The 230,064-nt window shown below is 65.8% G+C and carries 199 protein-coding genes, 2 tRNA genes, 2 pseudogenes and 2 riboswitches (2 of these 205 running past the window's edge); of the genes and pseudogenes, 97 read left to right on the top strand and 106 right to left on the bottom strand.

The genetic code is table 11. The annotated features are described in order from the left end of the window. The 26 genes from B2G71_RS04960 to B2G71_RS04840 form a co-directional block, all read right to left on the bottom strand. Positions 1-546, bottom strand: partial view of a TonB-dependent receptor gene (locus B2G71_RS04960; protein WP_141521495.1) — the start only. 2,094 nt of this gene lie to the left of the window's left edge; only the first 546 of its 2,640 coding nucleotides appear in the window; it begins with the start codon at positions 544-546; its stop codon lies off the left edge, out of view. Between the two features lie 114 nt (positions 547-660). Beyond that, positions 661-1,605 carry a FecR domain-containing protein gene (locus B2G71_RS04955; protein ID WP_098104620.1) on the bottom strand — a complete coding sequence of 315 codons (945 nt, stop codon included), beginning with the start codon at positions 1,603-1,605 and terminating at the stop codon, positions 661-663. Next, entirely contained in the window at positions 1,602-2,276 is a 675-nt protein-coding gene (locus B2G71_RS04950; RefSeq protein ID WP_098104619.1) for a sigma-70 family RNA polymerase sigma factor, read from the bottom strand. Before B2G71_RS04950 ends, B2G71_RS04955 begins: the two co-directional genes overlap by 4 nt. 143 nt (positions 2,277-2,419) lie before the next feature. Beyond that, entirely contained in the window at positions 2,420-2,926 is a 507-nt protein-coding gene (gene cobU / locus B2G71_RS04945; RefSeq protein WP_098104618.1) for a bifunctional adenosylcobinamide kinase/adenosylcobinamide-phosphate guanylyltransferase, read from the bottom strand. Next, positions 2,923-4,386, bottom strand: a complete 1,464-nt coding sequence (locus B2G71_RS04940; protein ID WP_098104617.1) for a cobyric acid synthase — start codon at positions 4,384-4,386, stop codon at positions 2,923-2,925. The genes cobU and B2G71_RS04940 overlap by 4 nt, the downstream gene beginning before the upstream one ends. Continuing rightward, positions 4,383-5,327 carry an adenosylcobinamide-phosphate synthase CbiB gene (cbiB, locus tag B2G71_RS04935; RefSeq protein ID WP_098104616.1) on the bottom strand — a complete coding sequence of 315 codons (945 nt, stop codon included), beginning with the start codon at positions 5,325-5,327 and terminating at the stop codon, positions 4,383-4,385. Before cbiB ends, B2G71_RS04940 begins: the two co-directional genes overlap by 4 nt. Next, positions 5,320-6,306 (bottom strand): threonine-phosphate decarboxylase CobD, encoded by a 987-nt coding sequence (gene cobD / locus B2G71_RS04930; RefSeq protein WP_098104615.1) that lies wholly within the window; start codon positions 6,304-6,306, stop codon positions 5,320-5,322. The genes cbiB and cobD overlap by 8 nt, the downstream gene beginning before the upstream one ends. Then, positions 6,303-7,022 carry an adenosylcobinamide-GDP ribazoletransferase gene (locus tag B2G71_RS04925; protein WP_098104614.1) on the bottom strand — a complete coding sequence of 240 codons (720 nt, stop codon included), beginning with the start codon at positions 7,020-7,022 and terminating at the stop codon, positions 6,303-6,305. Before B2G71_RS04925 ends, cobD begins: the two co-directional genes overlap by 4 nt. Next, the gene (locus B2G71_RS04920; protein WP_098104613.1) at positions 7,019-7,588 is read right to left on the bottom strand and encodes a histidine phosphatase family protein; all 570 of its coding nucleotides are present in this window, start codon (positions 7,586-7,588) and stop codon (positions 7,019-7,021) included. The genes B2G71_RS04925 and B2G71_RS04920 overlap by 4 nt, the downstream gene beginning before the upstream one ends. Then, complete coding sequence (gene cobT / locus B2G71_RS04915; RefSeq protein WP_098104612.1) at positions 7,588-8,598, bottom strand: nicotinate-nucleotide--dimethylbenzimidazole phosphoribosyltransferase; 1,011 nt, start codon at positions 8,596-8,598, stop codon at positions 7,588-7,590. Before cobT ends, B2G71_RS04920 begins: the two co-directional genes overlap by 1 nt. Further along, the gene (locus B2G71_RS04910; RefSeq protein WP_240530010.1) at positions 8,595-9,014 is read right to left on the bottom strand and encodes a DUF1636 domain-containing protein; all 420 of its coding nucleotides are present in this window, start codon (positions 9,012-9,014) and stop codon (positions 8,595-8,597) included. Before B2G71_RS04910 ends, cobT begins: the two co-directional genes overlap by 4 nt. A gap of 145 nt (positions 9,015-9,159) precedes the next feature. Beyond that, a riboswitch (cobalamin riboswitch) is annotated at positions 9,160-9,352 on the bottom strand. A 20-nt stretch (positions 9,353-9,372) separates the two neighbouring features. Continuing rightward, complete coding sequence (locus tag B2G71_RS04905) at positions 9,373-10,080, bottom strand: phytanoyl-CoA dioxygenase family protein (RefSeq protein ID WP_098104611.1); 708 nt, start codon at positions 10,078-10,080, stop codon at positions 9,373-9,375. Then, the gene (locus B2G71_RS04900; RefSeq protein ID WP_098104610.1) at positions 10,077-10,871 is read right to left on the bottom strand and encodes an ABC transporter ATP-binding protein; all 795 of its coding nucleotides are present in this window, start codon (positions 10,869-10,871) and stop codon (positions 10,077-10,079) included. Before B2G71_RS04900 ends, B2G71_RS04905 begins: the two co-directional genes overlap by 4 nt. Continuing rightward, on the bottom strand, positions 10,865-11,983 hold the full coding sequence (locus B2G71_RS04895; RefSeq protein WP_098104609.1) for an iron ABC transporter permease: 1,119 nt from the start codon (positions 11,981-11,983) through the stop codon (positions 10,865-10,867). The genes B2G71_RS04900 and B2G71_RS04895 overlap by 7 nt, the downstream gene beginning before the upstream one ends. Continuing rightward, a complete protein-coding gene (locus B2G71_RS04890; protein WP_098104943.1) occupies positions 11,980-12,852 on the bottom strand; it encodes an ABC transporter substrate-binding protein in 873 nt (290 codons plus the stop codon). Before B2G71_RS04890 ends, B2G71_RS04895 begins: the two co-directional genes overlap by 4 nt. A gap of 32 nt (positions 12,853-12,884) precedes the next feature. Next, a complete protein-coding gene (gene cobO / locus B2G71_RS04885) occupies positions 12,885-13,490 on the bottom strand; it encodes a cob(I)yrinic acid a,c-diamide adenosyltransferase (RefSeq protein ID WP_098104608.1) in 606 nt (201 codons plus the stop codon). A gap of 72 nt (positions 13,491-13,562) precedes the next feature. After that, positions 13,563-15,437: a TonB-dependent receptor gene (locus B2G71_RS04880; RefSeq protein WP_168176262.1), complete on the bottom strand. Its 1,875-nt coding sequence runs from the start codon at positions 15,435-15,437 to the stop codon at positions 13,563-13,565. Between the two features lie 215 nt (positions 15,438-15,652). Beyond that, positions 15,653-15,898: riboswitch (cobalamin riboswitch) on the bottom strand. 91 nt (positions 15,899-15,989) lie between these two features. Continuing rightward, positions 15,990-17,885: an acetyl-CoA hydrolase/transferase C-terminal domain-containing protein gene (locus B2G71_RS04875; protein WP_206049301.1), complete on the bottom strand. Its 1,896-nt coding sequence runs from the start codon at positions 17,883-17,885 to the stop codon at positions 15,990-15,992. Then, positions 17,870-19,972, bottom strand: coding sequence for a 3-hydroxyacyl-CoA dehydrogenase NAD-binding domain-containing protein (locus B2G71_RS04870; RefSeq protein ID WP_206049299.1), 2,103 nt, complete (start codon positions 19,970-19,972; stop codon positions 17,870-17,872). Before B2G71_RS04870 ends, B2G71_RS04875 begins: the two co-directional genes overlap by 16 nt. Next, entirely contained in the window at positions 19,972-21,207 is a 1,236-nt protein-coding gene (locus B2G71_RS04865) for an acetyl-CoA C-acetyltransferase (RefSeq protein WP_240530029.1), read from the bottom strand. The genes B2G71_RS04870 and B2G71_RS04865 overlap by 1 nt, the downstream gene beginning before the upstream one ends. 23 nt (positions 21,208-21,230) lie before the next feature. After that, positions 21,231-23,495: an acyl-CoA dehydrogenase gene (locus tag B2G71_RS04860; RefSeq protein ID WP_098104603.1), complete on the bottom strand. Its 2,265-nt coding sequence runs from the start codon at positions 23,493-23,495 to the stop codon at positions 21,231-21,233. Positions 23,496-23,642: 147 nt separating this feature from the next. Continuing rightward, entirely contained in the window at positions 23,643-23,786 is a 144-nt protein-coding gene (locus tag B2G71_RS23675) for a peptide ABC transporter permease (RefSeq protein ID WP_141521494.1), read from the bottom strand. Between the two features lie 170 nt (positions 23,787-23,956). After that, positions 23,957-25,597, bottom strand: a complete 1,641-nt coding sequence (locus B2G71_RS04855; RefSeq protein ID WP_098104602.1) for a GMC family oxidoreductase — start codon at positions 25,595-25,597, stop codon at positions 23,957-23,959. Next, on the bottom strand, positions 25,590-26,192 hold the full coding sequence (locus tag B2G71_RS04850; protein ID WP_098104601.1) for a gluconate 2-dehydrogenase subunit 3 family protein: 603 nt from the start codon (positions 26,190-26,192) through the stop codon (positions 25,590-25,592). Before B2G71_RS04850 ends, B2G71_RS04855 begins: the two co-directional genes overlap by 8 nt. Next, complete coding sequence (locus B2G71_RS04845; protein ID WP_240530009.1) at positions 26,185-27,045, bottom strand: hypothetical protein; 861 nt, start codon at positions 27,043-27,045, stop codon at positions 26,185-26,187. Before B2G71_RS04845 ends, B2G71_RS04850 begins: the two co-directional genes overlap by 8 nt. Then, a complete protein-coding gene (locus B2G71_RS04840; RefSeq protein WP_098104600.1) occupies positions 27,045-28,829 on the bottom strand; it encodes a thiamine pyrophosphate-requiring protein in 1,785 nt (594 codons plus the stop codon). Before B2G71_RS04840 ends, B2G71_RS04845 begins: the two co-directional genes overlap by 1 nt. A 149-nt stretch (positions 28,830-28,978) precedes the next feature. Here B2G71_RS04840 and B2G71_RS04835 point away from each other — a divergent pair, with 149 nt between their 5' ends. Next, positions 28,979-29,356, top strand: coding sequence for a sensory rhodopsin transducer (locus tag B2G71_RS04835; protein WP_098104599.1), 378 nt, complete (start codon positions 28,979-28,981; stop codon positions 29,354-29,356). On the opposite strand, the gene B2G71_RS04830 is transcribed toward B2G71_RS04835, so the two are convergent. From B2G71_RS04830 to B2G71_RS04820, 3 genes are read right to left on the bottom strand one after another with little or no spacing between them, the layout of a single operon-like run. After that, complete coding sequence (locus B2G71_RS04830; protein ID WP_098104598.1) at positions 29,341-30,588, bottom strand: alpha-hydroxy acid oxidase; 1,248 nt, start codon at positions 30,586-30,588, stop codon at positions 29,341-29,343. The two genes, B2G71_RS04835 and B2G71_RS04830, sit on opposite strands and share 16 nt — an antisense overlap. A 20-nt stretch (positions 30,589-30,608) precedes the next feature. Next, positions 30,609-32,435, bottom strand: coding sequence for a glycoside hydrolase family 15 protein (locus B2G71_RS04825; protein WP_098104597.1), 1,827 nt, complete (start codon positions 32,433-32,435; stop codon positions 30,609-30,611). After that, positions 32,432-33,439, bottom strand: coding sequence for an SDR family oxidoreductase (locus B2G71_RS04820; RefSeq protein WP_098104596.1), 1,008 nt, complete (start codon positions 33,437-33,439; stop codon positions 32,432-32,434). Before B2G71_RS04820 ends, B2G71_RS04825 begins: the two co-directional genes overlap by 4 nt. A gap of 94 nt (positions 33,440-33,533) precedes the next feature. Here B2G71_RS04820 and B2G71_RS04815 point away from each other — a divergent pair, with 94 nt between their 5' ends. The 12 genes from B2G71_RS04815 to B2G71_RS04760 are packed head-to-tail and all read left to right on the top strand — an operon-like array spanning position 33,534 to position 45,069. Further along, on the top strand, positions 33,534-34,193 hold the full coding sequence (locus B2G71_RS04815) for a cytochrome c3 family protein (protein ID WP_098104595.1): 660 nt from the start codon (positions 33,534-33,536) through the stop codon (positions 34,191-34,193). After that, the gene (locus B2G71_RS04810; RefSeq protein WP_098104594.1) at positions 34,190-37,039 is read left to right on the top strand and encodes a TAT-variant-translocated molybdopterin oxidoreductase; all 2,850 of its coding nucleotides are present in this window, start codon (positions 34,190-34,192) and stop codon (positions 37,037-37,039) included. Before B2G71_RS04815 ends, B2G71_RS04810 begins: the two co-directional genes overlap by 4 nt. Beyond that, positions 37,036-38,352: an NrfD/PsrC family molybdoenzyme membrane anchor subunit gene (gene nrfD, locus B2G71_RS04805; RefSeq protein WP_098104593.1), complete on the top strand. Its 1,317-nt coding sequence runs from the start codon at positions 37,036-37,038 to the stop codon at positions 38,350-38,352. The genes B2G71_RS04810 and nrfD overlap by 4 nt, the downstream gene beginning before the upstream one ends. Beyond that, a complete protein-coding gene (locus B2G71_RS04800) occupies positions 38,345-38,890 on the top strand; it encodes a DUF3341 domain-containing protein (protein ID WP_098104592.1) in 546 nt (181 codons plus the stop codon). The genes nrfD and B2G71_RS04800 overlap by 8 nt, the downstream gene beginning before the upstream one ends. Continuing rightward, positions 38,887-39,405, top strand: a complete 519-nt coding sequence (locus B2G71_RS04795) for a cytochrome c (RefSeq protein ID WP_098104591.1) — start codon at positions 38,887-38,889, stop codon at positions 39,403-39,405. Before B2G71_RS04800 ends, B2G71_RS04795 begins: the two co-directional genes overlap by 4 nt. Beyond that, a complete protein-coding gene (locus B2G71_RS04790; RefSeq protein ID WP_098104590.1) occupies positions 39,395-40,417 on the top strand; it encodes a hypothetical protein in 1,023 nt (340 codons plus the stop codon). Before B2G71_RS04795 ends, B2G71_RS04790 begins: the two co-directional genes overlap by 11 nt. Further along, a complete protein-coding gene (locus tag B2G71_RS04785; RefSeq protein ID WP_098104589.1) occupies positions 40,414-40,806 on the top strand; it encodes a hypothetical protein in 393 nt (130 codons plus the stop codon). Before B2G71_RS04790 ends, B2G71_RS04785 begins: the two co-directional genes overlap by 4 nt. Continuing rightward, the gene (locus B2G71_RS04780; protein WP_098104588.1) at positions 40,803-41,576 is read left to right on the top strand and encodes an SCO family protein; all 774 of its coding nucleotides are present in this window, start codon (positions 40,803-40,805) and stop codon (positions 41,574-41,576) included. The genes B2G71_RS04785 and B2G71_RS04780 overlap by 4 nt, the downstream gene beginning before the upstream one ends. Next, a complete protein-coding gene (coxB, locus tag B2G71_RS04775) occupies positions 41,573-42,520 on the top strand; it encodes a cytochrome c oxidase subunit II (protein WP_098104587.1) in 948 nt (315 codons plus the stop codon). Before B2G71_RS04780 ends, coxB begins: the two co-directional genes overlap by 4 nt. Beyond that, the gene (locus B2G71_RS04770) at positions 42,517-44,190 is read left to right on the top strand and encodes a cbb3-type cytochrome c oxidase subunit I (protein WP_098104586.1); all 1,674 of its coding nucleotides are present in this window, start codon (positions 42,517-42,519) and stop codon (positions 44,188-44,190) included. Before coxB ends, B2G71_RS04770 begins: the two co-directional genes overlap by 4 nt. Beyond that, positions 44,183-44,806, top strand: coding sequence for a cytochrome c oxidase subunit 3 (locus tag B2G71_RS04765; RefSeq protein ID WP_098104585.1), 624 nt, complete (start codon positions 44,183-44,185; stop codon positions 44,804-44,806). Before B2G71_RS04770 ends, B2G71_RS04765 begins: the two co-directional genes overlap by 8 nt. Further along, on the top strand, positions 44,806-45,069 hold the full coding sequence (locus B2G71_RS04760) for a cytochrome C oxidase subunit IV family protein (RefSeq protein WP_098104584.1): 264 nt from the start codon (positions 44,806-44,808) through the stop codon (positions 45,067-45,069). The genes B2G71_RS04765 and B2G71_RS04760 overlap by 1 nt, the downstream gene beginning before the upstream one ends. A gap of 22 nt (positions 45,070-45,091) precedes the next feature. Here B2G71_RS04760 and fumC read toward each other — a convergent pair whose 3' ends face one another. The 4 genes from fumC to B2G71_RS04740 all read right to left on the bottom strand — a co-directional run bounded on the left by fumC (position 45,092) and on the right by B2G71_RS04740 (position 51,001). After that, positions 45,092-46,483, bottom strand: a complete 1,392-nt coding sequence (gene fumC, locus B2G71_RS04755) for a class II fumarate hydratase (RefSeq protein ID WP_098104941.1) — start codon at positions 46,481-46,483, stop codon at positions 45,092-45,094. Positions 46,484-46,509: 26 nt separating this feature from the next. Beyond that, positions 46,510-47,547 carry a hypothetical protein gene (locus tag B2G71_RS04750; RefSeq protein WP_098104583.1) on the bottom strand — a complete coding sequence of 346 codons (1,038 nt, stop codon included), beginning with the start codon at positions 47,545-47,547 and terminating at the stop codon, positions 46,510-46,512. A gap of 4 nt (positions 47,548-47,551) precedes the next feature. Further along, a complete protein-coding gene (locus tag B2G71_RS04745) occupies positions 47,552-50,029 on the bottom strand; it encodes an NAD-dependent epimerase/dehydratase family protein (protein ID WP_098104582.1) in 2,478 nt (825 codons plus the stop codon). A gap of 213 nt (positions 50,030-50,242) precedes the next feature. After that, positions 50,243-51,001, bottom strand: a complete 759-nt coding sequence (locus tag B2G71_RS04740) for a glucose 1-dehydrogenase (protein WP_098104581.1) — start codon at positions 50,999-51,001, stop codon at positions 50,243-50,245. 179 nt (positions 51,002-51,180) lie between these two features. On the opposite strand from B2G71_RS04740, the gene B2G71_RS04735 reads away from it, so the two are divergent. The 5 genes from B2G71_RS04735 to B2G71_RS04715 all read left to right on the top strand — a co-directional run bounded on the left by B2G71_RS04735 (position 51,181) and on the right by B2G71_RS04715 (position 58,362). After that, complete coding sequence (locus tag B2G71_RS04735; RefSeq protein WP_098104580.1) at positions 51,181-53,040, top strand: NAD(P)/FAD-dependent oxidoreductase; 1,860 nt, start codon at positions 51,181-51,183, stop codon at positions 53,038-53,040. Between the two features lie 55 nt (positions 53,041-53,095). Next, entirely contained in the window at positions 53,096-54,493 is a 1,398-nt protein-coding gene (locus tag B2G71_RS04730; protein WP_098104579.1) for an SRPBCC family protein, read from the top strand. Continuing rightward, entirely contained in the window at positions 54,490-55,896 is a 1,407-nt protein-coding gene (locus B2G71_RS04725; RefSeq protein ID WP_098104578.1) for an aromatic ring-hydroxylating dioxygenase subunit alpha, read from the top strand. The genes B2G71_RS04730 and B2G71_RS04725 overlap by 4 nt, the downstream gene beginning before the upstream one ends. A gap of 144 nt (positions 55,897-56,040) precedes the next feature. Beyond that, a complete protein-coding gene (locus B2G71_RS04720) occupies positions 56,041-56,883 on the top strand; it encodes a TauD/TfdA family dioxygenase (RefSeq protein ID WP_098104577.1) in 843 nt (280 codons plus the stop codon). A gap of 24 nt (positions 56,884-56,907) precedes the next feature. Continuing rightward, on the top strand, positions 56,908-58,362 hold the full coding sequence (locus B2G71_RS04715; protein WP_240530008.1) for an aromatic ring-hydroxylating dioxygenase subunit alpha: 1,455 nt from the start codon (positions 56,908-56,910) through the stop codon (positions 58,360-58,362). Positions 58,363-58,430: 68 nt separating this feature from the next. On the opposite strand, the gene B2G71_RS04710 is transcribed toward B2G71_RS04715, so the two are convergent. After that, positions 58,431-59,339 carry a LysR family transcriptional regulator gene (locus tag B2G71_RS04710; RefSeq protein ID WP_098104576.1) on the bottom strand — a complete coding sequence of 303 codons (909 nt, stop codon included), beginning with the start codon at positions 59,337-59,339 and terminating at the stop codon, positions 58,431-58,433. Between the two features lie 229 nt (positions 59,340-59,568). Between B2G71_RS04710 and B2G71_RS04705 the strand changes: the two genes are divergently transcribed. Together B2G71_RS04705 and B2G71_RS04700 are read left to right on the top strand one after the other, a co-directional pair. Beyond that, complete coding sequence (locus B2G71_RS04705) at positions 59,569-60,501, top strand: thiamine pyrophosphate-dependent dehydrogenase E1 component subunit alpha (RefSeq protein WP_098104939.1); 933 nt, start codon at positions 59,569-59,571, stop codon at positions 60,499-60,501. Then, a complete protein-coding gene (locus tag B2G71_RS04700) occupies positions 60,498-61,487 on the top strand; it encodes a pyruvate dehydrogenase complex E1 component subunit beta (RefSeq protein ID WP_098104575.1) in 990 nt (329 codons plus the stop codon). Before B2G71_RS04705 ends, B2G71_RS04700 begins: the two co-directional genes overlap by 4 nt. Positions 61,488-61,884: 397 nt before the next feature. Here B2G71_RS04700 and B2G71_RS04695 read toward each other — a convergent pair whose 3' ends face one another. Then, positions 61,885-63,624, bottom strand: coding sequence for an amidohydrolase family protein (locus tag B2G71_RS04695; RefSeq protein ID WP_098104574.1), 1,740 nt, complete (start codon positions 63,622-63,624; stop codon positions 61,885-61,887). A gap of 134 nt (positions 63,625-63,758) precedes the next feature. Then, a complete protein-coding gene (locus B2G71_RS04690) occupies positions 63,759-64,541 on the bottom strand; it encodes a phytanoyl-CoA dioxygenase family protein (RefSeq protein ID WP_098104938.1) in 783 nt (260 codons plus the stop codon). A 208-nt stretch (positions 64,542-64,749) separates the two neighbouring features. Between B2G71_RS04690 and B2G71_RS04685 the strand changes: the two genes are divergently transcribed. Further along, positions 64,750-66,126, top strand: coding sequence for an aromatic ring-hydroxylating dioxygenase subunit alpha (locus B2G71_RS04685; protein ID WP_168176261.1), 1,377 nt, complete (start codon positions 64,750-64,752; stop codon positions 66,124-66,126). An 18-nt stretch (positions 66,127-66,144) separates the two neighbouring features. Here the strand turns inward: B2G71_RS04685 and B2G71_RS04680 are convergent, their stop codons facing one another. After that, on the bottom strand, positions 66,145-67,257 hold the full coding sequence (locus tag B2G71_RS04680) for an AraC family transcriptional regulator (RefSeq protein ID WP_141521492.1): 1,113 nt from the start codon (positions 67,255-67,257) through the stop codon (positions 66,145-66,147). Between the two features lie 264 nt (positions 67,258-67,521). On the opposite strand from B2G71_RS04680, the gene B2G71_RS04675 reads away from it, so the two are divergent. The 10 genes from B2G71_RS04675 to B2G71_RS04630 are packed head-to-tail and all read left to right on the top strand — an operon-like array spanning position 67,522 to position 76,988. Continuing rightward, positions 67,522-69,180 carry an FAD-binding protein gene (locus tag B2G71_RS04675; RefSeq protein WP_098104571.1) on the top strand — a complete coding sequence of 553 codons (1,659 nt, stop codon included), beginning with the start codon at positions 67,522-67,524 and terminating at the stop codon, positions 69,178-69,180. Next, positions 69,177-69,557 (top strand): nuclear transport factor 2 family protein, encoded by a 381-nt coding sequence (locus tag B2G71_RS04670; protein WP_098104570.1) that lies wholly within the window; start codon positions 69,177-69,179, stop codon positions 69,555-69,557. Before B2G71_RS04675 ends, B2G71_RS04670 begins: the two co-directional genes overlap by 4 nt. Position 69,558: 1 nt before the next feature. Continuing rightward, positions 69,559-70,356, top strand: coding sequence for a phytanoyl-CoA dioxygenase family protein (locus B2G71_RS04665; RefSeq protein ID WP_168176260.1), 798 nt, complete (start codon positions 69,559-69,561; stop codon positions 70,354-70,356). Between the two features lie 21 nt (positions 70,357-70,377). Next, a complete protein-coding gene (locus B2G71_RS04660) occupies positions 70,378-70,908 on the top strand; it encodes a hypothetical protein (protein WP_098104568.1) in 531 nt (176 codons plus the stop codon). Then, a complete protein-coding gene (locus B2G71_RS04655; RefSeq protein WP_098104567.1) occupies positions 70,905-72,155 on the top strand; it encodes a cytochrome P450 in 1,251 nt (416 codons plus the stop codon). Before B2G71_RS04660 ends, B2G71_RS04655 begins: the two co-directional genes overlap by 4 nt. After that, positions 72,152-73,042, top strand: a complete 891-nt coding sequence (locus B2G71_RS04650; RefSeq protein WP_168176259.1) for an SMP-30/gluconolactonase/LRE family protein — start codon at positions 72,152-72,154, stop codon at positions 73,040-73,042. Before B2G71_RS04655 ends, B2G71_RS04650 begins: the two co-directional genes overlap by 4 nt. Before the next feature lie 4 nt (positions 73,043-73,046). Next, entirely contained in the window at positions 73,047-73,796 is a 750-nt protein-coding gene (locus B2G71_RS04645) for an aldolase/citrate lyase family protein (protein ID WP_168176258.1), read from the top strand. After that, positions 73,793-75,214, top strand: a complete 1,422-nt coding sequence (locus B2G71_RS04640; protein ID WP_098104564.1) for an FAD-binding oxidoreductase — start codon at positions 73,793-73,795, stop codon at positions 75,212-75,214. Before B2G71_RS04645 ends, B2G71_RS04640 begins: the two co-directional genes overlap by 4 nt. Before the next feature lie 44 nt (positions 75,215-75,258). Further along, positions 75,259-76,182, top strand: coding sequence for a cyclase family protein (locus B2G71_RS04635; RefSeq protein WP_098104563.1), 924 nt, complete (start codon positions 75,259-75,261; stop codon positions 76,180-76,182). Then, positions 76,179-76,988: a phytanoyl-CoA dioxygenase family protein gene (locus B2G71_RS04630; RefSeq protein ID WP_240530007.1), complete on the top strand. Its 810-nt coding sequence runs from the start codon at positions 76,179-76,181 to the stop codon at positions 76,986-76,988. The genes B2G71_RS04635 and B2G71_RS04630 overlap by 4 nt, the downstream gene beginning before the upstream one ends. Before the next feature lie 40 nt (positions 76,989-77,028). On the opposite strand, the gene B2G71_RS04625 is transcribed toward B2G71_RS04630, so the two are convergent. After that, positions 77,029-79,422 carry a TonB-dependent receptor gene (locus tag B2G71_RS04625; protein WP_098104562.1) on the bottom strand — a complete coding sequence of 798 codons (2,394 nt, stop codon included), beginning with the start codon at positions 79,420-79,422 and terminating at the stop codon, positions 77,029-77,031. A 266-nt stretch (positions 79,423-79,688) separates the two neighbouring features. Here B2G71_RS04625 and B2G71_RS04620 point away from each other — a divergent pair, with 266 nt between their 5' ends. Both B2G71_RS04620 and B2G71_RS04615 read left to right on the top strand, forming a co-directional pair. Beyond that, on the top strand, positions 79,689-80,894 hold the full coding sequence (locus tag B2G71_RS04620) for a cytochrome P450 (RefSeq protein WP_098104561.1): 1,206 nt from the start codon (positions 79,689-79,691) through the stop codon (positions 80,892-80,894). Beyond that, positions 80,894-82,135 (top strand): alpha-hydroxy acid oxidase, encoded by a 1,242-nt coding sequence (locus B2G71_RS04615; RefSeq protein WP_098104560.1) that lies wholly within the window; start codon positions 80,894-80,896, stop codon positions 82,133-82,135. The genes B2G71_RS04620 and B2G71_RS04615 overlap by 1 nt, the downstream gene beginning before the upstream one ends. 22 nt (positions 82,136-82,157) lie before the next feature. Here B2G71_RS04615 and B2G71_RS04610 read toward each other — a convergent pair whose 3' ends face one another. Next, positions 82,158-83,009 carry a glucose 1-dehydrogenase gene (locus tag B2G71_RS04610; protein WP_098104559.1) on the bottom strand — a complete coding sequence of 284 codons (852 nt, stop codon included), beginning with the start codon at positions 83,007-83,009 and terminating at the stop codon, positions 82,158-82,160. Between the two features lie 210 nt (positions 83,010-83,219). Between B2G71_RS04610 and B2G71_RS04605 the strand changes: the two genes are divergently transcribed. Next, complete coding sequence (locus tag B2G71_RS04605) at positions 83,220-85,310, top strand: catalase (RefSeq protein WP_098104558.1); 2,091 nt, start codon at positions 83,220-83,222, stop codon at positions 85,308-85,310. A gap of 90 nt (positions 85,311-85,400) precedes the next feature. Here B2G71_RS04605 and B2G71_RS04600 read toward each other — a convergent pair whose 3' ends face one another. The 4 genes from B2G71_RS04600 to B2G71_RS04585 form a co-directional block, all read right to left on the bottom strand. Further along, complete coding sequence (locus B2G71_RS04600) at positions 85,401-86,405, bottom strand: copper resistance protein B (RefSeq protein WP_098104557.1); 1,005 nt, start codon at positions 86,403-86,405, stop codon at positions 85,401-85,403. Further along, positions 86,402-88,111: a copper resistance system multicopper oxidase gene (locus B2G71_RS04595; protein ID WP_098104936.1), complete on the bottom strand. Its 1,710-nt coding sequence runs from the start codon at positions 88,109-88,111 to the stop codon at positions 86,402-86,404. The genes B2G71_RS04600 and B2G71_RS04595 overlap by 4 nt, the downstream gene beginning before the upstream one ends. Before the next feature lie 177 nt (positions 88,112-88,288). After that, positions 88,289-88,666 carry a hypothetical protein gene (locus B2G71_RS04590; protein ID WP_098104556.1) on the bottom strand — a complete coding sequence of 126 codons (378 nt, stop codon included), beginning with the start codon at positions 88,664-88,666 and terminating at the stop codon, positions 88,289-88,291. Further along, positions 88,663-88,902 (bottom strand): metal-sensitive transcriptional regulator, encoded by a 240-nt coding sequence (locus tag B2G71_RS04585; RefSeq protein WP_276306903.1) that lies wholly within the window; start codon positions 88,900-88,902, stop codon positions 88,663-88,665. The genes B2G71_RS04590 and B2G71_RS04585 overlap by 4 nt, the downstream gene beginning before the upstream one ends. Before the next feature lie 241 nt (positions 88,903-89,143). On the opposite strand from B2G71_RS04585, the gene B2G71_RS04580 reads away from it, so the two are divergent. Further along, entirely contained in the window at positions 89,144-91,480 is a 2,337-nt protein-coding gene (locus tag B2G71_RS04580; protein ID WP_098104554.1) for a heavy metal translocating P-type ATPase, read from the top strand. A gap of 63 nt (positions 91,481-91,543) precedes the next feature. Here the strand turns inward: B2G71_RS04580 and B2G71_RS04575 are convergent, their stop codons facing one another. From B2G71_RS04575 to B2G71_RS04545, 7 genes are all read right to left on the bottom strand, one after another. Further along, complete coding sequence (locus B2G71_RS04575; protein WP_098104553.1) at positions 91,544-93,385, bottom strand: methyl-accepting chemotaxis protein; 1,842 nt, start codon at positions 93,383-93,385, stop codon at positions 91,544-91,546. Between the two features lie 190 nt (positions 93,386-93,575). Further along, entirely contained in the window at positions 93,576-94,958 is a 1,383-nt protein-coding gene (locus B2G71_RS04570) for an alginate export family protein (RefSeq protein WP_168176257.1), read from the bottom strand. A 4-nt stretch (positions 94,959-94,962) separates the two neighbouring features. Continuing rightward, positions 94,963-96,828 (bottom strand): methyl-accepting chemotaxis protein, encoded by a 1,866-nt coding sequence (locus B2G71_RS04565; protein WP_168176256.1) that lies wholly within the window; start codon positions 96,826-96,828, stop codon positions 94,963-94,965. Between the two features lie 238 nt (positions 96,829-97,066). Then, on the bottom strand, positions 97,067-98,677 hold the full coding sequence (locus B2G71_RS04560) for an NAD(P)/FAD-dependent oxidoreductase (RefSeq protein ID WP_098104935.1): 1,611 nt from the start codon (positions 98,675-98,677) through the stop codon (positions 97,067-97,069). Between the two features lie 82 nt (positions 98,678-98,759). Then, the gene (locus tag B2G71_RS04555; protein ID WP_168176255.1) at positions 98,760-99,704 is read right to left on the bottom strand and encodes an SDR family NAD(P)-dependent oxidoreductase; all 945 of its coding nucleotides are present in this window, start codon (positions 99,702-99,704) and stop codon (positions 98,760-98,762) included. Positions 99,705-99,714: 10 nt separating this feature from the next. Beyond that, entirely contained in the window at positions 99,715-100,950 is a 1,236-nt protein-coding gene (locus B2G71_RS04550) for a cytochrome P450 (protein WP_098104549.1), read from the bottom strand. A gap of 27 nt (positions 100,951-100,977) precedes the next feature. Continuing rightward, a complete protein-coding gene (locus B2G71_RS04545; protein ID WP_168176254.1) occupies positions 100,978-102,138 on the bottom strand; it encodes an LLM class flavin-dependent oxidoreductase in 1,161 nt (386 codons plus the stop codon). Positions 102,139-102,311: 173 nt separating this feature from the next. Here B2G71_RS04545 and B2G71_RS04540 point away from each other — a divergent pair, with 173 nt between their 5' ends. Continuing rightward, complete coding sequence (locus tag B2G71_RS04540) at positions 102,312-102,905, top strand: TetR family transcriptional regulator C-terminal domain-containing protein (RefSeq protein WP_098104547.1); 594 nt, start codon at positions 102,312-102,314, stop codon at positions 102,903-102,905. Positions 102,906-102,932: 27 nt separating this feature from the next. On the opposite strand, the gene B2G71_RS04535 is transcribed toward B2G71_RS04540, so the two are convergent. Then, a complete protein-coding gene (locus tag B2G71_RS04535) occupies positions 102,933-103,997 on the bottom strand; it encodes a Glu/Leu/Phe/Val dehydrogenase (protein WP_098104546.1) in 1,065 nt (354 codons plus the stop codon). Positions 103,998-104,121: 124 nt separating this feature from the next. Between B2G71_RS04535 and B2G71_RS04530 the strand changes: the two genes are divergently transcribed. From B2G71_RS04530 to B2G71_RS04510, 5 genes are all read left to right on the top strand, one after another. After that, positions 104,122-104,595, top strand: coding sequence for an Lrp/AsnC family transcriptional regulator (locus B2G71_RS04530; RefSeq protein WP_098104545.1), 474 nt, complete (start codon positions 104,122-104,124; stop codon positions 104,593-104,595). Between the two features lie 149 nt (positions 104,596-104,744). Beyond that, complete coding sequence (locus tag B2G71_RS04525; protein WP_098104544.1) at positions 104,745-105,158, top strand: hypothetical protein; 414 nt, start codon at positions 104,745-104,747, stop codon at positions 105,156-105,158. Positions 105,159-105,175: 17 nt separating this feature from the next. Beyond that, entirely contained in the window at positions 105,176-105,976 is an 801-nt protein-coding gene (locus B2G71_RS04520) for a cysteine hydrolase (protein ID WP_098104543.1), read from the top strand. Between the two features lie 350 nt (positions 105,977-106,326). Continuing rightward, entirely contained in the window at positions 106,327-108,660 is a 2,334-nt protein-coding gene (locus B2G71_RS04515) for a TonB-dependent receptor (protein WP_168176253.1), read from the top strand. Positions 108,661-108,709: 49 nt separating this feature from the next. After that, positions 108,710-109,156, top strand: a complete 447-nt coding sequence (locus B2G71_RS04510) for a hypothetical protein (protein ID WP_098104541.1) — start codon at positions 108,710-108,712, stop codon at positions 109,154-109,156. A 36-nt stretch (positions 109,157-109,192) separates the two neighbouring features. Here the strand turns inward: B2G71_RS04510 and B2G71_RS04505 are convergent, their stop codons facing one another. Further along, on the bottom strand, positions 109,193-109,819 hold the full coding sequence (locus B2G71_RS04505; RefSeq protein WP_168176252.1) for an MSMEG_1061 family FMN-dependent PPOX-type flavoprotein: 627 nt from the start codon (positions 109,817-109,819) through the stop codon (positions 109,193-109,195). 183 nt (positions 109,820-110,002) lie between these two features. Between B2G71_RS04505 and B2G71_RS04500 the strand changes: the two genes are divergently transcribed. Then, a complete protein-coding gene (locus B2G71_RS04500; protein ID WP_098104539.1) occupies positions 110,003-110,503 on the top strand; it encodes a winged helix DNA-binding protein in 501 nt (166 codons plus the stop codon). A 226-nt stretch (positions 110,504-110,729) separates the two neighbouring features. Beyond that, positions 110,730-112,721, top strand: coding sequence for a BCCT family transporter (locus B2G71_RS04495; RefSeq protein ID WP_098104538.1), 1,992 nt, complete (start codon positions 110,730-110,732; stop codon positions 112,719-112,721). Positions 112,722-112,740: 19 nt separating this feature from the next. Here B2G71_RS04495 and B2G71_RS04490 read toward each other — a convergent pair whose 3' ends face one another. From B2G71_RS04490 to B2G71_RS04480, 3 genes are all read right to left on the bottom strand, one after another. Next, positions 112,741-113,628 (bottom strand): hypothetical protein, encoded by an 888-nt coding sequence (locus tag B2G71_RS04490; protein ID WP_141521491.1) that lies wholly within the window; start codon positions 113,626-113,628, stop codon positions 112,741-112,743. Between the two features lie 124 nt (positions 113,629-113,752). After that, positions 113,753-113,950 carry a ferredoxin gene (locus B2G71_RS04485; protein ID WP_098104536.1) on the bottom strand — a complete coding sequence of 66 codons (198 nt, stop codon included), beginning with the start codon at positions 113,948-113,950 and terminating at the stop codon, positions 113,753-113,755. 11 nt (positions 113,951-113,961) lie between these two features. Next, a complete protein-coding gene (locus B2G71_RS04480) occupies positions 113,962-115,710 on the bottom strand; it encodes an amidohydrolase family protein (RefSeq protein WP_098104535.1) in 1,749 nt (582 codons plus the stop codon). 168 nt (positions 115,711-115,878) lie between these two features. Here B2G71_RS04480 and B2G71_RS04475 point away from each other — a divergent pair, with 168 nt between their 5' ends. Together B2G71_RS04475 and B2G71_RS04470 are read left to right on the top strand one after the other, a co-directional pair. After that, on the top strand, positions 115,879-117,123 hold the full coding sequence (locus B2G71_RS04475; protein ID WP_098104534.1) for a cytochrome P450: 1,245 nt from the start codon (positions 115,879-115,881) through the stop codon (positions 117,121-117,123). Next, complete coding sequence (locus tag B2G71_RS04470) at positions 117,120-117,863, top strand: GntR family transcriptional regulator (RefSeq protein ID WP_098104533.1); 744 nt, start codon at positions 117,120-117,122, stop codon at positions 117,861-117,863. Before B2G71_RS04475 ends, B2G71_RS04470 begins: the two co-directional genes overlap by 4 nt. A 44-nt stretch (positions 117,864-117,907) precedes the next feature. On the opposite strand, the gene B2G71_RS04465 is transcribed toward B2G71_RS04470, so the two are convergent. Further along, complete coding sequence (locus B2G71_RS04465; protein ID WP_098104532.1) at positions 117,908-118,771, bottom strand: SDR family oxidoreductase; 864 nt, start codon at positions 118,769-118,771, stop codon at positions 117,908-117,910. A 304-nt stretch (positions 118,772-119,075) separates the two neighbouring features. On the opposite strand from B2G71_RS04465, the gene B2G71_RS04460 reads away from it, so the two are divergent. The 4 genes from B2G71_RS04460 to B2G71_RS04445 are packed head-to-tail and all read left to right on the top strand — an operon-like array spanning position 119,076 to position 124,050. Then, positions 119,076-121,505 (top strand): TonB-dependent receptor, encoded by a 2,430-nt coding sequence (locus B2G71_RS04460; protein ID WP_098104531.1) that lies wholly within the window; start codon positions 119,076-119,078, stop codon positions 121,503-121,505. Beyond that, positions 121,502-122,752: an MFS transporter gene (locus B2G71_RS04455; protein WP_098104530.1), complete on the top strand. Its 1,251-nt coding sequence runs from the start codon at positions 121,502-121,504 to the stop codon at positions 122,750-122,752. Before B2G71_RS04460 ends, B2G71_RS04455 begins: the two co-directional genes overlap by 4 nt. Before the next feature lie 3 nt (positions 122,753-122,755). Next, the gene (locus B2G71_RS04450; protein ID WP_098104529.1) at positions 122,756-123,370 is read left to right on the top strand and encodes a nuclear transport factor 2 family protein; all 615 of its coding nucleotides are present in this window, start codon (positions 122,756-122,758) and stop codon (positions 123,368-123,370) included. Between the two features lie 32 nt (positions 123,371-123,402). Then, positions 123,403-124,050, top strand: coding sequence for a TetR/AcrR family transcriptional regulator (locus tag B2G71_RS04445; RefSeq protein WP_168176251.1), 648 nt, complete (start codon positions 123,403-123,405; stop codon positions 124,048-124,050). Between the two features lie 52 nt (positions 124,051-124,102). Here B2G71_RS04445 and B2G71_RS04440 read toward each other — a convergent pair whose 3' ends face one another. From B2G71_RS04440 to B2G71_RS04410, 7 genes are all read right to left on the bottom strand, one after another. After that, the gene (locus tag B2G71_RS04440) at positions 124,103-124,858 is read right to left on the bottom strand and encodes a hypothetical protein (protein WP_098104527.1); all 756 of its coding nucleotides are present in this window, start codon (positions 124,856-124,858) and stop codon (positions 124,103-124,105) included. Between the two features lie 64 nt (positions 124,859-124,922). Beyond that, positions 124,923-125,324, bottom strand: a complete 402-nt coding sequence (locus tag B2G71_RS04435; protein ID WP_098104526.1) for a RidA family protein — start codon at positions 125,322-125,324, stop codon at positions 124,923-124,925. 18 nt (positions 125,325-125,342) lie between these two features. Then, the gene (locus tag B2G71_RS04430; RefSeq protein WP_098104525.1) at positions 125,343-125,831 is read right to left on the bottom strand and encodes a VOC family protein; all 489 of its coding nucleotides are present in this window, start codon (positions 125,829-125,831) and stop codon (positions 125,343-125,345) included. Between the two features lie 116 nt (positions 125,832-125,947). Next, a complete protein-coding gene (locus B2G71_RS04425; protein WP_098104524.1) occupies positions 125,948-127,306 on the bottom strand; it encodes an NAD(P)/FAD-dependent oxidoreductase in 1,359 nt (452 codons plus the stop codon). Further along, positions 127,299-127,568, bottom strand: coding sequence for a 2Fe-2S iron-sulfur cluster-binding protein (locus tag B2G71_RS04420; RefSeq protein WP_098104523.1), 270 nt, complete (start codon positions 127,566-127,568; stop codon positions 127,299-127,301). Before B2G71_RS04420 ends, B2G71_RS04425 begins: the two co-directional genes overlap by 8 nt. Before the next feature lie 3 nt (positions 127,569-127,571). Then, positions 127,572-128,747: an FAD-dependent oxidoreductase gene (locus tag B2G71_RS04415; RefSeq protein ID WP_098104522.1), complete on the bottom strand. Its 1,176-nt coding sequence runs from the start codon at positions 128,745-128,747 to the stop codon at positions 127,572-127,574. Positions 128,748-128,752: 5 nt separating this feature from the next. Beyond that, positions 128,753-129,673, bottom strand: coding sequence for a dihydrodipicolinate synthase family protein (locus tag B2G71_RS04410; protein ID WP_206049297.1), 921 nt, complete (start codon positions 129,671-129,673; stop codon positions 128,753-128,755). A gap of 172 nt (positions 129,674-129,845) precedes the next feature. Here B2G71_RS04410 and B2G71_RS04405 point away from each other — a divergent pair, with 172 nt between their 5' ends. Continuing rightward, positions 129,846-130,802: a LysR family transcriptional regulator gene (locus B2G71_RS04405; RefSeq protein ID WP_098104520.1), complete on the top strand. Its 957-nt coding sequence runs from the start codon at positions 129,846-129,848 to the stop codon at positions 130,800-130,802. Here B2G71_RS04405 and B2G71_RS04400 read toward each other — a convergent pair. The 3 genes from B2G71_RS04400 to B2G71_RS04390 are packed head-to-tail and all read right to left on the bottom strand — an operon-like array spanning position 130,770 to position 134,277. Beyond that, complete coding sequence (locus B2G71_RS04400; protein ID WP_098104519.1) at positions 130,770-132,221, bottom strand: sodium:solute symporter; 1,452 nt, start codon at positions 132,219-132,221, stop codon at positions 130,770-130,772. The two genes, B2G71_RS04405 and B2G71_RS04400, sit on opposite strands and share 33 nt — an antisense overlap. Next, the gene (locus B2G71_RS04395) at positions 132,218-132,448 is read right to left on the bottom strand and encodes a DUF3311 domain-containing protein (protein ID WP_098104518.1); all 231 of its coding nucleotides are present in this window, start codon (positions 132,446-132,448) and stop codon (positions 132,218-132,220) included. The genes B2G71_RS04400 and B2G71_RS04395 overlap by 4 nt, the downstream gene beginning before the upstream one ends. After that, complete coding sequence (locus tag B2G71_RS04390) at positions 132,445-134,277, bottom strand: DUF885 domain-containing protein (protein ID WP_098104934.1); 1,833 nt, start codon at positions 134,275-134,277, stop codon at positions 132,445-132,447. The genes B2G71_RS04395 and B2G71_RS04390 overlap by 4 nt, the downstream gene beginning before the upstream one ends. A 259-nt stretch (positions 134,278-134,536) precedes the next feature. Here B2G71_RS04390 and B2G71_RS04385 point away from each other — a divergent pair, with 259 nt between their 5' ends. The 6 genes from B2G71_RS04385 to B2G71_RS04360 all read left to right on the top strand — a co-directional run bounded on the left by B2G71_RS04385 (position 134,537) and on the right by B2G71_RS04360 (position 143,732). Next, the gene (locus tag B2G71_RS04385) at positions 134,537-135,835 is read left to right on the top strand and encodes an amidohydrolase family protein (RefSeq protein ID WP_206049295.1); all 1,299 of its coding nucleotides are present in this window, start codon (positions 134,537-134,539) and stop codon (positions 135,833-135,835) included. Between the two features lie 121 nt (positions 135,836-135,956). Further along, positions 135,957-136,463 (top strand): hypothetical protein, encoded by a 507-nt coding sequence (locus B2G71_RS04380; protein ID WP_240530006.1) that lies wholly within the window; start codon positions 135,957-135,959, stop codon positions 136,461-136,463. Between the two features lie 128 nt (positions 136,464-136,591). Next, the gene (locus B2G71_RS04375; protein ID WP_098104517.1) at positions 136,592-138,871 is read left to right on the top strand and encodes a TonB-dependent receptor; all 2,280 of its coding nucleotides are present in this window, start codon (positions 136,592-136,594) and stop codon (positions 138,869-138,871) included. Between the two features lie 19 nt (positions 138,872-138,890). Beyond that, entirely contained in the window at positions 138,891-140,552 is a 1,662-nt protein-coding gene (locus tag B2G71_RS04370; RefSeq protein WP_098104516.1) for a tannase/feruloyl esterase family alpha/beta hydrolase, read from the top strand. Between the two features lie 95 nt (positions 140,553-140,647). Continuing rightward, positions 140,648-142,384 (top strand): DUF885 domain-containing protein, encoded by a 1,737-nt coding sequence (locus tag B2G71_RS04365; protein WP_240530005.1) that lies wholly within the window; start codon positions 140,648-140,650, stop codon positions 142,382-142,384. A 22-nt stretch (positions 142,385-142,406) separates the two neighbouring features. Further along, positions 142,407-143,732 carry an amidohydrolase family protein gene (locus B2G71_RS04360; protein ID WP_240530004.1) on the top strand — a complete coding sequence of 442 codons (1,326 nt, stop codon included), beginning with the start codon at positions 142,407-142,409 and terminating at the stop codon, positions 143,730-143,732. A 94-nt stretch (positions 143,733-143,826) separates the two neighbouring features. On the opposite strand, the gene B2G71_RS04355 is transcribed toward B2G71_RS04360, so the two are convergent. Beyond that, positions 143,827-144,315, bottom strand: a complete 489-nt coding sequence (locus B2G71_RS04355) for a GFA family protein (protein WP_098104513.1) — start codon at positions 144,313-144,315, stop codon at positions 143,827-143,829. A 115-nt stretch (positions 144,316-144,430) separates the two neighbouring features. Next, a complete protein-coding gene (locus B2G71_RS04350) occupies positions 144,431-145,393 on the bottom strand; it encodes a glutathione S-transferase family protein (protein WP_098104512.1) in 963 nt (320 codons plus the stop codon). Positions 145,394-145,508: 115 nt separating this feature from the next. On the opposite strand from B2G71_RS04350, the gene B2G71_RS04345 reads away from it, so the two are divergent. Next, positions 145,509-146,048, top strand: a complete 540-nt coding sequence (locus B2G71_RS04345) for a GNAT family N-acetyltransferase (RefSeq protein WP_098104511.1) — start codon at positions 145,509-145,511, stop codon at positions 146,046-146,048. A gap of 94 nt (positions 146,049-146,142) precedes the next feature. Here B2G71_RS04345 and B2G71_RS24455 read toward each other — a convergent pair. From B2G71_RS24455 to B2G71_RS04335, 3 genes and pseudogenes are all read right to left on the bottom strand, one after another. Continuing rightward, a pseudogene (locus B2G71_RS24455) lies at positions 146,143-146,296 on the bottom strand (ferredoxin--NADP reductase); the annotation flags it as partial. Then, positions 146,293-147,111, bottom strand: coding sequence for an energy transducer TonB (locus B2G71_RS04340; protein WP_168176250.1), 819 nt, complete (start codon positions 147,109-147,111; stop codon positions 146,293-146,295). The gene B2G71_RS04340 and the pseudogene B2G71_RS24455, both read right to left, overlap by 4 nt. 10 nt (positions 147,112-147,121) lie before the next feature. Further along, positions 147,122-147,508 (bottom strand): hypothetical protein, encoded by a 387-nt coding sequence (locus tag B2G71_RS04335; protein ID WP_141521490.1) that lies wholly within the window; start codon positions 147,506-147,508, stop codon positions 147,122-147,124. Positions 147,509-147,767: 259 nt separating this feature from the next. Here B2G71_RS04335 and B2G71_RS04330 point away from each other — a divergent pair, with 259 nt between their 5' ends. Next, positions 147,768-148,346 carry a sigma-70 family RNA polymerase sigma factor gene (locus B2G71_RS04330; protein ID WP_098104508.1) on the top strand — a complete coding sequence of 193 codons (579 nt, stop codon included), beginning with the start codon at positions 147,768-147,770 and terminating at the stop codon, positions 148,344-148,346. Between the two features lie 134 nt (positions 148,347-148,480). Next, on the top strand, positions 148,481-149,479 hold the full coding sequence (locus B2G71_RS04325; protein WP_168176249.1) for a FecR domain-containing protein: 999 nt from the start codon (positions 148,481-148,483) through the stop codon (positions 149,477-149,479). Positions 149,480-149,504: 25 nt separating this feature from the next. Here B2G71_RS04325 and B2G71_RS04320 read toward each other — a convergent pair whose 3' ends face one another. From B2G71_RS04320 to B2G71_RS04310, 3 genes are all read right to left on the bottom strand, one after another. After that, positions 149,505-151,937, bottom strand: coding sequence for a TonB-dependent receptor (locus B2G71_RS04320; RefSeq protein ID WP_168176248.1), 2,433 nt, complete (start codon positions 151,935-151,937; stop codon positions 149,505-149,507). A gap of 146 nt (positions 151,938-152,083) precedes the next feature. Next, positions 152,084-153,085, bottom strand: coding sequence for a FecR domain-containing protein (locus tag B2G71_RS04315; RefSeq protein ID WP_240530028.1), 1,002 nt, complete (start codon positions 153,083-153,085; stop codon positions 152,084-152,086). A gap of 139 nt (positions 153,086-153,224) precedes the next feature. Beyond that, entirely contained in the window at positions 153,225-153,737 is a 513-nt protein-coding gene (locus tag B2G71_RS04310) for a sigma-70 family RNA polymerase sigma factor (RefSeq protein ID WP_098104931.1), read from the bottom strand. A gap of 304 nt (positions 153,738-154,041) precedes the next feature. Here B2G71_RS04310 and B2G71_RS04305 point away from each other — a divergent pair, with 304 nt between their 5' ends. The 8 genes from B2G71_RS04305 (at position 154,042) to B2G71_RS04270 (ending at position 163,323) form a co-directional block, all read left to right on the top strand. Further along, entirely contained in the window at positions 154,042-156,570 is a 2,529-nt protein-coding gene (locus B2G71_RS04305; protein WP_098104504.1) for a TonB-dependent receptor, read from the top strand. 297 nt (positions 156,571-156,867) lie between these two features. Then, complete coding sequence (locus tag B2G71_RS04300) at positions 156,868-158,508, top strand: PepSY-associated TM helix domain-containing protein (protein ID WP_098104503.1); 1,641 nt, start codon at positions 156,868-156,870, stop codon at positions 158,506-158,508. Further along, positions 158,505-158,810, top strand: coding sequence for an iron transporter (locus B2G71_RS04295; protein WP_098104502.1), 306 nt, complete (start codon positions 158,505-158,507; stop codon positions 158,808-158,810). Before B2G71_RS04300 ends, B2G71_RS04295 begins: the two co-directional genes overlap by 4 nt. Beyond that, entirely contained in the window at positions 158,807-159,631 is an 825-nt protein-coding gene (locus B2G71_RS04290) for a DUF3325 domain-containing protein (RefSeq protein ID WP_098104501.1), read from the top strand. Before B2G71_RS04295 ends, B2G71_RS04290 begins: the two co-directional genes overlap by 4 nt. Further along, complete coding sequence (locus tag B2G71_RS04285; protein ID WP_098104500.1) at positions 159,628-159,993, top strand: hypothetical protein; 366 nt, start codon at positions 159,628-159,630, stop codon at positions 159,991-159,993. The genes B2G71_RS04290 and B2G71_RS04285 overlap by 4 nt, the downstream gene beginning before the upstream one ends. Positions 159,994-160,040: 47 nt before the next feature. Then, entirely contained in the window at positions 160,041-160,844 is an 804-nt protein-coding gene (locus tag B2G71_RS04280; protein WP_206049286.1) for an energy transducer TonB, read from the top strand. Positions 160,845-160,951: 107 nt separating this feature from the next. Continuing rightward, the gene (locus B2G71_RS04275) at positions 160,952-162,904 is read left to right on the top strand and encodes a TonB-dependent receptor (protein ID WP_240530003.1); all 1,953 of its coding nucleotides are present in this window, start codon (positions 160,952-160,954) and stop codon (positions 162,902-162,904) included. A gap of 65 nt (positions 162,905-162,969) precedes the next feature. After that, positions 162,970-163,323 (top strand): hypothetical protein, encoded by a 354-nt coding sequence (locus B2G71_RS04270; RefSeq protein WP_098104498.1) that lies wholly within the window; start codon positions 162,970-162,972, stop codon positions 163,321-163,323. 432 nt (positions 163,324-163,755) lie between these two features. Here B2G71_RS04270 and B2G71_RS04265 read toward each other — a convergent pair. The 3 genes and pseudogenes from B2G71_RS04265 to B2G71_RS24795 all read right to left on the bottom strand — a co-directional run. Continuing rightward, positions 163,756-163,842: transfer RNA gene (locus tag B2G71_RS04265), tRNA-Leu, on the bottom strand. 128 nt (positions 163,843-163,970) lie between these two features. Next, the gene (locus B2G71_RS24800; protein ID WP_346426930.1) at positions 163,971-164,534 is read right to left on the bottom strand and encodes a thioredoxin; all 564 of its coding nucleotides are present in this window, start codon (positions 164,532-164,534) and stop codon (positions 163,971-163,973) included. Between the two features lie 219 nt (positions 164,535-164,753). After that, positions 164,754-164,849 (bottom strand): annotated as a pseudogene (locus B2G71_RS24795) (MJ0042-type zinc finger domain-containing protein); the annotation flags it as partial. Positions 164,850-164,987: 138 nt separating this feature from the next. On the opposite strand from B2G71_RS24795, the gene ftsE reads away from it, so the two are divergent. Genes ftsE through B2G71_RS04240 form a run of 4 tightly spaced genes read left to right on the top strand, consistent with a single transcriptional unit; the run spans position 164,988 to position 167,894 of the window. Further along, a complete protein-coding gene (gene ftsE, locus B2G71_RS04255; protein WP_098104496.1) occupies positions 164,988-165,710 on the top strand; it encodes a cell division ATP-binding protein FtsE in 723 nt (240 codons plus the stop codon). Further along, on the top strand, positions 165,707-166,648 hold the full coding sequence (locus tag B2G71_RS04250) for a cell division protein (RefSeq protein ID WP_346426926.1): 942 nt from the start codon (positions 165,707-165,709) through the stop codon (positions 166,646-166,648). The genes ftsE and B2G71_RS04250 overlap by 4 nt, the downstream gene beginning before the upstream one ends. Before the next feature lie 11 nt (positions 166,649-166,659). Further along, positions 166,660-167,193, top strand: coding sequence for a YdcF family protein (locus B2G71_RS04245; protein ID WP_098104495.1), 534 nt, complete (start codon positions 166,660-166,662; stop codon positions 167,191-167,193). Beyond that, entirely contained in the window at positions 167,190-167,894 is a 705-nt protein-coding gene (locus B2G71_RS04240; protein WP_098104494.1) for a lysophospholipid acyltransferase family protein, read from the top strand. Before B2G71_RS04245 ends, B2G71_RS04240 begins: the two co-directional genes overlap by 4 nt. Positions 167,895-167,897: 3 nt before the next feature. On the opposite strand, the gene B2G71_RS04235 is transcribed toward B2G71_RS04240, so the two are convergent. The 3 genes from B2G71_RS04235 to hisC form a co-directional block, all read right to left on the bottom strand. Further along, positions 167,898-168,674, bottom strand: a complete 777-nt coding sequence (locus tag B2G71_RS04235) for a transglutaminase family protein (RefSeq protein ID WP_098104493.1) — start codon at positions 168,672-168,674, stop codon at positions 167,898-167,900. A gap of 83 nt (positions 168,675-168,757) precedes the next feature. Next, positions 168,758-169,675, bottom strand: a complete 918-nt coding sequence (locus tag B2G71_RS04230; protein WP_098104928.1) for a prephenate/arogenate dehydrogenase family protein — start codon at positions 169,673-169,675, stop codon at positions 168,758-168,760. After that, positions 169,672-170,796 carry a histidinol-phosphate transaminase gene (gene hisC, locus B2G71_RS04225; protein ID WP_098104492.1) on the bottom strand — a complete coding sequence of 375 codons (1,125 nt, stop codon included), beginning with the start codon at positions 170,794-170,796 and terminating at the stop codon, positions 169,672-169,674. Before hisC ends, B2G71_RS04230 begins: the two co-directional genes overlap by 4 nt. 111 nt (positions 170,797-170,907) lie before the next feature. On the opposite strand from hisC, the gene B2G71_RS04220 reads away from it, so the two are divergent. The 3 genes from B2G71_RS04220 to metW are packed head-to-tail and all read left to right on the top strand — an operon-like array spanning position 170,908 to position 173,047. Next, entirely contained in the window at positions 170,908-172,014 is a 1,107-nt protein-coding gene (locus tag B2G71_RS04220; protein ID WP_098104927.1) for a homoserine O-acetyltransferase, read from the top strand. Continuing rightward, a complete protein-coding gene (locus B2G71_RS04215; protein WP_206049284.1) occupies positions 172,011-172,460 on the top strand; it encodes a GNAT family N-acetyltransferase in 450 nt (149 codons plus the stop codon). Before B2G71_RS04220 ends, B2G71_RS04215 begins: the two co-directional genes overlap by 4 nt. Next, positions 172,457-173,047 (top strand): methionine biosynthesis protein MetW, encoded by a 591-nt coding sequence (gene metW / locus B2G71_RS04210; protein ID WP_098104490.1) that lies wholly within the window; start codon positions 172,457-172,459, stop codon positions 173,045-173,047. Before B2G71_RS04215 ends, metW begins: the two co-directional genes overlap by 4 nt. 24 nt (positions 173,048-173,071) lie before the next feature. On the opposite strand, the gene B2G71_RS04205 is transcribed toward metW, so the two are convergent. Continuing rightward, entirely contained in the window at positions 173,072-173,461 is a 390-nt protein-coding gene (locus B2G71_RS04205; protein WP_098104489.1) for a VOC family protein, read from the bottom strand. 244 nt (positions 173,462-173,705) lie between these two features. Here B2G71_RS04205 and B2G71_RS04200 point away from each other — a divergent pair, with 244 nt between their 5' ends. Next, positions 173,706-174,377 (top strand): glutathione S-transferase family protein, encoded by a 672-nt coding sequence (locus B2G71_RS04200; protein WP_098104488.1) that lies wholly within the window; start codon positions 173,706-173,708, stop codon positions 174,375-174,377. Positions 174,378-174,435: 58 nt separating this feature from the next. Here the strand turns inward: B2G71_RS04200 and B2G71_RS04195 are convergent, their stop codons facing one another. Next, positions 174,436-175,398: a complex I NDUFA9 subunit family protein gene (locus tag B2G71_RS04195; RefSeq protein ID WP_098104487.1), complete on the bottom strand. Its 963-nt coding sequence runs from the start codon at positions 175,396-175,398 to the stop codon at positions 174,436-174,438. Positions 175,399-175,560: 162 nt separating this feature from the next. Between B2G71_RS04195 and B2G71_RS04190 the strand changes: the two genes are divergently transcribed. Then, positions 175,561-175,647: transfer RNA gene (locus tag B2G71_RS04190), tRNA-Leu, on the top strand. Between the two features lie 165 nt (positions 175,648-175,812). Next, positions 175,813-177,036, top strand: coding sequence for an integrase arm-type DNA-binding domain-containing protein (locus tag B2G71_RS04185; RefSeq protein ID WP_098104486.1), 1,224 nt, complete (start codon positions 175,813-175,815; stop codon positions 177,034-177,036). A gap of 136 nt (positions 177,037-177,172) precedes the next feature. Here B2G71_RS04185 and B2G71_RS04180 read toward each other — a convergent pair whose 3' ends face one another. The 3 genes from B2G71_RS04180 to B2G71_RS04170 all read right to left on the bottom strand — a co-directional run bounded on the left by B2G71_RS04180 (position 177,173) and on the right by B2G71_RS04170 (position 178,558). After that, entirely contained in the window at positions 177,173-177,367 is a 195-nt protein-coding gene (locus B2G71_RS04180) for a hypothetical protein (RefSeq protein ID WP_082924421.1), read from the bottom strand. Further along, complete coding sequence (locus B2G71_RS24450; RefSeq protein WP_229660292.1) at positions 177,358-177,909, bottom strand: thermonuclease family protein; 552 nt, start codon at positions 177,907-177,909, stop codon at positions 177,358-177,360. Before B2G71_RS24450 ends, B2G71_RS04180 begins: the two co-directional genes overlap by 10 nt. 64 nt (positions 177,910-177,973) lie before the next feature. Further along, entirely contained in the window at positions 177,974-178,558 is a 585-nt protein-coding gene (locus B2G71_RS04170) for a lytic transglycosylase domain-containing protein (RefSeq protein WP_066764967.1), read from the bottom strand. 138 nt (positions 178,559-178,696) lie between these two features. On the opposite strand from B2G71_RS04170, the gene B2G71_RS04165 reads away from it, so the two are divergent. From B2G71_RS04165 to B2G71_RS04155, 3 genes are all read left to right on the top strand, one after another. Continuing rightward, a complete protein-coding gene (locus B2G71_RS04165; RefSeq protein WP_141521488.1) occupies positions 178,697-179,605 on the top strand; it encodes a toprim domain-containing protein in 909 nt (302 codons plus the stop codon). A gap of 75 nt (positions 179,606-179,680) precedes the next feature. Further along, positions 179,681-183,928, top strand: coding sequence for a strawberry notch family protein (locus B2G71_RS04160; protein WP_066764969.1), 4,248 nt, complete (start codon positions 179,681-179,683; stop codon positions 183,926-183,928). 104 nt (positions 183,929-184,032) lie between these two features. Then, the gene (locus tag B2G71_RS04155; RefSeq protein WP_066764970.1) at positions 184,033-186,006 is read left to right on the top strand and encodes a ParB/RepB/Spo0J family partition protein; all 1,974 of its coding nucleotides are present in this window, start codon (positions 184,033-184,035) and stop codon (positions 186,004-186,006) included. Between the two features lie 177 nt (positions 186,007-186,183). Here B2G71_RS04155 and B2G71_RS04150 read toward each other — a convergent pair whose 3' ends face one another. The 3 genes from B2G71_RS04150 to B2G71_RS04140 form a co-directional block, all read right to left on the bottom strand. Continuing rightward, positions 186,184-187,704 carry an AarF/UbiB family protein gene (locus B2G71_RS04150; RefSeq protein ID WP_066764971.1) on the bottom strand — a complete coding sequence of 507 codons (1,521 nt, stop codon included), beginning with the start codon at positions 187,702-187,704 and terminating at the stop codon, positions 186,184-186,186. 420 nt (positions 187,705-188,124) lie between these two features. Beyond that, entirely contained in the window at positions 188,125-190,056 is a 1,932-nt protein-coding gene (locus B2G71_RS04145; protein WP_066764973.1) for a cytochrome c/FTR1 family iron permease, read from the bottom strand. After that, positions 190,053-190,691, bottom strand: coding sequence for a cation transporter (locus B2G71_RS04140; RefSeq protein WP_066764976.1), 639 nt, complete (start codon positions 190,689-190,691; stop codon positions 190,053-190,055). Before B2G71_RS04140 ends, B2G71_RS04145 begins: the two co-directional genes overlap by 4 nt. 48 nt (positions 190,692-190,739) lie before the next feature. Between B2G71_RS04140 and B2G71_RS04135 the strand changes: the two genes are divergently transcribed. From B2G71_RS04135 to B2G71_RS04110, 6 genes are all read left to right on the top strand, one after another. Next, the gene (locus B2G71_RS04135; RefSeq protein ID WP_066764977.1) at positions 190,740-191,147 is read left to right on the top strand and encodes a helix-turn-helix domain-containing protein; all 408 of its coding nucleotides are present in this window, start codon (positions 190,740-190,742) and stop codon (positions 191,145-191,147) included. A 254-nt stretch (positions 191,148-191,401) separates the two neighbouring features. Beyond that, entirely contained in the window at positions 191,402-192,331 is a 930-nt protein-coding gene (locus B2G71_RS04130; RefSeq protein WP_066764979.1) for a zincin-like metallopeptidase domain-containing protein, read from the top strand. An 11-nt stretch (positions 192,332-192,342) separates the two neighbouring features. After that, positions 192,343-192,783, top strand: coding sequence for a hypothetical protein (locus B2G71_RS04125; RefSeq protein WP_098104485.1), 441 nt, complete (start codon positions 192,343-192,345; stop codon positions 192,781-192,783). A gap of 219 nt (positions 192,784-193,002) precedes the next feature. Then, complete coding sequence (locus B2G71_RS04120; RefSeq protein WP_098104484.1) at positions 193,003-193,938, top strand: DUF2493 domain-containing protein; 936 nt, start codon at positions 193,003-193,005, stop codon at positions 193,936-193,938. 70 nt (positions 193,939-194,008) lie between these two features. Beyond that, positions 194,009-194,278: a hypothetical protein gene (locus B2G71_RS04115; protein ID WP_066764986.1), complete on the top strand. Its 270-nt coding sequence runs from the start codon at positions 194,009-194,011 to the stop codon at positions 194,276-194,278. Positions 194,279-194,546: 268 nt separating this feature from the next. Beyond that, on the top strand, positions 194,547-194,957 hold the full coding sequence (locus tag B2G71_RS04110) for a single-stranded DNA-binding protein (RefSeq protein WP_066764988.1): 411 nt from the start codon (positions 194,547-194,549) through the stop codon (positions 194,955-194,957). 67 nt (positions 194,958-195,024) lie between these two features. Here the strand turns inward: B2G71_RS04110 and B2G71_RS04105 are convergent, their stop codons facing one another. Beyond that, positions 195,025-195,291: a DUF6437 family protein gene (locus B2G71_RS04105; protein ID WP_098104483.1), complete on the bottom strand. Its 267-nt coding sequence runs from the start codon at positions 195,289-195,291 to the stop codon at positions 195,025-195,027. 346 nt (positions 195,292-195,637) lie between these two features. Here B2G71_RS04105 and B2G71_RS04100 point away from each other — a divergent pair, with 346 nt between their 5' ends. From B2G71_RS04100 to B2G71_RS04080, 5 genes are all read left to right on the top strand, one after another. Then, positions 195,638-195,859, top strand: coding sequence for a hypothetical protein (locus B2G71_RS04100; protein ID WP_098104926.1), 222 nt, complete (start codon positions 195,638-195,640; stop codon positions 195,857-195,859). 730 nt (positions 195,860-196,589) lie between these two features. After that, complete coding sequence (locus B2G71_RS04095) at positions 196,590-196,922, top strand: hypothetical protein (protein WP_098104482.1); 333 nt, start codon at positions 196,590-196,592, stop codon at positions 196,920-196,922. After that, positions 196,912-199,224: a type IV secretion system DNA-binding domain-containing protein gene (locus B2G71_RS04090; protein WP_098104481.1), complete on the top strand. Its 2,313-nt coding sequence runs from the start codon at positions 196,912-196,914 to the stop codon at positions 199,222-199,224. Before B2G71_RS04095 ends, B2G71_RS04090 begins: the two co-directional genes overlap by 11 nt. 59 nt (positions 199,225-199,283) lie before the next feature. Continuing rightward, entirely contained in the window at positions 199,284-202,208 is a 2,925-nt protein-coding gene (mobF, locus tag B2G71_RS04085; RefSeq protein WP_098104480.1) for a MobF family relaxase, read from the top strand. 72 nt (positions 202,209-202,280) lie between these two features. Next, positions 202,281-203,189, top strand: a complete 909-nt coding sequence (locus B2G71_RS04080; protein ID WP_098104479.1) for an HNH endonuclease — start codon at positions 202,281-202,283, stop codon at positions 203,187-203,189. Between the two features lie 10 nt (positions 203,190-203,199). Here the strand turns inward: B2G71_RS04080 and B2G71_RS04075 are convergent, their stop codons facing one another. Continuing rightward, on the bottom strand, positions 203,200-203,835 hold the full coding sequence (locus B2G71_RS04075; RefSeq protein WP_098104478.1) for a S24 family peptidase: 636 nt from the start codon (positions 203,833-203,835) through the stop codon (positions 203,200-203,202). Between the two features lie 707 nt (positions 203,836-204,542). Here B2G71_RS04075 and B2G71_RS04065 point away from each other — a divergent pair. From B2G71_RS04065 to B2G71_RS04050, 4 genes are read left to right on the top strand one after another with little or no spacing between them, the layout of a single operon-like run. Continuing rightward, positions 204,543-204,725 (top strand): hypothetical protein, encoded by a 183-nt coding sequence (locus B2G71_RS04065; protein ID WP_039388589.1) that lies wholly within the window; start codon positions 204,543-204,545, stop codon positions 204,723-204,725. Between the two features lie 2 nt (positions 204,726-204,727). After that, complete coding sequence (locus tag B2G71_RS04060) at positions 204,728-206,749, top strand: AAA family ATPase (RefSeq protein WP_098104477.1); 2,022 nt, start codon at positions 204,728-204,730, stop codon at positions 206,747-206,749. Beyond that, positions 206,746-207,219, top strand: a complete 474-nt coding sequence (locus B2G71_RS04055) for a DNA phosphorothioation-associated protein 4 (RefSeq protein ID WP_052321967.1) — start codon at positions 206,746-206,748, stop codon at positions 207,217-207,219. The genes B2G71_RS04060 and B2G71_RS04055 overlap by 4 nt, the downstream gene beginning before the upstream one ends. Positions 207,220-207,236: 17 nt before the next feature. Next, the gene (locus B2G71_RS04050) at positions 207,237-209,387 is read left to right on the top strand and encodes a DEAD/DEAH box helicase family protein (RefSeq protein WP_168176246.1); all 2,151 of its coding nucleotides are present in this window, start codon (positions 207,237-207,239) and stop codon (positions 209,385-209,387) included. 49 nt (positions 209,388-209,436) lie between these two features. On the opposite strand, the gene B2G71_RS04045 is transcribed toward B2G71_RS04050, so the two are convergent. The 3 genes from B2G71_RS04045 to B2G71_RS04030 are packed head-to-tail and all read right to left on the bottom strand — an operon-like array spanning position 209,437 to position 214,573. Beyond that, complete coding sequence (locus B2G71_RS04045; RefSeq protein ID WP_039388585.1) at positions 209,437-210,270, bottom strand: phosphoadenosine phosphosulfate reductase family protein; 834 nt, start codon at positions 210,268-210,270, stop codon at positions 209,437-209,439. Continuing rightward, positions 210,267-213,608, bottom strand: coding sequence for an ATP-binding protein (locus B2G71_RS04040; protein WP_141521487.1), 3,342 nt, complete (start codon positions 213,606-213,608; stop codon positions 210,267-210,269). Before B2G71_RS04040 ends, B2G71_RS04045 begins: the two co-directional genes overlap by 4 nt. Next, positions 213,605-214,573 (bottom strand): DUF4007 family protein, encoded by a 969-nt coding sequence (locus B2G71_RS04030; RefSeq protein ID WP_168176245.1) that lies wholly within the window; start codon positions 214,571-214,573, stop codon positions 213,605-213,607. The genes B2G71_RS04040 and B2G71_RS04030 overlap by 4 nt, the downstream gene beginning before the upstream one ends. 143 nt (positions 214,574-214,716) lie before the next feature. Between B2G71_RS04030 and B2G71_RS04025 the strand changes: the two genes are divergently transcribed. Beyond that, positions 214,717-215,853 carry a cysteine desulfurase family protein gene (locus tag B2G71_RS04025; protein WP_168176244.1) on the top strand — a complete coding sequence of 379 codons (1,137 nt, stop codon included), beginning with the start codon at positions 214,717-214,719 and terminating at the stop codon, positions 215,851-215,853. Between the two features lie 168 nt (positions 215,854-216,021). Here the strand turns inward: B2G71_RS04025 and B2G71_RS04020 are convergent, their stop codons facing one another. Next, positions 216,022-217,317, bottom strand: a complete 1,296-nt coding sequence (locus tag B2G71_RS04020; protein ID WP_098104471.1) for a type II toxin-antitoxin system HipA family toxin — start codon at positions 217,315-217,317, stop codon at positions 216,022-216,024. Next, positions 217,314-217,673, bottom strand: coding sequence for a helix-turn-helix transcriptional regulator (locus B2G71_RS04015; protein WP_098104470.1), 360 nt, complete (start codon positions 217,671-217,673; stop codon positions 217,314-217,316). Before B2G71_RS04015 ends, B2G71_RS04020 begins: the two co-directional genes overlap by 4 nt. 149 nt (positions 217,674-217,822) lie before the next feature. Between B2G71_RS04015 and B2G71_RS04010 the strand changes: the two genes are divergently transcribed. Further along, the gene (locus tag B2G71_RS04010) at positions 217,823-218,026 is read left to right on the top strand and encodes a hypothetical protein (protein ID WP_337189597.1); all 204 of its coding nucleotides are present in this window, start codon (positions 217,823-217,825) and stop codon (positions 218,024-218,026) included. On the opposite strand, the gene B2G71_RS04005 is transcribed toward B2G71_RS04010, so the two are convergent. The 11 genes in view from B2G71_RS04005 to traC are tightly spaced (at most 23 nt apart) and all read right to left on the bottom strand, a layout consistent with a single transcriptional unit that may run on beyond the window. Next, complete coding sequence (locus B2G71_RS04005; RefSeq protein ID WP_098104468.1) at positions 218,027-220,738, bottom strand: conjugal transfer protein TraG N-terminal domain-containing protein; 2,712 nt, start codon at positions 220,736-220,738, stop codon at positions 218,027-218,029. It lies immediately after the preceding gene. Between the two features lie 12 nt (positions 220,739-220,750). Beyond that, positions 220,751-222,187 (bottom strand): conjugal transfer protein TraH, encoded by a 1,437-nt coding sequence (locus B2G71_RS04000; RefSeq protein WP_098104467.1) that lies wholly within the window; start codon positions 222,185-222,187, stop codon positions 220,751-220,753. Continuing rightward, positions 222,177-223,007 (bottom strand): conjugal transfer protein TraF, encoded by an 831-nt coding sequence (locus tag B2G71_RS03995; RefSeq protein WP_238474057.1) that lies wholly within the window; start codon positions 223,005-223,007, stop codon positions 222,177-222,179. Before B2G71_RS03995 ends, B2G71_RS04000 begins: the two co-directional genes overlap by 11 nt. Then, a complete protein-coding gene (locus tag B2G71_RS03990; protein ID WP_098104466.1) occupies positions 223,004-224,737 on the bottom strand; it encodes a conjugal transfer protein TraN in 1,734 nt (577 codons plus the stop codon). Before B2G71_RS03990 ends, B2G71_RS03995 begins: the two co-directional genes overlap by 4 nt. Continuing rightward, on the bottom strand, positions 224,734-225,486 hold the full coding sequence (trbC, locus tag B2G71_RS03985) for a type-F conjugative transfer system pilin assembly protein TrbC (RefSeq protein WP_098104465.1): 753 nt from the start codon (positions 225,484-225,486) through the stop codon (positions 224,734-224,736). The genes B2G71_RS03990 and trbC overlap by 4 nt, the downstream gene beginning before the upstream one ends. Next, positions 225,483-226,496, bottom strand: coding sequence for a conjugal transfer pilus assembly protein TraU (traU, locus tag B2G71_RS03980; protein WP_098104464.1), 1,014 nt, complete (start codon positions 226,494-226,496; stop codon positions 225,483-225,485). Before traU ends, trbC begins: the two co-directional genes overlap by 4 nt. Further along, complete coding sequence (traW, locus tag B2G71_RS03975) at positions 226,493-227,104, bottom strand: type-F conjugative transfer system protein TraW (RefSeq protein ID WP_098104463.1); 612 nt, start codon at positions 227,102-227,104, stop codon at positions 226,493-226,495. The genes traU and traW overlap by 4 nt, the downstream gene beginning before the upstream one ends. Positions 227,105-227,127: 23 nt before the next feature. Continuing rightward, positions 227,128-227,649 (bottom strand): S26 family signal peptidase, encoded by a 522-nt coding sequence (locus tag B2G71_RS03970; RefSeq protein WP_098104462.1) that lies wholly within the window; start codon positions 227,647-227,649, stop codon positions 227,128-227,130. Further along, positions 227,646-228,032, bottom strand: coding sequence for a type-F conjugative transfer system protein TrbI (locus tag B2G71_RS03965; protein WP_240530002.1), 387 nt, complete (start codon positions 228,030-228,032; stop codon positions 227,646-227,648). The genes B2G71_RS03970 and B2G71_RS03965 overlap by 4 nt, the downstream gene beginning before the upstream one ends. Beyond that, positions 228,025-228,405: a hypothetical protein gene (locus tag B2G71_RS03960; RefSeq protein WP_098104460.1), complete on the bottom strand. Its 381-nt coding sequence runs from the start codon at positions 228,403-228,405 to the stop codon at positions 228,025-228,027. The genes B2G71_RS03965 and B2G71_RS03960 overlap by 8 nt, the downstream gene beginning before the upstream one ends. Beyond that, positions 228,402-230,064, bottom strand: the 3' portion of a protein-coding gene (gene traC, locus B2G71_RS03955) for a type IV secretion system protein TraC (protein WP_098104459.1). 881 nt of this gene lie beyond the right edge of the window; 1,663 of the gene's 2,544 nt are visible here — the last part of the coding sequence; the start codon falls outside the window, past its right edge — the gene reads right to left on this strand; its stop codon occupies positions 228,402-228,404. The genes B2G71_RS03960 and traC overlap by 4 nt, the downstream gene beginning before the upstream one ends.

The following is a 230,064-nucleotide window of genomic DNA, read 5'->3' as shown; positions in this document are numbered from 1 at the left end:
GCGCTCCTCGATCAGTTCCTCGCTCGCCTGATTGATCGTGAACGGCGTCTTGCGGACCGGCAGCTCGATCTTGGTCGCGACCGAAGTCGGCGCCGGGGCGTAAGTCTCCTCATCATCGATCGCGCTGTCGACGACGGTCATGCCCTTGAGCTTGACGGCGCCCGCGGTCTCGGCGCGCGAAGGGGGCGGGGACGCCTGGCGCGGCGGCCGGGGCCGGATGCTGACCGTCGACGGGCCGGTGAAGCGGTAGGTGAAACCGGTTCCTTCGAGCAGCAGAGCGAGGCCCTCCGCGACCGAATGAGGGCCTTGCAGTCCTCGCGTCCGGGCATTGCCTAGGCGCGTGGCGTCGTAGACGATTTCCACTCCGGACGTTTCCGCAAAGGCGAGAAGCGCGGCGTTGAGATTGCCCGCCGGGATCGCGTAGTCGCGCCTTGCCGCGGCGCTTTCCTGGGCGTCGGCGGGCGCTGGCAAGGCCAGCGATGCGGTCGTTGCAAGCAAAGCGGCGGCCAATGGCATGCCGGCGGCACGAAACACGAGAACGGACAAACTCGGATCCCCCTTTCGATATGCTAATGCGAATGGATTGCATTAAGGACTCGAAGGGTAAGACGAACGTCTCGCGCGATCCGGTAAGCGGCGGTGCGATTTTTTTGCGAAGTGTCAGTGCAGGATCGTGCCGACGAGCGGAATTCGGGTGATTTGCAGCCCGAACTCGCTCGCGATCGCGCGCGTGGCGCCGTCGATGTCGTCGGTGCTGAAGGCACCGCTGACGAGGCGATCACGCGCGCCGCCGCCCCAGTAGCGAACCGGCGTTTCGCTATAGCGGCTGAGCATCTCGGCTGCTTCGGAGAGCCGCACGCGATCCAGCATCAGCCGGTCGCGTTGCCAGGCCTCGCCGACGGCGGCGGCCGCGTCCCTCCTGACGGGGCGAGAGTGCGCGCCGAACCGAACCGCGCTGCCTGGACCGACCATCACCGCGCCGTCATCCGCGCTGATCTCTATGCGGTGTTCGAGCGCGACGACGTCGGCCTCCTCACCCAGATCGTTGACGGTGAAGCGCGTTCCCAGCGCGCGAACGGTGCCGCCTTCCGACTCGACGACGAAGGGGCGCCCATCCTGCGCGGCGGGTCGCGCCTCGAACAGCGCCTGGCCTTCGAGCAGGACGATCCTTCGTTCCTCGTCCGAATAGGCAAGTTCGATCGCGGTGCGGGCATCGAGGACCACCCGGCTGCCGTCGGGAAGCCTGGCCGTGTGCCGCTCGCCCGCCGAGGTGCGCAAGTCCGCGCGTAGCGCCAGCGCGAGATGTGGATAGGAGGCGAGGCCGACCGCCAGCGCCACCGACGCGGCGAGCGCCGCCTTCCACGGGGTCGGCCCGCCGTGTCCCGCCCGGACGGGCACCGGGTCGGGTCCGTCGCAAAGGTCGGTCTCGGCCAGCGCATCCCAGGCCTGCGAGGCGAGCAGGAACGCTTGCGAATGGCGCGGGCTCGTCGCGCGGAACCGCTGCAAGCCTTCGGTGTCCGAGAAGTCCGGAGCGGCGGCGCGAACCACCCATTCGGCGGCTTCGGCCTCTATGGGATCGGATTCCGTGGCGTCGTCCGGGGTCATTTTCGCGCGGTCCCGTCATGGTCCTTCAACGGTATGACGTTTTCAGCGCGCGATCGCGTAATCGCTTCGCCTCGCAAGGGCGAGATAGCATGTGCCGCATGACGCACCCCGGCCGCCAGATGCTTTTGCACCGAGCTTTCGGAAATGCGCAGGAGACGGGCCGTCTGCGCATAGGAGTGACCCTCGATCCGCACCAGCCGGACGATCTGCTGGGTCAGTTCGGGAAGTTCCGCCAGCGCCGCGCGGACGCGATCGAGCCGGTCGCGCGCATCGAGCAGCCGTTCCGAATCGGGCTTGTCGTCGGCGATCGCCTCTGCCTCCGCATCGCTGGCGTAGACCGAGGCCAGGCGCGTGCGTCGCCGCTCGTGGTCGATCGCGAGGTTGGTGGCGATCCTGAAGAGATAGGCGCGCCCGTTCGCATAGTCGCGCGCGTCACCGCGTTCGGCGAGGCGCAGGTAGACGTCCTGGACCATGTCCGCCGCAAGCTGCCGGTCGCGCAACCGCCGCGAGAGAAAGGCGAGCAACTCCCTGCGATAGGCCAGGAACAGCGAAGCCAGCGATGCAGCCAATGTGCCTACCCAGCCGAACGAACGATCCTTGCCGCCAGCGCCCCGCGGGCCGGCGGCGCCTTCGCCGGGCGAACCGGCGGCGCCCGCGCGGTGATCGCGCAAGCCCTTTTGACGGCGTGAGCACGGGAGCTAATATTCTCGATATTGCGAGTCAATCGCAAACTTTGGACGAGCCCGCTGGAGGCGCGAGCCAGCCTGAGCGGGCTCGTGAGAGCGATCGGTGAGTGGATCATATCTGGCAATCCTCAGCACAGCTCGAGCGACTTTCCGGCAACCACGAGCCGTACCTCGTCTACCGCCTGCGCCGCGGCCTGGTTAACCAGACCGGCATGGTCGCGAAACGCGCGCGCCAGGGGATTGTCTGGGACGATGCCCCAGCCGACTTCGTTGGCGACCACGACGACCGGGCCGTGCGCGGTGGCGAGCGCTTCAGCAAGACGCGCCGTTGCCGCGCCGACGTCGCGTTCGGCCATCATCAGGTTGGTTGTCCAAAGCGTCAGGCAGTCGACCAGCAGCACGGCATCGGCGCGCGCGGCGGCGGTGATCGACTCGGGCAGATCGAGCGGCGCTTCGATGGTTCGCCAGTCCGGCCCGCGATCGCGCCGGTGGCGCGTAATGCGCTCTTCCATCTCGGCGTCGAAAGCCTGCGCGGTGGCGATGAAGATCCGCTCGCGCCGCATCGCTTCGGCCCGCTGCTGGGCATAGCGGCTCTTGCCCGATCGCGCGCCGCCAAGGACCAGGAGCCGGGTCACGAGGCGTTGCCCAGCCCGGCGAGGGCGAGCATCGCGTCGATGTCGAGATGCTGTTCGAGGACGGCGGCGATATCGTCGAGCGCGGCATCGACCGTGGCCGGGTGATCCGTCCCGTCCGATCGCGCGCCGAGCCGCGAGAGCAAGGCCGCGCGCAAGTCGGTGCTCGCGAGCAGGCCGTGCAGATAGGTTCCGATCACGCGGCCGTCGCGCGAGATCGCGCCGTCGCTGCGGCCGTCCTCGAGCACGGCGAGGGGGCGGGCGCGGTCGGGCCCGTCGGTCGCGCCGACATGCATCTCGTAGGCCTCCAGGTTCGCGCCGAGCGCCGTGCCGCGCACGTGCCGCAGGGCTTTGGCCGGGCCGAGCACGGTCTCGACGTCGAGCAGCCCGAGGCCTTCGACCGCGCCCGGCGGGCCCTCGATCCCCTCGGGATCGGCGATGCGCTTGCCGAGCATCTGATAGCCGCCGCATAGCCCGAGGACCGCCCCGCCGCGACGCGCGTGCGCCAGAATATCGACGTCCCAGCCTTCGCGACGAAGCGCGGCGAGATCCGCGATCGTCGCTTTCGAGCCGGGCAGGACGACGAGTGTCGCATCGGCGGGGATCGGCTGGCCGGGCGGCACCATCACCAGTTCGACGCCGCTTTCGGCCTTGAGCGGGTCGAGGTCGTCGAAGTTGGCGATGCGCGGCAGGATCGGGCAGGCGATGCGCAGCTTGCCCGAAGCGGGCCGGTCCGGCCGATCGAGCACGACCGCGTCCTCGCTCGGCAGGCGCGCGGCGGCTTCGAGCCATGGCACGACACCGAAGCCGCGCCAGCCCGAAAGCGCCTCGATCTGGCGATAGCCGTCTGCGAAGAGCGCGGGATCGCCGCGGAACTTGTTGACGATGAACCCCTTTATCATCGCCGCGTCGTCGGGGTCGATCACCGCGCGCGTGCCGACGATCGCGGCGATCACGCCGCCCCGGTCGATGTCGCCGATCAGAACGACGGGCACGTTGGCGGCGCGCGCGAAGCCCATGTTGGCGATGTCGCCCGCGCGCAGATTGATCTCGGCGGGCGAGCCCGCGCCTTCGACGAGGACGACGTCGCAGCGCGCGCGCAGCCGGCCGAAGCTTTCCAGCACCTCGGGGAGCAGCGGGCGGCGTGCCTCGCGGAAGTTGGCCGCGCCGAGCGTGCCGCGCATGCGCCCCGCGACGACAAGCTGCGCGGTGCGGTCGGCCTGCGGCTTGAGCAGCACGGGGTTCATGTCGCTGTGCGGCTCGGCCCGGCAGGCGATCGCCTGCAGGGCCTGCGCGCGCCCGATCTCGCCGCCGTCGACAGTGACCGCGGCGTTGTTCGACATGTTCTGCGGCTTGAACGGCAGCACCGCGAGCCCCCGGTTCGACAGCGCCCGGCATAGCCCGGCGACGAGCACCGACTTGCCGACGTCCGATCCCGTCCCTTGCAGCATCAGCGCGGTCATACCGTTCCTTCCCAGGCGGCGAGCGCGGCCAGCAGCCAGAGCAGCGCGCAGGCCCGCACGTAAACCGCCAGCGCCCTATCGATATCGCGCGGCCGCGCGTCGCGGCCTTGCGTGCCGATCCAGGGCTTGTCGTGCAAGACGCCCTCGTAGCGCACCGGCCCGGCGAGCCGCACGCCGAGCGCGCCGGCCATCGCCGCCTCGGTCCATCCCGCGTTCGGCGAAGCGTGCCTGCGCGCGTCGCGGCGCATCGTCGCCCAGCCCCTCGCGCCGGCGAGGCACAGGAGGCAGGCGGCGACGCGCGCGGGAACGAGGTTCGCGAGATCGTCGATCCGGGCAGCGGCCCAGCCGAACATGCGATAGGGGGCCTCCTTGTGGCCGATCAGGCTGTCGGCCGTGTTGATCGCCTTGTAGGCCCAGAGCCCGGGCAGCCCCGCGACAACCAGCCAGAACAGCGGAGCGGCAACGCCGTCGCAGAAGCTCTCGGCCAGGCTCTCGATCGCCGCGCGCGCCACCCCCGCCTCGTCGAGCCCTTGCGTGTCGCGCCCGACGATCCGCGCCACGGCATCGCGCGCGCCGCCGAGATCTCCCGAGTGCAACCTGTCCGCGACCGGGCGGACATGCTCGAACAGGCCGCGCTGGGCCAGCGCGGGCCAGGCGGCGAGCGCGAGACCGATCCAGCTCCACGGCGGGGGCAAGCGGCGCAGCGCCAGTTCGACCCCGAAGGCGGCCGTGCTCGTGGCGGTAACCACGATCGCGACGGTCGCGACGCCGAGCAGCCGGCGCGCGCGATCGCTTCTCGCGGGATCGTTCCAGCGCGCATCGAGCCTCGCGATCGTGCGTGCGAACAGACCCACCGGGTGGCCGGCGCGGCGATAGAGCGCTTGCGGCCAGCCGATGGCGGCCTCGATGCCGAGCGCGAGCAGGGCGACGGGTTCAGTCATCGCGCAGCGCCTCGTCCAGGCGGCGCAGTTCGGCCCGGTCCGCCGTGAGGCCGATGCGCAGCCAGGTCGCGTCGTAGTCGAACGGCCGGGTGAGAATACCGTGGCTTGCCAGCCGGCGGAACAGCGCGTGCGCATCGCCGGTCTCGACGAGGCGAAACAGCGGGCATTCGCCGCGCGGCGGCAAGCCGCGCGCGCGCAGTAAAGCATCTAGAGCAGCCCGGTCGCGGGTGAGGCGCGCGCGCGTGGCCGTGATCCACGCCGCGTCGCGACAGGCAGCGGTGCCGATCGCGATGGCGGCCGCCGAAACCGGCCATGCGCCCAGCATGTTCCGCATGGCGGCGACGATCGGCCGGGGCGCGACGAGGAAGCCGAGCCGGACGCCCGCGAGTCCGAAGAACTTGCCGAAGGAGCGCAGCACGATCAGGCGGCGCCCGTCGTCGACTTCGGGGGCGATCGCGTGCGCGGGATGGCAGTCCGCGAAGGCCTCGTCGACCACCAGCCAGCCCTCCGCGCCGCGCCTGGCGAGCAGCGCGCGAAGCTGTGCGCGAGAGTGCAGGTGCCCATCGGGATTGTTGGGATTGGCGATCACCAGCGTGCCGCCCTCGACTTCGGCAAGGCCGTGCCAGGGCACCTGACGTGACCGCGCGAACATCTCGCCGTGCGTGCGGTACGTCGGGTGCGGGACGTGCGCCTCTCCGGGGAGCAGCAGGCCCAATAGACGCAGGCCGATCTCGGTGCCGGGCAGGGCGCAGACTTGATCCGGATCGGCCCCGTAATGCGCGGCGGCAGCGGCTTCGAGGTCGCGCATGCCCTGCTCGTCGGGGAGGCGGTGCCAGTCGGTCGCGCAATCGCCCGCGCCCGGCCAGGGCCTTGGGTTGATGCCGGTCGACAAGTCGATCCACGCGGCGTCGGCGCGAGGGGCGAAGCGGGCCTTCGCGGCGGTCAATCCGCCGCCATGCCAGGTCCAGCGATCGTTCATGCCTGGGCCGCCGCGATGACGAGCGCGGCGAGCAGCCCGGCCTCGACGATCTCTATGCCCGCCCCGTGCCCGTCGCCCGAGATGCCGCCCAGCCGCCGCGCGAGCCACAGGCCCCAGCCGAACAGCAGCAGGGGCGTGACGAGAAGGGCGGGGACAAACCATGCGGCCAGTAGCAGCAGCGCCGCCCAGCCGATCAGGTCGATCGGCCGCACCGCGCCCCGGAAGCGCGACGCCAGCCCCTCGTGCAGAGGCTCCAGCCAGCACGTCCAGACGAGCGGCCCGATCCGCGCGGCGAAGGGGGCCAGTGCGAGGCCGGCCCAGAGCCCTCGCGCGATCACGAGGTCGAGCAGCACCAGCTTGGCGATGAGTTGCAGGCCGATCGCGGTCACCGCGAAGCTGCCGACATGCGGGTCGGCGAGCACGGAATGCAGCCGGGCGCGGTCCTTGTGGAGGGCGCCCGCGGCATCGGCGATGTCGCCCAGTCCGTCGAGATGGAGCGCGCCGCTCACGCCAACCCAGACGACGAGAGCGGCGAGCGCGCCGAGCCTGGGATCGATCAGCGCGCCGGTCCATCCGGCCGCGGCGACGAGCCCGCCGATGATCGCGCCCACGACCGGATACCAGCGCATCGAGGCGGCGAACTGCGCGCCGCTGACGGCAACGGCGGGCAGCGGCAGGCGCGTGAGGAACTGCAGCGCGATCACGAGGCCCTTCACGGGCGGAGCCCGACGATCTGCGCCGCGCGCGGCGGACCCGGCCAGAGGCGCAGGGTCATCGCCACGCCATAGGGCAAGTCGAAGGCCCACAAGGCGGGCTGGTCGAAGCCGAGCAGCACATGCAGCGCGGCGCGTATCGCGCCGCCATGGGTGACGACGAGCGTGTCGCGCGCGGGCAGCGCCGCGATCGCGTCGGCGACGCGATCGGTAAGGTGCGACCAACGCTCGCCGTCGGGCGGCGGGTTGGCGTCAGGGTCACTCCAGAAGGCTGCGCGCGCGGCGGGATCGATCTGCGAGGGATGCAGGCCGTCCCACGCACCGAGATCGAGTTCGCGCCAGCGAGAGTCGATCGTCGCGGCGAGGTTTCGGTGCGCGGCGATGGCCTGTGCTGCTCTGGCGCAGCGCACCAGATCGGAGCTGACCAGCGCGTCGAACGCCAGTCCGTCGATCCGGTCGACGCACCGGGCAATGCCGGCGGGAGTCGGCGCGGCGTCCGTGTGACCAAGCATGAGTCCGGGCGTTTCGGGCGCGCCGTGGCGCAGCAGGTGGAGCAGGCGCGCGCGCATCACTCGCTCGCCACGCCCGCCTCGGCGAAGGTCGCCATGCCCGCGTGCGCGGCAATCGCGCTGCGCACGATCTGCACCGCGATCGCCGCCCCGCTCCCCTCGCCGAGCCGCATCTCGAGGTGCAGGAGCGGGTCGAGGCCGAGCCGGTCGAGCAGGCGCCGGTGGCCCGCCTCGGCCGAGCAATGGCCCGCGAGACAATGCGCGGTCACGTCCGGAGCGGTCGCGGCGAGCGGCGCGAGGGCCGAGCAGCAGATGAACCCGTCGAGCATGACCGGGATGCGCATCCGTCGCGCCATGAGCACGGCGCCCGCGATCGCGGCGATCTCGCGACCGCCGACGCGGCGCAGGATCTCGAAGGGAGACGTCGCGCCGTCGCGGTGCAGGGCGATAGCGGCATCGACCACGCGCGCCTTGTGCTCCAGCGCCGCGCCATGCATGCCGGTTCCTGCTCCGACCCAGTCGCGCGCGCGGCCGCCGAAGCTCAGCGCGCACAGCGCGGCGGCGGCGGTCGAATTGCCGATGCCCATCTCGCCCAGCACCAGCAGGTCGGTGCCGGGTTCGACCGCGTCCGCGCCCGCCGCCAGCGCGGCGAGGCAATCGGCTTCGCTCATCGCCGCGCCCTTGGTGAAATCGTCGGTGGGTCGCTCGAGCTCGATCGGCACGACCTTGAGGCCGATCCCGGCGGCGCCGCAGAGCGCATTGATCGCCGCGCCGCCCGCGGCGAAGTTGGCGACCATCTGCGCGGTGACCGAGGCGGGAAAGGCGCTCACGCCGCGCGCGGCGACGCCGTGATTGCCCGCGAAGACGAGCGCGCGGACCGATTCGAGCGCCGGTCTTTCGCGGCCCTGCCACCCGGCGAAGAACACCGCGAGCCGTTCGAGCCGCCCGAGCGAGCCCGGCGGCTTGGTAAGCTGTGCCTGGCGCGCCTCGGCCGCGGCGATCGCAGCGGAGTTGGGCAGGGTGAAGGAGGCGAGCGCCGCCTCGAAGTCGGCGCGGGTGCGAAAGCTCATGCGGCGGAGCTCTCGAGCGGCGGCGAGCGTGTGAGGAAATGCCCTTTCACGCCTTCGGGCCAGTCGGCATAGCGGACTTGCCCATCGTCGCTGGCGGCATAGTGCACCGCGTAGTCGAGCAGCGCGCGCGCGGCATTCGCGTCGGGCGAGAAGTGCCCCATGACGTAGCTCATCTTGCCGCGCTCGCGCAGATGCACGGTGCAGAACGCGCTGCAGGCGAACAGGCAGGCCATCTCGCTCACGGTGACGGCGGCGTAGCGTGCGTCCGCCGATCGCGCCGACCTCAGCGCGTCGGCGAGCCTGGCGCCGCCGCGCCGGCCTTGTGCGTCTTCGCGGGCTTCGGCGGAATGGCGGCAGGTATTGCACACGACGATCTCGGGACCGCCGGTGGACGACCGGGAAGGGTTCGCAATCACACTCGGGCACCTCGCGACGTGGCCCCGCCGCGCACGGGTCGCGGCGACCGCCGGACTGCGGGCGACACGATCCCCGCGCGCAAGCGCGAGCCGGACCTGTCGCCACCCGGGTTCACCCCCGTCCGCCCGGCACACCCTGTCCGCGCGAAGGACGACGGCGACGGGCAGGTCTCCTGGCTCGCGGGTCGTCGCCGGTTTCGCGCCGCCTTCTCGGGATTGCGGTCCCAATGGCCCTGGCGCGCGGCTATCCGCTTACAGTTGCAGGGGCAGCCGGGGTCTTGCACCCCGTTCCCGTTTTCATCCCCGGCGGGCGGGGAACCTGTCGCTGGCGGCGACTTAACCGGGGCGTGCAGCGGCGTCAATCGATCGGTCTTTCGCTCGATTTCATCCACACGACCAGCGCGAAACGGGCCGGGCCGCGCAGGGGACGGCTGCGATGCGGAGTGAAGCGATCGAGAAACAGCGCCGAGCCCGCCGGGCACGAGGGGCTCGCGACTTCCGCGCCGGCCAGGTCGCACGCGTCGATCGCGAAACCGTCGGTCCGGTGATGCGGCAGTGGCTGCTCGCGCCGGCCGGGTGCGACGTCGAGCGCGCCTGTCGAGGGCGTCACCGAGCGCAGCGGAATCCAGGCCGTAATGCGCACGCGGCCGCAGTCGGAGCCGTCGAGCAGCGCGACGTCCGAGTGCCAGCGATGGAGCTTGCGTTCGAAGGACTCGATCGCGGCGCGCACCCGCACGACCTTGCCGTCGATCGGCACGCCCGCGAGCCGTTCGGCGGTTCGCACCAGCTCGGGTGAACGGACCAGCTCCTGCATGTGCGGCCCGTGCTGCGCGTCGGTGCACACGGCGATGCGCAGCAGGTCGGCGAGACTGCGGTCCATCCGATGAATTCGATCGAGGCGGCGGGCGAGCGGTTCGCCGGGAAAGGTATCGGCGATCGGGCGATAGAGCGCGTGCGCGATCCGGTCGATATGCGCGGCGATATCCTGCTCGGCGGCGGCGACCAAAGCCGGATCGAACACCGGCGCGACCGTATAGCCCTCATTGCGAAACCGGTCGATGCTCATCGCTGTGTCTCCTTTGCCGCGACTCGTTCCAGCGGCACGATCAGTACGCCGTCGCCCATCGGCTCGATCCGCGCGCGGATGCCGTAGACGGCTTCGAGCCGATCGGGCGTGAGCACCGCGAGCGGGCTGCCGTCGGCGACGATCTCGCCGCGATCGACCAGCAGCAGCCGGGCGCAGTAGCGGGCCGCCAGGGTCAGGTCATGGAGCACCGCGACGACGAGCGCGCCGCTCGCCGCCTCGCGCCGCAGCAGGTCCATCACGTCGAGCTGGTGGCCCGCGTCGAGCGAGGCGAGCGGCTCGTCCGCGACGAGTCCCGCCGCGCCAACCGCGAGCGCGCGCGCGAGCAGGACGCGCGCCCTCTCGCCGCCGGAAAGCTGGGTGGCGATGCGGGCGCGCAAGTCGAGCACGTCGGCGCGCGCCATCGCCCGGTGGATCGCGGCGCGATCGTCCGACGAGAGCCGATCGGCGGGGGCGAGGTGAGGGATGCGGCCGAGCCCGACCAGCCGCTCGACCCCGAGCGGCCAGTGCACCGTCTGCCCCTGCGGCAGATAGGCGAGCTTGCGCGCCACTTGCGCGCGCGAATGCCGCGACAGGTCAGTGCCGTCGAGGCGGATTTCGCCGCTGTCGGGCCGGACGAGGCCGAGGATCGCGCGCACGAGCGTCGACTTGCCCGCGCCGTTGGGGCCGATCACGCCGGTCAATCGCCCGGGCTCCAGCCTGGCCGAAACGCTTTTCAGGATCGGCCGGCCGGAAAGGCTGACGCAAAGGTCCTCGAACTCGACGGTCACCATATCCGCCGCTCCCTGAGCAGATGGGTCATGAATACCGGCACGCCGAGGAAGGCGGTCACGACGCCCAGCTTGAGCTCGGTGGTGGTGGGGATGAGGCGCACGGCGATGTCGGCCAGCGTCAGCAGCAGCGCACCCGCGAGCAACGAGGGCAGCAGCACGGCGGAGGGGCCGCGGTCGGTGAACGGGCGCACGAGGTGCGGCACGATCAGTCCGACGAAGCCGATCGCGCCGGACACCGCGACGGCGCCGCCCACGCCGATCGCGACGCCGCTCAGGATGACGATCCGGCTGCGCGCGAGATCGACGCCCAGCGAGCGGGCGCCGTCCTCGCCCAGGCTGAGCGCGTCGATCGCCTTGCCGCTGGTGAGCATCAGCGCGCAGCCGATCGCGACGCAGGGCAGGGCGATCCGCACGTGCGCGAAGGAGCGGTTCTCGATCGAGCCGAGCAGCCAGGTCATGATCTCCATCGCCGCGAAGGGATTTGGCGAAAGATTGAGCGCGAGGCTGATCCCGGCTGCGGCCAGGGTCGACACCGCGATACCGGCGAGGATCAGTGTCAGCGGGCTTTCGGAGCGTCCGGCCAGCATGAACAGCAGCGCCAGCGCGCCGAGCCCGCTCACGATCGCCACGGCCGGCATGGCGACGCCGTGCCAGTCGGCCAGCCCGAAATACAGCATGACCACCGCGCCCAGCGCCGCTGCGTTCGAGGTGCCGAGGACCGAGGGTTCGGCGAGCGGGTTGCGCAGGAAGCCTTGCAGCACCGCGCCGCCAAGGCCCAGCGCCGCGCCGACCAGCAGGCCGACGAGCAGGCGCGGCAGCCGAAGGTCGACGACGATGGCCTGTGCGACCGGGTCCGCCCGTCCGACGAGCGCCGCCACGACGCGCGTGGGCGCGAGGTCAACCGGTCCGAGCGCGAGCGAACCGCAGGCGGCGAGCAGCAGGAACAGGACGAGGCCCGGCAGCAGGAAGCCATGACGCCGCGCATCATGGAAGGTGTCGTTGACGAAGACCTCGCATCGCTCGTCCCTTCCCGGAATGCCGGTGTCCGGGACGGTAGCTTTCCCTTGAGCCAGAGTCGCGCGCGGCGGGTCGATCGGTCTCGCCCGGTTCATGACGCGCCCAGTTGCTCGACGAGGCTGCGGGCGGCGCGTACGTAGGCGGGGCCGCCGCAGACCGTCCAGGCTTGCGGAAGCACGATCCGGCGCACGCCGCGGAGCGCGGGATGTTGCAGCATCTCGGTTCCCTGATCGCTGACTTTTTCCGCCGCCGCCTCGACGATGATGAAGTCGGGCCTGGCCGCGACCAGTTCCTCGAGCGAGAGCCGCGAAAGCGCGGGCTTGTCGAGCCGGCCGGCGAGATTGACCAGCCCCGCCCGCTGCATCAGGTCATCGACCAGCGTTCCGGTGCCGGTGAGATAGCCGCGCCGCTGGTAGTAGGCCGCGACCCGCCCCTTGCCCGGCTGCGGCAGCCCGGCGAGATCGCGCTCCATGCGCGCGACGAGCGCCGCGCCGCGCCCATGGTGCCCCACGGCATCGGCGATCTGCCGGGTCTGCGCGGCGATCTGCGCGAAGCTCGTGGCCCATGCGAGATCGACCAGTCTGTAGTCCTGCGCGGGAAGCGCGGCGAGCACGGGACTGCGCCGCGACCGCGCGCCGATGATCAGGTCGGGCTGGATTTCGAGGATCTCTTCGGCCGACTGGCCGAGGATGCGCAGCCCGCGGGCATCCTTCGCGGCTGCCGAGAGATCGGGGTCGGTCGCGTTGCGGGTCAGTCCTGCGATCTGGTCGCGGTCGGCAAGTGCGAGCAGATACTGGTCGGCGCAAAGGTTGAGCGAGACGATGCGCCGCGGGCGCGCTCCGGGCTGCGCCGCCGGCGTCGGACCGGCGGGCGCGGCGCCGATCCATGCCAGTGCCGCGCCGAGCCCGGCAAGGCCGATCACCGCGCCGGAGCGGAGCGAGCGTGCGCCGGAGCTGGCCGCCATCGCACCTTCGCCCCGGAAAAGCTTGCCCCGCTTCAAAACTCGATACCCGCCTGCGCCTTCACACCGCCGCGAAAGGGATGCTTGACCAGCGTCATCTCGGTGACGAGATCGGCCGCCTCGATCAGCGCGTCGGGTGCGTTGCGGCCAGTGACGATGACGTGCTTCATCTCGGGCCGCGCGGCGATTGCTTCGAGCACTTCGTCGAGCGGCAGGTAGTCATAGCGCAGCACGATGTTGAGCTCGTCGGCCAGCACCATATCGTAGCCGGGATCGGCGATCATCCGTTTCACCTCGTCCCAGGCCGCGCGGGTCGTGGCGATGTCGCGCGCGCGATCCTGCGTGTCCCAGGTGAAGCCTTCGCCCATCGGCTTGAACTCCACGTGCTCGGGAAAGGCGTCGAAGACCGCCTTTTCGCCGGTCGCCATCGCTCCTTTCACGAACTGGACGACGCCGACTTTCTTGCCGTGCCCGATCGCGCGCACCACCATCCCGAGCGCGGCGGTCGTCTTGCCCTTGCCCTTGCCGGTGTGGACCACGAGCAGGCCTTTCTCGACCGTCTTGCCGGCCATGACCCTTTCGTGCGCGGCCTGTTTCTTCTTCATCCGCTCGGCGTGTTGTTGCTCGGTTCTATCGGCCATCGAGCCGTCTCCTCAATTTTGCGGGTAACCGGCGGGGCGGCCGAGCCACCCCGCACTGGACAGATCTTCGGATCAGAAGCGCACGCGCACGCCGCCATAGGCGCTCGCGCCGAGGGCATTCTTGCCGTAGCTGACCTGGTACTGCGCGTCGGTCACGTTGGTGACGCGGCCGTAGACCTCGATCTTTTCGGTGATGCCGTAGGAGGTGAGCAGGTCGAGGATCGTGTAGGCCTCGGTATCGCCGCCGTAGCCCGATTCGTCGCCGTCACGGAAACGGATGCGGGCGGTCAGCGAGGCACGTTCGATCGGGGTGAGCGTGACCGAAGATGTCGCGATGGACTTCGGCCGGCCGCTGTCGATGTAGCCGCCGGTCTGGTCTTCGTCGGTCTCGTGGTCGATGTAAGTGTAGGTCTGGCGCAGCGTGAGCCAGGGCAGGGGCCGCGCGACGAGCCCGGCCTCGATGCCTCTTGCCCGCGTCCGGCCGTACTGGGTGTAACCGCCGTAGGGCGCGATGCTGCCGTCGAACACGATCTCGTTGCGCTTCGAGCCGAAGAAGTAGGTCAGTTCCGCCTCGAGGCCGCCGGCGATCGCGAGGTCGATGCCGACATCGCCGCCCTTGCTGGTCTGTACGCCGAGATCGGGATTGCCGTAAGTCGGATCGAAGAGCTGGTAGAGGCCGGGCGCCTTGGCGCCGGTGCCGTAGCTGGCGCGCAGCTTGGCCGGACCGAAGGCATAGGCGATCGTGCCGCGATAGGTGTCGAAGCTACCGAAGCGGCTATTGTCGTCGATGCGGGCCGCGCCGGTGAGCGTCAGCCCATCGATTGGCCGCAAGGCGACTTCGGCGTAGGCCGACTTGGTGTCGATTTTCTCGCCGAGATTGCCGGAATAGTTGGTGACCTGATCGGTCTTCTCCCATTCCATCTCGCCGCCCGCGGCGATGCTGATCGGGCCTTCGCCGCCCCAGCGCACGGCGAGCCGCAGGGCGTCCTTGGTGCCCTTGTAGAGATCGCCTTCGGGCAGGTTGGACGTGCCGAAATAGAGCCGCCGTGCGACGTAGCGGCTTGCGGTGAGGTCGGCCTTGAGCTTGCCGTCGGTCGAACGGAAGCTGCCTTGTCCGGCGAGGGCGTATTCGCGCTTCTTTACGGTGTTGAGATTGTCGGTGGTCGTGCCGTCGAGATCGGAAAAGGCGTCGAGCCAGAAGCCGATCGCCTGGAACGACAAGGTATCGGTCGCCGCCAGGCCCGCGCGGCCCGAGAAGCCGTAACGCCAGTATTCGTCGTCCTCGCTGACCGAGCCGGGGGGATTGGCGGTCGCGGGGTCACTGAGCGAAGGTCCGTCGTGGCGATAGCCCGTGGCGGTGAGGCGGAAATCGACGGGGCCCGACTTGCCGAGCACCGAGGCGCCGCCGTTGAGCGTGTCGTAGGCGCCGTATTCGGCCTGCGCCGACACCGACAGGCCTTCCTCGCTTGCCCGGCGGGTGATGATGTTGACGACGCCGCCGATGGCGTCGGACCCGTAGAGCGAGCTCTGGTTGCCGCGCAGCACCTCGATCCGCGAGATGTCGGCGGCGGTGAGGTGTTCGGGAGAGTATTGCGTCGAGGTCGAACTGGGGTCGCCCAGTTCGATGCCGTCGATCAGCCAGAGCGCCTCGTCGTTGTCTGATCCGCGAATGCTGACGCTCGTATTGGCGCCCGGCCGGTCGGTGCTGACGACCACGCCCGGCACGTCGAGAAGCGCGTCCTTGACGAAGATGATCTGATTGCGCGCGAGCGCCTCTTCGGTGACGACGGTGACGGTGCTGCCGATTTCGCGTGCCTCGTCGGTCACGCGCGAGGCGGTGACGACGATGGAATCGTCGCCCACGGCGCTCCCGTCGGGAACGGGCTGGGCAAGAGCGGGCGTGGCCGCGACGAGCGTGAACAGGGATAATGCAGGATACAGTTTCATGGGTATGGCCCCCGGCGCCAGAGCAACTGACGGCAGGGGCGAACCGCAAGGTCCCGATGGCCGGTGCAGGCACCGGTCAGGCGAACGAACGGCCGGCCCGCGCGTCGCGGACGGGCGCATGTCGCCCGCGCAGCGCAAGGCCGTGCGGCCCCAGCCGCAACGGTTCGTCGCTCTGACGGAGAGATACCGTGCCATGGCCAACCCCTGAACCGCGGCAAGAGCGACAATGCGCCGGCAGGTCTCCTGGCTCGCGGGTCAAAGCGCTGTGCACGGCCTTCCCAGGCCTTGGATGACGGTGCATCGGGCCCAGTGGCTGCCTTCTTCCGGAAGGAAGAAAGCGATGTGCATCACGCTCGCCGCTTACAGTTGCAGGGACAGCCTCGGATTCGATCCGCCGCAGGGGCGTTTCTCACCGTGTTCCCGATTAAGCCCTTCCGGGCACCGGCGCGTGTCTGAAAGCAGGGCAGGCCCGCTTCCGGCGACGCTCATAAGCGGACCGCAATGAAAAGCAATCCCTCGTTCCCGGTGAAGTCGCGAGGCGTCGCGCGATCGTTATGGTCGGTGCGTCCGGGACAAGCCTGCCCAGGCGCCGCACAACAGCAGCCGATACAGACGTTCGCGCGCACCCGGCGCGCCGTCATCGCCGGCCAGCCCGAGCCGTCGCAGCGCGGTGCGCTCGGCGACGTCGGGATTGTGGCGCATGCCGTCCCAGGCGAGGGCGGCAAGCGCGCTCGCGCTCGAGCCTGCCTCGCGCAGCACCGTCAGCGCCCGCAGCGCGGTCTGCTCCTCGGCGGTGAAATCGCTGCCGAAGGGGAAAGGGGCAAAGTGCCCCGCCTCGCGCGGCGCGCGCAGCAGGTCTTCGAGCCGCTCGGGCGTGTTGCGCTCGACCTCGACGTGCGCGTTGCCGTCGATCTTGCCCGCCTTCCTCGCCGTATCGAGCAGTTCGGGGGCGAAGCGCGCATCGCTGATCGCGGCCATGCGCGCGATGCACTGCGCGTCGCTGGCGGCCTTGAGATGCGCGACGCCGTATTCGCTGACGACGACGTCGCGCATGTGGCGCGGGATCGTGGTGCGATCGAGCTGCCAGACGATGTTGCTGCTCGTCTCGTCGTCGCGGGTTCGGGTCGAGGCCACGGTCAGGATCGAATGCGCGCCGCGCAGTGCCAGCGCCTGCTCGACGAAATCGTGCTGGCCGCCGACTCCGCTGATCACGCGCCCGTCGCCCAGCGTATCGGCCTGCGCCGCGCCGAGTACGTCGGCCTTGATCACGGTGTTGACGAAGCGCGCATGGACACGGTCGGCGCGCTTCTCGTCCTCGTCTCCATATAGGGCGTTGGTGAACGAGACAGCGGTCATGTCAAAATCGGCGCGCCGCGCCTCGTCCATCGCCTTGAGCCGCGTGTAGAAGCCGCGCGAGCCGACGAAGAAGGCGCCGTGCAGCACCGGACCGCGCGCCGAGCGGCGCTTGAGAATGCCGGCGTCGTAAAGCTCGAGAAACCCGTCGACGAACATTTCGCTCGCCGCGTAGAGGCCGTGCTCGAACGGCTCGGTCTCGCGCGGCTCGTCGGTGATCCGGCTGAGCAGCTCGCGAAACAGTGCGTTGTGGCGGTGGCGCAGGATCAGCGCATAGGCGATCGCGTCGCCCATCGAGCCGATGCCGATCTGCAGCGTGCCGCCGTCCTCGACGAGGCTCGCCACGTGAAGGCCCGTCACGTACTCGGCGGTCGAGACTGGACGGCGCGGCGCGGCGAAGATCGGGAATTCGACCGCAGGATCGTCGAGCAGGGCGTCGAAGCGGTCGGCGGCGATCTCGGCGCTGCCGGGCATGAACGGCAGGTCGCGGTTAACTTGCCCGACGAACAGGAACGGCGCGCCGCGCGCGCGGCGCTCTTCCAGTTCGGACAGGATGTCGAGCGTGACGTCGGGATTGCACGCGAGGCTGTAGCGCGGCTTTGGGCCGCTCTCGTCGACGGCGACGAGCTGCGCGAGCAGGTTGATCGGCTTGGCGAGGATGACGTCGCGCGGGGCGGCGCTGTAATTCACGCTCACGTAGTCCTGCTGAGCACGCGCGTTGCCGAGCCAGGCCCCCGAATTGAGGAAGAATTCGGTGACGGCGACATTGTCGGGCAGGCCGTCGCCCCGCAGCGCGCGCGCGTAGTCCAGCTCGACATAGCCGGCGAAATGGCGGTCCACGAAGGGTTCGAGAAACCGCGCCTGAAGATCGGAACTCGCGCTCGGCCGCTCGAGCGTGAGGGCGGTCATGATCTCGAGCCGCAACGCCGGGTCCTCGCGCGCCATAGCGAACAGCGCGTTCGCGACATGCGTCGCCTTGCCGATGCCGAGGGGCAGGGCGACGTGCAAGCTTTGCCCGGCCTGCCCGACGATCCATCGCGCGAGGGCCGAGGGATCGGAAAACCGCTCCATCGCAGCCCTCAGGTCTTGCGCCACCAGGCGCTCGGCGCGTGGTGCGGGCCGTGCAGACGCGCTTGCTTTTCAAGCGTGCTCGCGACATCGGCGAAGCCGCGCGACCGCGCATATTCGATCGGTCCGCCGCGAAACGGCGCGAAGCCGGTGCCGTAGACCATCGCCGCGTCCGCGCTCTCGTCGTCCTCCACCACGCCTTCGTCGAGCGCGGCGGCGACGGCGTCGATCATCGGCAGGATCAGCCGGTCGGCCATCGCCGCGTCGGGCTCCTCGCGGACCGGGTTCTTGAGGGCCTTGCCGTTCTCGTCCCAGGCGTAGAGCCCGGTGCCGGTCTTGCGGCCGAGTTCGCCGCGATCGACCTTGATGCGCAGGCCTTCCGGGATTTCCGGCATCGGCCGATCAAGCCCCTCGGCAAGCGACTCCGCGACGGCGAGACAGATGTCGAGGCCGACCTGGTCGGCGAGTTCGACCGGCCCGACGGGCATGCCGAAGCGCTCGGCCGCGGCGTCGATCCGCTCGGGCTGTTCGCCTTCCTCGATCATCAGCAAGGCTTCGCCCAGATAGGGCATGAGCGCGCGGTTGACGAGGAAGCCGGGCGCGGCCTTGACCGGCAGCGGCAGCTTGCCGATCGCGCCGACGAAGCGCAACGCGCGGGCAAAGGCGTCCTCGGCAACGCCGTCGTGGCGCACCACCTCGACGAGATCCAGCTTCGAGACCGGATTGAAGAAGTGGATGCCCACGAACCGCTCGGGATGCTTCAGCCCTTTCGATAGCGCGTTGAGATCGAGGCTGGAGGTGTTGGTCGCGATGATCACTTCTTCGCCGACCGCGCCTTCGATGCGCTCGTAGATGCCGCGCTTGAGATCGGTCTTTTCGGGCGCGGCCTCGATTACGAGGTCGGCGTGACGCAGGCCGGCTCCATGCACGTCGGGCACGAATCGGTCGTTCGCACGCAGCCGTTCCGGACCGTCCAGCTTGCGCGCAAACAGCTTGTGCGCGCCCGCGACAGCCTTGCTCAGCGAGGCCGTCATCGGGTCCTCGATCGTCACATGCATGCCCTTGAGCGCGCACCAGGCACCGATTTCCGCGCCCATCGTGCCCGCCCCGATGACATGGACGTGGGCGACCTCGTTCTTGCCCTTGCCGTTGGTCTTGAGCCGCTCGCGCAGGAAGAAGGCGCGTACCAGGTTCTGGGTCGCGGTGAGCGGCAGCAGCGCGGCGAACGAACGGCGTTCCGCCTCCAGCATCTCGGCCTGCGAGCCGCCGTGACGCTCCCAAAGCTCGATCAGTGCGTAAGGCGCGGGATAATGCTCGTGTGGCGCGCGCTTGTCGGCTTCGGCGCGCATCCTGCGGCCCGCCGCGAGACGCGCGGGGCGAAGATTGAGCGCATCCGCACCGAAGCCCGCGCCGCGCCGCTCGATCCGTCCGCGCGCTGCCTCGTCGACCGCCTTGGCGACGTTGCGCTCGGGCACGACGGCATCGACGATACCCAGCTTGAAGGCCTTGCGTGCCGACACGGTCTTGCCGGTGAGCATCAGCGTCATCGCCTCGATCGGCTGGATCCGGTGCGTCAGCCGCGCGGTGCCGCCAAGGCCCGGATGAAGGCCGACCAGGACTTCGGGAAACCCGAGGCGGGTATCGTCGCGCGCCACGATCCGGTCGCAGGCCAGCGCGAGCTCGAGGCCGCCGCCGACGCAAGTGCCGTGCACCACCGCCACGGTGCGCGCCTTGAGCGCGGCGACGCGGTCGATCACGTCGTTGGCCTCGGCGATGCGGCGATCGAGTTGCGGGCCGGCATCGACGCCGCGAAACTGCGAAAGATCGGCGCCCGCGGCGAAGCCCGAGGCCTTGGCCGAGCGGAAGATCACGGTGCGCCAGTGGCCCTTCTCGACATCGTCGAGCAGGGCGTCGAGCTCGGAGAAGACCTCTTCGTTGAAGGTGTTGGTCGAAACGCCCTGCCGGTCGAGCACCAGCCAGATGCGGTCGCCTTCCTCACGGCGCAGCCAGTGCGTGCCGCGCGTGCCTTCGCTGCCGGTCATCGGTTCCGGGCCGAGGAACTGCTTCACGCTCGTCTTGGTCTTGGCCGTCTTGGTCATATCGCTATCCGTCATCATGCCAGCTCCACCAGCATCGCGCCGCCTTGGCCGCCGCCGATGCATTCGGTGGCGATGCCGCGTTTGCCTCCCGTTCGCCGCAGCGCGTTGACGAGGTGGAGCACGATGCGCGTGCCGCTCGTACCCACCGGGTGGCCGAGGCTGATCGCGCCGCCATCGATGTTGAGCTTGGCGCGGTCGATGCCGCCGATCGGGGCGTCGAGCCCGAGCACCTCGCGGCAGAACGCCTCGTCGGCAAAGGCCTGGAGGCAGGCGAGCACTTGCGCGGCGAAGGCCTCGTTGAGTTCCCACAAGTCGATATCGTCGAGACCGAACCCGCCGCGTTCGAGCAGCGGGGCCGAGCACAGCACCGGCCCGAGGCCCATGACGCGCGGGTCGAGCGCGGCCCACTCGCTGTCGCGGATCGTGGCGATCGGCGTGAGGCCATGGCGCTGCACCGCCTCGTCGGAGGCGAGGATCATCCAGCATGCGCCGTCGGTCACCTGGCTGGCGTTGCCCGCGGTGACGTCGCCATAGCGCTCGAACACGGGCTTGAGCTTGCCAAGCGCCTCGATCGTGCTGTCGGGCCGCACGCCGTCGTCGTGGTCGTAGATCGTGCCGTCGGGCGCGAACATCGGCTCGACTTCGTTTGCCAGCCAGCCTTCCTCCTGCGCCCGGGCGAGGCGGCGGTGGCTTTCGAGCGCGTAGTCGTCGGCCTGCCAGCGGCTGATGCCGAAGCGGTGCGCCAGTTCCTCGGCGGTCTGTCCCATGGCGAGGCCGCTGACCGGATCGGTCAGGCCCTGCTTGAGGCCAATCTCGGGCGAAAGGAAGCCCACCTGGAACCGGCTCATCGCCTTGACGCGATCGGCGGCGCTGCGCGCCTGCTGGAACTCGGCAAGCCACTCGGTCGCCTCGTCGGACAGGATCAGCGGCGCGCGGCTCAGCGCTTCGGTGCCGCCGGCCAGGACGAGGTCCATGTCGCCGTGCGCCACCGCGCGGAAGGCATCGTCGAGCGACTGCATGCCCGAACCGCAATTGCGGTGCACCGTCCAGGCGGGCATCTCGTCACCGCAGCCGAGCCGCAGTGCCGCGACCCGGGCGACGTTCATCTCACCCGCGATCTGGTTGGCGCAGCCCAGGATCACCTGGTCGAATTCGTCGGGCGCGAAAGGTTGGCGCAGCAGCAACGGCCTACCGCACTGGACGGCGAGATCGGCCGGACTGAACGGCCCCGGCTTGCCGCGCGCCTTGATGAAAGGCGTGCGCGCGCCGTCGATTACGTGGACGGGACGGGCTTGCGATCGGGCTGACCGTTCGATGGCTCCTGCTCCTTCTTCTTTTCTTGGCTTGTGCGACCGGCGAGAACGCCGGTCAGTTCGTCCGGATCGAAATCGTCGACGGCGACGACCTTGGCCACGGCCGCCTGAGCCTGTTTCAGGGCCTCACGCTCGGCGTCGTTGAGCGAGGCTTCGCCCAGCTTGCGGCGGCGGTCGTGCAGCGCCTGCGTCTTTTCGACGAGATCGAGCGCCACTTCGAGTTCCGACAATGGCGCGGAGGGCGGGCCTTCGTGAACGCCGCAGGCGATGCGGTCGCGCTGGCGCCCGCTCTTGAGGATGGCGTCGGCGCAGGCGAACAGGGTCTCGTCGCTTGGGCCGCGTGGATGGCTGCGGAACGGCAGGGTGACCGCACGCAGAACCTTGTCGAGCAGGGGCACCGGGAAGTTGACGAAGATCGCATCGAAGCGGTCCTCGATCCGCGAGAAGCCGGTCTGGCAGCACCACTCGACCAGCGGCAGGTCCTCCGCGAGGCCGCCGTCGTCTTCCCAGCGCTTGAGCACGGCCGAGAGCAGGTAGAGTTCGGCGAGGATGTCGCCGTATCGCGCCGAGATCGCCTCCTTGCGCTTGAGCGCGCCGCCGACCGCGATCAGCGCGCCTTCGGCGGCGGTCGCCAGCGCGGCGCTGTAGCGCGACATCTGCTTGTAGTAGCCCTTGACCGGCCCTGCCCTGGGTGCGTTCGCGATGGCGCCGCCGGTCCAGGCGGCGGTCATCGAGCGGGCGAGGTTGGCGAAGATGTGGCCGGCGTGCTTCCACACGACATCGTCGAAGTCTTGGAGCGCCTCGTCGCCCTCGGCGCCGAGCGCGGCCATCTCGTCGATCAGGTGGGGATGGTCACGCGTGGCGCCCTGTCCGAAGATGATGAGGCTGCGGGTGACGATGTTCGCGCCCTCGACGGTGATGCCCACCGGGACCGAGCGATAGACGCCGCCGAACCAGTTGCGCGGGCCGTCGATGATGGTCTTGCCGCCGTGGACGTCCATCGTATCGTTCACCGCCTCGCGCATGCGGTCGGTGGCGTGGTACTTCATGATTGCCGAAACGATCGAGGGATGGTGGCCTTGGTCGAGCCCCGCGCACGTGAAGCGGCGCGCGGCCTCGAGCATGTACGCGGTGCCGGCAATGCGGCCGAGGGGTTCCTTGACGCCCTCGAACTTGCCCACGGGGATGCCGAACTGCTGGCGCACGCGGGCATAGGCGCCGGTCGCGCGTGCGCCGAGGCAGGCGGCGGCGGTGGCCAGCGAGGGCAGTGAGATGCCGCGTCCGGCGGCGAGCGCGGCCATCAGCATCTTCCAGCCCTGGCCGATCTGTTCCTCGCCGCCGATGATCGCCTCGAGCGGCACGAACACGTCCTCGCCCGAGACCGGGCCGTTCTGGAACGCCTGCATCGAGGGCAGGTGGCGGCGGCCATGAACCACGCCGGGCGTGTCGGTCGGCACGAGCGCCACGGTGATGCCGCGATCCTCCTCGCCGGACAGAAGGTGGTCTGGATCGCGCAGCTTGAAGGCGAGCCCGAGCACGCTCGCGACGGGGGCGAGGGTTATGTAGCGCTTCGAGAAGGTGAGGCTGATGCCCAGCACATCCTTGCCGTCGATCTTGCGGCGGCAGATCACGCCTTCATCGACCATCGAGGACGCGTCCGAGCCCGCTTCCTCGCTCGTCAGCGCGAAGCAGGGGACTTCGCGCCCGTCAGCCAGGCGCGGGAGCCAGTGCTTGCGTTGCGCGTCGGTGCCGAATTGCAGCAGCAGTTCGCCCGGGCCGAGCGAGTTGGGCACCATCACCGTGACCGCGGCGGTCACCGAGCGCGTCGATATGCGCTTGACCACTTCGCTGTGCGCGAAGGCACTGAAGCCGAGGCCGCCATGCTCCCTGGGAATGATCATCCCAAAGAACTTCTCGCGCTTGAGGAAATCCCAGATGTCGGGCGGCAGGTCCATGTCGACCGCCGCGATCCGCCAGTCGTCGAGCCGGTCGCACAGTTCGGCCACCGGTCCGTCGAGAAAGGCGCTTTCCTCGGCGCTGAGCGCGGGCGGGGCCATTGCCCGCATCGCCTCCCAGTCGGGGGCGCCGGAAAACAGGTCCTTGTCCCACCAGGTGTCTCCGGCCTCCATGGCCTCGCGCTCCGTGGGGGACAGCGCGGGAAGGCTTCCCTTTGCCCACGCGAAGATCGGTCGTGTGAGGATCTTGCGGCGCAGCGCTTTCAGCATGGTGGCACTCCAAATTCCTTGGCCCGGCCGTGGCGGCGGCGGGCGGTCCTGGTGAAGGAAGGCGCGAGCCGGGGGCAAGGTTCCGAAACCGAAAAAGATGCCGGTCGATAGGGGGCAGCCCTGCGTCGCGGAGCGGTGCGCGTCGCCTCACGCCAAGCCGAAGCCAAGCAGCGCGAGCAGGACCATTGCCGCCAGTCCCGCGATGAACACCGTGCGGCGCGGGCGGGTGTCGAGAATGATATCGGCGCCGCGCGCTTCGCGGGCGGTGCGGGTGATCGGCTGGTCGGTCATGCTGCGTCCTTTCGAGTGGCTTGCGGGCGTTCGGGTTGCGCCCTTGCCGACTCAGTGAAGGGCGGGCCGCGATCGTTCCGAAAGCCGCGACGACCTGTGGCTTTCCCTGGACGGCTTACGCGCCACCGATTGGGTTCGGATGGCGGTCAGCCAACCGGGAAATATGTCGCTCACAACGCGCCCTGTCGGCTCATGGCGACGATCCTGTCGGCGGTCCGGCAGGCGATGGCCTGGATCGTGAGCGACGGGTTCACGCCGCCCACGGTCGGGAAGACGGACCCGTCGCAGATCCACAGGTTCGGCACGTCCCAGCTTCGGCAATCGGCGTCGACCACGCTCGTCGTCCGGTCGAAGCCCATGCGTGCGGTCCCGCCCAGATGGCAGGTATCGCCCATCTCACGCCAGGTCTCGCGCGCGCCGGTCGCCTTGAGACTGTCTTCCATGAACCGCGTCGCATGGCGCATCATCGCGCGCTCGTTGTCCGAATAGGAATGGGTTACGCGTGGGATGCGCAGGCCATACTGGTCGGTCTCGTCGGCGAGCGTGACGCGGTTGGCCGCGTTGGGCAGCGCTTCGCCGACCATCTTGAGGCCCACCGAATGGTTGGCCCGCTCCATCTCGTCGAGCAACTCACGCCCCCACAGGCCGCGGCCGCCAGCCAGCGTCTTGGCCCAGGTGACCGGCAACGGCCCCTGGCTCATGTAGCTCCAGCCGCCGTGGTAGTCCTTGCCTTCGTCGCGGTAGTTCCAGTGTTCGGAGACCGCGAGGCTGGGCGGCCCCTTGTAGGAGCGGACCTCGTCGTCGACCTGCCCCCAGGCGGCCTGGTTGAGCTGGATCATGAGATTGCGCCCGACAAGCCCCGAGGAATTGGCGAGGCCGTCGGGCTGGTCCGCCGTCGCAGAGGCGAGCAGCAGGCGCGGCGTTTCGATCGCGTAGCCCGCGACGATCACGGCGCGCGCACGCTGGAAGCGCCACTGGCCGCCGCGATGGTAGTGCACCCCGGTCGCGAGACCGTTCGGGCCCGTCTCGATGCGGCCGACCATGGCGCGGTCGCGCACTTCGGCGCCGGCGCGGAGCGCGCGCGGAATCCAGGTGACGAGCGCGGATTGTTTTGCGTTGGTCGAGCATCCGGTGACGCAGAAACCGCGATAGACGCAAGGATGCGCCTTGCCGATCGGCGCAGAGAGCGTGGCGATCGGCGTCTCGGCCCAATCGATGCCCAGCGCCTCGGCGCCGCGCGCGAGGTAGTCGGCGGCGGCGTTGAGCGGATGCGCGCGCAAGGGATAGCGCGGGCGCTTCGGCCCCCATGGGTACGAGACCGGCCCGGAGATGTGCAGCACTCGCTCGACCTCGCGGTAGTAGTCCCACATTTCGCGCCAGTCGATCGGCCAGTCGGCGCCGTAGCCGAGCAGCGAGCGGCTGCGGAAATGATCGGGCCGGAAGCGCAGCGAGACCATCGCGAAGTGGACGGTGGAGCCGCCCACGGACTTGCCCGAATTGTTCGATCCGAGGACGATTGGATCGTCGCCGTCGACGATGCGATCGTCAGTCCAGAACAGCTTGGACTGATGGCTTTCATCCGAGGCGAAGTCCTCGAGCGGACGCCAGAACGGCCCCGCGTCCATCGCCACGACCGAGAAGCCCGCCTCGGCGAGCCTGGCCGCGAGCGGAGCACCGCCCGCGCCGGTGCCGACGATCACGAAATCGACCGGCTCCTCGCCGTATTCGCGCATTTCCAGCCAGCCGCCGGGCACCAGCGGATCGGGCGCGCGGCCGCCGGCGCAGCGGATGTCGGCATCGTCCTCAGCCATCGCCGTGCTCCTCTGCCTCCCAGGGATCGCGGCGATTGACGTCGAGCCGGACATAGCCGCGCGGTGAGGCCGGGCCACCGAAGCCCATCGCGCTCCACAGCGAGGGATGCGACCAGTGCATCGAGACGATGTCGGGGATCACGCGCCAGTTCCAGAAGTCGCGGGCGGGCAGGGCGATCCAGTCGGACGCCTGCGTCTCACCCGCCTCGATGCCGCGCAGCAGCGCGTCGGCGCGCTCGGCGTCGAGGCCGGCGAAGGCGCGGCCATGGCGGGCCTGTGCTTCGGCCTCGATCGCATCGAGGCCGCGCAGCCAGCACTCTCGCAGCCGCGGCAGGGTGGCGGGGCGGAAGCCTTCGCCTTCGTCCTTCACGATCTTGTGCGCCAGCAGCGCGACGGTGTTCGCGGGCGCGTGGCGCTCTGGCTGCGGCGCGATGCGCGAGACGAGGCGGCGCAAGGTGGCGAGTCGCGCCTCGCCGATGCCGGCGTCGGCTTCGCGCAGCGACATGCGCGCGTCGATGACCTGGCGGGTCTTGTCATTCCAGCTTGGCGTATCGCGCTTGTCGAGCACGTCGTAGTGCGCGTAGCGGTCAGCCATGGGTGCGTCCCTTGAGCAGCAGCAGCGCGCCGAACCCGGCGATCGCGAGCCCGGTGAAGGAGGGCGGGGCCGGGATCGGCGGCCCGGCGAGCAGATTCTGGCGCCAGTTGCGCCAGCCACCCATGTTGCGCGAGACGCCCCAGGCATGGAACGCCGCCCCCGCGAGGCCGAGCGTCGCCGTCATCGCAAGCAAGTAGGGCGTCGCGGGCGAGGGGATGGCGCGCGCCACATCGCGGGCGAGGCTCAGCGCCGTCAGCGGAGGGATCGAGACCGGCAGCCACATCGCCGGATTGTGAAAGGCGCCGCGAAAGTGCAGCAGGCCGGCTTCCGCGACCGTGCCCGCGAGCCCGAAGGCAACGACGGCTCCCGCGGCCCGTCCGGTCACGAGACGCGGGACGACCGCCCCCGCCCGGCTCTCGCGCAGCGCGCCGGCGATCGCGCCCAGCAGGCCCGTCAGCACCAGTGCTCCGGGCGCGCCGAGCGGCGCCTTGTAGAGCAGGTTGCCGAGCCGGTAACCGCCCGTCTGGCGACCGACGTTCCAGGCGTGAAAGCCGAGCCCGCCCAGGCCGACCGCACCCGCCGCCACATGGACGACGTCGGCGGTCTTGCGGGAAAATGAACCGCCGCCGCCGTTGATGATCAGCGAGGCCGAGGCCGAGAGCAGCGGCAGCACCATCGCGGGATTGCGGAACGAGCCGCGGTAGTGCTCGGTCGCCGAATCGGCGAGGACCGATCCGGCGAGCACCGCCGCGCCGCCCGTGAAGAAAGTCGCCGCGCGGGCCTCGCGGCTCGCCGGGCGGGCGATCCGGAGCAGGATACGGACGAGCGGGAGGGCGAGACTTCGCCCCCGCATCAGTCGCCGCCCGTCAGCGTCGCCGTGAGCTGCTTGATGCTGCCGCGGATCATGCCCGCTTCGTTCGGATCGCCTTTCGCGGTCGCGAACATCATGTTCTTCGCCTGCTTGAAGGAGATGTGCGGCGGCAGCGGCGGCACCTCGGGATCGGTCTTGACCTCGAGCAGCGTCGGACGGCCCGCCGAGAGCGCCGTCTCCCAGGCATTGGCGAGCCGGTCGGGATCGTCGACGAAGATACCGGCAAGGCCGATCATCTCGGCGAAGCGGTGGTAGGGGACATCGGGCAGGCGCTGCGTCATCTCGGCCTTGGGATTGCCCTCCATCACCCGCTGTTCCCAGGTGACCTGGTTGAGATCCTCGTTGTTGAGCACGCACACGACGAAGGTCGGATCGGCCCACTGCTGCCAGTACTTGGCGACCGTGATCAGCTCGGCCATGTTGTTCATCTGCATCGCGCCGTCGCCGACGCAGGCGATCACCGGCCTGTCGGGATGCGCGAACTTGGCCGCGATCGCGTAAGGCACGCCCGCGCCCATCGATGCGAGCCCGCCCGATAGCGAGCCCATCATGTCACGCCGCATCATCAGGTCGCGCGCATACCAGTTGGCGCACGAGCCCGAATCGCTGGTCACGATCGCGCGGTCGGGCAGGCGCGGCGAGAGCTCGGTGAACACCCGCTGCGGATTGACCGGATCGGCGCTCACCATCGCGCGGTCGCGCAGCTTGGCGGTCCAGTCGCGCTTCCAGCCGGCGATCTCGTCGCGCCACGCGGTGTCGGTCTTCTGTTCGAGCAGCGGCAGGAGCGCTTCGATCGTCGACTTGACGTCGCCTTCGAGCGGCACTTCCATCGGGTAGCGGATCGAGAGCATGCCCGGATCGATATCGACCTGAACGCCGCGCGCCTGGCCTTCTTCCGGCAGAAACTCGGAGTAGGGAAAGCCCGAGCCGAGCATCAGCAAGGTGTCGCAATCCATCATCATCTCGTAGCTCGGCTCGGTGCCGAGCAGGCCGATCGAGCCGGTCACCCAGTCGAGATCATCGGGCAGCACCTGCTTGCCGAGCAGCGCCTTGGCCGCTCCCGCGCCGAGCCTGTCGGCAATCGCGATGACCTCGTTCTCGGCCCCGACGCAGCCCGCGCCGGCGAGGATGGCGACTTTCTTGCCCGAGTTGAGCACTTCGGCCGCGCGTTTCAGGTCGCTCGCCTCGGGCACGACCTTGGGACGCGTGTAGCCGACGCCCGAGAACACCGAGCCGTGCTCGCGCGCTGGCATTGCCATCGGCTCTTCCTGGAGATCGTTGGGAACGATCAGCGCGGTCACGCGCCGCCGGCCGAGCGCGATCCGGCACGCGCGATCGACCAGATGGCGCACTTGCGGCGCCTCGGCGGCATAGCCGGTGAAGGCCCCGGCCACGTCCTTGAACAGCGATTGCAGGTCGAGTTCCTGCTGGTAGTGCGCGCCCACCGCGCTGCGGGCCTGCTGGCCGACGAGGGCGAGCACGGGCATGTGATCCATCCGCGCGTCGTAAAGCCCGGTCACGAGGTGCGAGGCGCCGGGTCCGGAGGTGGCGAGGCACACGCCCAGCTCACCGGTGAACTTGGCGTGCGCCGAGGCCATGAAGGCGGCCATTTCCTCGTGGCGCACCTGTACGAATTCGAACTTGTCGCGCAATTCGTCGAGCGCGCCCACCAGGCCGTTGATCCCGTCTCCGGGGTAGCCGAAGATGCGGCGCACACCCCATTGGTGAAGTCTGTCCCAGATGAAGTGGGAAACGGACGTGGACATGGCGGAGGCCTCCTTCGGTCGGCGGTGATCAGTACTGCCCCCCGAGCGGCGATTTCCGCCGTTCCCTGAATCGGTAACCATCGCCCCTCGCATGCGTTCCGAGAAAAGATCGCATGCGTTCCGAGAAAAGATCAAAAAGGAGATCGACGATGGAACCGCTCGGAAACCGCCGCTGGGTCATCCCCGAAGGCTTCATCCCGGACGCGAGCATGGCGAACGCGGACCGCGCGCTTACCAGCCACGAGGCGGCCTGCGTCCTCAACACCAGCGATGCCGATGCCCGGCTCGAGATCACCTTGTTCTTCACCGACCGTGAGCCCGCCGGTCCCTACCGCGTCACCGTGGGCGCGCGGCGCACGCTGCATCTGCGGTTCGGCGAGCTGGAGGGTGAGGAGCCGGTGCCACGGGGCACCGACTATGCCAGCGTGATCGAATCCTCGGTGCCCGTGATCGTGCAGCATACGCGGCTCGACAGCCGCGCCGCCGAAGTCGCGCTGATGACCACGATGGCCTACCCGGCGGGGTGAAGCGCGGGCGGGTCCTTCGCCGGGACCACGATGTTCGAGCCGAGCTGGTCGAGTGTCTCGACCCCGATCTGGCCGAGATCGTTGAGCATCTCGGTCTCGAGAATCTCGAGCGCCTTGCGCACGCCGCCTTCGCCGTGGGCGCACAGTCCGTAAAGCGTGGCGCGTCCGGTCAGCACGGCATCGGCGCCCAACGCCAGCGCCTTGAGGATATCGCTGCCCCGGCGGATGCCGCCCGAGATCATGAGCGCCTTGTCGCGCGGGACCAGTTCGCGCACTTCCGGCAGGACGTCGAGCGCGCTCACCGACCAGTCCGCCTGGCGGCCGCCGTGCGTGCCGAGGATCACGCCGTCAACGCCGTGCTCCATGGCCTCGCGCACGTCGCCGGGATGGATCAGGCCCTTGATCAGCAGCGGACCGTGCCAACGCTTGCGGATTGCCTCGACGTGCCGCCAGCCGAGGTCCTTGGGCATCTGGTCGCGAATCCAGAACGCGCCTTCGAAGAACCCGCGTTTGTCTTCCGGCAGGAAGTGGCGCACGTTCGCGAATTCGGGCATGCCATGGTTGAGCGTGCTCGCCAGCCAGCGCGGATGGCGCGCCGCATCGAGCGTGGTCGAGGGTGATGGCAGCGACCGGCCGATCCGCTGGCGCTCGTCCCATTCGCGCATGCCGTAGACCTGCGAATTGACCGTGAGCACCAGCGCCTCGCACCCGCAGGCCAGCGCGCGGTCGACCAGTTCGTGCCAGATGCGCTCGCCGCCGAACACGTAGAGCTGCCACCAGTGCCGCAATCCGGGAATCCGCGCCACGTCCTCCATCGTCTCGTTCGACATCGTGCTCTGGATGAAGGGCACGCCGAAGCGGGCGGCGGCGCGCGCCAGCGCGAGGTCGGCATGGCGCATGAACAGGCCGTTGAGCCCGGTCGGTGCGATCGCCAGCGGCAGGCGCGCGTCGCGGTCCAGGACCGCATGCCGGGCCGAGCGGTGCGAGACGTCGCGCAGCATGCGCGGCAGGAACCGCCAGTCGGCGAACGCCGTGCGTTCGCGCGTCAGCGCGGCCTCTTCCCCCGCGCCGCCTTCGAGATATTCGAGCACGAAGCGCGGCATGAGCTTGTGGGCACGGGCGCGCAGGTCGGCGATCGACTGCGCCCGAGACAGCATGGGACCATCGTAGTATTCGCGGAACGGTCCTCGACCCGGCAGGCTGGCAATGGTCTCGCGGTCGTCCTGAGGCATGGCGCAATCCTCGTCAGCGGCTAGCCGGTGGTCTCGGGCAGCGGCTCGGATTCGGCCTTGCGTTCGTTGCCGTCCTCGCGCGGCCCGAACAGGCGGCGCGCGGCCGTCACCAGCGCGAGGTGCGAGAGCCCCTGCGGAAAATTGCCGAGCTGGCGCGGCGGGTCTCCGGGGCTGATTTCCTCGGCCATCAGGCCCAGATCGCTGGCGTGGCCGGCGATCCGCTCGAACATCGCGATCGCCTCGTCCTCTCGGCCCTGCATGTAATAGACCTCGGCAAGCCAGAACGAGGGTGCGACGAAAGCGCCCTCCGAGGTGCCGATGCCGTCGTCGAACATATCGGGGTTGTAGCGCCAAACGAAGCCGTCGCGCACCAGATGGCGTTCGATCGCCGCGACCGTCGCGATCATGCGCGGATCGTTGGCATCGATGAACCCGACCAAGGGCAGCCGCAACAGCGCGGCGTCGAGACCGGTATCGTCGAAGGCGGCGGTGAAGCTATCCGCCTCCTCGTCGAAGCCTTCTGCGAGCACGCGTTCGCGCACCGTTTCGGCGAGGCGGCAATAATGCTCGGATTCCTCCTTGTCGCGATCGCACAGGAGCGCTGCGGTGCGATCGAACGCGACCCAGCACATCGCCTTGGAATAGGTGTGGTGTCGGTTGGGGCCGCGGCTTTCCCAGATACCGGCATCGGGCTCGCACCAGATCGCTTCCAGCTTTTGGGCCAGCGCGCGGATCAAGCGGCGGGCCTCGCCCTGGTCCTCGACGCCGTCGCGCACCGCCTGGAACAGCGCGTCGATCACCTCGCCGTAGATGTCGAGCTGGAGCTGTCCGACGGCGTCGTTGCCGAATCGCACGGGCCTGGCGCCGCCGAAGCCGGCAAGCCAGTCGGCTTCCCATTCGGGCAGGCGCCGCGATCCGTCGATGCCGAAGAAGGGCTGCAGCACGATCGGATCGCCGCCGACCGCGCGAGCGAGCCAGTCGATCCAGTGGCGCGCCTCCTCGCGCAGGCCCATCCGGCTGAAGGCGAGCAGCATCAGCGTCGAATCGCGCAGCCAGCAATAGCGGTAATCCCAGTTGCGCTCGCCGCCCGCCGCTTCGGGCAGCGACGACGTCGGCGCCGCGACGATCCCGCCGGTCGGGCGATGCATCAGCGCCTTGAGCGTCATCAGCGAGCGTAGCACCGTCGGCCGGTGCGCGGCGTCGTAGTCGATCTGTTCGGACCAGTCGCGCCAGAACCGGACGGTGTCGTGAAGCGCGCACATCGGGTCGACCCGGCGGGGCTCGGGCAAGTGCGAGGCGAACCAGGTCAACACCAGGCTGCGGCTCTCGCCCTCGCGGACAGTGAAACGGCTCACGAGACGCCGGTCCTGGGCCTCGATGGCACAGTCGAAATGCAGCGAAACGCCGTTGGGCCCGGCAATGGCGACCGCGCGTCCGTCGCCCGACTTGCGAACCATGGGGTGGATGCGCCCGTAGTCGAAGCGCAGCACCAGGTCGCTTTCGACCTCGACTTCGCCTTCCAGTCCTTCCACGATCCGCACGACGTCTGGCGCCTCGCCGCGGATCGGCATGAAATCGGTGATGCGCACGCGGCCGCAGGGTGTTGCGAAATCGGTTTCGAGGATCAGGCTGTCGTCGCGGTAGCGGCGCGAAACGTTCTCGATTTTCCCGGTCGGTTGCACGCTCCAGCAGCCGTTCTCACGGTCGCCGAGGATCGCGGCGAAGCAGGCTTCGGAATCGAAGCGCGGGAAGCACAGCCACTCGATCGTCGCGTCGCGATGGACCAGCGCGGCGGTTTCGCCGTCGCCGATCATCGCGTAGTCCGCGATCCGCCGGTCCGCGCTCATGCCTTGCGCGCCGAAAGCGCGGCCGCGAGCCCGCCGATCAGCGCGAGGCCAGATCCGGCCGCCACTGCCAGGCGGTGGCGGCTCAGCCAGAACTGACTGCTGGCGTTGCGTGCGGTGGCGTCGAAGCGGCCGTGCGCGCCGTGGTCGCCTGGCACCGGCTCCCACAGATTGTCGCGGCGGTCGGGCGCGACAGGCTCGTCGCCCTGTTGGCCGGAAAAGGCGGTGCGAGCGAGATAACGGTCGAGCAGCGGCGAGGCGAAACGATCGCCCCAGACGGCCTCGAGCGTCGGCCATCCGAGCTTGAGCGACTTGCGCTTGTGCTCGGAAGCCCAGCGGATCGCGCGGGCGGCGACTTCGGGCTGATAGGGCGGGCTCGCCGGTTTCGGCTTCATCGGCAGGTTGGTGCGGATCCAGTCGAACTGCGGGGTGTTGACGCCGGGCAACTGCACCATCGTGACGTGCACCTTCGACTTGGCGTGGAGCAGTTCGCTGCGCAAGGAATCGTGGAATCCCTGGATCGCGTGCTTGGCGCCGCAGTAGGCCGACTGCAGGGGAATGCCACGATAGGCGAGCGCCGAACCGACGAGCACGATCGAGCCACGATTGCGCGGGATCATGTGCTTGAGCGCGGCATGCGTCCCATGGACCTGCCCGAGGTAGGTAACCTTGGTGACCCGCTCGTAATCGTCGAGCGACATGTCGACGAAGCGCGAGAGAACCCCCGCGAACGCGGCGTTGACCCATGTGTCGATCGGCCCGAAGGCCTTTTCCACCTTGTCGGCGGCGGCTTCGACGGCGCGATGGTCGGCGACGTCCAGCGGCAGGACGAGCGCCTCGGCTCCGGCCCGCCTTGCCTCGCTTGCCGCGCCTTCCAGACCATCGGTGCCCCGCGCGATGAGGCCGAGCTTGACCCCCGGCGCGGCGAATTCTCGGGCGACCGCGCGGCCAACTCCGGCGGATGCGCCGGTGATGACCACGACTTTGCTTTGCGTGTGTCCAGCCATGCAGTCTTAATTGGCCGGCGCGCGCCAAAGTTCCGATCGATCGGGAACTTCGGTTCGCCTCGCTCCTTTACGTTCATGCGAAGGGGAAAGGCGCTTGCAAATCTTCTCGCCCTCGGCGGACACCTGGTTCCGGGCCGGGCTTGCGGCATTTGCCGTTCTAGTCGCGGCGCTGGCGCTGGTGGGTGGCGGCTACGCGCGCTCCGAGTACCTCACGCAAGTCGGCTGGACGAGAGATCAGCAGGTCCCGTTCAGCCACAAGCACCATGTGGGGGACCTCGGGATCGATTGCCGGTATTGCCACACCTCGGTGGAGACAGCGACCCGGGCCGGGCTGCCGCCCACGCACACCTGCATGACCTGTCATTCCCAGGTGTGGACCGGAGCGCCGATGCTTGCCCCGGTGCGAAAGAGTCTGGCGACCGGCGAGCCGCTGCACTGGCGCCGCGTCGCGCAATTGCCGGACTACGTGTACTTCGACCACTCGATCCACGTCGATCGCGGCGTCGCCTGCGTTGAATGTCACGGGCGCGTCGATCGCATGCCGCTGACCTGGCGGGCCAAGGCGTTCGAGATGAAGTTCTGCCTCGACTGCCATCGCGACCCGGCCCCGCATCTGCGTCCGCCCGAGCAGGTTACCCGCATGGACTGGTCGGACTGGTCGGAGGATCGGGCCGAAGCCTTCGGCATGGCGGCGATGCGGCGATTTCACGTCGAACCGGCCCGGCTCGACAGTTGCGAGATCTGCCACAGATGAGCGGCGATCGCCCCGTTGACGGCCTCGAAGGCCTGCGTGCCAGCAGCGGACGGCATTACTGGCGCTCGCTTGAGGAGCTGTGGGACAAGCCCGGCTTTCGCGCCCGGGTCGCGCGGGAATTTCCAGCGCTCGCCCGCATCGCCCCCGATGTCGACCGGCGCGGTTTCTTCAAGTGCCTGGCCGCCACGGTGGCGCTGGCCGGCCTGGACGGCTGCGAGCGCCAGGCGGCGGAAGATGCCTATCCGCTGGTGCGCGATCCCGACGGAAGCGCGCCGGGTTCGCAGCGCGCCTATGCCACCGCCTGGGAACTCGACGGGATCGGCCAGCCGGTGATCGGGCAATGCCGCGACGGTCGCCCGATCAAGCTCGAAGGCAATCCCGGGCATCCGGCGAGCCGGGGCGCGACCGACGCTTTTACCCAGGCCGCCTTGCTCGGACTTTATGATCCCTCGCGTTCGCCCGCCCCCAGGCACGACGATGGACCCGCGACCTGGGACGACTTCGACGCGTTTGCGCTGGGCGAACGTCAACGGCTCGATGCGGCGCGGGGTCGGGGCTTCCGGCTGCTGACCGGGCCGGTCGGCTCGCCCACGTTGCTGCGCCAGATCGCCGAACTTCAGGAGCGCTGGCCCGGCATGCGCTGGCATGTCCATGCGCCGCTGGGGCGGCGCGATGCGAGCCGAGACCTCTCGTTCGCCGATGCCGAGGCGATCGTCTGTTTTGACGATGACCCGTTGGGCAATGGTCCCTTCCAGACCTGGCACGCGGGCAACTGGGCACGGCGCCGCCGCGCGTTCCAGCAGGGGCAGGGCGATGCGCTGCTGATGGTGGCCGAGCCCAGCCCGACGCTCACCGGCGTCGCCGCGCAGCATCGCCTCGCGAGCGCGCAGGGGCGGATAGGCGTATTGCTCGCCGCGCTCGCCGCCGCGCTGCGCGGCACGTCCGGTCCGGGCGGAATCGGCCCCGTGGAACGCCGCTGGATCGAGCAGGCGGCAAGGACCCTGCGCGCGCATCGTGGCAAGAGTCTGGTGAGGGTAGGCGCCCACCACCCGGAGGCGCTGCAAAGGCTTGCGCGCGCCGTGAACGACGAACTGGGCAACACCGCGCCCGCCCGCCCGCAGGCTGGGGACAGCCCACCCGATCTCGCCGATCTCTGTCGCGACATGGCCGCGGGCGCGGTCGCGACGCTGCTGATCCTCGATGCCAATCCGGCCTCCAGCGCCAGTCCCGATCTCGGCTTCGAGCGCGCTCTGCGGCGCGTGCCCCGGCGCATCCATGCCGGGCTCCACAACGACGAGACCGCGCTCGTCTGCAATTGGCACCTGCCGCTTGCGCACCTGCTCGAAAGCTGGAGCGACGTGCGCTGCGCCGAAGGTTCGGCGGCGCTCGTCCAGCCGCTCGTGCGGCCCTTCCTCGACGTGCGCTCGCGCCACGAAGTCCTCGCGGCTTTCACGGGTGGCGAGCGTGGCGGCCGCGCGATCGTTCGGGCGACCTGGCCGGGCGACGAGGCGGCGTGGCGGGCGCGCCTCGTCGCGGGCGTGGTCGACGCCGAACCGGTCGGCGCCTCGCCTCGCGCGCCGTCACGATCGCCGGGGCGGCAGCCGCCCGCCACGCCTTGGGGCGAGCTGGAACTGATCTTCCGGCCGGACCCGACGATCCATGACGGGGCCTTCGCCGCCAATCCCTGGCTGCAGGAAATGCCCAAGCCGCTCACCAAGCTGACCTGGGACAACGCCTTCCACATCGCCCCGCGCCAGGCCGAGCGCCTCGGCATCGCCAATGGCGACATGGTCGAGGTCTCGGTCGGTGGGCGCGGTTTTATCGGCCCGGCCTGGATCGTGCCCGGACAGGCCGAGGACACGATCCTCGTCCATCTCGGTTACGGCCGCCGCGCGGGCGGCAAGGTGGCCGACGGCTGCGGCTTCGATGCCTATGCGATGCGCTCGGCCGAGAGCCCCTGGGTGCGCCGCGACGTCAGCTTGCGCAAGGCGGGCGGCCGGGCCGACCTTGCCTGCACCCAGACGCACTGGGCGATGGACGGGCACGACTGGATACGCTCGGTGAACGAGCCGGACGAGGCGCTGCCGGACAAGCCGGAAGGCGCGAACTTCTATCCGCCCCGCAAGGCCGAGGCCGGCGGGCCTGCCTGGGGCATGGCGATCGATCTCGATCTGTGCATCGGCTGCAACGCCTGCGCGGTCGCCTGCGTCGCCGAGAACAACGTGCCCATGGTCGGCAAGGAGCAAGTCGCCAAGGGCCGTGAAATGCACTGGCTGCGGATCGACCGCTACTACGAGGGCTCCGCCGAGGACCCCGATCACGCGTTTCAGCCGGTGCCCTGCATGCATTGCGAGGATGCGCCGTGCGAAATGGGCTGCCCGGTCAACGCCACGGTGCACAGCCCGGACGGTCTCAACCTGCAAGTCTACAATCGCTGCATCGGCACGCGCACCTGCTCGGCCTACTGCCCCTACAAGGTGCGGCGCTTCAACTGGCTCGACTATACCCGCGATGCCGAGCCCGCACGGGTCGCGCAGCGCAATCCCGAGGTCACCGTGCGCGATCGCGGGGTCATGGAAAAGTGCACCTATTGCATCCAGCGCATCCAGACCGCGCGGATCGAGGCGGACAAGGACGGTCGCCCCTTGGCCGAGGGCGAGGTCGTGACCGCCTGCCAGCAGGCCTGTCCGACCCAGGCGATCGTCTTCGGCGACCTTTCCCGGCCCGAGAGCGCGGTCAGCCGCCGCAAGGCGGATGGGCGCGACTATGCCTTGCTGGAAGAAGCGAATACCCGCCCGCGCACGACCTACGGGGCCAAGATCAGCGGAGGTGCGAAGAAGGCATGACCGCGCCCTCGCGCTATCACCAGATCACCGGCGAGGTCGTCTCCATTCCGCCGCGCTTTCCGGCGCCGCGCGCATGGTGGCTGCTGTTCGCGGGGGCGCTCGCGCTGCTCGCGCTCTGGGTCGTCGCGGTCGCGGTGCTGCTGGTGCGTGGTCCAGGGGTATGGGGCAACAACATCCCGGTCGGCTGGGGCTTTCCCATCATCGGCTACGTCTGGTGGCTGGGAATCGGCCATGCCGGAACGCTCATTTCCTCGATGCTGCTGCTGCTCTCGCGAAGCTGGCGCAATTCGCTCAACCGCTTTGCCGAGGCGATGACCCTGTTCGCGGTCGTCTGCGCCGGGCTGCTGCCGATCCTCCACCTCGGGCGGCCCTGGTATTTCTATTGGATGGCGCCCTATCCGAACACCATGGGAGTCTGGCCGCAGTTCCGCAGCCCGCTCGCATGGGATTTCTTCGCGGTCGTCGTCTATCTCGTGGTCTCGGTGGCGTTCTGGTACGTCGGCATCATCCCCGATCTCGCCTCGGCCCGCGACCGGGCGACCAAACGGCGCTGGCAGTTCTTCTTCGGGCTGCTCGCGCTCGGCTGGCGCGGCGCGGGAAGCCACTGGCTGCGCTGGCGGCAGGCCTATCGGCTGACCGCGGCGCTGGCGATCCCGCTTGTCGCGCTCGTGACAGCCTCGTATGCCCTGCTGTTCGCGGGCGGACCGGTGCACGGCTGGAACTCGACCATCTTTCCGGCCTATTTCCTGGTCGGCGCCGTCTTCTCGGGGTTTGCCGTGGTCGGCATCCTCGCGGTCGTCATCCGCAGCCTGCTGGGGTTGCGCGACCTGATCACGCCGCTCCATTTCGACCGGATCGGCAAGCTGCTGCTCGCGACCGGGCTGATGACGCTCTACGGCTATCTCGCTGACGCCTTCACCGCGCTCTACGGCGGTGGCTACGAACTCGAAACGCTGCACGACCGGGTCGGTGGCGCCTACGCCTGGAGCTTCTGGGGCGCCGTCGTGCTCAACTTCGTACCGCTCCAGTTCATGTGGCGCCGCCGGTTCCGGACTTCGCCGATCGTGCTCGCGCTGGTCGGCGTCTCGGTCGCGGCGGGAATGTGGCTCGAGCGCTACATGCTCGTGGTGACCGGACTGTTCCGCGACTGGACCGGCTCCTCGACCGGGCTGTTCCACGCGACGTTCTGGGACTGGGCGTTATTCGCCGGGTTCATCGGCGTGTTCGCCACCGGCATGCTGCTGTTCGTGCGCCTCCTGCCGGTCGTCTCGGCCTTCGAGATCAAGCGCGAAATCGGGGAAAGCGGTGGCTGAGCGGACCTGCCCCTACGCGGTGCTTGCCGAATTCGACGCGCCTCGGGCGCTTGTCGAAGGGGCCGGAACGCTGCGCGGCGACGGCTGGCGGATCGAGACCTTCTCGCCGTTCCCGCTCGACGGACTCGGTGACGCGATCGGCTTTTCGGATAGGGCCGTCCCGGTCGCGGTGCTGGTCGGCGCGGTTCTGGGCGCGGCGCTGATCTTCGCGATCCAGGCCGGCGCCAATCTCGACTACCCGCTCGACGTCGGCGGGCGACCGCTCGTTACCGTGCCCGGATTTCTGCTGGTGACGCTCGAGTGCGGCATTCTCGGCGCGGTCCTCGCCGGGATCGGCACGATGCTGGCGCGCAACGGGTTGCCCCGGCTGCATCATCCGCTGTTCAATGCCGAACGCTTCAGCCTGGCGAGCGACGATCGCTTCTTTCTCGCGATCCTGGTCGATGGCGACGCCGATCGCGCGCACGACGCCCGCGCCGCGTTGTGGCGTTGCGGCGCGGTCGATGTCGTCGATGTCGGCGAACAGTTGGTCGCATGAGGCCGGTCCGCGCCATGGTCGTGCCGATCTTGGGCTGCGCGCTCGTCGCAGGCTGCGGCAAGAACATGGTGCAACAGGCGCGCTACGATCCGTACGAGAAGGCTCCGCTTTTCGAGGACGGCATGGCGATGCGGGCTCCCCCCGAGGGTGTCGTCTCGCGCGACGCGCCGCAGCGCCGTGCCGCAACCCAGCGCCCGGCGATGAGCGCGGCGCTGCTCGCGCGCGGACGCGAGCGCTACGGCATCTATTGCGTGCCATGTCATGCGCGGGACGGATCGGGCAACGGCATCGTGCCCGCGCGCGGCTTTCCGCATCCGCCCGATTTCCATTCCGAGCGCCTCAAGGCCGCCTCGGAACGCCATTTTTACGACGTGATGACCCAGGGATATGGCGTCATGTACGCCTATGCCGACCGCGTGCCGCCGCGCGACCGGTGGGCGATCGCCGCCTATATCCGCGCGCTGCAGGCGACGAACCTGCCCGAAGATCGCACGGAGCCTCGCCGTGGCGATTGAGCTGCCGGTCCGCGAGCGGCGCGTCGCCGCGCTGGGCGGGGTGAGCCTCGCGGCGGCGCTGGTCTGCGTCCTGATATCGCCTCGCGAAGCGCTGACCGGCTGGCTCGGCGCGGCGGTTCTGTTTCAGGCGTTGCCGATGACCGCGCTCGCCTTGCTGGCGACGATGCGTCTCGTGCCCGGCGAGTGGGAGGTGGATCTTCGCCCCGTGTGCGAGTTTGCCGGTCGGCTCTGGCCGCTGGCGGCGCTCGCCTTCGTGCCCGTTCTCGCCGGGATGGGCACGATCTACGACTGGAGCAGCGAGCCCGCGGCGAGCGATTTTCAGGACGCGTGGCTGGGCTATGTCCCTTTCGCGCTGCGCACCGTGCTGTGGTTCGTCGGCCTGGGACTGATCGCGCGCGGCCAGATCGGCCGGAGGGCCGGGGAGGGCGCCTCGTCGGCGGCGCTGGTGTTCCTCGTGCTGGGCGGCTCGCTGGTGGCGGTGGACTGGCTGATGTCGCTCGACGCGCATTTCCATTCGTCGGGCTTCGGCCTGCAAGTCCTCGCGATCGAGGCGGGCGCGGCCTTCATGGCGCTGCTGATCGTCCGCATGGCGATGCCCGGCCCGATCGCGCGGCCCGGAATTCTCGGCGGCCTGCTGCTCACGCTCATGGTGGTCTGGGCCTACTTTCAGTTCCTGCCCTATCTGGTGATCTGGTCGGGCAATCTGCCCGAGGGTGCAGCCTGGTACGCGCAGCGAGGCGGCGACGGCTGGAGCCTTGTGCTCTGGGTCGTGATCGCGCTCTCGCTCGCCGTGCTCGGGGCGCTGTTCTTCGCGCAGGTGCGCACGCGGCTTCGCCCGTTGCGGCTCGCGGCCGCGATCGCGCTGGCCGGCAAGGGGCTCGAGTTCGCATGGTTCGCGCTGCCGGGGCGCGGCGGGCTCGCCGTTCTCGCCTACGCCCTCACGCTTGCGGGACTGGCGGCGCTCGGCGCGGCTGGCTTGGGGATTCTCTGTAGGATGGAGACGCCGGCATGATCCGCGATCTGCACGCCCACACCGATCAGCAGCGCACCGACGATCCGTCGAAGGTGCCCGCGCGCGCGCGAGAACTGGGCTACGAACCGCAGGACTGGCCGATTGGGCGCATCGCCTGGGGATTCGGCGCGCTCTTTGCCGGGATCGCGGTGTCGCTGGGCTTCGTTGCCGTTCTGACCGGATGGCTGGGGCCCCCGCGCGGCACCGGCGATGCCTTTGCCGCCTGGCAGGAGTTCACATCGCCGGCACCGCCGCTCGAGGCCGAACCGGGGCAGGCGCGCGCCTATCTCGACAGCACGCAGGACCTGCGCCTGCACCGCGCGCCGCAGCCGATCGAGGCGGCCATGCGCGAAACCGCAGCGCGCGGCTGGAAGGACGGCGGGTCATGAGGCTCTGGCTCGTCCTGCTGCTCATCGCGCTGTCGCCCGCAGCCTGGGCGGCCGCGCCGTTCGATCCCTTCGGCGCCGCGCGGATCGACGAGCGGCCGGGCGCGCAAGTGCCGCTCGATGCGCGGCTCGTCGATGCACGGGGACGCCCCACTAGCCTGCGCGCGATCGGGCAAGGCAAGCCGATCGTGCTGACCCCGGTCCTCCACGAATGCCCCAATATCTGCGGCGTGACGCTTTCCGGGGTGGCGGATGCCTTGGCCGCGCAGGATGACCTGCGCGCGGGGCGCGATTTCGCGGTGGTCGCTTTCGGCATCGACCCCGAGGAACGCCCCGCCGACGCGCGGGCCGATATCGGCCGGCTCGCGAAGCAGCGGTCAGACGGCTTGCCGGCTAGCCTCGTGGCGACCGTCGGTGACGCCGATCAGCTTCACGCCGTTACCGATGCCCTCGGTTACCACTACGCGTTCGACCCGCGCATCGGCCAGTACGCCCATGCCGCCGCGACGGCGGTGCTCACGCCCGACGGGCGGCTGGTCCGCTGGCTCTACGGTCTCTCGCCCGATCCCGCGCAGATGCGCGAAGCCCTTGCCGATGCCGAGGCGGGGCGCACCGGCGGATTTCTCAAGCAGTTGATCCTGTTGTGCTATCACTACGATCCCGAGACCGGCACTTATTCGCTGCTGATCGATCGGGTCGTGCGCTATGCGGGAATCGCGACCGTTGTCCTGATCGCGGCGCTTATTCTCTTCCTGCGCAGGCGCTCGGCATGAGCCCGTCGATCGAACTGTGGCCACCGATGGCATCCGAATACGCCGGGCGCGTCGATCTCCTGATCGCGAGCTTCGGCGCGCTGGTTGCATTGCTGTCCGCCCCGGTGTTCATCCTCATGGCGTTCTTCGCGGTTCGCTATCGCCGGGGCCGTCGCGCCGACCGCTCGCACCGCGAGGATCGCAATGTCTGGGTCGAAGTGAGCTGGTCGTTGATTCCCTTTGTCCTGGTGCTCGGCTTCTTTGTCTGGTCGACCAAGATGTTTCTCGACCAGCGCTCACCGCCCGAAAACGCGCTGACGCTGACCGTGGTCGCCAAGCAGTGGATGTGGAAATTCCAGCACCCCGAGGGCGCGCGCGAGATCGACGAGCTGCACGTGCCCGCCGGGCGCCCGGTCCGCCTGACGATGACCTCGCAGGACGTGATCCACAGCCTCTACGTGCCCGCGCTGCGGATCAAGCAGGACGTGCTGCCCGACACCTACAGCCAGCTCTGGTTCATCGCCGACCGGCCCGGTGTCTACGCACTGCGCTGCGCCGAGTACTGCGGCACCGACCACAGCGAGATGATCGGCCGCTTCATTGTCCAACGGCCCGAGGACTATGCCCGGTGGCTGGCGCGGTCGGGCACCGACGAGGGCCTTGCCGAGCGGGGCGGCAAGCTGTTCGTCAAGCTCGGCTGCTCGGGCTGCCACGGCCCTGCATCGCCGGTGCGCGCACCGTCGCTGGCCGGGCTCTACGGCTCGGTCGTGCCGCTCGAGGGCGGCCGCGTGGTCCGCGCCGACGAGCAGTACCTGCACGATTCCATCATGCTGCCCAACAAGGATGTGGCGGCGGGGTACAAGCCGATCATGCCGCCGTTCGGCAATCTCATCGGCGAGGAGGAAGTGAGCCAGCTCGTCGCCTGGATCAAGTCGCAAGCGGACGCGGGGAGAGCGCAGCCATGAGCAGGCGCACGTCGCAGGACGCGATTCCCGACACCCGCGAGGAGCGGGCGAGCTATCTCAACGCGGGGCAGGGGCTGGGCTCGTGGCTGCTGACGCACGACCACAAGCGGATCGCGCTGCTCTATCTGATCTCGATCACGTTCTTCTTCGCGGTTGCCGGATGCGCGGCGGCGCTGATCCGCGCCGACCTGCTGACGCCCGAGGCGGATCTGCTGAGCAACGAGGGCTACAACCGCGCCTTCTCGCTGCACGGGATCATCATGGTCTGGTTCTTCCTGATCCCCTCGATCCCCAATGTCTTCGGCAATTTCCTGATCCCGCTGATGATCGGCGCGCGCGACGTCGCCTTTCCGCGGCTCAACCTCGCTTCGTGGTACATCTTCATGGCCGGCGGGCTGCTCACGCTGGCGATCGTTGTCATGGGCGGGGTCGACACCGGCTGGACGTTCTACACGCCCTATTCCTCGACCTACTCGAACGCCTATGTGATCGGCGCCCTGGCGGCGGTCTTCATCTCGGGCTTTTCCTCGATCCTGACCGGTCTCAACTTCATCGTCACGGTGCACAAGTGCCGCGCTCCGGGGATGACCTGGGGACGCCTGCCGCTGTTCGTCTGGTCGCACTATGCCACCTCGGTGATCTTCGTGCTCGCGACCCCGGTGCTTTCGATCACGCTGCTGCTGGTGGCGCTGGAACGGATATTCGGCGTCGGCATCTTCGATCCGGCGCTCGGCGGCGATCCGCTGCTGTTCCAGCACCTGTTCTGGTTCTACTCGCACCCGGCGGTTTACATCATGGTCCTGCCGGCGATGGGCGTGGTCACCGAACTGATCACCGCCGCCGCGCACAAGCGCGTGTTCGGCTACTGGTTCATCGCCGGGTCCTCGATCGCGATCGCGGTGATTGGCTTTCTCGTGTGGGGCCACCACATGTTCGTCGCGGGGCAGAGCCCTTATGCGAGCGCGGTCTTCTCGTTCCTGTCGATCGTCGTCGCGGTGCCGAGTGCGATCAAGGTCTACAACTGGACCGCGACGCTGCACAAGGGCGAGATCCTGCTCGACGGGCCCTTCCTGTTCGCGCTCGCCTTCATCGGCCTGTTCGTGGTCGGCGGGCTGACCGGACTGATGCTGGCGATGCTGGCGATCGACGTGCACGTGCACGACACCTACTTCGTCGTCGCCCACTTCCACTACATCATGGTCGGCGGCACGGTCTCCGCGTTCTTCGGAGCCTTGCACTACTGGTGGCCGAAGATCACCGGACGGCTCCATTCCGACCTCTGGTCGCGGGTTTCGGCGATCCTCATCTTCGGCGGGTTCAACATGACCTTCTTCCCGCAGTTCCTGCTGGGCTACGAAGGCATGCCGCGCCGCTATCACGTCTATGACCCCTCGTTCCAGGTGCTCAACGTGATGTCGAGTGTCGGCGCGTCGATCCTGGGTCTCGGCTATCTGCTGCCGCTGACGTACCTGCTGTGGTCGCTGCGTTACGGCAAGCCCGCCGGGCCGAACCCCTGGGGCGCGACAGGGCTCGAATGGTCGGTCGCCTCGCCGCCGCCCAAGCACAACTTCGAGACGATCCCGCTCGTCGCAACGGGACCCTATCGCTATCCGCTCGAAGCCGACGCGCCTGACGAAGGCGAGGGCGAGAAGGAGGCCGAACGTGTCTGAACGCGCGCTCCACGATCCCTTCACGCGGCTCGACCGGCAGCGCGAGGCGGACCGGCTGGGCATGCTGCTGTTCCTGGGCTCCGAGGTGATGCTGTTCGGCGGCCTGTTCGCCGCGGCCATGGTACTGCGCCTGCAGCATTCGCACGACTACATCGCCGCCTCCAAGGAGATGCATTACTGGCTGGGCGGCATCAACACGGCGGTGCTGCTCACTTCCAGCGCGCTGGTCGCGGGCGCGCTGGAGGCGACCCGGGCAGGGCGGGCGCGGCTGTCGGGCTGGCTGCTCGGCTTCGCGATCGCTCTCGGCCTCGCGTTCCTCGCGATCAAGGGGACCGAATACGCGATCGAGTGGCGCGAGGGCGTCGTGCCGCGCTTCAGCGACGCCAAACTGCATGGCGGGCCGCACGAACTGTTCATGGTGCTCTATTTCTGCGCGACCGGGCTTCACGCCCTCCACGTTACGGGCGGGCTGACGTTGCTGGGTATGATGATCTGGCCCAAGGGCGCGGCGCGCGCGGAGCGTGAGGCGACGACGCTGGGCAATGTCGCGCTCTACTGGCACCTCGTCGATCTGATCTGGATCTTCCTCTATCCCACGCTGTACCTGGCGCGCTGATGACGGCAAGCTTGCGCCTCGTCCTCGTCTGGGCCGCGCTGATGGGCCTGCTGGCGCTCACCATCGGCGCGTCTTTCCTGCCGCTGGGACCTGTCCTGCCGGTGATCAGCTATGCCATCGCCGCCGCGAAGGCAGGCCTCGTCCTGTGGTTCTTCATGGAACTGCGCGAGGAGGGCGGACTTGCCCGGCTCGCCGGAATGGCGGGCTTCATCTGGCTGGCCTTCCTGCTCACCCTGCTGGCCGCCGACCTGACGACGCGCTGACGCCGCCGACCCGCCGCGTCCGTCACGCCGGGCCCAGCATCTGTTCCGGCCGCACGATGGCGTCGTAGTCCTGCGCGCTGATCTTGCCGCTTTCGAGCGCGGCTTCGCGCAATGTCTGGCCCGTCTCGTGCGCCCGCTTGGCGATTTTCGCCGCCGCCTCGTAGCCGATCGAGGGAGCGAGCGCGGTGACGAGCATGAGCGAGCGATCGAGGCTCGCCGCGATATTATCCTCGCGCGGCTCCAGCCCCTCGACCAGATGCTCGCGAAAGCTGTCCGCCGCGTCCGCGAGCAGGGTGATCGACTGGAGGACGTTGAAGCCGACGAGCGGCCGGTAGACATTGAGTTCGAACTGCCCCTGACTGTCCGCGAAGGTCACCGTCGCGTGATTGCCGAACACTTGCGCGCAGACCTGCGTCATCGCCTCGCACTGGGTCGGGTTCACCTTGCCGGGCATGATCGAGGAGCCCGGCTCGTTGGCGGGAAGCGCGAGTTCGCCCAATCCCGCACGCGGCCCCGAGCCCAGGTAGCGGATGTCGTTGGCGATCTTGAACAGCGAGGCGGCGAGCGTGTTGAGGGCACCGTGGCAGAACAGCAGCGCGTCCTGCCCCGCCAGCGCCTCGAACTTGTTGGGCGCGCTGACCAGCGGCAGGCCCGTCGCGGCGGACAGCGCTTCGGCGATGGCCTCGGCGAAGCCCGCCGGCGCGTTGAGCCCGGTTCCGACCGCGGTCCCGCCCTGCGCGATCTGGTGGAGCCCCGGCAGGGCGGCCTCGATGCGCGCGCGCCCGTTGGCGACCTGCATCGCATAGCCCGATACCTCCTGCCCGAGCGTCAGCGGGGTCGCATCCTGGGTGTGCGTCCGCCCGATCTTGATGATCTCGGCCCACGCCTCGGACTTGGCGCGTAGCGCGGTATGGAGCGCATCGAGCGCGGGGAGCAGCCGGTCGCGGATCGCCGTCGCGGCGGCGATGTGGATCGCGGTGGGAACGGTGTCGTTAGAGGATTGACTGCGATTGACGTGATCGTTGGGATGCACCCGCGCGTATTCGCCGCGCGCGCCGCCCAGGATCTCGTTGGCACGATTGGCGACGACTTCGTTGACGTTCATGTTCGACTGCGTGCCCGATCCGGTCTGCCAGACGACGAGTGGAAACTGGTCGTCGTGCCGTCCGGCGATGACCTCGTCGGACGCCGCCACGATCGCCTCGGCCAGTTCCGCGTCGAGATGGCCCATGTCGCGATTGACTTGGGCGGCGGCGCGCTTCACTTGCGCGATGGCATGGACGATGGCGATCGGCATGCGCTCGCCGCCGATCCGGAAATTCTCCAGCGAACGCTGCGACTGGGCGCCCCACAACTTGTCGCGCGCAACCTCGATATCGCCGATCGAGTCGTGTTCGGTGCGCGTATCACTCATTTCCGTCTCCTTGGAGCAGCCGATGGTCACAAGCTCATGAACCCGATCGCGCCCATCCCCGCGATGTAGACGATGAGCACGGCAAGCGAGTCGTAGCCCATCCTGAGGAACGCCTTGTCGCGGCGTTCGATCAGGCCGACAAGGAAGATCGCCGTAAGCAGGATGCCGATCAGTGCCGCCGTCATGGATGCCTGGTCGACCTGCCGCAGCGCCAGTCCGCCCCGCAGGCCCGCGTCGACCAGCAGCACCAGTGCGATGTCGAACATGTTGCCGCCCAGCACGTCGCCGATCGCGAGTTCCGCGCGGTTGATGCGGACCGCCGCGATCGAGGTGCTCAGTTCGGGCAGGGACGTCGCGGCGGCGAGCAGCGTGAGACCGAGCAACCCCGTGTCGAGACCGGACTTCTCCGCCATGGCCTCGGCACTGAGCGTCAGCACCGTACCCGCCAGCAGGATGGCGAGCGCGGCCCCCGTGGTGAGCGCCACGAGCTTGCGCTTCGCCAGGAAGTCGGCCTGCACGCGCTCGTCTGGCTCGACGAATATCTCGGTCGGCGTCCAGCCCGACGCAGACCCTTCCTTGTTCAGCAGCCAGACGGAGAGGACGTAGGTGACCGCGATAAGCAGCGGGAAGACGCCGATCCCGAGCCCGGGAATCGGCCAGTCGCCCATCATCACGCCGATCGTGACCAGCACGAGCAGCACGATCGAGATTATCGCGTTGAGCATCGTGCGGGGCCCCGGGACCATCGCGGTCAGTGCGCCGCGTCTGACGAAGAGATCGGCCAGCGCCAATACTACGATCTGGAAAGAGACCCCGCCGATCAGGTTGTTCACGGCCATCCGGCCGTTGCCGGTCAGGCTGGCGACCCCGGTTGTCGCGATCTCGGGCAGGGAGGTCGCCGCGCCGAGCAGCAGGACGCCGACGACGGCGTGTCCGAGGCCGGATCGGTCGGCGATCTCGTCGGCATAGCCCGCCAGCTTCGCGCCCGCGAACCAGACGACGGCGGCCGCACCGAGGAACGCCAGACCGAGGACGGGCAACGAAAGTGCGGAGAAATCGGGCATCGTGTCAGCGGATCAGGGGCTGGAGCGTGCCGTAGCTTTCAACGATGCGGCCCCGCTTGAAGCAAAGCGCGCAGATCGCAGCTCCGCCCGCCACGCTCACAATCATGTGGGCCAGGGACCCATCGTAGAGCCAGGGCGAGACGGCGAAACCCACTCCGATCGGCAGCAGGAGGAAGCGCGCTGCGCGGGTCACTTCGGCGGCGGCGACGGCGAGCACCGTGATCACGAGCGAGCCGAGCAGGTGATCGGCATCCGCCATGCCGCCTTGCGCGCCGAGCGTGAGCCGGGTGAACAGGAACGACAGGCCGATCAGTCCGGCGAGCCACAGCGTCCAGGGCAGGTTCACCGCGCCCGACCACATCGCATGCAGGATCGCGCCCGGAGACCGCTCGAATTCGCGATAGGGCTCGGTCAGCCGCTTGCCTTCGTCGGGACCGCCGAACAGCAGGACCCGCAGCAGGTTTTCGCCCTTCTTGCGGCGCCGGTTGATGTACGAGAGGCTCGCCGCCAGTTCGTCCAGCGAATAGGGGATCTGCACCAGCATGGCCGTCGCGCCGATCAGCGCCAGCGTGCTCCAGGTGCCGATGACGATCGGCTGGATGACGATGAAGGCGATCGAGACGATGCCGAGCGGAACGATCATCAGCCCGAAGGCGACCACGAGCCAGGGCATCGTCCGCCAGCGCGCCCGCGAGCCGACGATGCCGGTCAGGATTTCGAGCATGTAGGTATAGGCACCCAGCGCGGCGTCGGGCACCGGCCAGGCTTCGGAGACGCTGGAGGTGACGATCTCCTCGGTGCCGTTCCGCGGGTCTGCCGCGGACCCGGCGAAGAACGGCTCCCACACGCTGTCGACGTGGCCCATCTGGTAGGCCGCGAGGTAGCGCGAGAACAGCAGCCCGACGATCGCGAGCACGATCACCGGAAGCCGCTGCACCCAGGCCGAGGGGTTGAAGCTCCAGCCGTGCGGTATCTCGGGCTCGGCGCGGCGGGCGGAGATGTCGGGCCCCACTTCGGGCGGCGTGCCCACCGCGAAGGCGAAGATCAGGCCGCCCGCGAGCGTGTCGGAGAGATAGGCCGCTGCGTTCGGCGTCACGAACAGTACCGGCAGCGCCATGACCAGCGCGCCGATCGCGGCCGAGGCCCAGCGCGCCCAGCCGAAGCGCCAGCTCAGCGAAAGCGTGGCCGTCACCAGCAGCGCCACGCCCAGTGCAACCTCGCTCCAGGCATAGCCGGGCTGGCCGATGCCGATGAGCGGAGGTTGCGTGATCAGCCAGAAGGCTAGCGCCATGTTGGCGAAGTGTGCCCATCGCGTCGCCCGGTGCCGGTCGATCCGCACGGTCTCGACCTCGGCGCGCAGGTCTTCGGGTTCCTCGCCGACCTCGGCCGCTTCGCGCATCCAGTCGGGCGGAGTGATCTTGTTGCGCTCGTACCAGGCGGCGGGGTCCGCCTTGAGGTTGGCGATCATGGCCGGCAATTCGTCCTGGAGGCGATGGCGCGGGCGCCAGCCGAGCCAGTCTTCGGTCCGCTTGATGTCGAGCGCGTAATGATCGTCGGCCATGTCGATCATGAACGGGCGGATGAAGGGCGGTTCGCCCTGATCGATCGCGTCGGGGATGACCGGTTCGAGCTTCTCCTGCGCAAGCGCGCCCGCCTTGGCGAAGGGCTTGGGCACCTTAATCGTCTCCCATGCGTCCTTGCCGTGAACCAGCTCGCCGATCTCGTCCTGGAGCGCGTCGTAGCCGGGCGCGAAGGGCTCGCCGACCAGCACGACGGCATCGTCGGGAAGCTGTCCCCGGCGCTCGACGGCGCGCTTGACGGCCTCGACCATGTCGTCGCGGTGGAGCATCGATTGCCCGGCGTCGAGCGCTCCGGAATAGAGGTGGGATTCGAGCTGGCGTTCGTAGATGCGCGCGATCTGCTGGGAGAGCGTGGGAACCGCTGTGGCCTCGTCATAGACCCCGGCGAGCCGCAGGATCGTGTAGGGCATCGTTGCGTTCTGCCGGATCGTCTCCTCGACCTCGAGCTTGGAGCGCGGATACTCCCAGCGCGGCCCGAGCGGCGATTGCTCGTCGATCCGACGGCCCGGATCGACCGGCGCGTGAACGAGCATGGTCGAGGCATAGACGAAGCGCTCGACCTCGAAGTCCGCGAGCGCGGTAAGCAGGTTGCGCGTCCCTTCGACATTGACCTTTTCGTAGAGCGGGCTCGGCTTGCCGGAAAAGTCGAAGAAGGCGACGAGATGGATCATCGCCGCCACCTTGCGGCCGTATTGCTCACCGATCTTGTCCAGCGCCAGCGAGACCGACGATGGCGAGGTGATGTCGAACTCGACGATCTCCATGCCTTCGGTCCCGGCGGCGCGATCGAGGCCGACGATGGTGAATTGATCTTCAAGCGCGCGGAACAGGGAGGTTCCCAGGTTTCCCGCCGCTCCGGTGATGATGACCAGGGGTTTCTGTCTGGCGGCGTGCTCGCTCACGCGGTCCTCCGTCGCTCCGGCGTTCCCTAAGCCAACAAGTCAGCGGACAAAGAGTTTCCGGACCAATTCCACGGTCCGGATCGGTCGCGCGGCCAGACGGCGATATCGGATGGCGACATTAGCCCCCGGGCGGCGGTCAACCGGCGAAACGCTCGCGCATGCCTTCCGCGTGCAGGCGGCGACCCCCGGATCGTCCGTCGCGGCAGATCGGCTTCAAAGCGTGGAAACGAGATGGCCGCCGTCGACGACGATGTCGGAGCCGGTCATGTAGGACGACTGGTCCGATGCCAGCAGCAGCAGCGGGCCGTCGAGTTCGTTGAGCGAGCCAAGCCGGCGCTGCGGGATGCGCTTGATCAGCCGCTCGCCCGCATCGCTTGCGAAAAACGCCTGATTGAGCTCGGTCTCGAGGTAGCCCGGCGCCAGCGCGTTGACGCGGATGCCGTAGCGCGCCCATTCGAGCGCGAGCTGCCTGGTCATTTGCAGGATGGCCGCTTTCGACATCGCATAGGGCGTGACGTTGCCCCCCTGGCGCAAGCCGAGGATAGAGGCGATGTTGATGATCGAACCGCCCTTTCCCTTCATCTGCCGCGCGGTGTGCCGGGCCATCTCGAACGGCGCGCGCACGTTGATCTCGAACAGGTGGGCGAAGGCGTCGCCATCGTAGTCCATTGCAGGCTGCGTGCGGGTGACGCCGGCGTTGTTGACGAGGATGTCGGGAGCGCCGAGCCCGGCGACGGTCTCGGCGACGCAGCGTTCGGGGCTCCCGTCGGCCTTGAGATCGGCGGTGACCGTGAGAACCTCGACTCCGGTCGCGCGCAATTCTTCGGCGAGCACCACGAGCCGGTCTTCGCGGCGCGCGATCAGGGCGAGGTTCGCGCCGGCGCCGGCGAGCGTCCTCGCGAAGTGCTCGCCGAGGCCGCTCGAGGCTCCGGTGACGATGGCGATCTTGCCCGATAGCAGCTTGGCGGTCATAGCCTCTCTCCATGGCGGTCGTGCGGTATTGGTCGTTGCGCCGCCCTCTAGCACAATTCCTCCGACATCCCTGGGGCGGCACCGGCCAAGCCGGGAGGCCTCGTTGATCGAGATCAAAGTTCGACGCGGTTCGACTCGCTAATAAGTCAACAGTGTTGTTGATTAAGCGGGAGAGAACGATGTCGATCTACAACCCCACCACGTGTCCTCCGGCAGAGGGCATCGACATTCCCGCGATCCGCGCGAAGTATCTCGCCGAGCGCGATCGCCGCCTGAAGCGCGACGCCAACGATCAGTACGTGCCGACGAGCGGCAAGTACGCCGATATCTACGAGAAAGACCCCTATAATCCCGTGGTCCCGCGCGATCCGATCCTCGGCGAGACCGACGTCGTGATCCTAGGTGGCGGATATTGCGGCATGATGGTCGCGGCCCAGCTCAAGATGGCGGGCATCGAGGATATTCACAACATCGACCACGCCGGCGATTTCGGCGGCACCTGGTACTGGAACCGCTACCCCGGCATTCAGTGCGACAACGACGCGCTGTGCTACATGCCGCTGCTCGAGGAAACCGGATACATGCCGTCGAAGAAGTTCGCCGACGGTATCGAGATACAGAAGCACTGCCGGATCATCGCCGAGAAGTACGGGCTTTATGACACGGCGCTGTTCCACACGCTGATCACCTCGCTCAAGTGGGACCCGGAGATCAGCCGCTGGCACGTCGGCACCAATCGCGGCGACGACATCAAGGCCCGCTTCGTCGTGCTGGCGATGGGGCCGCTCAACAAGCCCAAGCTGCCCGGCATCCGCGGCATGGACGATTTCAAGGGCAAGATGTTCCACACCGCGCGCTGGGATTATGAATATACCGGCGGCGAATGGGGCCGTCCCGAGCTCGAGAAGCTGAAGGACAAGCGCGTCGCGATCATCGGGACCGGGGCCACCGCGGTTCAGGTCGTGCCCTATCTCGGAAAGTACGCCAAGCAGCTCTACGTCATCCAGCGCACGCCCTCGACGATCGACTTCCGCAACAACCGCGAGACCGATCCCGAGTGGTACTGGTCGCAGGAGCCGGGCTGGCAGGACCGGCGGATCGCCAATTTCCACCGCGCCGCGATGGAGCGGATCGCACCTCGCGACATCGACATGGTCGAGGACATCTGGACCGAGATCAGCCGCAACTGCGCCGCCGAGCTGGAGGCCGAAGGCTGGCCCGACGAAACGCCGGAGCAATACGCCGCGCGCCGCGAGGTGATGGATTACCGCGTCATGGAGCGGCTGCGCGCCCGCGTCGACGAGATGGTGGACGACCCCGAAACCGCCGAGGCGCTCAAGCCCTATTACCGCTACTTGTGCAAGCGCCCCTGCTCGAACGATGACTTCTATCCGACCTTCAACCGTCCCAACGTGAAGCTGATCGACGTCGCCGAGACGCAGGGGCTGGAGCGCCTGACCGAGCATGGCTTCGTGCACAAGGGCGAGGAATACGAGATCGACTGCCTGATCTTCGCCTCGGGCTATGAAGTCACCAACGACCTCGACCGGCGCTGGGGGATCGAGACGATCGAGGGTGCGGATGGAGTTTCGATCTACGATTACTGGCGCGAGGGCTTCAAGACCTTCCAGGGCATGATGGCGCACGGCTTCCCGAACATGTTCTTCACTGGCTTTACCCAGGCCGGGGCCAACGCCACGAACTCGAAGACCTTCATCGATCAGGGGCGCCACATCGGCTACATCGCCAGCGAGGCGCTCAAGCGCGGCGCGGCCGTGATCGAGCCGACGCAAGAAGCGCAGGATGCCTACATCGCGCACCTGCGCTCGGTCGCGGTGGACAATTCCGAGTACGTCAACTCGTGCACGCCGTCCTACTTCAACAACGAGGGCGACGAGACGAAGAAGCGCCACATTTTCGGCGAGCCTTGGGGTGAGGGCTACTACGCCTTCGAGGCCATGCTCGCGAAGTGGCGCGACGACGGGGCGCTCGCCGGGTTGCGGTTGACGAAGGAAGACGAGCTCGAACCCGCGGAATGACGTTTACGCCGGACGGCGGACGTCGCTCCGCCGCCGGCTCCAGAAGGAGGATGCCATGAACAAGCCGGCGGATCTCGGGAACCAGGCGCTGCAAGCCTCGGTGATCCCGGTCGAGGCCTATATTTCGCCCGAATACGCGCGCGCCGAGGCGGAGAAGCTGTGGCGCAAGGTCTGGCTGCAGGCCGGACGGGTAGAGGATCTGCCCGAGGTCGGCTGCTATATCACTTATGACATCGGCCACGATTCGATCCTGATCGTGCGCGTCGCCGAGGGCGATGCCGCGAACGGCGCGAACGGCTGCATCAAGGCCTACCGCAACGTGTGCACGCACCGCGGCCGCAGGCTGGTCGATACGCCCGCCGGCCAGCGCAACGCGCGCGGCAAGCGCCGCAATTTCGTGTGCGGGTTCCACGCCTGGACATTCGAACTCGATGGTACGGCCGGCTCGATCGCGCACAAGGACGCCTGGGGACCAGCGCTGTGCGACAGCGTCACGCGTCTTGGCGAAGTGCAGTGCGACACCTGGGCCGGGTTCGTCTGGATCAACCAGGACCCTGAGGCCGAACCGCTGCGCGACTATCTCGAGCCCGCCGCCGCGATGCTCGATCCGTTCCGTCTGCAGGACATGCGGGCGCGCTGGCGCAAGTGGACGGTTTTCGACTGCAACTGGAAGGTCGCGCTGGAGGCGTTCAACGAGACCTATCACGTTCCCGGGACGCACCCCGAGTTCACCCAGTTCGGCGACTTCACCGGCTGGGGCCGTCCGCAGGGCAAGCACAGCCATATCGGCTACGACGCGCCCGAGGGGCTCGACGAGAACAAGGCCAAGTTGCGCCTCGGCATCGGCGATCCGCGCGTCTCCACCGCCGAGATGCAGAAGTACACCTGGGAAGGCGTCAACACCAACACCACCCAGACGCTGGTCGATGTCGCGCAGACGCTGCCCGACGTCCTGCCCGAGGACACGCCGCCCGCCGAGGTCTCGCGCTATTGGCTGGAGACCGCCCGCCGCATCGACGAGGAGCGCGGCGTGGTCTGGCCCAAGGTCGATTCCGAGACCGTCGGCGCCAGCGGCACGAGCTGGCAGATCTTTCCCAACCAGCAGATCGGCCACGCGGTCAACAACATGCTGTGCTACCATGCGCGCCCCTTCGGCAGCGATCCCGACAAGTGCTATTTCGAGGTCGCGGTCTACGAGCTGTTCCCCGAGGGACAGGTGCCCGAAACCGAATGGGTCTACGCCGATCCCGACCAGTTCCCGCACGTGCTGCGTCAGGATTTCTCGAACATGGCGGCCGTCCAGCAGGGCATGAAGACCGGCGGCTATGCCGGCAACATTCCCAACCCCGTGGCCGAGGGCGCCGTGCTGTGCCTCCACCGCAACCTTGCACGTTACATGGGCACCGGCATGCCGCGCCCGCTCGAAACGCTGACCGAGGAGAGCGCGTCATGAACAAGGCCGAGAAGATCGTGTCGGACGACTTGTCCGAAGCGCTGACCTATCCGGTCGAGGCCTTCGTCAGCCGCGAATACGCCGAGGCCGAGCCCGAGCGGCTCTGGTCGAAAGTGTGGCAGCAGGCCGGTCGGGTCGAGGAACTCAAGGCGGTGGGCGATTACATCACCTATAATATCTGCCACGATTCCATCCTGATCGTGCGCGATACGCCCGAAACGCTGAAGGCCTTCCACAATGTCTGCCCCCATCGCGGCCGCAGGCTCGTGGGGAACAACACAGGCGGCGGTCCGAAGACCGTGGCGCAGGACAAGGGCGCGCACTCGGCGAAAGGCAATAGTCTCAAGTTCGGGTGCAACTATCACGCCTGGACCTTCGGCCTCGACGGGGATGCGACCTACATCCCCGACCGCGAGGACTGGAACGGCGCGCTCGAGTTCACCTGTACCTCGCTGACGCCGGTCCAGGTCGATACCTGGGGTGGCTGGATCTGGATCAACATGGATCTCGAGGCCGGCCCCTTGCGCGAATGGCTCGAGCCGGTGGCGACGCTGATCGACCCGTTCGAGTTCGACAAGATGCGCTATCGCTTCCGCTACTGGGGCATCTTCGACTGCAACTGGAAAGTGGCGCTCGAAGCGTTCCTCGAGCCCTACCACGTCCAGGGCACGCATCCGCAGCTCATCAAGTACGGCGACTTCTACTCGTTCTCGAAGGCCTTCGGACTCCACGGCCAGACCGGCTTCGATTCCAAGGCGCACCGCGAACAGGGCTCGGCGGTCGAGACCAGCGTCCACCGCGCCGCAGGCGATGGCGATCCGCGCCGGACGATCGCGCAGATGCAGCTCGAATACTGGGAGACGATCGGCGCCAGCACCTCCGAAACGCTGGTGAAGACCGCCCAGACCTTGCCCGACGTCCTCCCCGAGGGCACGCCGGCCGCCGAAGTCCACGCCTACTGGCTCGAAACCGCGCGCCGCGTCGATGCCGAGCGCGGCGTGACCTGGCCCGAGATCACCAACGCGCAGATGGCCGCGGCGGGTCTCGCCTTGTCGATCTTCCCGAACATGAACTTCATTCCGGGACCGACTTTCGCGCTCGCCTATCGCGTCCGGCCTTACGGGACCGACCCCGACAAGTGCGTGTTCGAGGCCGTCGCGCTCGACCGGTTCCCGCAAGGCGAGGAGCCGGAGACCGAGTGGACCTTCGTCGAGCAGGATCTCGACAAGTGGCCCTACGTCATCGCGCAGGACATCTCGAACATGGTCGAGGTGCAGCGCGGCCTGAAGTCGCGTGGGTTCAAGGGCCATCTCACCAACCCGTGGCAGGAGCGCAAGGTCACCAACCTGCATCGCGGCCTCGCCCGGTACATGGGCTCGGGCGCACCCCAGCCGATCGATTGAGCTGACTGCAAGTCCGCGCGCAATTTGCGCAAGATCAAAGCTTGCAGCGGGCGCATGCGGTCAGATTGAACACGTGTTCAGCAAAATGCGAGGGGCGCCGATTCGTTCGGCGACCCCTCGGGCACAACCGTGGAGAGAGACAAGATGGCTACCGCTGCCCCGACCCGAACCGAACTTCGCTTCGAGACGATCAAGCCGAAGATCGGCGCGCGCATTCGCAACACCAAAGCCGAGTTGCTCTCGGGCGATCTCACCGACGCGATCAACGATCTGCTCGAACAGCGCGGCGTGCTGGTGTTCGAGCAACTGCACTTCACCGACGAGGAGCAGATCGCCTTCACCAACCTGCTCGGCGGCAACGTCGACGAGATTCGTGGCCAGTCGATCTTTCCGATCTCACTCGACCGCAAGGTCAACCAGGAAGCGGTCGAATACCTCAAGGGCTCGCTCTACTGGCACATCGACGGCACCATGAACCCTGTGCCGATCCGCGGCTCGATCCTGACCAGCAAGGTGCTGCCGACCTGGGGCGGGAATACCGAGTTCGCCAATTGCTACGCCGCTTACGACGACCTGCCCGAGGACCGGAAAGTGGAGATCGCCGAGCTGAAGGTGGTCCACTCGATGTGGAACACCGGGCTCTACCACACGCCCGAACCGAGCCTCGCGCAGCTCGAGGACTGGCAGGCCAAGGGCGAAGTGGTGCTGCCGCTGGTCTGGACGCACGCCTCGGGCCGAAAGAGCCTCGTGCTCGGCAACACGGCGCAGGCGGTCGTCGGCAAGAGCCAGGCGGAAAGCGCGCGCATCCTTCATGGCCTGCGCGAGTTCGCGACCTCCGAGCCTTATACCTACAGCCACGAATGGCGCGTGGGCGACTCGGTGATGTGGGACAACACCGGCACGCTCCACCGCGCCATGCCCTACGATCCCGACTGCGGGCGCCTGCTTCACCGCACCATCCTGATGGGCAGCGAACCGGTCGCCTGACCGGCCGCGAGAGGGAGAGAACCGATGGCAGACTATGATTTCGCCGAAGCCATGCTGGCGACGAACCCGCTGGCGATCACCGACCCGCGCGCGATCCCCTCGCGCCGCTACTACGACGAGGCGTTCTACCAGCTCGAATGCGAGAAGCTGTGGCCGCACGTCTGGCAGATGGCGTGCCGGCTCGAGCAGATCCCCGAGGTCGGCGACTGGGTCGAATACAGCAACGTCGGCAAGTCGGTGCTGGTCGTGCGCACCGCTGACGGGGTGAAGGCCTACAACAACCATTGCCGCCACCGCGGCGTGCCGATCGCGGGCGGTGACGGCAATGCGAGCGGCAACTGCGCGGCGTCGGGCTTCGTCTGCCCGTTCCACGGCTGGCGCTGGAACATGGATGGCGAGAACACCTTCGTTTATGGCCGCCAGCTCTTCGATGCCGACCAGCTCGAGCATGCCGATCTCGCGCTCAAGCCGGTGAAGTGCGAGACCTGGGGCGGCTGCGCCTTCATCAACCACGATCTCGACGCCCCCTCGCTGCGTGAGACCATGGGGCCGGTGCTTGACCGCCTCGAGGCGCACGGAATGAGCAAGCTGCGCTCGGAATGGTGGTTCGCCACCGAGCTTCCGGCGAACTGGAAGATCGCGATGGAGGCCTTCATGGAGGGCTACCACGTGATGGCGACGCATCCGCAGCTCCAGCACTCGGTCCCGGCGCTGTACAACGCACGCTACGGCGACGATACCGGCGGGCTTGGGCCGTCGATCGATCCCGACCAGTCGGTGCGCGACAACATCGCCAGCCAGATCGAAAATCTCGAACTGCTTTCGAGCGGCATGGCGGGAATGTGCCATGCCAAGGAAGTGGAAATCGCGCGCGGACTGGCTGATGCCGACCTGCCGTCCACGGTCGCCGAGGCGCTGCCGGTCTGGTTCGGCCTCGTGCAGGAGGCGATCACGCGCAAGCTGCGCGAACGCGGCGAGGACGTGCCGGATCTCAACGCGGTGTGCCAGTCCGACCCGGTCAACGCGGTCGAGTTCCTGTTCCCGCACTATTTCCTGCTGCCGTTCTTCACCTCGATGGCGAGCTACCGCATCCGCCCGACCGGCCCGGAAACCTGCCGGTTCGAGATCTGGTCGCTCACCCATTTCGCGCCGGGCGAAGAGCCGCAGGCGCCGATGGAACCCACCGTGCTGCCCTACAACAGCCAGGATTTTCCGATGATTCCGCGCCAGGACTATTCGAACATCCCGCTCCAGCAGAAGGGCCTGCATTCGGAAGGGTTCGATTTCATGCGACTGTCGGGCAAGGTCGAAGGGCTCATCAGCAACTACCAGCGGCTGATCGACGGCTATATCGCCGAAGTCGACAAGCCGATCCTCGCGGATCAGACCTGTCGCCTAGGCGGCAACTTCGACGGACCGATCCTCGATTTCGCGCAGCCGGGAGCGCCGCCGGCCGAAGGAGCGACCGGTCAGGCCTAACGCGTTACCGGCGCGGTCGGCCACGGCATAAGGCAAGGCGGGCTCTCGCGCCCGCCTTGTGACGGGGGCTAAAGACCCAGCGGCCGAAGCTCGCGGATCAGGTCTATCAGAAGCCGCAGGCCGGTGGGAACCTGGCGGCGGCCCGAGTAATAGACGTGCAGGGCCTCGCCCATCGAGGCCCATTCCGGCAGGACGGGAACGAGGGCGCCGCGATCGAGGTCGGGCCGGAACACCGGCTCGGCGCCGTAGACGATGCCCACGCCCGCGCGCCCGAAACACAGCGCCGCCTGGCTGTCGTCCACCGTCACCGGGCCGGGCGTGGCCATCGCGATGGCCTCGTCGTCGCGTTCGAATTCCCACTCATAGAGCTGATCGTTGCCGAGACGGATTCCGACGCAGCGATGCTCGCGCAGCTCGTCGGGATGCGAAGGGGTGCCGAAGCGTTCGAGATAGGCGGGCGACGCCGCCGCGATCCAGCGTATTTCGGGCGACAGGCGCTGGGCGATCATGTCCTCGGGGACCGTCCCGCCGTAGCGGATTCCGGCGTCGTAGCCGCTGCCGATCACGTCGATCATGCGATTGTTCGCGCTCACGTCTATGGCGACGTCGGGATAGCGATCGACGAAGATCGGCATCACCGCATCGAGCAGGAGCGGCACCGCGTCTTCCAGCACGCTTATCCGGACCCGTCCCGCCGGCTCGTCGCGGAACCGGTTGAGGTTCTCGGACGCCTCGGCGATCCGGTCGAGCGGGCCGTCGATCATCGCGTAGAGGTCCTCGCCCGCCGCCGTAAGAGTGACGCTGCGGGTGGTCCTGTTCAACAATCGCACGCCGCGCCGTTCCTCGAGCGCGGTCATCGCATGGCTCAGTGCAGATGGCGTGACGCCCATTTCGAGCCCGGCCCGGCGGAAACTGCGATGACGGGCGATCGCCATGAAATAGGCGAAATCGGCAAGGTCGGCGCGACTGATCTGCATGGCGTCTCTTAGCGCGTTGTTGAGCCCGGTTCATCAGCTCTTTGCGCTCGAGCCGAACGGTGCAACGTGCAGACGCCAGGCAGGAGTCTGCCTGTGTCGCAAGCGTCCGCACTAATGTCGGTTCCCGTCATCCTCTCCGCACGGCGACGGCTCTAGCCTTCGCTTCGATGAAAGAGGTGAGATCGTGACCCAGATTTCCGACGACCTGCTGCTCTCGATATTCGAGAAGATGGCCCTGCTCAAACAGAACGACGAGAAGATGCGCGCCTCGATCTCGTCAGGGCGGCTGGTCATGCCCTACTACAGCTATCGCGGGCAGGAGGTCATTCCTGCCACGATTTCCGCGCTGCTGCGCGATGACGACACGATCTGCACGATCTATCGCGGCACGCACGACGCGCTTGCCAAGGGCTGTCCGGTCGACCGGCTCTGGGCCGAACTCGGCGGGCGGGCGACGGGCACCTGCAAGGGCAAGGGCGGGCCGATGCACATCACCCATCCCGAAACCGGCGTCATGGTGACGACCGGCATCGTCGGCTCGTCGATGCCGATTGCGAACGGTCTCGCCTGGGCCGCGAAGCTGGAAGGCAGCGATGCGGTGACGGTCGCCTATTTCGGCGACGGTGCCTCCAATATCGGTGCGTTCCACGAGTCGCTCAACCTGGCTTCACTGTGGAAGCTGCCGGTGCTGTTCGTGTGCTCGAACAACCTCTATTCCGAGCATACCCGGTTCGCGGCCGGGACCGCGATCGATTCCGTCGCGAAGAGCGCGGCCGCTTATTCGATGCCGGGCGTGCGGGTCGACGGCAACGACGTGCTCGCCATGCACGCCGCCGCTGCCGAGGCCATCGACCGGGCGAGAGCGGGCGAGGGACCGACGCTGATCGAGGCGATGACCTTCCGCTTCCACGGCCACGTCTTCGGCGACGACGATGCCTACATGGGCGAGGGCGAGAAGGCCGAACGCATGGCGGCCGATCCCTATCCTCGGTTCCGCGCCTGGCTGATCGACGAGGGCCATGCGAGCGAGGACCGGCTTGCCGCGATCGAGGCCGAGCAGGCCGAGCGCATCGAGGCCGCGATCCGCTTCGCGCTCGACAGCGAATTTCCGCCCGCGAGCGAAGTCCTGACCGATGTCTATGAGCAGGAGATGGCGCGATGAGCCAGGTCACCTTCGTCCAGTCGATCAACCAGGCGCTGCATGACGCGATGGAAGACGACGCCCGCGTCCTCGTGCTTGGCGAGGATGTCGGCGATGCAGAGGGCGGCGGCGTCGTCGGCATCACCAAGGGGCTGTCGCAGGCGTTCGGCTGCGAACGCGTCAAGTCGACGCCGATCTCCGAGCAGGCGATCATGGGTGCCGCGATCGGAGCGGCGCTCAAGGGCTTCCGGCCGGTGGCCGAGATCATGCTGATGAACTTCACCACGGTGGCCTCGGACATGATCGTCAACCACGCCGCCAAGCTTCGCTTCATGTCGGGCGGGCAGACGAGCGTGCCGCTGGTCGTGCGCACGATGACCGGCGCGGGCGTAAGCAACGGCGGCCAGCACTCGGACTATCTGGAAGCCTGGTACGCGCACACGGCCGGCCTCAAGGTCGTGCTGCCTTCGACCCCGGCCGACGCCTACGGGCTGATGCGCGCCTGCATCGACGATCCCGATCCGTGTATCTTCGTCGAGACGCTGCCGGCGTTGTTCAACAAGGGCGAGGCACCGGTTCGCGGCAGCCGCGTCCCGCTCGGAAAAGCGGCCGTGCTGCGCGAGGGCCGCGACGTCTCGGTGATCGGCTACGGACGCATCATCCAGTCCGTCGCGCAGCTTGCCGACCGGCTGGCCGGGGAGGGCGTGTCGATGGAGGTGATCGACCTTCGCACCGTTTCCCCCTTCGACAAGGAGGCCGTGCTCGCCTCGGTCCGCAAGACCGGCGCGGCGGTGGTCGTCCACGAGGCGGTGCGCGAATTCGGCGTCGGATCGGAGATCTCCTCGCTGATCCACGAGGAAGCCTTCGCCGCGCTGCGTGCCCCCGTCCGCCGCATCGGCGCCAAGTTCGCGCCGGTCCCCTTTTCGAAGCCGCTGGAAACCGCCTCGCTGCCCTCGCTCGACGAAGTCGAGGCCGCCGTGCGTGAGCTTGCCGCCGTCACCGCTTGAACCCGGCGCCGAAATAGCGGCGCGCCGAGGGGCCGCCAAGGACGCCGCGCGGCCAGCGCCGCAGTTCGCTTTCTTGCCTCATCCTGCAAAAGCAGCCTTACCGGATACGACGACAAAGCGGTCGGGGACATCCCCAACTCCGCTCAGCCTGAGCTTGTCGAAGGCCTTCGCGCGTGGCCTTCGACAAGCTCAGGCTGAGCGGGCGAGGTGCTGGCCGGGCTTCCGCTCACCACGAACTCGGCGACGTCGGATGGGTTCGAGAAAGGTCTGCGAAACGGGCATCGCACGCGCGCCTCGTCATCCGGGCCCGTTGCAGGGATGACGAGGACGAGGGCGGCGGCATTGCCGCCCCGGGCGGGGCTGGTCCGGACGGCTCTGGCGAACCGGCCCTGCGCTGCTACTCCGCCGCGATCGCCTGTTCGAAGTGGTGCTCGGGGCCGATGAAGCGGCCGGGGAACTTGCCGGTGAACACGCCGTTGTCGAAGGTCGGGATGCCGTTGACGAGCGTCAGCCGCATCGGCGCCGCGGCGCGGACGTAGCGGTAGGTGCGCCCGCCCTCGCCATCGGGGATGTCCCATAGCTTTTCCTCGTCGCGGCGCTCGATCTCGCCAAGGTCGAACACGCAGACATCGGCGGCCATGCCGGGGGCGAGGACGCCGCGATCGTCGAGACCGAAAAACTCGGCCTGCCGCCCGGTGAGCGCGTTGATGCCCTGCTCGATGGTAAGGTCCTTGCGGTCGCGGACATATTCGGTGAGCAGCAGCGCGTTGTCGCCCGCGCCGCAGAACATCTTGCCGTGCGCGCCCGCGTCGGAAACGTTGGCGACGCTGCGCGGGTCCTTGAGCAGCCGGACGATGGTATCGTGCACCCGCGCCCAGCCGTCCTGCAGCGCGACCGAGTCCGCGCCGTTGCGGATCACCCAGTCGGCCAGAGCATCGGAGGGGTGGGCGATCCCCTCCTGCTCCATGAACACTTCGAGCTTCACCCCGACGGGGCCCGCCCCGTTCTCGCTTTCGCGCAGGAACACCGATTGCGGGGTGAAGGCGTTGTTCGAAAAGCCCGCGTCCCATGCCTCGCGCGCGCGTGCGCGCCATTCGGGATCGGCCAGCATCTCGAGCTTGGCGGCATCGTCCTTGATCTCGACGATGTCCTGCCACGGCTGCAGGCCGAGTTGCGCGAAGATCAGCGTGCGCTTGAAATCGACCGAGAACATGTACTGGACGTGGGTGAAGCCGGTCCAGAACGGCAGCCCCTCGGCCTTGAAGTCCTCGTGGAGTTTCCACTGTTCGGCCGCGGCCTCCTGCTGGAAGTCAAGCGTGGGCAGCCCGGCCCACTGAAACGTGACGCCGGCCTGCTTGCACAGCGCGCCGATCCGCTCGACCACCCGGGTCGCGGTCATGTGCATCCAGTTGTCGATGATGAGCTGGAAGGTCGCGCCGGGATAGCGGGCGAGGACGTCGAGCAGCGCGAGGTATTCGGCGTCGTCGGCAAGCTGGGTGGGCAGCGGCCTGTCGTGCTTGTCATGATCGAGCTGGTTCGACGACATTCCCATGGCGCCCGCCGCCAGCGCATCCTCGAGCAGCGCGCACATCCGCGCGATTTCCTCGGGCGTGGCGGCGCGCTCCCAGGCCGCCTCGCCCATCACGCACAGGCGAATCGGGATATGGCCGCAGTAGGAGCCGAAATTGACGGGCGTGCGCACGTTGCGTTCGTGCGAGGCCTTGTATTCGCTCCACTTGTGCCAGTCCCACGCGATCATGGTCTTCATCGGGACTTCGGGAATGTCCTCGAAGAAGTTGAAGATGTCGACGATGTCGTCGCGGCCGGTTTCGCCCTGCGGCAGCGGCGCGAGCGAGAAGCCGCAATTGCCGTTGATCGAGGTCGTGACGCCGTAGCCGGGGAAAGGCTCCATGTTCGGCGACCACCACACCGCCGCGTCCCAGTGGTTGTGGCACTCGATGAAGCCGGGGGTGACATAGCAGCCGCTGGCGTCGAACACGCGCTCGCCATCGCCCGATTGAAGGTCAGGGCCGATTTCGGCGATCCGCCCGGCGCGGATGCGCACGTCGGCCTTGAAGGCCGGCTTTCCGGTTCCGTCGACGACGGTCCCGTTCGTGATCAGCGTACGGTATTCCATGAGCTTCTCCCGGATGCTTGCGTCCCGCGTCGCGCGCGAGTGTCCGCCATTGTCCCGTCGAGGGTACGTCCGGCGCGGCGGGGGCGTCTATGACACGGCGCGACAAGTGGCGGGCCGCCAGCGACAGGCGCAACTCACGAGAGCGCGATCAGCGGGACGCCGTGCGTGTTTCCAAGCGGTCCGAAGCCGAACATGGCCCGCTGCCGCTCGTCGAGCGCCGCGATCGTCTCGGGCCGCAGGGTTTCGTGCCAGCACGCCTGCGGTCGGATGAAGCCGCGCGCATAGTAGGCGAACAGCAGCGCGCGGTCGCGATCGCGCGAGACGTTGTCGCCCGAGCAATGCCAGGTGCGCCCATCGAGCACGATCGCGGAGCCCGCCCTGGCCTCGAAGGGCAGCGTCGCCGCGGCGGCTTGGGACGGCAGATCTTCGAGGCGCGAGATCAGATGGCTGCCCGGAAGGTAGCGGGTCGCGCCGTTCTCTTCGTCGATGTCGTCGAGACACCAGATCACGTTGAGCGCCCAGCGTTCGCGCCAGGGCCCGGGGAAGACGAGCGCCATGTCCGAATGGATCTTCATTGCCCGTGCACCCGGGCGCGCGATGTTCGCGGTGAAGTTCGAGATGATCCAGTCGGGACCGAGGCAGGCGTCGACGGCCCGAGTCACCTCCGGGGCCGTCAGCAGGTCGACGAAGGCCGGATCGTGATCGGGCAGGTCGTAGATCCGCACATTGTGCGCATTGGGATCGATGATCGGGGTATGAGTGGAGATGCCCCTTTCGCGCAGATCGCGGGCGATCTCGCGCAGGCGGGTGCCGAGGCGGGCGGCGGTATCGCGATCGAGCGCGTTGTCCACCACGCTGAAGCCTTGCCGGTCTAGGTCGTCGGCGATGGCGGGGTCGGCGAAAGCATCAAGAGACATGGGCGAAAGCGGTCTTTCTCGCTGCGGAGCACGGCCGAGGATGCCGCAGGCCGGGTCCGGTCGCCACGGAAGGTTGCGGATATGGCCGGCGGTGCCCGCAGTTTGTCGCCTGTGGTCATGCCGGTGCGTTGGCCACCGCCCGGACGCTTCACTACGCTACGGCAAACAGTCCCCGCACGGCTTGTGGGCACGGATATGGAGACCTCGGATGCCAGCCTACTCCCCCGACGAGATTCGCGATGACTGGGTTCCGAAGGACGACTTTCTCGACCGGGCCTTCCATGAACTGGAGAAAGAACACCTCTGGCCAAAGGTCTGGCAGATCGCCTGCCGCGAGGACGAGATCGCGCAGGCCGGCGACTACGTGGTCTACGACATCATCGACGATTCGATCATCGTCGCGCGCGGCACCGACGGCGCGGTGCGCGCGTTCCACAATGTCTGCCCCCATCGCGGCACCTTGCTGGCCGAGGGGCGTGGCAACGCGAAGCAGTTCGTCTGCCCGTTCCACGGCTGGCGTTTCGGCAACGACGGCCGCAACATCAAGGTGATAGACCGGCAGGACTGGGGGGCATGCCTGACGAAGGAGGACATCGACCTCGTGCCGGTTCAGGTCGGCACCTGGGGCGGATTCGTGTGGATCAACATGGACCCGGACTGCCAGCCGCTCGATCAGTTTCTGGCGCCGATGAAGGCCAAGTGCGAGCTGTTCGAGTTCGAGAAGCTTCACCCGGCCTGGTACAAGACGGTCACCGTCCCGGCGAACTGGAAGACGACGCTGGGCGCCTTTACCGAGTTCTATCACGTCCAGACCACGCATTCGCAGATGCTCAGCTATACCAAGGACTATTCGGTGAGCCGCGCGATGGGGCGGCACGGCTGGATCTCCTACGCGGGCGGAACCGGCCTGCCGGTGGGGCGCAGCGACCGCCTGCCGCCCAAGGAGATCGCCGATTTCCGCGAATACCTGTTCGAGTATGCCGACCAGTTCCGCGACAACCTGAAGGCGATGCAGACCGACCGCGCGTATGAAGCGACGCAGCGGCTGCGCACCGAGGTCGCGGCCGATGCGCCGGCGGAGGAAGTGCTCGGCAAGTGGGGCCAGTTCATCTACGAGGCCGCCGTCGAATCGGGCGCCGGCTGGCCCGAGGGGCTGACCCCCGAATACATGGCCGAAAGCGGGTTCGACTGGCATGTCTTTCCCAACACTGCGTTCCTCCACCCGGCTGTCGAGGCGGTGATCTGGTATCGCTTCCGCCCTTGCGGGGACGATCACGAGAAGACGATCTTCGACGTCTGGTCGCTCGAACGCTTTCCCGAGGGCAAGGCGCCCGACGTGGTTCACGAAGTCTACGACGACTGGCGCGACGGCGACTATCCGCTGATCTTCCGGCAGGATTTCGAGAACATCCCGCGCGTCCAGAAGGGCATCAAGTCCCGCGCCTTCAAGGCGGGCCGGCCGAGCCCGATCCAGGAGCGCGCGGTCTCGCACTTCCATCGCACCTTGCGCCGCTTCCTCGCCGATCCGCATGCGGACGATGCGCTGGAACCGGAACCGATGGTGGAGGTGCCGGCGACGGCCTGAGCCGTCGCGCGGCCGCTGTCAGGCGGAGCAGCGCGAAACCTCGGCATGGCGTGCCGGATCGAGCAGGCTCACGTCGTCGATCTGGCGCACCGTGCTCGGCGATTCGCCGAACCAGCGCTGGCAGCTACGGTAGAGCACCGACAACTCGGAATAGCCGAGCATGCCAGCCACGGTCTTGAGTGGGAGCCGCGTCTGGCGCAGGTAGCGCACCGCCGCGTCCCGCCGGACCTCGTCCTTGATCGCCTCGAAGTTCTCTCCCTCGCTGCGCAACCGCCGCTGCAAGGTGCGCGGATGCATCCCGAGCGCGGCGGCCACTTCAACCTGCGTGCAATTGCCTTCGCCCAGTTGCTTCTCGATGCTGATCCGCACCCGGTTGCGGATCAGCGAATCGGGGGAGGGGAACTGGGTGTCGATGAAGAACGTCGCCAGTTGCAGGACGCGGTCGTCGCGCCCGGCGACCGGGCAGGCGAACTCGCCGCTGGAATAGAACAGCGCGTTGTACGGCTGCGCGTAGCACACCCTGCAACCGAAGACCGCCTCGTGATCGACGGTGCCTTCGAGCGGTTCGTGCGTGAACCACACCTCGCGCGGGGTTGCCTTGCCGCCCGAGAACATGCGTGTCGCGAGGTGCGAGATCACCAGCGCGTGCTCCACCGCCTGGCGTTGCCGGTAGAGTCTGGGAAGAATGATCTCGAAGCGGATCGCGGTGCGGCCCCGATCGTCCTCCGAGACGATGTCGACATGGGCGCCCGCACTGTAGGTGTAGGCGTGGTCCGCGCAGAATCGCCAGGCGTCCTCGACGGTGGCGGAATTGCGCATGGCGATGTCGAGCGGCCCGAGGATTCCTTCCTCGTACTGGCGCTGGGCGAGCCGCATTCCGAAATCGGGACAGCCCAGCTCGTCAGCCGCGGATTCGAGAAGCTGGATCATCTGTCGGTAGGGCACGAACTGGTCGCGCACGCCGACGATCGCGGGGTCGATCCGCGCCGCCGCGAACAGCGGCAGGGGATCGTGTCCGCGCGATCGCACGACTTCGGCGAAATAGGTCAGGCTTTCGGTTCGGACCATCGCGGGCGCGCCCGGTTCCGTCATGGCGCCGTCTGCTTGCGGCTGGTTCGTCGACCCGCTCAACAACTCTCTCCTCAAGGCATCAATCCTTGTCTGTCTCCGCTCTTTGTGGGCGAAGTACAGGTCCGAAGATGCCAAACAACCCGGCTCATGGCAATGCGCGCGGAACGGGCGAGGGCGGTCAAATCCGATGTCGGCTTTGCTCCGGCGAATGTCGCCGCGTGTCAAAGACACTCCGACGGGCCGCCCCTAGTCTCGACCATTACCCGCCTCGAGCGCGAAAAAAGGCACAAGGGCCCCAAGGGCCCGCTTGGGAGAGAAGACCAGATGGATTTCGCCGAGAGTTACGACCTCGTGATCGTCGGCAGCGGCTGCGCCTCGGTGACGGCGGCACTCGCGGCCAAGGCGCAGGGCGGCAGCGCGGTCATCATCGAAAAGCAGGCGCTGTTCGGTGGTTCGACCGCCTATTCGGGCGGCATCGCATGGATACCCAACAACCCCCTGCTCGACGATGACACCGAAGCCGCCTCGCGCACCTATCTGAACCACATCGTCGGCGAACCCTCGAAAGCCTCGCCGATCGCCAAGCGCGAGATGTTCCTCAGGGAAGGGCCGCGCGCCGTCCAGTTCCTGCTCGATCAGGGGGTCAAGCTCATCCGCGTCTATTGGCCCGACTACTATTCCTCGGCGCCGGGCGGGCACGACTACGGCCGCACGATCTCGGCCGAGCTGTTCGACCTGAACGAACTGGGCGGCTGGAAAGACCGGCTAGGCAGCTTCTACGGCTTTCCGGCGCTGCCGATCGGCAGTCACAAGTTCGTCGACCTGACGCTGGCGAAGCGGACCTGGAAGGGCAAGCGTACCGCCTTGCGGCTGGGCTGGGACATGCTGCGCGACAAGGTGACCGGATCGCGGCGCAGGGGCTCGGGCAATGCCGTGCAGGGCCGCATGCTCAAGGCGGCGCTCGACGCGAAGATCCCGCTCGAGATGGAGACGGAGCTGGTAGGCCTGATCACGCGCGACGGCGCGGTGGTCGGCGTCCGGGTCAAGGGGCCGAAGGGCGAATACACCATCAAGGCGCGCCAGGGCGTGCTGCTCAACGCGGGCGGGTTTTCGCGCAATCAGGAAATGCGCGACACGTACCAGCCGCAGCCGTCGAAGACCGAATGGACGATGGTCAACCCGGGCGACACAGGAGACGTCATGCAGATGGCGATGGCGCTCGGCGCCGATGTCGATTGCATGGAGGAGGCGTGGTGGACGCCCGGTTCGCTCCTTCCCGACGGCTCGTACGGCGGCTTTCACGTTCCGGGGGAAAGCGGCAAGCCGCATATCGTCATCGTCGGGCCCGACGGGCGGCGCGTGGGCAACGAGGCCGGGTCCTACATGGAATTCGGCCAGCGCATGTACGCGAGGGGCGCGGTGCCGTCCTGGGCGATCCTCGAGAGCCGGGCTTTCCAGAAATATGGCTGGGGGCCGGTGATGGTCGGCAAGTCGCCCGAGCCTTTCGTCGAGAACGGCTATCTGGTGAAGGCGGACACGCTGGAGGATCTCGCCGCGACTTGCGGAATCGATGCCGCGGGCCTCAAGGCGGAGATGGATCGCTTCAATCGGTTCGCGGCGCACGGCGTGGACGAGGACTTCGGCCGGGGCGGCAGCGCGCACAACAAGGCGATGGGTGATCCGACCAATGCGCCCAATCCCTCGCTCGGGCCGATCAGCGAGGGCCCGTTTTATGCGACGCGGATCTGGCCGCTCGACGTCGGCACGTCGGGCGGCCTCGTCACCGATGAATTCGCGCGCGTCATCACGGTCGAAGGCCGTCCCATTCCCGGCCTCTACGCGGCGGGCAATATCACCGCGCCCGTGGTCGGGCACAGCTATCCGGGCGCGGGGGCAAGCATCGGCGGGGGCATCGCGTTCGGTTATGTCGCCGCGCGCCATGCCATGGGCGCGAACCTCGTCGGCGAGGCGCAAGCAGCATGAGCGCGCTGGCCGATCCTGTCGAGCAACTGGCCGAGGCCTTCTTCTCGGCGCTGGAGGACGGGTCCATCGAGCGCGTGCTGGCGTGCTATGCGCCCGGCGCGCGGATCTGGCACAATTTCGACCAGGTGGCGCAGACGCCGGCGCAGTCCGTTGCCGGACTCGATTTGCTCTTCGGGAATTTCAGCGATCGCCGCTATCTGGAGGTGCGCCGCCAACCCACGCCGTCCGGCTTCGTGCAGCAGCACGTGCTGCGCCTGACGACGCACGACGGCGCGGTGATCGACTGGCCGGCGTGCCTCGTCTTCGACGTTGCCGACGGCAGGATCGCCAGGCTCGACGAATATGTCGACATGTCGATGCTTCAGGAAGGCGCCTGAAGTGCCTGCCGCGCTCGCGACCGATCGGCCTGACGAGGCCGCGCTCCTTCCGGCGGCGCAGCGCGAGGCGCTGGCGCGGGACGGCTTCTGCATTGTCGAGGGTGCCTTGCCGCCGGACATTTGCGCACGGTATCGCGAAGCGCTGGAGCGGGTCGCGCGCTTCGACGAGGAGGCGGGATGGCGCCGTCGCTACGGCTATGACGGCGGCGAGAATGCCAACCACCGTATCTGGAACCTCATCAGCCGCGATCCGATTTTCTGCCGATTGGTCGAGCACGACCTCGCCCTTGGCTTCGTACGCGAAACGATCGGATGGCCCGCGCTGCTGTCGGGCAGTTCGGCCAACATCGTCGTGCGGCACGCAGATGAGGAAGTGCTGCACTGCGACCAGACTTACATGCCCGAGCCGTGGGCGGGTCCGCATGGCGTGAACATCGGCTGGTGTCTCGACGCCTTCACCGCCGACAACGGCGCGACTCGCGTCGCGCCGGGCAGCCACCTGCGCAACCGCAGCCACCGCGAAGGCGAGCCGGTTCCGCCGATGGTCGCGATCGAGGCGCCTGCCGGGGCGATGATCGTCATCGACGGGCGCTGCTGGCACCAGACCGGACGCAACGAGACCGACCGGCCGCGCGCGGGCGTGTTCAACTGGTACACGCTGCCGATCTATCTGCCGCAGGAGAACTGGTTTCTCTCGCTCGATCCGGCGATCCGGCAGTTCGGTTCCGAGACCTTGCTGAGCCTGCTGGGGTTCCGGCCGCAGATCGTGGGCCGGGTCAACGGTCTTGCGCCATTCTAGGCCGATGCAGGAGACCGCCCGATGACAGACCCCGAACCCCCCGCCCGCTTCACCATCTTCAGCCGCGAGGATGCGCCCGCGCTCGCGGAAAGCGGCATGATGCACTTCGAGCCGTTCCGCGAAGCGATCCTGCCCGTGCTTGGCGAGGTGCAGGAGGCCGGCGTGTTCAACGGCGAGGACGCGCGCGTGCTGTTCGCGATGCCCGGGTTCAGCCTCGTCCACGTCTGGTTCAAGCCGGGCTATCCGCTGCCGCTGCACAGCCACGACGCCGACTGCCTCTATTACATCGTCGCCGGCTCGATCCGGATGGGCACCCGGGACCTGGGCCCGCGCGAGGGCTTCTTCGTCCCGGCGGGCGTGCCCTACAGCTATACGCCGGGACCGGACGGCGTCGAGGTGCTCGAATTCCGGAACGCGACCAGCTTCAATTTCGTCAACCACGCCAACGGGCTCGCGTTCTGGGAAAAGGCGCTGGAGACCGTACGCGGCTCGCAGGACATCTGGGACCGTGCCGAGATGCCCGTCGCGAGCGGCGCAGCGGAGCGGTCATGATCGAAGACACACGGCAGCGCCTGTCGGCTCGCTACGATCCGTTCAGCAGGGACGTGATGAACGATCCTCTGCCGTACTACGAGGCGCTCCGCGAGGAAGCGCCCGCGCTCTACCTCGAGAAATACGATACCTGGGTCTTCTCGCGGTTCCAGGATGTGATCGACGTCCTCACCGTGGGCGCGAACGCCTTCATCGCCACCGACACGACGCTGCCCACGCCCGAGATCCTGCGGCGGCACAATGGAGGGCAGGTTGCGGAACTGCCGCTCGACCCGCTGCCGATCGGCGCGATGCTTGGTTCGCCCCATTTCGAGGTGTTGCGCAACGCGCACATCAAGCCATTCCGGCCCCGCGCCGTGCGCGAACTCACCGACTTCGTGCGGGATCTCGCCGAGGCCCGGCTCGCCGAACTTCTGCCGCTGCGGCGTTTCGATCTCACGCAGGCCTACGGCGGGCGGGTTTCGGCTAGCGTGATCTGCCACTTGCTCGACATGCCGCTCGACCGCGCCGACGAGGTGCTCGATCTCGTCAATTCGCTCAGCCGCACCGATCCCGAGAGCGGCGGCACCGACGTACCGACCATCATCGGCCGCTGCATCGACATCATGAGCGAATACATCGCGAAGCGGCGAGCGGCGGGGGCCGACGGATCGGTGCCGCTGATCGACGGTCTTCTCTCGCTCGGATACTACGGCCGCGCGCTCACCGACGCCGAAGTCGCGACGCAGCTTACCTGCGTGTTCATCGGCGGCGTCGAGACTGTGCCCAAGATCACCGCGCACGGCCTCAAGGAGCTGCACGATGCGCCGGATCAGCTCGATGCGGTGCGCCAGGACCTTGCGGCGAACGTCCCGGTCGCGGTCGAGGAGATGATCCGCTTTTGCGCGCCCGCGCAGTGGTTCGCGCGCACCGCGCATCGCGACGTGGAGGTGGCCGGGGCGAAGGTGCGCAAGGGGCAACGGGTAATGGTGCTGTTCGGCTCGGCCGCGCGCGATCCCGCCGAGTACGATCAGCCCGATAGCTTCATCTGGAACCGCCCGATCGAGCGCGTGCTCTCGTTCGGAACGGGGCAGCACTACTGCATCGGAATCCACCTCGCGCGGCTGGAATTGCGCATCCTGATCGAGACGTTCCTGCGCCGGGTGGAGCGTTTCTCGTTCGACATGGATCGCGCGGTGCGACTGCCCTCGAGCTTCCAGTGGGGCTGGAACGAATTGCCGGTCGTGATCGAGGAGCTGCGGGCGTGAAGGTGATCGAGCCCCGCGTGGACCGCATCGGCGAGAGCGAGGATTCGATCGGCGAAACCCCCGTCTGGCGGGCCCCCGAAGGCGCGCTCTACTGGATCGACTGCGACGGGCCGCCGCGCCTGCGCAAGTGGGAGCAGGCCAGCGGCCGCATCACCGAATGGCCGATGCCGGAACGGATCGGCGGCTTCGTGTTTCGCCGCGACGGAGGCGCGCTCGTCACGCTGGCTTCGGGCCTGTTCACCTTTGATTTCGAGTCGGGGGCGCTCTCGCCGCTCGTCGCCTCGCCCTTGCCCGACGCGGTTTCGCTGCACGAGTGTGCGTGCGACAGGGCAGGGCGTTTCTGGGTGGGCTCGATCGACCACCGCGTCGGGCCGGGTAATCCGCATCCGGGCGGTGCGAAACTGTTCCGGCTCGACGGGGGCGATCTGGTGCCGGTGATCGAGGGAATCTCCTGTGCCAACGGGCTGGCGTTCAGCCCCGGTGGCGACGCGCTCTACCTGTCGGACTCGACGACGATGCGTTGCGACCGCTACCCGCTCGATCCGCGAACCGGTGCGATCGGCGCGCGCGAGACCTTCTTCGAACTCGGCGAGGGCGACGGTTTCGTCGATGGCGCAGCCGTCGATGCGCAAGGCGGATATTGGGCCAGCCTCGTCTATGCCGGGAAGCTGCGCCGCTATCTGCCCGACGGTACGCCGGACCTCGAAGTGCGTCTGCCCTTCGCCAATCCGACCAAGCCCGCCTTCGGCGGCGCGAACATGCGCACGATCTTCGTCACGACGATCCGCCACGGCCTCGACGGCAAGCAGCACAGTCCGCTCGACGGCGGGCTGTTCCGGTTCGCGGGCGACCATGCGGGCTTGCCCGATCCGGACTTCGCGGGCTGACGGCATGGCAGGCTTGCGCGAAACCCTGCTTGGGCCGCCCACCGCCTTCGGGACATGGATCGCCTGCGATTCCACGGTGGCGTGCGAAACGATGGGACGCGCCGGCTATGACGCTGTGGCGGTCGACCTGCAACATGGCGCTGTGACGCTCGCGAGCCTGCTGCCGGTGCTGCAAACGTTCGATGCGACCGGAACGCCCGCGCTGGTCCGCGTGCCATGGTGCGATCCGCCGACGCTGATGCGCGTCGCCGATCTCGGTGCCGCCGGCGTGATCGTGCCGATGGTCAACTCGGCGGCCGACGCGCGGACGGCGGTCGCGGCAGTCCGCTATCCCCCGCGCGGTATCCGCTCCTTCGGCCCCGTTCGGCAATGGTACGGGGCGGGCGAGGGACACCACGATTGCCTGTGCATCGCGATGATCGAAACCCGCGAGGCATTGGATAATCTCGCGGCGATCGCGGCGACGCCCGGCGTCGACGGCTTGCTGGTCGGGCCGGTCGACCTGGCGCTGAGCCTTGGCCACGAACTCTCGCTCGACATGCCCGCAGCGGTGCTCGACGCGATCGCCACGGTGGCCCGCGCCTGCGGCGACCACGGTCTGATCTGCGCATCGGTGTCGTTCGGCCCGGCGAACGCGGCCTTGCAGCTCGAGGCGGGCGTGACGTTCCTGACATCGGGCAGCGACACGATGTTCTTGCGCAAGGGAGCGGCGGAAGATCTCGCGGCGCTGCGCAGGCTGGGCCACGGGCTATGACATCCACCGTGGCAAGCCAGGGCGCGGTGCTGGGCGACGAACTCGCCGCGCTGCTCGACCCCCGCTATGTCATCCCCGGGAGCGCCGCGGACGCGCGGTTTCGCCGCGACGTGCTCGGCAAGTATGCCGCCGATCCGGCCTTCGTGGTCCGTCCCGCATCCCCGCAAGAGGTCTCCGGCGTGATGCGGATCGCCGGGCTGCATGGCGCCTCGGTCACCGTCGTCGGCGGGCAGACCGGAACCGTCGGCGGCGCGATCGCGGCGCCGGGCGGCATCGCGTTGTCGCTCGATCGGATGGACAAGGTCGTCGCCGTCGACACCGCCGCCATGGCCATGACGGTCGAGGCCGGATGCATCCTGCAAGTGGCGCAGGAGGCGGCGGAGGCTGCTGGCGCGTTCCTGCCGCTCGATCTCGGCTCGCGCGGGTCGGCGACGGTCGGCGGCTCGATCGCGGCCAATGCCGGCGGCAACCGCGTGCTGCGCTGGGGCATGCTGCGCGACATGGTGACGGGGCTCGAAGTCGTGCTTGCTGACGGCACCGTGGTCAGCTCGCTGACCCCCATGATCAAGGACAACGCGGGCTATGCCTGGAAACACCTGATGATCGGCAGCGAAGGGACGCTCGGCATCGTCACGCGCGCGGTGCTTCGTCTCCGGCCCCGCCCGGTGACCGATCAGACCGCGCTGGTGGCGCTGGAAAGTTTCGATCAGGTCATCGCGCTGCTGCGTCGGCTGGAAATGCGCCTTGGCGGGCGGCTGTCTTCCTTCGAGCTGATGTGGGGTGAATTCTATGCGGTCATGACTCGCTCGCAGCGCGAATCCCGAAGCCAACCGATGGCGCAGGGGCACGCCTTCTACGCTCTCGTCGAGATGCTGGGCGGCGATGCCGAGAACGATCCGGACCAGTTCATGCAGGCGCTGGCCGAAGCGATCGAGGAGGGGCTGGCCAGCGACGCGGTGATCGCCAAGTCGGGCGGCGAGCGCGAGGCGCTCTGGGCGGTGCGCGAGGACATGGCGCCCGCGCTCGCGGCCTGTCACCCGTTCCTCGTCTACGACGTGAGCATGACGCTGGCGGCGATGCCTGGATTTGTCGAGGCCGTGCGGGCGGCCGTCCTCGTGCGCTATCCCGAGGCGCGGTTCCTTTTCTATGGCCACGCCGGGGACGGCAACTTGCACATCATCGTCAATCTCGGGAGGGGTTCGGCAAATGCGAGCGGCGACGAGGATACCGTCGACGCGCTTGTCTATGGCGAAGTCGCGAGGCTGGGCGGTTCGATCGCGGCCGAGCACGGCATCGGCCGATCGCGCCGGGCCTTTCTGCACCATTCGCGATCGCCTGAAGAAATCGCGCTGATGCGCAGGATCAAGCAGGCGCTCGATCCGGACGGACTGCTCAACCCGGGCAAGGTGGTTCCGTGATGCGATCGCCCGATGATGATCGACAAAGCCAGGAGAGCGATCGGATGGAATTTCGCGAAATCGGCAAGCAGGTCTCGAACTGGGGGCGCTGGGGCGCGGACGACCGGATCGGCACGCTCAACCATCTCACACCCGAACGGACCGCGCAGGCGGCGCGGGCGGTGCGCAGCGGACGGATCGTCAATCTCGGCCTGCCGCTGAGCAACCAGGGAATCCAGGTCGGGCTCGGCGGGCGTGTCAACCCGATCCACATGATGAGCCTGACCCCGCCCGATTTCGCCGACCGCCCCGACCGCATGATCGTCGCCGACGACGCGCTCTACCTGCCGCTGCAATCGGTGACGCAGTGGGACGGATTGGGCCATGTCGGCTACGACGACCAGCTCTACAACGGCGTGCCCTCATCATCGATCACGACGGGGGCGGGCTCGGCGGCGCTCTCGATCGATCAGATCGCCGAACGCGGGGTCGCCGGGCGCGGCGTGCTGCTCGATCTGGCGCGGCTGCGCGGCAAGGACCGGCTCGAGGCCGGCGAGGTGATCACCGCGGCGGATCTCGACGCGGCGCTCGCGGCGCAGGGCTGCGAGACGCGTCCCGGCGACATCCTGATCGTGCGGACCGGCTGGCTGCGCTGTTTCACGAAGGATGGCGACGCGGCGCGCTACTGGAACGGCGAGCCGGGCATCGCGCTCGATTGCGCGCCCTGGCTGCACGAACGCGAGATCGCCGCGCTTGCCAGCGACAACTGGGGCGTCGAGGCGATGCCAGCCAACGACAGCGCGTTCGAGATGCCGGTGCATTGCGTGCTCATCCGCGACATGGGCATGACGCTGGGCGAGGTTTTCGTGCTCGACGAGCTTGCTGAGGTCTGCGCGGCGGAAGATTGCTGGTCGTTCTTCTTCACCGCGCCCCCGCTGCTGGTAAAGGGCGGCGTCGGATCGCCGCTGACGCCGCTGGCGATCCTGTGACACTCGCCAAGGCCACCGCTGGCCAGCTACCCGCGCCGACGCGCGATCGCGCGCAAATGCTGGCGGACATCGCCGAGCATGGCCTTGCGATCGTGCCCGATGTGCTCACCGGCGACACGCTGGCGCGCACGCGCGACGCGCTCTACCGCGCGGCGGAGTCCGATCGCGCGCGGGGTCGCGAGCAACGGCTCGCGCTCGACTATGCCGACGATGCCAGCAACCAGCGTGTCGCCAACGTGCTGAGCCGCGATCCGCTGTTCGAGGACCTTGCCTTTCATCCGCTGGCGATCGACCTCTTGAAGGAAGTCGTCGGCTGGCCCGCGCTGCTGTCCAACATCTCGGCGAACATCACCGGCCCGGGCGGCGGCGAAATGGTGCTCCATGCCGATCAGCTCTTCGTGCCCGAGCCCTGGCCGCGGGCGCCGCAGGGAATGAACGTCGGCTGGTGTCTCGACGATTTCACCGCCGAAAACGGGGCGACGCGCGTCGTGCCCGGCAGCCACCGGCTGAACCGGATGCCGCAAGGCGAAGAGCAGCAGCTCGACGGTGTCGCGGTCGAGGCACCGGCGGGCTCGATCGTCGTTTTCGAAAGCCGCCTGTGGCACAAGACGGGCAACAACGTGACGGGAAACGAGACCCGCGCGGGCGTCTTCGCGTGGTATTCCTCGTACATCTACCGCAGCCAGGAGAACTGGTTCCTCTCGCTGCGGCCGGAGATCCGTCAGTTCGCCACCGAGGAAATGCTGGTGCTGCTCGGCTACAAGGCCTGCGGCTTCGGCGTCGTCAACGGCGCCTCGATCGTCTGAGATGGGTCCCCTCCGGCCTCGCCGGAGGGGATGCTTTCGATCAGAACCGCACCGTTGCCTGCAGCACCACTTCACGCGGGCGCAGCGTGAACCCGCCGTACTCGCCGGGCGTGCCGAAGGTCTTGTCGTTGCTGATGAGCTGGTAATACTCGTCGGTGAGGTTGCGGCCGATCAGCGCGAGTTCCCAGCGGTCGTCGATCTCGGCTACGCGGACGCTGGCATTGAGGCGCCAGAAGCCGTCGACGACGCCGTCCGGCGAGCCTTGTTCGTCGGTGAGAAAGTCGTCGGTATAGACCGCCTCCGCGCTTAGTCCTGCTTTCAGGCCCTGGCCGATCTCGCGCTCGTAGGTGCCGCCGAAGTTGAATGTCCACTCCGGCGCGCGGGGCAGGCGCTGCCCGCTGCGATCGTAAAAGCCGTTCGCGCAGACCGGGGTGCCGACGATCTTGAGGTAGCACTGGGCATTGGGAAAGCTCAGGTACTTGGCCTTGTTGTACGAGCCGCTGGCATTGAGCCCCAGTTCGGGCGTCGCCTGCCAGGCGAACGAAGCCTCGACGCCGGTCGTGCGCGATTTGCCCGCGTTCTTGATGAAGTAGGCGATCAGCGTCGGCTCGAACGAGGTGAGCTGCAAGTCGTCGAAGGTATAGCGATAGGCCACGAGATCGAAGCGGATCGAACGCCCTGCGGCCTCGCCCTTGATGCCCGCCTCGAAGCCCTTCGACTTTTCGGGCGAGAAGGACAGCAGGCTGGGATCTGCATAGACGGCCGAGATCGTGGCTGGCGTCGACAGCCCGCCCGATTTGAACCCGGTCTTGTACGCCACGTAGGTCATGAGGCCGTCGGTCGGCTTGTAGGTCAGCGTGACTTCGGGCGACCAGTTCGAAAACGACACCTTTTCGCTGATCGTCTGGCCGACGGGGAGCAGTCCGAAGGCCTGGCCCAGCACGTTCAGATAGAGGTTCCGCCCCGAGATTTCCTTCTTCTCGTGCGTGAAGCGCACGCCGCCGGCGAGTTCAAGGTTGTCGAGGATCGAATAGCGCAACTGGCCGAAGGCGGCATAGGTGTTGCCCGAATTGTCCCATCGGTTCTCGAAGGTATAGGCCGAATTGCCGTTGTCCGCGTCGAAACCGACGAAGCCGAGGATCGGCTGGAACGTGTTGAATCGCTTTGAATCCTCGAAAAAGCCACCGAAGGTGAAATTGAGCGGCCCGTCGTAGTCGCTGGCCACGCGCAGTTCCTGCGACCAGGTTCGGGTGTCCTCGACGAGGTAGGACCCCACCGCCGCGAACGACGTGAGATCATAGAAGCCGAGGTTGCGGCCCTTCAGCTTGGTATAGCCGCTGACCGAGGTGATGGTGATGTCGTCGAGCTGGTAGTTGAGCACGAGGCTGCCGATCCACGTGGTCAGGCGATTGTACGAGCGGCCATCCCGGGCGCCCGGCCAGTTGTTGAGCACTTCGGCCGGCAGCGCGCCCTGGGCCCTCACCTTGTCGAGGCGGCAGTCGGTGCTGGGGGCGTAGACTTGCTCGCCGGTTACCAGGTTCGTCGTCGAAAGCTGCCCTTTGCCGAGCGCGGGCGGGGCGCAGAAGCCCTCGATCGCGTCGTCGCCGTTGCCCTTCAGGTAGCTCCCGGCGAGCTTGAACGTCGCGTCGAAATTGCTGGTGGGCTCCCACTTGAGCGTGGCGCGTCCTGCGTAGGAGGTATAGGCGGGCGCATCTCCGGTCGCCGGTCCCGGGATGGGGAAGGGATAGATCGGGTTTTCGCCGCCCGGCGCGACGTTCTTGATCCAGCCGTTGAGGTCGGAGATCTTGCCGGCGACGCGGAACAGCAGGTCGTCCGCGATCGGGCCCGATACGAAGGCTTCGACGTATTTCTCTTCCGCCTCGAATTCGTATCCGCCGCGGATCATCGCCGCGAAATCGGAGGTCGGCGCCGCCGAAGTGATCGAGATCACGCCGGCGGGCGAATTCTTGCCGAAGAACAGCGCCTGCGGGCCCTTGAGGACCTCGACTTGCTGGAGGTCGAACTGCGAGGCGAGGATGAAGCGGCCCCGGCCGACGGAAACGTTGTCGACCAGCACGCCGACCGACTGCTCGATGCCCGGATCGAGGTAGGACGAGCCGACACCGCGGATCGATATCGTGCCGCCGCCGCCGCCCGAGGCCGGGGCGATGAGCAGCTGCGGGGTCATCTGCGCGATCTGGGTGACGTCACTGATGTGCGCCTTTTCCAGCATCTCGGCGGAGATCGCGGAAACCGCCACCGGCACGTCGAGCAGCGATTCCTCGCGCCGCCGCGCGGTGACGACGATGGTGTCCAGCGCCGTTGCGTTCTGCGCCTCGTCGGGGGGCGGCGCGTCCTGCGCCGTGGCCGCGACCGGCGCCGCCAGCGCGAGCAGACTGGCGGCCGTCAGATAGCGAAACGAGACGTCTGGCATCGATTTTCTCCTCCCAGGACGACCCGGTCTTCGGACGACCCGCGCAAGGGGTCGCCCGGCCGATCGGCATGCCGGGACCGTCGTTTGATTGATTGTTGCCCAGCCTTAATCCGACGCGGCGGGCACGCCAGCAATGGTCGCTCGCGACAACGAAATGGCGCTTCGCGACATCCCCCGGCAACGGCGTTGCCTGCTGTGTGCTGGCCTGCCTAATCAGGGTTTCGGCGCAACGTGGACCGAAATCGGCGCCGGGGAAGGATGCGAGAATGAAGCCGGACGATGCGGTGGCGCCGCGCCTGAACGTGGACCTTTATGATCCGGGCAACCTCGCGCGGCCCTGGGATATGCTGCGCAGCATTCGCGAGGCGGGACCGCTGGTCTGGAACGAACAGGGCTTCTGGATGACCGGGCATGACCGCGTGTGTCGACAGGTCCTCAACAGTCCCGATCAGTTCGGACAGGAGGGGCTGATCGCATCGCTGTTCGGAGAGGAGGCCTTCATCTCGATCGACGAGCGCGCGATGCACAACGCGCTGCGCAACGTGTGGGTGGCGGCCTTCGGATCGCGCGGCGTCGAACGGCTGGTTCCCTTCGTCCGCGATGCCATCGTCGATCTGGCGGATGGCGTCGTCGAGGAACTCTCCGGCGGCGGGCAGGTCGATATCATGGCGCGCCTGTGCCGCCCGCTTCCGGCGGTCGTGATCGCGAGGATGATGGGCGTGGCGCCCGACATGGTCCCCGTCGTCATCGCCTGGAGCGACGCGATGGCCGACGCGACCTCGGGCGGCTTTCCCATCGACTACGCCAACGATCCGGCTTGGCTGGCATCCGAGGCGGCGAAGCGCGACCTGGGCGATTACATCCGAGACCAGATTCGCTATCGGCGGGGCAATCCGGGCGAGGATCTCGTGAGCATGATGGTGGGCTCTGACATTGCCCGTACCCTGTCCGACGAGGCGCTTATGGTGAACATTCGCCAATTGCTCTTCGCGGGCAACGAGACGACCGCGAAATGGCTGGGGCATATCGTCGTCACGCTCGCGGAGGACGCGGATCTGCGCGGCGAATTGCGCCAAACGGCCGATCTGATTCCGGATGCGGTCGAGGAAGTCCTGCGCTGGCAGGGCGTGACGCAAGTGCTCCCGCGCGGCGTGATGAAGGACGGGGCGCAAGTCGCCGGAGTGGCGCTGCCGCAGGGCGCCCAGATCATCCTTCTGATCGGCGCGGCGGGAAGGGACCCCGCGCGCTGGGACGCGCCCGACCGCTTCGACCTCCACCGCGCGAAGAAGCCGCACCTCGCATTCGTCTTCGGACTGCATAGCTGCCTCGGCGCCACGCTCGCGCGCATGGAAGCGCGCGAGTTCACCGATGCGCTCTTGCGCCGTGTGCCGGATTTCCGCGTCGCGCGGCCCGTCACTTTCGGCAATTTCAGCCTGCGCGGACCGGCATCGATCGTGATCGAGCGCGCCTGATGGGCGCGTTTCGCTTTCGGTTGCGCGCGGGCGTGCCGCCCGTCAGCGTCGCCGGATGGCGCGAGGCCGCGCGCCGGCGGCTGCCCGACATGGCCTGGAGCTATATCGAGGGCGGGGCCGACGATCGCGTCACGCTGGACGAGAACGTGTCGGCGTTTGCCCGCCATCGGTTGCGGATGCGCTCACTTACCGGTGTCGGTATGCCCGACACCGGCGTGACCGTCGCCGGAACGCGGCTGTCGATTCCCGTCGCGCTCGCGCCGGTCGGCGCGACGGGAATCGCGCACTGGACCGGAGACGTCGCGGCGGCAAGGGCGGCCGAGACGGCGGGCACGCGCGCGGCGCTCTCCACCGCGGCGAGCTATCTGCTGGAGGACGTCGCGCGGGCCACGACGGCGGGGCACTGGTTCCAGCTCTATCCGATCGGCGGACGCGCGCGCATTCTAGAACTGATGCAGCGCGCGAAGGCGGCGGGCTATTCGGCGCTGTTCGTGACCGTCGACATCCCCACTCTCGGCAACCGCGAGGGTGAGCGCAAGTGGCACTTCCAGCTTCCCTGGACCGTCACGCCCGGGCGCATGCTGCACCTCTTGCGCCATGCGCCATGGGTTTACGAGGCGTTGCGCCACAAGCGCCTTGCCGCGCGCCATTTCCTCGAAGTTCCACAAGCCCCGCCCGAACAGGAGCCCGAACCCGAGCCCGATGGTCCCGCGGGGGCGATGTCCGCCGCGGCCAATTCGAGCGCCAGACTGGCAAGCCAGATCCGCTCGGACCTGACCTGGCAGGATGTCAAATGGATGCGTGACCATTGGTCCGGACCGTTCTTCGTCAAGGGCATCCTCGATCCGGAGGACGCCGCGAGCGCGGTCGACGACGTCGGCGCGGACGGGGTCGTCGTCTCGAACCATGGCGGCAGGCAGCTCGATCGCTGCCTGGCGTCGATCGACGCGCTTCCCGCCATCGCGCGCGCGATCGGCGACCGCGCGACGGTGCTCCTCGACGGCGGCGTGCGGCGCGGCACCGACGTGATCGCCGCCGGCTGCCTGGGCGCGGACGCGGTGCTTGTCGGCAGGCCCTATCTCTATGGTCTGGCGGCAGGCGGCGAGGCGGGCGTGGCGGCGGTGCTCGACCTGTTTCGCGAGGAAATCGAGCGCGACCTCAAGCTCATGGGCTGCGCGTCGTTTGCAGCGCTCGGCCCCGAATGGCTCGTCCGGCGCGGCGACGACGTGTCCCGCCCATAGGCCCGTCCGTGCCTCGCAGCCATCAGGCGTTCACGACGATGCCGCCGTTGGGATGGAGAACCTGCCCCGACATGTAGCTGGCATCGTCGCAGGCGAGAAACAGGAACGAGGGGGCCACCTCGTTGGGCTGGCCGGGGCGGCCCATCGGCGTGCCTTCGCCGAAATGCTCCAGCTTTTCCTTGCTCGCGCCGCCGCAGGGATTGAGCGGCGTCCAGATCGGGCCGGGCGCCACGGCGTTGACGCGGATGCCTTCGCCGACGAGGTTCTCCGACAGCGAGCGGGTGAAAGCGGTGATCGCGCCCTTCGTCGCGCTATAGTCGAGCAGGTTCTTGCTGCCCTTGTACATGGTCACGCTGGTGCAGTTGACGATTGACGCGCCCGCCTTGAGGTGGGGGCGCACCGCCTGGACGAGGAAGAACATGCCGAAGATGTTGGTCTGGAACGTCCGGCGTAGCTGATCCTCGGTGATGTCGGTGATCTCCGCGTCGGGGTGCTGCTCGCCCGCGTTGTTGACGAGGATGTCGATGCGGCCGAACGCTTCGAGCGTCTGCTCGACGATCCGCTCGCACATCTTCTTCGAGCCGACATCGGCCCGGATCGCGATCGCCTCGCTGCCCTCTGCCTCGACGATGCGCTTCGTTTCGGCCGCGTCGTCGTCTTCGAGCAGGTAGACGATCGCCACCTTCGCGCCCTCGCGGGCATAGAGCGCGGCGACGGCCCGGCCGATACCGCTATCGCCCCCGGTCACGATCGCGACCTTGTCCTTGAGGCGGTTCGATCCCGGATAGCGGGGCGTCCAATCGGGCTTGCGTTCGAGCGCGCTTTCATGGCCCGGCAGGGAATCCTCGTGGATCATTTCAACAGTGTCGGTCATCAGTTGTCTCCTTCGCGATTCCAACGCGGGCGGAAGTACGAAAGTTCACACGAGGGATGCGGGAATTTGGCTGAATTTACAAAAGTTAAGCCGCGATTTCGGTTGAGCGGACGGGAGGCTCTATTCGCCGCAAAGCAAATAGTGCGCGAAACTTCGCCCCGCCGGTTCGATTGCTGCTCTAGTTGATGACTTGCAGACAGGGATACGACCATGAGCCAATTCGAACTTTCCAAGGGTGGCGCCAATCATCAGAAGCCCGAGGGCAAAGACGACGTCATGACCACGGCGCAAGGCGCTCCGGTCGCCGATGACCAGAACTGGCTCAAGGCGGGGGCGCGGGGCCCCTCGCTGCTCGAAGACCATATCGCTCGCGAGAAGATCTTCCACTTCGATCACGAGCGGATTCCCGAGCGTGTCGTTCATGCGCGGGGCTACGGCGTGCATGGGACGTTCGAACTCACCGATCCGATCCCGGAACTGACCCGCGCCCCGGTGCTCGCGGGCGAGAAGGGCAAGAAGACGCCCGTGTTCGTGCGCTTCTCGACTGTCGCGGGCAACAAGGGCTCGCCCGACTTGGCGCGCGACGTGCGCGGCTTCGCGGTCAAGTTCTACACCGACGAAGGCAACTGGGATATCGTCGGCAACAACATACCGGTGTTCTTCATCCAGGACGCGATCAAGTTTCCCGACCTCATCCACGCGGCCAAGCCCGCGCCCGACCGCGGCTTTCCGCAGGCGCAGACGGCGCACGACAATTTCTGGGATTTCGTGAGCCTGTCGCCGGAATCGATGAACATGATCATGTGGATCATGTCCGACCGCACGATCCCGCGCTCGTTCCGCCTCATGGAAGGCTTCGGCGTCCACACCTTCCGGCTGGTCAACGAGAAGGGCGAGGCGAAGTTCGTCAAGTTCCACTGGAAGCCCAGGCTCGGCATGCAGTCGGTGATCTGGAACGAGGCGCTCAAGATCAACGGCATGGACCCGGACTTCCATCGCCGCGACATGTGGGCCGCGATCGACGCGGGCGACTTTCCGCAATGGGATCTCGGCGTGCAGGTCTTCGATCAGGCGTTCGCGGATGCGTTCGAGTTCGACGTGCTCGATGCGACCAAGATCATCCCCGAGGAGCAGGTGCCGGTCCGCATCGTCGGCACGATGACGCTCGATGCCAACGTCGACAATTTCTTCGCCGAGACCGAGCAGGTTGCCTTCTGCACGCAGAACATCGTGCCGGGGATCGACTTTACCGAGGACCCGCTGCTGCAGGGGCGCAATTTCAGCTACCTCGACACGCAGCTCAAGCGGCTCGGCGGGCCGAACTTCACCCATATCCCGATCAATGCGCCAAAGTGCCCTGTGCACCACTTCCAGCAGGACGGGCACATGGCGATGCAGAACCCCAAGGGTCGGGCGAACTATGAGCCAAACTCGTGGGGGGCGGGAGACGGCGCCGAAGCAAATCGCGGTCCCCGTGGCTGCCCGATGCGCGGGTTCACCTCCGCCCCGGTCGCGCTCGAAGGCGCCAAGGTTCGCGAGCGCAGCGAGACCTTCGCCGACCATTACAGCCAGGCCCGGCAGTTCTACGTCTCGCAATCGCCGGTCGAGCAGACCCACATGGCCAATGCGCTGACCTTCGAGCTTTCCAAGGTCGGCCGCATGGACATTCGCAAGCGCATGATCGGGCACCTGCGCCATATCGACGAAGGCCTGGCCCGGCAGGTGTGCGAGGGCATCGGACTGCCCGAGATGCCCGACAAGGTGCCGGCGGCGCGCGATCCGATCGCCGACCTGCCTGAAAGCCCCGCGCTGTCGATCATCCGGAACGCGCCCAACAGCTTCAAGGGCCGCAAGCTCGGCATCTACATTGCCGAAGGCGCCGACGCGGGCGTCGTCTCCGCATTGAAGGACGCGGCCGCCAAGGCGGGTGCCATGGTCGAGATCATCGCGCCGCATGTCGCCGGCGCGAAGCTTTCGGACGGCACCATGCTCGAGGCCGACGAAAAGATCGATGGCGGTCCCTCGGTCGTCTACGATGCCGTGGCAGTGGTGATGAGCGAGGCCTCGGCCAGGCGCTACGATGCGGACAAGCCCAGCATCGATTTCGTCAACGACGCCTTCGCGCACGCCAAGTTCGTGGCCTACGTGCCCGCAGTGCAGCCGCTGTTCGAGAGCGCGGGCGTGTGGAAGTGGATGGACGAAGGCTTCGTCGATGTCTCCAAGCCCGCCGATGCCGAAGCCTTCATCGAGAAGTGCGCGCAGCTTCGCTTCTGGGACCGCGAGGCCGTCAAGCAGGACTGACGGCGGTTCAGTTCCGGGCGGCCGTTTCCGGGGCCCCGCTTGCAGAGCCACGGCGCGGACCGGGCGGCGGCCCGCGCCGTGGCTTTTGCGTCAGAACCAGGCGCGCAGGCCGATCACTCCCACCACCCGGTCGGGATTGTCGCCGGTGGCGGTTGCGAGGGTAGCGGTCCGCCCGAACTGCTTTTGCCATTCGAATCCGACGTAGGGGGCGAACGTGCGCCGCATTTCGTATCGCAGCCTGACGCCTGCCTCCAGCGAGGTGATCCCTGAGCCCAGCCGTATCTCCGGGATGTCCTGCGCCGAGAAGTTCGCCTCGACCCGCGGTTGCAGGATCAGCCGTTGCGTCAGGCGCTGATCGGTCTCGGCTTCGATCCTGCCCGTGAGTTCGCCCTTGGTGGAGACGAAGGCGGTGGCCGATACCTCGATCATGTAGGGGGCCAATCCCTCAAGGCCGATGGCAAGTTGGGTGCGATCGGGACCCGGGAAGATCTGTTGCCGGACCCCGGCGTGCAGGTCGAACCACGGCCCGACGGCATGGCTCCACAGGGCCTGCACCTCGGCATCGTCGAGCCCGTCGCCAAATTCGCCGTCGCCTTCCGTCGTGATCCAGAACCGGTCGATGTCGCCGCCCACGCTCATGCTCGCTTCCCAGGCGAAGCCGTCCTGGCCCTTGCCCGGCTGCCATTCGAGCCGATCGAGCATGAAGAAGGCGGCCTCGAAATCATCCATCTCCGCCGTCATCATCTCGCGGGCATGGGCCATCGCGCCATCGGCATAGTATTCGTCCGCGGCATGGACCGGACCCGAGAGGGCCGCCGGAGGCGGCGGCGCCTGCGGAACCGGCGCTTGCGCATTCATGGGCATGGCGTGTCCGGAGTGGTCCATTACGGGCGAGGCGGGCGGGTCCATGCCCTGCATCGCATCGCGCTCCTGCGCCGTGCCGTGCGCGGCATGCGCGTTGTCGCTCTCCTCTTTCTGCTTCGACATGCCGGCCATGTCGTGTGCGCCGTGGTGGTCATGCGCGGCCTGGCCGGTATCCTGCGCCGTTGCGGGGAGGGCCCAGAGCGTGGCCGCGAGTGGCAATAGGTACCTCATGCCGCGTCTCCCCCGAGAGGGCGCACGGTCACGACGTTGAACATGCCCGAGATCATGTGCAGCAGCAGGTGGCAATGAAACGCCCAGTCGCCCGGCTCGTCGGCGGTGACGTCGAAGGCGACGAAGCCGCCCGGCAGAACGTTGACCGTGTGCTTGCGCGGCAGCCTGTCGCCTTTGCCGTTGACGAGGTCGAACAGGAAGCCGTGCAGATGGATGGGGTGCGTCATCATGGTCTGGTTGACCAGCTTGAAGCGCACCCGTTCATTGCGCGCGAGCCGGATCGGTTCGACAATGGCGCTATAGCGCCTGCCGTCGAACGACCACATGTAGCGCTCCATATTGCCGGTGAGGTGAACCACGATCTCGCGCGAGGGCGCAGATATGTCGCGGCGCGGCTCGGGTGCTTCCAGATCGGTGTAGACGAGGACGCGGTGGTCGGCGTCGTCGAGCCCGAGGCCGCGATCACCGGTGCGGTCCACCGGCATCGGCGCGATCATGTCGACACCGGGAGTGAGTTCGACGCCCGGCGCATTGGCGCCGTCGCGCATCGACATCGAGCCGTGTGCGCGATGATCCATGGCGCCCATGCCGCCCATGCCCATGTCCTGCATGGTGAGGATCGGGGGCTTTCGCAGCGCGGGAACGGGGGCCGCCATGCCGGGGCGCGGAGCCAGGGTGCCACGGGCATAGCCCGACCGGTCGATGGACTCGGCGAACAGCGTGTAGGCCTGCTCGCCGGGCGTGACGATCAGGTCGTAGGTCTCGGCGACGCCGATCTGGATCTCGTCGGTCTCGACCGGCTTCACGTCGCTGCCGTCCGCCGCGACGACGGTGAGCGGCAGGCCCGGGATCCGTAAGTTGAATATGGTCATGGCCGAGGCGTTGATGATGCGCAGCCGTACCCGCTCGCCCGGATGGAACAGCCCGGTCCAGTTCGCATCGGGTCCCTGTCCGTTGACGAGATAGGTGTAGGTCGCGCCGGTCACGTCGGCGATGTCCGCCGGCGACATGCGCATTCGTCCCCATTTCATCTTGTCGGCGATGCTCATCGGCTTGCCTGACGGCGCGTCGAACCACGTCTGCTGCCGGTAGTTGAAATAGTCCGGTTGCGCTTTCAGCTTCCGCAGGATGTCCAGCGGCGGCATGAAGCTCCAGTCGGAGAGCATGACGACGAACTCGCGGTCGGCGGCCACGCGTTCGCCTCCGGCGGGATCGATGACGATCGGACCGAAAAGGCCCGTGCCCTCCTGTCCGCCCGAATGGCTGTGGTACCAGTAGGTGCCCGCCTGCCGGACCGGGAATTCATAGGTGAAGGTCTCGTGGGGGCGGATACCGGGAAAGGTCACGCCCGGCACGCCGTCCATCTGGAAGGGAACGAGCAGCCCGTGCCAGTGGATCGAGCTGTCGACGTCGAGGTGATTGGTGACGGCGAGCCGCACGTCCTGCCCTTCGCGCAGGCGGATGAGCGGGCCGGGAAGGGTGCCGTTGACGGTGGTGGCGCTCGCCGTGCGGCCGCCGAGAGTGAACGGTGCGCGCGCGAGCGACAGGGCGATGTCTTCGCCCGACAGGGCTTCGGCGGCACGCGGCGGATGATGGCCGGTCTGCGCGCGCGCCCATTGCGGGAAGAGGGCGGCGAACGCAGCCGCGCTCCCCGTGGCAAGGGCGCCGCCGAGCAGGGCGCGCCGGTCTAGTGACGATGTGAGCATGAAAGTCCTTCCGGCCGAGCCGGTCACTGGAAGTGTTGAGAAATGGCTGGTGATGCACGGTTGGCGTGGACCTGTGTCCGCCAGGGCCGGCGGCATCGGTCGCATCTGAGCCGCGCATGGGCAGCGCAGAGGCCGTGCGGCGGCGAGCATCAGCCGGATGCGCCGCGTGTCAGGCGCTCAGGACGAGCGCGGCGGGGGCGGGTCGACGGGCGACGGACGCGGCGTGAGACGCTTTTGAACGGCGAGGTCGGGAGCCATCCCGAAGACGGGCGACTCCACCGCCGGATCGGGCGCGGCGGGGCGCATCCCGGACATCGCCGCGAGGCAACTCGCGAAGCAATGGATGGTGTCCTGAAGCGGTGAAGGGCCGTGCCGCGACGGTCGCGTCGAGCAGTCTTCGTCAGCCTGCGCCGCGTGGTGCGGGGCCGTCCGGGACATTGCCTGCGGCGCCGTTGCCATGGCCGGGGCGGAAGCCAGCATCAACGCCGCGCCGAGCAGCATCCAGACCGCGCTGAAGCGTTCGGCCGCGCTCTTCAGGAGCGCGAGCGGTCTCAACGTCCGACCTTTTCGAAAAGATCCACCAACTCGCGGAATTTTTCGCGCTGGTCCTCCGCATCTCCGGACTTGATCGCATCCTCGATGCAATGCGCGGCGTGGATTTCCAGCACCTTGGACTTCGCCGCCCGGATCGCCGCCTCGATCGCGGAAAGCTGCTGGAGGACATCTATGCAATACCGCTCCTCCTCCATCATCCGCACGATCCCGCGCGCCTGCCCTTCGATGCGCTTCATGCGGGTGATTTCCCGGGAGAACTTGGCGTGCATGGTTCGGTCGGCTGGATACGGTTGACGGGCAATGCTCTCCTATACCCTACCCCTGTATGTTGCACAATCGGAAAATACCCGGTAGGGGTATGCTCGGACATTGGGACAGCGCGGAGGCTATTCGCTTCCGCCGCGTTTTCGCCCGGCGGGCGACGAACACGTCCGAACGGCACCGGAACAGGCGCTCAGGCCGAAGGATCGAGACCAAATGGATCAGCATGCGCATCGCGGCGCGCACACGCACACCGCTGGAGGTCAGGAAGAAGTCATCGACCCGGTTTGCGGAATGCGCGTCGATCCCGTGGCGAGCGCGCATCACGCCACGCACGAAGGGTCGGAGTATCACTTCTGCTCGGACGGATGCCGCGCGAAGTTCGTCGATGACCCGGGCAAGTACCTGAGGCAGCGCGATCCCGAGCCGGTCGCGCCCGGGGCCATCTACACGTGTCCGATGCATCCCGAAGTGCGCCAGCAGGGGCCGGGAACGTGCCCGATCTGCGGCATGGCGCTCGAGCCCGAACAGGTCAGCCTCGACGACGGCCCCGATCCCGAACTGATCGACATGCGCCGCCGCTTCGTGGTCAGCGCGGTCTTCACCGTGCCGCTGTTCCTGTTCGCGATGGGCGAGATGCTGCCGGGCAATCCGCTCGCGAGCATTGTCCCGCCGGAGTGGGCGCAATGGCTGCAAATGGCGCTCGCCACGCCGGTCGTGTTCTGGGGCGCGGCCCCGTTTTTCGTGCGGGCGGTGGCTTCGGTGCGAACGCGCAATCCGAACATGTTCACGCTGATCGGGCTGGGCGTCGCCATCGCCTACGGCTTCAGCTTCGTCGCCACGCTGGCGCCGGGACTGTTCCCCCCGGCGTTCCGCGACCATACGGGGCGTGTGGGCGTCTATTTCGAGGCAGCGGCGGTGATCACCACGCTCGTCCTGCTGGGGCAGGTGCTCGAACTGAAGGCGCGCGGGCAGACCTCGGGCGCCTTGCGCGCGCTGCTCGAACTCGCGCCTCCCGCCGCGATCCGCATCGGCGCCGACGGCGATCAGGAGATCCCGCTGGAGGACGTCCATCCCGGCGACCGCCTGCGCGTGCGCCCGGGCGCCAAGGTCCCGGTGGACGGCACCGTCGAAAGCGGATCGAGCCACGTCGACGAATCCATGGTGACCGGCGAGCCCATGCCGGTGGCGAAGGCTGCGGGCGAGCGGCTGACCGGCGGCACCGTCAACGGTAACGGCAGCCTCGTCATGGTCGCCGAGCGGGTGGGGCGGGACACGCTGCTGTCGCGCATCGTGCAGATGGTCGCGTCCGCCCAGCGCAGCCGCGCTCCGATCCAGAACCTTGCCGACCGTGTCGCGGCGTGGTTCGTGCCCGCGGTCATCGCAAGCGCGCTCGCCGCGTTCGTCGCCTGGGCGATCTGGGGACCGCCGCCTGCGCTGACTTACGCGCTGGTCAACGCGATCGCCGTGCTGATCATCGCCTGCCCCTGCGCGCTCGGCCTCGCCACCCCGATGTCGATCATGGTCGGCACCGGCAAGGGCGCGCGTAACGGCATCCTGATCCGCGACGCCGAAGCGTTGCAGGCGCTCGAGACGATCGACACCGTCGTCGTCGACAAGACCGGAACGCTGACGGAAGGCAAGCCCCGGCTAGTCGCGGTGGACACTTCGGACGGGTTCGCGGAAGATGACCTGCTCGCTCTCGCCGCGGCCATCGAACTCGGCAGCGAACATCCGCTCGCCACCGCAATCGTCGCCGGTGCCCGCGATCGCGGCATCACGGTGGCGGAGGCCGAGCAGTTCGAGGCAGTCACCGGACAGGGTGCGCGCGGCGATGTCGGGGGCCGCAAGGTGGCCATCGGCAACGCGCGCTTGATGCAGGGTCTCGGGATCGCCGATGAAAGCGCCGAACAGCAAGCGCAGGCCGGCCGCGCGAAGGGCCGCACGGTCATGTTCGTCGCGGTGGACGGCAGGCTGGCTGGGCTTCTCTCTGTCGCCGATCCGATCAAGCAGAGCAGCGCGGAGGCGGTGAAGCGTCTGCACGGGCAGGGCGTGCGCGTCGTCATGCTGACGGGCGACGCCGCCACGACGGCGCAGGCGGTCGCGGGCGAGCTGGGGATCGACGAGGTCCATGCTGAAGTCTCGCCCGAGGACAAGCACCGTATCGTCGGGCAGCTCAAGGACGCGGGCCGCAAGGTCGCGATGGCCGGAGACGGAATCAACGACGCCCCCGCGCTCGCCGCCGCCGACGTCGGCATCGCCATGGGCACGGGCACCGATGTCGCGATGGAAAGCGCGGGTGTGACGCTGGTCAGCGGAGACCTGCTCGGCCTGGCGAAGGCACGCCGCCTGTCGCACCTGACGATGCGCAACATCCGGCAGAACCTGCTGTTCGCCTTCGGCTACAACACCGTGGGCGTGCCGGTTGCGGCAGGCGTGCTCTATCCATTCTTCGGACTGTTGCTGAGCCCAATGATCGCCGCTGCCGCGATGAGCCTTTCTTCGGTGTCGGTCATCGCCAATGCCCTGCGGCTTCGCCGGGCCGAGCTCTGACGAGGCGCTGGCGCGGCCGCGATCGGACCGGCGTCGCCAAAGCTCCTGACGGCGAGGCCGGGATCAGGCGATGAGCCTCGGCTCGGCCCAGCGCGGCTTGGCGCGATCGCCGGGATGGCGCGCGCCGGCCCGTTCGCGAGGGTCGTCCGCGTCCATGCGGAAACGGGTGACAAGGCGCGCGAGGTTTTCGGTCTCGTCGGAAAGGCTGATCGCGGCAACGGAGCTTTCTTCCACCATCGCGGTGTTCTGCTGGGACGTGACGTCCATCGCGGCGAGCGATTCGTCCGCCTCCCGGAGCCGTCCCGATTGGTTCGACGCGGATTCGGTAATCAGCGTCACGATCTCGGTGGCATCGGTGATGCGTTCGATGATCTTCTGAAGCGACGAGCCGGTCCGCTGGACCATCTCCACTCCTTGCCCAACCTGGTCGGTGCTCGTCTCGATCAGGCCGCGCACCTGGCTGGCCGCTTCGGTGGTGCGCTGTGCCAGCGCCCGCACCTCGGTCGCGACCACGGCGAAGCCCTTTCCGGCTTCCCCGGCCCGAGCCGCCTCGACGCCCGCATTGAGCGCGAGGAGGTTGGTCTGGAACGCGATCCCGTCGATGATGGCCATGATGCTGCCGATTTCGGCCGTCGAGCTCTGGATCGCGTCCATCGCCGTTACCGCCTGCGCCACCACCTGGCCGCCCTCCTGTGCGACATTCACGGCTTCCTGCACGCGGCGGTGCGCCTGCTGCGCGCGCTCGGCGGTGGAGGAAAGGTCGGCGTTTAGCGTGCGGACAGCCGAAGCCACCTGAGCCAGCGCGTCCGCGTTGCGTTCGGTGCGTTGCGCCAGATCGGTGGATGCCTGGCTGAACTCCATCGTTCCCGACTTGATGCTCTCGGTCGAATCCGAGACCGAAATCAGGGTCTCGCGCAGTTGCTGGACCATGCGGTTGAAATCGGTCTGCAGCCGCGCGAACGCCTCGCCCAGTTCGGGCAGTTGCACGGTCACGTCGCCCTCGGCGAGGTCGTGCATTCCGCGCCCGACCACCTCGAGCATGCGGCGGGTTTCCGCCTCGACCTTCTGGTTCTCGGTCAGGGTGGCCTGCAGTTCCTCGGCCATGGTCCGGGTCTGTTCCTCGATCTTGCGGTTCTCGATCGTGGTCAGCCGCAGCCGCTCGGCGGCCTGGGCGAGTTCGCCCACTTCGTCGTGCCGGTTGAGGTAGGGCACGGCGAGGTCCAGTCGCCCGTTCTCGATGGCGAAGATCGTCTCACGGACGTTGCCCAGTTCCTCCAGGATGGTGGACCGAACGCCCTTGGTGAGCAGGTAGGAGGCGAGGCCGGTGACGAGGCAGATCGCACCCATCACGATCAGGGCCGCGTGGGCCAGAGAGTTCTGGGCCGCATCGAGCTCAAGGCTGCGTGCGACCACGGGACCGCGGATGGCTTCGATATTGTTGTCCACGACCTCGCCGGAAGCGACGATGTTCGCGACCGTCGCCTTGCCGCCCCTGGCAAGCTCGCGCTCGACGACATCCACGTAGGCGTCCGCGCTTTCGGCGACTTTCGCCAGCGCACCGGTCTCGTCCGCGCCGAGCAACTTGCGCGTGTCTTCGATCGACGTTTCGAGATCCGTGACGTTCGCGGTCAGGCTCTCTCGCGTTTGCCGGTCGCGCACTAGGGCGTGGCGGAACACGTCGCGCTCGAGCGAGGCGAAGTCCTTTTCGAGCAGGGCCGATTGCAGCGCCTGCTCGCTGGTCAGGGTGGCGCGTTCGACCATGCCGATGCTGAGCACCGAATTCACCACCGTTGCGCCGAAGACGGCCAGTCCGGTAACGATCGCTGTAAGCGAAAGGATCGCAAGCCGCTGCGTGATCGAACGATCCCGCAACCAAGAAGCGTTGACCTTGTTAGAGACTACCATGCCAGTTCCTTTGCGCTGCCGCGCGGTGAGAGTGCGTTACGGTGCCATCGCATCGAATGATTACTCAGCGGGGCAAGGGCGGATAGAGGACTTTCCTGAGCGGGCTCGTCGCGGCGAAGGAAGAGAGGCATGAAGGCGACGCTCCCGCTTCGTCCGTGCCTGCGGTTGCAACGGCGAAGCCCGGGTCGGATCAGAAGGTGTAGAGCGCCGACGCGTAACCGTATTTCGTGTCGCCGGTCCGCGGGGCATTGGGCGCCGTTTTGAGGAAGCGTCCCTTGTCGAGATAGGCGGCGCCCGTTTCGAGCTGCATACGCTTTGGCACGAGCCAGTAGCGCGCCCGGGCCTGGAACTGACTGCCGCCGTCCCGGCCCGAGTTGCCCTCGGGATCGATCACGCGTGTGAAGGAAAAGGCGTCGCTGGCCGAAACGAGGCCGACCCGGCGCCATTCGCCGAAGACGTCGAAACGCTTCGAAGGCGCGATGTCGAACCGGATGCCGGCGCCCTTGATGTTGCTGCGACCCAGCGGGCCGAACAGCGAGGTCGGCCCCCAGTCGCCGCGGCGCGGGCCGTAAAGCGAATCGAAGCGCTCGTACTTGCGCGTGCCGGCCTTGTCGCCGCTGGCAATGTCGCCGAACACGGTGATGCGCGGCTTCAGGCTGCCGCCCAGCCGATAGGCGAGGTCGGCATGCATGCTCCAGGCGCGAACGGGCACTTCGGGAGCATCGGCGGCCTTGGATTCGCGGATGTTCCCGCGCTGCACCATGCCCTCCAGCTCGGCCGAGATTCCGCTCTTGAAGGAACGGCGCAGCCGCGAGCCCACCGTGACGAGATGCCGATTGCGGGTGGCCTTGCCGGGATAGTCGTTCTCGTCCAGTCCGATCACGTAGAGCTCGCCGTCGATCGTGCCGATCTTGCGCGCGACATGCGCGCCCCAGAACCGCAGATCCCAGCGCTCCCGGTCGAACTTGAACTTGTTGCGGGCGAGAGCCGGCTTGTCGTTGGGCAACCTGTCATCGGGCAAGGTGAAGAACGCGGTGAGGGCGGTCGGGCTGTCGCCCTGGCCCTGCCAGTCGAAACGAAGGCCGGTAAAGGCGTTCGCCGCGTTGCGATATGCCGGATCGCCGGCGAGCCGCTTCGATCCGATGTTGAGAAGGAAGCGGCCGGCGGTCAGCCGGGCGCCCTCGGCAACGTCCGCCGCGACCCAGGCCTGGGCAACCTCAAGGGCATCTATGTCGCCCGAGCCGAGCGGCGTCGTCTCGTCGATCGAATAGGCGCGCGAATCGCGAATCTCGAGGCCCGCGCCGAACCCGTCACCATCGTAGGTGACGCCGAGGCTGGTACGGATGGAAACGGCGTCCTCGCTCTCGCGTCCGCCGGGCCGGTAGCCGCCGTCGTATGCTTCGTAGCGGACTCGCGTGCTCGCCTCGAAGTCCCATCCCGAGGCGGGCGCGTCGGCCGCGTTCGCTGCTCCGGAGAAGATCCCCAGCGTCGCGATGCTGGCCAGCCCCCACCGCGCGATCCGGCCGGGGCGTGTGCCGGCAAGGACGGATTTTGCTCGTGCATCCTGGTTCATGGGATCAGAACTCCTCCCAGCTATCGTCTGTCGCGGCGAGCTGCGGAGCGCCGCCCCCGGTGGCGCTCGCTTTTCTCTCGAAGGCCGGAAGCGCCGCCTTCGGCTGCGCGGCGTACAAGCCGGTCGGCGCGGCAACGTCGAACCGGTCGCGGGCATCGACGACGTTGCCGCCACCCAGCTTGAACCGGCCGACCAGCCCGGCCAGCTTTTCGGTCTCGCTCGAAAGCGAGCGCGCGGCGGCGGTGCTCTCTTCGGCCATCGCGGCGTTCTGCTGCGTCGTGATGTCCATGGCGGCGACCTGCTTGTCGGCCTCGCTGAGACGTATCGACTGGCTGGAGGCGGACTGGTTGATCTTCATCACGATCTCGGTCGCGGAATCGATGCGCTCGATGATCCGCTGAAGCGACTCACCGGTGCGCTGAACGAGTTCCACGCCCTGCTCGACCTGATGCGTGCTGGTCTCGATCAGGGCACGCACGTTGCTTGCCGCCTCGGTCGTGCGCTGCGCGAGCGCCCGCACTTCGGTGGCGACGACGGCGAAGCCCTTACCGGCCTCTCCGGCCCGGGCCGCTTCGACGCCGGCGTTGAGCGCGAGGAGGTTGGTCTGGAACGCGATCCCGTCGATGATCGCCATGATGCTGCCGATTTCGGCGGTCGACTTCTGGATCGCGTCCATCGCCTTCACCGCATGGGCAACGACCTGGCCGCCTTCGTTGGCCTCGTTGACCGCATCGCCGACGCGGGAGTGCGCCTGGCTTGCGCCTTCGGCGGTCTCTGCCATGTCCTCGCTCAGGGTGCGGATGGTCGCCGACATCGAGGCGAGGCCGCCCGCCTGCTGCTCGGTCCGGTGCGCAAGGTCGGTCGAGGCGTCGCTGAACTCCTTCGTGCCGGCCCGGATGCTCGTGGTGGACTGGGTGACCGACGACATGGTCTCCTGCAATTGCGCGACCGTGCGGTTGAAGTCGCGGCGCAGGCTGTCGAACGCCTCTCCGATCTCGGGAAGCTGGATGGTTACGTCGCCCTCGGCGAGATCGTGCAGGCCGCGCCCGACCATCGCCAGCATGTTGCGGGTCTGCTCTTCGATCTTGCGGTTCTCGATGATCGTCAGCCGCAGCCGCTCGGCGGCCTGAGCCAGCTCGCCCACTTCGTCGCTCCGGTCGAGATAGGGAACATCAGTCTCGAGCTCCCCTTCCTCGATGGCGAAGATCGTCTGGCGAACTCCGCCCAGTTCGTCGATGATGGTGGTGCGAACGGCGCGCGTCAGCAGGTAGGAGACCAGTCCCGTGACGACGCAGATGGCCCCCGCGACGATCAGTGCCCAGTGGGCCAGCGAATCCTGGCTGGCGGCGATCTCTTCGCTGCGCGCGATCACGGGGTCGCGAATGGCTTCGATATTGCCGTCGACGATCTCGCCGGCCGCGACGATGTTCGCCACGGCGGCCTTGCCCCCGCGATCACCGGCAAGCTCGCGCTCGACGACGTCCACGTAAGCGTCCGCGCTTTCGACGACTTTCGCCAGGGCGCCGGTGTCGTCCGCGCCGAGAACCTTGCGCGTCTCGGCGATGGAGCTCTTCAGGTCGGCGATGTTGCTCGTCAGGTTATCGCGGGTCTGCTGGTCGCGCACGAGGCCATGGTGGAACACGTCGCGCTCGAGCGAGGCGAAGTCCTTTTCCAGCAGCGCCGATTGCAGCGCCTGCTCGCTGGTCAGGCTGGCGCGCCCGACCATGTCGATGCTCAGCACCGAACTCACGACCGTGGTCGCGAGGACGGCGAGCCCGGTGACGATCGCGGCGAGCGAAAGAATTGCGAGCCGCTGCGTGATCGAGCGGCTGCGCAGCCAAGATTTTTTGACCGTGTGCGAGCTTGCCATGAGGAACCCTTTTTGCGCTGCACCGAAGGAAATGTGCTGCAGGGCCACTCGCATTAATCATTTACCGACACGGTCAATGGCAGCTAGCGGACTCCCCTGAGGCAGTCGGCAAGACACTGCCGAGCGAAGCGTGAGCCGGAGGCAGTGGGCGAGCCCGGACAGAGCGCCCATCGGCAATGGAGGTTCGCTTGCCGACGCGGCTCGTTGGAACGGCGCGAGGGGCGTCTCCGCGCCGAAGTCAGCCGGCGCGGGCGATGCGCCGCCAGGGCTTGCCGTCCGCCAGGATTTCGCGCGCGGCGTTGTGGCCGGGGGCGCCGGTCACACCGCCGCCGGGATGGGTGCCCGCGCCGCACATGTAGAGGCCGCTGATCGGCCCGCGATAGGCGCCGTTCCCCAGCACGGGCCGCGCCGACCAGAGCTGGTCGAGGCTCATATTGCCATGCATGATGTCGCCGCCGATCAGGCCGAACTTGCGCTCGAGGTCGAGCGGGGAATGGATCTGCCGCGCGATGACGGACGGTCCGAAGCCCGGCGCCCATCGGTCCACCGTTGCCACGATCAGGTCGGCCGCCGCGTCGCGCGCGTCGTCCCAGCTTCGCCCCTCGGGCAATTCAGGCGCGAATTGCTGGCAGAACAGGCTGGCGACATGCGCCCCGGCAGGTGCCAGACTGTCGTCGACCACCGTCGGAATCAGCATCTCGACGACGGGAGCCTTCGACATTCCGGTCTGTTTGGCGTCGGTGTAGGCCCGGTCCATGTAGTCGAGGGTCGGGGCGATGATGATGCCGGACTGGAGGTGCTCGCCCGGCTCGGGCAGACACGCGAAGCGCGGCAGTTCGCTGAGCGCGACGTTCACCCGGAATGTGCCCGAGCCGACCTTGTAACCGCGCATCGCCTTGCGGAAATCGGCTGGCAGATCGTCGGACGCGATCAGGCGGTCGTAGAGCAGGCGCGGGCCGACGTTGGCGACGATGGCCTTGCCGAACACCTCGCGGCCGTCTTCGATCCGAACCCCGATGGCGCGCCCGTTGTCGACAAGCACTTGCTCCACTGCGGCATCGGTCGAAATCTCGACGCCAGCCTCCTCGCAGGCGGCGCGCATGGCCTGGGTGATCGCACCCATGCCGCCGATGGCATGGCCCCAGGCGCCCTTGGTGCCGTTCACTTCGCCGAAGACGTGATGGAGCAGCACGTAGGCCGAGCCGGGCGTGTCCGGCGAGGCGAAGTTGCCGACCACGGCATCGAACCCAAACGCGGCCTTCACCGCCTCGCTCTCGAACCAGCTATCGAGAAACGTCCGCGCGGACTTGGTTAACAGGGCGAGCATCTCGCGCTGTCCGGAAAGATCGCGCTTAAGCACACCGCGCCCCTGTCTTGCCGCCGCGACGAGGGCGGCAAGTCCGTCGCCGGCATTCGGCGGAGTCTTGAGCGCGAGGTCGCGCAGCAGGTCCGCCACCTCTTCCAGCGCGGCGAGGTAGTCGGGAAGCGCATCGGCATCGGTGGCGGAGAACTTGCGGAATTCGGCCTGCGTGCGCTCCATGCCGCCGCCCGTCATCAGGTAGCGGCCGTCCTCTTGCGGAAGAAAGTTCGAGACGGGCCGCTCGACGATCCGCAGCCCGCGCCGCGCGAGCTTCATGTCCCTGATGACCTTGGGTTGCAGCAGACTGACGGTATAGCTCGCCACCGAGTTGCGGAATCCGGGATGGAATTCCTCGGTGACCGCCGCGCCGCCAACCATCGCGCGCCGCTCCAGGACCCGGACCGACTTGCCCGCCCGGGCGAGATAGTAGGCGCAAACGAGGCCGTTGTGGCCGCCGCCAATGATCACGGCGTCGTACTTGGTGGTCATCGAAGGCACTTCCCGTTACGCGGCGCGCCGGCACCGGCTTCCAAGTCTAACAGGATTCCTTCGCAGGCGCGCCCGCGCCGCCTTAGCCTTCGGCCTTGTCCGCGTCCTCGTATTCGCGAATGCCCCATTCCGAGGTGTCCATCGCGGCGAGCCCCACGGTCTCGGCGTCCGTCTCGTCGAGGATCTCGTCGATCCGCCGGGCGACGGTCTCGACGGTGTGGTCGCGGTCGCTGATCCCCTTGGTGCGGGCGATGTAGCAGCGCTGCAGGTCGCCGCCGACCGAATCGATGCACTCGCCGGTGATCTCGCAGCTTTCATGCGCCACGTAGAGCACCGCCGGCGCGCAGAGTTCGGGTTGCAGGCTCTGCCTGGAATGCGCGAGGAGGGGGGAGTCGTCCTCGAACGAGGAAATGACCATCCGCGTGTAGGCGCCCGGGCTCACGGCGTTGACGCCGATGCCGTGCGCCATGCCTTCGGCCGCGAGACCGCGCGTCAGCGACCATGCGCCGCCCTTCGTGGTCGCGTAGATGACCTGTTCGACATAGCCCGTCATCGAGCCCGAGGTGATGTTGACGATCCGACCGTAGCCCTGCGCCTTCATCACCGGCCAGACCGCCCGCGCCATCCAGACCGAACCGAGGACATTGACTTGGACGTGCCGCTCTATGTCGCGGTCGCTGATCCGGTCGAACGGCGCGTTGATGCACACGCCCGCGTTGTTGACGAGGATGTCGACGCGCCCGAACGCCTCCATCGCCTGTTCTACGACGGACTTCGCGCCCTCGGAGGTCGCGATCGAGGCTTCGCTCGCGATCGCGCTGCCGCCGGCTTGCTTGATTTCGTCGGCAACCGCCCGCGCGTTCGCCATGCCGGGATAGTGGCGTGCTTCGGGATCGCGACCGATGTCGTTCACCACGACATTGGCGCCGCGCGCGCCCAGCATCAGCGCATAGGCGCGCCCGAGGCTCGGATTGCCGCCCGCGCCGGTTACGATCGCGGTGCGACCGTCGAAACGCAGTTCGTCCATCATGTGCTCCTCAGGCGGTTTCCACGGCGCGGTCGAATTCGATCGGAAGCCCGCGAATGCCCCAGGCGCCGGGGAAGGGCCGCCAGCCTCTCGGCCCGGGCGAGCGCGGATTGCGCAGTCGCCCGGCAATGATGTGCAGCCCCTCCTGGATCAGCGCCTGCGCGAGATACTGGCCGAGGCAGATATGCGGACCCAGGCCGAAGGCGATGTGCTTGGTTTCCGCCTTGCGGTCGGGATCGAAGGTATCGGGCGCGCTGACGTAGCGATCGTCGTGCACCGCGATCGACATGGGAAACCACACGATCGAGCCCTTTTCCAGCAGCACGCCGCGATACTCCATGTCTTCAAGGAGCACGCGCTGCGTCGAGGTGGTCGAGTGATAGCGCAGGGCCTCCTCGACCACGCGGCGGCCGTAATCGAAGTCCTCGCCCACCTTGCGGTACATCTCGGGGCGCGAGAGCAGCAGGTTCATGATCAGCGTCGTCATGTTCTTCGATGTGTCGTAACCGGCGACGAACAGGAAGATCAGCATCTCGACCAGTTCCAGCTCGGTCAGCTCGCCGCGCGCGTGATAGCCCATCAGCAGGTCGAGCAGGTCGTCCTCGCCCGCATGCGGATTGGCGCGGCGCTCGGCGACGAGTTCGACGACGAAAGCCTCCATCCGCTCGACCCCCTCCTGCATCGCCGGAAGCCAGCGCTTGTCCATGCTGGTGGAAAGCCCGATCGCCTCCATCGCGGTGCGCAGGCCGGGGACGACCGAGGGGTCGGCGCCGATCATGCGGCACATGACCGAAATCGGATAGTAGCTTGCGAATTCCTCGAAATCGAACGCGCCTTTCGGGGCCCACTCGTCGAGCAGATCGCGGATCGTTTCGCGCATCAGCGGCCGCAGCTCGTTGACGCGGCGCGGCGTGAACGAGGCGGCGAGCATGTCGCGGTAGCGCTTGTGGCTCGGGCCCATCTGGTTGAGCATGTGGCGCTTCTGGAAATCGCCCCAGCGCGTGCCTTTCGCGTCCATGATGTCGACGATCTGGTCGTAGAGCTGCCCCATCTCGCCCTCGCGGGCGAAGAGGTCGCGCATTGCCTTGTAGTCGGTGACGACATAGCCGAGCACCCAACGCGCCAGCCAGGGATGCTGCGCCCGGGCGCGCTCGATACGCGGGATCGGGTCGGCGGCGAAATCGTCGCTTTCCATCTCGAGATAGGGCAGGTCGAGGTCCTGTCCCTGCTGCACCGTCTGCTGCATCGTTCGCGCTCCTCTCTCCGGTCTTTTTCAGCCGGCCTTGCGGCCCGTCTTTTCCTCCCAAGCCGCGAAGGCGGCTTCGGCTCCCGCGGTTCGCTTCGCCTCCAGCCGGTCGATCGCGTTTTCGAGGTCCGCGTAGCTGCTCTGGCGATTGCGATTGGTCCGCGCGAAGTGGGGCATGACGAACCGCGCGTAGAGCTCGTAGCTTTTCTTCGTCTCCTCCCACTCGGCCCAGTTGTGCGCCTGGAGCAGGACCACGCCGAACTCGCCCTGCTTGGCCTGCAGCTTCTCGATCATCGCGATCGCATCGTCGGGCGTGCCGATCACCGCGCGCCCGGCATTGACCAGCAGCTCCGCCGGATCGCCCGCGCCGCTCATGCCGCGCATGCCGGCGGGCGCGACGCGGTCGAAGTATTCGACCCACCGCGCCAGGCCCTGAGCGACGTCCGCGCGGGCCTGATCGCGGGTATGCGCGACGTGCATCGGCACGACGAGACGCAGCTTGGCCGGGTCCATCGTCACGCCGTTCTCGGCGGCGATCTCGTTGGCGATCCGCCAGTTTTCCTCGAGCACGTCGAAACCGGCCGTCTCTGTCGCGGCGACGCACAGCATGCCGAAGCCGAACTTGCCCGCGAGCATGCCGCCCGACGGCGTGATCGCGCTGGCCACTGCGATCTCGGGGTGCGGCTGGGTATAGGGCAGCAAGTGCGTGCGGGCCTTGTTCAGCGTGAACCACGAAGTCTCGCGCGTCACTTCCTCGCCCGAGAGCAGCGGCACGATCACTTCGGCCACTTCGGTCAGCTTCTCGCGCAGGGACTTCACGTCGACTCCGATCATGTCGGCGTCGGTCGGCAGCAGCCCGGGACCCATCCCGAACATCGTCCGGCCCATCGTCATGTGATCGAGCTGGAGGATGCGGTTCGCGACCATCAGCGGGTTGTGATAGGGCATCGAGACCACGCCGGTGCCAAGCCGGATGCGGCTGGTGCGTTCCGCCGCCGCCGCGATCATCAGTTCGGGCGAGCAGATCGTTTCCCACCCGGTCGAGTGGTGCTCGCCGAACCAGGCCTCGGCGAAGCCGAGCCGATCGACCCACTCCACGATCTCGACGTCGCGCCGCAGCGCGATCGTCGGACTTTCGGTAACGTCATGATAGGGGGCGATGAAAAGCCCGTGCTGCAGGGTCGTCACTGTTAGCCTCTTCCGGTTCGCCCTCGTGTCCGCGCTGGTGATCAGGCCGCGGCCGGGGTCGTTCGACCGTCCTAGGCCAGAAAATCGGGAAGGGGAAAAACGCCTGTTCTACGAAGCGCGGCCAGGACGTGCGCCGCATTGCAAATCGGTCGGCCTTTGCCCAAACGGGGGGCATGAGGATCGATGCGGAACAGCGGCGGCGGGCGATCGCGCAAGTCACGATCGACCTGGTCGCGAACGAAGGGTTTGCCGCCGCGACATTCCGCCGCATCGCGGCCGAGGGCGGATGGAGCACTGCCTCGATCACCAATTACTTCGACGACAAGCACGACCTGCTGGTCTGGACCTTCGAAGTCCTTTCGGCCGAGGGCGAGGTTCGCTTCGACGAGGCGCTGCGCGCGGCGGGCGACGATCCGATCCCGCCGCTGCTGACGATGCTTCCGTGGTGTCCGGCCAATGTCCGGCGCTGGAAAGCCTATCTCGCATTCTGGGACGCGGCGGTTCGCGACGGCGAACTCGCCGCGCGGCTGGCAGGCAGTACCCGTGTCGGCACGCAGCTTCTCGAACGGCTGGTGCGGCGGGCCTGCCCGGACGCGCCGGACATCCGCGCGCGGGCGCAAAGGCTGAGCATAAACATCCAGGGCCTTGCGCTGCACATCCTGGTCGATCGCGGCAATTGGCCGGAAGCGGCCATCCGCCAGACGCTCGATGACCTGCGTCGCGACCTGCTGACCTTATATGGCGGAAACGGGCAGGGGCCGGGATAGCGCGGACCCTGCCGATGCCCCGGCAAGTCAGGCGGCGGCGACGGTCCGCCGTCCCGCCTTGGCGATGATCCGCGCTGCCAGAGCGTCGGCGGCCTCGACCGGCGTCGTCCCCTGCGTGTCGGCGAGATCGAGCACTTCGCGCATCCGGTCCGCGATCTGGCCGACCCGGGCATCGACCTCCGCCGTGTCCCAACCGGAATACTCGGCCGCGACATTGATGATGCCGCCGGCGTTGACGAGATAGTCAGGCGCATAGAGGATGCCGCGATCGGCCAGTTGCCGGGCCTGCATGTCGGTTTCCAACTGGTTGTTGGCCGCTCCGCACACGACTTTCGCCTGGAGCGCGTCGGCTGTCCTGGCCGTGATGGCGCCTCCGAGTGCGCAAGGCGCGAACACGTCGGCCCGCGCTCCGACGAGCGCCGCAGGGGTCATGACCTGCGCATCGAAGGCGACCACGGCTCGTGCCGCCACGTCGCTGCGCGGTTCCGCGACCAGCAGTCTCGCGCCCGCTTCGTGAAGCCGTTCGCACAGCGCGAAACCGACATGGCCGAGGCCCTGCACGGCAACGGTCAGGCCATCGAGCGAGGTGCCGAGGCGGTGCGCCACGGCGACCTGCATCGCGCTGAAGACGCCGAGCGCGGTCCATGGCGAGGGATCGCCGCCCGGCTGGCCCGGCACTTGCGCGAGCCCGGCGACGTGAGTCGTCTGCGAGGAGACCTGCGCCATGTCCTCGACCGTCGTGCCGACGTCCTCGGCCGTGACATACAGACCGTCGAGGGCTTCCACCGCACGACCGAACGCGCGGAACAAGGCGCTGCGATCGTACGTCCCGGTCGGAGCATCGATCACGGCCTTGCCGCCTCCGAACGGAAGACCGGCAAGGGCGTTCTTGTAGCTCATCCCGCGCGCGAGCCGCAGGGCATCGGCCGAGGCCAGTTCGAGCGAGGGGTACGACCAGAACCGGCACCCGCCCGCCGCGGGGCCCAGGCGCGTCGAGTGAAGCACGATGAAACCGGCGAGGGCGGTTTCCTCGTCATGCAGACGGACCACTCTTTCGGGCAGTACGTAGTCCTTGGCGGTTTCGAGCGTCATCAGATTGCCTCCAGGTTCTGTCGCAATCATAGGTCCGCATCTACGAAAAATCCGGCCTCATATCGTTTCCATTCGGCGGATTTCAGGATGTTCATGCCCAATAACACGGATTATACGGTCGTTCATGCCCGATGAACTCGATCCCTACGAGCGCAAGATTCTTGCCCTGCTGCAAGATGATTCGAGCCTGTCGACCGCCGCGATCGCCGAGAAGGTGGGGCTGTCGACCTCGCCGTGCTGGCGGCGCATCGACCGGCTGGAGCGCGATGGCTTCATCAAGCGCCGCGTAGCTCTGGTCGATCGCCGAAAGGTCGGGCTCAACGCGCAGATTTTCGCGCAGGTGAAGCTCAACGCGCACGGCAGGGCCAATCTCGACGAGTTCACCGTAGCGATCCGGGAGTTCCCGGAGGTGCTCGAATGCTACGTGATGATGGGCTCGGTCGATTTCATGCTCAAGGTCGTCGCGGCGGACATCGAGGCCTACGAGCGTTTCTTCTTCGAGAAACTCTCGCAGATCCCCGGGGTGCAGGAAATCAACTCGACGGTCGCGCTGTCCGAGATCAAGCACACGACGTCGCTGCCGCTTCCGTCGCGGTGAAGCGCGGCGCCGACAGGGGAGCGCGAGGGAAGGGGCGGAGCCCAGGGAAACGGCGCCCGCGAGCCTGCGTCCTGTCATTTCAATAACGAAACGTTGACAAAACATAGATGAACTGCTGTTTTAGCGGCCGCCGAAGCGACGGAGGCGGCATGGGCGGTATCATTCCTGCGGGGATCTGGGTCATGGACGAGGCACGGTCCCGCAAGCTCACCCCGGGCTCGCTGTCGCTTTGGGTCCTGCGCGACGATGGCGATCAACTCGTCTGGGTGTCGGTCGAGACCGATTCCGAAGGCCGGATCGCGGTGCACAGCTTCGATGGCCGCTACGGAGGGCCGCCGACGACCGTGCTGGGCAACGGTTTCGTCGTTTCGCTCACCAGCCCGGCGCCGCGCCGGATTCAGGTCACCGGCGACATACCGGGCATGGGCGCCTTCCGGGAATTGAGCGAAGTCTCCCAAGACGGCCGCCGGATGCTGGTCAGCGGCGAAGTCGGGTCCGGCGGCGACGTCAGAACCTGGTACGAAGAATTCAACTGGCAGGGTCCAAGCCCTCATCGGGCCTGACCGCGCGGGAGCACGGCATGACGATCGCGACTATACCCGATTCCGCCGATTGGCCGACGCTCGGCGTCGCCGGCCGCAATACCTACCGGGTCAGCGATCAGGTGGTCGACATGCGGCGCCCGCCTCGCGAGCCTCGCCCCGTCCGCCTCTCCGCATTGCCGCAGGACGTCGTCGTGGATCTGTCCCGGGCGGCCATGGTGATCATCGACATGCAGAACGACTTCTGCGGCGCGGAGGGGTGGATCGCCTCGCTGGGCATCGACTTCGCCGGCGGGCGCGCGCTGGTCGAACCGATCAGCCGCGCCGCGACGGCCATGCGCGATGCCGGCGCGCCGGTGATCTGGCTGAACTGGGGCGTGCGGCCCGATCGGGCGAATCTGTCGCCCGGCACGCAGCACCCCTTCAATCCGAACGGACGCGGCCCCGGGCTCGCCGGCCCGCGCCAGGCCGGCGCGCGCGAATACGGCGTATTGCAACATGGCGAGTGGGGCGCCGAACTTATCCCGGGCCTGGAGCGGCACGAGGGCGACATCTGGGTGGACAAGCACCGGATCAGCGGGTTCCACGACACGCCGCTCGACGCGATCCTGCGCAACCATGACGTCACGACCGTCCTTTTCGCGGGGGTCAACGCCGATCATTGCGTTCTCGGCACACTCATGGACGCGAATTTCCACGGCTACGACACGATCATGCTCGAGGATTGCGTGGCGACGACCTCGCCGGAGTTCTGCATGCAGGCGACGCTCCACAACGTCCGCTTCTGCTTCGGCTTCACGACGACCTCGCAGGAACTGGCGGAGGCGGCGGCGCGCTGACCGCCTCTGGGTGGATCGACCCGGTCGGCGTGCGGGCATCGCGGCTGGCCATGCGGCAGCCTTCATCATTTCCGACTCAATCGCGTTCGCTGCCATCGGCGTGCGAGCACCACGTCCCGCGTGCCTTCCGGTGCCGCGCGGGATTGCGTCGGGTGGGGACGCCGTGAATGGACTGACTTCCAATGATAAAATCAATTCAACGATAAATCATCAATAAAATGATTGCGAATCGTCAAAGGTCTGTCATCTTGATCGGGAAGCGGGGCACGGGGTCCTGTGAGTCAGGTTGCCGAGAGGGGGGCATGCGCATGGGCTGGTCTGGGCGGTCATCGCGAAGCTACGGTGTATTGGTGTGCGGTACGGCGCTCTCCTCGCTGGTGGCGGGGGCGGCCCATGCGCAGGAGGCAAATGGCGTCGACGAGGCTGGCGGCGACGCGATTGTCGTCACGGCCCAGCGCCGCGCGCAGCGACTGCTCGACGTCCCGGTTTCGGTCGAGGTGACCGGCAAGGAGGAGATCCGCACCGAGAACCTCACGTCGCTGGTATCGTTCGCGCGCCAGAACCCCTCGATCAAGGTCCAGGGCAGTGGGCGGTCGAGCAACTTCTTCATCCGCGGCACCGGCTCCGGCGAGAGCCAGTCGTTCGACCAGTCGGTCGGCACCTTCATCGACGACATCTATCACGGCCGCTCGCGCAATTCCGAGGCGACGTTCCTCGATCTTGAGCGGGTCGAAGTGCTCAAGGGGCCGCAATCGACCTTCTTCGGCAACAACGCCATCGCCGGCGCCTTCAACATCGTCTCGGTAAAGCCGTCGGACGAGATGACCGGCTGGATGCGTGGACTGATTTCGCCCAGCAGCGGCGAAAACGGCGGGCAATACGCGCTCGAAGGTGCGGCCACGCTGCCTTTTTCCGAGCAATTCCAGATGCGCGTCGCGGGCACGATGAACGGCCAGCGGGGGGTCTACCGCAACGTCGCGACCGGCCAGCGTTCGCCCAACCAGGAAAACTTCGCCTTTCGCGCCACGGCCCGCTATGCGCCGGTCGAAACGTTCGAAGCCTTGCTCAAGGGCGAGATCAGCGAGAGCGTCACCAAGGGCGGACTGGTGCTGCGCCAGACGTTCTGCCCGCCCGACGAGCCCTTCACGGCGGCGGGCTTCTGCGCCGCGAACGTCGCGGCCGGCGCGCCCAGCGGTCTGGAGAACAGCCTCTACACCTCGAACGTCGGCAACTACAGCCGGCTGCGCAACAAGGAGGCGGTGCTGACGCTGAACGCCGGCGTCGGCGACCACACGCTGACCTCGACGACCGGCTACTACGACTACCGGTTCACGCTGAGCCTCGACAACGACGGCACCGCGAGCAAGTTTCTCAACGTCCTCGCGCCCGAACGGTATCACCAGTTCAGCCAGGAAGTGCGACTGTCGTCGGCGCTCGGCCAGCCGCTGGAATACATGGCCGGGCTCTATTTCCAGGACGAGAAGCTCGATATCCAGCAGGATGTCAGCTTCTTTTTCCTGACCGCCAACCTCGCGCCGGTTCCGGTCTTCGCGCCGCTGGCGCCGCTGCTTCCGATCGGCCAGCGGGTTCTCGCGACGCAGAAGGCGCGCACGTACTCGGGCTTCGGCAGCGTGACGTGGAACCTGACCGAGACCATCAGCCTCAGCGGCGGTCTGCGCTACAGCGTCGTGAAGAAGGACTTCGACTGGCGCCTGCGGCTCGGGACCGCGACGCGCGACTACGGCGGCATCGCGCCCTTTCCCGAAGCGCTTCAGCCGCTGGCGGGTCTGATCGGGATCGGCACGCCCGGCGATGTCAGCCTGAAGCGGACCGACAAGCAGCTCATGCCCTCGGCCCGCATCCAGTTCGAGCCATCGCCCGATCTGATGGCCTACGCCTCCTATTCGCACGGCTTCAAGGCCGGCGGCTTCAGCGTCGCCGAGCTTTCCGCCAATCCCGACAACTACGGCTTCGATCCCGAGAAGGTCGATGCCTACGAAGTCGGGCTGAAGGGCCGGTTCCGCGACGGGGCCGTGAGCCTCAACCTCGCGGCGTTCCGCAATGATTTCTCCGACCTGCAAGTCGTGATCAACGGAACCAATGCGGCGGGCGCGCCGGTGAACTTCGTACGCAACGCGGCACAATCGCGCGCGCAGGGCCTCGAACTGGAGGCGCGGGCGAAGCTCGCCTCGTTCTTCCAGATCGCCGCTTCGGGCACCTATCTGGATTCGAAGTACCGCAACTACACGGATGCCGGCGCTACCTACGCGCAGCAATATGCGGCGATCCAGGCGGGCCGGAACCCTTCGGGCGAGCGCCAGGACCTGAGCGGCAAGCGCACGCTTTACGCGCCCGAGTGGAGCGGCTCGGTCACCGGAACGCTGACGCTGCCGGTGGCGGACGGGTCGAATCTCATCGCCGAGGCGACGGGGATATTCTCCTCGCGCTACAACACGATCTTCACGCTCGATCCGCTGGCCGTGCAGGACGGATACGCGCGGCTCGATGCGCGTCTGACGCTCGAGATTCTCGACGGAGCGCTCGCCTTCGACGTGATCGGCAAGAACCTGACGGACACCACGATCCTGACGTTCTCGGGCTATCAGCCGTCCTCGCTCGGCAGTTTCTTTCAGGACCGGCAGCCGTTCCGCAACGTCGCCTTCCAAGTCCGCTTCGCCTTCTGAGATATCCCGATCGAAAACACGATCAGCAAGTGCATGAGGAGAGACGTCCGTGTCCGATTCCGAGCTTTCGGAGGAGTTCCGCCGTATCTACACCGAATGGGGCGATGCGATCGCCGAAAAGCGCCATGACTGGCTGGAAGACTTCTTCGCCGACGATTTCCTCGGCACCGCGCAGCCCTGGCCGACGCTGATCGTCGACAAGCGGCAGATGATCGATCTCGACAAGGCGATCGAGGCGATGGACACCGTATGGGTCAAGGTCGAGGCGCAGCGGATCGGCGAGGATGTGCTGACCGTCGGGCATGTGCGCTACTTGCGCGAGGATTTCCGCGACGGGGCGGCGATAGGCGAAGGCATGCCGAGCGGCAGCCAGATCGCGCAGCTCACCAAGGGCAAGATCGCGGTTTATACCAACGCCTGGCGGCACAACGGCAAGCGCTGGCAGTGCTATGACCACCATCTCGTCGCCGTGATCGAGGACAAGGGGTTCGACTGAGGCCGGCGAAGGTCTCGGCGGCCGGAGGATGTCCGCCTAGCCGAACAGGTCCTTGGTCATCGACTCGCGATAGTGCTGGTCGAGATCGGCGGCGGGCATGTCCTCGATCTCGGCCAGCGCCTTCATCATCGTGCCGGGCGAGGGGACCGAGCGGCGATCAATCATGCTTTCCGACTTCCACAGACCGGCCCGGTTGATCGCCTTGCCACAGTGGAAATAGACCGCCTCGATCGCCACCACGACGGCGACCTTGGGCACCTTTGCGCCTTCCGCGAGACATTCGCGGATGGCCATGTCCTGCGTGATCCCCGCCTTTCCGTTGATCCGCATGAACATGTCGAGCCCGGGGAACAGAAACACCAGGCCCACCGCGGGATTGCGCACGATATTGCGCAGCGTCTCGATCTTGTTGTTGCCGGGCCAGTCGGCGAAACAGACCGTGTGATCGTCGAGCGGATGAACCAGCCCGGCCGAACCGCCCCTCGGCGAGGCATCGAACCCGTCGGTCCCGCCCGATGCGATGACGAAGAAAGTCGCGCGCTTCAGGAACTCGTGGTGAAATTCGGTGAGATGTCGCGTCGTCGCGCGTTCGACCATGGCCGCTGGCGCTTCGAAGAGCGCGTCGAGTTGCGCCTCGTCGAGAAAGGCCAGGTCTTCGCGCATTACCAGTCTCCGATGGATTAAGGATATATCGATATATTGTAGATAAATTATCGTTATATCAATCCATAATCTCGTCGAAAAGCATGATTTTTCGTTGATCGACAGGCGCTGATGGTGCGAATGCATCGAGGGCAAGTCATCGATAAGATACCGTGATAGTCCGATAACGGAAGGAAAGCCCCCATGTCGAAAGCGTCACCCGATCTGGAGAGCGAGGCCGCGCGGCAACTGACCGAGCTGGAACTCACGCTCACGGTCCTGTGGAACAGCGTGCGCCGCTGGATGAGCCAGCGCGGCAACTCGAACGACGTCAGCGGGCTGTCGGAACTCGACGTGTTCCTGCTGCACCTGCTGGTCTATCGCAACCGGCAACTGCGGGCGACCGACCTTGCCTTCGCGCTGTCGATCGACGACATGCACCTCGTCACCTACTCGCTCAAGAAACTGGCGCGGCTCGGCATGGTCGACAGCACCAAGATCGGCAAGGAAGCCTTCTACGAGGCGACCGATCGCGGCAGGGACCACTATGCCGACTTCCACGAGGACCGGCGCACGTATCTCGAGCCGGCGATGGCCTTCATGCCGCAGGAGGGGATCGATATCGCCAAGGTCAATCAGTTCCTGCGCGCCTTGTCCGGCATGTACGAACAGGCCGCCCGTGCCGCCGCCTCATCGCGGGGGTGAGGGCGGAGTACGGAGGGTTGATCGCTTCTTCATCCGACGCCTCGCTGATATGGTGCGGGAGCGTGCGGCCCCTTTGTGCGGTTGACGGGGCGGGTCGCGTTTCGGCAAGCAGGGTCGTGAGCCTGTGTCGCCATGGGCGCGAGCGCCCATCCGAAAGCAGCGTCGCAACTTGCGGCGCATACGTTCGTTGGGCTGATGATCCGGAACGAGACCAGCAGGGGAACCGATGTCCGATCCCGTCCTGACGGAAGCCGCCACTCTCGAAGAAAGCGCGAGGATCAAGGTCAATCCTCCCGTCTTCTACACGTCGGCGGGCCTGATCCTCGCGTTCGCCCTGTTCGGGGCCTTGCTTCCCGAGCGGGCCGGGCGGATCTTCGATCATGTCCAGGCCTTCATCGTGCAGGATTTCGGCTGGCTCTACATCTCGTCGGTCGCCGGCTTTCTGATCTTCGTGATCTACCTGATGCTCAGCCGTCACGGCGACATCAAGCTGGGGCCCGACGAGAGCGAGCCCGAGTACAGCTACCTTTCCTGGTTCGCGATGCTGTTCAGCGCGGGCATGGGCATCGGTCTCGTGTTCTTCGGCGTGGCCGAGCCGATCCAGCACTACTCCGCGCCTCCGATCGGCGAGGCGAGCACGGTGGAATCGGCCCGGCAGGCGATGATGCTGACCTTCTTCCACTGGGGCCTGCATGCCTGGGCGATCTATATCGTAGTCGGCCTGTCGCTGGCCTATTTCTCCTTTCGCCGGGGGCTTCCGCTGACGATCCGTTCGGCCCTCTACCCCCTGATCGGCCACCGCATCGACGGGCCGATCGGCCATGCGATCGACATCTTCGCGGTGCTGGGCACGATGTTCGGCGTGGCGACCTCGCTCGGCCTCGGCGTCCTGCAGGTCAATGCCGGGTTCGCCTATCTGTTCGGCGTGCCGGTGGCGAGTTCCACCCAGCTCATCCTGATCGCGGTCATCACCGTGCTCGCGACCATGTCGGTGTTCCTAGGTCTCGACAAGGGCGTGAAGCGCTTGTCGGAACTCAACATCATCCTCGCCGTGCTCCTGCTGGGCTTCGTCCTGTTTTCGGGCTCGACGGTCTTCCTGCTGCAGGCCTTCGTCCAGAACGTCGGCACCTATCTGGGAGAAGTGGTCCCGCGCACCTTCCGCATGTACGCTTACGAGCCCAATCCGTGGCTGGCCGACTGGACGCTGTTCTACTGGGGCTGGTGGATCGCCTGGTCTCCGTTCGTGGGCATGTTCATCGCCCGCATCTCGCACGGGCGCACGATCCGCGAATTCGTGGGCGGAGTGCTGCTGGTGCCGGTGCTGTTCACTTTCCTGTGGATGACGGTCTTCGGGAACACCGCCATCTTGCTCGACTTGTCGGGCGTGGAGCCGATCGCGCGGACGGTTGCGAACAATCTGCCCGTAGCCTTGTTTGAAACCCTCGCGGCTTTGCCGTTGGGCTCGATCACCTCGCTGATCGCGACCTTCCTGGTGATCACCTTCTTTGTCACCTCGGCCGATTCCGGCGCGCTGGTGATCGACATGATCACATCGGGCGCGGCGGAAAATCCGCCGGTGTGGCAACGTATCTTCTGGGCGCTTTGCGCCGGTGGGATCGCGGCGGTGCTGCTCGTCGCCGGAGGTCTGGAGGCGTTGCAGACCGCGGCGATCGCCAGCGCGTTGCCCTTCGCGGTGATCATGATCTTCATCAGCTACGGCCTGTACCGCGCGCTCCGGATGGAAGCTCTCGGGACCGGAAGCGATCTGATGCTGGCGCCCGTCAGCATGAGCCCGACGCCGGAACTGAACTGGCAGCAGCGCCTGACCTCGATCATGGGCCATTTCGACAAACGCCACATCGACGTCTTCCTGCGGGATACGGCGCGGCCCGCGCTCGAGGCCGTCGCGGACGAGATGCGCGCCAGCGGCTTCGCACCCGATCTCGAGGAGAAGGCGGACGGGCTGGAACTGACCGTTCCGCACGGCGAGCGCGGCGCCTTCCGCTACACCGTGCGCGGCCGTCCGTTCCTGCTGCCGAGCTTCGTCTGGGCCGAGACGCGCAAGGCCCACGACGCCGAGCCGCGTCACTACCGGGCGATGGCCCACACCTCCGAGGGCGAGACGCCGCATGACGTCACCGGCTTCTCGCGCGATCAGATCATCAATGATCTGCTCAACCGCTACGCGCGGTTCCGCCATTCCCGGCGGATCGCCTGAGGCGGGGGCGGCGCGAGTCTCAGCGGGTCCAGCTCAGGCCGATCCGGCCTACGACGTCGTACCGGTCCAGGCCGCTGGCGACGTCGCCGTTGGGAACCCACAAGTCGAACCCGCCGCGCACCGTCAGGCCGGGGGCCTTCTCCGGCGCGGGCTTGCCCGAGAGGATCAGCCCGGTGCGAAAGAAGCCGAAAGTTTCCGTCCCACCGTCGAGCCCGTCATAGTATTCGTCGGACAAGCCGATCATCAGCGGCACCGCGACATGCACGCTCGCCCCGCCGAGCCGGGCATCGAACGATGGGGTAAGCGAGGGCTGCACGTAGAGCGCATCGCTCCGGCCCGGGCGTCCCGCTTCCTGCACCAGCCGCAGCGAGGGCGAGAGGCTGAAGTTGTCGAGCGGGATGATGTCCTGCCAGACGCCGGAATCGTCATACCCCACCACCAATTCCAGATCGTTGTACCCTTCGAAGGAATTGCCGAGCGATTCATAGCGAAAGTAGGTCGCGGATATGGTCCACCTCTCTGAAAGCCGGAACGCCGCGCCGGCATAGAGGTCGGTTTCGTAGAAGCGCGTCAGCCGGCCGGCCGGACCCGGCGGTACCGAACCCAGCTTGATGCTGCCCCAGCTTCCGACAAACAGGCCCGCATCGTCGACAATGCCGCCTTCCAGTTCGGGAAAGTCCATGGATATCGTGAGTTGGGGCTGAAAGCTCACCTCCTCGGCGAACATCACTCCGCGTGAAATATACTCCGTCACCACATCCGCCCCGGCGGTTATCGAGAAGCGATTGCCTGCTCCTCCCGGTTCCGCTTCGGACCGGACGGTCTTGGTCGGTTCGCTTTCCTGTGCCGTCGCCGGGACGCTGAGCCCTTGGCAAAGCGCGAGGGCGGGCAGGAGCAGATGTCTCATGCTGTCTTCCGCGGAGGATGGGCGCCATGTCGTTCCCCCCTAACCCGGCGCGGAAAGCGCTGGTTCCTGAAAGATGCAATTTCCCGGCCTGGCTCGGCAGTCAGCGGGCGGTGGGAGACCGGAACTAACTCTCCGCGTCGAGGACCTTGAGAGCCGCCTTGGGACAGGATGCGACCGCGCGGGCAACCGCTTCGCGCTCGTCTTCACGGACCTCGGCCCGGATGATCTCCAGTTCCTCGTCCTCGTCGATGCGCAAATGGTCCGGCGCATGCTCCACGCACAGCCCGTTGACATCGCACAGGCCTCTGTCGACCACGAGCATGCCCCGACGTGTCATTCCGCGGCCTCGAGGACGGGACGGTCGACGATGTACGGGGATACGAGGCTGCCCGGCGTGGTCCCCGTGGCATGGTCGCTGCGATGCGTGAGGATGCCGTTCACCATGATGAAGCGGTAGCCGCCGGCATTGCCCTTGCGCCGCCAGTCGCCGCCCGGCATGTCGTGGACGATCTCGTAGCGGCGCGTGTCGAAGTGCAGTTCGTCGAGGTCGTAGGCGATGATGTCGGCGACGAAACCGGGAACGATCGCGCCACGGTCGTGCAGTTGCAGCGAACGGGCGACCTTGAGCGCGAGATGAAAGTGCATCTCCTCAAGCGTCATCAGGCCCTCTTCGCGGACCAGCCAGATCAGCATGTCTGTGGGCACGTGGCCCATCCCGAAGGACTTGGTGTGCGCGCCGCCGTCCGACCCGCCGATGACCGTGGCGTAGTGGCCGAAGAGACGAGCGGCCTGGTGCGGATCGGTCGACGAGATCTGCGGCGAGCGCAGTTGCAGCGCCAGATGCGACCGCGTGCCGAGATCGAGCATGACCTCCACTACGTTGCAGTCCCGTTCGGCCGCGATCTCGCCGAGAGTGCGATCGAGGTAGGATTGCAGTTCGGGTTTGCCGCCTACGTCGATCACGGTCTGACCCTCTAGCCCGTTCGCCCCGTTCGTCGGGCCCTTGCGCGCGTATTCCTCGGCGAACTCCGCGCGGAAGGCAGGGTCGGAGATCAGGGCGAGCACCGCATCGTCGTCGCGGCAGGCGGCGATCTTGCGCACCGAGCGCAGCATGCCGCACGAGACGTCGAGCTGACGCATCCCCGCTTCGATCCAGCCGCGATTGACGAGCACGCTGGACACCACGTCGAGGCCGCGCGCGCGCAGACCGTCGAGCCAGGCAAGATCCTTCTCGACCGCGTCGGGCATCAGGTCCGAGGTCATCATCGCGTTGTGGATCACGTTGACGCCCGAGCCCTTCGCCATTTCGGCGACGCGCTCGGTCAGGTCGCGATCGCCGTAGACGATGAGGTGCGACAGGAGCTGGATCACGCCTTCGCCGCGATCGACCAGCGCGCGGCAAATGGAGACCACGTCATCGTGATGGAGAATGTCGGTCGGCATCGGCGTGCCGTCGCAATCGAGGTGCGAATTGCCTTCCTCGCCCATGGCCGAAAGCGAGATGCCGAGCGCGCCCGCGTCCATCGCCTCGTTGATCAGCCGGTGCATCTGCGCGATCTCGTCGGCGGTCGGACGCCGCGACTTCGCGGCCTCTATCCCCATGACGTAGACGAGCAGGGGGTTGAGCGGCAGGTAGGTCAGCACGTTGACGCCCTTGGGCAGCAGCCGCAGCCTCTCGAGATAGTCGGGAAAGCTTTCCCAGTCCCAGGGCAGCGCCGCTTGCTGATGCGCGACGGGGATCTGTTCGGTGGTTTCCAGCATCTGCATGGTGCGCAGCTTGTCGGCAGGCCGGACGGGCGCGACGCCGAAGCCGCAATTGGCGTTGACCAGCGTCGTGACGCCGTTCTCGCCGGCGTTCGAGCAATAGGCGTCCCAGAATAGCGCGACGTCGTAGTGCGAATGCTGGTTGATGTGCCCCGGGGCGACCACGAGGCCGTCGGCATCGATCGTTTCGCGCGCCTCGGCGAGGTCGAGCCGCCCGATGGCGGCGATGCGCCCGTCGACGATGCCGATGTCGGCGCAATACGATGGCGCCCCTGTGCCGTCGACGATCCTTCCGCCGTGGATGATGGTATCAAACATCGCTCTGCCTTTTCTTCGCTGGTCCGGGGCGGGCTTGGCGCATCGCCTTCACGCCATCCAATTCTTTCGCCAATCTGTCCGGACACATTTCGAATTTCGGTTGTCGCCTTTTGACGATCATCCCAGTCCCTCGTGCACGACACCTATTGGGCCAGAGCGGAGAATGCCATGATTTCGGATGATGTCGACCTACTCGATACCGATCCGTTTTCGCTTGAACTGATGACCGATCCCGGGCCGTTCTATCGCGCGCTGAGGGATCGCGATCCGCATCGCTATTACCCCGAATACGACACGTACTTCTTCTCGCGCTTCGAGGACGTCTGGCAGATCCTGCGCATCAGCGGCAACGTCTTCCTCGCGACCGAGACCAACCTGCCGACCCCACAGTATCTGCGCTCGCGCCACAACACGGAGGCGCCGGCGCTGGCCTCGACCGATCCGATGGCGCCGGGCCCCAGCCTCCATTCGCCCTACTACGAGCAGATGCGCCAGGCGCATATCGCGCCGCTGCGTCCTAGGGCGGTGAAGCGGCTCACGGACTTCATCGAGACGACGGTGGAGTCCCGCCTTGACGCTCTGCTGCCGCTCGGCTCGTTCGACCTCGTGCGCGACTACGCGGGCGTGACGGCGGCCAGCACGATCTGCCATCTTTTCGGGATCGCGGTGGAGAAGGCCGAGGAAATCGTCGACTTCGTCTACATGATGACCCGTCTCGACCCCGAGCAGGGCGGTGTCGATCTCGCGAGCTTCTTCGTCAAGCTCAAGCGCTATATCCTGCCGCCGATCGAAGCCCGGCGCGCGGCCGGAGCGGACGGCGCGAACGCGCTGATCGACGGGCTCATCCAGTATCGCACACCGGAGGAGGGGAGGGCGCTCAGCGACGGGGAGATCGCCGATCAGCTCGTCTGCGTGATGATCGGCGGACTGGAATCGGTCGCGAAGGTGACGGGACAGGGGCTCATGGAGCTTGCGCGGCATCCGGCGCAGCTTGCCGAGGTCCGCGCCGATCTTGAGGCCAACGTTCCCGTCGCGGTGAACGAGATGGTCCGGTTCGGGGCGCCTGCCCAGTACACCTTCAGGACCGCTCATGAAGATACGCACTACGCGGGGTTGGCGATCCGCGCCGGGCAGCGCGTCGCCTGCCTTCTGCATTCCGCCTCGCGCGACGAGCGCGAGTTCGACGATCCGGACGCCTTCATCTGGAACCGCGATATCCCGCGCGTGATCTCGTTCGGCCTGGGCCAGCATCACTGCATCGGCAAGCATCTCGCACTGCTGGAAGTGAAGACCCTGGTCCAGCGCTTCCTGGAACGCGTCGCGGACTATGACATCGACATGAGCGCCGCCGAGCGCAATCCGAGTTGCTTCCAGCGCGGGTGGACGCGGCTGCCGGTGCGTATCCTGGCATGACCGGGGCCAATGCCCTTGCCGAGGCCGAGCCGCGCTACGTTGCGCTCGCCCGCCTCTTGAAGACCCGTATCGAGACCGGCAGCCTTCCCGTCGGACGGCGGCTGCCCAGCGAGAAGGATCTGTCCGAAGAGTTTGCCGCGTCGCGCCACACCGTGCGCGAGGCACTGCGCTTGTTGCGCGAGGAACAGCTCATCAGCTCGCGCAAGGGCTCCGGCTCGGTGGTTTCAATTCCGCCCGCTTCGGAGTCCTTCCGGCTCGATGCCAATTCGATCGACGATCTCGTGGCCTATGCCGTCGACATGTACACCGAGATCCGGCAGGTCGGCATCGAGGACGTGGATGGCCGCGAGGCGACCCGCGCCGGGCTGCGCGGCGGCGCGCCCTGGCTGGTGGTGCGCGGGGTCGCGCGGCATCGGCGGCGGCAGCGGCCGGTCTGCTGTTCGGACTACTACATCAACCGCACCTTCGCCGATCTGGAACCGGCGATCCCGGCCCGGTCTGGGCCGATCTTCCTGCTGATCGAGGAGCGGTTCGGCGTGCGCATCGCGCAGATGGACCAGCGTATCGCCGGTGCGTCGCTGTCGCACGACATGGCGGTCGAACTCGGCGGCGAGGCCGGGGAAGCCGCGATCGAGGTACGCCGCACCTACCGCACCGCCGAGGGTCTCCTGGCGCAGGTCTCGGTCCACACCCATCGTGCCTGCTTCTTTCAGCAGACGATCCAGATGCGGCGGCTGTGACGGCGAGCGCGCCGATCCCGGCTGGCGGGCCGCCCCGCTACGGCTCAGGCCTGCCGGGTCGCGAGTTGGCCCGACTTGATCCGGTCCACCGATTCGTCCTTCAGGAACATCGGCAGGTTCTCGTCGCTGAGATGCGTCCACTTGAGATTGCAGCCACCATCGACGGTGAGGCACTGCCCCGTCATGTAGGCCGCCAGGTCCGACAGCAGGAAGAGCACGGGCCCGGCGATTTCGTTGGCGCTGCCGAAGCGTGCCATGGGCACGCCTCGGCGCAGCCGGTCCGGCTCGGTGTTGAGACTGGCGGTCGGCGTGACCGTCGCGCCGGGAGCGACCGCGTTCAGGCGAATGCCGTCGCGCGCAAACTCAAGCGCAAGCGACTGCACCACCGAAAGCAGCGCCGCTTTTCCGGCGCCGTAGCCGATGTTGTAGGGCGAGGCGGTCAGCCCGCAGATCGATGCGATCGAGACGATGGAGCCGCCACGCTGCTGGTCCTTGAGCGCGGCGGCGAAGGCCTGCGTGATGAACAGCATGGAATCGACGTTGAGCTCGATCTGCGAGCGCCAGTTCTCGCGCGAAAGCATCGTCGAGGGGCCCCAGGTGGCGGGCGGCCCCCCGCCGACGACCGTAACCAGGCCATGCAGCGTGCCGGGCAACTCCTCGGCGGCGCGCATGACCTGGGCCACGCCATCCTCGGCGAGGATATCGGCGCGGATCGGATGCACCGACAGCCCCTCTTCTTCGCGCAGGGGGGCGAGATCCGAAGCGATCCTTTCGAGCGAATTGTCCACGGCCAGAACACTGGCGCCCGCCTGCGCGGCGAGGCGGGTGATCTGCGTGCCGATGCCGCGCCCGGCGGCGCCCGTGACGATCACTTTCAGGCCGTCGAGCCGCAAAAGATTCTCGGACATCACTGTTTCCTCCCGGACCGTTCTTGCTTTCTGATGGATTTGAGCGATTGCACAATATTTCGGCTTTGGTCAACACCGTCAGAGATCGGGAGCCCAGCGATGAGGAGGATATGACGCCGGTTTATGCGCGGATTTAAGCGGGTTGACCGGATGGCGGTTGCGAGCGTAGATGCATTTGGCAATTGCTCAAAAACAAGATGAGTGAACATCGGATTGGTCATGCCGATCCGAGCAGTGCGAACGAAGATGCCGCCGCGCCGCGAGAGGCGTGAACCGGCACGTGCAACATGGGGAGAAGGATGAGATGAAGGTACGTTATTCGCTGCCGCTGACAGCCGCGGGGCTGCTCTTCGCGTGCCCGGCCATGGCGCAGGAACGGCAGGGCGATCCGGCCTCGGACACACCGCAGCAGGCCTCTTCCGCGCCCGGCGACATCATCGTGACGGCGCGTCGCCGCGAGGAATCGATCCTGCGTGTTCCGGTCGTGGCGACGGTGCTGACCGCCGAGACGCTGGAGCGACAGCAGGTCGACGATCTCTATTCGGTCGCGGGCCGCGTTCCCGGCTTCATCATGGCCGAATCGGTGGGCACCGTCGGCATCCAGGCCTCGCTGCGCGGGATCGGGCCGACGTCCCAGACGCCGTCGGTGGACCAGTCGGTCTCGCTCAACGTCGACGGCCTGCAACTGACCCAGGGCTTCGCCTATGCCGCCGCGATGTTCGACGTCGGCGGGATCGAAGTGCTCAAGGGGCCGCAGGCGCTCTTCTTCGGCAAGAACAGCCCGGCCGGCGTGATCTCGATCCGCAGCGCTGATCCCACCGACGAATTCGAACTGATCACTCGTCTTGGCTACGAAGCAGAGGCCGAGGAAAAGCTGGGCGAACTGATCGTCTCGGGGCCGGTGAGCCCGACGCTCGGCCTGCGGTTCGCGGGTCGCTTCTCGGATTCGGAAGGCTTCTTCCGCAACAACGGCGTGCCGATCCCCAACACCGGCAATGTCGCGCCCAAGTACCGCAAGTTCGCGCCCAAGCGCAGCTATATCCTCAAGGGCACGGCGCTGTGGGAGCCGAGCGACAGCTACAGCGCCCGGCTCAAGCTGAACTTCGTCGACGACCGCACCGAGGGTAACGGCGGCGACGGCCAGCTCGTCTATTGTCCCGACGGCACGGGCGGCGTGCCGCCGCTCAACATCCCCTTCATCGGCGATGCCGACTGCACGCTGGATCGCTACACGCAGCTCGGCGATTTCGATCCCGCGTTCTGGCCGAACATCAGCAACGGCGGCGTGCCCTACATGGATTCGCGCCAGTACTTCGGCACGCTCGAGCAAAATCTCGACGTGACTCCGGCCATCCGCCTGACTTCGATCACCGGCGGCTATTCGCTGCGGCAGAACAACCTCATTCGCGGCAGCGGCAGCAGCAATCCCACGATCGCGGCGGACTTCGAATTCCGCAACCGCCAGTTCACGCAGGAACTGCGCCTCGCTTCGGACTTCGTGGATTCGCCCGTCAATTTCACTCTTGGCGGCTTCTACCAGTATGCCAAGTTCGAGAGCGACAACAACTTGCGCGCCAACACCGCGTTCGGCTTGCCGCCGATCCTGCAATCGGCGCGCCACCAGATCCGGACCTACTCCGCTTCGGCCTTCGGGCAGCTCCTGTGGAAGCTGAGCGACCAGTTGGAGATCGGCGGCGGCGCGCGCTTCACTAACGAGATCCGGCGCCACACCGAGCAGAACGGCCTCGCGGGCTACGCCGAGGTCGATCTGCTGGTCCCGCGGATCGAAGCGAACAACCTCTCGCCCGAATTCTCGGTCACCTGGACGCCGACCGACGACTTCACGGTATTCGGTTCGTATCGCCAGGGCTTCAAGTCAGGCTCGTTCAACACCATCGTCTTCATCGACGAGAACACGCGCGCCGATTTCGGCGAGGAAAAGGCCAAGGGCGGCGAGATCGGCATCAAGACGCGGCTGTTCGATCGCAGCCTGCTGTTCAACCTGGCGGCCTATCGCTACACCTATTCTGATCTTCAGGTCGGCGCCAACGAGGTCTCGCCCACCGGCGGCATCATCCTGCGCACCGTCAACGCCGCCTCGGCGCGCGTGCAGGGTATCGAGGCGGACGCGACGTTCTATCCGCGCGGCGTGCCGGGCCTCAGCCTGCGCGCGGCGGTGAACTACAACCACGCGCGCTACCTGAGCTTTCCCAATGCGCCTTGCGGCAACGGGCAGACGATCGCGCAAGGATGCGACCAGCTTTTCAACCCCGCAACCGGACGCTTCACCTCGCAGGATCTCGAGGGTGAGCCGCTTGTCCGGGCGCCTGACTGGAGCGGCAACGTCGGCGTCGACTACGAAGGCGATGCCGGACCCGGCCTGACCTTCGGGGTGGGCGCCTCGGCGGTCTACAGCTCGAGCTTCCAGACCAACCTCGTCGGTTACGATGCCTATCGGCAGGGGGAATATGCCAAGCTGAACCTCAACCTCTCGCTGCGCAGCGAGGACGGATGGGAAGTCTCGATGATCGGCAACAACCTGACCAACGAAATCACCGCGGCGCTCTGCTCGAATTCCAATACGCAGAACGGCACCGTGTTCGGCGGACAGCTCTCCGGGGCGCCGAATCAGGGGCCGGCGGGCGGCGATGAACTCGGTTGCGTCGCCGAACGCGGGCGCGAGCTCTGGCTGCGCATGACCTTCCGCTTGTCCGACCTCTTCTCGTCGCGGTGATCGCACGCGGAGAAGCGGGCAGGGAGTGGCGGGCCGGCTGGCCGGTCGTGCTCGCCGCAACGGCAGGCACGACCCTGCCGATCGTGCATCTCTACTCGACCGGGGTGATGCTGCCCGCGCTCGAAGCGGAGTTCGGCTGGACGCGCGCCGAGATATCGTCGGGTCCCGCGATCGTGTCGGTGGTTGTCGTCCTGCTCGCGCCGATCGTCGGGATGCTGGTCGACAGGTTCGGTCCGCGCCTCGTCGGGCTTGCGGGCGGCTTGTGGTTCTGCCTGTCGATTTCGCTGCTCGGTCTGGGCGACCAGCCCATCGCGACATGGTGGGCCTTGTGGGCGCTGGTTTCGCTGGGCGCGGTCGCCGTCAATCCGTCGGTCTGGGCGGCCGGAGTCTCGCGCACCTTCAACGCCAGCCGCGGCCTGGCGCTGGCCGTGGCACTGACGGGAACCGGCATCGGCGCCTTGCTGGTGCCGATCGCGGCGGGCGGACTGCTCGAAGCGTTCGGCTGGCGACAGGCGTATCTGTTGCTCGGCCTGTGCTGGGGACTGGTGGCCGTACCGCTGATCTACGCAGGGTTTCGGATGAAAGATGACCGATCGCCCGCAAAGCCGGAGGGCACCGTCCGCTCCGGCGGGGCGCGCACGATCCTGCTTTCCCGGCGTTTCGCGATGCTGGCCCTGGCGGCGACGGCGGTCACCTTCGCCGGCAACGGCATCGTCATCAACCTCGTGCCGATGCTGATCGACCGGGGGCTCGCCCCGCTGGAGGCGGCGGGCGTCGCGGGCGTGGCGGGCATCGGGTCGATCGTCGGCCGCCTCAGCGGCGGGCTATTGCTCGATCGGATCAACGCCGGCATCGTCGCGGCGCTGAGTGCGGGTACGCTGTGCCTGGGCGTTGTCGTGCTTTTCCTGCTGCCGGCTTCGCCGGGGCAGGCGATCGTCGCGGTCGCCGTTCTGGGGCTTGCCGTCGGGGTGGAATTCGACGCAGTCGCCTATCTCGCCTCGCGCCATTTCGGGCTCGAGAAATTCGGCCTCGTCTTCGGCACGATCACCGGTCTTCTCGCTCTGACCGGCGGGCTGGCCCCGCTGGCGACGAACACCATCTTCGACGTCTCGGGCTCCTATTTCGGGGCGTTGTTTCTTTCGGCTCCGCTCGCGGTGGGCGCGGCGGCGCTGTTCCTGCTGCTGGGGCCCTATCCCGCCGATGACGGACCCCACGCGGCCGCTTCCCAAAAATCCCGAAAGGCATAGTCAATGGCTGACACGACAAGTCGCATCCCGTCCGCGGACCGGCTCCAGGAACTGCTCGACCGGCAGGAAATCTTCGATTGCATCAAGCGTATCAGCCGCGCGATCGACCGCTTCGACGAGGACCTGTTCGTGTCCGGGTTCCACGAGGACGCGCTGATCGACGCGGGCGCCTTCGTCGAGCAGCCGCGCACGGTCTATCGCGGCGGCATGGAACTTCATGAGGCGGGGCAGTCATCGACCCTGCATCATCTCACCAACCACACCTGCCGGATCGACGGCTCCGAAGCGCATGCCGAGACCTATTTCCTCTATTTCGGCCGCAATCGCGACGGGACCAACTGGGCCGCGGGCGGCCGCTATGCCGATCGCCTCGAATGCCGCGATGGCGACTGGCGGATCGCCTTCCGCTGCACCCTGCTGGAATGGTCGGGCATGATCGAGCCGACCGACGTGCCCCTGTTCGCCAATGTCGAGGATCTCGGCGTCAACGGCGTCTCCGCGCGCAGCCGCGAGGATGCAAGCTATCGTCGGCCCCTGGTCAATCGCCGGACGATCCAGTCGCCGGAAACGCCGGGGGCGCTCGGGGACCCGCGCGGAAAGCGGCCTCCAGGCGCTTGACCTCGGGCATGGCATCCCCGCAAACGGACACCATGGACTCGGCTGCAACCGACGCGAAGCCCCCGCGAGAGGCAATACTCGACGCGGCGGAGCAGGTCATGCGCGAAAACGGCTATGCCGCCGTGACGTCTCGCCGGGTCGCGGCCGTCGCGGGTCTGAAGGCGCAACTGGTCCATTACTATTTCCAGTCGATGGACGAGCTGTTTCTCGAGGTCTTCCGCAGGCTCGCCCGTGAAATTCTCGCGCGGCAGGACGAGGCGGAACACGCCGACAAGCCGCTACGCGCGATGTGGGACCTGCTGAGCGACAGCCGCTATCGGATCCTGATCTACGAGTTCGTGGCGCTTGGAAACCACCGCAAGCAGGTGGGAACCGAATTCTTCCAGTTCGGCGACGAGCTTCGCGAGAAGCAGGTGAAGCTGATGCGAACCGCGCTGAAACGGCGTGGCCAGACCGATTTTCCATGGTCGCCCGAGTTCGCCGCGATCCTGCTGCACGCGCTGAGCCGGTTCCTGTCGCTGGAAGCCGAACTGGGCGTTTCGGCCGGTCATGCGAACGCGATCGCGGTGGTGAACTACTACCTCGATCTCTACGACCGGCCGGAGTCCTCGCTCGAACGCCGCTGCCGAGAACTGGAAGCGGAAAACGCGGATCTGCGGGCGCAACTGAAAAAAGGTTGAGCCGCCGGACCAGCCGTTGGTTTTCCGCTTTCGCCGCCGCTTCGGGCCGGCTTCAGCGCAGGATCGGAAATTCGCGGCCGTCGGAGAGCGTCAGCGCCGTGTCGGTCAGCGTGGCTTCGACGGTGAGGTCGCTTGCGATCCTGGCCTTTTGCTTCGTGGATTCGGCCCAGCGCTTGGCCGAAAGCGTCATCTTGTCGCCGCTGCGGACGAAGGTGCCGTAACCGCTGACGACTTCGCTGGCATCGCCCGCCACAAGCACGAACCGGTTTCCGGTGAGCGCGAGCCGCCCGTTGGCGAAGCGGCGGATGGCGATGTCCGAGGCGGGTATCCGCGTGAAGGTCTGAACCGTACCGCTGCCGAAGGTGAGCGTAAGATTGTCGCCGGTGTTGGCCGCGGTGATATCGTGGTGCGTGCTTGGCGTGAACGAAAGCGGTTCGGCGGCGGCTTCGGATATCGCGATCGTCTGTTCCGCCGTGAGCTTGATCCCTTCCGGCGTCACTTCGTAAGGGCCGGCGTGCGCCATGGCCTCGGCTCCTTCCGCCGCGGGTGTATCGAGCGGTGCGCCCATGACCGCCTGCTCGAGAAACTCGCCGTCGTGCATGAGGAATACGCCCTCGATCGGCAGTTCCTTGCCCTTGGACGTGACGAGCTTGTCATGATGCCAGAAGCCCTCGACCTCGTGAGTGGTCGCCCGCGTCTCGGGCGATGCGTCGGCCTCGGTGGAATCGGGGGCGGCACAAGCACCCAGCGGCACGGTGGCGAAAATGGTGATGGCGGCGAGGGCCGCGATCCTAGATGTCTTCATCATGGCGTGTCGTCCGGGTCTCTGGCCGATGGTCTCGGCGAATGGATCAATCTGGGCGGGGCGGGGCTCAGCCGACGGCCGCCGTCGCCTCGATCTCGATCAGGAAGTCGGGCAGGGCGAGCGACTGGACGCCGATGAACGTGTTCGCGGCCGGGACCGCGCCTTCGTAGAACGCGCCGATTTCGGGAAGGACGACGCCCAGCTTGTCCGGGCTATGGTCGACCACGTAGGTGCGCAGACGCACGATATCGGCAGGCGTTGCGCCTGCTTCTGCGAGAACCGCCTTGAGATTGGCGAGCGCCTGGCGAGTCTGCGCCGCGAGATCATCCCCGCCGACCACGTTGCACTCGGCATCCCAGGCCACCTGACCGGCGAGATGAAGCGTCTTGCCGCCTTCCTGCAGGCTTGCGTGCGAGAATCCGTAGCTGACGGCGTCGTAGAGCGACTTCGGGTTGATGCGCGTGATCATGGTGCCTTCCTGCTGCTGTCAGTCGACGATTTCGAGGCTGTGGCCGAAGGGGTCGGTCATATAGACGTTTTTCTTTCCCGCGAGCGGACCGGCATCGATGTGGATTACCTCCATCGCGGTGCAGCCGTGCGCCTCGAGGTAGGCGATCGCCTTGTCCACGTCGTCGACCTTGAGGCCGAGGTGGTGGCCTCCGCGATCGCAGTTGCGCGGCAGCTCCTGGCGGATATCACCGGGCTTGTCGTACTGAACGAGCTGGAAGTTCATGTTGTCGGTGAGCTTCATCATGACCAGCGTGAGGCGGGCGCCGGGCACGTTGACGTGAGTCGCCATCCAGTCGCGACCCTCGTCGTCGAGCGGCATTTCGGCGGCATCGAGAGGACCGAGGCGGAAGAGTTCCTCCGCCCCGATCACGTCCCGATAGAAGGCCAGCGCCGCTTCCAGATCGGGCACGGTCCACGAGATATGGTCGACCGAGAGGAAGGTGGGCTTGGGCGGCGTTTCCGTCATGGGTTTGCGACTCCGAGGGGCTGCCGGGTGGTTGGGGCCTTCATGCGAACTCTGGGGCCGTAAAACATGGCGAACAATGAGGGCACTCTGCAAACTTCGTTGCGCTGAATGCAAGATCATTCCGGCGCGGCGAGATCGCCGAGCATGACCGGGCGAGCGGGGAAGCGCGCGCTGAAGCCTGGGTCGGCGCGGTCGCCGAGCAGACGCAGCAGGGTCGGCTCGCAGTTCCGGCCCTGGCACGGGCCCATGCCGCAGCGGCTCGCCAGCTTGACCGCGTTGGCCGAACGACCGTCGAGACAGGAAACGAGATCCGCGAGGCGCACCGCTTCGCAGCGGCATACGATCGTGCTCGGCGCCATGACCGGGAAATGGCCGGTCGGGTCCGCGATCCGATCGAGCAACGCGGCGAATTTGAGGTGCTTCGCATGGGCTCGCCGGACTCCGGCCACGCGCCGCTCGGCGGCCCCGGGCGCGAGGAGGCCGAGATCGAGGGCGATGCCGGCTCCCGCGATCCGGCCGGCGCACTGCGCGGCCGCCGCGCCGGCGACGCCCGTTGTCTCGCCGGCGGCATAGAGCCCCGCGACCGACGTGCGCTGCCAGGCATCGCATTCTGCGGCCCATCCGCCTGCCGGCCCGGCGGCGCGCATCCCGGCGCCCGCCATGCGCGGCAGGGCCGATTGCGGCACGAAGCCGTAGCACAGGCCCACGGCGTCGCAGGCGGTCTCGCCCGCGCTGCTGCGCACGCCCTCGACCCGCTCGCCGCCGACGATGCCGAGCAGGCTTTCGCCGAAGCGGACTGGAACGCCCCGGCGACGCAGCCGCGCCATCGCGGCGCCGGCGGGAAGCAGGGCCGAGGCTTGCCGCGCCGCCACGAGCGGGCTTTCGGCGAGCAGCCGCGCCATCGCCTGGCGTGACTGCGCGAACATGACGGCGCTCACGCTTGCGCCCGCCGCGACGATCTGGTCCGCGATCAGCAATTGCAGCGGGTGCGTGCCCGCCAGCACGATGCGCTTGCCCGGAACGATCTGCTGGCTCTTGACGAAGGCCTGGATTCCGCCCGCCGCATAGACGCCGGGAAGCGTCCAGCCGGGCAGGGGCACCGCCAGGTCCTGGCAACCGGTGGCAAGCAGCACGCGACGTGCACGGAGCGTTTCCACGCCCGAGCGCCCTGAGAGGGTCAGCACGAAGCTCGCGTCGCTGGAGCGCGACAGGCCGAGCACCGACCGGCCGCCGAGCCAGTCGAGACCGGAAAGGGCCTCGAATTGGCCGAGTTGCCGCCGCAGTGCGGCATAGACCTTGCCACCCATCCAGCCTGTCACGCCAAACTCGCGCGGTGGCTGGCGCAGGATCTGCCCGCCGGGATGTGGCTGCTCGTCGATCACCGCGACAGCGAGGCCGTGCCCTTGCAGCGCCAGCGCGGCGGCCTGGCCGGCGGGGCCACCGCCGACGATGGCGAGATCGTAGCGCTCAGCCAAGGCCGATCTCCATGCCCGGTTCCGCTGCCGTCAGGCAGGCGCGCACGCGCCGTCCTTCGGGCAGGATGGTGACCATGCACAGACAGCACGTACCCATGTTGCAGAACAGGCCCTGCGCGTCCCCGTTCGCCATGTGGCCGATGACGGGGGACCGTTCGACCAGCACGGTGGCGATGGTCTCGCCCGGATAGGCGCGAAGCGTCTCGCCCTCGACCTGAAGCGAGAAGGGGGCCTGCCGTTCGACCTTGCTTTCGATGCGCATCGGCTACCCCATGAAGCTGTTGAGATGCTCGAACCGAGCCGGAGAGACGATGTCGAGTTCCGGCGCCGCGCGGCCGCCCATGGCTTGCGCCATGAGCCGGGCGAAGGTCGGACCGAGCGTGAAGGCCGAGCCCCCTCCCGCGACCCAGCAGCCCGGCATGCTCGGCACCTCGCCGACGATCGGCAACTGGTCCGCGCTGATCGCGGTGACGCCGGTCCAAGAGCGGATGAGGTTGAGCTTTGCCACGAAGGGCGCGGTATCGATCGCCGCGCGCATGTTGCCCGCGAGCGAAGCCGCGATCATCTCGGGCCGTCTGCGCGGATCGAACGTCCCGTCCGGCGCTTGCGCCAGCCGGGCCGGCCAGCCCCCGCCGATGAGAATGTTCCCCGCATGGGTCTGCTTCATCGAGAGCCGTCGGCCGACATGCTGGACCAGATGGCGCAGGCCCTTTGCGGTGCGCTCGGTCGCGTTCATCAGCAGCGCGACGGGGAAGAGGGGCATGTGCAGGTTCAGCCGGGCGCAGATTTGCGCGGTCCATGCACCGCAGGCGATGACCAGCCGGTCGCCCTGCAGCGTCTCGTCGGCACAGGCGATCTCGAAGCCACGGTCGAGCCGGCGCGCCGACGTCACCGGACTGCGCATCCGCAGAATCGCTCCCGCGTGCGCGGCGGCCTCGGCGAAGGCGCGAGTGACGGCGCGCGCGTCGGCATGGCCCTCGTCGCCGGAGAATCCCGCGGCGAGTATGCCTGCCGACAGGTAGGGCGCGATGGCGCGGGCCTCGTCGCCGTCAAGCAGCCGGGTCGCCAGCCCCTCGGCATTCTCCCGCGCGATCTTGCGTTCGAGCACGCCGACCTGCTCGGCGGTCTCGGCCACCATCAGCCCGCCGTCCATGACGACGTGCAGATCGGCGCCAAGTTCGGCCTCGAGCCCGCGCCAGTCGTCGATCGCGAGGCGGCTGAGCGCGGCGGTGCGCGCCGCCTGCTCGGCCAGCGCCTCGCCGTTCTCGAGGAAGCGGCGTTCGAGCTGGAAATGCAGCGATCCGGCGTTCTGGCCCGAGGCGCCCATGCCGATGTCGCCGGCTTCCAGCAGCGTGACCTGGGCTCCGCCGCGTGCCAGATGCCATGCCGTGGCGCAGCCGACGAGGCCGCCCCCCACGATCAGAACATCCGCCTTCCGCATGGCGTCTACATGCGCCCGGCGGCGACCAATGTCTTCCTGATTTCGTCGAGAAATTCCTCCGCGACGTCGCGCAGCGGGGCCCGGACCCTGCCGCCCGGCAGGCCCTGGAGGTTGAGCGCGGCCTTGAGCACGGCCGGTCCCGATCCGAAGCGTCCGGTCAGTTCGGGCGTGTACCAGTCGTCGAGGATGAGACGATCCTTGCGCCCGCATGCGCGGGCCGCCTCGATGTCGCCGACCCACAGGTGGTTGTAGAAGTCGGGCTGGATGCGTCCCAGGACGCCGCCCGCGCCCATCGTGCCGTCGCCGCCGCGCGCTTCGAGCAGCGCCAGCCCGTGCTCGTCCATCGCATGGCCGAAGACGCGGATCTGGTCGTTGAGTGCGAAGAAGGTATTGGTGAAGCGCCGAAGGTCCGAGGTCGACTGCTTGATCGCGACCACGTTCTCGATCCGCGCCAGGCGCACCAGCAGTTCGGGCGGCATGTCGATGCCGGTGCCCGGCGGCCAGTTGTAGATGCAGATCGGCAGCGGCGTCTCGTCCGAGATGGCCTGGTAGAAATCGACGATCTCTTCGGGGCCCGGACGCAGATAGGGCGGCGGCGTCACGAGAATGCCCTCGAACCGGCACTCGCTGGCGCACTGGGCGTAGGCCAGCACTTCGCGCGAGGTGAAGGCGGTGCAACCGGCAATCAGCGGGATCTTGCCGCCAAGCTGCTCGCCGGAGGCCTTGAACACCGTCTTGCGTTCCTCCGGGCTGAGACTCGTCCACTCGCCGGTCGTGCCGGCGATGACGAGACCGTGCATGCCTTCGGCCTCGAGCCATTCGAGCAGAAGGCCGAGCGCGTTGAGATCGAGATCGCGCGATTCATCGAACGGAGTTGTGATCGCGGGAAGATATCCCTTCCAGTCGACACGGTTACGCTTGTTCAAGATGGACCACCCTCCGCACATTGACGCGAGCGGATCGACCCGCCCCGTTTCGTGTTGCGACGAAGCGGCTGGCGCGGCAATGACAATGACTTGCCAAATTTGTTGCGCCCGGCGCAATATCAAGCAAAGTCGCGTCACGATCGCGGCCTGACCGCCGCAGCAGGAGAATGCCATGTGGGACACAGCCCTCGCCTATTTCTATGAAGCCGCGAACCTCGGTTCGATGCGGCTCGCCAGCGAGAAGATCGGCGTAGCGGTGTCGTCGATCAGCCGCCAGATCGGGCAGCTCGAGGCGACCATGGGAATCACCCTCATCGAGCCGGGGCGCCGCTCGATACGGCTGACCGATGCCGGGCGGCTGGTGTTCGAATTCCATCGGCGTCAGCTTGCGGACAAGGAATCGCTGTTCAACCAGCTCAAGGAGCTGCGAGAGGTCAAGACGGGGCATGTGGTGCTGGCGATCGGCGAGGGCTTCATCGGCAATTCTCTGGCCGGCACGATCGAGCACTTCCAGCGGCGCAATCCCGGGATCGCGGTCACGATCCATAGCTGCGCGAGCAGCGAGATCGTGCGCATGGTGCTCGAGGACGAAGTGCATATCGGCATGATCCTGCATGTCACCGACGAGCCGAAGATTCGCACGCGCCTCAGCGTCGGCCAGCCACTCAGCGTGCTTTGCGCGCCGGACCATCCGGCGGCGAAGCTCGATTCGGTGACGATGGAGGATCTCGCCGGCTATGTGCTGTGTCTGCCGCCCAAGGGTTTCCGCATTCGCGCTTCGCTTGCCGCCGCCGAGCGGCGCGCGCGGGTCATGCTCGAACCGATGCTGGTGACGACCTCGATCCAGATGATGCGCGACATGGCCAAGGCCGGCCGCGTGGTCACCGTGCTGCCGCGCATCTCTGCGCTCACCGAGCTGGACGAGGGCAGTCTGGTCGAACGGCCGCTGCGCGATCCGGAGCTCGAGCATTCGACCGTCAGCCTGATCCACCGGCTCGGCCGCCAGCTCGACGGCGCGCCGGCCCGGCTGCTCTCGCTGCTGGAGAACAACCTCAAGACCCGCACGCCGCCGCAGCCGGTCGCCGCCGAAGCGGCGTCAGGCGGCGAGGGCCGCGGCGCGGTCGCGTGAAGGCATGGCGATCGAGACCAGCGCCGCGACCGCGGCGTTGACGGCCATCGCGACGAGGCCGGTGTCCCAGCCCGGCAGCAGTCCGCTCCAGAACGGCTGAAGCTGGGGCAGGAGGGCGATGTAGCCGCACACGATTCCGGACGCCACGCCGATGGCGCGCGCGCGCGGCCAGAGGAAGGCAAAGTAGACGCCCGGCGCCAGCATGCCGATCGCGGCATAGGCGGACAGGCCGACTTCCACGAGCGAGCGGTTCGCTCCGAGCGTGAGCCAGACCGCGATGCCCGCAAAGACGATCAGCGAAAGGCGCGAGGCGAGCAGCGCCGCCCGTTCAGAGAGGTTGGGAATCATCGGCGTGAGGACGTTGCGGCTGAAGAGAGAGCCGGCGGTGAGCAGGAGCACCGAGCCGGGCACCAGCGCGAGCAGGCAGGCCGTGCCGGCGAAGAGACCCACCGCCCAGGCCGGATATTCCCGCGCGACGAAGCTGATCAGGACCGCATTCGAATCCCCGTCGGGCGGCTCGATCCCGGCCAGAAGGGCGGCGAAGCCGAGCAGGATGATGAAGAAGTACGACAGCGAATAGACCGGCTGCAGCACGGCGTTGCGGCGGATCGTCTTGCGACTGCCCGCCGAATAGCAAAGCTGGAACAGGTGCGGCAGGATCCAGTTGCCCAGCGCGACGTTGAGCGCCGAGGTCATCAGCCAGGTCGAGGTGAGCCCGGCATCCGGCTGGCGTCCCGGAAAGCTGCCGATGCCCGGATGCATGTCCTGCACCCGGGCGAAGACGTCGAGCATTGAGGAAGCGCCGACCCGTGACGCGGCGGTGCCGCACAGGACCACCACGACGACCAGCATCAGGACGTCCTTCACGCCCGCCGCGAACGCCGCCGAGCGCAAGCCCGCGAGAAAGACGAAGCCGATCATCACCACGGCCGCGATGAGCGCCGCGCTGGTCGGGCTCACTTGCGGGCCGAGCGTCAGCCGCAGGATCAGGCCCAGCGCGGTGATCTGGATCTGGACGTAGACGATGAGCGCGACGATCCCGGCGACGGCGACGATCACGCTCAGCCATGTCGCCCGGTAGTGCGCGGCGAAGAAGTCCGCCTGGGTGACGAGGTTGTAGCGGTGTCCTTCCTCCCAGATCCGCGGCATCAGCCAGTAGCCGATGACCGCCGAGAGCGAGACCGAGGTCAGCGCCAGATACGCCGGCGCGCCGAAGGCCCAGGCGAAGCCCGAGATGCCGAGCACTGCGAAGGTCGTGTAGATCTCCCCCGCGTTGAGGAACCAGAAGATGAGGATGCCGAAGCGCCGTCCGCCGACGGCCCACTCGGTCAGCGTCTTCGCGCGGGCCTGCCGCTGGCTGTAGAGCAATGCGCCCACGACAGTCCCGCGCACGATGCCGAAGGTCAGGATGAGGATCATGGGGTCGGTCCGTCCGCGCCGCTGTCGCCGCGCTCGGCCTTTTCGTCGAGCGCGAAGACGACGGCGATGATCGCCGTGGTGAAGAGGATGCCGAGCATCTGCCAGACCATCGGGAAGGGCAGCGAGAACGGACGCCAGGCGATGTCGTTGACCAGCGGCACCGCGCCCACCTGCCAGAGAAACGGGAGCAGCAGCAGCCAGCGGTGGCGGTAACGCCGGTCCGTCACGCCAGCCCGCCTCCGGCCGCGATCCAGCTATCGATCTTGGCTTCGAGGACGTCCATCGGCAGGCAACCCGTGCCGATCGCCTGATGGTGATAGTCGCGCACATCGAAACGCTGTCCGAGATCGGCGGCGGCGCGGGCGCGCAGTTCGCTGAACTTGAGCTGGCCGATCTTGTAGGCGCAGGCCTGCCCCGGATAGGCGATGTAGCGGTCGATCTCGACCTCGACGTCGCGAGGCGCCATCGAGGTGTTATCGAGCATGAACCGGATCGCCTGTTCGCGGCTCCATTTCCTGGCGTGGATACCGGTGTCGACGACGAGCCGCACCGCGCGCAGCATTTCCATGTCGTAGTGGCCGAACATCTGCATCGGATCGGTGAACATGCCCAGTTCCGGACCGAGCGATTCGGCATAGAGGCCCCAGCCTTCGGCGAACGCGGTCGCCGATCCATAGCGCAGGAGCGGCGGCAGCGCCGCGTTCTCGCGCGCCAGCGTGATCTGGAAGTGGTGGCCGGGGATGCCTTCGTGCAGCGTCAGCGTTTCCAGTGTCGGGATAGGGCGGGTGTCGAGCATCGACATGTTGAAGAACAGGACGCCCGGCGTCTTCCCGTCGGGAGGACCGGCGCGGTAGTAGCCGGTGCCGCGCTGGTCGCCGAGCGCGGGCAGGGGGCGCACCTCGAAAGGCGCCTCGGGCCGTTCGTGGAACAGGCTGGGGATACCGGGCCAGATGCGCGCCTCGATCGCCTTGAAGCGGCCGAGCAGCTCCTCCGGGGTCTTGCAATAGAACTTCGGATCGGTGCGAACATATTCGAAGAAGGCCTTGAGGTCTCCCGAAAAACCGACTTCCTTCTTCACCGCTTCCATCTCGCCGCGGATGCGCGCGACCTCCGAGAGGCCGAGTTCGTGGATCGCGCCGGGCGCGAGCGTCGTCGTGGTGTGGCGGCGCAGTTCCCAGGCGTAGAGGCGATCGCCGTCCTTCATCGCCCACCGGCCCGGAGCGGCATTGGCGCGCGGCAGGTAGGTTTCGCGCAGGAAGCTCTGCCAGGCACGGTAGCCGGGATAGACCTTGTCGACGACGCGCTCGCGCGTGGCCTGGGTCAGGCGGGCGCGATCGGCGGCGTCGAAACTGGCGGGCATGCGTGTGATCGCCGACCAGAACGGACTTTCCTCCGGCGGCGTGGCGACCATCGCGTCGACTTGCTTGAGCAGGTTTTCAATGAGGATCCTTGGCTGGCTATACCCCGCCTCGAGGCCTTGCGAGGCGAGCGAGACCACATTGCGGAGATAGGCGGCGAAACCATCGAGACGCTGGAGATTGCGCTCGTAGTCCTCGACCGTCGCGAAGGGCGCCGGACCGCCGGAAACGAAATCGGGAAACTCGACCTGCAAGCCGAAGGACGGATTGAACGGCGCCATCCGCTGCACCTGGAACAAGTCGTCCTCGAACAGCGCGAGCGCCTGCTGCAACTGGTAGGCGAACACATCGTAGGCGACCTGGTCGATCGCGGGCAGCCGCGCGCGGTCGATCGCCTGGAGCGCCCGCCACTCGCCCATCTTGTCGGCTTTCAGCGTCGTCCAGTACCATTCGCCGAACGGATCGACGAAGGCGGGCCCCTCGTCGGCGCCGGACGCGCTCTTGCGTACGGCCGAAAGCGGGTCGAGCCGCGCGGTTGCCGCCTCGCTGCTGTCGAGGAGCGCGCGCAGCCGCGCGGACTCGCTCGCGCCCGCCTGCGCCATGGCCGGCAGCCCCGGCATGACCGCGGCGGCACCTGTCAGGGCCATGAGGCGCAGCGCCTTTCGACGTGTGGTGGCAGAAGTCACGGCCAGGTTCATGGCAAGCCCCTTGTTCGATTCCGGCATGATCCTAGCGCGTCGAAGCGAAACCGCATCATCATCGAAGATGGCGGTGCGATCCAAATTAGCCTCGATAAAACAAAGGGATGGGTGAATAACTCGAGCGGATTGCGTCTTAAATTGCGCTGAATGCAACAAACTTGCATTCTTTCGCGCATTGTCCGCACCGAAACCTTCGTCATCCTGTTCGCGTCGGCACCATGGGGTGCTTTCTCGAGGGATCGCAGGGGGAACGGTCATGATGTCGCCACGAAAGCTGAAAATTCGCTCGCTTATCATGGGGGGCGCGGCGCAGGCGGCGCTGCTGACCGGCTTTCCCGCTCTTGCCGAGACGATCGCGCTCACCGGCGCCAATGTCGTCGACATCGACGGCAAGGCGCCGATCCGCGATGCGGTCGTGCTGATCGAGGACGAGCGGATTTCCGCCGTCGGTCCGGCCGCGACCACGCCGGTGCCCGCCGATGCGCAAGTCATCGCGCTGCCCGGAAAGTGGCTGATCCCGGGGCTGATGAACATGCACGTCCATCTCGCGCTCAATCTTCCCGGCGCCTCGCATGTCTACGACGAAAGCCATGAATCGATCGCGCTGCGCATGCTCGACAACGCCCAAAAGTCGCTGCGGTCGGGCGTGACGACGATCCGGCTGACGGGTTCGCAGGATGGCATCGACTTCACCATCAAGAAGATGATCGACAACGGCACCTTTGACGGTCCGCGCATCCACACCGCGGGCACCTCGATCGTGCCCACCGGCGGGCACGGCTCCTACGAGGTCAATGGCGCGGCCGAAGCCGCGCGCGCTGTGCGCGAGCAGATCAAGCGGGGCGCGACCTGGATCAAGCTCGGCATCTCGGGCGGCATCTCCGACACGCATGGCGACATCGCGGCCTCGCCCTTCACCGATGACGAGCTGCGTACCGCGATCGAGGTGGCGCACCGCAACGGCGTGAAGGTCACGGGCCACAACGGCTCGCCGATCGCGGCCGAAGTGGCGATCGATGCGGGGATCAACGGCTTCGAGCACGGCTACTACCTGACCGCGCCGGTCCTGACGAAGATGAAGGAGAAGAATGTCTGGCTGGTGCCGACCATCGTCGTCACGCAGCCGGGTGCCCGCGCCTTCTACAAGAAGATCGGCTCGCCCGACTGGTATCTCGACCGGGTCGAGACGGCGGGACGGACGCACTTCAAGACGCTGCAGGAGGCGATCCGCATCGGCACGCCGATCGCGCTGGGCAGCGACCAGTACCCCTGGGAACCCAATTCCGGCACGACCGCGACGATCCGCGAGGCCGAACTCTATGTGAAGGCGGGGATGACGCCGCTCCAGGCCCTGCGTGCGGGCACGATCGAGTCCGCGCGCATGCTGGGCGTCGACGATGAAGTGGGCGCGCTGCGGCCCGGCTATTTCGCCGATATTCTGGCCGTCGATGCCGACCCCACCGCGGACATCGCCGCGCTGCGATCGATCAATTTCGTGATGAAGGGCGGCAAGACGATCGTCGGCGGCACCGATGCGACGGCGAACGGTCACTAATTTGCGATCAACGCAACGAAAGTCGCTAATCGGTGTCATTGCAACAAATTTGTAACTGACAGACAATCCTCGCGACGGCCTGGAGAGAAGGCCGCTTGCTTGTCCGAAAATGGGGGTTCGCGTGTTCAGAACGTTAGGCCTTCGGGCCGCCGCTTCCGCGCTGTTGCTGTTCGCCGCCCCGGTCCATGCCGAGACGCAGGCTCCGCCGGCGTCGGCTCCCTCCTCCGATGTGCTGTCGCGGATGTTCGTGTGGTGGGACGAGGCCTTCAAGACGCCAGGCGCCTACACAAGGGACAACTTCGCGAGGTTCTTCACCGAGGACGCGACGCTGATCCTCGAGGGCAAGCTCGTGATCGACGGGATCGACGAGTGGGTTTCGCATTTCCAGGCCATCCAGTCGCGCGGCGGCGAGGTTGAGATCGTCGTTCCCTTCAAGGAAGTCTTCGAGGCGGACGGCAAGATCTACACGTATCACGTCATCCGCTCGCGCCGCGAGGGCAAGGCAGCGTGTTCGCTCGCTGCGGGCCACGCGACGCTGCGCGACGGCAAGATCGCCTCGATCGTGCTCGTCCGCTCGCCGCTCGATCCCGCCAAGGGGCCGCTCGATCCGCAGTGCTGGACGCAATGATGCACAGCTCGCGCCTGCAACCAAGGCCGGCGCCCTCCCGTCCGGGACCGATCAAGGGACAATTTCTGAAAACCACAAGGCCGGTACGAAGCACAACAAGGCCACCGGCGCCATCAAGGGGTTAGAACATGAGGCATAAACTTCGTCACCGCCGGCTTCGCAACGCCATCTCTTTCGGTGGGCTTCCCGCGATCGCGGTCGCGCTTTGCACCGCTCCCGCCCAAGCTCAGGTCGCGGCCGATGCGGGCGTTGGCGGCGACATCGTCGTTACCGCGCAGCGCCGCACGGAATCGATCCAGGACGTTCCGATCGCGATCACCGCGATCGGCTCCGAGCAACTCGAGAACCAGAACGTGCGCGGCGTGGAAGACTTCTTCGCGATGACGCCCAACGTCTCCTTCCAGTCGAACGGCGCGCGTGACCGCAAGGATCTCTCGATCCGCGGCATCTCCAACCAGCTCAATCCTTACGCCGACGTCCGGCAGTCGAGCTACGCCTTCTACATCGACGAATTCAGCGTCGCGGCGGGCACCAGCAACCCGCAGATCGTCGACCTCGAGCGCATCGAGGTCCTGCGCGGCCCGCAGGGCACCTACTTCGGCCGCAACGCGGTCGGCGGCGCGATCAACGTGATCACCAAGAAGCCGACGAACGAGTTCGAGGGCGAAGTGCAGCTCGGCTACGCCAGCTTCGACACGAAGCGTGCCCAGGGCGTCCTCAACGTCCCCGTGATCGATGGCCTGCTCGCGCTACGTGCCTCGGGCCAGTGGGAAAAGTCCGACGGCTACATCAAGAACATCAACCCGATCGGCGGCGGCAACGACAGCGAATATTACACCGGCCGCATCCAGGCGCGCCTGACTCCGCTCGACAATCTGACCTGGGATTTCACCTACAGCTTCTCCGATGAAGAGATCGGCATGCGTAACGGCGTGCCCACTGGTTTCGTCACGCGCACGTGGGCGTCCGTCTATTACGGCGCCACCGCGGGCACGATCGCCGATTCGGACGGCCTCGACTTCTTCCCCAAGAACAAGGACGAAGTGAACTTCAACCGTCCGCAGAGCGTCGGCGGTGACTTCGAGTACTTCAGCAGCCGCGCCGTGTGGGATTTCGGTCCGGTCGAACTGACCGCAGTCGGCGGCCACCTGACCTCGAGCGTGTTCAACTACGGCGACGTCGACGGCGGCAGCATCGACTTCTTCTACGAAGACCTGCTGCTCAAGCGCAAGTCGACCAGCGGCGAGCTTCGCCTTGCGTCGACGGGCAGCAACTTCCTCGACTGGAGCTTCGGCGCCTCGCTCGGTAAGGACTCGGGCGTCAGCGACCAGAGCACCTACCATGGCGCTGCCAGCCCGCTTTGCCCCGCGTCCTACAACGGAAGCTGCGAGGGCCTGGAGGTGACCGGTGCCGATGGCCGCAGCACGTCGCGCTACTTCGCCATGTTCGCGCAAGGCACGCTCAACTTCTCCGAGCAGCTCTCGTTCACCGCGGGCCTGCGCTATTCGTGGGAAAAGGTCACCAACGTCTCGCAGTCGCGCTCCAACACCGTCGTGACCGGCAACAACGATCGCTCGGCCTCGTTCGAGGACGTTTCGCCGAAGTTCACGCTGACCTACAAGCCGAGGCCGGGTCTCATGGTCTACGCGACCGCTTCGCGCGGCTTCAAGGCGGGCGGCACGCAGACCAGCAACTCCGCGCAGCTTCGCAACGAGTTCGATCCCGAGACGCTGTGGAACTACGAAGTCGGCACCAAGTTCGATTTGTTCGACAATCGCGTGCGTTTCGACATCACCGGCTTCTACATGGACTGGAGCGACGTTCAGCAGACGATCCGCTTCCAGTTCATCGATCCCGACACCGGGCTGCTGCGCGGCGTCACGGGCATCGCCAACGCGGCCTCGGCGGAAAGCTACGGCGTCGAAGCGAGCATGGACGCGCGGATCACGCCCGAATGGCAGATCGGCGCGCAGGTCGGCTACAACAAGACGAAGTACAAGGACTATCCGGGCGCGCTGATCGACGGCGTCGTGCTCGATCTTTCCGGCGAGCAGCTTACCACGGCGCCCGAGTGGACGCTGGGCGCGCAGTCGCAGTACACGCTGCCCCTCACCGATACGCTTGACGCCTTCGTCCGGGGCGAGTGGAACTTCCGTTCGAAGATGATCTCGAACCCGTACTACTATCTGTACAAGGACGTGCCGGGCGAACCGTTCCTCAGCCCGAGCTATCACAACGTGAACCTGCGCGCGGGCGTGGACAACGGGACGATCCGCGCGGTCGCCTATGTCGAGAACCTGTTCGACGCCGACTATTACGCGAACGCGTACGAGAAGGCCTTCTACAGCGGTGTGCAGGTCGAACCGTCCTTCCGCGAGTTCGGCGTGAGTGTCAGCTACAAGTTCTGATCTGACGAAGGAGGGGGCGATGGCCGGGAACGGCGGTCGCTCCCCCAAGGCCATGGGAGTCGAGGCGGTGCAGGGCAAGCCGGGAAGCCACGAAGGCCGTCTCGGCGGGCCGGAAGGTTGGTCCCCGCGGACGGTGGCACTCGGTATTGCGGTGCTGCTGGCGGCGATCGCCGTTGCCTTGCCGCCGTCGATCGAGGCGCGGGCCGCAGAACCCGCACCTGGCGCATCCGCCGAAGCCTGTTCGGCGCTGCGCGGCGCACGCTTCGACCTTCCGCGAGAGATGCCCGTCTTGATCGGCAGCGCTGAACTGGTTGCCGCATCGGCCCTGCGTCCCGAAATTTGCAGGGTTCGCGGTTACGTGGCGCCCAATACGAATTTCGAACTGGCGCTGCCGGCGACGGGCTGGAACGGGAAGTTCTTCTATGCCGGGTGCACCGGCTCGTGCGGTATCGCCGGCGAATCCGTCTGGGCTCGCGAGTGCGATTATCCGCTGGCGCGCGGCTATGCCTGCATCATCTCGGACATGGGGCATCGCTCGACCACGGCGGACGGCCTGTGGGCGTGGCGGAACCTGACCGCCAAGATGGATTTCGGCTATCGCGCCACTCACCGCACCGCGCTGACCGGCAAGGCCGTCGCCACGGCCTTCTATGGGAAGGCGCCGCGCCATGCGTACTACATGGGCTGTTCGACGGGGGGACGGCAGGGTCTCGTTTCGGCGCAGCGCTTCCCGCACGACTTCGACGCAATCATCGCGGGCGCGCCGGTGATCAGCGAGGCGGCGACCTCGATGAGCTTCGTGTGGACGCTGCAAAGCGTCGCGCGCGACGACGGCTCGCCGATCTTCGACGACGCGAGCCTCGCGCTGCTGCACCACGGGGCGGTGGCCGCGCTCGATCCCGCCGACGGACGCCAAGACGGCGTGATCGACGATCCGCGGGCGGGTTTCGATCCCGCGACGCTGCAATGCCGCTCCGGCGAGGCTGGACGATGTCTGTCGGCCGAACAGGTGCAGGCGGCGCGCCGGGTCTATCGCGGCCCGACCGATTCCGAGGGCAGGGCGGCAACGCACGGCGGCGGCTTCCTGCCTGGTTCCGAGTTGGGCTGGCGCAGCTTCCTGGCGCTCGGTGGTCCCGCGCAGGCGAGCCGATCGGGAACCGATACCACGCGCTTCATCCAATCGGACTTCGGCCCCGGATGGGATGCATCGCAGTTCGACTTCGACCGCGATCCGGACCGCTTGCGCGAATATGAAGTGCTCTACTCGGCTTCGCATCCCGACTTGCGCGCCTTCCGCGACGCGGGCGGCAAGCTGCTGATCTACCACGGCTGGGCCGACTCGCGCGTGGCGCCGCTCGGGACCGTCGACTATTACGGGATGCTGGCCCGCGCGATGGGCGGGATCGAGGCCACGCGCGGTTTCGCGAGACTGGCGATGGTGCCCGGCATGAATCACTGCTGGGGAGGGGACGGTCCCTTCGCGATCGACTACATCGCGGCGATGGAGGACTGGGTGGAACAGGGCCAGGCGCCCGACCGGCTTCGCGCGGCGCATCGCGACACCGAGGATTCGTCCGGCACGGGAGCCACGTTCATTCACGCGTTCCCCTCGCAAGCCGGGACGGAGCGCGGCGAACGGATGCTACCGACCTGGACCGAACCTCCGGCGGTAATGGAATGATGGAGAAGGGAAACGTGCTGATCGACCGCCGTCACCTCATGCGGGCTTGCGCCGCATCGGGCGCCCTGTTGGCCATGACGCGACCGGGGCGGGCCTTGGCCCAATCGTCGGACGCCGCGCTGGAGGCGCTGCTCCAGCGACATTGCGAGGCATTCCTGCATCGCTCGCCCGAAGAGGCGACGGGCGCGAACTTCGACATCGGCGCGAACGCCGCTTTGCGGTCCCGGCTCGACGACCGCTCGCTTGATGCGCGCGCGGGAGACCGTGCCGCGGTCGCGCGGGCGCTGCGCGAACTGCGCGCCGTGCCGACCGCCGGTCTTTCGCCGCGCGCTGCGCTCGACCGGGATGTCGCCCTCTACGTCTACGAGACGCTCGAGCGACTGCTGGGCTTCTACGGCTATGCCGACATCAACCTCCGGCCCAGTCCCTATGTGGTGAGCCAGATGAACGGGGCCTACTACTGGCTCCCCGACTTCATCGGCAGCCGTCACCCGATCGCGGATGCCGCCGATGCGCAGGCCTGGTTCGACCGGCTCGGTGCGTTCGCGGTCGCGCTCGATCAGGAGAGCGAGCGGATTCGGCACGATGCCGGGATCGGCGTCGTGCCGCCCGATTTCGTCATCACCAAGACCATCGCGCAAGTGAAGGGCCTGCGCGACCGGCCCCCGCTCGAATCCGCGCTCCTCGCCCCGGCCCTGCGCAAGCTGGCCGCGCTCGGCCGCGAAGGGGATGCGCAAAGGGCGCTCGAAATCTTCAACGAACGCATCGCCCCCGCGCTCACGCGCCAGATCGAAGCGCTCGAGGCCGTGCTGCCGCAGGCAGTGAGCACCGCCGGCGTGTGGCGCCTGCCCGACGGCGAGGCCTACTATGCCAGCGCCGTCCAGTCGAACACGACCACCGACATCGACCCCGGCGAGCTGCACAAGCTGGGCCTCGATCAGTGCGCGTCGCTCATTTCCCAGATCGACACACTGCTCAAGGCCGAGGGCATGAGCCGGGGCACGGTCGGCGAGCGCATCAAGGAACTGAACAACGACCCGCGCTTCAAGGTCAGCGACGACGATGCCGGCCGCGAGAAGCTGCTCGAACTCGCGCGCGGCTATATCTCGGACATCACCGCGCGCCTGCCGCAGGCCTACGGGATCGCGACCGTCGATCCGATCGAGGTGCGGCGTATCCCGCCCGCGATCGAGGCAGGTGCGCCGGGAGCCTTCTACAGCGAGGGTGCAGAGGGCGAGCCGGGAATATATTCGCTCAACCTGCATCATCCGGGCGAGCATTCGCTGTGGCGGCTGCCCACGCTGACGCACCACGAGGCGGTGCCCGGCCACCACTTCCAGTACAGCGTGCTGAGCCACGCTCCGTCGTTGCCGTTGTTCCGCCGGGTCGTGCGGTTTTCCGCCTACACCGAAGGCTATGCGCTCTATGCGCAGCAGGTCGCGGCCGAACTCGGGATTTTCGACGGACAGCCGTTCAATCGCATCGGCGAGTTGCAGTCGCAGCTTTTCCGCGCGGCGCGCATCGTCGTCGACACCGGCCTGCACCACGAGCGCTGGACCAAGGATCAGGCGATCGCGTGGATGGTCGAGAACGCCGGCGAACAGCCGCTCGCGACCGAGCGCGAGGTCACGCGCTATGCGGTCTACCCGGGGCAGGCCTGCAGCTTCAAGGTCGGCGCCACGCGCATCGTCGCGGCACGCGAGGCTGCACGGCAGGCCATGGGCCCGCGCTTCGACGTGCGCCAATTCCACGATCTCATCCTCACCTCCGGACCGATGCCGATGGCCGTGCTGGAAAAGGCCGTAGCCCAGTGGGCGAGCGGTACGATCTGAACCCGAACTGGAGATGTCCCCCATGAATTTCCGCATATTGCGGCGCTGGATCGTCGGCCTCGCGGCCGGCCTTGGCGTAAGCGGCGCGCAAGCGCTGCCCACGGCGGCACCCGTCGCTCCGACGCATACGGACGCGGTCGTCGCGCTTACCGATGCCAACGTCGTGGCGATCGACAGCGGCGAGGCGGTGCGCAATGCGACCGTCGTCATCCGTGACGGCAAGATCGTGGACGTCGGGCCCTCGGTCAGCGTCGCGGTGCCCGAAGGGGCCAGGGTCGTGCCGATGGGAGGCCGCTGGCTGATCCCGGGCCTGATGAACATGCACGTCCACTTCGGCCTCATCCTGCCCGGCGCGCAGGGGGCGGAACTGGCCAACGAGACGCCCGCAGAGGAAGCGCTGCGGATGGCGGCGAACGCGCGCAAGTCGCTGCTCGCGGGCGTGACCACGGTGCGGCTGGTCGGCGAGACCCGCGGAGTCGACTTCGGCCTGCGTCGGGCGATCCAGAAGGGCGAGGTGATCGGCCCGCGCATCAAGACGGCGGGCGAGATCATCGTGCCCACCGGTGGCCACGGCTATCTCGAGGCGGACGGGCCCTATGCGCTGGCACATGCCGTGCGCGAGCAGATCAAGCAGGGCGCGGACTGGATCAAGATCGCCATCTCCGGCGGCATCGCCGACACCCACGGCGCGATTGCCGCGGCGCCGATGACCGACGACGAACTCTCGACGCTGATCGACGTCGCGCACCGCAACGGCATTCCGGTGACGGCGCACAACGGCTCGCCCGAAGCCGCCCAGCAGTCGCTCGAGTACGGCATCGACTGTTTCGAGCACGGCTACCACCTGACCGAGGCGAACCTCAAGGAAATGAAGGCGAAGGGAGCCTGGCTCGTCCCGACCATCGTCGTCACCCAGCCCGGCGCGCGCGAGTTCTACAAGAAGATCGGTTCGCCGGACTGGTATCTCGCGCGCGTCGATTCGACCGGCAAGGATCACTGGAAGATGCTCCAGACCGCGATCCGGCTCGGCGTCAACATCGGTCTGGGCACCGACCAGTTCCCGTTCGAGCCCAACGACGGCACCACCGCGACGGTCGCCGAGGCCGAACTCTACGTGAAGGCGGGCATGACACCGTTGCAGGCGCTGCAGTCGGGAACCACGCAGACCGCCAGGCTGCTCAAGATGGAGGGCGAGGTCGGGCGCATCCAGCCGGGCTACTTCGCCGATATCGTCGCGCTGGAAAGCGATCCCACCCGCGACATCTCGGCTTTGCGCTCGATCAGCTTCGTGATGAAGAACGGCGTGATCTACCGCGACGACAGCCGGAACTATCTGGCACAGTTCTGACTGCGGGGCACCTTGGGGGCTGTTCAGGCACCCGCCCTCGAGGCCGCGATGCGGCGCCTCGAGGGCGGGACGCCTTGCCCGGAGACGCCCGGCGCTAGTCGATCCAAAGACCGTGCGCGCGGTGCCAGTCCTCGAGCCCCATGTCCGCATACTCCTCGAAGCACGCGTCTTGCGCGCCGATCGCGGGGACGACCCAGGAGGCCTTCGCCCCGAGCATCATGTGCACGAGCGAAGGCGCCTTGGGCAATTCGCTGTCGACCGCCGAGGCGAAGGGATGGCAAAGTTCGGGGTATTCGGGGCTGTAGACCCACAGGGCGCTGGCGCAAGACGGGCAGAAATGCCGCTCGCCCGAACTTATCGTGCAGCCGCCCCGGCCGTCGTCCAGCGCCGCGTGATAGACGGCGGTCTTGCCTTCCACCTGCAAGGTCCGCCTGTCGGCGTGGAGGTTGATGGCGTATCCGCCGCCGCCCGCCGTCTTTCGGCATATCGAGCAATAGCAGCGCATGAAGGGAACCGGGGCGTGACTGTCCACGGAGAAGCGAACCGCGCCGCAGCGGCACGAACAGTCGAGTTTCAAGGGCATGGGACAAGTCCTTTCTTCGGCTGAGCCGCCGGGCCGGGCATGTGTTCCTGGCGAGGCTCAGCCCTGGGGTTTCGGCTCGGCAATGCGCGCGCGGGGCTGTGAAGGTCGCGCGCGCTCATTCGGCGCCGGGTATCAAGGGTATGGGCCCCCGGGGCACGATCCCGTTGGGATTTATCTGTTCGTGGCTCTCGTAATAGTGATGGCGGATATGGTGAAAGTTCACCGTCTCGGCGACGCCGTCGAGTCGGTAGAGGCGGCGGGTGAAGGCGGCGAGGTTAGGATAGTCGGCGATGCGGCGGACATTGCATTTGAAATGGCCGTGGTACACCGGATCAAAGCGGATGAGCGTGGTCCACAACCGGATGTCGGCTTCGGTCAGTTGCCCGCCGACCAGCCATTCGCGCCCCTCGAGCCGCGCCTCCAGCTCCCCAAGGACGGCGAACAGCGGTTTCACCGCCGCGTCGTAGGCTTGCTGTGAGGTCGCGAAGCCGGCCTTGTAGACGCCGTTGTTGACCGCCTCGTACACGCGGTCGTTCAGCGCGTCGATTTGCTCGCGATGCGCCTCGGGATAGAGATCGAGATCGTTGGCGCCGACGCCGTCGAAGGCACTGCCCAGCATGCGCAGTATGTCCGCACTTTCATTGTTCACGATCGTGCCGGTCTTGGTGTCCCAGAGCACCGGCACGGTCACATGGCCCGAGTAATCGGGCTTCGCATGGGTATAGACCTGGTGAAGGTAGTCGGCGCCGATCAGGGGGTCGGGGGTCACGCACGGGCCCTCGCGGAAGGACCAGCCGCCTTTCTTCATCAGCCAGTGGACGACCACCAGGTCGATCATGCCGGTCAGTCCCTTGAGGTGGCGCGCGACATTGGCCCGGTGCGCCCAGGGGCAGGCGAGGCTAATATACAGGCGATAGCGCCCCGGCTCCGCCGCGAAGCCGCCGTCGCCGCTTGGGCCCGCAGACCCGTCCGGCGTCACCCAGTTGCGAAAGGCGCTGTCGTCACGCTCGAAGGCGCCGCTGTCCTCGTCGTTGTGATCCCACTCGTCATGCCATTCGCCGTCTTTGAGAAAGCCCATGTGCCGTTCGTCTCTCCTCTTCCTGAGACGAAAGCGCCGCGGCGCCGCGCGGGTTCCCGATCTTGCGGCCGGCAAGCGGTTTTGCGCTTCGGCATGTCCGCGCCTAGATGAAGCGATGACTCACCCATTCATCTATCGCGCAGCCAGGCTGGATGACCTGGAGGCCCTGCATCGCGTGATGGAGCGATCGATCGCAAGGCTGCAGAGCCAGTTCCTGACGCCGGAGCAGGTGGCGGCCAGCCGCAAGGTGATGGGACTGGACAGCCAGCTCGTGCGCGACGGCACCTATTTCTTGGCCGAATCCGGCGATCGCATCGCCGGGTGCGGCGGTTGGAGCTTTCGCGAGACCCTTTATGTGGGCGATGAGAGCGTGATCGCGCGCGAGCCGGCCGTCGCCAATCCGGTGAGCGGCGCGGCGAAGATTCGCGCCATGTATACCGATCCCGATTTCACGCGGCGCGGCGTCGGCGTGCGGATCATCGCACTATGCGAGGAAGCCGCTCGCGCGGCCGGCTATCGCCGCGTCGAACTGATGGCGACCGCTGCCGGCGTGCCGTTATATGAAAATTGCGGATACCGGCCCAAGGAGCGGCTCCAGTTCGCCCATGTCGATGGCGTGGAAGTCCCGCTGCTGCGAATGGAAAAAGCGCTCTGAGGGCCGTAATCGGCGGCGCCGAAGGGCCGAAGCATACGGCAGCGCGCATCGGCAATGGTTTCGCGTTGGCCCGAGAGGCAAGCAGGCGAGCATGAACGAACTCGCCCGATCGGAACCTGAAGGATGCCCGGCCGGGTGATCGAAAAGCTGAACAGATGCTCGTTCCAATGCGGGACCGAGCCCACTTCCGCGATGGTCAGTGCGGATGACAGCGGGAGTCTTGCCGATGCGGTGAGACGGTAACTCACCCCTGCGTTTTGCTTGCTCTGACACTTGGCTGGAAATCTGCGGCTCGCGATAGAACGAACTCGATTGGCACCATGACTTCGAGCGGCTCGGGTCTGTCATCGGGAATCCTGGGCAGCGGCTCAGCCCGCCGCAACGTGTCGAGGGCTTCACGGTCGAGCGCGGCGCAACCCGAGCCTTGGGTGATGGCGGCGTCTATGACGCGGCCCTCCCTGTTCATATGAAAGCGGATATGGACAACCCCTTCCTCACCCTTTCGAAGCGCTTTGCGCGGGTAGCGGCGGAATTGCTCGATGCGGGCCAGGAGCAATCCCTCGTATGTCGCTTCGCTATCGGGTGTGCTCGAGCGCGGTGGCGCCGGGCTTTTCAGCGAGAAATCTTCCAGGCGGATGGACTTAGAGACAGACGTCAGCGGAAGGATATCCGGTGGGTCTAGTGGAATGATCGGCTTCGCCGCAGCAATTGACGGACTTGGCGGCGAAGGCAGATCGGCAGGCTTTTCGGGCTCTGCAGGAGTGGGCTGCGGCTCCGGTTCGGGGGGCGGGGGAGGCAGTGACACCTTAGTGATCACGATGGGTTCAGGGGCCGGTAGCCAAGCCTTCGACGGGGTGGGAGCCCAATGTTGGATCAGGAGGAGGGCAAACCCCAGATGCAAGGCTGCGCTGATCGTGAGGCCGATGGCTTTGCGAGCTGGCAATGCGCCGCGCTGGCTACCAGGTTCCGGCCCATCAGCGGCGTAGACGGGATCGGGACACTCCGCGCGACTTTCCCCATCGTTGAATGACGGCTTTTTTTCCGGCGATCCGCAGGTCAGCATTCCGTCTTGCCTATCGGGTGGGGCGTATGCCGCCAAAGCGCTGCGCCCGGTCATGCAGCAAGCCCACCGCGGCAAGTTGCAGGACCGCCATATGCGCCGCAGTCCGCTCCATGTGAGCCATCATGCACCCGACCGCTTGCTCGCAAACGAGCAGTTCCAGAATTATCCGTGCGCGATCGGGGCAATCGGCGACGATATCTGACCACAGCGCGAGCAAGACCGCCTCGATCCCGGTTATCCGGCCGTGGCCCAGACGGCCGAGTGCCATCGAAAGCCGGCCCTGCCTGTGAAGATCGAGCATCAACGCGTGGAAATCGTCCAGCACATCATGCGCTGCCATATGTGAAAACGACGATGCAAGCGTCACTACCGGGCAGCGGTCTTGCTGCGCGGACATGACCCGACCGCGCATCGCTTCCAGGACGAACTGGCTGCGTGCCGTGAGGCGGTCGCAAGGCTGGTCGACGAACTGGTACAGGGCAATCTCCAGCTTCGACGAATACGCTATTGCGACGCAGTTGCAAATAGGGTTTCTGAGTTCATGGATGGTCTGCGATCCTTGCCAGATTTTTCAGCTCTGCTTCGGAAAGCCGGACGCGGGCATCCAGGCGCGCGCAGTTGCGGTACGCGGTGGATGACGTTATCGCCAGTTGCGAATGTCTCGCAACAACTCTCTGCCTGCCCGTCCGTCCGGCGCCTTTGCGGCGCAAGCCGTCCTACGGGCGCCGGAGGAGGATGTCGCGCTTGCCGTCTATCGCGAGCAATATGCGGCGCTGATCGCTTATGCCACGCGCATCCTGGGCGATGCGGCGCAGGCGGAGGATGTGGTGCAGGACGCCTGGATCGCGGCCTCGCTGCGGGCGCAGCACGGCGAGGTCCGCGAATTCGGCGCCTATCTGCGGCTGACCGTGCGCAATCTCGCCATCGACGCAATCCGGCGGCGCGACCGTTATGGCGAGATTGCCGGCGGCGGCTATGACGCTGCGATGGACCGCGTGGCCGACATCGCGCCGGGTGCCGACGACAGGCTCGCCGCGCGGCAGGAACTGGAACGCTTCCATCAGGCGCTGGAGCGACTTCCCGAACGGCAACGCCTTGCGGTGGAAATGCACCGTATCGGCAATTACAAGCTGCGCGAAATTGCCAAGCGACTGAACATCTCGGTCGCCTATGCGCAGGATCTGGTCGCCAAGGGGCTGGCCGCCTGCGCGCGGTTCCTGGCGGAGGGGCGCTGATCCGATGACCGCACTTCTATCGCGCCGGAAAGTTGAAAACGGCCGGGTCCGTTCGTCTATCCGATATGCAGCATCGCCTTTTCCGACGGATGCTCGGGCATCGTGCCTTACCGCCAGTCGCAGGAGCGCCGGTCATGGCCTCTGACCGCGACCGCGCGCTCGACGAAGCGGCCCGGTGGTACACCCGCATCCTCGAAGAAGACGAGCCGGGTATCGAGGCTCGGTTCGATGCCTGGCTGGACGCCGATCCGCTGCACGCCGAATGCTGGGCGCAGATCGCGCACACGGCCAACGGCATCGCCCGGACCGAGCCTGTCCACCAGGAGCAGTGGAACAAGCCGCTTGCCGATGCGGAGGCACCTCCACCGCGCGCCCGCAAGGGCAACGCCGCGCATCGCCCGGCTCGCGGAGGCTGGCGGCGGCGTGTTGGCCTGAAAGGTATCGCGGCGGCGGCCGTCGCCGCCTGCGCGCTGGCGGTGATCGTGCCCGATGCGATATTGCGTCTGAACGCCGACATGCGGACCGCGACTGGCGAAGTGCGCGACGTGAAGCTGGCGGACGGCACTCGCGTTGCGCTCGGCCCCGACAGCATGATCGATGTGGATTACACAGCCGGCAAGCGCACCGTCCGCCTTCTCAAGGGACAGGCCTGGTTCGAAGTCGAGAGCGATCCCGCGCGCGCCTTCCGCGTGGAGGCCGAGGCGATGACCGCCACCGTGCTGGGCACCGGCTTCGACGTGCGCATGATCGGCGATGCCACGCGCGTCAGCGTGGCGCATGGGCGCGTGCGCGTGGAAGGCGGCTCGGCCTCGCGCGTGCTGACCGCCGGACAGTGGGCGAGCGCCAAGTCGGGGCGCATGACGGGCGGAAAGAGCAAGCCCGCCTCGCTCGGCCTGTGGCGCGACGGCGAGATCGTGGCCGGCGACGGCGGCACCGTCGCCGGCGTGATCGACGAACTTCGCCCCTGGTATCGCGGCCATATCGTTCTGGCCAGCGACGAACTGGGCGAGCGGCCGGTTGCCGGCTTTTACCGCACTGACGACGCCGCGCGCACCCTGCGCAACCTCGTCGCTCCCTACGGCGGCACAGTGACCACGATCACGCCCTGGCTGATCGTGGTCACGGGCGGGTGACGGTTGCCTGCCGCGCCGGACCGCCTCAAAAGCGAGCGTCGAGGCTGAGCAGTATGCTCCTTGGAGCGCCGGGATAGGCAGAGGTGAATGCTCCGCCGGAGCCGGTGGCGTCGGTGTAGTATCTTGCGTCGGTCAAATTCCGGATGTTCGCCGAAAGGCGCATGTTGTCGGCGGCATTCCAGCCGATGAAGGCATCCGCGATCGTGTAATCGGGCACTTCCACGCTGTTCGTACCGTCGATCGGCATCGTTCCCTTGTGAGTCAGGCCACCGCCGATCTGCCATGCGTCGAGTGCATCCGGCAAACGGTATGTCGCCCAAATGCTTACGGTCGTCTTGGTCGAGCGCGCAAGCCGTTTGCCGACAATCGCCGCATTGCCGTCGCGGCGCGTTTCGGGGTCGAGGAGGGTCATCTGCGCGATGAGGTTCAAGCCCTTTACGGGTTCGCCGCTGGCTTCCAGTTCGATGCCGCGGATGCGCACCTTGCCGGTCTGCTCGGAGAAGCCCGGATTGCTGTTGCTGGGCGTGGGAATATTGGTCTTCTCAAGCTGAAACAGCGCCGCCGTCGTGGTCATGCGCCCGTCCAGCCATATGCGCTTCGCGCCGATTTCGACCTGTTTGCCGCGCGACGGGTCGGCTTTGCCGCCTCCGATCAGATTGGCGTTGTAATTCGGCTCGAAGGAACTTGCATAGCTTACATAAAGCAGCGAGACGTCATCGGGCTTGAAGGTCAATGCCGCGTTCGGGGAGACGGCGTTCGCCGTTTCCGGAATCGTCTTGTCCCTGACGCGGTCGTAGCGCAGGCCGAACTGAGCGCCCCAGCCATTGCCGAAGTCCATGACGTCCTGGAGGAATATCCCCCAGGCACGCGTGTCGTCGCGCCTTTTGCCCGGTATCGGATTGTCCAGCGGCGTACTGCTCACCACCGGATCGTGGATGTCGAGCGCGGGCAAGGTCAGGATCGTCCAAGCACCGCCATCGGTCTTGTCACGGATATAGTCTGTGCCGACCAGCACGCTGTGCTCGATCGGCCCGGTATCGAGCGTGCCGCGCAGTTCGAGGCGCAGCGTGTCCACGACGATGTCGTAATAGGGCGTGTACCAGACTTCGCGATTGGTGCTTTGGCCATCCGGCGTGAGGCCCGTGTGGATCAGCCACTGGGTCGGCCGGGAAAAATCGTCGTGTGCCGCCTGCGCGCGCAATTGCCAGTCGCTGCCAAGTGAATGGGTGAGTTCCGCCGCCAGATAGGTGCGCTCGCTGGTGAAGCTCGCCGTCGTTTCGCCATAGAAATTGCGCATGCCTATGGCATCGGCCGAAGCGAGATCGGTCGGATCGGGGACCGGCAGGCCGGGATTCGACGTCTGCTGGATGTCGTTATACTCAACCGACACGTTCAGCGCGGTGTCCTCGCTGACATTCCAGGTCAGCGAAAGCGCGCCTCCCCAGCGCTCGGGATCGACATAATCGGTATAGGCGCCGCCTTCCTCATAGGCACCCGTCACGCGGTACAGAAACTTGCCATCCCGATCGACCGGGCCGCTGAGGTCCAGCTCGCCCCGATGCCAGCTATTGCTGCCTATCGAGAGGCTTCCCGCATAGCGCTGCGTAGCCAGAGGCTTCTTGCTGACATAGTTGATCAGGCCGCCGGGCGCTGTCTGGCCATAGTCGATCGCGTTCGGGCCCTTGATGACCTCGACCCGCTCGACATTGAACAGCAGCGGTTCGGTCACATGGAGCACCCGCGCGCCGTCGCGCAGGTAATTGGTGCTGTTGTCGGCCATCACGCCGCGCAACATGAAGCTGGAATACAGCCCCTGATATTCGTTGCGCGCGGTGATGCCGGAAACATACCGCATGATTTCCGTCTCGCTGAACGGCTTCACGTCGTCGATGAGATCGCGCGTGATCACGCTGACGGCGCGCGGTGTATCGAGCGCCGCCTGACCCAGCCTGTTGCCTTGCAGAGGCGTTTCCGGTGCGGCGTAGCTGCTGGCCCATTCGCCCTGAACCGGACGGCTTCCAGACCGCTGCAATCCGCCGGCTCCCGATCCGGTTGCCTCGACCCGCACCGGCCCCAGCCGGATCGCACCGTCGCCCGAGGCCCGCGGCGCGCGTTCGATGCGCACGGCGTTCGCGCCGAGGAAGCGGAACGTGAGGCCCGTCCCCGTCAGCAACCGGCTCAAGGCTTGGCCCGGAGCCATCGTGCCGCTGACGGCCGAACTGCGCCGCGCGGCGGTGAGACCGCTATCGGAGGAAACCTGATAGCCCGACTGGCGCGCGAAGACGATCAGCGCGTCGTCGAGGCTTTGCGCCGGAATGTCGAAATCCCGCGTCGATGCCGCCTGCGTCTCCTGCGCGTGCGCCACGCCCGCCGGCGCCATGCCACCCGCCAGAGCCGTGGCCGCCAACAATCGCTTGAACGCCTTGCCGACAGCCCACGCTTTCCCCCGTTCGTTCATCAATTCGTCCCTTTCATCGTCGAAACCCGAGGCGGCCGCCCCGATCATTCGCTAATGCGAAAAAGTTGCAATTACCGCTCGTGCGGTTCGACGACGGGGCCTCCGAGTATTCCTGCGCCGATGCGAAAAAAATCGCGGGCGGGCGTTCAGCCGGATCTGGAGACGAGGATCAGCCAGGGCGTGATCCGGCGGATCGAGCCGCCATGGACACTGAGCAACAGCGACAGCGCCTCTTCCGGATCGCGGGGATCGTAGGCGCCGGTTACGCGCTGGCGGCCCATTTCCGCGTCGGTCAGGATGATGGCGCCGCCATACCACGGGCGCAGGCGGTCGATGACTTCGGCGATGGGCCGGTCTTTCACCACCACCGTCGCGCGGTCCGGCGCGCTGTCGTCGCCCGTGCCGGAGCCGTGTTCGACCTGGCGATCCTCATCCACGCGCAGCCAGTCGCCGGCGGTCAGCACGCGCCGGATGGCAGGGCCGTCCTCACCGCCGTCCACGCGCACACGGCCATGCGCCACGGCGACCCAGGTTCCGGTGCGTTCCCGACGAACCTCGAACGCGGTGCCGAGCACGGTCGTGCGCACGTCGCCCGCCTTCACCCGAAAGGGCCGCGCCGGATCGGGCGTGACGTCGAAGGAGGCTTCCCCTGAAAGCAGCGCCACGATCCGCTGCCCCGCGCTGTAGCGGATACGCACCGCGCTGTCGGGGCCGAGATAGACCCTGCTGCCGTCGTCGAGCGTCATCGTCTCCAGCTCGGCCGTGCCGGTGATCCGGTCGGCGGAGACGTGAAGCCAGAGCGAAGGCGCGGCGACGACGATCAGGCCCGCGGCGACGGCGGCGATGGCCAGCGCGCGCTTTCGCGGTGTCCTGCGTTGCCGGCGGGGGGCGATCGGCTGCCGTTTTTGTGTTCCGCCGGACCGGGCCGGTCGCGGCCGACTTGCGCGGGGCCGGAATTGGGGTGCTTGGCCCATGGCATCATACGTATCGGTCGCAGCGGCCCATGCGCGCCGGTTGGCGGCGCTGGCGTCCAGCCATGCCTCGAATTGCGCGCGCAGCTCGTCCGCGACGGGCTCTTCGGCCAGCAAGATCAGCCAGTTGGCCGCTTCGAAAGCCGGGCTCTTGCCATTGGGTGCGTCCGTGCTCATCGGCAAGCGCCGTCCAAGGGGGATAGCCGGGCCGGCTCTGCCGCGAGGGCGGGTGAAGGTGCGAGGTTTGCCGAAGCGGCGCATATAGGCGATGACGAATTGCGCGTGCCTATTTCCTTCGCCGACATGACAAGCGGCGTCATAAATCCGGGTCCCGGCGCTGCATGCAATAGTGCAGACCCTCGACGATAATCCCCTGCGCGCGCGAAACCGAAATGCCGAGATGCGCGGCGATGTCAGCCAGGCGCTTGCCTTCCATGCGGTGCATCCGGATCGCGATGCGTGTGCGTTCGGGCAGCTCGTCGAGCGCGTCGAACACGATCTGCAACTCGGCCCGCGCGATAGCCTCGGCTTCCGGATCAGGCCGGGCATCGGCCTCCACTTCCAGCCTTTCGCTCGCCACGTCGTCGTGGATCCTGCTGATCCTGCCGAGCTTTCGCCTGCCGTCGATCGCAAGATTGCGGACGATGCGATACAGATAGCGGACCGGCTCGTGCACCGGCCGCGCGCGTTCCGCCCGCTCGAAACGCAGCCAGGCTTCCTGAACCACATCCTCGGCCTCGCTGCGGCTGCCGACGATGCCGCTGGCATAGTCGATCAGCACATTGTTGTGAGATCGGAACAGTCTTGGCAGCGGGCGGTCGGCGCTCAATTCGTTGGTTACCTCCGGTTGCGCGGTGTTTTCCACGCTACCTGTCAGGCGGGAAACGGGACGCACTTCGCCTTATTGCGAAGGGTTATCAAAAATCGCCCTAACCAGCCGCCCACGATTTGACAATATTTGACGGTGGATCGCGGTGTCCGAAGCCGAATGCCCCATGCGACGCAAAAAAAATTTCCGGCATTTGCTGAATCCGGCGTGCCTCATCCGTCAACTCCGGTGAATAGCCGTTTTTGCGACGCATTAGCATAAATGGCGGTCCATTTTGCATATCGTATGAGGGAGTCGTGCATCGATGTTGAGGGCGAACGGGGGAACGGGCGGCAAGCGTATCAGCATGGTGCTGGCCGGGCCGCTGCTGGCGACGGGCGCGTTGGTCGGGCCGCTCGCGCCCGTCGCGCTGGCGCAGGAAGTGCCCGCTGCGCAGGGGGAATTCCGGATCGCCGCACAACCGCTGGGTGATGCGCTGGTCGAATTCGGACGCCAGTCGGGGCTGGAAGTCACTGCCGATCCGGCGCTGATTGCGGGCAAACGCTCGGCCGAGGTCTCGGGCAGGTTCGCTCCAGGCGCGGCGCTCAGCCGCCTGCTGGCGGGCACCGGGCTTACGTTTCGCTATGTCAGCGCGACAGGCGTGACGCTGGAACGCGCGCCGCAGGCATCGGGCGATGGCGCGATCCGGCTCGGCCCGGTGCGCGTCGCAGGGGCCGGTAACGCCGGCGGCTCCGGCATCCTGCCGAGCATCACCAGCGATCCGGGCGCGACGGAGGGGACCGGCTCCTACACCGCCAGGTCGACCAATACGGCCACCGGCCTCAGAATGTCGCTGAAGGAAACGCCGCAGTCGGTCACGGTGTTCACGCGCGCGCGGATTGAGGACCAGGCGTTGAGCGAGATCAGCGAAGTGCTGGATCAGACGGTCGGCGTTTCCGCCAATATCGGCTCCGCGCTGGGGACGGACGGGACCAGCTTCTACTCGCGCGGCTTTCGGGTCGAGAATTTCCAGATCGACGGGGCCGAGCGTCCGAGCACGATATACGGCTTCGAAGTGACGACGGCCGACATGGCTGCCTACGACCGTATCGAAATCGTGCGCGGGGCAACCGGCCTGCTCAACGGTGTGGGAACGCCGGCGGCGACCATAAATCTGGTCCGCAAGAAACCGACCTTCGACTTTCAGGCGCATGTTTACGGCCAGGCGGGATCGTGGGATCGCTATCGCTTGGAGGGCGATGTCAGCACGCCTCTCACCGCCGACGGCTCCGTTCGCGGCCGTCTCGTCGCGGCCTATCACGAAAATGACTGGTTCATCGACCGCGAGCATCTGGAAAAGCAGCTCTTCTACGGCATCGTCGAAGCCGACGTGACGGACCGCCTGCTGCTGCTGACGGTCGGCGCCGAATATCAGAAGTTCCGCAATTCGGGCGGCGCGCGGTCGGGCCTGCCCTTCTTCTTCACCGACGGCCGGCCGACGGATTTTCCCCGCTCCACGAACAGCGCGGCCAAGTGGGGAGATTTCTACAACCGCTCGCTCAACCTGTTCTCGTCGCTCGAATACGATCTGGGTGGCGACTGGAACCTGAAACTGGACGCGGAATATTCGGACCGGAAATATGACGACACGCTGGGATATGTGAACGGTTCCAACCCGATCGACCCTCTCACCGGGGTCGGCGGCAATTTCCTGACCGCCCGGTGGAACGGCTATCTCGAGGAGGTCTATGCCAGCTTCAGGGCGTCTGGCCCCTATACGCTGTTCGGGCGCGAACATGATCTGATGGTCGGCATCAGCTACAGCGATTCACGGGACCAAAACGACGACTTTCCGGGCTGGTGGAGCGGCTCCGCCTATTCCCATCCGAATTACAATTTCTTCGACCTGATCGACAGTGGCGAGATCGACAAGGCGCCTCTTTCGGCAAGCGGCGCCAAGTTCGGAACGATCGTCAAGCATGCCAGCGGCTATGCCGCCACCCGGCTGAAACCCTTGGACGGAATTTCCCTGATCCTGGGCGGACGGATCACCAACTGGACCGAGCAGGACTGGAACGAAGGGGCGACGGACTCCACCGCGTCATCCGGACCGAAGACGAAGGAGAAAGGCGTGTTCACGCCCTATGGCGGGCTGGTCGTCGACATTACCGACAGCGTCTCCGCCTATGTCAGCTATTCGAAGATCTTCAATCCGCAGACCAACGAGGACATCGACGGCGATCGCCTCGCCCCGCTTACGGGGGCCAATTACGAAGGCGGACTGAAAGCGTCTTTCTTCGATGAAAAGCTCAACGCCAGCATCGCGGTCTTCTACATCGCGCAGGACAATTTCGCGCTCGATACCGGCCTCCTCAATCCCAAGGGCAATACGGCCTATGAGGCGGTCAGCGGCACCAAGTCCAAGGGCTTCGAACTGGAAGTCTCGGGCGAGGCGCTGCCCGGCTGGCAGGTCAGCGGCGGGTTCAGCCATGCCAAGGTGAAAGATCGCGACGATGCTCCGCTCGAAACCCATATTCCCGTCGACACGTTCAAATTCTTCAGCAGCTACGATTTTTCGGACACGCTGGAAGGGGTGACGATCGGCGGCAATCTGCGCTGGCAGGGCCGGGTCTATCGCGAAGACGCTTTCGGCGTCTGGGCCAATAACGACATCTTCGAACAGGACGGGTTCGTGCTGGTCGACCTCATGGCGCGATACGCGGTGAGCGAACATCTGTCTCTGACCGCCAATGTGAACAATATTTTCGACCAAAAATATTTCAGCGCAGTGGGATATAGCGGGCGTTACGGAACGCCCAGGCAGGCGCTGGTTTCGGCGAAATACCAATTCTGATCGATGGCGCGCGAAGGGTCTGCGGACCGCGGGTCCTTCGTGCCCGAGCGATCGGGGCGGACCCGACGGAGGCTCTCTTTCGTCCGCGAGGAGTCAGGCATCGCCAGCCCCCGGCTTGCGGCGGCGCATCCGCCCCGCGGGGCGTGCAGGAGGGGCAGTCGGAAATTTTCCCGAAAACAGTGAAAAGGCGGTCGCCGGGTTCGTCAATGAAGTGTGGCAATTCAGAATGATTAGCATGACGGACGAAATTCAAGGCCCTCTCCGAGGCGCTCATGATCCTTTGACGGCGCTGGCCGCATGAAGGAGACACTGCGTCAGACGATGGCCTGGCTCCATACCTGGGTGGGGCTGGTGGCGGGCTGGGTGCTGTTCTTCGTCTTCGTGACGGGGACGGCGGGGTATTTCCAGCAGGAGATCACGCGCTGGATGGAACCCGAGCGGCCGCTGGAGGTCGCGCCCGCACCCTATGACGCTGCCGAGCTGACCGGCCTGGCCATGCGGCGGCTCGACGAAGTGGCCCCGGTGGCAGCGAGTTGGAGCATCACCCTGCCGCATCAGGAAGCCAGCCGACGAGGCTGGAACGATTTTTCCATTCGCTGGGAAGAGATGCCGCGGCCCGGTCATGATTTCGGCGCGAGCAGCAGCGAGCGGCTCGATCCCGCGACCGGGGCCGTCCTGCCGCCCGAAGCCGAACCGCGCGATACGGCGGGGGGCTTCGGCCTCTACCGGATGCATTATTCGCTGCATTATCTGCCTTATGACTGGGCGATCCGCATTGTTGGCATTGCCACGATGCTGATGCTGCTCGCGATCGTCAGCGGCGTCATCACCCACAAGAAGATCATCCGCGACTTCTTCACGTTTCGTCCGGGAAAAGGGCAGCGCAGTTGGCTCGACGCGCACAACGCCGTGAGCGTTATGGCGCTGCCGTTCTTCCTCATGATCACGTACACCGGACTCGTCTTCTTCCTGTTCCAATACATGCCTGCTGGGCGAGACATGCTCTACGGCGCCGATGATGACAGCGTGGATGCGTATTACGAAGAGCTGTACGGCGAGCATGAGCATGCTGCCATCGGTCGCCCCGCCGCGTCGATCGCGCCCCTGCTGAAACAGGCGGAGGCGGACTGGGGGAAAGGCAATCTGGCCTCCATCGTCGTTGAACGCCACAAGGGCGAGGAGCCGGAGATCGTGCTCTCCCGCGCACGCATGGGCCTCGATCAATACAACCCGCCACAATTGCGCTTCCACGCTGAAACGGGTGCGCGCTTGCCTGACGAACCGCGCGAGGGCGGCGCCCCGGTAGCGACGGCGAACGTCATGTATGGTCTTCACGAAGGACGCTTCGCCGACATCTGGGGGCGCTGGGTCTATTTCGCCGCCGGGCTGCTGGGCTGCGGCATGATCGGCACCGGGCTGACGCTGTGGACGGTCAAGCGGCGGCGACGCCATCTGAGCGAGGAGCGGGAGGCCGATGAGCATCCCGGCCTGCGGCTGGTGGAAGTGCTCAATGTCGCTACCATTGCCGGGCTGCCTCTCGCCGTGGCCGCGTTCTTCTGGGCCAACCGGCTGCTGCCGGTGGAGATGGCCGACCGCGCCGCCTGGGAGTTTCACAGTCTGTTCGCGGTCTGGCTGGGCACGCTGTTCTATGCGCTGGGGCGGCCCCTGCGCCGCGCCTGGATCGAATTGCTCTGGGCAACCAGCGCGGCTTTCGCGCTGATCCCGATCGTCAACGCACTGACGACCGATCGCCACCTGGGCGTGACCCTGGCGCAGGGCGACTGGGTATTGGCGGGCTTCGACCTCACCATGCTGGGGCTTGGCGGAGCCTTCGCCTTCACCGCCGTGAAGGTAACCAGGCGGCTGAAACCACGGATTTCGTCCGCTCAGGAGCCGGCTGCCGTGTCGGAGCCCCCCTTGCAGGAGAGTCACGCATGAGCAGCCGGAGCAAGGAAGTGTCCGCACGCCATCGCTGGACGGTGGCATCGCGTGTCGCCGCGGCCTTACTGGGCGGTTATGCGCTGACCTCCGCCGCGACCGTCTTGCTGGCGCTGCTCTGGCCGATTCCCAGGGCGCAGGGCGTATTCGCGGCATCCATGCTCGGCTTCACGATCTACACGATCGTGGTCCTCTGGGCGTTCCATTGTCCGAGCGTGAAGCGGGTATGGATCGTCATGCTGGTTGGAACGGCCGGTCTGAGCGTGCTGGCCTGGTTGCTGAATGCGGGTGGTGCGGCATGAGCGTCACGCATCTGGCGATATTCGTGCTCAGCCTGCTTGGCTTTGCCGGGCTGGCAGTCGGTACCGAGCGCTACGCTCCGCAACTGGTGGGCTTCAAGCCCGCGAAGCCTGCCCGCAAGGCCTTCTGGATTCTCGGCTGGCTGCTGCTGGCGGTCGCCCTGGTGCTGGCCGCGCAGACCCTGCAAACCGCGGCGGTCGGCGTGACTCTGTGGCTGGGCTGGCTCAGCCTTGCCGGGCTGAGCCTCGTGTTCCTGTTGCCCGAACTGCCCTGGCAGAGATCCGTGAAGACAGCGCCCCGACGTGCGCCCCGCAAGGCGACCACGAATGACGACAAGCCGGTTCGCAAGTCCCGGCACTGGATCGGTTTGAGCCTGCTGGCCGTTACCGTTGCCGTGTGCGTGGTCGCGCTGCTTCGCGTGGAGACGATGCCGCTCCACCGGGACGATGCCATAAAGGGCAAAGTCGGTCCCTGGAGCTTCACCCTTGCCGAGATCGACCGCGATCCGCCTGAAGTCATGTATCTCGACGTGCCGCTCAAGGCTTACCGTATTCGTTTTTGCGATGCCTGCGATCTCGAGATCCTGCGCGCTTATCTGAAAGTGAACGAGCCTCGGGCGCTGCGCGTTTCCGGCATGGCCTTCGGTGGCAATGGCCGGGACCGCGACGTCGAGATCCAGTTGCCATCCAATCTCACCGGCGACAGCGAACTCTGGCTGACCGCGGTCGGGAAGGACGGCTCCGTGCACCGGACGTCCTGGCCGATGAGCAGGGTGTCGCCAGCGAGCGCCGCGTGGTTCGCACAACAGGAGACTGCCCGATGAAAGCTGCCAGATTTGTTCTGCGACATGCGCTGGTCTGTTCGCTGTTCGGCGGTCTCGCTTCACCCGCCTTTGCTCATGAGCCGGTTCTCAGGTGTGTGTTGCTCGATGAAAGCACTGTCCGATGCCGTGGCGGCTATGCCGAGGGCGAGGATGCGCCCGGCGTCAATCTCGAAGTGGTCGATTATGCCGGCGAAACCTTGCTGGCCAGCAAGCTGGGCAAGGATTCCATGCTGACCTTCCCGCGCCCGAAGACCGGTTACTACGTCCTGCTCGATGTGGGGCCGGGCAGCCAGGCGATTGTCGAGCATGACGAGATCGGTCCGCCCAGATCGCGCGACATGGCGCGCTGGATGCGGAACTGACCGATGGCTCCGCTATCTGAACAGAGGGACCGGATATGGTGGCGCGTATGAGCCTCCAGCAGCGTGCCGAGATCCACGGAGACGTCGAGTTTGGAGAGGACAAGAGTGCCTCGCTTGCGGCAGTCACGTTCAAGTCCGACGGCGAAACGGTCTACACGCGTCAAGGCGGCTATTCAGGGCACAGCGCGGGCGAACGCTCTTTCGGTCTCATCCTGACGATCGCCTTCCACATTGTCGTGCTCGGCGCCTTCGTTATCAATTGGGGCGTCAGCTACATGCAGCAGGAAACGCAGACGCTGAGCGTTTTCGATGTGGCGGCTCCTGCGGCACCGCCCGAACCCGAGACCGAAATCCCGCCGGGGCCAGAGCAGGTTCAAAAGGAAAAACCCCTTCCCGAACCGGACCGGCCGAAGATCGATCGGCCCGAGATTCAGATCCTGAGTAACAATCCGGTCACGCTGCCGGAAATCAAGCCGGTTCCCGATCCGGGGCCGCCTGTCGAACTGACCACCGCGCCTGAAAGCAAGCCCGCGCCGCCCGCGCCGCAAGTGAGCGATGCCAAGCCGACATGGGAAGGACGGGTGCTGGGAGCGCTCAACAAGAAGAAGCGTTACCCTTCTTCGGCGCAGCGCCGCCGCGAACAGGGCATCCCGTGGATCCGCTTCGTGATGGACCGTGAAGGCAAGGTGCTTTCGGTCAGGCTTGAACGCTCATCGGGTTTCCGCGCTCTCGATGACGAAGCGGTGCAACTGCCGAAGCGTGCCGCCCCGCTTCCCAAGCCTCCCGACGACGTGAAGGGACAGACCATCGAGCTGGTGGTCCCGGTCGAGTTCTTCATCGGCGCGCGGTGACGATCATGTCTGTGTTGTTTGCAAGCCTTGCCCTAGCAGCGGCGGGAACGGGGAGCGCTGTCTCCCATGCACGTGCGGTTGACGCGGAGCGAGACCAGGCCGCAGCGGTGGCCGTGGAGCCCGAGCCGGTCTATCCGGCCGACTTCTATGCGCCCTTCCAGCCGCAGACCGCGCTCGACATGCTGGAGCGCACGCCGGGCTTCACATTGTCGGAAGGCGATTTCGTACGCGGTTTTGGCGGCGCGGCGGGCAATGTTCTGATCGACGGACAGCGTCCCACCGTGAAGACCGGCGGTATCGGCGAAGTGCTGCGCCGCATCCCCGCCTCCCGCGTCGAGCGCATCGTGCTCCTGCGCGGTTCGGACACCGCCGAGGCACAGGGACAGGTGCTGGTCGCCAACGTCGTCTTGCGCGCGGCTGCCGCCGGATCGGGTAATGCCACGCTGACCCTCGCGCACACCTTCGATGGCCATATCTCGCCTCAGGCGGCGATCAGCTATGCCAAGGCGATCGGTGCCTGGCAGGCCAGCATCGAACTGTCGGGGGAGATCGTGCGCTATCCTTCCGATGCCGTCTATCGTCTCCGCGACGCTGGCGGCGCGCTTACCGGGACAAGGATCGAGACGGTGTCGGGGCGCTCGCCCCAATTGGGCTTTGCCGCCTCGGCCTCGCGCGATGCCTTTGGCGGCACGCTGACGCTCAATGCCAGGCTCAACTGGGACCCCTATCTTGTCGATCAGACGATCGACCTGTTTGCAGGCGAAACCTCCGGCTCGCCCACCGGCGTGCGCACCATCGACTACGATGAAGACAAGGCGAGCGGCGAACTGGGCGTCGACTGGACGCGCGCGCTTGGCAGAGGGTGGTCGGCCAAGCTGGTCGGGCTCGGCCGCCTCGAGACCTACAGCTCCGACGAGGATTACGCCGAGCCCGGCTATCGCGGTGTCTCCGCACTCGATCAAAAACCGCTCGAACTGGTGGCGCGCGCCACCGCCGCGCGCGGCGGCAGTGCCGCCTTCCGCCCGGAGCTGGGCATGGAAATCGCCTATAACCGCCTCACCAGCAATCTCGATTATGCGGAGGACACCGGAGCCGGTCTGATCCCGGTCGCGCTCAGCAACGCCAAGACGCGCGTTTCCGAATTGCGCGGCGAAGCTTTCGCCAATGTGACCTCGCGGCTTTCGTCCACTCTGGAGCTGGAAGCGGGAACCGCGTTCGAACTCTCGCGTATCCGCGTCACCGGCGATGCCGATAGCGAGCAGAGCCTGTCCTATTTCAAGCCGTCAGCCGCCTTGGTGTGGTCGCCGTCTTCGAGCACGCAACTGCGTCTCGGGGCGCGCCGCACGGTCGACCAGCTCGACTTCGGCGATTTTGCCGCTTCGGTCGACCAGGCCGATGGCCGCCCGCTCGGCGGCAATGCGCAACTGCGCCCCGCACGCGTGACGAGGGCATTGCTGCGGTTCGATCATCGCTGGGGCAAGGGCGGGGCGCTGTCGCTGGAGGCGTTCCATCAGTGGCATCAGGGTATGCTCGGCTATCTCCTGCTGCCCTCGGGCGACGAGGCGCTGGGGACCGTCGGCAATGCCCGGCAATGGGGCCTCACCGCGCAGGCCGCCCTGCCGCTCGATGCCATCCTGCCCGGCGCCCGGCTGACTGCCGACAGCACGCTGCGCGGTTCGCATTTTCGCGATCCGCTGACGCACGAGGTTCGGAACATGGACGATGTTCTTCCCTTCGAACTGTCGGCCGAGCTTCGCCACGATCTGCCCGCGCTCAAATCCTCCTGGGGCGTCACCTATGCCGCGCCTCAGAAAGGTGAGGTCTTCTACAACGGTGAACGCCTGTTCTGGCGCGAGCGGGCCGTATGGGGCGCTTATGCCGAAACCACTGCCTTGCCCGGGTTCAAGGTCACGCTGAGGGTCAGCGCCATTGGCGGAGCCGACGACTATCGCCTGCGCCGTTTCTACAGCCCGAGCCGGATTGGTGCCTTCACGGGCAGCGAACGGCGCGACAAGCATCAGGGGGCGAGCGTCTCGCTCACTCTGTCGAGGCAGTTGTGAGACGGGCGCGGGTCAGACGGTACGAACAGCACCGGGCACCGATCGCATTGCATCGCCGCTCGGCGATGGAACAGCGTGTTGTTCGCATCCTGCGCGGCGAGAGTATAGGCGGCGAGAGTATAGATGGAGTCCGTGACGCGACTCTTCATGCCAGCCAGTTCGACAAACTGCGCTCGCTGGCTGCCCGAAATGCGCTCGTGATCCAGGAGCCGGGCGTTCCGTTTCTTTCAGTCAGCGAACTCAATCTGCTCGCCTGGCTTGCCCAGGCCCAGCGCGTCGCCAGCTACACTCGTCAGTTTCATCCCGATCCGATGCTCACCATGACGATCGTCCATTGCGCCGGCACGCTCGACGCTCTCGGCATCCGTCTGCCCGTACTCTCGATCCATAATCCAAGCGTGCAGCCCGAGCACGACTGATTTCCGTGCGGCTCGTTGTCGCCTGTCAGCATTTTCGCCCTCGGGGACGAGGCATGCCATCCCTCGCACGCTGAGAGCCCTTGGCCCATCCACTCGGCCGATGGCCGCGCGCTTTGTATCCGGCCGATACCGTGGTCGAATGCGGCGCTCGCGCGCTGCATGCCTATGACGGCGCCTGGTCCGGGCGCGAGCAAACGCGAAATCGTCGTCGCCATGATGGGCCACGTCTTGCTGATACGAAGTCGCTCGCGAAAGGGCCGGCAGCCACCCCGTACAGTCGCGTCGGCTGCCCGCGCAAAATTAGATGACGGACCGGGCTAGGACAGCTCGTCAGTCATCGCGCATTTGGAACCGCTCATGAAATCTCTGGGGGATGGCAGTGTGCCAGATTGTGCCAAACCCCCGAAACCATCCTTATTTTCCAAAGGATGCTGGTGCGGTCGAGAAGACTCGAACTTCCACGGGCTTTCGCCCACAACGACCTCAACGTTGCGCGTCTACCAATTCCGCCACGACCGCTAAATCTGAGGGGCTGATTTCGCATCGCCCCGAGGCAGGAGCGGGCCCTTAGCAAAGGGTTTTCGCGGCTGCAAGCGTTGTCGGCAAAGAAGTCCGCAATTCGTGCGGGGGCCGCCGCAGCCGGGGACTCAGTCGGGTTTCCAGCCGATCTCGGCGGCGACCGCGGACTTGGGCACGTCGGTTACCGCTTCGTTGATCGTCACCGATTCGCCCGGCTTGAGCGTCCGCTTGGGCGGGGCGACTTCCCAGGAGTAGACCACGCGGTCGCGCGCGTCGCGCAGGACGATGAGGATCGTCGGCACGTTGCGGGTCTGCTGTCCGATATTGGTCACCGTGCCGCTGGCCCCGAAGAATTCGGTGCCGTTGGGCAGGGTTCGCTTGTCCTGGCGATTGCGCGGGAAGTCGAGCTGCAGGTCGCGCTGCGCCTCGGCGAAGGTCGGGCGCGGGATCGGCACCCAGTCGGGCACGCCGTTGAGCGCGATCGCCGCGGCCGCGCCGAGCGTGACGACGGCGAAGACGACGGCGAGATAGGTGCCGAGCCTCGCCCAGTTGCGGCGCGGCTTGAACGGGGGCGAGAAGTCGAAGCTCGACGGCGCCTCGTCCGCATAGGAAATCGACTCGACGTCGTCGTAGACCTTCGGGCGCTCGCCGCTCCGTGCGGACCGGGCGGGGGCGGCATCGAAGACCGGCACGGCCTGTTCGACGGGCTCCGGCTCGCTGACCTTCTCTACGGACTCGCGGGTCCGGATGTCCGGCGGGGGCGGGGAAGGGGGCGGAGGAGGAGGAGCGGAAGCAGGCCGCGGTTGGGCAGCGGTGGCGGGCGCTGTCGCCGCAGCGGCGGACTGCCGCGTCCGAGTCGCGTCTCCAGCCCCTACTTCGGCGAGCGTCGGTCCTTCCTGAAACCAGCTATGCCTGCACTTCGCGCAACGGACGGTCCGTCCGTCGAGCCCGATCGCGCTGTCGGGGACAGCGTATCGGGTGGAACAGGCAGGGCAGGCGATAATCATGATCCGTTTAAACATCAGTGACGCTGACGCGACAAGTCACGCGGGTGTGGGTGACGCTCCGGACGGCCTTTTTTCCACACTCATTGACGGCTATAGGCCTCATCGCGTCGCGCCAGAGACGGATACAGACCTAATTCCATGACCCAGAGCGCCGATGGCGAAATCGTTCAGTTCGACAACGTCGGCCTTCGCTACGGCACCGATCGCGAGGTGCTGAGCGACCTTTCGTTCACGCTCTATCCCGGCAGCTTCTACTTCCTCACCGGCGCCAGCGGCGCGGGCAAGACCTCGCTGCTGCGGCTGCTCTACCTCGCGCAGCGCCCGTCGCGCGGGGCGATCCGCATGTTCGGATCGGACGCGATCACCCTCGCGCGCGGCAAGCTGCCCGAGCTGCGGCGGCGGATCGGCGTGGTCTTTCAGGACTTCCGCCTGATCGGCCACTTGTCCGCTTTCGACAATGTGGCGCTGCCCCTGCGCGTCTCGGGCTTCAGCGACGAGGAGTTGCACAAGCCGGTTTCGGACATCCTCGAATGGGTCGGGCTGGCCGGGCGCATGAACGCGCGTCCGGCCACGCTTTCGGGCGGCGAACAGCAGCGCGTCGCGATCGCGCGGGCGATCATAGGCCGTCCGCAGATGCTCGTCGCCGACGAGCCGACCGGCAACGTCGACCCCGACATGGCGATCAAGCTGCTGCGTCTGTTCGAGGCCCTGAACCGGCAGGGCACGACCGTGGTGGTGGCGACGCACGACGTGCACTTGCTCAAGAAGGTTCCGGCGTCGCTGATCATGCGGCTCGACAAGGGGCGGCTGTTCGATCCGACCGGTGCCCTGCGCTATCCGCCGCGCAGAGTCTCGCGATGATGTTGGGGCCGATGCGCCTGGGCATGGCTCTGGACCGCAAGCGGCGCAGTTTCGCGGGCGGCGGCACCGAGATCGTCCCGCAGCCGCGGCTTTCCGGGCCGATGCCATGGGTCATCGCGATCATGGTGGCGATGACGGTGATCGCGCTCGCCGCCGGGCTGGCGCTGGGCAACGCGGTCAGTTCGGCGAAGGCGGAACTCGAAGGCGGGGTCACCGTCCAGCTCGTGGAAGCGCGCGAGGACGTCCGGCAGAGCGAAGCCGACGCCGCGGTCGAGGCGCTCAAGCGGATGCCGGGGGTCGTGTCGCTGCGCAAGGTGCCGCGATCCGAAGTCGACGCACTGATCGAGCCCTGGCTGGGCGACGATATCGAGGGGGCGACAGGCTCCGACGTGCCCGTGCCGGCGCTGATCGACGTGCGGCTCGACGGCACCGCAAATCGCGCGCGGCTTTCCCGGATCGAAGCGCTGCTCCGCCCCGTGGCGCCTTCTGCGCGGATCGACGCGCAGTCGAACTGGCTCAAGCCGGTGTTCGCGGCGGTCGTATCGTTGCAATGGCTGGCGGTCGCGCTGGTCGCGCTCCTGTTCGTCGCGCTGGCGGCCGCGGTGCTGCTCGCCGCGCGCTCGGCGCTCGGCGCGAACCGCGATACGATCGAGATCGTGCATTTGCTCGGCGGCACCGACAGCCAGATTGCCCGGGTCTTCCAGCGCTCGATCGCGATCGACGCGATGGGCGGCGGGATTCTGGGGCTGGTGCTGGCGACCGTGGTGATTCTCGCGCTGGGCCGCCGTTTCGCCGGGCTGGGCGCGGGAATGGTCGACAACGGCGCGCTCGGTCCGCTCGACTGGGCGCTGCTGGCGCTCGTGCCGATCGTCGCGACCGGACTGGCGATGCTGACGGCGCGCATCACCGTGATGCAAGCCCTGCGCAAGATGCTATAGGCGCGCTCGTCATGTATCGTCGCATTGCCGCATCGGCCGTTCTCGTCTGGATGCTCGGGTTCCTCTGGTTCGCCGTCGCCCTGCCGTCTCCGGCCGGAGAAGCGCGGACCGATGCGATCATCGTCCTGACCGGAGGCGCGGGGCGAATCGATCACGGGCTCGACCTGCTGCGCCGCAAGGAGGCGCCGAGCCTGCTCGTCTCCGGCGTCGATCCCGAAGTACGCGAGGCCGAGTTCCGCGCCGAGTACGATGTGAGCGCTTCGCTCATGCAATGCTGCGTGACCCTGGGGCGCGATGCCTACGACACGCGCAGCAATGCCGTGGAGGCGGGCGACTGGGTGCGCGCCAAGCAGGCGAAATCGGTGCGGCTGGTCACGTCCGACTGGCACATGCGCCGGGCCTCGCTCGAAATCGCGCGCGAGCTTCCCGAGGGCGTGAAGCTGGTGACCGATGCGGTGACCACGCGGCCCAGCCTCGGCATCCTGTTTCTCGAATACCACAAGTGGCTGGCGCGCCTCGTGTCCGGTTTCTGGTTCGACGCATGAAGGCCGGCCCCGGCGATGTCATGCGGACGCTGCTGTTCTCCGTCTGCTTCTATGGCGCGACGGTGCCGATGGTGCTGGCATCGCTCGTCGCCATGCCGTTTGGCGGCGAAACATTTCGCGGAGTGGTCGAGAGATGGGCTGCGCTTCACCGCTGGTGCGCACGGCACATCCTTGGCATCGAGGTGGTGGTCGAGGGGCGGATTCCGCAGGGCGGCGTGCTTGTCGCGCTCAAGCACGAGAGCTTCCTCGAGGCGATAGAACTGCCGCTCGCGCTTTCGCATCCGGCGATTTTCGCGAAAGTCGAACTGCTGCGCATCCCGCTCTGGGGCAGGGCGGCGGCGCAATACGGTGTTGTGGCCGTCGAGCGCGACCAGGGCGCGAAGGCGCTGCGCAAGATGATCGCCGCCGCGCGCGAGCACATCGCGGCAGGGCGACCGCTGGCGATCTTTCCAGAGGGCACGCGGGTGCCGCACGGCGAGCGCAAGCCGCTCGGAGCGGGATTCGCGGGGCTCTACAAGCTGCTCGCCCTGCCGGTCGTGCCGGTCGCGATCGACAGCGGGCCGCTCTACCAGCGGCGCTGGAAAAAACCCGGACGGATCACGTATCGCGTCGGCGAGACGATCCCGCCCGGCCTGGCGCGGCCGGTGATGGAAGCGCGCGTGCTCGATGCGATCAACGCGCTCAACCCGCCCGGCGGCTAGCGCTCAGGCCTCGCGCACCTCGACCGATTGCGAGCGCATGTGCGCGGCGCCGTACGAGGTGAGGAACGAGACGTCGGCGGCATCGCGCCCGACGCCGATCTTTGCCATGCGGTCGGACGAGGACATGCCCGTCGCATCGACGAGGTACCAGGTCCCGTCGAGGAACACTTCGGCCACGGCGTGAAAGTCCTCCGGCGTGACGCCGAGTCCGTAGACGCTCACGAACCGCGCGGGGATCGTGCTGGCGCGGGCGAGGGTGATCACCAGATGCGCGAAGTCGCGGCACACCCCGGCGCGGTCGATGTAGGTCTGCATAGCCCCGGTCTCGGCATTGCTGCTGCCCGGCGCATAATCGACGTGCTGGTGGATCCAGTCGCGGATCGCGGTGATCTTCGCCCCGCCGTCGAGATGGCCGAACTCGTCCTCGGCCAGCGTCTGGAAGCGGTCGGAGGGGCAGAAGCGTGAAGGCAGGATGTACTGGATCGTCTCGCCGGGAAGCTGGTGCGGGGGCACCGCGGAAAGCTGGGAGATGTCCGCGCTCAGCCGTTCTATCTCGACTTCGGCGGTGTAGGTCACGGTCAGATCGCCGCCGTGGCGCAGCCAGATGCGGTCGCCGATCGTGTCGTGGCCGGGGACGCGGGCGAAGTGCTCAGTGCCCGGCAGGTCGATATGCGCCGACACAACCTTCTGTTCGGGAATGATCGCGGCCTCGACCTGCAACAGCACGTCGCAGCGTTCGGGGAGCACGTAGTCGAGTTCGGAGCGGATCGAGAGCTTCATGGAAATATCGCGGCCTCGGATGTGGTCGTTCGCGCGCAAAACAGCGCGGCACTGCTATCGGATCCCACGATGGCGAAAATTTTTCAGGCGTCGCCGTCGTGGTCGGCGCGGCCGAAGTCCGGACGGGCGTCGTCCTGGCCTTCCTCGATGATCGAGCGGCGGATCGCGCGCGTCCGCTCGAAATGCTTGTAGAGCGCCTCTCCGTCCTCGACGCGGATCGCGCGCTGAAGGGCGGTGAGATCCTCGGTGAAACGCTGGAGCATCGTTAGCACGGCGTCCTTGTTCGAGATGAAAACGTCGCGCCACATCGTCGGATCGGAAGCGGCGATGCGCGTGAAGTCGCGAAATCCGCCCGCCGAATACTTGATCACTTCGCCGCGAGTGACTTCCTCGAGATCCGAGGCGGTGCCGACGATGGTGTAGGCGATGAGGTGGGGCAGGTGGCTCGTCACCGCGAGCACGAGATCGTGGTGCTCGGCGTCCATGATCTCGACTGTCGCGCCCAGCGCTTCCCAGAAGGCGACGAGTTCGGTCAGCTTGAGCAGGTCGGTCTTTTCGGGCGGCGTGACGATGCACCAGCGGTTGCGGAACAGGCTGGCGAAGCCTGCCTGCGGGCCCGAATTCTCGGTGCCGGCGACAGGGTGCGCGGGAATGACCAGGTGGTCCGGCAGCGCCTTGGCCAAGGCGTCGGCGACCGACTTCTTGCTCGATCCGACGTCGCTCACCAGCGCGTCGGCCGGGATCGCGTCGCGCAGCCCCTCGGCGACTGTGCCCATCGCGCAGGGCGGCACGCACAGGATCACGAGATCGGCGTCGCGCACCGCCTCCTCTCCGGTGTCGCAGACCCTGTCGACCAGACAGCGCTCGCGCGCCACGTCCCGGTTGGCGGCGCTGATGTCGTAGCCGCTAGTGCGCACGCCGGGGAGATAGGCGCGGATCGCAAGCCCGATCGAGCCGCCCTGCAGGCCGAGGCCGATGATCGCGACGTGATCGAACATCAGCCCGCCGTCTCCACCATCTCGGCCAGCGCGGCGGCGATCGCGTCCATGTGTTCGCGCAGACCGATGGTGATCCGCAGCGCCTGCGGCAGCCCTTGTCCCGGCAGCCAACGCACGATGTAGCCGCGCTCGGCAAGGCCGGCGTAAGCCGCCTCGGCGCTGAGCGCGCCCTCGAAGAGGACGAGGACGAAGTTCGCCTCGCTCGGCACCGCGCGCAGCCCGTGATTGCCGAGCGCCTCGATCGCGTCGACGAAGCGCGCGCGTTCCTCGCGGTTGTGGGTGCGGCTGCGCTCGACGAAAGCCTCGTCGCCGACGGCGGCAAGCGCCGTCGCCTGCGCCGAGTTCGAAAGGTTGAAGGGGCCGCGGATGCGATTGAGGATTTCGACCAGCGCGGAGTCTCCGGTGCCCCAGCCGACACGCTCGCCCGCCAGCCCGTAGGCCTTGGAGAACGTGCGCGTAACGAGCACGTTGGAATGCTCCGCCGCCAGTTCGAGCGCGCCGTCGTCGTCCTCGGGCGCGACGTATTCGGCGTAGGCCTGGTCTATCACCAGCAGCACGTCGCGGGGCAGCGCGCGGTGCAGCCGCGCCAGTTCGCTCTTGGTCAGATAAGTGCCGGTGGGGTTGTTCGGATTGGCGAGAAACACCACCCGCGTCCTGTCGTTGACCGCCGCCAGAAGCGCTTCGATGTCGGTGCCGTAGTCCGCGTCGGGCGCCATGACCGGCTCCGCCCCGCAGCGCCGCGCGACGATGTCGTAGAGCGAGAAGCCGTAGCGGACGTAGAGCACTTCATCGCCCGGTCCCGCGAAGGCGGCCGCGGCGCAGTTGAGCAGTTCGCCCGAGCCGGTACCCATGATGATTCGCTCGGGCGCGATGCCGTGGCGGGCGCCCAGGGCCGCGCGCAGGGCGGTGCTGTCGGGGTCGGGATAGAGCGAGGGCGCCACCGCGCCTTGGCGCGCCGCGAGCGCGGCCTCGCTCGTGCCCAGCGGGTTCTCGTTGGCGGACAGCTTGATGAGCACGCGGCCGTCGTCGCCCTTTGCCTTGCCCGGTACATAGGCGTGGATCGCCTCGATCCAGGGCTTGGGGACGGGGCGGGCGGCGGGGATCGGGGACTCGGTCTGGCTCATTTGGAGGCAGCCTTTAGCCGAGGCTATCCCGCTTGGACAGCCTGCGCGGGCGCGATCGCGGTCGGTTGCGCAATTGACATGGCATGCTCGCTGCACCACTTCCACGCCACCATGGCGAGTGTCCCCCTATCCGAGACCAGCGAAGTCCTTGCCCTGGCGTCGCCCCTGGCTCTCGACGGCGGGCAAACGCTCGAGAACGTGCGCATAGCCTACGAGGCCTACGGCACGCTTTCGCCGCGCAAGGACAATGCGATCCTCATTACCCACGCGCTGACCGGCGATCAGTTCGTGGCGAGCCCGCATCCGATAACCGGCAAGCCCGGCTGGTGGCAGCGCATGGTCGGCCCGGGCCGCCCGATCGACACCGACCGCTACTACGTGATCTGCGCCAATGTGATCGGCAGTTGCATGGGCTCGACCGGCCCGGCGAGCCTCTCGCCCGACGGCAGGCCCTGGGGCATGCGCTTTCCGGTCATCACCATCCGCGACATGGTGCGCGGACACGTCGCGCTGCTCGATGCGCTGGGGATCGAACGGCTCCACGCGGTGGTCGGCGGCTCGATGGGCGGGATGCAGGCGCTGAGCCTTGCGGCCAACTTTCCCGATCGCGCCTCGGCGGCCCTGGTGATCGCCTCGACCGCGCGCCATTCGGCGCAGAACATCGCCTTCCACGAAGTCGGACGCCAGTCGATCATGGCCGATCCCTCGTGGCGCGACGGCGACTATTACGGCAGCGGCAAGGGCCCCGACAAAGGCCTAGCGGTGGCGCGCATGGCCGCGCACATCACCTACCTTTCGGAAGCGGGGCTGACCGAGAAGTTCGGGCGCCGGCTGCAGGACCGCACCGAGAAGACCTTCGGCTTCGACGCGGACTTCCAGGTGGAAAGCTACCTGCGGCACCAGGGAATCTCGTTTACCGACCGTTTCGATGCCAATTCCTATCTCTACATCACGCGCGCGATGGACTATTTCGACCTCGCCGAGGAGCATGGCGGCCTCTTGGCCAAGGCCTTCGCGCGATCGAGCGCGCGGTTCTGCGTGGTCAGCTTCGACACCGACTGGCTCTATCCGACCAGCGAATCGCGTAACGTGGTGCATGCGCTCAACGCGGCTGGCCTGCCGGTGAGTTTCGTCGAGCTTTCGGCGCCGTTCGGCCACGATTCGTTCCTTCTCGACGTCCCCGCGCTCGACCAGGTGGTTGCGGGATTCCTCGGATGATCGAACTCAGCGACGAGATCGGGCGGTTCGACCTGGACCGGATTCACGGCTGGCTGGCGAACAGCTACTGGTCGCCGGGGCTCGCGCGTGACGCGTTCGAACGCCAGTTCGCCAATTCGCACAACCTGGGCGCCTACGACGCCGAGGCGCGGCAGGTCGGCTACGCGCGCGTGATCTCGGACAAGGCGACCTTCGCCTGGCTCGCCGACGTGATCGTCGACGAGGCCGCGCGCGGGAAGGGCATCGGCCGCAGTCTCGTTCGGTGGTTCCTCGATCACCCCCACTACGCGAGCGTGCGCCGCTTCGCGCTGGTGACGGCCGACGCGCATGGGGTCTATGCCGCGCTCGGCTTTCATTCCCCGCTGCGGCCCGAGCGTTACATGGAGCGCCTTTCGGCCGACTTCGCCGCGCGGATCGATCCCGGCATGCCGGACAGGCGCGCATGACCGGCCTTCGTCCCGACCTCGCGATCATCGCCGACCACGTGTCTCCGGGCGCGAGCGTGCTCGACATCGGCTGCGGCGACGGCGAGCTGCTGGCCGCGCTGCGCGACCGGAAGGGTTGCGACGCGCGCGGCATGGAACTCGACCCCGCCAACGTTTCGCATTGCGTCGCGCTCGGCCTGCCGGTCATCCAGGGTGATGCCGATACCGACCTCGCCTTCTATCCCGATAATTCGGTGGACGTCGCGATCCTGAGCCAGACGCTGCAAACCACCATGCGGCCCGACAGGATCCTCGATCAGTTGCTGCGCATCGGCGAGCGGGCCTTCGTCAGCTTCCCCAACTTCGGCCACTGGCGGGTGCGCACCTCGCTTTTGTGGAACGGGCGCATGCCGGTGACGCGGCTGCTGCCGGTCGCCTGGTACGAGACGCCCAACATCCACCACCTGACGATCGAGGATTTCCGCCATCTCGTCGCCGAGCACGGGATACGGGTCGAGAAGTCATGGTTCCTCTCGGGTGACCGGCTTTGCAGCCCCGCCGCGGCGAACTTCCGCGCCGAGCACGCGGTCTTCCTTCTCTCGCACTGATCCGGGCGCCGCCGCGTCCACGGTTCAGCCCATTTCGAGACCGTAGTAGGCGCCCAGCTTGTTGCCGTCGGGATCGCGCAGATAGGCGCCGAAGGCACCGCGGGCTTGCGGCTTGGGCTCGGGATCTCCCTCGCTGGCGCCGCCGTTGGCGAGCCCGGCCGCGTGCCAGGCCTTCACCTCGTCCTCGCTCTGCGCCTCGAAGATGATCGTCCCGCCGTTGGCATGGGTGCACGGCTTGCCGTCGCGCGCGGGGCCGCAGACGAACTTGGTGCCGCCGGGCAGGCTGTACATCGCGATCGGATACTCGGGCGGCGCGCTCGAGGGCCCGACTCCCAGCGCGCCGAAGGTCGCGTCGTAGAACGCCTTGGTCTTGTCGAGGTCGTTGCTGCCGAGCCGGATACTCTTCAATAGCATGTCGTTTCTCTCCCGCTTTTGCGATCCGCCGCGCTGGTCCCGGGCAGCTTGTTCGCTCGCTCCCGCGCGGTCAATCGCTAGGCGCAGCGCCGGTGCGATCGCAAGCGCGTCTCGCGGCGCGAGACACGCGCGCGCCGAACGCCGCCGGATGCGCGGGTTGCCGGGCTTTATCCACGCCTATTGGATTTGCCGGGCGGCGCGCCTGGGTGGACGCTGCGTGCGGGCTTTGGCATCCCCCTTGGCCATGTGGCACATCTATCAGTTTCCGCTCTGTCCCTTCAGCCGCAAGCTGCGCCTGCTGATGAGCGAGAAGGGCATCGCTTACGAGCTGCGCACCGCGTGGCCGTGGAAGGACGGCGAGCTTCTCTTCCAGATGAACCCGGCGGGCCGCACGCCGGTGATCCGTGACGAATCGCGCGACAACCTCACGCTCAGCGACAGCCGGGCGATCTGCGAATATTTCGAGGAGACGGTTGACCGCCAGCCGCTGATCAGCGGCACCGCGCAGCAGCGCGCCGAGCAGCGGCGGCTGATCGCCATGTTCGACGAGAATTTCTTCGACGATGTCGGCGCGCCGCTGCTCCAGGAAAAGATGATCAAGCGGCTGATGGGCAACGCTCCGGTCGCCGGTGCGCTGCGCGACGCGATGAAGTTCGGCCACGACTATCTCGACTACCTCGACTACCTGATCGACCATCGCCCCTGGCTGGCGGGACCGACGATGACGCTCGCCGACCTGACGGCGGCGGCGCATATCTCGGTCGCGGACTATCTGGGCGGGCTCGATTGGTCGAGCCACGAGCAGGCCAAGGGCTGGTACATGGTGATCAAGAGCCGGCCCAGCTTCGGCCCGCTGCTCAAGGAGCGGATGGACGTGATCCAGCCGCCCAGCCACTATTCCGACGTCGATGTCTGATCATCGCCGCCCGACGCGGTCGCTCCAGAGGAGCGAGCCTGCGGTGGCCCGGCCCGGATCAGCGCGCGGTCGACGTGTCCGCGAAGCGTCCGTGCTTGCGGAACGGCACCATCCAGCGATCGAGGAACAGCTCGAGCGGGCGAGGGCGCACGCCGAGGTCGGCAAGCCCCGGTAGCTTGCCGCTCGCCACGCTGCCCGCCTCGAGCAGCGCGAGCTGGTCGCTGGTGATCGGCGCGCCGGGCAGCCAGCCGGTGGCCGCGGCGATCGCCCGGGACACCGAGCCGGGCAGCTCGATCAGCGCGCGATGGCGGCACTGCGCCTCGGCGATCCGGCGGTTGAACTCGATCATCGTGATCACTTCGGGGCCGGCGATCTCGAAGATCTTGCCCTTGGCCGAATCGGTCGCGATGGCGCTGGCGATCGCTTCGGCGGCATCGTCGACGAACAGCGGCTGCAGCTTCGCTTCGGGGGCGAAGACGGGCAGCGCCGGGAAAGCCGCGATCAGCTTGGCGAACATCATCACGAAATTGTCGTCGGGACCGAACAGCAGCGAGGGGCGCAGGACCGTCGCCTCGGGGAAGGCGGCGAAAACGGCGTCCTCGCCCTCGGCCTTGGTACGCGCATAGGCAACCGGCGAGCCCGCGTCGCAGCCGATCGCGGAGATGTGCACGAACGAGGCGACACCGGCCTCTCTGGCGACCGCGGCGACTTGTCCCACACCCTTGCCCTGCAAGGCATCGAGGTTCCCCGAAAACGCGCCGACGAGGTAGACCACCGCGTCCGATCCGGCGAGAACGCGCGCCAGCGTTTCGGGCCGGGTTACGTCCACCCGCGCCGTGGCGACTTGCCCGAGATTGCCGAGCGGCTTGATCTTGTAGGCCTTTTCCGGATTACGGCTCGCGATCCGCACCCGCGCGCCGCGCGCCAGCAGTTCCTGCGCGAGATGCCGTCCAACGAAACCGCTGCCGCCCAGCACGGTGACGATCTTGCCGGTGAGATTGGGTGTCGCGCTCTCGATCATGCCGTATCGCTTCCTTCCTGCCCTGCGCCTCAGCGCCATTGGCACAGGCCCCCGCGAACGGCAACCGGGCAATCGTGCCGACGACGCTCGCAAGCGTTGACAAGCGCGCGGCCAGACCCTATCGGCCCCCACCTACCCGCGGCGCACCAACGCGCCGCCCGTGCCCAGATGGCGGAATTGGTAGACGCACCGTCTTCAGGTGGCGGCGCTCGAAAGGGCGTGGAGGTTCGAGTCCTCTTCTGGGCACCATTTGTTCTTCTCACGTTCTCCCAAATAATCTATAAAACCCGCAGAAATCCTAGGGATTTGGCCCTTGGATCGTTCCGGATCGTCCCGCCTGTTCTCGGGGGTTCCAGACACTTTTGTGGGCCTTTTGAGGCCATTTCGCAAAGGCCCAGATGAAAAGGCCCCCACGTGCCGCTGACAGATACTCGCCTCCGCGCACTCAAGCCCAAGGATAAGCCGTACAAGGTAACCGATGAGCGCGGCCTATATGTTGAGGTCACGCCGACCGGCGGCAAACTTTGGCGATTCCGATACCGGATCGGCGGAGCGCAAAAGAAGCTCTGCATCGGCAGCTATCCCGACATCAGCCTCAAGCAAGCGCGAGACGCGGCCTACGAGGCACGACGAGCTGTTGCTTCTGGGGGCGACCCGGCCTTTGAGAAGCGGAAGCGGAAAATCCGCGCAGAGTTCCTTTCTGCACAGACGTTCGAGGCAGTCGCACGTGAGTATATTGAACAAATAATGGTCCAGAATGGCCGCGCCGATGGCACGATCGTCAAGGCCAATTATTTCCTCGACAAGCTTGCGCCTGCCATCGGGAACCGACCCATCGACGAGATCGAGCCGTTCGAAGTCCTGGCTCCTCTCAAACGACTGGAAGCCACTGGTAAGCACGAGACTGCGAAGAAATGCCGCTCGTTCGCAGGCCGCGTGTTTCGCTACGGTGTTGCTACCACCCGCTGCAAATCCGATCCGACCAGTATGCTGAAGGGCGCTCTCGTAACGCCGAGAGTCACGCATTATGCAGCAATCCTCGAGCCCACCGAGCTAGGCGGGCTGCTGCGCGCAATCGACGACTTCACTGGCTACATGGTGACGAAGTTGGCTTTGCAGATAGCGCCGCATGTGTTCGTACGCCCCGGCGAACTCCGGCACGCCGAATGGCATGAGATCGACCTCGTCGATGGGGTCTGGAAGATCCCTGCCGGTAAAATGAAAGCGCGCCGAGCGCATGCCGTCCCGCTTTCCAAGCAGGTTAGAGGCTATCTCACTGATCTGGCCGAGATGCTCGGCCGCGAAGGATATGTTTTCCCATCTGCGCGCAGCTCCAAGCGTCCCATGAGTGAAAACACGCTCAATGCCGCATTCCGTCGCATGGGATACTCGAAGGAAGAAGTCACCGCGCATGGACTCCGGGCGACAGCATCGACATTCCTCAACGAGTCGGGCCTTTGGAATCCCGATGCGATCGAGCGTGCCCTGGCACATGGCGACAGCAATGTTGTGCGTGGCATCTACCATCGCGGCAAACATTGGGAAGAGCGCGTGCGCATGGCTCAATGGTGGAGCGACTACCTCGATGAGCTCCGGACAGGAGGAAAGGTCATCATGGGAAAGTTTGCGAATGGTTGATCGGAAGAACGAATTTCTTCTCAGCCAGTGCAGGATTGAAGGCTCAGGACCAGCCCTGTCAGGAACACTGACGCGAGCAGGGCGAACTCAATTCTGATGCCCCATACCTTAAGCCACTTCCGCATCGTGCCGAGCCTCAGTTCGTAGAGCTTTGGCAGCTAAGCTGATCGAAGCGCTCAGCAACAGTCTTCCACGTTGCTATGCCTGCCTCGTCCCCTTCGTTGGATAGCCGCTGGATTTGCTGCGCGATATACGCGGTTCCCTTTTTGCCATGGTTCTTTTCGACCCAGAGTGCGACGGCCCACAATTCCTGATCGCGGTTCAGCACCATGGTTCACGCCTCCCGGTCCAGGTTCGCGCCAGGCCTTCGCTGACCAGCTGATCGCCAAGCGAGCGGCCGCCGCGCGTTACAACCCGCAATTTGCGACCGTACTGATCCTCATCTCTGCTCCCGATAGTCCTCAGTTCAAAGGGCCCGTCATTGAGCAATTCGACAAGGCGGTGCGTCGCGCGCATGCCGAGCTGGTATTCATAGTCGCAACGAGGCTCGCTGATCTCGGGAGTGTCGATGTCGGCAATCCGGATCTTCACGCCATCAAGCCACAAAGTATCTCCATCCACGACGCATGTGCGTCGGATGGATCCGCAGATGTTGAATTGTGGGGAGCTTGCTTGCTGGAATAAAGCCTGAGGCTGCTGATCGTCGTTAGCAAGGCTGGCATCATGGACTGGCCAGTTGAGTGCCAGCATCCCTCCAGCAAATACGATCGCGAATGCTCCCAAACCCAACGCGATCTCCTTTCTCAGCTTCCGGCGCTTCTGTGTCTTCAACGCCTTGCGAAAGTCGAACGGCTCACCGGGGGTCTCATTCACTGGCGTTGTCCGTCTTCATTCCGGCACATGATTTCAGACAATAGCCGGAAATCAGGTAGTTTCGTCAATTGTACGTACCAATTGCTTGCCAACGTCCCAACACAGACCGGACATATTGCGGCGTTTCACCATTGTTGGGAATGCCGCGTGATCGGGAGACGGCACCTGGGCCAGCATTGTAAGCAGCCAAGGCCAGGTGGACCGCGTCGAACCGGTCCAACATATCGCGAAGGTACCTGGCGCCACCGTCGATCGATGCAAGAGGGTCATGACGGTTCCGGACGCCCAGTTCTCTCGCCGTGGCCGGCATAAGCTGAGCCAGCCCGGCAGCACCGGCCGGACTCACAGCCATCGGATTGAAGCGGGACTCAGCCCAGATAAGAGCACGAAGCAGGTTGGTCGGAAGCCCGTAACGGCGTTCAGCCTCGGCTATCGCCGCCATATACAAGCCTTCCCGGTAGGATACGTTTGCTGGCTCGGCCTGGTAGATTGCAGGAAGATATTCCCTTGCCGGCTGCTGGTCCGCCTTCGGCGGAACGATCGCGTGCTCGAACAAGGTGAAATCCTGGGCGCGAACTTGCTGTGAGGAGGTCGCGATCATCCCCAGACAGGCGACCGCTAGCGCGGTCAGACAATTGAGGCAGGTCATCTCGACTTGTGCTCCATTGATTCGAATCGAAAGAGAACATAAAAAGAACATGTGCCTGTAGGAAAGCCGCGAATGCCTGCCTTTGGGAGAGGAGAGGAACGCTGATGAGGGGGCCATTTTGCATGCTGAGGAGCTCGCATGTCCCTGTCAGTCCAAACTCATCCCAACCGGTCGCTTGCCGAGACCGCCCGTCGTATCTGCGAAGCGCGAGGGGGCAAATGGTCCGGCACAAAGGGCATGGCTTGTTGCCCCGCGCATGATGACCGCACGCCGTCCCTTGGTGTGACGCTCGGCCAAAAGGCCATCCTCTTCCACTGTTTCGCGGGATGCGATCAGCAGAGCGTGCTGGCTGCTTTGGCGCGTGAAGGTTTCGAAGCACCGGCGCTTTTTTCAGCTTCTGCGACCACCAACGAACCCGAATCGACCAGCACCCGCAAACCCTCGGCGGCAGCGCTGAGGATCTGGCGCGATGCGCAGCCACTGCGTGCCAGTCCGGCAAAGGCATATCTTGAGAGCCGCGGCATCCTCGCCGTATCGCCGGCGCTCCGCTTCCACCCACGAACGCCGCTTGGTCCGAAGGGACGCACTCGCTTTTTGCCCGCCATGATTGCGGCAGTCAGCCTCGACGAGGGGCCGATCGCCATCCATCGCACATTCCTTTCGGGCGACGCCAAGGCCGACTTCGAAAAACCGAAGCGCGCGCTCGGCGCGCTCGATGAAGCTGCTGCCCGTCTCTTCGCTCCGGTTTCCGGCAAGCTCGGCCTTGCTGAGGGAATCGAGAGCGCGATGTCGGCCTATGCTCTCACCGGTATTCCCGTCTGGGCGACCCTGGGCAATGAGCGCTTCGGCCTCGTCAGCGTGCCCGAGAGTGTGGCCGAGCTTCATCTCTTCGTCGATCATGATGCTGGCGGCGAGCTGGCCGCGTCGCGTGGCCTGGCCGCTTATGCCCGCGATGGGCGAACGATCCACGTTCGCAAACCCTCATCACACGACACCGACTGGAACGATGAACTGACAGCATGGCTGCGCCGCAAAGCGGCGCGGTAGAGGAGAGAGAGCTTCTCGAATTCCTGATCCGGCAGAGGGCGTGTCCCAATGCCCCCATCAGGAGGACGAATTGCCATGTTTCAATCAGACCTGTTTCCAGCTGGCGAGCAGTTGTCGTCAGTGCCATTGGCCTACGCCATCGGCACCAGGATTGCCGAGCTTCTTGCTTCGGGACGTCATCTTGCCCGTGCGGACATTTCCGGCTTGTTTGCCCAAGAGACTGGCGTCTTAGACTGGGGAAGCGCCTGGACGATCGACGACTACAACAACGCGGTCGAGATCGGCGCGCTGCTCTGGCTTCGAGAGTCCTCACGGATCGATCTGGCGACGAATGTACACGAAGCCGAAGCGCGGTTCGACTGGCTCGAAGCAGCCTTGCCGCCGCGGCACGTTCGCAGCGAAGCACAGGTCGAGCTCCAGCAGTTCTCGACCCCGCCAATGCTGGCCTGGCTGATGGCGAAGGCCGCAGCTGTCTCGGCGCAAGACACGCTCCTCGAACCGTCCGCAGGCAATGGTGCCCTTGCTCTCTGGAGTTGCCTCCAGAACGCTTCGCTGCTCCTCAACGAGATCGATCCGGCAAGACGAGACGGTCTGGCCCACGTCTTCCCTTCGGCCACCATCGCTGCGCATGACGGGGAACTTATCGCCGACCTGCTTCGCGGCCCTGTTCCGTCTGCCGTGCTGATGAACCCGCCGTTCGCTCACAGCCTGGAACGCGGCAAGGACGGCGGCACGGCGCAGCGCCACCTGCGCAGCGCGATCCGGGCCGCTGCCGATGGGGCGAGGATTGTCGCCATCATGCCCGAAGGCTTCGATGCTTCCACCTTCGCCGAGGCACAGGACGAAGCGTCGCTTCTCCTCGATGTGCGGCTGCAGCAGATGTTTCGCCGAACTGGGACAGGTATCGCCGTTCGCCTGGTCGTGTTCGACAAGACGCCGACTGCGCCTGCGTCAGCGATCACCGGAGATACCGCCGACCTGATCGGACTCCACGAGCTTATCACTGCGCTTCGGCCCCGCGCGCAGACATCAGGCAACATTCATCGTCTGCCAGTCGGCAAACCTATGCGCCTTGTGGGCAAGGCTTCGACCCAACGCACGCCGGTCCGGCCGGTGGCGCCGTTCGCAGCGACACCAGAAGCCACAACAAATACAATCGATCTTGCCTATTCGGTCCTCGCCGACCCCGCACCGGTGCCTGAACAGGCAGGCATCTACCTGCCTTACCGGCCCAGCCGCATCGCGTTCGAGGATGCGCCGGTCCATCCTACCCCGCTCGTGGAATCGGTCGCCATGGGTTCGGTCACGGCACCGCAGCCCGAAGTGCGGCCGCTTCTCCCTGCAGGCTGGCAAGCCGATGGCCTTTTATCCGAGGCTCAGTGCGAGACACTGGTCTACGCTGCCCAGGCATTTGCGCGCGATCTTCCGGGCCTGTTCAAGGTCAGCCAGGAAGGTACCGCGCTCCAACTGTCCGAAGACGGGCACGCATACCGCCAAGGCTTCTTCCTTGGCGACGGAACCGGAGCGGGCAAGGGACGACAGATCGCCGCGGTCATCATGGACCGCTGGCTCGCAGGTGAGCGCCGCCATATCTGGATCACCAAGAACGAGGCGCTGCTCGAAGATGCGCGCCGCGATTGGGAAGCGCTTGGCGGGCTGCCGCTCGATCTCCAGCCACTCTCACGCTGGAAACTTGGCCACCCTGCAACGATGTCCGAAGGCATTCTCTTCGTCACCTATCCGACGCTGCGCTCGTGCCGCGCCGAGGATACGCGGCTCGACCAGATCCTTGCCTGGGCGGGCGAGGATTACGATGGCGTGATCGCTTTCGACGAAGCCCACGCCATGGCCAATGCGCTCGGGGGCTCTTCAATCCGCGGCAAGGTCAAGGGCTCCGAACAAGGAATGGCGGGCCTCAGGCTGCAGAACCATCTCCCGCGCGCCCGCGTGCTCTACGCGTCTGCCACTGGCGCTTCGGATATCGCCAACCTCGGTTACACCTCACGGCTTGGTCTCTGGGGACCCGAGACCGCTTTTCCGACCCACGAGGCGTTCATGACCGAGATCCGCGCTGGCGGCGTCGCGGCGATGGAGCTTGTCGCCCGCGACCTAAAGGCTCAGGGTCTCTATCTCGCCCGTGCGCTGTCCTTCGCCGGGATAGAGTACGAGATCCTCGAACACAGCCTGACCGACGCGCAGGTGAAAATCTATGATGCCTATGCCGAGGCCTGGGCAATCATTCACCGCAACCTCGAAGCTGCACTCGAAGCAACCCGCGTGGTCGACGAGGACAGCGGCGATACACTCAATCGCAACGCCAAGGCTGCGGCGCTCTCAATCTTCGAAGGTACCAAGCAGCGCTTCTTTGCCCAGCTCCTGCTCTCGATGAAATTGCCTAGCCTGATCCCTGCAATGGAAGCGGCGCTTGGCGAGGATCATTCGGTTGTCGTGCAGCTGGTCTCGACCGCAGAGGCCATGCTCGACCGGCGCCTTGCCGACCTTACCGTGGAAGAACGCGAAGCGCTCGATATCGATCTCTCACCGCGTGAATATGTCATCGACTACCTCACGAAGAGCTTCCCGGTACGATTGATGCAGGTCTTCGCCGACGAGGACGGCAATCTTCGCTCCGAGGCGATGAGCGACGGAGAGGGCAATCCCGTTTTCTGCCCGCGCGCCATTGCTGCGCGCGATGCGCTGATCGAACAGCTTTGCGCACTGCCGCCCATCGCCACTGCGCTCGATGCGATTATTGAACATTTCGGAACCGACGCCGTGGCCGAAGTCACGGGCCGGACCCGCAGGCTTGTCCTGGGCCGCGATGGTGAGCAGCGCCTCGAACGGCGTAGCCCCAGCGCCAATGTTGCCGAAGCCCAAAGCTTCATGGAAGGGACCAAGCGCATCCTGGTCTTCTCGGATGCGGGCGGCACCGGGCGTTCCTATCATGCCGACTTGGGCGCCAGGAACCAGCAGCGCCGGGTTCACTTCCTGCTTGAACCGGGATGGCGCGCCGACAACGCCATCCAGGGTCTTGGTCGCACGAACCGCACCAATCAGGCCTCGGCCCCGCTGTTCCGCCCGGTCACCACAGATGTGAAGGGCGAGCGCCGGTTCATCTCGACTATTGCGCGAAGGCTCGACGCTTTGGGCGCGCTTACGCGCGGCCAGCGCCAGACGGGCGGACAGAACCTGTTCGACCCGGCAGACAATCTCGAAAGCGATTACGCGCGCGATGCGCTCAGCCGCTGGTTCCAGCTGCTCTATGACGGCAAGCTCGAGGCCACGAGCTTCAGTAACTTTGTCGAGCGCACCGGCCTCCGGCTCGAAAACCCCGATGGCGGGCTGACCGACAATCTCCCCACGATCCAGCGCTGGCTCAACCGCATCCTCGCCCTGCCGATCGCGCTCCAGAACGGAATCTTCGACGAATATCTCGGGTTGGTAGAGGCGCGGATCGAAGCCGCACGCGAAGCCGGAACGCTCGACCAGGGACTGGAAACCGTCAGGGTCGATCGCTTCACGGTCCTTGCCGACGAACTTCTCCGCACGGACCCCGTGACCGGAGCCGAGACCCGCCTCGTCTCGCTCGAAGTAACGAGGCACCTTCGGCCTCTACGCTTGCAGCGCCTCGTACGCATGCACGAGATCGGCGGCCCGCGCGCGATCCCGATGCGCAATGCGCGCTCTGGCATGGTCGCACTGTCGGTTCCGGCCCGACGCCTCATTGCTGACGACGGGGCCGTGATCGAACGCCGCCGCCTGCTGCGCCCGCTCAAGTCCGCGAACTGGACACTTGAGGCACTCGGTGAGAGCCACTGGGAAGAAATTGGCGTCACCGCGTTCACGAGCGCTTGGCGGGCCGAGGAAGAGGAAGCGGCCAAGTCGCCGGTGACCGAGCGCGTCCATCTCGCCACCGGGCTGCTACTGCCAGTGTGGAAGCGCCTGTCTGGCGATCATGTCCGCGTCACTCGGCTCGTTGCCGAGGACGGCCAGTCGATCATTGGGCGTGAAGTGCTCGATATCGATCTCGCCGCAATCGCCGAGACCTTTGGCCTCTCCAGAGTTACCGCTCCGGCGCCGGACCAGATCGGCGACCTAGTCCTGGCCAGCGGCAAACCGCTGGGCCTTGCCAGCCACGATCCACTCACGGTGAAACGCTCGCTGGTCGGCGGCGAACAGCGCCTTGAACTGACCGGGTTCTCGCCCGATCGGCTCGACTGGTACAAGAACAAGGGCTGCTTCACCGAGATCATCCGCTACCGCACGCGGCTGTTCGTGCCGGTGTCGAGAGCCTCGTCGGTCCTCCCCGCGCTTGCCGCCTGATCCTTAGGGCAGACCCCAATCTCAGAATGAGAGTGGAGGGAGCCCTTTGGGCTTGTGGGCCTCGTGATCCTCACCTGCGCCTTCCTTCCATCAGGAGAACACCCATGATCCAGTCGATTCCCTTGAAGAAGCTCGTCCCGAGCCCGCGCAACGTTCGCAAGTCGAACGACGTGCTGGCCGACCTCCAGCTGCGGGCAGACATTGCTGCGCGCGGTCTGCTGCAGAACCTCGTCGTGCGCAAAGGAAAGCGCGGCAAGTTCGAGGTCGAGGCCGGCGGTCGCCGCCTCGCCGCGCTGCAGGCGCTGGCCGAAGAGGGCACCTTGCCGGAGAACCAAGAGGTTACCTGCCTCGTCATCGAAGGCGAGGAAAGCGAAGTGCGCGAAGCCAGCCTTGCCGAGAACTTCCAGCGTCTCGCGATGAACCCGGCCGACGAGGCGCAGGCTTTCGCGGCGATCATCGAGGCAGGCGCTACCGCCGAAGACGTGGCACGCCGCTTCGGCCTCACCGTCCGTTTCGTCGAAGGGCGCCTGCGTTTGGCAAGTCTTGCACCCTGTGTCTTCGAAGCGCTCGCCGAAGGCACGATCACGCTCGACATGGCCAAGGCCTATGGCGCGATTTCGGACGTCGAGCGCCAGGCGCATGTCTATGCCGAGCTGCAGGACGCCTGGTACCAGATCACGCCCGACACGATCCGCCGCATGGTGCTTGATGCCACGGTGCGTGGTTCCGATCCGCGAGCTGTGCTCGTCGGACGCGATACCTATCTCGACGCAGGTGGCCGGATCGAGCGCGAACTGTTCGACGACGATGCCAGCGAGAGCTGGATCGATGTCGCGCTGCTCGAAGACCTCGCGCACAAGACCATGGAAGAATCCGCAGAAAAGGTCGCGCTTGAATATGGCCTTGCCTGGGTGCGCGCGACGCTTGGCACCTATGTCAGCCATGACCTTGTCGAAGGTCTGAGCCGTCTGCCCTGCGAGCCTGCACCAATGACCGAACAGGAAGTGCAGGAGCTCGGCGAGCTCGAGGCCGACTATGACCGCGTCGCCGCTGTGCTAGAAGATGAAGACAGCGACGAAGATGAGGTCGCTAAGGCCGAGAAGGAACTGGTGGTGATCGACCGCGCCATGCGCGCGCTCAATGATCGTCCCCCCGTGCTTGCCGACGAGCTGAAATCGGGGGCAGGTGCCTTCCTCGTCCTCTCGCGCAATGGCGAGCCAACACTGGTCCCGCAGTACTACACCCAGACCGAGGTCATCACCGACGAAGGCGTGGTCGAACCCATTGAAGAGAGTGGTGCGGCGAAGCCCAAGGGAAGCTCATTGTCGCAGCGCCTACTCGACGAGCTCGCGATGCAACGCCGCGATATCCTGGCGATCCATCTCGCCAACGATCCGGCACTGGCGCTCGACTTTATGGTCTTCACGCTTGCCGATGCCGATGGGCACGATTGGCGCGCGAAGAAAGCGTCTACGCTTGTCGGCTCTGTCGCGACCGGCCCCGCCGCCGGGTTCGAGGCCAAGGATGCACCGGCGAGCGCTGCCTTGGCCGAGTTTGCCGGGTCGCTCGATGAAAGCTGGCGTGCTGGGACAAGCGAGGTCGAGCGGTTCGCCAACTTCCAGGCGCTTTCCGACGAGGCGCGCTCGGCCTGGCTTGGTCATGTCGTCTCGCGCACACTCATTGCCAGTCTTGCCTGCGAACGCGAGCGTTCGGTGCCACTGCACGAGATCCTCGGGTCGCTGCTCGAGATCGAGACGGCGCATTGGTGGCGGCCAACGGCGGCGAACTACTTCGACCGAGTGGCTAAGGCCCGCACGCTCGAGGCGCTCGATGCCGCCGGAGGTCCCGAACTGGTCAGTCGGTACGCTGCTTCGAAGAAGGCTGAGCTTTCGAGCGCTGCCGAACGCATCTTCTCGGGCAACTTCATTGGCGAGCCCGAGGTCAAGGAACGGGCGCAGGCTTGGGTTCCGCCGATCATGCGTTTCGCCGGTTCTGAAGGAGCCGAACTGGCGGATCACGGAGGCGACGAGGCGGTCAACGCCGAAGCAACTGGCGAAATTGCCGAGCAGGCTGCCTGACCCCTCCTGACAGGTCCAGATCACTCGGCGGGCGGTCCGTCCCAATCGGGACGGGCCGCCTTTTCCGTGTCAAATTGTGGGCCGCAAGCCGACTGTCCGATGTTAGCGGCGTGAGCGCACAAGGCTGCCATTCAGCTAATGACCCAACCGAAATTCGACGGGCTCGCCGACCACGGCTTAATAAAACCAGGGCGCTATCGCCATGATCACGGCGCCTGAGACGATTGCAGCTGCAACCCAGCGAATGTCGGCACTCGCGCGGCTGCGATCCGAAGGCGATGAAGCCGGCGGCGTTCTGTCTTGCTCCAACCGGCGGATCGCTGTCCGGATCAGGCGCGGCGCATCATCTCCGATCTTGAGCAATTCCCAGGCGACGCCCTGTAGAACGGGAGCCCAGTGCTCGGGCGACAACCGCGCTTGCGCGATTCGAAACGAAGAGCGTCGCATGGCATGCGTCAGGTCGAAATCCGGTTCAATTTTCGACAACACGCCGTCCATCGTGATCAGCGCCTTGAAGATCAGGAGAAGATCGGGTGGTAACGTCATGCGCTCGTCGCGCATCAGCCCCAGAAAGTCGGTTACCATGGCGCCCAGAACCAATCGACCGCTGCCATGGCGCGCGATCAGCCGTTCGGATGCGGAGAGCACGCGGTCGGCCGGAACGTCGTCGCCCACTGACCACCGCGTCAGCACGTCGGCGAGCTGCGCGGGGCTGCCAGTGCTGAGCGCCTGCACGAAGCTGACGAATTCCTCTCTCCTGCGCGGAGATACATAACCAACCATGCCCAGGTCCAGCAGAGCTATATGGTTGCCCGGCAGGCAGAGAAGGTTCCCCGGGTGCGGATCGCCGTGGAACCGGCCGTTCACCAATATCATGTCGAGCACCATGTCGGCGCCCAGCGCTGCTACTCTGGTCGGATCGAGCCCTGCAGCGACCAGAGCCTGCGCATTGCTCGGCGGCACACCGTTTATGTAATCCATGACGAGCAACGTCTCGGACGTCCATTCCCAGTGGATTTCGGGCACAACGACGCTCGGCTCGTTCGCGAAATCCGTCCGCAGACGATCAGCATTGCGCGCTTCATTCGTGAAGTCGAGTTCCTCGACCATCGCGTCCGCAAGCTGCCGCATCATCCGGCTCGGTCCGAAGCGCTTGGCTTCGGTGCTGCCGCGTTCCGCAAGGGTCGCAATATGCGCAAGGAGCCGGATATCAGCCTCCACCCTCGGACGAATGCCGGGCCGGCGGATTTTGATCACCACCGCGCGCCCGTCGTGCAGCGTCGCACGATGGACCTGCGCCATGGAGGCCGCCGCCAGCGGTTCTGTATCGAATTCCGCAAAGGTGCATTCGGGCGCCTCACCAAGCGCCTCCTCGACAATCGGTCGCAACTCCTCGAAGGGAAGCGTCGGCGCCTTGCTATGCAATTGCTCGAGTTCGGCGATCCATTCCGGAGATAGAAGATCGGCGCGTGTCGCCAGGATCTGGCCGAGCTTCACGAAGGTTGGCCCAAGCTCTTCCATGGCAAGGCGGGTGCGCCGAGGCAGGCTATGTGACGACCCGTCGCCGGCATCGTCGCTGCCCGTCCGGTCCAGTCCTATCCGCGCCAGCAGAAGGCCGAGTCCATAGCGGGAAGTGACGCTGAATATTTCCTCCAGGCGCTTCCGGTCCCGGCGTGCGATACGAAGGGTCTTCAACATGGCTTAGCATATGGGCACGCTGCAGCTTCTGTTCCACAGCTAACTTGCTTGGGTGATCGCGCCCAATTGTCCAAGCGGAGAAAATCTGGCGTAGCTTATCCCACGTGGGGGTTGCGTTGCGGCCATGTTGTCCGCTGCACTGAAAGGCTATTTAAGGTCCAGCGACGTCGGCTTTCCACGCTAATTTTCGGGCGTCATCAATACGATATTGACTTCCCGAGTTCGACCGTCAGCACGCCTGCACTCGATGACAAATCATGGGCCGTTAGCTGCCAGTCTGAAATGGAGCGACTCCAGGCGATAGCCGACGGTCCGCTTCGCGTCCCGCTAACATCGCGCTCGCCTCATCATTAGCGAGGACGTTGTCAGTTTCCGGCATTCCAGCCCGCGTTTTGCCTCCTCTACCTCAAGCGGCACATGCTAGGCTGCCCTCGCTGTCTGCGCTGCCCGCCAATTCAGCCAGAACCCGGCTGCAAGGGCGGCGGCCGTGAGTATTTGCGCAATCACCGTTTCCCTCGTCGGGATCAGGCCAAGCATGTCGACGTGTGGAACGGCGAGGAACGGGGTGACATCGATGATCCCGCCTTCCTGCAGTCCCCCGATGCCCTTCCCGGCGAGCACCACGGCGAGGATCGCAATGAGGATCGAGCTGTAGGTGAAGAACGTCGAGATCGGCAGCTGCCGGCTGTAGCGCAGCATGGCGACCGCAATGATGGCCAGAAGAACGGTCGCCGCCACCGCGCCGCCGGCAACGGCGCCGCCGTTTCCGTCTGTCCAGAGCGCGGTGTAGAAGAGGATGGTCTCAAACACCTCGCGATAGACCACGACGAACGTCAGGCCGAACAGGAACCACAATGACCGCTGGGATAGGGCGGCGCTCATGCGTTCGGCAATGTAGCGCTGCCATGCACCCGCCTGTGCCTTGCCGTGCATCCAGATGCCCACCGAGAGGAGGACAATGGCCGCGAACAGGGAGCCGAACCCTTCCGTGAGCTCCCGGCTCGCCCCGCTGATGCTGATCAGGTAGGTCGCTGCGAGCCAGGTGGCGGCGCCCGCCAAGAGAGCAGCGATCCACCCGCCATGAACGTAGCGCATGGCGTCCTGCCGCTCGGCCTTCCTGAGGAAGGCCATCATGGCGATGACGATGAGCAAGGCCTCGAGACCTTCGCGAAGCAAAACCGTGAAGGCCCCGATGAAGGACGACGCCGAACTGGCGTTTTCCGGCGCCATTTCCGTCTCGGCGTCGTCTAGCAGCCGCAGGACTTCGTCCACCTGCTGACGCACATTGCTCACCGGCTGCTGATCGTCGATCCTCGAGCGCAGCTCGGCCATTGCGGCTTCGATCGAGCGCATCAGTGCCCCGTTGCGCGCGGTCAGGATCGGCTCCACCGGCTCGAAGCCGTCGAGATACGCGGCGAGGGCGAGATCCTCGGCGCTGGAGAAATGACCCACTTCGTATGCAGCCAAGGTCTCTTGCAGCCGGTCCCGCGCAATACCGAGTGAGCGTTCCGCGCCGCTGCCAAGGACTTGCGGCTTTCCGCGAAGGAATGCCGTGAGGGCAGTGCCCTCAGCCGAACCGAGGCTTTGCTCGAGTTGCGCTGTTGTGAGGCTGACGAGCGCTCGCATGTCAGGCACGGCCGCTTGCGCCCGAGGGTTGGCCCAGACCTGCTGGCCACGGGCGGCGAGTTGCTCGGGGTAGGCATACCGCCCCACGTGGAAGGCCAAAGCCCAGCGGTCCTCCACCGGAAGATGGGCAAAGGACTCCATGGCGGTGCCCTCAAGCCCCTGTTCGATCACCTGGTAGAGCGCGAACACGCTCCGCTCTCGCGCCCGCGCCCGATCTGTAAAGTCGATCGGCGGCGGGTCCATGCCTGCCGACTCCAGCCCGCGGCCGTTCCCGCTTGCACCATGGCAACTCGAGCAGTGCTCCGCATAAAGGGCCGCGCCCCGGGCGAGATCTGGCGCCCCGGGAGGGGCAAGGGGCACCGGATAAGCTGCGAGGAGATCGCGCCCGAGCGCGCGTGCCGAGATGGCCACCTGAAGTGGAGGCGCTTTGGCGGCGATGATGTCCTGTAGTGTCTCGGCCTCGCTGACGAGCGACGCACGTGCTGTCGTGGGCGGGAGTTGCGCCAGCCGCTGCCGCACACTGGCCGAGAACTCGACCATCTCGACATACTCGGCCTCGTTGATGACACGGCCCTGCGCAACGGCTCCGGAGTAATCGACCGCGATGTAGTCGAGCAGCCGCCAGATGGTTTGCGCAGGGGCGGTCTGTGCATGGGCCGGCGAGACTGCGGCAAACGCAAGCAGAACCATCAGGAACGCCTGGCGCAGGAAGCTCGCCGGCTTCATCGCGGCTCGCTCAGCTCCTTGCGAGCATCGCCGATGATCTCCCAGGCCGAATGGAGGAACACGACCGCGATCGCGGCCGCAACGAGGAGGTCCGGCCAGGCGCTTTCGAGCCAGAACACCAGCCCGGCCGCGATGATCACGGCCACGTTGTTGATCGCGTCATTGCGCGAGAACAGCCAGATCGCCCGCGCCTGTGCGTCGCCGCCTTCACGAAACTTCGCGAGGACCAGCGCCGCTGTGACGTTCACGGCCAGAGCCGCGATGCCGATGCCCCCCATCAGTTCGGCTTCCGGCGGCACCGCGTTCATCGCCCGCCACACGGCCATGCCAAGCACCCACACGCCGAGTAGCGCCAGGAAGATGCCCTGGGTGAGCGCGACCTTGGCCCGGGTCCTTTCAGCCCACGAGAGCGCGAGCAGACCGACGAAGGTGATCGAGCCGTCGCCGAGGAAGTCGAGGGAATCTGCCTTCAGCGCCTGACTGTCGGCGAGGAAGCCGCCGACCAGCTCGATCAGGCCGAAGCCCACATTGAGGATGACGACGATCCATAGCGCCCGGCGATAGGCCGGATCTTTCGCTGCTTTCTGCGTGTCGCCATGACAGCCGCAGCCGGATTCCTGGTTCGAATCACTCATGCGGGAGCCTATAGAACCTCCAGTCACTGGAGGATCAAGGGCGAGGCGATGGCGAGGCTGATGATTGGGGACCTGGCACGGCGGACGGGGACCAAGATCAACACGATCCGTTTCTACGAAGAGATTGCGCTGATGCCTCGGGCAACCCGGACCGATTCTGGCCGCCGCACCTATGATGAAGACGATGTCCGGCGGCTCGGCTTCATTCGCAATGGGCGGGAGCTCGGCTTCTCGACCGACGAGCTGCGGTCCCTGATCTCACTATCCGAGCAACCGGAGAGGGACTGCGGCGCCGCTGCTGCGATCGCTCGAAACCACCTCGCCGACGTCGACGCGCGGATTGCAAGGCTCCTCCGACTGCGGGAGGAGCTGCAGCAAGTCGCGACCACCTGCGAGGGGGGCCGAATGGCCGATTGCCGTGTTATCGATGGGATCGCTGATGGTGGCGTCTCTTGAGCTCGCCGCGGGTTCAGGAGAACGGGCGAGTATGATCGTTCTGCTGCGACTGGGCGCAGACCTGCCTCAACGGGACGACCACTTACCCACAGCAGACACTCACAGCTTTCGTTGTCGGCTGCTTCTGAACCGCGCGATTTAGCGACCGAATGTCGCACTTTAAGGCGCATAACGGTCATCATTGAACGAGAGGAGAGGGAGCTTTGCTCTTCCTGAGCCGGGACATTTTCGCCCCGGTCATCAGGAGAACTCCCATGACCAAGTCCCGCCGCATTGCTTCGACATCGCCAGCCCAGCGAATTACCGCCGCAATTATCGAGAAACTCGAGCACGGCACAAAGCCCTGGGTCAAGCCATGGCGCGGTGTGCCCGTCTCGCGGCCGTTGCGCTCTTGCGGGACGCCCTATCGCGGCATGAACACCTTCTGGTTGTGGATGGTGGCCGATGGCTGTGGCTACGCCTCGCCCTACTGGATGACGTACCGTCAGTGTCAGCAGCTCGGCGGACAGGTCCGCAAGGGTGAGAAATCGACCATCGCGATCTTCTACAAGAGCTACACCAAGGAGGTCGAGAACGCCGAAGGCGAGGCCGAGACCGAGAACCGGCGCGTGCTCAAGGCCTATGCCGTGTTCAACGCCGACCAGTGCGATGGCCTCCCCGAGTTCTATCATCCCAAGCCGCTGGTTGCCGCGCTGGAGCCCGAAGGGCGCGAAGAGCGGCTTGATGTCTTCTTTGCCCAAGTGGGCGCCAACCTGCGCCATCATGGTGCGCAGGCCTATTACGAACCGCTGCCCGACCGCGTCACCATGCCGCCAGCCGAACTCTTCGAAGCCTACGACCACTACTACGCGACACTCGCGCACGAGCTGTCGCACTGGACGGGGCATTCCTCGCGGCTCGACCGCGATCTCAAGAACCGCTTCGGCAGCGAGGCCTATGCTGCCGAGGAGTTGATCGCCGAACTGTCCTCGGCTATTCTCGGCGCTGAACTGGGGCTTCCGGTCACCCACCTCGACCATCACGCCAGCTACATCGCGTCCTGGCTCAAGATCCTCAAATCGGACGAGCGCGCGATCCTCACCGCCGCGGCCAAGGCCGAAGAAGCGGCCAGCCTGCTGCTCGGACTGGGCGGATACCAATCAAGCGAAAGCGAGGCCGACATCGATCTCGCTGATGCAGCCTAAGGAGCAGTGAGATGGGACGTTCCGTCAGCTATCCGATCGGCTCCGTGGTTGCCTTTCGCCTGCTCGATGACGGCGAAGACGCAGATGTCGACTGGGCCTACGAGTGCCTCGTCGATGAGATCATCGATACCGCGAAGGCGGCCTTTCCTTCGTTCGAGCGCTTCGATGGATGGCGCGGCCGCGAGAACCGCATCCTCCTGCGAAACGCCTTCGCCGATTGCGGCATATCGACCTATTGCGGGCTCGCCGCGATCTGGCTCGCCGAGCGCGACGATTCCCAGTACTGGGAGGCGGATTTCTACATCCCAAGAACGGCAAGGGCACGGCACTGGCTCGCCCAGGTGTCAGGAAGGTTCATCGACCTGTTCGGCGAGCTGCGCATGGTCGGTCGGTTCTCGAATGGCGAAGCGATCTTCGAGCGCTCCCGATCCGCTTGCGCCATCGGTTCCTGATCTTGCCTCATCCCTGCCCGCCGGGAGAGGCCCTTGGGCCGGTCGGGGCGCGTCGCAACCTGCGGCCCGTCGGCCCGTGTTGCCCGCGCCAGCCTAGGGCCGCAGGTTTCCCGCTACGCGGTGCGTCTCGCCCCTTTCCCCGGCCCTGATCGGGCTCCGGCGGACAGGGCCGAGGCAACGGTGCCTCCTCTCCTTGTCCCAGCGATCAGGAGACACCCCATGTACGACAGCTTCATCGACCAGCTGAGCGGCCTTGACCTTTCAGGCCTCAGCATCAGGCCGGCCCCATTTAACGAAACCGACTTTCCCTGCGAGGACGCGATCGAGCAGACGCTTGGCGCCGTATGGTCCGACCTCTTCGCGATGTTTTCCGACACGGCCCTGGAAGCTGATGCCGAGGACATTGCCTGGGGCGTGGTCAATCTCTTCCACCGCGCAGCCAGCCGCAAGTCGGCTCAACTTGATCGGGCCAGCGACGAGATCCGGGTCCTCCTCGCATCTGCCGATGGGTCCGAGGTACATTCGAGCAATCTGGAAGAGCAGGTCGAGCGCGCGCAGGCCGCCGAGGCCAGCATGCTGGCCTTCGAGCAGATGCGGGAGGCTGCCGCAGCACTTTACCGTGACGAGACCGGTTCCTCGTGGAAGCCTGTTTCTGGCTCGCGTACGAGCCATTCGCGCCACCTTACCTCGGCTGTGATCGATGCCCGCGATTTCCTCCGCGCACGCGCCGAGAACCGTCGTCATGCCCTCATCCCGGACGGAATTCCAATCGTCTTCGCCGGTGGTCGCCAGAGCTTCGAGAGCGCAGAGGACGCGCGCACCTATGCGGACAACATCTGGGCGACGCTGGACAAGGTTCGCGATGTGGTTCCCGATCTCTTCCTGGTCCATGGTGGTGACGGCAAGGGTGCCGATCGCCTCGCCGCGAGCTGGGCCGAGCGCCGCGAAGTCCAGCAGCTGACCTATTCGCTTGATCGTCGACTTGGTGCCCGCGCCGGGTTCAAGCGCAACGAGCAGATGCTTTCGCTCAATCCGCGTTACGTCGTCGCCTTTCCGGGCAATGGCGTCACCGAACGACTGGTGATCGATGCCAAGACGCGCCGGATCACCGTGGTTGATCGTCGCGGCCCCTTGGGCACCTCTCCCGGGTCCTGAGGGGGCCTTTACAGTCTGCAACTGCATTGCCCGGATGTGCATTCGGCGCAGACCCGACTATGGACCGGTCATGCAACTTGACGATCTGCTGCAGCGCTACTTTGCCACCACCGACCTCTCCGGGGTTTCTCCCGACACCTTTGCAGCCGGCATCGAGTATTGCCGGGTCGATCTCGGCCTTGAGGAGGACCGGGGCAAGCGCTTTGCGCTGTGGTCGTTCCTGCACATGTTCGGGTCCGCCCCCGATCTCGATGTGGCGTTCGAGAACGAGGAGGATCGGGAAGCAGCCCGCAACTTCATGGATCTCCTGGCAGCATCGGAGGGTGATGGGGCAGGCTGATTGCATCAGGGTCTTGGCACCTTCAGACCCACACCCGACACCCATCCGGCTTTCTTCGCGAACAGTCCTGAATCAGGTCAGCTGAGGACAGCAACCCGTTCCTTTCCGGCCGTGTGGTCGCGCTTCGCGCGCCTGCCCGCACCACCCGTCATGAACAGGTTTCCCTTGGAGCTTCGCTCCCGCGGTGCAGTCCTCCCATGCCCTGCTTCTTCTGGATGTTCGCAAGCCGGAGATGGTCTCCGGTTTGAGGAACCGAAGGACTTACACCATGACCAATATCGCAATCCTCACCGGCCGCATCGCTCGCGATCCCGACACCCGCGAGACCAAGGGCGGCACCAATGTCACCGGGATTACCGTCGTCACCGATCGCCCCGCACGCGACAAGGATGGCAAGACCTACAAGGACGAGAACGGCTACACCGCCAAGGAAAGCGAGTTCCACCGGGTGACCTGCTTCAACGGCCTCGCCAAGACCGTCGGCCAGTATTGCTCCAAGGGCCAGCTGGTCAGCGTCCAGGGCCGCATCCACTACACCCAGTGGGAGGACAAGGACGGGGTCACGCGTTACGGCACCGAGATCCTCGCCGACAAGATCGACTTCCTCTCCCGCGGTAACGGCCAAGGAGACGACACCGGCGACGACAACGACAACACCGACGCTCCCGATATCGACTGACATCGATCCCGGCCGTGCCCCCTACGAAGAGGCTCTGCCGCAAGCGGCAGGGCCTCTTCTTCTGTGGTTACTGGGTTCCCGGCGCAGCATTCGAAGCACGGGTTGCACCGCGCCCCGTCAGTTTCTCGATCGCGGCATCCTCGCCGAGTTTCCCGAGTTCTTCGGCAACCTTCCTCAGGCCCTTCTTCGAGAAGCTTTCGAGGCCGCTTCCCAGGATGATTTCGCCGAGTTCTCTGGCCGCTTGTACTTCGAGCTCGCGTTGTTTGGCGTCGAGCGCCTCGCGGTCTGCTTCGAGCTTTTGTAGAGCTGCAATCGCGCTCCTGTTTCGGGGCATGTTACCTGTCCTTTTGTCCCCCTCGGATTTGCTCCCTGGTTGTCTCCATGCCTGCGTCATCGGGGTGTAGGAAAGGCAATTCGCACGCAGCAGGCGTTCGATATTGGGGCGGAGGTGGTGGGTTCTTGCTCACGGTTCTCCCAGCATGATGGCCTTGCGCCTCCCGCCTCAAGGACGGCGGGGCCCCACCATTTTGTTCGCCACCGGATTGCATCCGGCAGCGAACAAAATCGTTACCCCCACCGCCGCTATCGCGGTCGCCCATTCGGGCGATCCCTGACCCGGGATGCACAAGACCATCGCGCGCACCTCCTGTCGTCTCACGACAGAAATCAGGAGGATTATCATGGCTTATTCGATGCATTGCGCCGTTGCGTCCCGGAGCTATTTCGAGGCTCTGGAAACAGCCGAGAAGAGAGCGCTACACAGCTTCTTCGATCAGCACGTTATCGAGGATCACGAACTCGGGTACTTTGCCCTCGACGAGGGTGACTACAACATCTTGCCAGCACATCTCGCAGCGCGGGTGGTCCACACGGTCCACGGCGGCATGCTCGACGAGTTTTGAGACTACCGACAGGGCGGGAACCGGGAACGGTTCCTGCCCTTTTTTCTTGTTCGCCGGGTAGTCCAATCAAGCACAAAACCCGGTTCGGTCGGTTGCTCTGACGGCTGCCCACCGCACTGCGGCGGCACCCGATAAGTGGAGCGGGCCTGTGGACGCACTCTGTCCCGCGCAACTTGCGATGCGCTCCTGAGGGTGCGGCGTAATTTGTTCTTGGGCCCCGCGCGCACTTGCGAACCGGCACCGGGTCGGGCGGCGGGAAGCTAGGGCATGCGACATGCCCCGCTTGCCTTGCTTCCCACGCGCCCTTGGCCGCTGCCTCTTTCGCAGGTGCTGTCTTTGGCTGGAGGCGTCGAAATGCTCTCGATCTGCACCCGAAGAGGTGCCAGGCCTGGTTGCTCGCGCTCCAACATGGAGATCGGGAAAGGTCGTCCTTGATCAATCCCCCTTATTGCCTGGACCTCCTCGCGCACCTGGGAACAAAGGAGCACACCCTACCCCGCGATTTCGGGATTTATCTTTCTGTTATTGCTAAAGAATGTGGTTTTGGGCGAAATCAACCCGTCTGCGAGTTGAGCGGCTTTGCGCTGATCCGCTGACAACTCACATCCATCTATCACTCTGAAATATAGCCTGAATCTTTCGATTGACTGCGAGTTGTTCACGATTTATTCTCATCAGCACCTTCCGCGAGGTGAGCCAGGTTCCGTCGGCCCGACAAGGAACCTGTTTCATGACCCGACAAGATCGGCTTCAGACATTCGTATCTCTCTCCGTTGGTAACTGGGTTCGCCAGTGTGCCGCGGACCATGGCGTCAGTGTCAGCGTCTTTATTCGTGACCTCATTGTTGCAGCGTGGCAGCGCGATAACGAGGCGAAAGAACGCCCCGCAGGGCTCGATCCCGCGCGCCAGGCAATCTTCATTTCGGTGGCGCTCGATGCGCTTCTGGCTAGCCATCCTGATGCGAGTTTGCGCGACCGTACTCACGAAGCGTACCGGCGACGCCTCGAGCGTCTTGGCCTCCCCGTCAACGCGAACATGGGAGGCCAATCCCATGAAGCATAATCTCCTGAACTTCACCCGCGGGAGCCAGCTGCTCGGCCACTTCGGTTTTATGTTTGCAGCGGGCCTGAAGGGGCCTTTGATTGTCACCGGCCTGGTCGCGGTCGGCACCTGCTATTGGGAAGTGCGGTCGGCTCTGAGCGATCACCAGATCTACCTGGTCTGGATGCATATCTACGCCAGTCTCTATGCCTTCATGGAGTTCGATCCGGCCAAACTGGTCAACCTTGAATTGCTTGACGGCGAAAGGGTCGGCCTCCCCTTTTCTATCGTTCGCGAGTTCCCGCCGATGCGCGAGGCGGTCGAGGCGTTTCTTACGGCAGTGAAGCACGGCTTGCTGGTCTCGGCGGTACTGTTGATCCCGGCCTTCGTGTTCTTCTGGTGGTTCGCCGAGCGCTTTGGCGGGCGGTCGAAGGAGCGCAAGCACGAGCGCGGCGCAATGCTTGTTTCGCTCGACGAACTCGAAGAAGAAATCGAGCGTCACAACAAGGCATTCCGGGCCGAGGAACTGGGACACAAGTTCGGCTGGAAGTGGCGGCTTGCGAGCTCGTCGGCGCTCGCCGAAGCGGGCCACTACCAACCCGCACATCTTGCCGGTGTAAGCTGGCCGTGGCGGCTCGAACAGAGCCACGCCATGCTTATTGGCACAACCGGAACCGGCAAGACCGTGGCGCTTACCGAACTCGTTGCCGAAGCGCGTGAACGCGGCCAGCGCGCGGTCATTTTCGACCTGACAGGGGCCTTTATCGAAGCCTTCTATGATCCCGCGCGCGACATCATTCTCAATCCTGTCGATGTGCGGTGTCCGCTGTGGAGCGTGTTCAACGACTGCACGACGGAAGCTGAGTTTCATGCCGCTGCCGAAGCACTAGTGCCCCATGACGGGGGTGGTTCAGAACAGTTCTGGGTGCTCGCGGCGCGCATGCTGTTCGTTGAGATGTGCCTCCATCTTGCCCGTACCGGCACTGCGACCAACGAGGCTTTGGCGCGGCAGCTGATGACCGCAGATCTGTCCGAAGTGCATAAGCTGATGCGCGGTACCATGGCCGATCCGCTGACCGCTCCGGAGGCGGCCCGCATGGCGGAATCGATCCGCGCGGTGTTCAATGCGAATGCGAAAGTGCTCAAGCTTTTGCCCTCATCCGGACCGCGCTTTTCGGTCCGCGACTGGGTCAAAGGCGACTGCCAGGCGGGCTCGATCCTGTTCCTTTCTGCCCGCTATGTCGACATGAGTATCTCTTCTCAGTTGCTGACGCTGTGGCTCGACACGGCGATGAATACGCTGATGACGCTCGAGCGCACGCAGGACCTGCGGATGTGGTTTCTGATCGACGAACTCGGCGCCCTTCACCGACTACCGGCGCTTGAAAAGGGGCTGCAAACCGCACGCAATTTTGGCGGTGCGATCGTCACCGGGGTGCATGCGTTCGCCAAGCTCAAGGAAGTCTATGGCGAGAACATGGCCATGACACTGTCCTCGCTTGCGCGCACCAAGCTCATCCTGGCGACAGCCGATCGCGAAACGGCGACCTGGTGCTCCGATTTCATCGGCCACCGGCAGGTGCGCGACATGGAAGAAGGCTACAGCTACGGGTACAACAATGCGCGCGACGCAGTCAGCCTGACGCCGAGGCGGCAGATCGAGCCGCTGCTCCTGCCCGACCAGTTCATGAACCTTCCGAGGTTGTCAGCCTACATCAAGTTTCCCGACGGATTTCCCGCTGCGCCGGTCTCGCTCATTCCGCGCACACGTGGTCGTATTGCCGAGGGATTCATCGCCCGCGAGAAACCGCTCATAAGGCCTGGCCAGGGTCCTGCGGCAACGACGCCCCAAGCCAAGCCGGGTTCGAAACCGAATGACGAGCATCCCGCTTCGAACGATGACGGTGCCGGTAAGCCTGTCGATTTAAGGCAGCTCAAACTCGACCTGGAGGGGCAGCGCCGTATCGCCGATGAACCGCAAGATCGACAGGAGCCTGTGCCGCTTGAAAGGCGGAACGCAGGGCGCGCTGCTGGTGATCTCGGTGCCGAAACCCGGTCCGTTACGCATCTGGATGCAGGTCCAACGCTACCTCTCGCCGCAGTGCAAACCGGTGAGGATGCACCAGCAATGGGCGCGGAACAGCATCTGTCCGAACCAGGAACCGCCAGTGATGACGCAGGTGAAAAGGATGGTTCGAAGCCTCAAGCCCGTTCGGCTGCAAACGGGCGCCAGCCTCTCACACCGGTCGAAAAAGACCTACGCGAAGGCGCGGTCGCAGATCCTCCCGAAAAGGATTTCGGCGAGTTCGAGCCCGACATGTGAAGACGAAATGGGGAGGGGTTTACCGGCCGCGAGGGGAGCCGTGACGAGGACCAGGCAGAATGCTTTCCGTCGCCAATGTGCGCTCCCCTTCCGCCGCCGCGAGCTATTTCGCGGCAGACAATTACTACACCGGCGCTGATGCCGATCGTTCCGGAACCTGGGTCGGGAAGGGAGCGGAACGACTTGGCTTTGAGGGCCGCGTAAACGCCGAGCAGTTCGATGCCTTGCTGCGGGGAGAACTGCCCGGCGGCATCCAGGTTGGCAATGCGGGCCAGGCCCACAGGCCGGGAACCGACCTCACATTCTCACTCCCGAAAAGCTGGTCGCTGCTCGCGCTGGTGGGCGGCGACCAGCGGATTATCGATGCCTATCGCGAGGCCGTCATCGAGACCTTGCGCTGGGCAGAAAAGAACGCGGCGCAGACCCGGATGGGCAGTCAGGCTGGCTACGGGAAGGTCGCGACAGATAATCTGACGATTGGTCTTTTCCAGCACGACACCAACCGCAACCAGGAGCCGAACCTGCATTTTCACGCGGTCGTGGCGAATGTCACGCAAGGCATCGACGGGAAGTGGCGCGCGCTTCGCAATGACAAGCTTTGGTCGTTCAACACCCTGCTCAACTCGATGACCATGGCGCGCTTTCGTCTGGCGGTGGAGAAAATGGGCTACGAGGCGGGGCCGGTTGGAAAGCATGGCAATTTCGAAGCAGCGGGCATCGCCCGCGAGCAGGTCATGGCTTTTTCCACGCGGCGCGAAGAAGTCCTCGACGCGGTACGCCAGCTGGGTGAGAACACCCCGAAAACCCGTGACATTGCTGTGCTCGCTACAAGGAAAAGCAAGGCGCCCGTCAGGGACCGGGAAGGCCTTCTCGATGCATGGCAGCAGAGAGCCCAGGAAGTCGGGATTGACCTTGCCGGTTTGATCGATGCGTCGCAGATGCGTGCTGCAACGAAGGACATTCCCAGCGCGAATAAGGGCAGCCTTCTGCAGCGCGGAATTGCGAAGCTGAGAGAGTTCGCGCAGCGGATCAAGGGCGATCCGACTGATCCACTGATCCCTGCCCATGTCCTCAAGCAGGATGCACCGACCATCGCGGCCGCGCAGGCTGTTGCTTCCGCGGTGCGTCATCTCTCGCAGCGCGAGGCAGCCTTTCCCCGTGAGGGATTGCTGAAAGCGGCGCTCGATTTTGGGCTACCGACGACGGTGGATCACGTCGAAACCCGTGTGAACGCATTGGTCAGAAGCGGCGCACTTGAGCCCGGCAAAGGCGAACACAAAGGCTGGTTGGCGAGCCGCGAGGCGCTTGACCTTGAAAGCACCATTCTCGCGAACGTCGACCAGGGACGAGGTGCGGTGTTGCCCATCCTGAATCGGCCGGACGCCGCAGAACGGGTTCAGGCAGTTGCTGCGATCAACCACGGAATTTCGCTCAACGAAGGGCAGAGGAATGCGGCGAGTCTTGTGCTCTCATCGCGTGACCGGATCGTAGCGATCCAGGGCATAGCCGGGGCGGGCAAAAGCAGCGTGATGAAGCCGGTCGCCCAGCTGCTCCGAGAGGAAGGCAAGCAGGTGCTGGGGCTCGCGGTGCAGAACACGCTCGTCCAGATGCTCGAGCGCGACACCGGCATCCGTTCGATGACCATTGCCCGCTTTCTCGCCCAATGGGGCAGGCTTCTGCACGAGCCGGGAAATGCTACGTTGCTGAGCGAGGCTCGGAGTGCGCTCGGAGACCATGTCCTGGTGCTCGACGAGGCGTCGATGGTGTCGAACGAGGACAAGGCCAAGCTGGTACGGCTGGCTAACCTTGCCGAAGTCCATCGTCTGGTTCTCGTCGGTGACAAGCGACAGCTAGGCGCCGTCGATGCGGGTAAACCCTTCGACCTCGTCCAGCAGGCCGGGATCGAGCGCGCCAACATGGATGTGAATTTGCGCGGCCGCGATCCCATCCTGCGGCGAGCCCAGGCCGCCGCGCAGGAGGGACGCATCGACGATGCGCTCCGGGCTCTTGCTCCTTCAACCATCGAGGCACGCGGCGACAGTGCGATTGTTGCTGCCGAAAAGTGGCTTTCGCTCAGCCCGGCGGATCGGGATCGGACGTCGATCTACGCGTCGGGACGGGCTTTACGGTCTGCGGTTAACGAGGCTGTCCAGCGCGGACTCAAGGCCAACGGCGAGCTCGGCCCACGATCGGGCCGGCTGACCATTCATTCTCGGGTGAATGTGACGCACGAAGAGTTGCGATACCTTCGCACATACCAACGGGGCATGGTTCTCAATTTCCGCTCGCGCGACAGCACCCAGAAACTCTCCAAAGGCGACTACACCGTCAAAACCATCGACCAAGCGCGCAAGCAGCTCGTGCTTGAGGACAGGAAGGGGCGTCTGCGCAATTTCAATCCTGCGCGTTTGCGGCCGGGCGCAGACGATAGCCGGCTGTCGCTCTTCGACCGCAAATCGATATCCATCATCGAGGGTGACAAGATCCGTTGGACCGACAACGACCATAAGCGCGGGCTGTTCAACGCCGACCAGGCGAGGATCGTGGCCATCGACACAAAGGGCGTCTTGGTGGAGACATCAGCGGGCAAGGAGCTCCGCCTGAGCCGCGGCGACCCCATGCTCAAACGCATGGACCTCGCCTATGCCCTCAATGCGCATATGGCGCAGGGACTGACCTCTGATCGCGGGATCGCGGTGATGGACAGCCGCGAACGCAATCTCGCCAATCGGCAGACCTTCCTGGTCACGGTCACCCGGCTTCGCGACGGCCTTACGCTGATTGCAGATAATGCCGAGAAACTCGGCCGGGCTATCAAGTCCAACAGCGGCGAGAAAGCATCGGCACTCGAAGTAACGCAAAGGCTCAAGGCGGCAGCGGCCAAGGGCCTATCACAAGACAAGGATGTTGGCAGCGCTTCGCCTGCAAGTGACAAGCCCGAACTCATGAAGGAAAGGGTAAAGCCTTTTGAAATCGGCATTTGATCACCGACAGCCTGGACGATTTCCGCGTTACCAGGCACGATGCCTGTTCGAGAGAAGTGCGGAGCGTTGCCGGTGAAGGGTGTATTCGAGATCAGCGGCAATTCGCGCTACGACGACCTCATTACCGAGCGGTATCATTTCCCCTCGCAATATCTTCCTCAGGCCCGCCAGCTCGAGAACGACTGGATCCTTTACCGTGAAACCCGGGTATCGGGCGGCCGGATGGCTTATATCGCGACCGCCTTCGTTGAGCGGATCGATCCCGATGAGGCTGATCCAACCCATTACTACGCGCGCGTCAGGGACTATCTACCCTTCGATGATGCGGTGTCCTACCGCGACAAGGACGGACGCTTTGCCGAACGCTTCCTTCGCGAGATGGCCCGTCCTGGCGATGCTGGGAGGACGCTGCGCGGAAAATCGGTGCGCACGCTCGATGGCGATGATTTCGTCGCGATCGTCAATCAGGGCCTGAGCGAGACGCTCGACCCGGACAACCGGATCAGGCTCGAGCTCGACGAGCGGTACATCGACGATGCAACTGCCGCGCTCCTTGCCGATGATTTTGGCGAACGCCAGATCGAGCAGATCCTGGTGAATAAGAAAATCCGGGCCGCCAGTTTCCGCAATCAGGTTCTCGACGCTTATGACAGCACCTGCGCCGTCACGGGATTGCGGATCATGAATGGTGGCGGGAAAGCAGAGGCACAGGCGGCCCATATCTGGTCTGTCGCCGATGGCGGACCCGATGTTGTACCCAACGGCGTGGCACTCTCGGCTACGGCCCATTGGCTGTTCGACCGACATCTCATCACATTCGACGATAACCTTTGCCTGCTCGTATCGCACAACAAGGTGCCGTCCGACCTGTTGAAGCTCTTCCCCCCTTCAGGACAGAAGATCAGGCTTCCGGTCGATCCGAGGGATCACCCCCGTCCGGACTTCGTTGCCAAGCATCGCGCGCGTTTTGCGGGGTTCTGATCCGGTAGGATCAGACAGCGCGTCCGAACCAGATGACACGGCCGACCACCTGGATCTCGGACCGGTCGACATCGTCCCAGCTGGGATAGGCCGAATTGTCGCTGCTGATGGTGATCTTGCGGCCACCTGGCTTGAGCGTCACGCGCTTGACCACCAGCGCATCGTCGGCGCGTAGGACGTAGATGCCGTCACGTAGCCGCGAACCCTGGTCCGACGCATCGACCAGCACCTCGTCGCTATCGCTGAGTGTCGGCTCCATAGAGTCGCCCAGGACATGGATGATCGAAAGGCTAGCACTCTTTGCTCTGGTGAGCCTGGCAAGCCAGCGTTCGTCGAAACCGAAGCGGGTATGGGCGGTCTCGCTTTCGGCAATCGCTCCAAAGCCCGCCGATGCATCAACATTGAGCACGGGAATTTCGATCAACCCGTCACGCATGGGTGCGGGGGGTCCGCCAAGCACTTGCTCGTCGACCCCGAAAAAGCTGGCAAGCGTGCGCCGGTCATCATCATCCAGCTTTCGCGGCGAGCCGCGCTTGATGAACTGCTGAATGTAGGACGAGTTTCGTCCGATCATCCGCGAGATCGAGGAATATCCGAGCCGTCGCTGCTGGATCAGGCGATCGAGCTCCTCTCTGACGTGTTCCATCGTGTCGTTCCTTCTGACGGTCTCAGGAGAGAAGGAAATCTCCTAGACTCGATGGAACCTTCCTACTAAGAACAAACCAGGAACACAAGGGCTGAGTGAGTCGAGGAAGGCTATGAAATTGCTGGATCGCATTGAGAGACACCTGAAAGAATCGCACATGTCGGCGACACGGTTTGGTCGTCGCGCGGTTGGCGATCCGCGCTTCGTGCTTGACCTACGAGCTGGCCGCAGGCCGCGTCGCCGAACGGTAGAGAAGGTGGAGCGCTACTTGGCTGATCGGCCAACTTGCTAACGCGGCGCTTGCGCTCATACCCTCGGGCTATGATGGTTGGCAGTTGTCATTGTCTATCAGGCCGAGAACTACCACGTTCTCTAGAACTTTCAGTGCTTTGGATCGATCAAGGACGTCCTGTACTTCCGTATCAATCTCAAGCTTCGACACGACCTCACTGCCTCAGATGCTCGTAAGGTGCCCGACGATGACTGCGACGCGATCAGATGGATGTCGCGGACCAGTCGGTTCGACGAGATCTGAGCCGTTCCGTTGAAACGCGAACGAAGGACAACGGGCACTTTGAGCATGAAGGGGATCGGGACCGCGATCGTATTTGCCCTTCAAGTGTTGAGCGGCTGTATTTCCCTATTTACCAGATCGATAGATTGGTGACACATGTAGCGCTAAGACCGCTTCTGGGGGATGACGAGAAATGCAGGATGGCGACGCGGCCGAGACGCAATCGGATGGAAGCGAAGAACTAGAGAACCGCGTGATCGCGGAAATCGTAGAGCTGCAGCGCGAATTCTACTTCGAAAACCGGAATAAGGACAGCGAGCGACGCCGGCGCCTTCGTGACATTATCGATCGCGCCACTCCGTTGGGAGGAGACTAATCATGTGGCTCGATGAAATCACTCTGAAGGATTTTCGCTGCTTCCATGGCGAGCATACCATCGAATTCTCGATGGATCCGGATGAAAACGTTACTCTGATTCACGCGGAAAACGGCGTCGGAAAGACCACTCTTCTAAACGCCATGCTTTGGTGCTTCTACGGCACGACTACTGCCAAGTTTGAACGCAAGCAGGACCTCGTTAACCACGACGCCAAGGCCGCGGGGAGAGATTCCTGCTATGTAGAAGTCCTCTTCGAGCACAACGACAAGCGTTATCGTGCCCGTCGCTTCCACGGCAACGGCACCATGGGCGGTCGTGAGTTCTCAATCATGCGGATCGATGATGGCCACAGCGTTTCGATCGACAACCCCGATAGCTTTATCAACACGGTCATACCGAAGACCATGGCGGGACACTTTCTTTTCGACGGTGAACATGCAGAGGTCTTCCTCGGCGAGGAGAACCGGCGCGGAATCCGCAAGGCAGTCCAGGATATTCTCGGATGCAATCTAATCGAGACAGCGATCGGGGACCTTGAAGAGACGGCTGCGTACTATCGGCGGCAAATGCCTAAAGCCAAAGCGACCGACCAGATCGAAGTCCTCTCGAATGAGATCGACCGGCTTACGGACCAGCTCAAGAGCGGCAGGGAAGCACTCGACGGTCTGAAAGGGCAAGCGGAACAGAAGCAACAGCAGATTGCCGACATTGAAGCCAAATTGCGTAACTCGGCCGCTGCGCGAGAACTCCAGGCCAGCCGCGACAGGGCGAACAACTCGCTCAAGCGTGCTATCACCAGAGCAGCGAGCGCACAAGACGAGTTGCTGAAGTGGCTCGGCGACAATGGCCGCTTCCTCGTCTCCTCTCGCATTACCGAAAAGACATTCGATCATCTCGAGGCTCAGGATGTGAAGGGCCGCATCCCTTCGCCCTACAACGAAGAGTTCGTTCAGGACATTCTGGAGATGGAAGAATGCATCTGCGGGACGGAGCTGAAAAAGGGTTCCACCGAATATGAGAAGGTTCGAAGTCTCCTACAGAAGGCAGCAAACAAGACGTTGCGCAGTCGACTTTCGAGCGTTCGCTCCACCCTTAAAGAACTCAAGCGAGAAAGGGAAAAAGCGCCAGGCCGGTTGGACGCAGCTAACAAGCGACTAGCCGAAGCTCGACACGAGATCAGCGCCATTGAAGCAGAACTTGGGGAGATCTCCGACAAGCTCTCTGGCATCGATTTCGATGAGATCGCCGAACGCGAGCGGCGGCGGAATGAGCTGCGAGGCGAACTCGATGGGATAAACCGGCAGATCGGCGCCCTGGAAAACAATCTCCGCAGTTCCGAGGCGTCCAAGGCGAACAAGGAGCGCGAACTCAACAAGCTGCTTGAGAACGACGAGGATGCGAGAATTTTCGTCCGACGTCACGAACTGTGCGAACGGCTCAAGGAGCGGCTCGAAGCTGAACTCGTCGAAGAAGAAGAGGATGCTCGAAAGATCCTTCGCTCGCAGATCAGCAAAGTCCTTCAGGCCACCACCCGGAAGAGCTTTAAGCTGAGACTGACCGACGAATACGCAGTGGCTCTCGTCAATGAAGAGGGAACGCAGCTCCCCAAATCCAGTGGCGAAAACCAGCTACTCGGTCTCGCATTCACGGCTGCGCTGGTCGAGTACGCCCGACTTCGTCAGAACGCGCAGGATCACCGACTGCTGCGTGGCACGGTCGCCCCCCTCGTTCTGGACTCTCCCTTCGGCCAGCTCGATGACAGCTATCGCGAGACAACGGGCGAGCATGTGCCACGCATGGCCAGTCAGGTGGTACTGATGGTCTCGGGTTCGCAGGCCAACAACGCTGTGATTGACGTGCTGCGTGCGAGAGTAGGGAAGGAATACGTCCTCGTTCGGACCAACCGTGCTTCCGGAGAAGGGAAGAAAGGCGAGACCCGTCAGTTCAACGGGAAAGACTATGCCGTTGCTCTGTTCGATCAAGAGGCCGATGGCACCCGGATCGAGGAGATCGTTCGATGACCGCCAGAGCACCAAACATCAACCGGTCCAAGATCTACGAGGAGTATGTCCAGAAGCTGGCAGCCATACCGCTTCCGGGTTCCGAAAGGAGGCTCTTCCCGACTATCCGTGAGTTGCTCTGCTTCGCAGCTCTTCTTGGATTTTCGGAGAAGCGGCGTCTCCCGCTCGATCGCTCGCAGGGTGTCGAAGATGTCTCCTATCAACAGTTCGAGCGCGGTGACGCAGAGAATCTCATCTACCTGATCGCGCTTGCCGAGACCGAGGATCCCGACATCCTTCGCGAGGGGGAAGAGGGGCGCTGCGCCGAGATCTTCGAAGAATATGCTAACGGGGGGCTTGCCATCATCAAAGACCACCTTCTGCGTGAAGGCGGGGAATATCCTGACAGGGCCTTGATGAGCATGCTTCGGGAAAGAGGCTATCTCGTGCCCGCGCAGGCGGAGCCGGATTTAGCAGCAATATCATTCTGAGGCGCTCGATGGCGCTAATGAACATCCAGGCCAAGGGGGTCTACAAATCCGACCGGGACAACATCCTGGAGGATTTCTATTTCCCCGCGCTGTCTGCCGCGGTTCGCTACGACCGGGCCGTGGGCTTCTTCTCGAGCTCAACGATCACATACGCTGCCCAAGCGCTCAGCACCTTCACCGCGAACGGTGGAAGAATGCGCCTCATCGTCGGGGCGTTTACCGATGCTCGCGACATAGCCGCTATAAAGCGGGGCGAAGACCAGAAGCGGATCTCTGAGGAGATCGGCGAGCAGTTCCTCGCCGCGATCGAGGAAGCGCAAGGGGAGGTATTCGAACAGCGTTTCCAGACCTTGGCGTGGCTTGTGGCCGAGGGAAGGCTGGACATACGCGTGGCGCTCCGGCCACACGGAATGTATCACGACAAGGTCGGGATTATTACCGACGAGGCGGGCGATGCGTTCGTCTTCGCGGGGTCAGCGAACGAAAGCGCTCAGGCCCTGCTCCCGACCCACAACTACGAATCCATAGACGTCTTCCCCACCTGGAAGCTTGAACTCGAACCCTACTTCTCCGAACACCGGGCGGCATTCGAGCGCCTCTGGGAGAACAAAAGTCGCGGTACGGCGGTCATCGACGTTCCCACCGCGCTCGAAGACCGCCTTCTCGAAGTCGCCGAGCGAATGGATGCTCCACCAGATCCTGCGCGTGAACTCGCCATTCTGAAACGGCTCAAAAGTCAGGAAGACGAATTAGACGTAACTCCCAAGGAAAGAGGACCGAGGCTCCCCGAGACGATCGGCGGCTACAAGTTCGAGATACGCGCCCACCAAAGGGACGCACTCAATGCCTGGCGCGAGAAAGGCGCGTTCGTAGGCGTCTTCGATCTAGCCACCGGTGCAGGCAAGACCATTACCGCTTGCTACGCCGTAGTACAGCTGGCCAAGAGCATTCCCGGTCTGACCGTTGTAATCGCCGTGCCCTACCAGAACCTCGCCGACCAATGGTGCGAGATACTGGAAATCTTTGGGATCGAGCCGATCCGCTGCTACGTCTCAAAGACGGAATGGGAAGACGATCTTCGCCAGACCATCCACGATGTCGAAATGGCGGCGATCAACTTTGCAGCGATCGTGGTCGTGAACCGGACGATGAAATCTCCGGAGTTCCAGAGCGCAATCTCAAGAATACCGGAAAACCGGTTCCTATGGATCGGGGACGAGTGTCACCACCATTCGTCCGAAAGCTATGCCGGTTTCCTGCCGCAAAACGCAAAGTATAGGATCGGCCTTTCGGCCACTCCTCACCACTATCTCGATGAGGAGCGTAACCGGCGCCTCACAGAATACTATGGAGACATAGTCTTCAGCTACACATTACGGCAGGCGATCGAGGACGAGGTTCTTACGCCGTATGAGTACCACCCGCACATCGTGGAGCTCACGCTCGACGAAGCGAACGAATTCGCCGATCTCTCCAATGAAATTGCCAGACATTTCGCTCGGGAGAAGTCGGCTGGTTCCAAGCCAAGCCAAGGCCTGACGGCCCTTTTGATGCGGAGGGCCCGCGTCATAGCGTCGGCGGTGAACAAGCTGCCTGCTCTTGAAAGCGTGCTGGCGGGTAAGCGGCCACAGAACCATACGCTGTTCTATTGCGGGGATGGCACGGTCGAGACCGATCCCGCCGATGAAGAGGACGAGATTCTCGAGGGGCGACAGATCGAAGTCGTGAGTCAGCAACTCGACCGGCTTGGCTGGCGCATCTCGCGTTTCACATCGAGAGAGCCGCGTCGGGAGCGGGACTCGATCCTCACCAATTTCAAGTTTGGCCTGATCGATGCAATGGTCGCTATCAAGTGCCTCGACGAGGGCATCGATGTACCGGCCTGCAGTACCGCGTACATCCTTGCGAGTTCCCGAGACCCCCGGCAGTTCATCCAGCGGCGTGGGCGCATCCTGCGCAAGTCACCCGGCAAGGACAGCGCTACCATCCATGATTTCATCGTAGTCCTGCCCGAGGGCTACGAAGATGCGGCGGGGCATGCACGTAAGCTGGTAAAATCCGAACTCAAGCGGGTCGCCGAATTTTCAAACCTCTCCCTGAACAGCGCAGAAGCTTATCAGATCCTGCGGCCGATCCTTACGGCCTACGATCTCGAGCACGTGATCTGAACCTCGGCTTCGCTTCGCGATACGCGAAGCGGCTTGTTCTCGGGTCTTCTTACTTGTGGCAGGCCAAGCAAACCTTCGCCTGCCCGTAGAGCTCGTCGAGATCAATCTCGCTATCGTCTGATCGCAGCGGATTGCGGACTCGCTTAGCCTTCGCTCTTTCCAGACGCTTGCGGTGTTCTTCCCGAATCTGTTCCACGCGCTCTGGCCGCGCGAGATCTTCCAGGGATTCCCCCTGGCTCCAAGTGAAGGGCGAACCGTGTTCGATCGCATTCTTCTCGTAGGATTTCGCCTCTTCGAAGCTCTCGGGGTGACGCTCCATCAGACGGACCCATTCGATCTTCTGTTGGAAGAAGCAGAAGGTACAGCCCGAACGTGACCGCCACTCGTAGTAGCTAGGAAGTCCGAGACCGCTCGCCTCGAGGATGTCAATCACACCCGCCTTGTCGACTCCTTCCTCCCTGAAAGGAAGCAACACCGAGAGGTTGGGGTGAGTGGAGGAATAGCCCTCGCGGTAGTTCTCGTCGGATCTTATCGCGACGTAGCTCACGACCTCGTCGCCGTCATCCAGGGCAGGCCAGAGCCATTGTTCGAAAGGACGGATCTTCAACTGCCTTGTGCACCACCGGGTCCGCGGGCTCGGTAGGAATGACTTGTATTGGCGGAGCCAAAAATCGAAGTCGCGGTCGGGATTAAGCCGCTCGATCGGCTTCCCTAGAAAACCCTCTAGGCGACCGAGGTACTCATACACCTCGGGCAGCTCCTTGCCCGTGTCCGTGAAAAAGTACTCCAGCTCGATGTCCGGCCGCGTCTGGGCCATGTGGACAGCAAGTGCGGCGCTATCTCGGCCTCCCGAGAGGCCCAGGACGTGTCGTTGCCTACTCACGAAACTCCTCCCGTCGCCACGATCGGAGAACACGACTCCGGCTCAGCAACCTTGTCTTCCTGCGCCAAAAGTGAAGCCAGTTCGGCAGCAGCAGCTATCGCCACATCCCGGGAAACGCCCGCAGAGATTCTTTCGCGGAGGCTATTGGCGATCGCCCGCGCTTGATCGAGCTCTCCTGCGTCAAGTTCGACCTCCGGTCTTAAGACGCCGGCGCCCTTTGGGTCCGACATAAAGATGGCGAGCGCAAAGCGCGATTGCTCGCGACCAGCAACATGGGCTAGCCCTTCCGCCCGCAGGAAATCACGGGCCAGAGCAGCCAGTTCGATCCGCGCGGCATCCACATCTCGATCGACCCAATCCCGCGGCGGCTTGTTCGCCGCTAGACTGGCGAGACCTTCGAGAACGTCCATACTGCCGTCGAATGAGGAAAGGCGGGTCGCGAACGCATCCAACCGGAAGTTGCCTGTGATCCCTGTGACCCTCTCCGCCCTGGCGCGCAGGTTTGCGAGACCCTGCTTCCCCTGGACGCGCAGTTCCCTCAGCAGATCTTTCTCCAATGAGGCTAGCATTTCAGGATAGGCCTCGGAGATTTCGTTGAGCCCTTCCTTCAATATCCGAGCAACCTGCTCTGGCTTTCCTGCCGAACTCACTAGCGACGGAATGTCATCGAGCATGAATTTGTTCGGATCGTGTGCTGTCATGGCGAGATCGCGGACCTTTCGGGCGGAAGGAGAAAGGCGCGCAGTCCGCCTTACCCAGCCCGGCGTCTCCATGACCAGGGAAACGAGTTTCCTGCCAACCAATAGCGGCTCAGCCGCCACAATCTCATCGCCTGTCAGTCCTTCGAGAACACCGGCCACTTCCTTCAGGATGGCTGCGTCGCGCTTGGATATCTCGCTGTACCGCAAACGAATGCTCGAGGCTTCCTGGAGCAGCCTGTCTACGAACAGATCGCTTATGTCCGAGCAGAAGCTTTCATCGAGGTATAGCGCGAGAGTGTCGCGCCGCGTGAGCAGATAGGCGAGCCCAAGAATGGGCAGGAGGCCATCTTTCGTGCCGAAGGGTCGGGCCTGCCAACCATCGAACAGTTTCTCCAAACCGATACCGTCTGGTCCCGCCTTCTCTACGAGCTGATCGGCCTCCTCCCAAAGGGCGTGAAGATTGGCGGAATCGTTCTTCGGTTCGCGCAAGGACAGCGCGCCACTTCGATCTGCGGCGTGAAGTCCTGTGGTTTCGAGAAGCGAGACATATAGTCCCTTCTCAGGCGGATACTTCTGGATCCCGAGGCTGGGCTCGTCCGCTGCCGAAATCATCGCGTTCATCAAAGCTCGTGTGGCCGCGACCGCGTTCGAAGATGGCTTCGTACGGTTGACGAGTTCGTTGCGGATGCGCGGAGCCTTCGAATACAGCTCGGCTGCCAGGCGAGATGCGATGACGGAGAGATCCTTGACCTTTCCAGCAATGCCGATCTCGTCCGAAGCAAGCGCCGGTATCCGCCAGGAGATGGTCGAGAAGCCATGGCGGATCCGGTCTTCGAGTTCTCCGGCAACCCGTACCAGTCTGCTCGCGACCTCTCTGCGTGCGACAGCATCTCCCTTCAGTTCGGGGCGTGACGCTTGGACCCGTTCGAGAGCGATTAGCTCTCGGCTTAGTTCGCGAAGCATATAGCTGTCACTCGACAGGCCAATTGCGATGGGCCGGTCGCCAACTTCCTTCTCCAGCCCGTCAAGCACCCGCCGCACTTGAGCCGGACTTTCGCCATCCTCATTCACGAGGAGTAGGAACAATCCAGAGGAGCCTCGTCCCTCTTGATAACTTGAAATCCGCTTCTGCGCATCGGCTAAAGTTGCAATGTCCACCTCGAACCAGCGCATTGCACCAGTCTCATGATATTCGCGCTTGGCCAGAATGGGGGCCAGAACACCGCTTCCGCCAAGCTTGGAAAAATCGCATCCAACGACTTCGCCGAGTGCCTCTTCCAGTGCTTGCTCGACGTCGAAATCAGAGCCGGCATAGAGGGTGAAGCCGCCGAGGTGCCTGCGGAAGATCACAACCGACCTTCTCTTTAGCTCCTCGAGCGCAGCAACGATTTCCTCTTCCTTCAGATCGGGAAGAGCGGCAGCAAGAATCTCGGTGGATGCAACCAGTCCCGAGCGATCTCGGAAAAGGTCCAAGAGTGCGACTGCTCGCAAGACGGAGAGTTCGGGCTTGCTTGCGCCGGCGACTTCCGAACGTTCGATGGCGTCGAGCGCGAGCGACCACCTATGTGAGTCCGGAGACGCCATGATCGATGGCTCGAGATTGGCTCTGAGATAGCCCCACAACCAGTCGCAGTCGTAGGCCGCCGCTCCCTTCACAGGTGTCGAGCTGAGGAAGTCCTGAAATCCACACGGTTCGGCGGATCCGAGGAAGCCGAAGAGACTTCGTTGGTTCTGTCCGAACCGGCGCCTCGACAGCGGCCCGAGCAGGCACGCGACCACCGGCCCGAGCGGCCAGCATGACGCGAGACGGCGCTCCGCCGCATCAGAACCGCCGCGCGCCCCACCAATCGCTTTGGCGACTTCCGATATGCCCGCTATTGCTTTTGGCGGCGTGTCGCACTCTATCGCACGGGAAAGCAATTCGATCTGCTCTTCGCCAGTCGGATTGAGCGGCACATCAACATATCGACCCTGTATCTTGAGCCAGTCCTCGCGGGTCTCGCGTGCAAGCCGATAGGCGTAGTCATCGAAAGCCTGATGCAGCACACCGACCACCACCAGATGGCCATCCGAGCGCGACGCTGCTTCGGCCAATTCCTGGAAAAAGAATGCGTCACCCCCTTCGGAGGCAGCATGTTCGAGCAATTTGCCCATCTCATCGATGACAAGCAGGGTGCCGATTCCGCGCTTGGCTTCGGCGACGAGGCGCTCGATCGGTCCACGCCCCTTCTTGATGCCCGCTTCATCGAGCGCGGAAGTAAGGACCGAAGACGCATCTGAGCGCGAGCCGACGATCGAGAGAGTGGTCCAACCTTGCGGTTCCCATCCCATTTTCGTGACGATCTGCTCGCGGAGTTCTGCGGGGAGTACTTCAAGCGCTTCGTCGCGAGAAGGCCCGGTTGGCCCGAGCAGAGCGGCAAGTACAACCGCTAGACTCGACTTTCCGCAACCATAGGGGCCGGTCCAAGTGAAGGCCCCATGACCGAGCGCGGAGACATGCTCGATGGTGGTTTCGAGCGCCTGCGCTGCGGTAGCAGTACAGATGAAGCCCTCAGCAACACCAGCATCATCACCCACACGGATGGAGCGTTGGAAACGGCGACGGACACGAGTGATATCAGAGAGAGTCTTGCTCATGCCGCCTTCTCCAGGATGTCAAAAAGCGGGTTGAGGAGGCCGTCTGCATCAATTCGGTCGAGTTCCTTGCGACGAGACACCTGCCGCAATCCGCCGCCTTCGTCCCACACCAGCGAAGCGGACGTGAATTCTTCAATCCGCTCTAGACGCTCGACTAGGGAATCCTCGTCGAGAAGGAATGCTCGTCCGGGTGAGCCAGGGTCATGGGCGATGGTCTCCAGGGAGAGCGAACCGCGCGTGGAAAACTGCGAGCGCCAAAACTCTACAAGAGCGAATGCGAAGACTTCATCGGGCAGCGAAGGCTTCGGTCCCCGGCGGAACTGCAACGCGCCTCCCGCCATCGAGGCAATGAGCCCAAGCTCAGCGAACGGGCTTTCGAGACCATCCTCGATCGTTCCTCGCCTCGAAGTCTTGGTCACATAGGTGCGAACAAAGCATTCGGCGTCCCTATCGACCGTGTTCTTCGCTATCCGGCTGTTCGCCAGACGACCAACCTCTCGCAGTTCCTCCAGTCTCGCCCAGAGACGGGCAGCAAGGGTATCCTTGGTGAATATCGCATCGTTAAATTCGTTAAAGGAGTAATACCAAGTCGTGGCCCGCCCAGGGCTTGCAACGAGCCGCCAGTGAAGAAGCCAGAGAGAAGCCGGAAGCTCGAGATAGGGGTCACCTCCACCGAAGATTCTATGGCCTAGTGCTGTAGGCTCCAGCAATTCGAGCCGTCCCACCCGCTCCCCCTGTGGCACAAGTACTCCGCAGGCGAGTGACCAATGCCGCATCGAAGCGACCATGTTCTTGCCAACACCGAACTTTCCTATCCCTGCATTTGGGGAAAAAGCATGCTGTTGCTGTTCATCTTCGACTGCCAATTCTTCACAAACGGCGTCGTAAGACTTCTTTAGCCACCCATATCGGCAGGGAAAGGTCTCATGTCCGGCCACCTGCAGCTTGATGTCGTCGCGGTCCAAAAGGCTTCGCATCCCACCCATTTCCCTATCACTGGACAAATTCACCAGTGATGATAGCGAGTAGGGTCACTGGTGACAATCACCAGTGCTAGTGTCTTGTGCATTTTGTTCGTGGAACGCAAAGAGAACAACGGGAGGTGAGCGTGATCTATCTGGACCATCAGGCATCCACGCCGACCCATCCCCAGGTCGTCGCTGCGATGCAGCCCTATTACACCGAGCACTATGCAAATCCTCACGCCGCGGACCATGCGGCAGGCTGGACTGCTGCCGATGCGATCGAAGCGTCTCGCAATAATGTGGCGCATGCTGTCGACGCAGATGCCGATGAGATCATATTCACTTCCGGCGCCACGGAGGCGAACAATCTCGCGATACGGGGGCTGACGCGATCTGACCCGAATCGGAAAAAAGTTATCGTAAGCGCCATTGAGCACAAGGCCGTCCTTGCGCCGGCAAGAGAGGTGGCTCGCGAGGGAGCTGAACTGGTGGTTGCTCCTGTCGATCGTGAAGGACGGGTCGATCTCGACAGGCTTTCCAAGTTGGTAGACGATCAAACCCTGCTTGTGTCCATAATGCTCGTGAACAACGAGATGGGCGTTGTCCAGCCAATCAAGGAGATATCTCAGCTATGTCGGTCCGCCGGAGCACTATTACATACTGATGCTGCGCAGGCGCTTTATTGGCTGCCGATCGATGTTTTGGAGCTTGGTGTCGATTTCCTCAGTCTGTCAGGGCACAAGGCTTCTGGCCCCAAAGGTATCGGCGCTCTCTATGTTAGTCGCGAGGTGAGGTCCCGGCTTCAACCATTGATACATGGCGGTGATCAGGAAGGTGGTCTGCGCGCTGGAACCCTTCCGACCCCATTGTGCGCGGGCCTCGGCGAAGCATGCCGGCTGCTACCCGATGATCGTGCTGTTGCCGAATGGAGATCCCTGACGCTGGAACTGGAAGCGGGGCTGCAAAGCCTGTTCCCTCAAATGGAGACGATCGGTAATCGCGAAGACCGCCACCCTGGCAACCTTTGCGTCAGGATACCTGGTGTTGATGCGGAGAGGCTCGTTGCTCTTCTGCAGCCTGACGTGGCCTTGGCGCGCGGTTCGGCCTGTACTTCCGGAATTCCCGAACCAAGCCACGTTCTCCGTGCGATGGGACTCGATGCGAATGAAGCCGCCGAGGTCGTTCGTCTTAGTACGGCACCGACGACCTGCAAGGGCGAGATCGCGATGGCGCTACAGTGCATCGCTGAAGCTGCTGACCGAATGAAGGTCATCGCATGAGTCGCAGGTTTCGATGGGCGGATCGCCATGACCGAAGAGCAATTCTCGCACCGATGCTTTTCGTACGCTTTCGGCGGGGATCGGGGTTGGTCCGATAGTTTCCCAAATCTCCTGAAGCTGTTGACGGCCAAGGAGTTACAGACTTCTGCTCGCCTGCCTATTGGCCTGCTAGAATGATCTGAATCCTCGCTTTGCCTTTTGTGCCATGGCGCCTGGCACTCCGGCGTCTCGTGCAAATTGAGACCAGCGGTCTACTGCGGCACCGATCTCGGATATGATCGCTTTTGTCTCAATCGTTTTAAGGTCAGCGAACTTTCCGAATTCCAGCAAGTCATCGAGTTCGAAACCGTCGGTTTTGCCGGCCAGAGACATCTGGTGCTCGTTGGTCCAGTCCCCGTCAGGATTGTAGGCATAGACGACATCGAATGCGGGCGAGAGGCTCCAGCGACCCGCGCTATTCATGAGGAAGGCGATGTTCTTGGTGTGGTCGTCCTGGTTGCGAATGAAGACATTGAGCAGCGCGCGGCGTACCTGCTCTTTGATCGCCTCGCGGCCGAAACCGAGCATGCGGATTGTCTCGATCGCCTGCTCGTAGCTGTAGGCGCGGGCCAAGTTGAAATCGAGATGGCGCATCGCGCAAAGCGACTGCATGTGGAGCTTCTTACCGTCAGGCGTGCGATCGAAGCGCTGGGTCATGAAATGTGCCCGCCCGCCTTCTTCGTGCAGGCGAGAGCGAGCCATGTCGATGCCAGCCTCTCGGGCTAGCAGATAGCAGGCGTACTCAAGCCGGCCGAAGCCCATCGGGTCGGCAAGTTCCTTGTCAGCATTGCCCGACACGCCGTCGAACTTGACGAGCCATTGCGTATAGCCGGGCCCTGCAGTCAGCTGCCCTGAATGGAATTCTCCGGTCGCCTCGTTCCAGGCGAGGACGGCCTTGGCCCGGGCGCCGCCGGCGGAGGTGCCGACGCGCAGGATCTCCTGGAGTGCGCGGTGGTCATCCTCTCCCTTGAGCACACCGGCCAGTTGTTCACGCGCGGCAATGACCCTGTTGGCGAGCTCGACAAGCGGAGCGATATCGACCGACCGACCCTGTTCACGGCGCTCACCGGTGGCAGGTTCGAATTCGAGCGCGCCCATGCCTCGGCGACCGGTATAGCAAAGACGCTCGACCGGATCGAAGCTGTCGGCTGTGCGGCCCTGCTCGGCAAGCCAACGGTTGATCAGGGCGTTACCAAACTTGTCGGGTAGGCTGTCGGCCAGCATGCCCGGAAGCCCTTTGAAAGTCTCGTAATTCAGCGCGGGAAAGTCGTAGACGCCACTTCGCAGGGGCATTGTGAGCGGGGCGACTTCGATACCGCTGCGGCTGAATTCCGGAGTGTATTCGAAAACCCCGACATCGCGATCCTCATCCCACAGGACGGCGCCGATCTGACGACCCCAGAGATTGACTACGGCACGCGTCATGGAGCCTCGTCACCCCAGCTCCATTCCTCGCCAGCCTCACCTTCAGAAGACTTGCGCACCCTTTGCCGCGCCTTGCCAGTATCGGACCGGGGATCGAGCGGGCTCAGCTTGGCGTCCGGCATGACATCCAGCAGGCGGTCTTCAATTTCGAGCGCACGCATTATCCTGGCGAGGCTATCGATGGTCCCGCCATTACCGGCTTCCAGGCGGGCGAGCGTTGAACGCGAGATACCTGCCATTTCCGCAAGCTCGGCCTGTTTGAGATTGCGTGATATGCGATATGCTTCGATCTGCTTCCCGAGGTCGGATAGCAGCACCGATAGAGGGCGCAGGTCTGATGAATCATAATGTGGCATTATCGAGACATTATCTCCGATATGGAGCTTTGTGTAGCGATTTTGCGTCTTTACATGAAGGAACCTAATGTGTCAATATCGAGACGTAACTTGGCTTATAACCGATAATGCATCAAATTTGCGACTTTATGTAGGCCGGAGTGATGGAAATGGATGACGAGAAGGAGCAAAACGACCAGACGGACTGGAAGGGTCTACGAGAGATCGACCGTGCCATCTCCGAAAATCGGCGTATGGAATACAGCTGGAAGAAGGCTCTAGCAGATCCTTGGGAACGACGCGGACTCTGGCTACTTGGGCTGGTCGTCGTCGCATTTGCGGCGTTCGTCATCCTGCAGGATTTCGTGCTGTAGCTATCTATTGCTCCATTCTTTGACGTCGTCTGCAGCTTCCTCACTCGCGCCCGTGGCACCTTCCGTCTGGCGATCAAGATAAGTTCGCACGGTTCCAATCCTGCCACGACCCTGTCGGCGCACCCGTTCGACCTCATCTGTGATGCCAGACCGATCAGGAGTATCGGGCATTGAGGGACCACCCGCAGAACCCACGGCTCCTCTTGCGCGTACCTGCTCAGCACTTCCGATCCCGGGGCGGCTGACAGGAGCGAAGTCCGGCAGCGAAAGGTCGGCTTCGATGTCGTCTTGCAGGCGATCAGCATAGCTCTCGACAAACCGCGATTGCAGCTGCTGGCCGCGGGCGCTCATCTGGAACTCGATGTCGTCGAACCGAACCGGCCCGTAATAGTCGCGATTGGCTTCCATCTCAGCCATGCCCCATTCGCGATAGGCCTGGCTCAGGTTCAGCGTGCCTGCGGCGCTGTTGGCCTCGTACCAGCTGGCCTGGTTCTCGAGGCGGCTGGCCATCTCTTCGGCACGACGCGCCTCTCGCGTATAGCTTTCGGCTTCTGTCAGCGATCGGCTGAGACCCGACGAACTGGTCGACACCTGCGATACCGAGCTCGAGCTCGTCTCGCGCAGGAAGCCTTCACGCGTGTTCGACCAGTTACGGCTATCCGAAAGCTGCCGCAGCGTGCCCATGATCCTGCCACGGTCTTCCGAGGCGATCCCGATATCGCTGTCGGTCCACGACTGATTTCGGCCACCGCGGACGCCAGCCTGCGCGTTTAGTACTCCGCCTTCGGCCTTTGCTCCGGCTCCTGCTTCGCCGTTAAGGAACCAAGAAATAGTAATGTCGTCTGACGCGCGCCGGGACAGGCCAAACTGCTGCTGGAGCGTCCTAGAGGCATTGTCGACTTCGCTGAATGCCGTGCCGATGCTGTCGTTCGTGCCGACGCCGCTGACCGTGTCGGAGCTCTGACCCTGGCTGTAGGCGTTGCGGATCTCGCTGAACCGGGTGAGCGCAGAGCTCGTCGATTGCTGGGCGAGGTTGGCATAGGTCTCGCTCTGCGTCCGGCTCTGGCTCGCCATCGTTCCGAGGCGGCCGGTGAAGTCCTGCCCGAGAGTCGGCGTGAACGGATAGCTTGAATTCGGGACAGCAGCGAACTCGCCATCGGGGAAGCTGGTCGTCTGCGTACCGCTGTCGCCGAACCCACGCGTCTGTGCCGCGCCATAGGCGATGTTGGGTGCAAGATTGCCCTGCGCAAACTGGCGGGAAAACACTGTCGAATTGTCGATGTTCGAATTGCCGAGCGAGACATTGCCGGTGCTCGCTTCGCGCGAGGCTTCCTCGGCCGCGTTCTGGCTTGGGTTGAGATAGCTCGTTGCCTGGCCCGAAATCGCCAGCGCACCACGTGCCACCCCGCCGGCAAGGAACGGGATCGAGGCGACAAGATAGCCCGCCAAGATGCCGATATCGCTGTTGACGTCGCTCATGCCGGCAAAAGTCGCTAGGCTGAGGCCTGTGCTGCCGCCAGCGGCGGCGATATCGCCCGCGCCTTTAAACATCAGGATCATGTGCAGGATGACGAAGAGCGGTCCCCACGCCGCAAGGTAGAAGAAGCCGGTGACGTAACCTCTCAATGCAATGGGTCCGGTCCGCGGCATCAGGAACAGCGGAAACAGGACAGGGAACAGCGCGTAGAACACTACCGTCAGCACGACATTGAGGATCGGGACCCATTTCATCGCGTTGTGCGCGATCGAGGAATAGGTCCGCTCGGTCTGAATATCGGCCCGGGTCTGCGCAAAGACGTCGATACTGCCCGTTCCGCTCGCCCCTGCAAAGCCATGCATGGCCTGGTTCATGGCATTGATCGTCAGCACCTGGCGGAAGATGTCGCTCGCGCTGCGCGAGATGCCGGTGAGATACTGGTAGGCAATCGGGAGGTCGGCCATGAGCTTGGCCTTGGCGAGCGCTTCGGTCTGGCGTGGATAGAGCTGGCGCCCCGCGACAAGCGTCATCTCGTCAATGAGGCTCGCCCATTGCCCCGACAGCGCGGAGTAGGCTTCGCGGCAAGTGATGATCGAGGCCGTTACGCTATCGTCGGCCTGCCGGGTCAGGAATTTCTGCGCGCGCGCCGCGCTCCCCGGTGCGATCGTTGCCCAGATGTCATCGCTCTCGGACAGCTCCTTCATCGAATAGCGGCCGAGCAGCAGATCGTAGAACACGCATTGCCGGACATGCTCGTCGAAGTTCGCAGCAAACTCCGGATCGGAAATGCGCAAGCTGCGCGTCGATTCGAGCAGCCGTGCGCCATAGATCATGCCGTTCTTCGAGTAGTTGAGGTCGTCCGGCAGGCCGAATACGAGCTCGGCAGAGCGGGTCAGATAGTCCCCCGCCTGGCTGGTGAAACTTGCCATCAGGGCGAGCCCGAGCGGGACATTGGCCACCGTTGCCGGTGCAAGGCTGGGATTGACCCGGTCGGTCACATGGACGTCCATGCGCGGCACCATCAGGCACATGTAGATGAGTGTCGCACCGAGGAACCAGTTGAGCCAGGCCCGCCAGTCTTGGTTGAACGCGACCACGATGACCGCGAGCACCATGCCCATCACCAGCGCGACCTGAATGAGGCTCTTGTAGCCGCCCGCGCCGGTCCAGGCGGCAACGGCGTTGAGGACATTGACGATATACTCGCCGCCGCCGACCGTGAAAATCTCGACCATGCTGCCTGACCCTTATGGAACGATGGAGCGGGACTGCATCCCGCGCGACCAGTCGAGCGCGGCGGCCATCGACGGTGACATCGAGGCAGCGAGCATATTCTCGATCATCGCCGTCTTCTCGATGATCTGCATGATCGCCGAGACCCGCGCCTGTCCGGTCGCTTGCCGCTGGGCGAGGCTCGATCGCACCTCGGCAACCTGAGTGCGCCAGATCGCGAGCTTGGCTTCGTCGGCCGCAATGAAACTCGCCATCGAGCGTCCAGCCTCTGCGGTGATGCGTTCTAGAATGGCATAGAGGAGATCGATGCTGGCGATCTCGGCCAGCGTGTCGCGGTCGTCGGTTGCCATCCCGCGACCATAGGCCGCCTGAACGTTGAGGATCTTATAGAGCGGCACCGATGCCACCTGGAGCAGCTCCTTCTCCTCGTCGCCGATCGCTGTGTCGCTGCGGATGGCCTCGACCATGCTGCCGATGAGCCGGGCAACGCGCGGCCGGATCGCCTTTGCGCTCGAGAGGCTCATCTGCTGGAAGGTGGGGTTGAGGCACTGGTCGGGCTCGTCGCACTGGAACACCCGCACCGATTGGCCCTGTGTCCCGTCGAGCAGTGCGGTCACCAGCGTCGAGGAGGCGTCGCCTGCGAAAGGCACGAACTTGCCCGGCTCGTCGTCGCGGGGCGGCACGTAGATCACCGTTCCGATGAGCGTCATCGCATACTCGGCAAGATCGCGGTCGAAGGTGCCATCCGGGTTAAAGAAGGCGCTCTGCTTGAGGACGTGCCAGGTGTAATTGCGCGGCACACCGGGATTGACGTCAGCATAGTCGGCGCCGGCGCCCTCGTTGGTCGAGGCGCGCTGGCCGCGCGTTCCGCAACCATGTTTGGCTGCGGCATAGTCGGTGAAAATACCTTCGGAATTGCCGATTGCTTCGCAGATCGCCTTGTCGGCGAGATCGCCCTTGGGCCACACGCCGCCGACCAGTCCCTGCGCCATCTCGCAGGAGTTGATCGAGAGATTGTTCATGAGCTGCGCCTTCTGGCTGAACTCCTGCATGATCTTCGAGCATTCGGGGCAGACGGTGTCGATCGCGAGGCTGAAGGCGAACCCCACCGCATTGTTGGCGACGGCCTTGAGCAATGCGACCATCTCGCTCGCGTTGATGAAGGAGAAGGACCCGGCGAAGATATCGATACCGCCGCAACCAGCGCGGGCACGCGGAAGCTGGAGATTGGCGATGTTGGTCGTCTTTTGCGGGAAGCGCGTCCAGACATTGCCGAGGCTGTAATAGCCCGCCGACTGGCCTTCGAACGCGCTCGGCCCGGTGACATTGGCCGCCGCGCCCATGTCGTCCATGAAACGGTCCATGCTGTCGCCGACGTTTGCGGCGACGGGGGACGCGACCATGCCGGCGGCAGCTATGGTGAGCGCCGCATTGCGGATGCTAGTAATCATGTCCGGCTTCCTTCGAGGTGAGGAGGTAGATGCGGTCCTGCAGCTCGTCGGCCGAGAGCACGCCGTACCCGATCGGGATCGGGCGCCTGGCCACGCTGTCCCACAGCACGAGCGCCGGGGTGATGCCGGGTTCGAGCCCCATGCGCGGCCGCTGGCCGCTTTCGACCTTGTAGTCGGGGAAGTGCCGGGACGGTCCGCCATCGGTCGAGATCGCCCGGACAGCGATATGCCAGCGGTCCGCCACCGAACGCACGATCGGGCTCATCACTTCGCAAGCGCCGCAGGTCTGGGCGAAGAAGTAGAACAGGCCATAGCGCTCGGAGAGCCGGGCCATCACCGCATCGCGGTCGGCAGCGCGCGCGTCCTGCCATTGCTTCTTGGCGAGCGCGCCGACCGGCCGTTCGAGCGTGTAGTCGAGCTCGGGATCCTGCCAGATCGCGCGCTGCCAGACATCGGAGAACAGCGAAGCCCGGTCGAGCTGGGCACGCTGGAAGCGGATATAGGCGGTGACGTTTTCCGGCGTCGGATAGAGGATTGCACGCGCTTTGAGTTCGCGCAGTTCCCCCGTGACCGCGTCGAGTTCTTGCGTTGCGGTTAACTGGGCCGGTGGCTGCGCCATCTGCGGCTCCTCTGCCGGCACCGGCTTTACGCAATAGAACCAATAGCCGAGCCTGCGCTGCTCGCAGTAGAGGCTGTCTGCTGACGCAGCTGGCTCTGCCAGGCGCGCTTCCTGGGCAACTGCCCGAACGGGAAGCAGTGCAGCGAGACACATGGCCAGTGCTGGGAGGGCCAGCATCGGCAGTGATTGGCGGCGCGTCATTGGCCACTCCTTGCGTAATAGTCTTCGATTTTCTGCTGGATGAGGATGCTGGTCTCGAGCTCGTCGGGGAGCCGCGCAGCCTCGGTGAACTCGGCATAGACCTCGCTGAAATCCATCTGGCTGAGGTCGAGCCGGGCGAATTCGTCGAGCGTGAAACCCTCGCACTGCTCTTCCTTGGGCTTGTCCCACGGCTTGGGCAGTTGGCGTCGGCCCTGTTCCTGCAGGATCCGCGAAAGCTTGCTCTCGAAGCAGCAGTAGACCTTCTTCTTCGTCAGGCAGACGCCGAGGAACTTGTCCGAACAATAGGTCCCGACATAAGCGCACAGCCCTTGCGCATCGCGTTCGTGGAGCAGCACCTCCTCGCGGCTGCAGCCAAGCGCGACCAAAAGGCTGATCCCGGGGATGAGTGGGAAGCCCTTGCCCTTGCAGCAGTTGAGCACCCCGAAAACCTTGGATGAGCAGGTGTTGCGCGTGCCGCGGAACAGCGTCAGCGTCTCAGGATCGAACTGGCCGCGGGCCTCGTCCATCGCATGGAGCGCGGTGACCGCATCCTTGAACTCGTCGTTCGCAGTGCGCTCGATCGTTTCGCAGCTACCATCGATGCAATAGACATCGCCGTCGCAGACATACTGGGTGGAACTGTCGGTACCGGGAAGCGGACACTCGTAGATGCGCTCCCAGGTCTCGCAAGGGTCTTCGTCGGTAAGGCATTCCTCACGGACAAAGCGGCAGGTTCCTTGGCTTTCGAGGTCGGAGCAGTCGGTCGCCGCTTCGCGCGCAATGCAGGTGTAGCTACGTTGCCATTCCCAGCAGGGCCTGGTGACAGAGACGCCGTCGATCACGCGCGTCTGCGGATCGCTATCGGTGCAGATCTCTGCGTCCAGCGTGCAATCGCTATTGTCCGCAAGACCTGTGCACTGGCTTTCGTCAGGGGTCGTTGTGACGGTGGTCGCGGTGGTTATCCGGTAGGGCGTTTGTCCTGCGACCTCTTCGTCGCAGGTTAGCTCGGTAAGCGGATCGCCCGGCTCGGTGCACCACTTGCGCCCGCCGGACCAACCCCACTGTAGGCAAGGACCATTGCGGTGTCCGGTAACCCGGCAAAGAGCGCCCGAAAATTCTTCGCAATCCGGCTCACCTGACAGGTTGAAGCTGCCCAATGGGCTGCAAAGGTAATGATACTGCGGTTGCTGGCTGACCCTGGCGACGAGCGGGACCGTGCATTGGCCTGCCGACTGATCGATCCGTGTGCCCGTATTGCAGGTTGCGGTATATGTGCCCGCCGACCCCGAACCGGGCGGCAGCGGCACGCACGATCCCTGGCGGCCCGAAATTGCCATGCCGCTGGTGTAGTCGAGCGGCGTCTCGTTGATCGCGAGGCTGCGGGCAATCACGTCCTCGATCTCGTTCGGCTCGAACCTTGCGCGATTGGCCATGCTGTCGCGGATCGTCCGCATAGGCGTGCTGGTCGTCGCGGCGCTGCGTCCGCGGGCCTCGATCTGGTCGGGATCGCGCGCAAGATCCTGCAGGTCGCGCGTCGCTTGCGGATCGAAATTGGGAACGCGCGCCGCGTCAGGATTGGTCGTTGCGGCATCGCGCGCCTCGCCCAGCAGCTCGGTGGCAAAGTCTTTCCCATCGGCCCGGGCTTCATCGCGGGTCTGAGCGTGAAGGGAAGCCGCGCTTGTGAGGGCGACGAGTGCCGCAAGGAGATTGGCGAGGGTTCTGCCGGTCATGGCCGTTCCTCCCTGGAGAGCTGGCGCAGATGGAGGCGGGCAAGCTCGGCGCCCGGACCCTTCCCCGAGGCAAAGGTCTCGAGGACTTCGCCTACGCTGATGTTGCCGGCGATCCGGTCGTGCGGCGGCACCTCGCTGGTGCAATCGAACCCATCGCAGGGACTGAACTCGGTGCTCAGCATGACGAAGCTCGGTGCGGCATCGATGTTGAACGCGCGGAACAGCCTTGGATCAATCCCGAGCGAACCGGCCTCGTTGCGGGTGCTCCAGATGGCAGCCAAACGCTTCTTGAACGCCTCGCTGTTTCCTTGCGGGAAGCCGCGCAGCACGGTGACGCCTCCCGCCCTGGTCATGTCTTGGACCAGTGCTTTCAGCGCCTCGGGCGGCATCGACAGGCTGGCAAAGGCAATGAAGCGCGGGGCTCCCCCGAGCGATGCCTTCTCGGCGGCAGCTTGCCCCGCGATCATCGCGTCGAAGTCGAGGACGGCGTCGGTCTCGATTGCCTCGATGCTGTCCGCATAGGCTGCGCGATTGGCCTGCGCTTGCGCCTGGATAGCCTGTGCATCCTCGGTCAGTGCCTCGGCGCGCTGGCGGACATTGGTGCTGAGCGCCTGCGCATCGTCGGCGTGTTCGGCCGCGCGCTCGCGGATCGCTTCGAGATCGATGCCTTCGGGCGCGCTCTGGGCGAGAGCGAGGCCACCGAGGGTGACGGCAAGGCCGACGGGCAAAAGGAGGAGGTGCTTGTTCATAGCGCGCAGCAGTTCCGCTTGCGCCAGACGAGATATCCCATGTCTTCGCCGATGGCGGGGATGACCTGTCCGGCCGATTGAAAGGTGGTGGAGGCGCCGATAGGCGGGCAGGCGTAACGGCCCGAGGTCGCCGGGTTTGGGTTGGTGGCCTGGAAGCGGTATTGCTGCTTGCGCATCACCGGCATCAAATATTTGCCGCACAGTCCCTTGGACCCCATCGTCCCCCACGACACGAGTTCGCGGTGGAGCTTGTAGGCAAAGCGCGAGAGCACGAGCCGCGATGCCTGGACGTGGCCTATGCTGGCCGAGACATTGCCGTTCATCGGATACATCGATCCCTGGCAGCCCGCGCACCAGAACATCTCGTCGATCGGCAGCTTCGCGGTCGAGGCGACGCAGTCGGCCGCACAGGCAGCGAGCGCCAGCGGGTTGGCAAAAAGCACGGCTTCGGGGTTGATGATCGCGGTAAGCTCGGAATCCTGCCACAGCGGATCGATCTCGGAGATGTAGAGAATGTCGATCGAGCCCGATTCCAGGCACAGGAAATCGGCGACGATCTCCATCCAGTAGATCAGCGGATAGGCATACCAGTGGACGTGCCAGCTCGAATAATACTGGCTCGCGCCGCCCACCGCCGACGGACCCGAGATCGAGCGAAAGCCGATATCGAAACCCGGATCGAGTTTCATGCCGCCGAGGTTCACGAAGCACCACGGCTTCATGCTGACATCGGCAAGCCGCACCGGCTCCCAGAAGCCCATCGCGATCCCGGGCCTCAGACCGCACAGGCACACCGGCAGATCGGGGTTGTCGGGATCGGGCCGGCTCGACGGCCAGATGTCCAGCCCGCCGATCGAGATCGGGAACAGGCACGACCAGCAGATGTCGGTGATCGGGTTGACGAAGCTGCCGGTGCAGCGACCAGGACCGGCATCGGCCATGGCGGGCGTTGCGGTGGCGAGACCAAGAATGGCGGCCAGCACGAGCGCCAGCTTTCTTAAGTGCATCATTGGGCTGTCCTCCTTTTCGGTGGCAGCGCGATTTCGCTGATTTCGAGCAGGCGGCCCTCCTGGCGCACGCGTGTAGGCACCGACCTGATCCCGAACCTCTCCGTGAGCTTGCCGCCCTGGTCGAAATAGAAGCGGCGCTGGCGGGCCTTCATGAGCTCGAGCGGCGCACCCTTCACCAGGATCAGTTTGGCATTGGCGTCCTGCTTGAGCGCCCAGGCGAGCTGGTCGGGATCGTCGCCGTCGAGAAACAGGAGATCAGCGCGAAGGCCGACGCTGTCGAGCGGATTGACCCTCGTGCCAGCGGCATGGATCAGCTCGCCTTTTGCCCCGCGGATATCGGCAGCGAGCGTGATCGTCGGATCGAAGTGCCAGCGCCGCGCTTCGCTGGCCCGGACGATCCCGGCGACGGGGTCGGGCCGGTTCACCCGCGCGATCGTGCGGCGCTTCAAATCTTCATTGAGCCGCGCGGTCTCGCCCGAACGTTCCATCTGCGTCAGGCGCGAATGGATCTGCTCGAGGAGGTCGCGCTCGATCACGGGAAACACCGTGCCGCGCTGCCCATAGTCGCGCGCCAGCACCTCGGCAGGGCAGAGCAGCACTGCAAGCATGGCTGCGGGGAGGATGAGTTTGCTCACAGGATCGCCCTCCCGCTGCCGAGGATCTGGCCGCGGCAGACGAAACCGATCTCGGCGTAGCGGCTGTCGAGGCCGCGGGGATGGCTGGTCCCGGTGTAGAAGCAGCCGTCGGGGATCGGGCCTTCGGGGCCTTTGTGTAGCGCAATGCCGAGACGGGTCTCATCGAGCCGCGCGGCGATCTTGCGACCGTTGATGAAGACCTCGTGGCCACGGTGGCTCACGACATCGCCCGGCACGCCCAGCACCCGTTTGCCGAAGAGCTGCGTGCCTTTTCCGAAATGCACTTCGACGAGCCTGCCTGCCGGCGGCTCGAAGAAGATCAGGCTGCCGCGCTCGATCCGCGCATGCTTGTCGAGCCAGAAGGCCCAGTTGGGCAGGCTCGGGCTAGCGTTGATGAGGAAGGCATGGTCTTTTGCGAAGGCGTCAACCGCGCCCCATCCGAGCGGCAGCAGCACCAGCGCGGTCAGGACAAGCGGCCGTTTGATCGTGCGGACAAGACGAGAGGCAAAGTGCGTCACTGACCGCCTCCCTGCTGAAGCTGGCGGGCGATCCGTGCGCGCAGTTCGTCGGTGGCATCGGGGGCATCGCCCGCGAGCACCGCTTCGCCGACCAGCACCACGCGGCCATCGGTTCCCATTTCTGCAACGGCACGCTCGGAGGCCTGGAGGAAGGCGAGCACGCGCGCCTGACTGGCTTCGGGATCCTGCTGCCCGCGCGCTTCGGCATCGACGAATGCGGCGATGGTCTCGGCAAGCCGGACGGTGACGATCTGCTGGCGCGGCTCGGAAAGCTCGCGGCTGACCCAGGTTACCCAGAGCAGTGCGGCGACGAGCGCGAGCACGCCAAGAATTCTCAGCAAGAGCGGGCGATTGAAGGATGGTAGTCTGCGCGTGTCAGTCACGGTTTGCCTCCCGGGCCGGATGGTTGTCGAGATCGGCCGCGAGCCGCTTGAGGAAGCGCGGCATGCGAAACAGCGTCACCGCGCCAGCGAGGACAAGGAAGCAGCCCTTGAGGTCCTGGCTGAACAGGCTGCGGCGCAGGCCGTCGGCTTCGAGATATCGGTCCGACAGATTGGCGAGCTGGGTGAAGAGGCCGCCAAGGTCCCAGCCCGCAACGAACAGGAACAGCGCGAGCGGCAATCCCAGCACGATCAGCAGCGAGGTCGCGGCAAAGCGCGCGGTCTCAATGAGGATGAAGCAGCTCCCTTGCAGGAACGGCAGCAGGCTGCGGATGTTGGCAGGAGGGGTCCGGTCGGCGAGATGCGAGACCATCATTGTCCGCCTCCCGCCACGATGCGGATGGCATCGGCGAGGCTGTGTCCGCGCCGCTCGCAGTCCTGGATCGCTGCATAAGTGTCGGGATCGGAGGAGTAGATCGTCGCCGAGAAGGGATCGAGCACGAGCCGGCCGACCGCCTCGGTCTCGGGACCCTTGATGAAGACCTCGCTGTACTCGGTGCCCGAACGCTTGAGGCTGCGGATCAGCGTTTCGGTGCGGTCGTCCATGTCGAGCCGCGCGTTCGCCCTGAAGTCGGCGATCGTCTCGGCCTTCTGCTGGAGCACCAGCATCCAGTCGCTGTTCTCGAGCGCGGCGCGCGCGCCATCGGACTTGTAGTAGTCATTGAGGGACTGGGTCGCGGTCGCAAGCGCGCCGCCATATTTGCGCGCGGTGCGGGCGTAGGTCTCGACGAACTCACCCATCGATCCGCCCTTGAGCATGGCCCAGGCCTCGTCGATCAGCAGCAACTTCTTGGTCGCCCGCGATGAGCGCGTCATCGCCTGGCTGGTCATGAACATGATCGCCGAAAGGACGACGCTTCGCAGTTCCTCGCGGGACGCGAGATCGCTCATCTCGAAGACGGTGAAATCATCGTCGAGTGCGAAGCTCGCCTTGCCTGCGAAGAACCCGCCATAGCTGCCGCCGCGGCAGAAGGGCGCGATCGCGGTGGCGAGATCGCGGCCCGCCTCGCTCTCCGAGCCATGGAGTGCATGCGCGACATCGTCGACCGATGCGCCGCTTCCGAGGGCCTCCCAGGTCGCGGTTACGGCCCGGTCGATCAGTCCGCGCTCGGTGTCGCTCGGTGCAGTGCCCGGTCGCGCCATCTGGCCGACAATCGCCTTGATCATGGCGAAGCAGTCGAGGCGGTAATCCTCGTCTTCGTGCGCACGGGCATCGTCGATCATCGAGAAGGGGTTGAGCGAGAAGCCCGAGGCGAGCGTGAACTCGACGAAGCGTCCGCCCTGCAGTTTGACCGAATGCTCGAAGCTGCGCCCGTCGTCGATCACCACGACCTTGGCGCCCGCACCGCGCAAGGCGGCGCAGAGTTCCTGCAGCAGCACCGACTTGCCCGAGCCCGACTTGCCGCAGATCGCGATATTGTGGTTGCCGGCAGTGTTTTCGAACGGCGACCACCAGAAGGGCTGGCCGCGGCGGCCAACCAGCAGAAGGTGCGGGATCACGCCGCCGAGATATTCCCCCTGCATCGGCGCGATATGTGCCGCTGTCGTCGAGAGCATGGTCTTGAGACGCTTCAGCCGCGCCATGTCGTCGGCGAGGCCATCGGCAAGGCTCAGGGGAAAGGCAGCGACGAGGCCCTGCAGCTGGAGGAAGCGCTCGTCTGCCAAATCCCAGCCCGCTGCCTTGTAGATCGCCTTGATGATGCGTTCGTGCGCGTCGCCCTGGCCGAGCGGCGAGATGCTGGTGAGCCCGTAGAACAGCTTCACGAGCTTCTTGCCGGCCTGGAGTTCTGCCTGAACGTGGCGCCATTCTGCCGACTGTTCGGCGAGTTTGGGGAGAAAGCGCGCGCTCTTGGTCTGGCTGAGGCTGGTCGTGCGCATGAACTTGAAGCCCGCGCGCGCCGATGCGGCTTCCTGGTCGGGGTAGACGAGGCACAGCATGGTCGCCGTCGGACAGGGGAAGCGCAGCTTGTCGGTG

It is taken from the genome of Novosphingobium sp. PC22D (genome assembly GCF_002556635.1).
Taxonomy (GTDB): domain Bacteria; phylum Pseudomonadota; class Alphaproteobacteria; order Sphingomonadales; family Sphingomonadaceae; genus Novosphingobium.
The sequence above is the reverse complement of the archived record's forward strand: the minus strand, read 5'-3'. Positions and strand labels throughout refer to the sequence as shown.

Bases quoted from the DNA above. Each gene is read 5' to 3' on its own strand.
- B2G71_RS04065 (WP_039388589.1), top strand. From the start codon at position 204,543: ATGCAGGATGGCGACGCGGCCGAGACGCAATCGGATGGAAGCGAAGAA.
- B2G71_RS04880 (WP_168176262.1), bottom strand. From the start codon at position 15,437: ATGAAACTGTATCCTGCATTATCCCTGTTCACGCTCGTCGCGGCCACG.
- traW (WP_098104463.1), bottom strand. From the start codon at position 227,104: ATGCTTGCAGTGCTGCTCTGCCCTGCCGAGGTGCTGGCGCGCGACTAT.
- B2G71_RS04050 (WP_168176246.1), top strand. From the start codon at position 207,237: ATGAACATCCAGGCCAAGGGGGTCTACAAATCCGACCGGGACAACATC.
- B2G71_RS04730 (WP_098104579.1), top strand. From the start codon at position 53,096: ATGAACAAGCCGGCGGATCTCGGGAACCAGGCGCTGCAAGCCTCGGTG.
- B2G71_RS04135 (WP_066764977.1), top strand. From the start codon at position 190,740: ATGGCGAGGCTGATGATTGGGGACCTGGCACGGCGGACGGGGACCAAG.
- B2G71_RS04560 (WP_098104935.1), bottom strand. From the start codon at position 98,677: ATGACCACCAAGTACGACGCCGTGATCATTGGCGGCGGCCACAACGGC.
- B2G71_RS04795 (WP_098104591.1), top strand. From the start codon at position 38,887: ATGAGGCCGGTCCGCGCCATGGTCGTGCCGATCTTGGGCTGCGCGCTC.
- B2G71_RS04295 (WP_098104502.1), top strand. From the start codon at position 158,505: ATGAGCAGCCGGAGCAAGGAAGTGTCCGCACGCCATCGCTGGACGGTG.
- B2G71_RS04570 (WP_168176257.1), bottom strand. From the start codon at position 94,958: ATGAACCAGGATGCACGAGCAAAATCCGTCCTTGCCGGCACACGCCCC.
- B2G71_RS04655 (WP_098104567.1), top strand. From the start codon at position 70,905: ATGATCGAAGACACACGGCAGCGCCTGTCGGCTCGCTACGATCCGTTC.
- B2G71_RS04075 (WP_098104478.1), bottom strand. From the start codon at position 203,835: ATGGAACACGTCAGAGAGGAGCTCGATCGCCTGATCCAGCAGCGACGG.
- B2G71_RS04810 (WP_098104594.1), top strand. From the start codon at position 34,190: ATGAGCGGCGATCGCCCCGTTGACGGCCTCGAAGGCCTGCGTGCCAGC.
- B2G71_RS04215 (WP_206049284.1), top strand. From the start codon at position 172,011: ATGATCGAACTCAGCGACGAGATCGGGCGGTTCGACCTGGACCGGATT.
- B2G71_RS04505 (WP_168176252.1), bottom strand. From the start codon at position 109,819: ATGCGCGAAGACCTGGCCTTTCTCGACGAGGCGCAACTCGACGCGCTC.
- B2G71_RS04595 (WP_098104936.1), bottom strand. From the start codon at position 88,111: ATGCTCACATCGTCACTAGACCGGCGCGCCCTGCTCGGCGGCGCCCTT.
- B2G71_RS04390 (WP_098104934.1), bottom strand. From the start codon at position 134,277: ATGAACCTGGCCGTGACTTCTGCCACCACACGTCGAAAGGCGCTGCGC.
- B2G71_RS04725 (WP_098104578.1), top strand. From the start codon at position 54,490: ATGAACAAGGCCGAGAAGATCGTGTCGGACGACTTGTCCGAAGCGCTG.
- B2G71_RS04010 (WP_337189597.1), top strand. From the start codon at position 217,823: ATGGATGACGAGAAGGAGCAAAACGACCAGACGGACTGGAAGGGTCTA.
- B2G71_RS04020 (WP_098104471.1), bottom strand. From the start codon at position 217,317: ATGACGCGTGCCGTAGTCAATCTCTGGGGTCGTCAGATCGGCGCCGTC.
- B2G71_RS04835 (WP_098104599.1), top strand. From the start codon at position 28,979: ATGGAACCGCTCGGAAACCGCCGCTGGGTCATCCCCGAAGGCTTCATC.
- B2G71_RS04645 (WP_168176258.1), top strand. From the start codon at position 73,047: ATGGCAGGCTTGCGCGAAACCCTGCTTGGGCCGCCCACCGCCTTCGGG.
- B2G71_RS04200 (WP_098104488.1), top strand. From the start codon at position 173,706: ATGTGGCACATCTATCAGTTTCCGCTCTGTCCCTTCAGCCGCAAGCTG.
- B2G71_RS04475 (WP_098104534.1), top strand. From the start codon at position 115,879: ATGATTTCGGATGATGTCGACCTACTCGATACCGATCCGTTTTCGCTT.
- B2G71_RS04615 (WP_098104560.1), top strand. From the start codon at position 80,894: ATGGGCGCGTTTCGCTTTCGGTTGCGCGCGGGCGTGCCGCCCGTCAGC.
- B2G71_RS04100 (WP_098104926.1), top strand. From the start codon at position 195,638: ATGGCTTATTCGATGCATTGCGCCGTTGCGTCCCGGAGCTATTTCGAG.
- B2G71_RS04015 (WP_098104470.1), bottom strand. From the start codon at position 217,673: ATGCCACATTATGATTCATCAGACCTGCGCCCTCTATCGGTGCTGCTA.
- B2G71_RS04345 (WP_098104511.1), top strand. From the start codon at position 145,509: ATGACTCACCCATTCATCTATCGCGCAGCCAGGCTGGATGACCTGGAG.
- B2G71_RS04360 (WP_240530004.1), top strand. From the start codon at position 142,407: ATGAATTTCCGCATATTGCGGCGCTGGATCGTCGGCCTCGCGGCCGGC.
- B2G71_RS04350 (WP_098104512.1), bottom strand. From the start codon at position 145,393: ATGGGCTTTCTCAAAGACGGCGAATGGCATGACGAGTGGGATCACAAC.
- B2G71_RS04480 (WP_098104535.1), bottom strand. From the start codon at position 115,710: ATGTTTGATACCATCATCCACGGCGGAAGGATCGTCGACGGCACAGGG.
- B2G71_RS04355 (WP_098104513.1), bottom strand. From the start codon at position 144,315: ATGCCCTTGAAACTCGACTGTTCGTGCCGCTGCGGCGCGGTTCGCTTC.
- B2G71_RS04040 (WP_141521487.1), bottom strand. From the start codon at position 213,608: ATGAGCAAGACTCTCTCTGATATCACTCGTGTCCGTCGCCGTTTCCAA.
- B2G71_RS04940 (WP_098104617.1), bottom strand. From the start codon at position 4,386: ATGACCGCGCTGATGCTGCAAGGGACGGGATCGGACGTCGGCAAGTCG.
- B2G71_RS04145 (WP_066764973.1), bottom strand. From the start codon at position 190,056: ATGAAGCCGGCGAGCTTCCTGCGCCAGGCGTTCCTGATGGTTCTGCTT.
- cobT (WP_098104612.1), bottom strand. From the start codon at position 8,598: ATGAGCTTTCGCACCCGCGCCGACTTCGAGGCGGCGCTCGCCTCCTTC.
- B2G71_RS04600 (WP_098104557.1), bottom strand. From the start codon at position 86,405: ATGAGGTACCTATTGCCACTCGCGGCCACGCTCTGGGCCCTCCCCGCA.
- B2G71_RS04890 (WP_098104943.1), bottom strand. From the start codon at position 12,852: ATGGCGGCCAGCTCCGGCGCACGCTCGCTCCGCTCCGGCGCGGTGATC.
- B2G71_RS04430 (WP_098104525.1), bottom strand. From the start codon at position 125,831: ATGACGGAAACGCCGCCCAAGCCCACCTTCCTCTCGGTCGACCATATC.
- B2G71_RS04095 (WP_098104482.1), top strand. From the start codon at position 196,590: ATGACCCGACAAGATCGGCTTCAGACATTCGTATCTCTCTCCGTTGGT.
- B2G71_RS04735 (WP_098104580.1), top strand. From the start codon at position 51,181: ATGTCGATCTACAACCCCACCACGTGTCCTCCGGCAGAGGGCATCGAC.
- B2G71_RS04575 (WP_098104553.1), bottom strand. From the start codon at position 93,385: ATGGTAGTCTCTAACAAGGTCAACGCTTCTTGGTTGCGGGATCGTTCG.
- B2G71_RS04445 (WP_168176251.1), top strand. From the start codon at position 123,403: ATGGACTCGGCTGCAACCGACGCGAAGCCCCCGCGAGAGGCAATACTC.
- B2G71_RS04060 (WP_098104477.1), top strand. From the start codon at position 204,728: ATGTGGCTCGATGAAATCACTCTGAAGGATTTTCGCTGCTTCCATGGC.
- B2G71_RS04115 (WP_066764986.1), top strand. From the start codon at position 194,009: ATGCAACTTGACGATCTGCTGCAGCGCTACTTTGCCACCACCGACCTC.
- coxB (WP_098104587.1), top strand. From the start codon at position 41,573: ATGAGCCCGTCGATCGAACTGTGGCCACCGATGGCATCCGAATACGCC.
- B2G71_RS04750 (WP_098104583.1), bottom strand. From the start codon at position 47,547: ATGCCCGATTTCTCCGCACTTTCGTTGCCCGTCCTCGGTCTGGCGTTC.
- B2G71_RS04540 (WP_098104547.1), top strand. From the start codon at position 102,312: ATGAGGATCGATGCGGAACAGCGGCGGCGGGCGATCGCGCAAGTCACG.
- cobO (WP_098104608.1), bottom strand. From the start codon at position 13,490: ATGGCCGATAGAACCGAGCAACAACACGCCGAGCGGATGAAGAAGAAA.
- B2G71_RS04485 (WP_098104536.1), bottom strand. From the start codon at position 113,950: ATGCTCGTGGTCGACAGAGGCCTGTGCGATGTCAACGGGCTGTGCGTG.
- B2G71_RS04820 (WP_098104596.1), bottom strand. From the start codon at position 33,439: ATGGCTGGACACACGCAAAGCAAAGTCGTGGTCATCACCGGCGCATCC.
- B2G71_RS04825 (WP_098104597.1), bottom strand. From the start codon at position 32,435: ATGAGCGCGGACCGGCGGATCGCGGACTACGCGATGATCGGCGACGGC.
- B2G71_RS04240 (WP_098104494.1), top strand. From the start codon at position 167,190: ATGAAGGCCGGCCCCGGCGATGTCATGCGGACGCTGCTGTTCTCCGTC.
- B2G71_RS04205 (WP_098104489.1), bottom strand. From the start codon at position 173,461: ATGCTATTGAAGAGTATCCGGCTCGGCAGCAACGACCTCGACAAGACC.
- B2G71_RS04635 (WP_098104563.1), top strand. From the start codon at position 75,259: ATGGAATTTCGCGAAATCGGCAAGCAGGTCTCGAACTGGGGGCGCTGG.
- B2G71_RS04110 (WP_066764988.1), top strand. From the start codon at position 194,547: ATGACCAATATCGCAATCCTCACCGGCCGCATCGCTCGCGATCCCGAC.
- B2G71_RS04245 (WP_098104495.1), top strand. From the start codon at position 166,660: ATGTATCGTCGCATTGCCGCATCGGCCGTTCTCGTCTGGATGCTCGGG.
- ftsE (WP_098104496.1), top strand. From the start codon at position 164,988: ATGACCCAGAGCGCCGATGGCGAAATCGTTCAGTTCGACAACGTCGGC.
- B2G71_RS04235 (WP_098104493.1), bottom strand. From the start codon at position 168,674: ATGAAGCTCTCGATCCGCTCCGAACTCGACTACGTGCTCCCCGAACGC.
- B2G71_RS04170 (WP_066764967.1), bottom strand. From the start codon at position 178,558: ATGACCTGCCTCAATTGTCTGACCGCGCTAGCGGTCGCCTGTCTGGGG.
- cbiB (WP_098104616.1), bottom strand. From the start codon at position 5,327: ATGACTGAACCCGTCGCCCTGCTCGCGCTCGGCATCGAGGCCGCCATC.
- mobF (WP_098104480.1), top strand. From the start codon at position 199,284: ATGCTTTCCGTCGCCAATGTGCGCTCCCCTTCCGCCGCCGCGAGCTAT.
- B2G71_RS04565 (WP_168176256.1), bottom strand. From the start codon at position 96,828: ATGGCAAGCTCGCACACGGTCAAAAAATCTTGGCTGCGCAGCCGCTCG.
- B2G71_RS04700 (WP_098104575.1), top strand. From the start codon at position 60,498: ATGAGCCAGGTCACCTTCGTCCAGTCGATCAACCAGGCGCTGCATGAC.
- B2G71_RS03995 (WP_238474057.1), bottom strand. From the start codon at position 223,007: ATGACGCGCCGCCAATCACTGCCGATGCTGGCCCTCCCAGCACTGGCC.
- B2G71_RS04250 (WP_346426926.1), top strand. From the start codon at position 165,707: ATGATGTTGGGGCCGATGCGCCTGGGCATGGCTCTGGACCGCAAGCGG.
- B2G71_RS04055 (WP_052321967.1), top strand. From the start codon at position 206,746: ATGACCGCCAGAGCACCAAACATCAACCGGTCCAAGATCTACGAGGAG.
- B2G71_RS04440 (WP_098104527.1), bottom strand. From the start codon at position 124,858: ATGATGAAGACATCTAGGATCGCGGCCCTCGCCGCCATCACCATTTTC.
- B2G71_RS04180 (WP_082924421.1), bottom strand. From the start codon at position 177,367: ATGGTGCTGAACCGCGATCAGGAATTGTGGGCCGTCGCACTCTGGGTC.
- metW (WP_098104490.1), top strand. From the start codon at position 172,457: ATGACCGGCCTTCGTCCCGACCTCGCGATCATCGCCGACCACGTGTCT.
- B2G71_RS04120 (WP_098104484.1), top strand. From the start codon at position 193,003: ATGTACGACAGCTTCATCGACCAGCTGAGCGGCCTTGACCTTTCAGGC.
- B2G71_RS04370 (WP_098104516.1), top strand. From the start codon at position 138,891: ATGGCCGGGAACGGCGGTCGCTCCCCCAAGGCCATGGGAGTCGAGGCG.
- B2G71_RS04300 (WP_098104503.1), top strand. From the start codon at position 156,868: ATGAAGGAGACACTGCGTCAGACGATGGCCTGGCTCCATACCTGGGTG.
- B2G71_RS04130 (WP_066764979.1), top strand. From the start codon at position 191,402: ATGACCAAGTCCCGCCGCATTGCTTCGACATCGCCAGCCCAGCGAATT.
- B2G71_RS04385 (WP_206049295.1), top strand. From the start codon at position 134,537: ATGATGTCGCCACGAAAGCTGAAAATTCGCTCGCTTATCATGGGGGGC.
- B2G71_RS04530 (WP_098104545.1), top strand. From the start codon at position 104,122: ATGCCCGATGAACTCGATCCCTACGAGCGCAAGATTCTTGCCCTGCTG.
- B2G71_RS04780 (WP_098104588.1), top strand. From the start codon at position 40,803: ATGAGGCTCTGGCTCGTCCTGCTGCTCATCGCGCTGTCGCCCGCAGCC.
- B2G71_RS04305 (WP_098104504.1), top strand. From the start codon at position 154,042: ATGTTGAGGGCGAACGGGGGAACGGGCGGCAAGCGTATCAGCATGGTG.
- B2G71_RS04695 (WP_098104574.1), bottom strand. From the start codon at position 63,624: ATGGAATACCGTACGCTGATCACGAACGGGACCGTCGTCGACGGAACC.
- B2G71_RS04460 (WP_098104531.1), top strand. From the start codon at position 119,076: ATGAAGGTACGTTATTCGCTGCCGCTGACAGCCGCGGGGCTGCTCTTC.
- B2G71_RS04165 (WP_141521488.1), top strand. From the start codon at position 178,697: ATGTCCCTGTCAGTCCAAACTCATCCCAACCGGTCGCTTGCCGAGACC.
- B2G71_RS04340 (WP_168176250.1), bottom strand. From the start codon at position 147,111: ATGCTGACCTGCGGATCGCCGGAAAAAAAGCCGTCATTCAACGATGGG.
- B2G71_RS04740 (WP_098104581.1), bottom strand. From the start codon at position 51,001: ATGACCGCCAAGCTGCTATCGGGCAAGATCGCCATCGTCACCGGAGCC.
- B2G71_RS04290 (WP_098104501.1), top strand. From the start codon at position 158,807: ATGAGCGTCACGCATCTGGCGATATTCGTGCTCAGCCTGCTTGGCTTT.
- B2G71_RS04490 (WP_141521491.1), bottom strand. From the start codon at position 113,628: ATGAGACATCTGCTCCTGCCCGCCCTCGCGCTTTGCCAAGGGCTCAGC.
- traU (WP_098104464.1), bottom strand. From the start codon at position 226,496: ATGATGCACTTAAGAAAGCTGGCGCTCGTGCTGGCCGCCATTCTTGGT.
- B2G71_RS04195 (WP_098104487.1), bottom strand. From the start codon at position 175,398: ATGATCGAGAGCGCGACACCCAATCTCACCGGCAAGATCGTCACCGTG.
- B2G71_RS04090 (WP_098104481.1), top strand. From the start codon at position 196,912: ATGAAGCATAATCTCCTGAACTTCACCCGCGGGAGCCAGCTGCTCGGC.
- B2G71_RS04375 (WP_098104517.1), top strand. From the start codon at position 136,592: ATGAGGCATAAACTTCGTCACCGCCGGCTTCGCAACGCCATCTCTTTC.
- B2G71_RS04160 (WP_066764969.1), top strand. From the start codon at position 179,681: ATGTTTCAATCAGACCTGTTTCCAGCTGGCGAGCAGTTGTCGTCAGTG.
- B2G71_RS04625 (WP_098104562.1), bottom strand. From the start codon at position 79,422: ATGCCAGACGTCTCGTTTCGCTATCTGACGGCCGCCAGTCTGCTCGCG.
- B2G71_RS04125 (WP_098104485.1), top strand. From the start codon at position 192,343: ATGGGACGTTCCGTCAGCTATCCGATCGGCTCCGTGGTTGCCTTTCGC.
- trbC (WP_098104465.1), bottom strand. From the start codon at position 225,486: ATGAACAAGCACCTCCTCCTTTTGCCCGTCGGCCTTGCCGTCACCCTC.
- B2G71_RS04420 (WP_098104523.1), bottom strand. From the start codon at position 127,568: ATGCGCATCGAAAGCAAGGTCGAACGGCAGGCCCCCTTCTCGCTTCAG.
- B2G71_RS03990 (WP_098104466.1), bottom strand. From the start codon at position 224,737: ATGACCGGCAGAACCCTCGCCAATCTCCTTGCGGCACTCGTCGCCCTC.
- B2G71_RS04860 (WP_098104603.1), bottom strand. From the start codon at position 23,495: ATGCTGAAAGCGCTGCGCCGCAAGATCCTCACACGACCGATCTTCGCG.
- B2G71_RS04285 (WP_098104500.1), top strand. From the start codon at position 159,628: ATGAAAGCTGCCAGATTTGTTCTGCGACATGCGCTGGTCTGTTCGCTG.
- B2G71_RS04470 (WP_098104533.1), top strand. From the start codon at position 117,120: ATGACCGGGGCCAATGCCCTTGCCGAGGCCGAGCCGCGCTACGTTGCG.
- B2G71_RS04720 (WP_098104577.1), top strand. From the start codon at position 56,041: ATGGCTACCGCTGCCCCGACCCGAACCGAACTTCGCTTCGAGACGATC.
- B2G71_RS03960 (WP_098104460.1), bottom strand. From the start codon at position 228,405: ATGATGGTCTCGCATCTCGCCGACCGGACCCCTCCTGCCAACATCCGC.
- B2G71_RS04550 (WP_098104549.1), bottom strand. From the start codon at position 100,950: ATGCAGCAGACGGTGCAGCAGGGACAGGACCTCGACCTGCCCTATCTC.
- B2G71_RS04535 (WP_098104546.1), bottom strand. From the start codon at position 103,997: ATGACGCTCGAAACCGCCAAGGACTACGTACTGCCCGAAAGAGTGGTC.
- B2G71_RS04400 (WP_098104519.1), bottom strand. From the start codon at position 132,221: ATGATCCTCATCCTGACCTTCGGCATCGTGCGCGGGACTGTCGTGGGC.
- B2G71_RS04140 (WP_066764976.1), bottom strand. From the start codon at position 190,691: ATGAGTGATTCGAACCAGGAATCCGGCTGCGGCTGTCATGGCGACACG.
- B2G71_RS04495 (WP_098104538.1), top strand. From the start codon at position 110,730: ATGTCCGATCCCGTCCTGACGGAAGCCGCCACTCTCGAAGAAAGCGCG.
- B2G71_RS04405 (WP_098104520.1), top strand. From the start codon at position 129,846: ATGTGGGACACAGCCCTCGCCTATTTCTATGAAGCCGCGAACCTCGGT.
- B2G71_RS04870 (WP_206049299.1), bottom strand. From the start codon at position 19,972: ATGACGGATAGCGATATGACCAAGACGGCCAAGACCAAGACGAGCGTG.
- B2G71_RS04640 (WP_098104564.1), top strand. From the start codon at position 73,793: ATGACATCCACCGTGGCAAGCCAGGGCGCGGTGCTGGGCGACGAACTC.
- B2G71_RS04685 (WP_168176261.1), top strand. From the start codon at position 64,750: ATGCCAGCCTACTCCCCCGACGAGATTCGCGATGACTGGGTTCCGAAG.
- B2G71_RS04415 (WP_098104522.1), bottom strand. From the start codon at position 128,747: ATGCGGAAGGCGGATGTTCTGATCGTGGGGGGCGGCCTCGTCGGCTGC.
- B2G71_RS04920 (WP_098104613.1), bottom strand. From the start codon at position 7,588: ATGCGCGCGCGCCTGCTCCACCTGCTGCGCCACGGCGCGCCCGAAACG.
- B2G71_RS04830 (WP_098104598.1), bottom strand. From the start codon at position 30,588: ATGCCTCAGGACGACCGCGAGACCATTGCCAGCCTGCCGGGTCGAGGA.
- B2G71_RS04150 (WP_066764971.1), bottom strand. From the start codon at position 187,704: ATGTTGAAGACCCTTCGTATCGCACGCCGGGACCGGAAGCGCCTGGAG.
- B2G71_RS04855 (WP_098104602.1), bottom strand. From the start codon at position 25,597: ATGGCTGAGGACGATGCCGACATCCGCTGCGCCGGCGGCCGCGCGCCC.
- B2G71_RS04000 (WP_098104467.1), bottom strand. From the start codon at position 222,187: ATGATTACTAGCATCCGCAATGCGGCGCTCACCATAGCTGCCGCCGGC.
- B2G71_RS04280 (WP_206049286.1), top strand. From the start codon at position 160,041: ATGAGCCTCCAGCAGCGTGCCGAGATCCACGGAGACGTCGAGTTTGGA.
- B2G71_RS04105 (WP_098104483.1), bottom strand. From the start codon at position 195,291: ATGCCCCGAAACAGGAGCGCGATTGCAGCTCTACAAAAGCTCGAAGCA.
- B2G71_RS04760 (WP_098104584.1), top strand. From the start codon at position 44,806: ATGACGGCAAGCTTGCGCCTCGTCCTCGTCTGGGCCGCGCTGATGGGC.
- hisC (WP_098104492.1), bottom strand. From the start codon at position 170,796: ATGAGCCAGACCGAGTCCCCGATCCCCGCCGCCCGCCCCGTCCCCAAG.
- B2G71_RS04895 (WP_098104609.1), bottom strand. From the start codon at position 11,983: ATGAACCGGGCGAGACCGATCGACCCGCCGCGCGCGACTCTGGCTCAA.
- B2G71_RS04610 (WP_098104559.1), bottom strand. From the start codon at position 83,009: ATGACCGACACTGTTGAAATGATCCACGAGGATTCCCTGCCGGGCCAT.
- B2G71_RS04670 (WP_098104570.1), top strand. From the start codon at position 69,177: ATGAGCGCGCTGGCCGATCCTGTCGAGCAACTGGCCGAGGCCTTCTTC.
- B2G71_RS04770 (WP_098104586.1), top strand. From the start codon at position 42,517: ATGAGCAGGCGCACGTCGCAGGACGCGATTCCCGACACCCGCGAGGAG.
- B2G71_RS04845 (WP_240530009.1), bottom strand. From the start codon at position 27,045: ATGCGGGGGCGAAGTCTCGCCCTCCCGCTCGTCCGTATCCTGCTCCGG.
- cobD (WP_098104615.1), bottom strand. From the start codon at position 6,306: ATGAACGATCGCTGGACCTGGCATGGCGGCGGATTGACCGCCGCGAAG.
- B2G71_RS04585 (WP_276306903.1), bottom strand. From the start codon at position 88,902: ATGAAGCGCATCGAAGGGCAGGCGCGCGGGATCGTGCGGATGATGGAG.
- B2G71_RS04660 (WP_098104568.1), top strand. From the start codon at position 70,378: ATGACAGACCCCGAACCCCCCGCCCGCTTCACCATCTTCAGCCGCGAG.
- B2G71_RS04520 (WP_098104543.1), top strand. From the start codon at position 105,176: ATGACGATCGCGACTATACCCGATTCCGCCGATTGGCCGACGCTCGGC.
- B2G71_RS04675 (WP_098104571.1), top strand. From the start codon at position 67,522: ATGGATTTCGCCGAGAGTTACGACCTCGTGATCGTCGGCAGCGGCTGC.
- B2G71_RS04555 (WP_168176255.1), bottom strand. From the start codon at position 99,704: ATGGACGAACTGCGTTTCGACGGTCGCACCGCGATCGTAACCGGCGCG.
- B2G71_RS04005 (WP_098104468.1), bottom strand. From the start codon at position 220,738: ATGGTCGAGATTTTCACGGTCGGCGGCGGCGAGTATATCGTCAATGTC.
- B2G71_RS04435 (WP_098104526.1), bottom strand. From the start codon at position 125,324: ATGATCACGCGCATCAACCCGAAGTCGCTCTACGACGCCGTCAGCTAC.
- B2G71_RS04850 (WP_098104601.1), bottom strand. From the start codon at position 26,192: ATGGCTGACCGCTACGCGCACTACGACGTGCTCGACAAGCGCGATACG.
- B2G71_RS04715 (WP_240530008.1), top strand. From the start codon at position 56,908: ATGGCAGACTATGATTTCGCCGAAGCCATGCTGGCGACGAACCCGCTG.
- B2G71_RS04900 (WP_098104610.1), bottom strand. From the start codon at position 10,871: ATGGTGACCGTCGAGTTCGAGGACCTTTGCGTCAGCCTTTCCGGCCGG.
- B2G71_RS04320 (WP_168176248.1), bottom strand. From the start codon at position 151,937: ATGAACGAACGGGGGAAAGCGTGGGCTGTCGGCAAGGCGTTCAAGCGA.
- B2G71_RS04580 (WP_098104554.1), top strand. From the start codon at position 89,144: ATGGATCAGCATGCGCATCGCGGCGCGCACACGCACACCGCTGGAGGT.
- B2G71_RS04325 (WP_168176249.1), top strand. From the start codon at position 148,481: ATGGCCTCTGACCGCGACCGCGCGCTCGACGAAGCGGCCCGGTGGTAC.
- B2G71_RS04315 (WP_240530028.1), bottom strand. From the start codon at position 153,085: ATGAGCACGGACGCACCCAATGGCAAGAGCCCGGCTTTCGAAGCGGCC.
- B2G71_RS04705 (WP_098104939.1), top strand. From the start codon at position 59,569: ATGGCCCTGCTCAAACAGAACGACGAGAAGATGCGCGCCTCGATCTCG.
- nrfD (WP_098104593.1), top strand. From the start codon at position 37,036: ATGACCGCGCCCTCGCGCTATCACCAGATCACCGGCGAGGTCGTCTCC.
- B2G71_RS04500 (WP_098104539.1), top strand. From the start codon at position 110,003: ATGTCGAAAGCGTCACCCGATCTGGAGAGCGAGGCCGCGCGGCAACTG.
- fumC (WP_098104941.1), bottom strand. From the start codon at position 46,483: ATGAGTGATACGCGCACCGAACACGACTCGATCGGCGATATCGAGGTT.
- B2G71_RS04465 (WP_098104532.1), bottom strand. From the start codon at position 118,771: ATGTCCGAGAATCTTTTGCGGCTCGACGGCCTGAAAGTGATCGTCACG.
- B2G71_RS04450 (WP_098104529.1), top strand. From the start codon at position 122,756: ATGGCTGACACGACAAGTCGCATCCCGTCCGCGGACCGGCTCCAGGAA.
- B2G71_RS04620 (WP_098104561.1), top strand. From the start codon at position 79,689: ATGAAGCCGGACGATGCGGTGGCGCCGCGCCTGAACGTGGACCTTTAT.
- B2G71_RS04605 (WP_098104558.1), top strand. From the start codon at position 83,220: ATGAGCCAATTCGAACTTTCCAAGGGTGGCGCCAATCATCAGAAGCCC.
- B2G71_RS04155 (WP_066764970.1), top strand. From the start codon at position 184,033: ATGATCCAGTCGATTCCCTTGAAGAAGCTCGTCCCGAGCCCGCGCAAC.
- B2G71_RS04710 (WP_098104576.1), bottom strand. From the start codon at position 59,339: ATGCAGATCAGTCGCGCCGACCTTGCCGATTTCGCCTATTTCATGGCG.
- B2G71_RS04840 (WP_098104600.1), bottom strand. From the start codon at position 28,829: ATGTCCACGTCCGTTTCCCACTTCATCTGGGACAGACTTCACCAATGG.
- B2G71_RS04220 (WP_098104927.1), top strand. From the start codon at position 170,908: ATGGCGAGTGTCCCCCTATCCGAGACCAGCGAAGTCCTTGCCCTGGCG.
- B2G71_RS04270 (WP_098104498.1), top strand. From the start codon at position 162,970: ATGGAACAGCGTGTTGTTCGCATCCTGCGCGGCGAGAGTATAGGCGGC.
- B2G71_RS04690 (WP_098104938.1), bottom strand. From the start codon at position 64,541: ATGTCTCTTGATGCTTTCGCCGACCCCGCCATCGCCGACGACCTAGAC.
- B2G71_RS04785 (WP_098104589.1), top strand. From the start codon at position 40,414: ATGATCCGCGATCTGCACGCCCACACCGATCAGCAGCGCACCGACGAT.
- B2G71_RS04335 (WP_141521490.1), bottom strand. From the start codon at position 147,508: ATGTCCGCGCAGCAAGACCGCTGCCCGGTAGTGACGCTTGCATCGTCG.
- B2G71_RS23675 (WP_141521494.1), bottom strand. From the start codon at position 23,786: ATGACCGACCAGCCGATCACCCGCACCGCCCGCGAAGCGCGCGGCGCC.
- B2G71_RS04330 (WP_098104508.1), top strand. From the start codon at position 147,768: ATGTCTCGCAACAACTCTCTGCCTGCCCGTCCGTCCGGCGCCTTTGCG.
- B2G71_RS04955 (WP_098104620.1), bottom strand. From the start codon at position 1,605: ATGACCCCGGACGACGCCACGGAATCCGATCCCATAGAGGCCGAAGCC.
- B2G71_RS04905 (WP_098104611.1), bottom strand. From the start codon at position 10,080: ATGAGCATCGACCGGTTTCGCAATGAGGGCTATACGGTCGCGCCGGTG.
- B2G71_RS04525 (WP_098104544.1), top strand. From the start codon at position 104,745: ATGGGCGGTATCATTCCTGCGGGGATCTGGGTCATGGACGAGGCACGG.